The sequence below is a fragment of the Rheinheimera oceanensis genome, assembly GCF_018831085.1.
In the GTDB taxonomy this organism is placed as follows: domain Bacteria; phylum Pseudomonadota; class Gammaproteobacteria; order Enterobacterales; family Alteromonadaceae; genus Alishewanella; species Alishewanella oceanensis.
Genome location: NZ_JAGPNM010000005.1, coordinates 115,344 through 346,029, shown reverse-complemented (window position 1 = coordinate 346,029; position 230,686 = coordinate 115,344). Strand labels below are relative to the sequence as shown.

Genomic DNA, 230,686 nt, shown 5'->3' with positions numbered 1-230,686 from the left:
ATCCGCAATCGGCTCTGACGGCCCACGGCCCTGAGCCAGCAGCTGCTCAGCTGCTAATCCCTGCTGCTGTAAAAAAGCCATAACCTGCTCTGCCCGCTGCTGCGATAATTTGTTGTTGTACGCTAACTGGCCGGAGCTATCTGTATGCCCAAGCACGGTAACATTTTGATAGGTTATACCTTTTAGTGATTCTACTACTGCGCTTAACTGTCGCTGTAATTCATTGCTGATACTGGCGCCATCATGCGAAAACGCCGTAATACCGGGAAAAGACACTTTAACAGCATTATCAGCCAACTCTGCGGTGGTTACACCCGCCGCAGGTTGCAGCCGGGCAGCAAACAGTGTTTGTGGCTTGGCCGTTTCCGCATTTACCGCCGCAGAACTTGCGGTGGAGTTGTTTGACGTGCTGACACAACCGGTTGATATTAGCGCCGCAATAACTGCGACGGAAAGCGATAACATGCGCAACATTTATACTCCGTTATTTAATGTTAAATACTGGCGCATACTTTAATAGTTTTATTCAGGCAAATAAACACCTTTATTTAACAATAAACAAAATAAATCTCTTACTTATTTTAAATTATTCTGCTAGTTGTTTACCTAAAGTTGTACAGCATCCCGATTGAACTTTAGCCCCAAATCCACTATGGTATCGCCATGCAAAGCCTCGAATGTTTTACCGCTAACACGCCATGCGTGCTACGGCCATACAATACCGCTATCGCCTTCCATTCCTGGGCCGGTTTTGCCCTGCGCAAAGCCGGCTGAACACTTTTTCTGCTTAAACCCTTAATGTCATTTTTGCTTCTCTGATCCGGAGCTTCGATGTTTTTCTGTTATCCCAAACGGCCTTATGGCGCCGTTAGCCAGGCTATTGCAGCTCTGGCCTGCCAGCAACTGTTACCACTTAATGCCTTGCAGCTGGCAAACATTGTACATTTTATTGCCGACGATACGGCCCGGCACCGCCTTAGCAGTAATACCAGCTGTATCCGGCCTGGCAGCTCAGTGGAGCTGCACAATACCGACACCCATGAACGTGGCTGGTTACAAGTGGTTTATCCGGCACAGGCCTGTTATCGCCGGGGGCGTATTTCTATTGTTTCACCGCTGGGGGCTGCGCTGGCTGGCAAAGCTCCCGATGCAGATATTGAGCTAACCGTACTGCGCCAGCGCCTGCATTTTCGCGTGCTGACAGTGCTAAACGTAATACACCGTCAACCAAGGAGATCTTAATGAAAACACCCGATATCATCGTATCTACAACCGACTTTGACCGGCTTGACCAGCTGCTTAATAGCCTGCCTGCAGATACTATTGGCAGCAACACGCTACGTCAGGAACTGGAACGCGCCAATCTGGTTGCGCCGCAACAATTGCCTGACAATGTGGTAAGCATGAATTCTACAGTGCGTTTTAGCTTTGCTGATGGTAAAAGCAGCAGTTTAACACTGGTATACCCAAAAGACGCCGCCCAAAGCGGTACCATTTCAATACTGGCGCCGGTAGGCAGTGCCTTGCTGGGCCTGCGCGTGGGCGATAGTATTAGCTGGCCACTGCCAGGTGGCGATATGTCAACGATCACAGTAGACGAAGTGCTGTATCAGCCAGAGCGCGAAGGCGCTTACCACCGCTGAAAAGTAGACCCAGCCCCGCTCTTAGCGGGGCTGGGTCTACTTTACTCATCAGATAAACGGTTCCTGCTTCGCAAAGCAGCTTAACTGCTATAAAATGCGCCACCTTAATTTTGCGCGGGCAGTATGCAGCCATGATGTCGTCTAATGCGTTATACACCGATTTATCCGGCTACTATGATTTAATGTGTTGCGATATCAACTACCCGGCGCAAAGTAACACCGTACACCGGCTGCACCAGTTACTGGGTAACGGTGGTAAAGCCCATCTCGATTTAGCCTGTGGCACCGGGCCGCATATCCACCACTTTATCAATTACGGCTACCACAGCAGCGGGCTGGATTTAAACCAACCCATGCTGGATTTAGCAAAGGTGCGCTGCCCGCAAGCCCATTTTATGCTGCAAAATATGTGTAATTTTACGCTGGATAGGCCGGTTGACCTTATCAGCTGCTTTTTATATTCCATTCATTATAATGCCAGCATTAACCAGCTAAAGCAGTGTATTGCCAGTGTCTATGCCGCGCTGAACCCAAACGGAATGTTTTGTTTTAATGCAGTAGATAAAGATAAAATTTGTAACCACAGCGCCGTACGTCACAGCACCACCTACGACAACAGCCACTTTGAGTTTGAATCGTTGTGGCACTACAGCGGCAGTGGTGAGCAACAAGCGCTTAAGTTACGTATTGCCCGAACCAGCGCTGGCAATACTCAGCTATGGCAGGATGAGCACCCTATGGTTGCTATCAACTTTGCCGAACTGCAGGCGCTACTGTTACCTTACTTTGAGGTACATATATTAGCGCACGACTACGATAAAATATCACCGTGGGACAACACCTCCGGCAATGCCTTATTTGCCTGTGTAAAACGCTGATCCTGTCTCATCTGTGCGCTGCTTAAGCGGTATTAAAACAGTTTCAGATATGGAAAACTGCTACGGTTACCTGCGCCAATAGCTGCCACGGTTCGCATTGTGCTGCCGTGCACGTTATGCTGGCGGCATTAATAAAACCGCCCGGAGTTAACACAGATGCAAAAATACCTGGCTTTTTTGCTGGTTTTATCCCTGCCCCTAACTGCCAAACCACAGCTGGAACTGCTGTGGCAAACTGCTGGCTTGCGTGTGCCTGAGTCGGTACTGGTGCATCAGCAGCAAAACGATAAGTTTTTATTTGTCTCTGAAATTGATGGTGAAGGCAATGCAGCCGATGGCGAAGGCGGTATAGCCCTGCTGAATACTGACGGCAGTATGCGTGAGCATAACTGGCTGCGCGGCTTAAATGCACCCAAAGGTTTGGCACAATACCAGGGCAAACTTTATGTAGCAGACTTAACCGAACTGGTGATTATTGATATTGCCACAGCTAAGGTTACAGCCAAAATCCCTGCGCCGGATGCGGTATTTTTAAATGACGTAACGGTAGATGAGCATGGCGTGGTGTATATCTCTGATACCCGCAAAAACCGCGTGTATAAGTATGCCGCAGGCAGCATCAGTATCTGGCTGGAAGATATAATTGCCGCTAACGGCTTAAAGAGTATCGGTAGCAACTTGTACATAGCTGCAGCAGATTTGCTGCTAAAAGCAGATAAAAACGGCGAACTAACGCAAATAGCTAAAGGCTTTTCACAACGGGCTGATGGCCTGGAACCGGTAGGCAACGGTGATTTTATTGTCAGTTGCTGGGCCGGTATTATCTATTACGTATATGCCGACGGCCGGATGGAACCTATACTGGACACACAAGAACAAAAGCTCAATACCGCTGATATCGGCTGGGATGCCGCAACTAACACTCTGTACGTGCCAACTTTCTTCGGCAATTCAGTGGCGGCTTACCGGCTGATATATTGACGCAGTGATACCTGCCAGCCACTAAACATCGCTGGCAGGCTTTTACTTAGTTGAGGCCAGCTTTATTTAAACCAAAAGCGGCGTCTTGAGAGCCCGGCTCTACCAGAGCCAGAATTTGCATCCGGTTCCAGAAGTTAATCAGGCCGATGCTGTAGGTTAGCTCTGAAATTTCCACATCGCTGAAATGCTCTTTAGTCGCCTGGTATAGCTCGTTGCTGATACCGGTATCGGACAACTTAGTCAGTGCTTCAGTCAGTGCCAATGCGGCTTTTTCTTTGGCGTTAAACAGTGGTGACTCGCGCCAGATAGCCACATGGTAAATACGCAGTTCACGTTCACCTTTAATTTTTGCCTGTTTGATATGCATATCCAAACAAAAGGCACAGCCATTTAACTGCGATGCGCGGATGTCGATCAGGCTTTTGATCAGCGGATCAATTGAGGTTTTGTACGCTGCCATACTGGCATCCATCAATGCTTTGGTCAAAGCCGGTACGGTTTCAAAGTGGTTCAGTCGTGCAGTCATCGTTATTGCTCCAAAGTTTTAAGTTAAAGTTGCAGAAAATCAATAGCCGCTACAGCTTCAGGTACTGCTGCAGCTTTTGTTTGCGGGTGATGGGTACCATCCACCCGGATAAAACGCACATCGGTAATACCGATATAGCGCAAAGCCGTTGTGATATAAGGGGTAAACTGGTCGTCTGCTTCAGTGGGCCGGCCAAGCAAAGGCGTGCCATTGGCCATCACCACTAATACCTGTTTATTGTTTACCAGGCCGACTTTTTCGCCTTCTGCATTAAAAGCAAAGGTGCGGCCGGCGCGGGTAATATGATCAAACCAGGCCTTTAACACTGAAGGCAGGCCTAAATTCCACATTGGCGATGAAATAAGCAGCGTATCGTGTGCCAGTAGCTGATCAACCAGTTGCTCAGATAACGCAGCTGCTTGCCGTTGCTCTGTACTGCGCTCTTCAGCTTTGGTTAAAAAGGCACTAACGGTTAAGGCATCCAGATGCGGCAGTGGTTGCTGTGCCAAATCCAGTACGGTTTCGGTTAATGCCGGATAGCGCTGCTGTAACCTGGCTAACAGGTGGCTGGCAACGATTCTGGACGCCGAGCCGGTTAAATTCGGGCTGACTTTAATATGTAGCAATTTCATAGGTTCTCCTGGCAAAGCCGCCGCCCATATGGGCTCGCAGTGTTATTCTGATGTGCAAAGTCTAGCCTTTCATGCCATATTGAAAAGATACAAAAACAATGTATTTAGGTAGGACATAATGACCGGTTATCAGGCTATTTATCAGCGCTATAAACAGCAAATCTTAAACGGCAGCCTGAAACCGGGTGAAAAAGTGCCCGCTATCCGTGTACTGGCCGCTGATTTAGGTGTGGCAAAAAAAACCGTTGAAACCGCTTATAACATCTTAATTGGCGAGGGTTACTTAGTCAGTAAAGGTGCCCGCGGCACACTGGTTAACCCGGATTTACAGCTCAATATTGCCAAAACCCCCATTACAGCGCCGGTTGAAGATAACGAACTGCAACAATTAATTGATTTACGCGACAACCCCGGCTTTTTCCGGCTGGGTATCCCGTCACTGGATGAATTTCCGTATAAAAAGTGGTTACTGCTGTCGGGTAAAGCTATCCGGGCTATGCGGCCGGAACAAATGCTGACACCGCCGGTGATGGGCCACCCGCCACTGCGTGAAGCCATTGCTAACTACGTGAATATCTCGCGCGGGCTGAATTGCAGCGCCAGCCAGATTTGCATTACCAGTGGCTACAAACACAGCATTGCCCTGATTTTACAAGCACTGGCTACACGGCACGACAAGGTAATATATGAAGACCCCGGTTATTTTTTCGGCCAGAAGCTGTTAAAGCGCATTGTCGAAAACCTGCATTATGTACCGGTTGACCACCAGGGGCTGAATGTCGATTACTTACTGCAGCACCACCAGGATGCCCGTTTTGTTATTACCACCCCGGCACATCACAGCCCGCTGGCCGTGACATTATCGCTGCCCCGCCGCCAACAGTTACTCGACTGGGCGCAAACCCGGCACTCCTGGATAGTAGAAGACGATTACGACGGCGAATTTCATTACACCAAAAAAGTACTGCCAGCATTAAAGAGCCAGGATCCGGCCGATCGGGTAATATACGTAGGTACTTTTAGTAAAACGATTATGCCTGCCATGCGGATCAGCTACATTGTGCTGCCCAAAGCGCTGATCAACCGCTTTCACGAAACCGCAGAAATTGTTGAAACCAGTCTGCCACTGCTGCCACAACAGATCCTCAGCCGCTTTATTGCTGAAGGGCATTTTTTTAAACATTTAAAAAAGATGCGTACTCTGTATCAGGCCCGGCGGCAAATGGTGTTAAATGCGTTACAACAGGTTTATCCAAGCCAGTTTTATGTCGAGCTGACCGATGGCGGCATGCATGTTGTAGCTTTTTTAAAAACCGGCACTCAGGACGAGCAATTGGCAAAAATATGGCAACAGCACCGGTTATTGGTATTCCCGCTGTCGGCATGGTATGCCGGTAAGGCCAAACGCTATGGTTTGGTTATCGGTTATACCAATATTAAATCAGAGCAGGAAGCCACTGACGCCTTACGCCTGCCCTACCACCAAACGCTGGCACTGCTTGGCAGCTAACGGCTTTACTGCGCTGCTTTCACAATCTTTCCACTTTTTAACAATAGGATACACTTTCCCGCTACAGTATCAGCCATAATGTTGGCTGGTTAACGCCTGCTTTTCGCCGTAGACTGATTACGCCACATCCAACGGAGGTGTTAAAACAATGCTGAAATTGTTTGCCATATTGTTGTGTTTAGTTGCCGCTTATCCGCTACAGGCCAAACAGCAGCTGCGCTGGTGCGTATGGGAGTTCCCAGGCAATGTTGACTTTAATAATACAGCGAAAAAAGCACAGGGCGTTTCCGTTGACTTTATGCAGGAACTGGCACATCGCGCCGGTTTTGCGTTATTAATCAGCAAAGCTACACCATCCAGCCGTTGCCTGAAAGAGCTCACCGATGGCAGCAGCGATCTGGTAATAGGCATTCTTAAAACCGGCGATGGCAGAGAAGCCATTGAATATATCCCCTACGGCGCACGCCAGCCAGACCGGGTTTATTTATCTGCCACTGACAACCGCAAACTACAGCAAGTTACTGAATTATCTACCATGACGCTGGCAGCAATACGTAACTATGGCTTTCACCCGAAAGTGAAGACAATAGTTGACGCTATGCCACCGAGCCAGGTTATACGGGTAAACTCTATTTATTCTGCACTTGAAGTTGTTGCCAAACAACGGGTAACAGCCGCACTGCTACCACCCAGCCAGGTTGGGGCTGTATTACAGGACAATCCGGAGCTGGCAGCAAAAATAAGAGAAGTCAGTTTTCCGCTGAATATTGTCACACCACAGCCGGTATATATCGGCTTAGCCAAAAGCTGTCAGTGCCCGCACATCTCACAAGCGATACAACAAAGTATTGCATCTATGACCGGGGATGGCAGCATAAAGCGTATATTTGGTGACAGGATCATCGAATTTACCGATTAACATCATCACTTTAATTCACATCAATCAATTAGCTTCTTACTATACTATTTTGGCGGTTGTTTAGTTCGGTGCCTGATGCTTCACAGTATCAGCACTACAGATAATAACAAAACGTTAACCAAAAGGAAGCTGACAATGAATAGACAAACTTTTAAAACCAGAGCGCTGGCCGGCATGATAAGCATGTTGCTGCTATCCGGTACCGCCTTTGCCAGTGACAAAACCATGACTAAGCCAGCCGGCGCCTCAGGCCAGGGTAGTGCTCAGCAGGGAGCAGTAAGAACAAACCAGTTTTGGTGGCCACAGCAACTTGATTTGTCTGTGCTGCGCGATCACGATGTACGTTCTAACCCTTATGGCGCTGACTTCAACTATGCTGACGCTTTTAATAAACTGGATTTAGACAGCGTAAAGCAGGATATCAATGCCCTGTTAACACAGTCACAAAACTGGTGGCCTGCGGATTTTGGTAACTATGGCCCATTCTTTATTCGTATGACCTGGCACAGTGCCGGTACCTACCGTACCCTGGACGGCCGTGGCGGCGCCGGTGGTGGTCAGCAGCGGTTTGACCCGCTAAACAGCTGGCCGGATAACGCCAGCCTGGACAAAGCCCGGCGTTTATTATGGCCGGTAAAACAAAAATATGGTGCAGCACTGTCCTGGTCAGATTTAATTGTATTGGCCGGTAATGTCGCGCTGGAAAATATGGGCTTTAAAACTTTTGGTTTTGCCGGTGGCCGTGCCGACGACTGGGAACCAGATATGGTGTACTGGGGGCCGGAAGTTGAAATGCTGGCCAGCGACCGTGAAGATAAAGACGGTAAGCTACAGCGCCCGCTGGGTGCAACTCACATGGGATTAATTTACGTTAATCCGGAAGGCCCCAAAGGCGTGCCCGACCCGCTGGGTTCAGCCAAAAATATCCGTGTTGCCTTTGAACGCATGGCCATGAACGATGAAGAAACCCTGGCGTTAATCGCCGGTGGCCATACCTTTGGTAAAATGCACGGTGCACACAAACCCAAAGACTGCCTGGAAGCCGAACCCGGTGCAGCAGGCGTTGAAGAACAAGGCCTGGGCTGGAAAAACAACTGTGGCAAAGGCCATTCTGAAGACACAATTACCAGCGGTTTAGAAGGTGCCTGGACCCAGGCCCCAACGCAATGGACATCGCTGTACTTAAGCAACCTGCTTAACTTCGAGTGGAAACAAAGCCGCAGCCCGGCCGGCGCTATTCAGTGGGTACCGACCGACGAATCGCTGCATAAAATCGTACCGGATGCGCATATCAAAGGTAAGTTTAATCCGCCGGTAATGACCACCGCGGATTTAGCGCTGAAGTTTGACCCGGAATACCGCAAAATTGCCGAACGCTTTTTAGCCGATCCGGAAGAATACCGCTTAGCCTTTGCTAAAGCCTGGTACAAGCTGACACACCGCGATATGGGGCCACCACGTAACTTTTTAGGTAAAGAAGTACCGAAAGAGGTGTTGATTTGGCAAGATCCGATTGACGAAAAAACCCAATCCACCATTAAAGCTAATGATGTAAAAACACTCAAAGCCAGTATTTTAAAATCCGGTTTAACCGTGCCTGAATTGGTACGTGTAGCCTGGGGCTCTGCAGCAAGCTACCGCCATTCGGACATGCGGGGTGGTGCCAACGGTGCACGTATTGCATTAGCACCGCAAAAAGATTGGCCAGTAAATAACCCGGCAGAAACGGCAAAAGTAGTAAAAGCGCTAACCGCCATTCAGCAAGATTTTAATACCAGCCGCAAAAAAGTGTCGCTGGCTGATTTAATCGTGTTAGGCGGCGCAGTTGCAATAGAAAAAGCCGCTAAAGACGCCGGCTATACTATTACAGTGCCCTTTACCCCAGGCCGTGGTGATGCCAGCCAGGACATGACGGATATAGCCTCGTTTAACCAGTTGGAGTTAACAGCTGACGGCTTCAGAAACTACTTTGACATGGCTGCAAGCTATAAATCACCTACAGAAATGCTGATAGATAAAGCTGATCAACTAAACCTGACTGTGCCGGAAATGACAGTGCTGGTAGGTGGCTTGCGTGCGCTGGATGCTAACTATCAGGGTTCCAGACACGGTGTATTTACCGCTAAACCCGGCACCTTAAACAACGACTTTTTTGTTAACCTGCTGGATATGTCCACCGTGTGGAAAAAGTCTGCCACCGACGGCATCTACGAAGGCTTTGACCGTAAATCAGGCAACAAAAAGTGGTCTGCTACCTCTGTTGATCTGATCTTCGGTTCCAACTCAGAGCTGCGCGCTGTAGCAGAGGTATATGCTTTTGATACCTCGAAACAAAAGTTTGTTGATGACTTTGTTAAAGCCTGGACCAAGGTTATGAACCTGGACCGTTAATAAGCCCCCCAACGCAAAAGCGCTGCTACCTGAAAAGGTGCGGCGCTTTTTTTCTGCCAGGCCTGGCTTACTCTGTTGCTACAGCTGCATTAACCTGCATACGGTATAACACCGCATCGACATCCCCCAGCGCATCACGGTGCAAAAAGCGTTTTACAAACTGCATACCCAGTTTACGCATAACGCCAATTGAGCCGGCGTTATCCGGCATGGCAATTGCCGACAAAAACCGGACATTGCTATTATTTGCCAGCACCGCATCGGCCACTGCCTGGGCTGCCTCACTGGCATAGCCTTGCCCCCAGTACTGCCGCTTAAAACGCCAACCAAGTTCCACGTCATCGCGGCTTGGTGTTGCGGTATTAAAACCCATCGGCCGTATTAATACCCAACCGATATAAGCGTTATCTTCTAACCGCCGCACCTGCCATATACCATAGCCTTGTGCCGGGCTGCGGTATTGCATCATCCGCGGTATAAACACATCAACAATGCTTTGCATTGTTGTAAGCTTGCCACCGTTCAGGTAGCGCATAACTTCTTGATCCTGATCTACTTCAAACAGCAACCCGGCATCCTGATCAGACAACAGGGTAAAACTCAGCCTGTTACTTGCTGCAATTTTCAACATACTCTTTCACTCTTTTCTACTATTGCTCTCTGGTCGCATCTACTGCAGATCAATACGGTACTGGGCAAACCCCTGCTCGTCGGTGCCCAGCTTTGTCATAGGCCACTGCTTGTAGCGGCCAACAAAGTCTTCTGCTGTTTTGCTGTCTTGTGTGCTAAAGCGGATATCCAGCACCACACTGCCGGCAACAGGCGCCAGGCGCCAGTTATTATCTGCAACCGGGTTTACCTGACTGCTGTATTGCCCGCTGACAGCATCATAGCCGGATTGCTGCGTTATATAACTTACCAGTGCTTCACGGTTGCTGTCGGGCAGCTCCATTACCACATGCCCGCTGCCGGTACCGGCAAAGCGGCCACCAAAAGCGCGGTAATTATTGGTGGCTACTATAAATTCCTTTTCAGCCAGAGCCTTACCGCTAAATACCTTGCCGCTGTTGTCGGTATAACTCAGGTTAATAATACGCGAGGCACTGGCATCCAGCAGTTCACAGTCACGGCCGAATTTGGCAGGCTGTGTAACATCTATCTGGTAGTTTACGCCGTCAATTACATCAAAATTGTAGGTTGGGTGTTCATAATTGATCAGCTGTTGTGGCGCACTGGTAGCCACATCAATGCGGTTAAACTGGTTGGCCGAGCATTCCAGCCAGTCTTTTAATTCTGCACCATTAAGTTTTACAGCCACTACAGTGTTAGGGTAAAGGTATAAATCTGCGGCATTACGAAAGCTTAACGTACCGGCTGACACCTGAATATACTGCTGTGCGTCTGTTGGCGAGCTGCGCCGCCCTCCGGCTTTAAACGGCGAAGCGGCTGACAACACCGGCAAATGTTGCAGCTGCGCCGGTAGCATCGCGCTAACTTTGGCTATCTGGGCATTAGCTACAATTTGTACTGTAGGGTCGTCCTGCACCTGGGCCAGAAAGCTGTACATATCGGCCGACGCCACACCTATAGGGCGCTGCATAAAGTCAATTGTGCCCTGATGTGCCTGTTGCACTGCGGAGTGAATACGTTTATCTGCGGCTACCAGCGGCGCTTTTTTAACCCCGTCATAAATAGCCACGGCTTTGGCGCTGGCATCGATTACCTGCCATTTGCCTTGTTGCAGGCTCAGGGTAAAATCGACCTGGCCCATATTATCGCCCCAACGCCCCGGCATTACGGCAGCAACACCGTTAAGCAAGCCTTTTTCTATATCCGCCCCCGGCAAGTCACTATAACGGGATGATGGAAAAACAGAATGGCTGTGGCCAAACAGCACCGCATCAATATCCGGCACCTGCGTAATAGCATAAACCGCATTTTCAGCATGCGGATCGCCGGGGTTATCGCTGGAGCCAATGCCGGAGTGCGGAATGGCAATAACCAAATCGGCGCCCTGCGCTTTCATTTGCGGTACCAGTTTTATTGCTGTTTCCACAATACCGGCCGCACGCACTTTGCCGGTTAAATGCAGCTTATCCCACAGCATAATCTGGGGCGGTACAAAGCCAATATAACCAATTTTTATATTGTGCTGCTTACCTGCAGTATCTGTTACTACAGTGTCTTTAATCAGGTAAGGCGTAAATAAATGTTCGCCCTGCTTTATGCCGTGCCAGCATTGCGGCTGTGCACAGTACACATTGGCATTAACATAGGGGAAAGCAGCACCAGCCAGCGCCTTTTGCAAAAAATCCAGGCCGTAATTAAACTCGTGGTTACCAATATTGCCCACATCGTATTGCAGCACATTCATGGCCTGATATACCGGGTGAATCTCGCCGTCAGCCAGGCCTGTGTGAGCGGCATAATCGCCCATCGGGCTGCCCTGAATTAAATCGCCGTTATCCACCAGCACAGTGTTAACCGCCTCCTGCCGGGCGGCGGCTATCAGGCTGGCGGTACGCGCCAGGCCAATGCTGGGATCTGCCATATCGGTGTAATAGTTATAATCCATCACATTAGCGTGCAGATCAGAGGTTTCCAGTACCCGCAGTTTTACGGTTACCGTTTCTGGGGGTGTGCTGACAGCACAAGATGTGATACTCAGTGCCGCTGTTGATAGCAGCAAGAATGGTAAAGACAGTTTGAACATAGTTAAATCCCGGCTTTTACAGCCTGGCCGGAACCCGGAGTCCGGGCCAGGTGTATGCTGTTGTTGTAATTGGTGCAGAAAAAATCAAACGGGCGCCGTTTTACAGGCTAACCTATAGAAAAAAAGCACTAAACAAAAGCTGCAAAAATAAATTCGCGGTTAAAACACTATTACATCAGCCGGAAATGCGCTTTAAGGCTAATTATTTTTTACACTTATTTTATTTTGCACCGTATGTGCGCCCGCCGTGGCTAACGTGATCTGCTCGGCCAGCATACGTTGCTCCGGCGTATCTACTTCACCCATCAGGGTGACATCGCCCTTACGGGTTTCAATATGAAAGTTAAAGGCTTTAAGCTGCTCTTCACGTTGCAGCGCAGCCATTACGGCACTGGACACATTGGCATCATCCGCCAGACCTTCTTTAACAACCATATTGTTTTCCGGCACACCGGTTTTTTCATTGATAACTTTTTTCTCACAGCCTGACAAACCCGCTGCCAACACACAGATTAACCCCAACGCAATAACAGGTTTTACTGACGTATTCATAACTTACTCCTTAAAGATGTTAGTTGTAATACCGTTAAACACCTTTAAGCGTGGCACAACACTATGAACACGGCCTGACTATTACTTAGTGCGCTGTGGCTTTGCTTTACGCCTGGCTTTGCCTGAACTTGCCAGATCTATTACGGTTTCGGTTGCTTTGTTCGAGCGCCCGGTTAGTACCTTACGCGAGATACTCTTAAGCAGCGAGCCACGGTTACTCACGTCAAACCCTGGTTTAACAACCCGCTTAATAGTGCTGCCCATCAGCTTTTGAATACGTTCCAGGCTTTGCTCTTCTTCACGGCTGACAAAAGAAATAGCGGTGCCTGCCGCCCCTGCCCGGCCGGTGCGGCCTATGCGGTGCACATAATCTTCCGGTAAGTAAGGCAGGTTAAAGTTAACAACATAATCCAGCCCCTGAATATCCAGGCCACGGGCTGCTACTTCAGTGGCTATTAGCACCTGCAGTTTAGCGGTTTTAAAATCGGCAATAGCACGACGCCTGGCGCCCTGGCTTTTGTCACCATGGCATACTGCGGCATCAATTCTGCGCTGCTGCAAGCCAGCTAACAGTTGATCAGCCTGTTCTTTGGTGCTGGTGAACACCAACACCTGAAACCAGTTATGTTCTGCCAGCAGCTTCTCAAACAGTTCAATTTTGCGGTTTTCTTCAACCGGGTACACCACATGGTTTACCGTATCAGCTGCACTATTGGTTTTAGCCACGCGGATTTGCTGATGGTTATGCAAAATTTTATGCGACAACTCATTTACCGCAGGTGACGTAGTGGCAGAAAACAGCAACGTCTGGCGTTTAGTTGCTGTCATTTGCAGCAACTTCAGCACATCAGCGCTAAAGCCCATATCCAGCATACGGTCGGCTTCATCCAGTACTACAAACTCAACATCGCTTAAAATCACATTGCCCAAAGCCAGGTGTTCTAATAAGCGGCCGGGGGTGCTTATCACCATATCAACACCAGCAGTTAGTTTACTCGCCTGGCCACCCATTTTTACACCACCGTATAAAGCAGTAACACTGACCGGCAAAAACTGCGCATAGGCGCTTATCGCATTGGCTATTTGCTCGGCCAGTTCGCGGGTTGGAGTAAGGATCAACGCCCTTGGGCGGCGCTCTGCCGTGGCTTTTGGCGCATCCAGCATGCGTTGCAATAGCGGAATAGCAAACGCCGCAGTTTTACCGGTACCGGTTTGCGCAGTAACCTGTAAATCTTTACCACGGCGCGCCGGCACAATAGCCTGAGCCTGCACCGGTGTCATCTCGTTGTAACCGCATTCAGCCAGTGCGCGCAGTAAATCAGGCGCTAAGTCTAACGATGAAAATTGCATATAAGTTCCTCTGTAGCACAGCCACAGTCAAAATAAGGGGGCGAAGCTGGCTGTAAAAAATCAGTCGGTGGCTTCGTCATGTAAACGCGGCTTATGCTGACAAGCCCTGGCCAGGATCTCGACATAGAATTCAGGCAGCTGTTGTACTACGGCGGCATCAATATGTTTATTGATTTCAGAGGTAAAGATTTTTCCGGCTACCTCAGCTGAAGCACCAAAGCGGCAATCAAATGTCCAGTAGTCTGTACCCTCAGGCAGCGCCTTGCGCCGCTCACGGGCCAGGTATTTTTTAATCTCGTGTTTAATGGCGTCGGTTAAACGGGCCGTATTCAGCTTAGCGTGAGTTAAAGCAAACGTTTTTTTCATTAAAATTCCTACAGGTGGGCACTCAACAGCTGAACGCGCTAATAAACCGCGCATTGTACATGGATAAACCAAAGATAACTGCCACTATCTGCTGTTTGGCAGCAAAATCTGAGCAGCAAGCAACAACAGGCTTAATGCTTGTAATTGACTCTTGCCTGCACTTTGCCAGAACTTACTGACAATTAAACAGCTGTTTTGTCTGCCCGAACATGGCATTTACATCTCTTAACTGCGCAAATTTATTGGCCAGAGTTGGTAAATCCTGAAACCCCATGTCTTGCTCTTTTTGCATAATATGCGCTTTGTAATCAGGCACTAATTCTTCGAGAACATTCCACACTATTGCCCTAACCATATGTTCCGTAATGATGGTTTTAACTTCAGCGTAGCCATTTTTCTGCATATTCTTTCTGAATGCCTCACCGATGAAGGCCTGGCACGCTTTTATATCAGACGAGTACACTACCTGGTCGATAAAACCATGCGACAGTTCATGCGCAACAATTTCCGTGATCCGCCCTTTGGGACCAAAATCGACGGTATTTCCCCGATTTGACGTTGGACCAATTAATGAATAACTGTTGGCGCCGACTTTGAAGAAGAATCCGCCATCATGCAGCAATGGGTGGAAGATAATACTGATGTCCTGCGGGAACATATTAAAGCTTTGTTTTAATGAATCTTTGGTTTGTTTAATGATTGATCTATGCAGCACATGATCAATGTCAAAACCATTGGGTAGAGCCTGTAGCTGGCTGATAAGCCCATTGCTAAGTTCATTATTTAAAGAGGAAACAAAATCGGCAAACAACGGCTCTTTATCCGCTGGCAGCCTGATTTCTGCAGCGGGAGCCGCATTACTTTGTCTGAACTCACAGTCTAACGACAGAAAATATGCTGGCAAGGTGCTGAATCTGAAGCCGTTTGCGGTTAATGTGCGGAAATTTGTCAATGTTTCAGTATCAAACTGCACTGCTTTGTACTGTTCTTTGAGCGGTATATCTAAGTTGTTATTCAGAAAATATCCGCTCTGTAACTGCAGCGCAAACAGTAAATCTAATCGGCTATCGCTTTGGCCGGTATCACCACTTTGACAAGCTTGGCCGGAAAATACCGGAAAGCTGAATAAAAGCACTATTACACTGATTATCTTCAACAAAGTTCGCCCCAAAATTTGCCTGCTCCAGAGCAAACAATAAACAACTCACAACAAAAAATAAAGCGTGAAGCCCAACCATACTCAGGACGCAAAAAAACTAACCCCCAAAGATATTTGCCCTGCTAGCTTTGGGGAATTAAGCAGAGGCTAATTGCAGAAGAAAAAGCTTTGGTTGCAGAGCTAGTGTCTCTATTAAATACGCAGGCCACAGCTCTGTAAGTTGCGGCTGTGCATTATTTGCTTTTCGCACCAGTCTGTTGCCAGGGCCATTTGCCGGTTAACTCCAGCTCAAGGGTAAAACTTAAAAAGGTGCGGATTAACACCACCAGCGCCAGTACACCTACGTTTTCAAAGGTAAGCTCCACCGCTACGGTATGAATAATATCTGCCGCGATTAAAAACTCCAGCCCCAGCAAAATACCCCGCCCCAATTGCTGACGCACCTGTTGCTGGATATCGCTTACTACATCACCTTTTACTAAGCGTATACCGGCATGTACCAAAGCATAAATAGCGATAACAGTGATAATAGCAATGCCCAGCAGCTCAATTGCCATGGCACACCACTCTGGCACTGAGCCCGCCATATTCGTTATTCCGTTTGTCATTTGTGTTCCTTTAGTGCACTCAAACAGCTTTATTTTACAACACCGTGTAAAGGCTTTGGCCAGCACCAATCTGGCTGTAAACTGCCAAAACAAGCGTTGCTTAAGCCGGTATGGCTGTTAAAATCAAGTCATCTTTTATAACACAGTAGTGGCATAACCGGCCGTGTTACTAAACCAATATACCAGGACAATTATGAGCAAAGCCAACAGCGGCGCTGCAGCCTATCAGCAGCAAGAACAGGGTTATCGCGATAAAGCGCTGAAAATGTATCCCTGGGTATGTGGCCGTTGTGCCCGGGAGTTTGTGCATTCCAATTTGCGCGAATTAACCGTGCATCATATTGATCACAATCACAGCAATAACCCCTCTGATGGCAGTAATTGGGAGTTACTGTGTATTTATTGCCATGACAACGAGCATAATAAATTCCACGAGTTTGTGCTATATGGCGGTACTACCGAGCAAAAAGTGGCACCGGCAACCCACAACCCTTTTGCGGATTTAAAAGCCCTGCTAAATAAACCGAAGTGATATGCACCAGTTGGCAGGCTAAGCGCAAACCGCGACACAGCTAACTCTAACGCTGTGCAATGTTCATTAAGCGTTTGGCCTGCTGCTTTAAGGCAAGTTTTAGCTCCGGCGGTTCAATAATACTAAAATCAAACGGCAGTTGGCTTAACCACTGCGCTAAGCAATAACAACTGTCGGTGCGGGTGCTTAACAGCAAACCACCGGCCTGTGGTTTTAGCATCGATGCCGTCTCTCCCATCGCCTGCGCCGCGGTGTGTTTGTCGGTATGCAGCATAACCTGCACATCCAGATTACCCGGCATGCCATACAGGCTGCGGGTAAAATGCTCTGCCGTATCAAAATTTGCTGGCCGGTTAAAACGCTGCTGCAGCAATTCAATCTGCTGCAGGCGGTCCAGCCGGAAGGTACGTAGTTCTTGCCTTAAATGACAATAACCACTCATATACCAGCGCCCGCTGCGAAACAACAAACCATAAGGGTCAACCTGCCTTACAACCGGCGCTTGCTGATAAGAGGTGTAACAGATGCTCACCGAACGCTGTTGCTCCAGCGCGTCAAGCAAAGGGCTAAGCTGCTGGCCGGGAGTTTCAGCGTCAGATGCAGGCAATATTAACTTAATAGTGTCGGCAATAGCCCGGGCGCGGGATTTAAGCTTAGCCGGCATTACCCGTTCTAACTTAGCCTGAACACTACTGATAGCCCCCTGAGTATCGGCCAGATTCAGATTGTGCGCCGCTAACAGGCCAAGCGACAGCGCCAGGGTTTCGTCATTGGTAAACATCATTGGCGGCAGCTTAAAACCGGCTACCAGCATATAGCCACCGTCGCAGCCCTGTTCAGTAGTAACCGGAATACCCAGCTGCTCCAGTGCCTGAATATAACGCCGCACTGTGCGCTTATCTACGCCCAGCCTCGCTGCCAACTCAGTGCCGCTTAAACGGCCGTGAGACTGCAGTAACTCAAGCAGGCTAAGTACCCGGATAGTCGGTCCGCTCATTTATATTTGCACCTGTTCATTTACGCTTCCTAGTGTAATTAACAGACACAAAATATAACCGATAATTAGGACGCATTCTGTCCTATTTACGTTTTACAGTACGCCAGTAGCGCAAAACGCCAACAACTCGCTGTTACTAACCACGAAAAATAAGCCATAAGGAATAAGTAAAATGAAACTACTCACGCTATATACCAACCCTCAGTCGCGTGGCCGCATTATCCGCTGGCTGCTGGAAGAGCTGAACATAGCTTACGAGTTAAAAGTGCTGCAGTACGGCCCTGAAATGAAATCGGCAGAATTTCTGGCACTTAACCCAATGGGCAAAGTGCCGGTAATCACTCACGGTGATGTGGTAGTAACCGAAGCTGCTGCCATTTGTGCTTATCTGGCCGATCAGTTTGCCGACAAACAACTTGCCCCGGCACCCGACAGCCCTGAGCGTGCTACCTATTACCGCTGGTTGTTTTTTGCTGCCGGCCCACTGGAAATGGCCACCACTGCCAAAGCCTATAACTGGCGCCTGGATGCCGACAACGCCGCGGCCGCAGGCTGTGGTTTGTATCAGGATACCTTAAATGCGCTGGAAACCGCGTTAACTAAAGGCCCCTATATTTGCGGCGAGCAATTTACTGCGGCCGATGTGTATGTGGGCAGCCATATTGAGTGGGGCATGATGTTTGATACGCTGGAAAAACGCCCTGTTTTTACCGAATATGTACAACGGTTGCAAGCACGGGAAGCCGCTATCAGAGCAAATAAACTGGATGATGCGCTGACCGCCGGGCAGGCGGAGGCGTAACAGTATAAACATCAGCAGTGCGGCAACCCGGCATCTGGCGCGGTTGCCGCAGTGTTTTGTCAAACGTTATAAACAGCGCCTCACAAACTCACCTTTTTTTAGGTAACTACACCAAAACCACTTTAATTGAACCATCTTGTATCACCGCAGACAAAGCCACTGAAAATATTAACTAAATTTGCAATAGTTGATTCAAAAAAACGATTAACACGATAGACAAAACTGACTTTCGCAGTTATCCCTTCAGGTCTATATTCAATGCACGATTCAAGCAGGCGCACGCAATAACCCTGAGAAAACCCACGTTGCAAGGAGTAAAATATGGACAATAACAATAACGGTTCGGCCGGAAAATGCCCGGTGATGCACGGCGGTAATACCAAAGCTGGGGGCACCGGCCCAAAAAATATGGACTGGTGGCCTAACCAGCTTAACCTGAAAATTTTGCACCAGAACGACAAAAAGTCTAACCCGCTGGGTGAAGATTTTAACTACGCTGAAGAGTTTAAAAAACTTGATCTGGCCGCAGTAAAGAAAGATTTAGAGCATGTGATGACCGACTCACAAGACTGGTGGCCGGCAGATTATGGCCATTACGGGCCACTGATGATCCGTATGGCCTGGCATGCCGCCGGAACTTATCGCATGGGCGATGGCCGTGGCGGTGCCGCTACCGGTAATCAACGCTTTGCACCACTAAACAGCTGGCCGGATAACGGCAACCTGGACAAAGCCCGCCGCCTGTTGTGGCCGGTAAAACAAAAATACGGCAACAAATTATCCTGGGCAGACTTATTTATTTTAGCCGGTAACGTCGCGCTGGAATCAATGGGTTTTAAAACTTTTGGTTTTGGTGGCGGCCGGGCCGACATTTTTGAACCGGAAGAAGATGTTTACTGGGGCGCGGAAACTGAGTGGCTGGCAACCAGCGACAAGCCTAACAGCCGCTACTCTGGCGAGCGTGAGCTGGAAAACCCGTTAGCTGCTGTACAAATGGGCTTAATTTACGTGAACCCCGAAGGGCCGGACGGCAACCCCGATCCGTTAGGCTCAGGCCGCGATATCCGTGAAACCTTTGCCCGGATGGCCATGAATGACTACGAAACGGTGGCGTTAACTGCCGGTGGTCACACCTTTGGTAAAGCCCACGGCGCCGGTGATGCTGCCAATGTAGGTGCAGAACCTGAAGCGGCGCCTATTGAACAAATGGGCTTTGGCTGGAAAAACAGCTTTAAAAGCGGCAAAGGCCGCGACACCATTACCAGTGGTATAGAAGGCGCCTGGACCCCTACCCCAACCCAATGGGATAACAGCTACTTTGATGTATTGTTTGGTTACGAATGGCAGCTGGTTAAAAGCCCGGCCGGTGCGCATCAGTGGGCAGCGGTAAACCTGGCGGAAAAAGACCACGCACCAGATGCTGAAGATGCAACACAACGCGTAGGCATTATGATGACTACCGCCGATATGGCCATGCGTGAAGATCCGGCCTATCGTAAAATTTCTGAGCATTTTCATAAAAACCCGGCCGAATTTGCCGATGCCTTTGCCCGCGCCTGGTTTAAATTAACCCACCGCGATATGGGGCCAAAATCACGCTATCTGGGGCCGGAAGTACCGGCAGAAGATTTAATCTGGCAAGATCCGGTACCAGCGGTAGATCACGAGCTGGTAAATGATGCAGATATTGCGCAGTTAAAAACTACTATTCTGGCATCCGGTTTAAGCATATCGCAACTGGTGTATACCGCCTGGTCATCAGCTTCTACTTTCCGTGGTTCAGACTGCCGCGGAGGTGCCAACGGCGCCCGTATCCGCTTAGCACCGCAAAAAGACTGGCAGGTAAACCAACCGGCGCAGTTGCAACAGGTACTTAGCGTGCTGGGTACTATTGCGCAAAACTTTAATTCTGCACAAAGCGGCAATAAAAAAGTGTCACTGGCCGATATTATTGTGCTGGCAGGTGCCGCCGCAATAGAAAAAGCCGCCAAAGATGCCGGTGTAGCAGTGGCAGTACCTTTTGCCCCTGGCCGCACCGATGCTACAGACGAGCAAACTGATGCAGAATCGTTTGATGTGCTGGAGCCGGTGGCAGATGGCTTTCGTAACTATATGAAAAAAGCTTACACCATATCGGCAGAAGAAATGCTGCTGGATAAGGCACAACTGCTAACCTTAACCGCACCGGAAATGACAGTGTTAGTTGGCGGTATGCGGGTGCTGAATGCAAACTACGGCCAGAGCCAACACGGCGTATTTACCGCTAAACCCGGCACGCTGAGTAATGACTTCTTTGTTAACCTGCTGGATATGAATACACAGTGGGCACCGGTGTCAAAAGATGCACAGCAGTTTGAAGGCAGAGATCGTAAAACCGGTAAGGTAAAATGGACTGCCAGCCGCGTTGACCTGATTTTTGGCTCTAACTCGCAGCTGCGTGCCATTGCCGAAGTATACGGCGCCAACGATGCTAAACAGAAGTTTGTCACAGACTTTGTAAAAGCCTGGACCAAGGTAATGAACGCCGATCGCTTCGATTTAAAGTAATCACTGCCATAAACAGGTGATAAGCAACAAACGGGCGCCTACACAGCGCCCGTTTTTATTAGCATCATGATATTTATTGGCACAACGGTGCAAACTGCGCATCGAGCAGCCTGCATAAATCTTCCGCGTTTAACTCAATTTCCAGCCCACGCCGCCCGGCGCTAACGTAAATAGTGGCCAACTGCTGCGCCGAGCTGTCAATAACAGTAGGCAAGCGCTTTTTTTGCCCCAACGGGCTTACACCACCCAGCACATAGCCGGTGCTGCGCATGACATCTGCCGCATTGGCCATATCAGCTTTTTTTGCGCCCAGTGCTTTGGCAAGCTGTTTCATGCTTAGCAACTGATCTACCGGCAACACGGCTACAGCAAGTTGCTTGCTATCCAGACTCAACGCCAGGGTTTTAAACACCTGTTGTGGCAATAGCCCCAGCTTTTCTGCCGCTTCCAGCCCGTACGAAGCTGCTGCAGGATCATGCTGATACTGATGCACCTGATGTGCAATACCACGCTGTTTAGCTAACTCAATTGCCGGTGTCATACCCCAACTCCTTTTGCCTATCGTTCGATTTTATTTGTTAAAAGCTCAATTATTTGCAGATTTTACTCTATTGCATAGCATGGTTAGCAGGCGTAGCCTTAACATATTATTTTGCCAACGAGCACAGCGCAATGCCCCCAAATCAGGCTCCTGTATTGTATTTACCCCACGGTGGTGGCCCTTTACCTTTACTTAATGATCCAAACCACCACACGCTAACGCAGTTTATCACCGGGCTTGGCCATAAACTGGCAACACCCGCCGCCATACTGGTGATCAGTGCACACTGGGAAACCAGCCAACCGGCACTTACAGCTGCAGATAACCCGGCATTGTTATTTGATTACTCGGGTTTTCCGGCACAAAGCTATCAGCTAAGCTACCCTGCCCCCGGCGCACCAAAACTGGCAGCACAAATAGCAGAAAAACTACAGCAAGCCGGTTTCAGCCCACAGCTCAATACCAGCCGCGGTTGGGATCATGGTGTTTTTGTGCCACTACTGATGCTGCGCCCGCAAGCTGATATTCCTGTGCTGCAGTTGTCACTGCTAAAAGGCCTGGACCCGGCAACACATATTGCTTTAGGTGAAGCAATCAGTTTTTTGCGGCAACAAAATGTGCTGATTATCGGCTCAGGTATGAGTTTTCATAATATGCAGGCGTTTTTCCGTCAGGATCTGGTGAGCGATGCGCAGGTAGAAGCATTTAATCAGTACTTTATCGACAGCCTGCAACCACAGTACAGTTACGCTGAACAGGCAAAGCGGCTGATTAACTGGCAGCAGGCACCTGACGCCAGGCTAATGCACCCGCGCGAAGAGCACCTGCTACCGCTGCACGTTTGCTTTGGTGCCGCCAAAGGCAGCACAGCAAACGTACTGTTTAACGACACAGTGCTGCACAAAGCCGTACTGGCATTTGGCTGGTAACCTCCCATGCTTAAATGCAATAAAGCAGCGCCATTAAACGGCACTGCGGTGTAAACGCTGCTTTATTGCACTTTTATCCAACTGATTTCGCTACAGTATCAGCCCTTTTTCGCTGCCGGAGTTACGCTAACCCGTTCTATACCGGCTTGCACTATGTCAAGCTCAAAATCCAGCTGTACGAACTGGTCTTTATGCACTTTTCCGGTTGCCGTGTATTGCCATTGCTCCAGCGCACGTAATGCCTCTTTATCAAATACCTTTTCAGGACTCGATTTCACGACACTGGCGTTACTCACTTTGCCTTGTGCATCGACATCAAATTTAATCTGCACATAACCTGAAATCCCCTGCTCCGCAGCTTGTATTGGATAACGCGGTTCAATGCGCATAACCGCAGCAAGCTGTTGTGTTTTGCTAACACCAGCCATAACCGGTTGTTGTAATAATACTGTCGCACTTACTACCAGTGCCATAACAGCTAATACCGCTGTTTTGCTGATACCTTGCTGCCGCTGTAATTGCGTAATACGTTGTTTCATAGTATTAAAGTCTCCATAGTGATGAGTAAGCGGCCACCAGTTTGCTGATGGCTGCTGTGTACTGCTTAGTAAGGCATAACCATAAGCAATTCTTTCTGCCTTGCTGGCATCTTTTGTTACCAGTGCATCGCAGGCCAGTTCTTGTGCATGGCGGTATTGGCGATACGCCAGCCACACCAAGGGGTTAAACCAAAACAGGCTAACAAGCACCAAAGCAAGGTAATTCAGATGTAAATCGCCGCGGCGCCAGTGTGTCAGCTCGTGTTGCAAAATAAGCTGCTGCTGGGTGGCATCAAAGCGGCTGAAAAAGTCATGCGGCAGCACAATTCGTGGCGTAATTAAGCCGGTGATATAAGGCCCGCTGCTGTTATCTGCCTGACGGCAATATGCAGGCATAATACTGCCACTAAGCGGCACTGCGCGGTTGAACTGAGCGCGGCTGCTGATATAGCTAAGCAGTAAAAAGCCGCTGCACAGCATTACCCCGCTAAGCCATAACCAAAACAGCCAGTTAATATCATCTGCTGCTGCCGCGACCTGCTGTATTCCTACCTGATAGCGCAAAATGGCGCCCGCCTCAATAACCTTTGGCAGTAACGGGGTAATAGCAGCACAAAGCAGCAGAAGCGGCACGGCAACCCACAATGCATATAGGGTACGGGCACCAAGGGGCTTAAGCAGATATTGCTGGGCTAGCAGTAAAATTATCAGCAGTAGCGATAACGGCACCGACACATGCAACAAGTAATCAGTCATGGTGCTGCTCCTGCTCCCAATCAGCAATTAATTGCTTTAGCTGCTGCACATCGTCAGCATTAAGTTTGTTCTGCCTGGCAAACCCCGCTACCAGCGGCGCGACACGGCCGGCAAATATCCGTTCAACAAAAGAGCGGCTTTGCTCAAGCTGATAGTCCTGCTCGGCAATAAGAGGGTAATATAAATAAGCCCGGCCATCTTTATCAAAGCCCAGTGCACCTTTGCTTACCAGCCGGTTCAGCAGTGTTTTTACCGTTTTTTCATGCCAGTCTTTGTCATTGCCCAGTGCCGCAACCACCTCATTGGCGCTTAGCGGCTGACGCTGCCACAGTACCTGCATCACACTAAGTTCGGCATTGCTGATTTCGATCATAAAGCACCTATAGATTACATCTGTAATACATTTAATATTACAGATGTAATCTATAGGTGCAAGCTAATGCTAAAATTATTTTTCAGGCTTCTGCAACAAGGTGCTCTGTCGGGCAGCAGTGAAAGGTGTCGCCCAGCATAAACTTTTGCCGGTATTGGCTGGGGGTAAGTTCGGTGTAGTTAATAAATAACTTGCGAAACGAGCTGACATCTTCGTAGCCCACTTGCAGTACTATCTGCTCTATTGGCTGGTTAGTGGTTTCCAGCAAGCGCTTGGCCTGCTCTACCCGTAAGCGCTGCAAATAATTCAGTGGTGTGTCATTTAGTGCGGTTTTAAAACGGCGTAGTAAGGTGCGCTTGGTCAGGTGAAACTGCTCTGCCAGCTGATCCAGTACAAAAGGCTGCGCCAGATGCTGGCTAAGGTAGCTTTGTATTTGCACTACTAATGAGTCGTTATGCTGCAAGCCAACAGATAAATCCATATAAGGTACCTGCGAGGTACGGTTGGGATCGGTCAGCATAATTTTTGCCATCTGCCGGGCAAACTGCTCGCCGGCCAACTGTTCGGTTAGCGCCAGGCATAAATTAATATAAGAGGTGGTAGCCCCGGCAGTTAGCAGGTTGCCATCCTGCACCAGCAGCTTGTTCAGCTGCAAATGCACATTGGGGTACAAACTTTTAAATATATCTTTAAAAAACCAGCTGCTGGTGGCTTTGCGGTGATCCAGCAAGCCACTGCCTGCCAGTATATAAGTACCGGTACAGCTGGCAGCAATTAAACTGCCCCGCTCTGCCGCCTGATGTAAACCAGGGTAATAGGCATTTGATTGTGCGGCCAGCGCCGCCAGTTCAGTGCGCCGGTATGCATAAGCCGGCACCAGAATCAGCGCATCGGCTTGCTGCCACGGATGCGGCTGTACCGCTAATTCCACACCCGGCTTTAATTTAAGCGCCGTACCATCTGGCGACACCAGATAACAATGAAACAGCGGCGCTACAGTTTGCTGCTGCAATGCCCACAGCACGTTGCAATATTCAAAATAATCCAGCAGCGCAAATACATCGCTGCAGATACTGTTGTGGTTAGCCAGAATGGCAATCTGTTTCATCGGTTTATCCTGTGCAGGCAATTTGTCACTATTCACCTTATTTTTATCAATAGTGACACTGCATTACTGCAAAGGCAAGAACTAGAATAGCCGTGACCTAAATAATGCAAGCAGGAGGCAGTATGAGTAGCCTTACAACAAAATGGCTGGCTATAGCCACATGGCTGATGAGCTGGCTGGTGATTTTCTGGATCAACTTTGCCGCAGAGTTATCGCTGATGATGCACTTTGTTGCCATACCAGTGTTGCTGATCAGCACAGCACTGGGGGCTGGCCGTTATCTGGAGTATTCTGACCATAACAGCGATGACTGAGTAGCAAACAGCCGTTACAATTAACCCGTGTTATTACGGCGGAATACCAAACGATGACCAGTTGGCAAATTGCAGGCACCCTGAGTGCATTGGCCGTTTTACTGTACTTTTATCCACGCGAGTTTTTACCCAAACTGAAAGCCGAGCCGGGTTATCAGCATTTTGTTTTAGCCTCAGCCGTTGTACTGAGTTTATTGTGGAGTGTGCAGGCCGGTATTAAAGACGGGCTGAATTTGCATTTTTTGCTGCTGACTACGCTGGTACTCTGCCATGGCTGGCGAATTGCTATCTGGATTTGCCTGCTGCCAATGCTGTTACTGATTGGTTTTGGCAAACTGCACTGGGCAGATGCCGGTTTATATGCGCTGACCAGCTTTATTCTGCCTGGCTTATTTAGTTATACCTTGTTTTTAGCCAGCTACCGCTACTTAGTAAGGCACCTGTTTGTGTATATTTTTGTCGCAGGCTTTCTTACAGCGGCACTAACGATAGTACTGCAAATTAGCCTGACATCACTGTGGTTTGGCCTCGAAGGGCGCTACAGCTGGCATATTATAGCCAATGATTACTGGCTATTAGCGCTGCTGATCTGGTTTCCCGAAGCCCTGCTAAATGGCAGTGCAATAACGCTGATGGCCATTTACCGGCCACACTGGTTGCGCACCTTTTATGACAGGGAGTATTTATCACCTGAGCGTTAAAGCAGGCACAAAAAAGCGAAGCACCCGGCTTCGCTTTTTAATGTTAGATGCTTAAAACATCCAGCTTTGTTCGTCCAGCACCGGCTCTTGTTTTTCCAGCTGTTTTAGCCCTTTAACGCTGCGGATAATTAACCAGACTACCCAAAACAGCCAAACCAGCCAGCCAATCAGCACGACAGTCAGTACTGCTGCGGCAATTAAAAATACCAGCCCCATCCAGAAAGTACGGATTTGAAAGCGATAATGGCTTTGCAACCACTCCGGGCCATCTTCTTTATTAACATAAGCAATGATAACGCCGATAATACCGGTAATACCAAATACCAGGCCTACCAGATATAAAATATACACCAGCTTTGCTGTTGACGAATTGACTGCCGGCACTGCATTAAAGTCATTCATGACTTAGTCTCCTTTACTTCAGCTATTGTTATTTTTAATAAAACCAGCGTCAACCCAGTGTTATACCCAAAATCATTGAGGATGCAGATAGGCGGCAACTGAATGAATCCCCATGAGCATAGCTGTCTATGCGATTGGGGTTCGTGAAGGTGGCCAACACCGCTGCAGCGTCAAGGATGACGGGTATAAGCTGACTCAACAGTTTCGTTAAGTAACATATCGGTAAATACAAGCTTAATCAACAGCTTCAATGCGCTAAACAGCTATTTACCCTAACATCATAAGCTGGTCAGAGCAGATAATATAAAACCCGAGCAGCATAAATACTGCGCAGGCAGCCCGGCGCGCCCAGTGCAGCGATATTTTCTGCAATAACCAACTACCGGCATACACTACAGGCACATTGGCAGCCAGCATACCCAGCGTAGTGCCAACAATAACCATCCATACCGCATTTTCAAAACTGGCGGCCAGTATTACAGTAGCTATTTGGGTTTTATCGCCAATTTCGGCCAGAAAAAACAAAATGCAGCTGGCAGCAAAAGCGCCAAACCGCAGTACATTGGAATCACCGCTGTCATCTTTGTCAGGAATTAACAGCCACAGCGCCACAACAATGAAAGAGCCACCCAGCAGCCAGTTTTGCCAGCCTGGCGGAATAAACTGCGCTATCCAGACCCCTAACCAGGCCGAAGCAGCATGATTAAGCAAAGTAGCCACTAGAATACCGGCAATAATTGCGCTTTTAGAGCGAAATCTGGCAGCAAGAAATAAAGAGAGTAGCTGGGTTTTATCGCCAATTTCAGCAATAGCTACGGCGGTAAAAGAGGATAAAAAGGCTTCCATCAACTGCACCTTAGCGGGACATAAACATAAGACACAACACCGGCTCCCGCTTTGGGCCGGTAGTGTGTCTTAAGTCTCATCAATTCAAAGCAGGCTCTGAACGTTACGGCCATGTGCATTGAGGCACAAGTATGTTGACCGCAACCCGGTGTGTTAACCACACCGTAGATTACTCCCTTAAGGCAGCGCGCATTCTAGTGAGTTTGCGCGCTGCTGTAAAGCGCTAATCTGCCACCTCCCACATGACACGGTTTGCCCACATCAACACACCATAAATCATCAGGCCCATACTTTATCCGCCCAGCGTTTGGCATTGGCACGCCAGCTGGCCCAGGTGTTGATAAGGTTAACCAGGCCCCAGTATGTCAGTGGCACCAGCACTAAACTGGTCAGGGTTGAAAACAGCAAGCCACCGATAATAGCAATGGCCATTGGTGCATAGCTTGGGCCGTCACCGCCTATTTGGGTGCCCCCCATAGCCAGCGGTAATAAGCCCAAAACGGTGGTAGATACGGTCATCAGTATTGGCCGTAACCGTGATTCGCTGGCACTGATAATCAGCTCACGCAATGTTGCTTCCGGTTGCTCTTGTCTGTCCTGATTGATCCTGTCTACCAGCACTATGCCGTTATTTACCACTATGCCCATCAGCACCAGCATGCCTATCATACCCATAATGCCCATGGTGGTGCCGGTAAACATAAAGGTCCAGAACACGCCTACCAGCGAGAACAACAACGAGCCTATTACGGCTGTAGGTAACAGCAGGGATTCAAATAACGCCGCCATTACCAGGTAGATCATAGCCACAGCCAGTAACATATTAACCATCATCACCTGCTGCGATTCATCCTGTTGCTGAAAACTGCCCTGAAACGACCAGCGATAGCCCGGCGGCAATGCCAGCTTATCCATCACCTTTTTAATGTCTTCACGTGCCGTATCCATTTTATAATCTTTCGCCAGATTCATTCTGATGGCGATGCCGGTTTGACGGTCAAAGCGGCGAATTTGATCCAGCCTCGGGGCAATTGTCAGTTCAGCCAGTTGTTGTAAGCTGATAACAACATCGTCTTTGGTCAGGATTGGCAATGCCGACAATTCAGCCAGCGAATGGCTTACCTTTTCATCGTACAGCACCCGCATTAACAGTTCCCCCTGCTCGGCACTGCGAAAGGTACGCAGGTTGGTACCACGCAGCGCCAGCGATACGGCATTAGCCACCTGCTGTGCGTTTAAACCGTGGCGCTGCAGTTGGTCAAGCTTTAAGGTGATCTGAATTTCCTGCTGGCCCAGCGCAATTTCAGAGCTGACATCCTCCAAGCCGGTAACAGCAGCCAGCATAGGCTCAATATCGGCAGCCAGTTTTAGCAGTACTTCAGTAGAACTGCCCAGCAAATGCACCTGCATGCCGCCATTGTTGCCCCAGCCAAAAGACGGTTTAGACCTTACCAGCGCAGGCCAGTCTTTGCGGATAGCATCTTTTAGCTGCGCCAGAGGCTGGCTTAGCTGTGGTTTTAAAATAATAATCGAGTTGGCATAACCGGCCCGGTAATAACTGTAAACCGACTCAATATCAAATTTGTCTTTGTTGGCATATAAATAGGCCTCCATAATGCTGACTTCAGCTTCTACTTCTGCCAACGCATAATTACCCTGCACATTGTAATTTAAAAAAATACGGTCGGTATCTTCGTTGTCGTTATCTCCGCCCGATACCGCGCCCATAGGTACCACTATGCTGCCAAGCAACAACACAGCAATAAGCGCCGACCAGCGCGGATGATACATAACCCAGCCCAGTGTTTTACGGTATTTCGCTTCCAGCGCACCAACCTGTTGTTGTTTTACCGGTTGCATGGTCAGGCGGGTGGTTAAAAGCGGGATCAGAGTTAAGGCAATCAGCAAGCTAACCGCCAGACACAGGCAAATGGCAATAGCTACGTGCTCTAAAAAAATGGTCAGTTGCATTTTCTGGCCAACAATATTCGGCAAAAATACAATCGCAGTAGTTGCCGTACCGGCCACTACCGCCAGGCTTACCCGGCGCACACCACGTGCAGTGGCGGCTTTAACATCACCACCGGCCGCGCGCTCACGAAAAATACTTTCCGTTACCACTACCGCGTTATCAACCAGCATACCCACTGCCAGCATCAGCCCCATCATGCTGAGAATATTTAAGCTATAGCCAAAGAAGTACATAATGCCCAGTGCAATACAAATAGATACCGGCACTGCCAGTACCACCACCATAGTGGTGCCAATATGACGCAAAAACAGATACAGCACGGCAAAGGATAACAGCGCCCCTACGCCACCGGCGCTGAGTAAATCGGCCAGCGAAGTTGTTACGCCTTTGGCGGTGTCGTCCATAATGTACAGGCTGATGCCATTAAAGGCCGGATCGTCGTCTGCAGCCTGCACTACTGCCAGCGCAGCTTTGGCCACTTCAACCAGGTTAGCGCCCGACTCTTTATATACATTCATGCCCACGGCATAGGTTTGATCCAGATGGCGGCCATCTTCACGTTTTGGCAGCTCCAGTTGCACTGTAGCCACTTCACGTAAACTTAAGCCGGGGCGCAGCGGTAACGAAGCGATTTCTTCCAGCTCACGGTACTCGCCTACCGGTTTTACCAGAATACTGTTATCAATATTGCGCAGCTCTCCGGCGGTCATGGCGAAGTTATAGCCCTGCAGCGTGCTTACCAGTGCTGCTGCATCTATATTCAGTGCGCGCATTTTATCGGGGTTAAGCCGGATCACCACCTGGCGCTTTTCTACACCGTACAGCTCAACTTTAGATACGCCCTGCACCCGCTCCAGTGGCCGTTTTATTTGCCGCTCCAGCAGATCGTACGCCATCGCCAGGTCGCGTTCGCTGGAAATACGCAGCTGAAAGATCGGCATATCGTTGGTGTTAAACTGAAATACCAGCACACGCTCAACATCTTTGGGCAGCAAATGACGGATACTGTCTAACCGTTCGCGCACCTCAATGCTTTTGCTGTTAATGTTTTCTTCCCATTTAAATTCCAGCGACACCTCAGCGCTGTTTTCATTTGACCAGGAACGCATTTGCTTAATCCCGGTTACCGTGGCCAGTGCCTCTTCCAGCGGCCGGGTGATAAGCCGCTCAATTTCAGTTGGCGTAGCATTGTTGTACGGTACATTAATAAAAATTTGCGGAATATCAATGCCGGGGAATTTCTCCAGCGGCAACATACGGCTGGCAATGACACCAAACACCAGCATTGATAAAAATATCATGCAAATGGTAACCGGCCGTGTCAGCGCAAAACGGGTTATAGCAAGCGGTTGCTGGCTCATACGCTGATCTCCTGATTGCTGCTGTGCTGTACAGCCGGAGTATCACGGCTAACCAACGCATACAACACCGGTATAAACAGCAGGGTCAGCATAGTGGCAAGTGCCAAACCAAAGATCACGGTAATTGCCATAGGTGCGCGGATTTCACTGCCATCACCACCGCCCAGTGCCATTGGTAACAGCCCCAGAATGGTAGTTAAAGTGGTCATTAATACCGGCCGTAAACGGCTGGCACCGGCTTCAATAACCGCCTGTTGTAATGCTATGCCTTCGCCACGCAGCTGATTGATGCGGTCAATCAGTACAATGGCATTATTAACCACTATACCGGCCAGCATAATAAGGCCTATAAATACGATAACAGACAATCTGGTATCGGTAAGCCATAAGCCCAGAATGGCACCGGCTCCGGCCAGTGGTACGGTAAACAGGATCAACAGCGGTTGCAGCAGGTTTTCAAATTGCGATGCCATAACCAGATACACCAAAAATACTGCCAGTAACAACGCCATAGTTAATGAGGTATAAGCACGCTGCATTTCTTCGCTTTGGCCCATAACCGCCGCCGTTACGCCGTAGGGCAAACGCTGGGCAGCTAAAATAGCGGCCGCACTTTGTGTAGCTTGCTCTAAATCACCAAAGGCCAGGTTAGCACTTACCACGGCAACCCGTTGCTGGCCAATGCGGGTAATTTCGCTGGGGCCGGTTTCGCGCTCAATGCGGGCTACGGCAGACAACGGCAACGGCCTGGCGCTGCCGGGGTTAATAATAAGCTGTGCCAGTTGCTGTTCGGTTTGGCGGTATTGCTCGGCTAACCGCACGCGGATATCCACTTTACGATCATTTACCGAATACTGCCCGGCCAGCTCCCCCCCTACATAAGCCGCCACTCTTTTGGCGACTTCGTGCGATGTCATGCCAAGTTGCGACAGCAAACCATGGTTAAAATACAGCGTAATTTCAGGCTGGCCAGGGCGCAGGCTGGTTTTTACATCAGTAAAACGCGCATCAGCTTCCAGCGCAGCAACCAGATTGTCGGCAGCAGTTTTCAGCTCTGGCAGTTCATAGCCGGATAATTCCACCTCCAGCGGCGTGCTAAAGCTAAATAGCTGTGGCCTGTCTATTTTTACCGTAACATCAGGCAGTTGTGCCAGGTAGTCACGTAAGGTGGCTATTACCTGCTGCTCTTGTTGCGCATCGGTACCATGTTGCAGCACTATATTCAAGCGGCCCCAGTGGCTGCCGCCGATGCTGGGGTCAACGGTCATTTGTGCGCCGGTACCGGCCTGGGCATAGCTGCGTTTTACCACGCTTTGCTCTGCCGCAATCGCCGCCAGGCGCACCAATACTTTGTCGGTTTGCTCAATAGAACTGCCTACCGGCAGTTGTACTTCAACATAAAACTCGCCCTGGCTCATAGCCGGTATTACATCAGCACCCAGGCGCGGTAACAGCGCAAAGCAGGCACCGGCCAGTGCCAGTGTAACCACTATCGTTACGCCTTTTAGCGCCAATGCACCTTGCAGCGCAAAGCGGTACAGTGATTCCAGCCGGTTAAGCAGCCACTGCACCGCCCAAAGCAGAGGTTTAAATACCAGTGCCAGAGTGCGGCTAACCAGACGAAATACTAAGGTTAGCGCCGCAACCAGCAGCAACATTAAACCGCGTAGTGCCCGGCCCAGCATACGCAGTGGCCAGGTTGGCCAGTAATACCAGCGGCGGATTTGTGGCGCTGCGCCTGGCTCTGATACCGGCACCGATGCATCAATTTTAGCCTTACCCTCGCGTGCGGCCATTGTAGGAATAAGGGTTAACGCCACCACTAACGAGGCCAGTAAGGCAAAGGTCACCGTTAATGCCTGATCGCGGAACAACTGCCCGGCGATCCCCTCAACAAACACCAGCGGGAAAAACACCGCCACCGTAGTTAATGTAGAGGCCGTAATGGCCATCGCCACTTCACGGGTGCCGGTTTTAGCGGCAGTAAAGGCATCTTTGCCTTGTTCTTTGTGCCGGGCAATGTTTTCCAGCACCACTATGGCATTATCAACCAGCAAACCTACTGCCAGCGCTATACCGCCCAGGCTCATCATATTCAGCGTAATACCCTGACCGTACATCAGATTAAAGGTAGCAATAACCGATACCGGTATTGATACTGAGATAATCAGCGTGGCCCAGACGTTACGTAAAAACAGATACAACACCAGCATCGCCAGCAAACCACCGATAATGGCGGAAGATTTCACCTCATCAATGGCCTGTTTAATAAATTCTGACTGATCATACACCAGCGTTAAACGGTAACCGGCAGGCAGGGATTTTTCCAGTTGCGGTAATTGCGCCAGCAGAGTTTTCGCCACCTGTACAGTATTGGCATCGCCCTCTTTATAAATGGCGACTTCTATCGCTTCTTTACCATCTATATAAGTAATACTCTGACGGTCAACAAAGCTGTCGCGCACCTCTGCAATATCTGATAAACGGATCTGGCTGCCACCTACTTCTGCCACATATAAGTTTTCAATTTGCTGCAGGTTGGCAAACTGGTTAATGGTACGCACCAGATAGTCATAACTGGGCGTTTCTAACCGGCCACCGGCCTGATTGAGGTTTTCCTGGCGTAAGCGCTCGGTGATCTGGCTGATATCCAGCTGCAACTGGCTGAGCCTTTCCGGATTAAGCAAAATTTGGATTTCCTGGCTTAAACCACCATCCGGCCGCACGGCGGCTACGCCGGGTAATGACTCCAGCGCCCGGCGTAAATCTTCTTCGGCAAAAGTACGCAGGCTAACCAGTTGCGCCGGGCTTAGCGCTTCACCGGCGTTATCACGGCTTAATGCCAGCCGCACTATGGGGTCAAGGTTGGGGTTAAAGCGCAGCAGCAACGGCTTTTCAATTTCCAGTGGCAGCAGCAGTACATCGAGTTTTTCCCGTACTTCCAGCGCCGCCAGATCCATATCTGTGCCCCAGTCAAACTCCATTACCACATCAGAGCGGCCAGAGCGCGACACCGACTGTACTTTGCGCACGCCTTTAACAATACCGACAGACTCTTCAATCGGCTTGCTAACCAACTGCTCTACTTCAGCCGGGGCAGCACCAACAAATTCAGTACGTACGGTTAACGACGGGTAAGATAAATCCGGCAGTAAATTTACTGCCAGGCGGCCGGCGGCCACCAAACCAAAGAGTAAAATACCCAGTGTAAACATCCAGATAGTAACGGGGCGGGTTACAGCTATATCAACCAGCTTCATGGCATCAGGTCCTGTGTGCTTATATTATTGTTTTAATTATTCAAAAGTGTGTAGTTGAGTCACTTGAGTTGGCGAGAACCGGTTTACCCACACCAACACGCCGTGAACCCATCCCTGGGGGCTCGATTCGGCCTTCCTGGCCTGCAACGGTTGGCTTAGGGTAAGCCGATTCTCGCTGATAAAGTCCGGCTATTAAAACTCGCGTACTGTTACCACATTTACCAGCGCATCATCTTTCAGGGCTGACTGCCCGGCAATCACCACCTGATCGCCTACCGCCAGGCCTGACAGTATTTCTACAGTATTATCAGCCTGATACCCCAAATGCACCTGCTTACGGCTAACTTTGTTTTCGCTGTCAATCACAAACACAGTCTGGTTGTTGTCAGTGTTCATCAGTGCGCGTTTGGGCAATAATAATGCATCGGCTTTAACATCAAACTGCAACTGCACCTGGGCAAACATACCTGGTTTTAACTGCTGCTGTTCATTAGCCACTTTTAATACTGCCCGCACCGTGCCAGAGCCAGCATCCACTACCGGCGAAATACGCACCAGCTCAGCACTTACCGGTGTCATACCGGCAAATTGCAGCAACGCGGTTTGGCCAACACGGGCCTGCGCCAGTTGCTGCTCAGGCAAATGCACCACCGCTTCCAGTTGCTGGTTAGACACTATATGAAACAATGACTGGGTAACATGCTGATTTACCAGTTGGCCGGTTTTAACATAACGGCGTGATACCACACCGCTTATCGGCGCGCGAATTTCGGTTTCTTTCAGTGCCAGCTCAGCAAGGTTTACCGTAGCCTGCAGTGCATCATGCTGCCACTGCAGTTTTTCAAATACGTCGGCACTGATCAGTTTACGCTGGTGCATTTCTGCCATCCGTTTTAACTCGCTGCTCAGGCGGTTTAATTCAGCTTTTTCTTTATTCAGGCTGTATTGCTGACGCTCGTTGTCCAGCACGGCAAGTAACTGGCCAGCGCTAACTTCATCGCCCTCTTCCACCAGAATACGTTGCACTATGCCTACGGCTTTGCTGATAACCTCTGCCTCAGCTCGCGCTTCCAGTGTGGCCGTGGTGCGGTAACTGCTGCTGATCTCGCCAGTGCGGGTCAGAGCGGCTTCTACCGGTACGGCGATAACAGCCTCAGCCGTCGTGGCGGCTGTTGAACTGTTGGCCTGATTGCAGCCGGTTAATAAAATACTGGCCAGAATGGCGGCAGCAGCGGTAAGTTTGAAACTGTGTGACGTTTTCATGATTCATCCTTTGGAAAACAAAAAACTGAGCAAGTTAGCACAGCTAATGCAGAGGCCATGCCAGCACCAAAAAAAAGAAATTCATTAATATTTTCAACGATATAAAAAACACTCATGCAACTCTCCATTCTTAATGCCGGTTTTACTTGGTTAAAAACACTAATTTTTAGTCATTAACATCACGTTCAGCACGACCAAACTACAATTACGTGAGAGCTAGAGCCTGTACTCTATGGTCTGACCTCTTTATACTGCGCTCTTTTTCTCATTCAACAGGTGTATATATGCTTAGAAAATCTGCCGTGTCCTTAGCTGTTTTTTCCGCCCTTATCAGTGTGACGGCCCACGCTGAAGGTTATAAATTATTTGAACAATCGGTCAGCAGTATGGGTAATGCTTATGCTGGCCGTGGTGCGCAAATTACTGACGCTACTCTGGTTTACTCTAACCCGGCAGCCTTAACCCAACTGGACGGCGCGCAATTGTCCGGTGGCCTTAACCTGATTAACGCTAAGACCAATTACCGCAATGCGCAGGCACAAAGTGCTAATGGCCAGTCTGTTGTTGGTCGTACCGACGGTGAAAATAGTTTGAATGAACTGGTACCTTTTGTGTTTTACAGCGATAAAGTGTCAGACACATTAAGCTGGGGTATTGGTTTTTATGTGCCCTTTGGTTTGTCGTCTGATTACGATGATGATTTTGTTGGCCGCTACTTTGCCGATGAAACTGCCGTACAGGTATTAAGCCTGCAGCCCGCTATCGGTTATAAATTAAATGAGCAATGGTCTGTCGGCGGTGGTATTTCGATTAACCGCGCTGAAGGTACTTTATCTAAATTTAAAGATCACAGCGGCTTGTGTGAGCTGGGTGAGCAAACCACTAACGCTATGTTTGGTGCACCGGTTTATAACGATGCTTATTGCAACAGCCACTACAAAGTAGAAGGCAACGATATTGCCTTTGGTTATACGCTGGGTATTCATGGTGAGCCGGTTACCGGCACCCGCCTGGCATTAACCTACCATTCGGCAGTGCGTTTTACCTTAAAGGGTGATTCAGAAATTACCAACACCCCTATTACCGGTGCCAATGTGGTGGGCAACCCTAACTATGTTGTTGTGGCACCACACCTGCCGGCTATTGATTTATCTACCGGCAAACTGGCGGCAAACAGCCGCCTTACTGAAGCCAGCAAGCTGGCATTAACCACCCCGGCCAGTGCTGCTTTTAGCCTGGATCAGCAGGTAACCGAAGCCCTGTCACTGCAATTTAGCGCAGCCTGGACCCAGTGGAGCAAATTTCAAAGTATTGATATTGTCAGCGACGATGCTAACCCCAGTATTTCATTAAGCACCCAATCACCGGCAAACCTGAATGCCGAAGGTTATATTGGTTATATCCCGGAGTACTGGCAAAACAGCTGGTCATTTGCCCTTGGCGCTACCTATGTTTATCAGAGCGATTTAACGTTAAAAGCTGGTGTGGCCTTTGATGAAAACCCCATCAGCCAGGAACACAAAACCGCGCGTATTCCAACCGATGATCGGGTATGGGTAACAATAGGCGCTAACTGGCAGTTAGCCGACAACCTGAGCCTGGATTTTGCCTATGGCTACCTGTTTACCGGCGATGTAAGTGTAAACGAGCGTGAATACAATGTGCAGGATCAAGCCTTGTATAACAGCGGCTATCAGGGTGATTACAGCAATAGAGGCCAGCTGTTTGCCATTCAGGCCAATTACCGCTTTTAACTCTGCTAAAGCCGCCTTGCCACGCTGACATTGCGGCTTTCCCCCGAGCCAGGAAAAGTAACACTAATTTGTTTTTTCCAAAACAATATAGCTATTTACTAATATTCTCGAAGGAATAAAAGCTAAGTTCCCATTTACCTCCTTGTAATCATGGTCCAGATAAACGCCTTTAATCACCACCTTACTCCCCAGAGCATGGCTTATACCATCATAGTCTTCCGATTTTATCTCTAGCGGCAAACAAGTATCATTTACCAGATCATCACATAATGAGAGAACACCTTCATAATTACGTAGAGTTCCATTAACTGAGACAATTTTATCGATATAACTTTCTCTGTTACTCAGTATATCCTCTACATTTTCATTAACTACGCAAGAGGATAAGGTGGTTAAAAATACCGATACAGCTAAAAAACCATTACGAGCAAACACAAACTTATTCCCACAAATGATAAATGGTCAATAAAAAACGGGATGTTTAATAATTGCTAATTTCCTAACTCTTCTATGAAGTTTAGTGTTTCTGTAAAAACAGGCTATCCTTTACTCTGTTCTTCAGTTAGCTTTATCGTGAGCTTAACCTTCTTTCTAGCTGAAATTATCACAACGCCATGAGATAATTATAAACTTCATTACTCTCAACCCTACTTAACGACGCGCATTAAAAACCAATGATAACATCACCTTTATATTTAATATAAAAAATAGAAAAACCAAAAAAACAGAAGACACTTTAAAAAAAGCAACAGCGTACTCTACATCCCAATTAAGAAAAAAATATAATAGCGCCGTCCCTACCCCCATAGCAACTACGTTACATGCCGGATATAAAATAAAATACCGAAAAAATAATTTAGCCCTACTATTCATTTTCAGCACCGATTATTATTTTTGCACGATGATGTAATATTATCTACTACAGATAAAATAGCATTTACAGAATTACCTGCTATATTTCCTGCGGCAGCTCCCGGTTGACTACTAGTAAACATGGTCTGAGCTCGAGAGTTACCCAATATCTTCTGAGCAGCATTCGACTGAATCTGCCCACTCGTCCCGCCAGAGATAGCTCCAAGAACAGCGCCTTTAGCGGCTGAATCCATCACTTGACCTGTATCAATCGTTCCAGTATCTGCGAATTGTGTCAATGCACTTGAAGCCGCACCAGTAGTACCACCCGACAATGTATCTAAGAGGCCGGAAAAACAAAGCCCCGCACAAGCGAGGCTTTGGATTTAAAAAAGAAATTAACGCTCTTTCATGTGCTTTTGCCGTTTCTTCAGTTTCATATAATCAAATATAAAAAGCAAAACGGCAAAGCTAATACCTAAAGTAATGAAGAATCCACTGAAAATCGGTTCGACGATGTTAAATAGCAAGAGTAGCTGATAAATTGGCTCCCATCCCCCAATAACAATAAGTATACCTATTGCACGGGGACTAATTGCTACAACATTACTTAATACCTCTCGCAAATTAATCATCTAACAAGACCCATTAGTTTTATCACAAACTCCAACAAGATTAGTTGAACTCCCTGCTGATATGGCTACAGCTTCTCCAACACCAGTAGCTTTGATACTACCACCAGCCATACCAGTTGCGTCATTAACGTGCGAGGTTAATTGCTGTACAGCGAGAGATGGCGTGCCTTTTAATGATGAAACTACGGCATCCGCAACATCACCTAGTGCTTGGCCAACGGCAGCACCAGCAGCTCCCAACACCATGTTTTTCGCAGCACCATCAGTTAATGTATTTCCGTCAATAGCATTGTTTGCCACAGTAGTTGCTAATCCTACATTGGCACCAGCAGCTATGTTACTAATGCAGTAGCTATCGCAGCTCTAACCATACCCCTCTCATTGACAAAAGACATTGAAAAAAGCAAATACGCCAATTCATTGAGGGATGTATATATTGATTAAATGATTTTAATACTAGCAGATCACAATTGCGGGGGAGCGGCGAACCTGTACGTGAGTCCGCCGCTTATACTGTGTGTAGTGGTTTTAACTTAATGCACCAGCTTTAATTTATAGCCTGATGGTGCTGCATCATCCTGCTCGGCCAGTAACATATAGTGCTCACCCGGCGTTAACATTATGCTGTCAGTTTTATCCAGTAAGGTGGTGCTGCCGTTTTCTGCTACCTGTACCAGTGCTATAGCATAGTAATCTTTTGGCAGGCTCAGGATTTGTTGCTTTTTAAATGCCAGGTTTTTCACGTTGTATCTGGCATTGGCAATAGTTTCGTTTGAGCGGACAAAATAAAACTGCAGCTGGGTAAAATCGGCTACCAGGTTAGCGACTACCACATCATGCGCCTGCACCTGCGGTTTATCGGGTTCAGTAACACTTAACGCTTCTACCTTTTGTTGCTCATTAGCATATAACAACACCGCTTTACTGTTACCGGCAGCCACACTTAATAAAGCACTGTTTAGTAATAAAGTGCCGTTGCTATCACGGGCTGATAAACTGTAATCACCTTTTACCACTGGTAAATAATCGCTTAACTGGCCGCTGGCAACGCTGGCAACATTCTGGTTGTCCAGTGCAACGTTAATGTCCTGCTCCAGGCTATTGTATAAACGGAACTGTGCACTGGCATCGGTGTGATCATAAGCTGCTACGGTGGAAGAGTTCAGCACCACATCCACAGATAACTGCCCGGCTAAGGGGCCAAACTTGTCACGTATAATCAATACATAATTGCTGGTGTAGGCAAAATTAACGCCTTTGGCCACAAAAAGTGGCGTATTACCACCTGCTTGTGTCAGGTACACATTAAATTTACCCAACTCTTTGCCATCAGCAACTGAACTGACTTCCTGAAAAGATAACGAATCAACCAACTCGGCATCGGCAAAGCCTTTGCTCTCTGCACTAAGATGAACATCCAGCGTTGGATGCTGTGCAGATAAGTTGGCCAAATGCAGCTTAAACTGTTTATCCAGACTTTCATCACGTTTAAAGCTCAGGCTCAGGTAATCAAACTGCTCATCTTTTTGTGTCAATATAAACAGCGTTTTATTGCCCTCTGCCAGTGACATCTCTTTAGTGAGTAACTTGTCAGCACTGGCTACGTCGGTCAGTTCCAAAGTGTAAGAATCTGGCGCTACAGCAACCAAAGCACTGACATCACCGTAAGTGGCATTACCAATTGCTTTATCACCGGCTTTTAACGAGGTATTGCCAGCACTGGCAGCACCATTATAAAACTGCAGATAAGTCTCTGCTGTAGCATTATCACTGCTGCTGCCACCACAGCCTGCCAAGCCAAGCAAGGCGCCAAACGCCAGCAGCCGTAAAGAATAAACTGATTTCATGTAATCTTCCTGAGGGTAATATAACAACGGCTCAGAGTAAGGATTTCACGCGGCGAACGCTATGGCGCTTTACCATTCAAAACAGTTGGTTACGCTTAGTTACAAACTGGCTTTTTACGCTTTTAGTTTTTGCACTGCCTTTTGTAGCGTTTAACTGGTACTTTATCGGTTCTGTCATTTTAGTTTGTTATTCAAATCGTACACTGCACACAGTTTTTAGCGGAAAACCTTATAGTTATGATCTTGTTGCGTATTATACAAATTACCCTGTTATTCAGCCTGATACCGGCAACTGCAGTTAAAGCAGAACAAGCCGACAGCCTGCTGCTGATTTCAATAGATGGCTTTGCCGCACATTACCTGCAGCAATACCCTGCCGCTAACATACAGAAGCTGGCGCAGGAAGGCTTAAGGGCAAACAGTATGCAGCCGGTATTTCCCAGCAAAACCTTTCCAAACCACTACAGTATTGTTACCGGTTTGTACCCGGCTAACCACGGCATTGTGGAGAACAATATATTTGATGCTGATTTCGATGCGACTTTCCGGCTAAGCAAAGCTGAAGAAGTCACCAATGCCCGCTGGTGGCAAGGTGAACCGATATGGGTTACAGCTGAATCTCAGGGCGTAAAAGCGGCAACGTATTTTTATCCCGGCTCAGAGGCTGCAATAAAAAATGTGCGCCCAAGCTACTGGCAGCGCTACGATGGCAATGTCAGCCACAATGAAAGAGTAGACTCAGTACTGCAATGGCTGGATTTACCGGATGCAGAACGGCCACGTTTTCTAACATTGTATTTTAGTGCTGTAGATGATGCAGGCCACGCTTTTGGCCCCAATTCACCCGAAGTAGCCGCCGCAATAGCCGACGTTGATCAGGCGCTAGGCCGTTTACTGGCCGGTTTAACCCAGCGCGGCTTGTATAATAAGCTGAATATTATGCTGGTATCCGATCATGGCATGGTAGAAACACCGCCGCAGCAAACTATCGTGCTGGATAAGCTGTTTAACAGCAGCGATGCAGCCCTGACACTGTGGACAGCAGAAATTGTGTCAATCTTCCCTAAAGAGGGTAAGCTTGAGCACATTTATCAGCAGTTAAGCCGCAGCTTACCGCCGCAGGCTAAAGTGTATAAAAAAACCGAGTTACCTGCACGCTGGCACTACAAAGGCAGCAAACGTATAGCTCCGCTGCTGGTGATCCCCGAGCCAGGCTGGCGGTTAATTCAGCAAAAAGCAGAAGCGAATTACCAGCAAATGGCGGCTGCAGGCAAAACCAGTGGCAGCCATGGTTACGACAACGCCAGCGAATATATGCAGGCTATTTTTATTGGCCACGGGCCGGCATTTAAGGCCGGTAAAACCATTCCTGCGTTTAGTAATATTGAGCTGTATAACCTGATGTGCCGAATATTAGGGTTAACCCCCGCCACTAACGACGGCAACCCGGCCTGGCCCGACTCAGTGCTGGGTGATCACGCCAAATAACCTGTTTACCCCCGCTGGCCGCTGTTGCGGCCAGTGATAAAAAGCTCCGGCTCAGTGCTGGCTTTTACTGCGCAGAAAAAACGCAACAATAACCGAAGTCAGCACCCCCATAATGGCAGCACCAATTGCGCTTTGCAGCATATAGTTAGTTAAACTGAAGTACTCTAAAGCCTGATCCGTGGTCATCATGCCTTGTGTCACGACATAAGCCTGCATATTAAGAAAATAATTCGGAGTAATAACCATATGTGTAAGCCACTGCGCCGCCGGGCTTAACAGCACTACCACCAAAGTGATGACCAGCCCCGCTTGCATACCCTGCTTCCAGCTCATAGTGCCGCTATAGTCGCGTAGCTTTTTCTGCCGCAGTGCCAGCACATAAACCAATATTGCTGGTATCGCAAACAGGTTGGTATAAGTGGCATGCTGTGCAATATGCCTGCCGTGCAAGCCTGCCAGTTGCTCACACCACATCCACAGCAGCATAACAGCGGTAAAAATAAAGCCCCAGCGTATTTCTGTCAGATATTTTTGCATAACGTATTATTCCTGATAGCTCAGACACTGCAAAACTATAGTGCTTTTATATTGCTTTACCAGCCGTTTGCTCTGAGAGCTCTATACTTAAAACCTGCAGCAGATAACAGGTAAAGCTTATGCGCCAACAAATTTTGGATACCGCACTGCAGCTGGCGGCAAAAACCGGCTGGGAGCAGTTAACCCTGCAACAGATAGCCGGTGCTTTACAAATCAGCCTGGCTGATATTTATTGCCATTACCGGACCAAAGATGATTTGGTTGATGCCTGGTTTGACCGCGCAGATGCCGCCATGCTCAGTGTGCCGATAGGTGCTGATTTGTCTGCCACCGCCAGATTGCAACAGGCCATGCAGTGCTGGCTGGCAGCGCTTTCGCCTTGCCATAAAGTCACCGGGCAAATGCTGTTGTATAAGCTGGAACCTGGCCATATTCATCTGCAACTGGGCGGTATTTTGCGTATCAGCCGTACGGTACAATGGCTGCGCGAAGCTGCCGGTTTAACAGCCAGCGGTGTGGCAAGAGTTGGCCAGGAACTGGCATTAAGCAGTGTGTTTGTAGCGGTATTTATTTACTGGCTAAATGACAACTCAGCGGCGCAGCAGCGCAGTTCGGCCTTGCTTAGCAATATGCTAAAACAAGGCCATAAACTGGCACTCTGGCACTAATATCTTAAGGCGCTGCCAGTGAAGCATCACGCACGGCGCGGAATTCTTTACCCTGATACCAGTTTGGCCAGCTATCGCTGTTGGCCAGCTCGTGCCCTACCTGATAGTACAGGTGTAAATCCTGCTGTGCGCCACGTAAATCCCAGTTGGGGTCAAACTCGTCATTCACTTTGTGGTAGTAGTCGCGCACATAAATGCGCCGCTGCTCCAGGCCCCAGTCTTTACCGTGGATAAAGCTGTCAACGCCACCACGGGCATACAGCATAGGTACGCCTTTTTTTGCCAGGTTAAAGTGATCTGAGCGGTAGTAAAAACCATCCTGCGGTGTCGGTTCGGGCGCTATATAGCGATTCTGTGCCTGAGCGTATTTTTCCAGTATCGGCTCCAGCTCTGAGCTGCCATAGCCAAACACCATGACATCACGCATCGGGCCGTACACGTTAATCACGTCCATATTAATGCCGGCTACGGTTTTATTTAACGCAAATAAGGGGTTACTCGCATACCAGGCCGAGCCCAGTAAGCCGCGCTCTTCTACCGTTACGGCTAAAAATGCCACCGAGCGTTTTGGCGCCGGGCCGGCTTTAAACTGCTCAGCCAGTGCCAGCAAAGCGGCAACGCCACCGGCATTATCCTGGGCACCGTTAAATACTTTGTCATCGGGGCGGCTGAAATCCAGGCCAAAGTGATCCCAGTGCGCCATATAAATAATGGCCTCATCGGGCTTTTCACTGCCTTCGATATAGCCAATAACATTGCTGGAGCTAAGTTCACGCAAATTATTGCTAATGCTGATAGCCGCTTTGGCATTAAGTGCTACCGGTTTGAAATCTTTGCTCAGCGCTTGCTGGCGCAGTTGCTCCAGCGAGGTACCATTGGCAGCAAACAGTTTTTCAGCCGCATCCAGCGACAACCAGCCTTCCACTTCAGTTTTGTGCAGGTTTTTATTGTCGTTAGCCAGCTCAAACCGGATTGGCGAGGTGCCCGCTACCACATTCCAGCCATAGCTGGCGGCATCGGTTTCGTGCACTATCAGCGCCATTGCTGCGCCCTGGCGGGCCGCTTCTTCGTATTTATACGTCCAGCGGCCGTAGTATGTCATGGCATTGCCGGTAAACAGCTCCGGATCCTGCGTGGCATAACCGGGGTCATTTACCAGCATTACCACGGTTTTGCCTTTTACATCTAAACCGGCGTAGTCATTCCAGTTATATTCCGGAGCTACTATGCCATAGCCCACAAATACCACGTCGCTACCGGCAACATCAATTTGCCCCAGCATCCGGGTAGACCAGGCCATCATATCGGTTTTATAAGTAAGTGTAGTGCTGGCGCCGCTGTTATCAGTTAGCGTTAATGCCGATACTTTAACCGGATCTATCTGCACTACCGGTACACTCTGGCGATAACTGTCGCCACTGTATGGCGTTAAGCCAATACGGGCATACTGCTGCTCCAGATACTGTACAGTGATCTCTTCGCCTTTAGTGGCCGGCGCACGGCCCTGCATTTCATCTGAGGCTATTTTCTGAAAATAACCGGCGAAATTGGCGTTAAAACTGGTTTGCAACAACGGTTGTTCTTGCACTGACGGTGGCGGCGTATTCTGTTTTGAACACGACGCCACTAACAGGCTGGCGCTAAGTGCAGCTACCAGCAAAGGGCTGAACTGAAGTGTCATCAGGTTTCCTTATACAGCTAATATAAGCGCTTACCTTAGCCTATTAACAGGCCGGACACGACAGCATTGAGACAAACAACCCGGATCAGGGCTTAAGTTTGTAAATTACATTCACTGATTTTTCTAACTGAATATGTTTTGGCACGATTAAGTTACTGCCGCTACTTTCTGCCATATCGGCTTTGCGCATTACACCATAGCTTACCGAGCCGCCGCCAAAACCAAAATCACCGGCCATGGCGCCCCAACCTGATGCTTCGCTGATAGCAAATACCGAACTAATTTTAACGCCTTGTGCCGCAGCTAAACTGTTCGCCCGGCGACGGGCGTCAGCGCTGGCTTTTTCGCTTAACTGCTGCTCGTATTGCTCACGCTGGCTGCTGTCAAAACTGCCACTAATAGAGAAAATTTGCGGCTGTTTGAACAGGTAATCCATTATAGCAACATAATTGGTTAGCTGGTTCAACGTTACCATAATGGGTTGGCTGGCTTCATAACCGGTGATGGCTCTGTTGTTGTAGTCTTTAAACAAGGCTTCTTTATTAATTTGGGCGGCATCAATATCGGCTTCGGTAATGCCCTGCTGCGCCAGAAACTGCATAAGTTCGCGCCCCTGTTTATACACCGCTTCAGTAGCAGCATCGGCTTTATCTGCAGTTTGGCGGATCACAAACTGAATACGGGCTTTGTCGGGTGCTACTTCAAGTTTTGCTGCACCGGTAACATTAATAAACGGAAAATCCGGCAGCGGGCTGGCCTGCACGGCGCCGCTAAGGGTTAATGCCAGAGCGGTGGTAATAGTGGCTAATTTCATCTGAAACTCCTGTGGTATTTAACGCGCATTACAGCAAAACAGCGCGGCTTAAGTTGTTACTATTTGTAGAGTTGTATTTGGCCTGAGTTTGCCTTTACACTCTGCCTTCTTTCGCTTTTAAGGAAACCCCATGTCTGCACGCCTGCTTACCCTTAGCACTGCTTTTGTATGCAGCAGCTATGCTTTTATCGCTACCAGTGCGATAGCCGCTACCGATGCCTATACCTATGCCAACGTTGATGCGGTAACAGTAAAGCACCTGCATCTGGATTTAGCCGTTAACTTTGAGCAAAAAGCCTTAACCGGCTTTGCCGATTTACAACTTAACTGGCTAAACAACAATAGCAACACGGTATATCTGGACACCCGTGATCTGGTTATAGACCGCATTTACGCCAAAAGAGCCGACGGTAACTGGCAAAAAGTGCCTTTTACACTGGGGCAGCGCGATGCGGTGCTGGGCAGCAAACTTACGGTAAGCCCGGCCTTTCAGGCACAAACACTGCGTATTTACTACAGCTCTACCGATAAAGCCTCCGGCCTGCAGTGGTTAACGCCGGAGCAAACCGCCGGTAAAACCACGCCCTTTATGTTTAGCCAGAACCAGGCTATTCATGCCCGCAGTTGGATCCCGATTCAGGACACCCCGGCCGTGCGCATGACGTACAGCGCCCGCATTCAAACCCGTGACGATGTGCTGGCTATTATGAGTGCCAATAATGAACCGGGCATGATTCGCGATGGCGATTACCAGTTTGTTATGCCACAGGCTATTCCGGCGTATTTAATTGCCATTGCCGCCGGTGATTTACAATTTAAAGCCATGAGTGAGCAAACCGGCGTTTATGCCGAACCTTATATTCTGCAAGCGTCTGCAGAAGAATTTGCCAGCACCCAGGCCATGATAGATGCCACCGAACAGCTGTATGGCGACTACCGCTGGGGCCGCTACGATTTACTGATATTACCGCCCAGCTTCCCGTTTGGCGGCATGGAAAACCCGGTACTGAGCTTTATTACCCCCACCGTAGTAGCCGGTGATGGCAGCCTGGTAAATTTAATTGCCCACGAACTGGCGCACTCCTGGTCGGGTAACCTGGTAACTAACGCCAGCTGGCGTGATTTATGGCTGAACGAAGGTTTTACCTCCTATGTCGAAAACCGCATTATGGAGCAGGTATTCGGCGTTGATCGCGCCATTATGGAACAAGCCTTGTCGGTGCAGGGCTTAAAAGAAGAACTGGCAGAACTGCCCGCTAACGACAGCATTTTATATATCGACCTTAACGGCCGTGATCCGGACGATGCCTTTAGCGGCGTGCCCTACACCAAAGGCCAGTTGTTTTTAATGTACCTGGAGCAAAAGTTCGGCCGCGATAAGTTTGACCCTTTTGTGCGGCAGTACTTTGACGACCACGCCTTTCAAAGCCTGGATACCGAACGCTTTGTTAAATACTTAAACACGCATTTACTGCAAAAATACCCCGGCATAGTATCGCTGGATGAAGCAAAAACCTGGATCTATCAACCGGGCTTACCTGAGGGTACGCCACAGCCACAGTCTGATGCGTTTAATCAGGTACAACAACATGCCGATAGCTGGCTTGCCGGTAACAGTGAACTAAGCAGCCTGCCCACCGATAACTGGACAGTGCACGAATGGCTGTATTTTATTAATAAGCTGCCGCTGACGATAACGCCGGAGCAAATGGCCGAACTGGACGCCACCTACAGCCTGACGCAATCGGGCAACAGTGAAATAGCCCATGCCTGGTATTTGCTGGCACTAAAAACCGGCTATCAGGAAATTGCCGCTCCGCTGGAGCAATATCTGGTTAATATCGGCAGGCGTAAGCTGATTATCCCGCTATACCGCCAGTTGGCCACTACGCCTGAAGGCCTCGCCTTTGCCCGTGCCGTATATGAAAAAGCCCGCCCCGGCTATCACCCGCTGGCACAGGGTACGGTAGATGAGATACTAAAGTAGCAAAGCAACCGCCTGCTATGCCGGTGCTGCACTGAGCTACAGCACCGGCTTTATACCCTTCGTCTTTCAAGATGCACGGGTGTTGGCTGCGCTCACTCACCCCAATCACATAGTGTTGCTATGCTCATGGGGACTCGCTCACTTGCCGCCTACGTGCATCTTGAAATTCATTGGGTATATATCTTCAGCTTGTCTAACAGCCAGTCTGCTTCAATGCAATCGGGCAAATACGCAGCAATAAACTGCATTAACGACTGCGCCGCGTAAGATAAGCGCTTATCGGCGTTGCGCACCAGATACCAATGGCTGTTCAGCGGAAAACCGGCCACATCCAGCACGGCCAGTTTCTCCCGCCCTTCCAGCAGGGTATGGCCGGAAATAACCGACAAGCCCATCCCCGCCGCTACACTTAAACGGATAGCTTCGTTACTTTCAATCTGCATACTGTGGCTAAGCTGTATGCCCTGGCTGCTTAGCCAGGCTTCAAACATCATCCTTGTGGCACTGCCGGGTTCGCGCAGTAAAAACCGCTCTTGTTTTAGCTGTGTAAAACTCAGTTGCTGCCAGCCCACTGCCCAGTGATCTGAAGGCGCTATAAGCTGCAGCGGGTTTTTCACTATTGGCGTAGCCAGCACATGCTCACCACCCGGTGGATGGCTGAACAGGTAAATATCGTCTTGCTGCTGCTCAAAGCGGCTTAAAATCTGCGCACGGTTGCCAATATGCAGGGTGACTTCAATCTGCGGAAAACGCCGGTAAAACGGCGCCAGAATACGCGGCATTAAATACTGCGCGGTATTTACCACCGCTATGTTTAAACTGCCACGCCGGCCCTGGCTAAGCTCATTTAACTCGCTGTTTAAATCATCAAACCTGCTTAGCACATCGCAGGCAGCCTGATACAGTGCCTGGCCGGCAGCAGTGGGCTGCAGGCCGCTATGGTTGCTATGCAATAACGGCTCTTTTACCACCTCTGACAGCTTTTTCAGCTGCAGCGAAACCGTAGGCTGGGTTAAATGTAATTCACGTGCAGCAGCCGAAATACCTCCCGCCTGCACCACTTTAATATACACCTGCAATAACCGGAAACTGAGTTGCCTTACGTCCATTCTGTCGTGTCTGCCATAACATATAGATAAACATCTATATATCACAATTAAACTATTAATTAGTCAATATGGTTTTTTTTCGGCAAACTGCGCCGGTTTGTTTTCAAGGAGCACTGCCATGCCTGATGTTGTTATTGCGTTTTTTGCCCTGGGCCTGTTGGCCGGGCTGGTAAAATCGGATTTAAAAGTCCCGCTGCCAATTTACGAAACCCTGTCGATTTTATTGATGCTAACCCTGGGGTTAAAAGGCGGTATGGCGCTACATGGCGTGCCGCTGCGGCCGATATTGCCCGAACTTGGTTTAATTGCTGCCACCGGCGTGGCACTACCGCTGGTGTTGTACCCGCTGCTGCGTAAACTGGTGCGCCTCAGCAGTGCCAATGCGGCCAGCGTAGCGGCGCACTATGGCTCGGTCAGTGCAGGTACCTTTGCCGTAGTCATGGCACTGGCGATGCAACATAACTTACCTATGCAACCACAAACTACGCTGTACCTGGTGCTGCTGGAATTGCCGGCAATTGTTACCATGCTGTGGTTATATCGCTACGTTAACGGCAGCAAGGCCAGCTCACTGGCCATATTACATGAAGCCCTTACCAGCCGCGGTGTGTTGCTGCTGGGCGGTGGCTTGTTAATTGGCTGGCTGTATGGCCATGACGGCTTAGCCAACATTACCCCGGTGCTGCTGGGCGGCTTTAACACCCTGCTGGCGCTGTTTTTGCTGGAGATGGGCCTGTGCACTGCCAAAGTGTGTACGCCGTTGCCGGTTAAGCAATGGCGGTTAATGCTGTTTGCCCTGCTGGCGCCCTTTGTGCTGGCCTGGGTAGGTATTGGCCTGGGCATGCTGCTGGGGCTAAGCAGCGGTAGTGTGCTGGTATTGGCGGCATTAATGGCCAGCGCGTCTTATATAGCAGCGCCGGCAGCTATCCGCGCCGCCATACCGGATGCCGATATTGGTCTGGCACTGCTGGCAGCACTTGGGTTAACGTTCCCGCTTAACGTGTTAATTGGCCTGCCGCTGTATTTAAGCTGGATCACGGCGCTAGCCGTTTAAGGCCTTGACCAATATTCATCGCTGCTCCTGCGGTATCACACGCGTAGCAGCATAAACCTTATTATGATGACAAGGTCAAGGCAATAGCGATGGAGCGCACTGCTCAATAATGTGCACCAGCCATCTGTCGTTTTATTGGCTAATCAGTACGCCAGGGTAAAACGGCGGTTTATATGCTGCGGCTGCTCAACTTCATCCAACATAGCTGCGGCATAATCGCCGTTAGAGATACGGCTTTTGCCTGCGCTATCGGTGAGTAAATTATCTAACCCCAGCCGGAAGCTGCCGATTTTATCGCCGGGGAAAATCTCTGCCGCCGGTGATAAAAAGCTCCAGCTCAGTGTGTTTTGTTCACGTAATTGCTGCAATACCTCAGCCGCACCTTCGGCCGTAGCGCGGTATTCTGCCGGAAAGTCAGGGCTATCCAATAAGCGGCTGCCATCGGGGAGCAATAAGGTTGCCGCACCACCCACTACCAGCAAACGGCCTACTTTAGCTGCTGTTGCCGCCGTAAATACTGAATTAAACGCCTTTAAATAATAACCCTTTACGTCTTGCTGCGCGTGGCCGCTAAAGGCGCTGATCACTATGGCTTTGCTACGCAATAATTCCGTTAACGCCGTAGTGTCGTTAATATCCAGCCCCACCACTGTTAAACCTGCTTTAACGTCTACCCGTTCCGGTCTGCTTACCACCGCTGTTACCTGATGGCCGCGTGCTAATGCTTCTGTGGTAATGGCCGAACCAATAAAGCCTGATGCTCCTAAAATGACTAATTCCATCATCTATTCCTCAATTGAAAACCTGCGCCATTATCATTGCTCGATTAACATAGAAAAATAGCTTAATATTAAAATCACTGTTTAATAATTTAAAACAATACCAATGGATCACGCCGATTTAAACAGCCTGCAACTGGTGCAGCGTTTACAACAGGCCGGCAGCTTTACCGCGGCGGCCGAACAACTGGGCTGCAGTAAAACTACCATTAGCCTGCAGTTAAAAGCGCTGGAGCAAAAACTGGGCGTGGCGCTGTTTCGCCGCACCACGCGCCAGCTTAGCTTAACCCACGCCGGTGAGCAGTTGCTGCGCGACTGCCTGCCACTGCTCGACGAGCTGCAACAAGCGTTGCAACAATTGCAAAGCAGTAACAAGGTATTACAGGGCAAGCTGGTGTTAAGCGCGCCGGAAGATTACAGCAACCGCATTCTGGCCCCTGCTGTGGTGGCTTTTATGGCACAGCATCCGGCGCTGGAGGTTGAGTTTCGTAGCAGCGATCAGGTGAAAGATCTGATCAAAGAAGGTATTGATTTAGCTATTCGTGCCGGCTGGTTAAAAGACTCCGGCCAGCATGCCCGTAAACTCGGCAGCTTTGAGCAATGGCTACTGGCCGCCCCGGCCTATCTGGCACAAGCTGGCATACCGCAACACCCGGCCGATTTAGCCGCTATGCGTTTTATTGCCTTTACCCCGCTTAACCAGCCGCAGCAGTGGAGCTTTAGCCAAACTAATCCGCACACCGGCGTCACAGAGCAGCAAAGCCAGTATTTACAGGCACCGCTTAAAACCAGTTCTACCCAAACCATTACTGCACTGATGCTGGCCGGTGCCGGTATGGGCATACTGCCCGACTACAGCGCCCGCGATCTGGTAAGCAGCGGCCAGTTAATCCGGCTACTGCCAAACTGGCACTTAGCACAAGGCGGTATTTACGCGGTATATCCACCAGGCCGCTTCCGCCCGGCACGGGTAACTGCTTTTGTCGATTTTTTGCAGCAGTATCAGCAGTTGGTTTAGTGAGGCGGCAAAGCCACTTGTGTTTATTAAATCCTCCCCTTAGTAAGCACTACGCATTAATGTAGCAAACCGTTGTCTATTTTCTCGGTAGCGCTCATGGCTGAATACACGCCTGCGCTTAACAGATAATCCCAGATATCAAGACACTGATTTATGGCATCATTATTTTCATCATCAGAAGCTTCCTCATAAAGTCGTTGTAAAACTTTAACTAAGTCTGACTCTCTGAGGCCATAGTGTCTCTGGTTCTTAGTTACTACAGTCGAGTTAACAACATTTTTTATCAGCAATAGCAGTTGTTCTGAGTAGTCTAATACTCGATCACAATACTCATCCATAGAATGAAAGATTTGCCAAAGGCTGTAAACAGCAGCATTTGATTGAAATAGCACGTTGATAAAATGCTTAGTATCTAATCGTACCCAGAATTTTTCACTGTTAACACTGCGCCCAATTTTTTCCAGCATTTCCTTCTCATTATCATTGGCCAGCGCTCTATATATCGGGAGTATTTTTATAATTTCGCTATTGTATCTATTTTCAAGTAAAAATTGGTTAACCACACTAGCAGCACCACTGCGCATTGGAAACTTCCAGTTACTGAAATTTTCTATCTCACTCAAAAACATGTCATAGAAAAACCAACGAGCAAGTATTTGCTTTCCTGCCTCCTTTAATACATCATCAAGTAATGAATTCTGCATTCTGGATACAAGCGCGACATAGTCTTCCCTGAAACTACTTTCCTCAGCGAATCCATCATTAAAGAAGTAGTGACTTCCTTCAGCACATGACATGCGGATATCTTCTTTGCAAAGCTCCAAAAATTTCTGGTGAGACAATGGCCTATTGTAATTGAATAATGGTAGTAACAAATTTAAAGCTGAATACTTAACTGCTGGATGAGGGTCTCTGATTGCATCATCCAAAGACAATGCTAATTGGTTCGCATACTTCTCGTCTTTCCAATACAGAGTCCCGATAGCACTATAGGCTACGCCTCTACAACAGTTTATAGCATTGGCAGCTAACGAGCGGACATCTATTAAGCTTAGATCTTCTTCTGCACCCGATATTTTAACATTGAGCGTTCCCAGTTCCGGGTCTTTGGCATATTTTGAAATGTTGATGAGAGAGGTAATTGAATTTTCCGACCACCCTGGATCAGCAATCCGATTTTGATATATCCTCACAACTTGATACTCAAAACCTTCAGCTCCAAAGTGGCTGATGACCTGCTCTAACAGATGCGTTGGACATTGCTCCCATCCTTCCCGGTAAGATTCATGTACTTTGTTTTTATCTTTATTAGAAAGGCCATAGTAAATCCATTCTATATATTCGGATTCTATGCTTTTTGGGAGGGTCAATACAAAACGAGCAAACCTTTCAGGTTGGTTGACAACGGCATGTTCAAGGCTGCGCGCAAACTGTTCGATACTTGATTCTTGAACTACATCTTTTCCTACTTGTCTCCATGTCCCTCTATTACTTTTCTCTGGAGCACAGAGTATAATTTTTCTCCATGAAGCGTTTGACAATAAGTTACCCAAGGGCAAGGGCGAAGTGACCATACCACCTTTGCTTCTATAAGCATAACAAAAATCACTGTCAGTATATTTTGCAAACTTTCTATCAAGTACTTGAATTAATTGCAGTGACTTGGCTGACACTCTATTTTTTGCAAGACTTGGCAGGAGGAAATGCTGTAACTCCCCCCAATATGGGTAATACATACCTCTTCGTCGAGCTTCAAGCCGCCACTTGTATTGATCATGTGGTCTTACAGAGAAAAATCTATATATTGTTTCTTCAAGCTGCTCAAATAGTTTATGAGAGCAATAAGGTGAAAATTTACCAATAAGAACACCGGGAAGTTTCCATGCGGGCTCGAAATAAGGATTGCCACAACTCAACTTTTTTTGAGGCACGTTTAGCAGCCACGCAATAACAGTGTCTGCTTCATTTACAGGGAAATTCGCCAACAATTTGGCTAATAAATAATTAATTACTGGATGAATTGAACTCATATAAGGAGCAAGTGTTTCTTTAAACACTTCTATCTGTTCAGTTAGCCTTTCTCCTGCTTTTTCGATGATTGTAAATGTGCAGTGCGTGATGCTCTCCGGTCCGTCATAGTAAGAATACCTGTCTCTACAAAGCCAAATTTGCTGGGATGCCTCTTCATCCTGCGTATTAGCTATTGAATTAATTTTGGCTAATAGTAGAGCAAGTGCTTGCTGTGGAATTTTGTCTGCTACTTTATCAAGCCATTCAAGATCAGATTCATAGAAAGTGTCTCGCTCAGACATCTTCGTTACTTTAGAATCAGATAGATATCCTGGAGTCCCTAACACTTCCCTGTAGCGCTCCAACAACATTTCCAGCAGCTCTAATGCTCTCTGCGGTTTTTGGCTTGCCAGCGCTTTCCAATTGATAAAACCAGCATTACAACCCAAGTTTAAGAGATGTTTTCGAATATCAAACATGTCATCTGAATCCATTTCGATATCCCAGCACAATGCACCATAAGCATTTTTGTTCCAGTTTTCTGATATACCGATAAATGGCTGAATCGTTTTAAGAACTATATCAGGATCTTTATCAGCAACAGATTGCAAAATCCTTATTATTTTTCCGATGAACTCGTCATCAGATGTTTTTAACCAATGATATAAAAATCCTTTTTCAGTCAAATATCGAACGATTTCAGAGTTACCAAAACACGTAATTGAAATGAAATACGGTAACAAGGTGTTAGAAGCTACAATCTCATCAATTAGTTTCTTGCCTGGACTTTTCAGTGGCTTTAGTTCTTTTAACGAGTTAAACGCAAGATATTTTAAGTGAAATCGTATATTTTCACTTTTCAGAAGTAAGTCTACTGTATCACAGTAACTTTTCTGACTTTCTGCAAGCAACATACTTAATGCATATTTTAGATGTTCTCGCCGGGTAAGTGTCTGTTGTGAAAAGTCACCAATTTCCTCAAGTAGCGTCTGCTGAGAATCTAGTGCGGCTTTGAACAATCTAATGCCAACTTGATAGTCAAAAAGAGCCTGATGTCTAAAACTAATCTGCTTATTCTGACTCGTTAACAAACCTACAGACTTTAGGGCTTGCAATGTAGGAAGGGAAACGTTGTTTAGTGAACTTTCAGCGATGGAGAATCTGGACTTTTTCATCATCAACTGGAGCAATTCGCTTATGAGTTGCTGCACCTGATGCTCATCAACTACCCTGCCAGCTTCTGCTATTCTGTCACCCCAATAACGTTTTACTAACTCCAATTTATTTGTGAAATCAGGGGCTGCTCCGCCGGATTTCGCAATTGATAAATATATGCTCAACCACAAAGGTATCTTTAATGTTTGCTTTTTGCTTTCTGGTAATGTACTGAAATTCTCGTATTGGTTTACCAAATCAGCAACAGCCGAATCTGGTAGTTTTGAAATACTAACTTTGCTTAACTGATTGCTAATAGAGTTGAGCCAGGAATTTAGAGCAACATCTTCGCTAATATCAAAATCTCTGGAGGCAAATACTATACAAATATTAGTCCCTTCTCTTCGCAAGTCGATAACGTGTCTAACTAACTCCTTACATACAAAAAGTGCATTATCTGAATGAGCTGATGTCCAGCGAATCGCATCCAATTGGTCTAAAATCAGTACTATTTTTTTGTCACCAGCATACTTTGCTAATGTATGCGCAGGAGAAAACGCAAACCCCAGAGATTTACCCAAGTTATCAGCGCTATGTTCTAACTTTACTCTATCCAGTCTAATAGCCAGAACCACATTATCAGTTGATTCGAGCTTTTTATAAAGCTCGAACAGCAATGCACTCTTGCCCATTCCTGCTTCTGCCATTAGCAGCGTAACTGCATTTAGGTCGGTAGATTCGAGGATCTCATTTAATTCAGGTCGAGGTATTACAGAGTCTGATATCAGATAGGGTGTTATGGACTCCTCAAAGCTCATGTTTAGGGTTCTAAGAACTGATACAACTCTTCCATCACCTAAGTGCAATTTTGGCTCAAACCCTACTTCTTTTAAATCATGAATTAGTTGGCTGGATGTAATTTTTGACCGCAATTTGTTTTGATTATCTGCATAATGCTTCAAAAAGCTCACTAGCTTCTTTGGCTCACCGGCAAATAATCTACTGGCGACATCGTTAAGCTGGTCTTCGGAAAACCGATCAATTGCATATTGTGTGACCAAAAATCTCTTTAAGAAATCTCTTGCTTTACTTAAATCAGTTGAATTTGAAGTTTCCAGTTCAAGATGCTTGCAAAGATCATGAAAAGCTCTCGTCCGTTCTTTACTTGTTTTGATTTGGTACTGGTAGAATTGTTCTATATCGGAAGGACTATTAATCGCAGAATCTCGTAAATCGGACAGCTGCTTTGATGCTAATGGAGAAACTACCTGAAACTCACGTCCCTCCCTAAATATCTGTTTGGCAGCGTGTCTAATAATATCCTTTTCAGCTAATAGATTAATTGACCAATATTCAGCATTTCCCACTCCGACTTTACATTGATGATGTTCCAGACTTGTATCTTTGTTCTCTATAATTACGTCGGTTCCCACCTCATCATCGCCGAGAGGTTCAACAGTTACAGAAAGAATTTTCTCATCCAGCAGTCTTAGAAGCTGGTATGCGATCCAGTTCGCTTCATACCTATTTCCGAGTTTTTCGGCGTAACCGCCAGCTTCTAATGCCATGTGCTCCCTCAAAAAAATGAATTGACCGTAATATATAAATGTGGGAGAGAGTGAATATAAACAAGTCCGATATACGTAATTCAATATAATTCTGGCGCCCTAACATATTTATGCTTAAAACTATCAGAGCGTTTATCCAGAGTATCTGATTAAATATCCTATCTGTTCATTGTCAGATAACTAATTTTAGCTGTTGACAGCAGCACAGATAGTGCAGCGATATCAAACTAACATCGCCGCTGGTATACCAAAGATTTACTGCCTGCCACGGCTACACATCACTTTGTACATTGCTGTGTATAGCTGCGCGTATAATCGTTACAGAGTTGGAAATCGGCAGGTATTTAGCTTGTTGCATCTGCGAGGTGATGTATGTATTTTTCAGTTGGTATAGAAAGCCCAAAAACTTTGTATCACGCTATTTGGCGCCGCAAACACTGCAAAGCGGATCTTTATCTAAGCTAAACTGCCGCCAGCCAGCTGTTAATGCGTCAAGCAGCTGCAACTTACCGTACAACGGTGTACCCACACCGGTTATTATTTTTACCGCTTCCAGCGCTTGCATTGCTCCGATAACCCCCACCACCGGGCTTAACACACCGGCCTCCATGCAGCTGAGCTGTTGCTCGCCAAACAGTTGGCTTAAACAGTGATAACAGGCACTTTCACCCTGCATGCTAAAACTTGCCACCTGGCCTTCAAAGCGAATAGCAGCCCCCGACACCAGCGGCACTTTGGCGTTAACACAGGCAGCGTTAATAGCGTTGCGGGTAGCTAAATTATCGCTGCAATCCAGCACCAGTGAATGCTGTGGCACCAATTGCGCTAAATGTGCGGAGCTTAAGCGCTGCGGTAAAGTGCTGATGGTGACGTCTGAGTTTAACTGGCGCAAACTTGCTGCGGCTTGTTGCACTTTGCTGTGGCCAATATCAACCTCGCGGTACAGTATTTGCCGCTGCAGGTTGCTGCTGTCGATAGTATCGTGATCTGCCAGCGTTAACCCGCCAACACCACTGGCCACTAAATAAGGCGCGGCAGCACAACCCAGCCCGCCCATGCCCACTACCAGCACCGAAGCATTAAGCAGCGCTTCCTGGCCGTCAATATCCAGTTGCGGCAGCATTAAATGCCTGCTGTAGCGCATAGCTTGTACAGTAGTCAGCTCTTTAGCCAAGGCTTGCTCCTGATATTAATTTAGCAACTGCAGCTCGGCCAGTTGCTTATATAACGGGCTTGATAACAGCAACTGCTGGTGGGTGCCGCTGGCAATCAGCCGGCCGTGCTCCAGCAACAGAATGCGGTCAGCATTAAGTACTGTAGCCAGCCGGTGGGCAATAATCAGTGTAGTTTTACCCTGCATTAAATTATCCAGCGCCTGTTGTACCTGTTGCTCGCTTAGGGCATCCAGTGAGCTGGTTGCTTCATCCAGCAACAACACGGGCCTGTCGGCTAAAATAGCCCGGGCAATAGCAATACGCTGTTTTTGGCCGCCGGACAACCGCACGCCGCGTTCACCTAACTGGGTGGCATAACCATCACTGAACTGGTTAATAAAACCATCTGCGCGCGCGGCAATGCAGGCGTTTATTACCTCTTGCTCTGTGGCATCTGGCCTGCCATAACGCACATTTTCCAGCACTGAACTGGCAAAAATAACCGACTCTTGTGGCACCAGAGCAAACTGGGCGCGCAGCTGGGTTAAATCTATCTGGCTGATATCAGTGCCATCCAGCAGTATCTGCCCGGCAGTCGGCTGGTAAAAGCGCTGTAACAGCTGAAACAACGTTGTTTTACCGGCCCCACTTGGCCCTACCAGCGCAATACGTTCGCCGGGCTGTATTTCAATATCAAGTTGATGCAGTACCGTTTTATCTGCTACCTGCGGGTAGGCAAAGCTAAGCTGGCGCAGGCTAAGCGCACCCGCAACCGGTGCCCGAAGCGCTTGTGGCGCTGTCGGTGAGGCTATTTCAACCGGTGCCGTTGCCAGTTCAATCAAACGTTCTGTGGCACCGGCTGCGCGCTGAATATCGCCGGTTACTTCACTGATTGTTGCCGCGCTGCCTGCCACCATTACGGCATAAAACATAAAGGCCGTAAGTTCACCGGCACTGACAAGCCCGGCCATCACATCACGCGCGCCTACCCAGCTGATCAGCACCATAGCGCTAATACTCAGCAGCATCACGGCTGCAATCAGTAAAGCACGGTAGAAGATACGCCGTCTGGCTGACTGCATTACCAGCTCAATTCTGTCGGCAAACAATTGTTTATCGCGCGGCTCATGGCCATAAGACTGCACGGTATGAATTTCATGCAGGCTTTCATCTACATAAGCGCCCACGTCGGCCAGGCGGTCCTGGCTGGCGCGGGATAACTTACGCACTTTGCGGCCAAGTACAATAATCGGCAGTAATACCAGCGGTACTGCCAGCAATACTAATCCGGTCATTTTGAAGCTGGTTAGTGCCATCATCAGCAAACCGCCAATGGCCGTTACTGCTGAGCGCAGCGCCATCGACAAACTTGAGCCCACAACACTTTGCAATAAGGTGGTATCGGCAGTAAAACGGGAAATAACCTCACCGGTACGCATTTCACTATAGAATGACGGCGACAACTTCAGCATATGCTGGTACACACGGTTGCGGATATCAGCACTTACCCGCTCACCGAGCCAGGTCATCAAATAAAAACGGCAAAACACCGCTGCAGAAGACAACATGCACAGCAGCAAAATTCCCAGCGTGATCTGATTTAGCCGGGCATTGTTATTGGCAACAAAGCCGTCGTCTACCAACAGGCGCACACCCTGCCCCAGCGCCAGCCAGCTAAGTGAGCCAATCAGTAAAAACAATATCGCCAGCAATACCCGCTTACGATAAGGCTTTAAAAAGCTGCCTACCCAAGGCAGTACAGCCATAGATGGCGGCACTGCTACGTTGGCTGACACAGGCAAATTTGGCGACACGGCAAGCTGTGAGGTTTTATCAGTCATTGTGTATTCTTAGTAATTAAAGTTGTGGCTGGCGCGGCAATTTAACGGTAAAACAACTGCCAACCCCAGGCGTACTGCTAACTTCGAGCATGCCCTGATGTTTCTCGACAATGCTGCGGGACAACGGCAAACCCAGGCCAGTGCCCTGGCCTTTGGGTTTAGTCGTATAAAACGGTTCAAAAATACGGCCTAGCTGTACCGGGTCCATGCCTTTGCCATTGTCACGAACGCTAAACCAAACCCAGTTGTCATCACAACCGGTACTTATACAGATAGTACCATGCTGTTCAATTGCATGAGCGGCATTTATCAGCAGGTTAAGCAATACCTGATTCAGCTGTGACGGAATGCAGTGCACCGAAGGCAACTCAGCAAAGTCTTTTACTACATCAGCTTTGTACTTCAGTTCATTCGCCACCAAATTAAGGGTTGACTGAATGCCCTGATGTAAATCAGCCTCAACAAATTCAGCTTCTTCAATATGAGAGAAATCTTTTAAGTCGTGAATAATATCCACCACCCGGTTTAAGCCCTGCTCAGACTCCTGCACCAGCTTGGGTAAATCGGCACAGACATAGTCAAAATCAAACTGTGCCAGCAGCGGCAGACGCTGCGCTTCATCAACCTGCAGGCTAAGCAGTTTCACCAGATTAATTAAACTGTCGGAATATTCTGCCAGCATTTTCATATTCGACGACACATAACCAATAGGGTTATTAATTTCGTGCGCCACTCCAGCTGCTAATTGGCCTAAAGATGCCAGCTTTTCTGATTGCAGCAATTGCTGTTTTAATATCTGCAATTGCGCTTCCAAACGTACTATTTTTGCCTCGTTGTCATCATCGCGCCGGCTCATGGTTGCCCCGTTTTGCTGTTGACCTGCTGCTGATACTTTGCAAACGCCTGCTTGATTTCGCTACGCAATTCGTCATCCTGCCAGGGTTTGGTCATAAATTTATAAATAGCGCCTTTGTTTATTGCCTCGGTGACAGAACGCAAATCGGTATAGCCGGACAACACAATACGAATGGTGTCGGGGTACATATCTTTCACCTGGCTAAAGAACTCAGTACCGCTAATACCCGGCATGCGCTGATCTGACAAAATCACCTGCACCTGATTCAGTGCCAGAATATCAAATGCCTGCTTGGCGCTGGTGCATGTAAGCACTCGATAAGCATCGCGGCGCAGCACCCGTGTCAGGGCACTGAGAATATTTTCTTCATCATCCACCAGCAAAATAGTTTGCTGATTGCTGACAGATTCCGGCCGGATCTGCCTGTTCCTTGGGTACTGCTGTATAAACAATTCAAGTTGAGCCGCAGGCATCGGTTTGGCAAAGTAATAGCCCTGATATTCATCACACAGGCTTTTACGCAGCAGCGCTACCTGGGCTTCATTTTCCACGCCTTCAGCAATAACCCTGATGTCCAGATGATGAGCCATAGCGATAATGGCTCGGCTGATAGCCGCATCGCGCTTGTCAGTCACAATATCCTGGATAAAACTGCGGTCAATCTTCAGTTTATCCATCGGTAAGCGCTTAAGATAATTTAAACTGGAATAACCGGTACCAAAATCATCAATTGAAATTTTCACACCAATCTGGCGCAGTTGCTGCAATTTCAGGCTCACCTGTTCAGTATTATCCAACAGCACCGATTCTGTCAGCTCAATTTCAAATCTGTCCGGCTCCAGACCGCTGGCGGCTAAGGTCTGCTGCAGATGCTCAACAAAATTACTGCGCTGAAACTGAATAGATGACACATTTACCGCCATCACCACCGACGCAATACCCCGCTCAATTAACGACTGATTATAACGGCTGGCGTTGTCCAGTACCCAATTGCTCAGCGGCACTATTTCACCGGTTTCCTCTGCCAGCGGAATAAATTCGTCCGGACTGATAAAACCCCGCTGCTTATCCGGCCAGCGCAGCAGCGCTTCCAGCCCTATGATATCGCCGCTGATGGCATCAATTTGTGGCTGATAATACAGCTCGAACTCTTGATTTGTGATGGCTTTTTTTAGTTGTGCCCGCAAATTAAGCTGTTTGCTCAGGGCAACATCCAAATCAGCGCTATACCACTGGTAGTTGTTGCGGCCCAACTGCTTGGCACGATACATTGCTAAGTCAGCCTGTTGCACCATCTGCATCGGCTCGGACTGCTCATTGTCCGACAAACTGATACCGATACTGGCTGTAATATGCAGCTCCTGGCCGGCAATATTAAGTGGCTGCGCCACTACCGCCAGAATACGTTCTGTTACCGGCGCAACCTCATCTGCTGAACTCAGATCAGTCAGCATCAACACAAATTCGTCCCCGCCAATTCTGGCCAGGGTGTCGCCAGGGCGAATACAGGATGCAATACGCATACTGCTTTGTTTGAGCACCTCGTCGCCATTTAAATGACCAAGGCTGTCATTAATTAATTTAAAGCCATCCAAATCGATAAACAAAATAGCCACTTTCTGTTGATTTCGCTGGCTTATCTGATAACTCTGCGTCAGACGATCTTTTAATAACGCACGGTTAGGTAAGCCGGTTAACAGATCATGAGCCGCATTGTAAGCCAGCTCCTGCTCATATTGCTTTTGTGCACTAATATCGGCCTGAATGCCGATATAATGGCTGATATCGCCGCGCTCATCCGGCACCGGCGCCAAAAACAGTTTGTTCCAAAACGCACGGTTATCTTTGCGGAAGTTTCTTAGCACCACTGAGAGTTCCTGACGTTTGGCAATGGCATCTCGTATTTGCTTCGTTGCCAGCAGATCCCGCTCTTTACCCTGTAAAAACCGGCAGTTGCGGCCAATAACCTCAGCTGAGCTATAACCGGTAAGTTTCTCAAAAGCACTGTTAACATAAATAATTGGCATATCTGGCTGCAGAATATCGGCGATAATTACCCCGTTAGAGGTTGCATCTACCGCGCGCTTAAACAGCCGCAGCTGATTCTGCGCCTGCACCCGTTCGGAAATATTCTTTGATACACCAATAACACCAATAATCTTGCCGTCCTGCCAACTGGGTATAATGGAGATATCCAGCTCCACCTGTCGGCCATTACGGGTAACAATACTTGCCTCAAAGCGTTCACCATTGCCTGAAAGAACACTGGCAAAATAGCGGTTTACCAAGGGTAAATGCTCCGGCAGCATTACCCGGTCATAGTGCATGGTTGCTACCTCAGCACGGCTGTACTGCAGTAGCTTACAGCCCGCCTGGTTCATATCGACAAAGTAGCCTTCTGGGTTAATGATGTACACCGGATCGGGGTTCAACTCATACAGCGAGCGAAAACGCTGTTCACTTTGCTGCAACAGGCGGGTATGCGCCGCACGCTCTATTGCCAGGGCGGCAAAACGGCTACAGCTGATCATCAACTCCAGTTCATCTTTATGTGCCATTCTTGCTTCACTGCAATACAACGCAAAAGTACCGGCAACCTCATCCTGCGCCGATACCATCGGCATTGACCAGCAGGCCAGTACCCCTTGCGCCTGGGCTGCCTCAGCATAAACACGGCAGTTTTTATCGTCGGCAATTGACGGCACCATAACCAGGCTCTTCTGATACGCTGCCGCGCCGCAGCTACCGGCATTATCTGCCACAGACAAAGTATTCAGCCTAGCAGCAAAGCTGTCATGCAAAGAAGGAGCGGCAGCCAACTGCAGCTGTTCGCCCTGTTTTAACATCACTGCTGCCAGCACCACACTGCTTTGCTGCTCTGCCATCAGGCAAATACGCTGTAAGATCTGTGGCAGCGCCTGCTCGGTTGAGATCATCTTCAGTATGTCTTGCTGCGCCTGCTGGTATTGTTCAACCTTAACCAGTTCGCTGATGTCTCTGGCTATGGCATACAGCGTTTTGGCCGCAGCCACATAACGGGAGGACCACATTAAATGAACCGTAGAGCCATCTTTACGCAAATGCCGGTTACGAAAGTTACTATTTTGCCCACCCGGCTGTATGCGCGCAGCCTCCGCTTCAGTGCGCGTTTTATCTTCCGGATGAACAAAATCGATATAACGCCGCTGCAGCAACTCCTGGCGTGGGTAACCAAACACGGTTTCGCAGGATTCACTCAGCTCAATATAACGGCCGGCATCATCAACAATACAAATGACATCGGCGGAGTTTTCCATTATCTGTTGCTGCTGCAGTTGTAACTGCTGTTGTCTGTTCAGGCTGTGCCGCAGTTTATCGTTACCAGCAAGCAAGCGCATACGATGGCGCTGGCTTTGTTGATAGTATTTCTGGCTTAACATCACCAGCAATGTAGTTAACCACCCAGCCAGCAGCACTACTTCTGCCGTTAACAACATGGTTTTGGCATCAGCATTAAGGTTGGTATACACCCTTAGTTGCCACGAAAACCCAGGCATCAGCTCAATAGCAAACTGGCCAACTTTGGTAGCATCAGGTGCTGTAGCCACCGAATTGTAAACCAGGTTTTGCGCAGTTTGCTGCAATTGCACAAAGTAACCTTCTGTCATTAACTCAGGCAATGCCTGGCGCAGCGCCTTAGCAAAATCAACGCTGGCAACCACCTGAGCCACACCAGCCCGGTTAACTGGTGCCAATGCAGCAAGGATAAACGCATGATCTATAACGGTATCATAGTGCAGCACCAAAACAGGCTGCGACAACCCGGCAAGGTGCTGTGGCTGTAAATCTGGCCGTTGCTGCAGATAACGGTTAAACCAGGCTAGCTCAGTGTTTTTCTGGGCATTGGCATACAGTAAGGAGCCATCAACTGCCTGTACAGCAAGGTAATCCATGTAGGGGTAGTCACGCAGATAACTGTGAATTTCGGCGCGGAAATAAGCTTGGCTAAGTTCATGCTCGGCCGCGTTTATTCTTTCAGCTAAACGGTACATTAAGCCCCGCTGCTCCGATATCATCTGGTTAACATTAAGCTGTAATTTATCTGCGATTTGTATCGAAACCTGCTCTGCTTTTTGTTGTAACTGATGGGCAAAATTCAACCACAGCAACGCGGATGCCAGGGCAATAAAACACACCAATAACCATCCGCTGCTGCGCAATTGTTGTGCCGATGGCCGGGTTTTAACATAGGGCGCAGTGAAACTGGCTGCAGCCAGTAACAGTAAATATACGGCAGTATGAACAGAAGCCGCAGCACTTAAACTGAGCATCGCACCAGAGCCAGGTAACATGCCAAGGTTAAGTGGGGTACCAGAGATAAAACCAGGCTGAACCAGTAACATGCTGAAACTTAAGCCAACTAAAAACAGATTAAAGAGCAGTCGTAAGCTTTTGAAAACACGATCCCAGCGCGATGTTTGCTGCAAAAACCAACCGGACCAGACAAAACAAAACACCAACAGCACTATGCTTTGCAGTGGCGGCATCCTGGCTTCATCACTTTGCCAGCTTAACGCAGCAGCACCAACATCGGCCTGATACCACAGTAAGCCAGCGCAGGCGACTACGGCAACAATCAACATTGCTGCTAACACCAAAGCCGGCTTTTTACTGATTACGGCCCACAGTAACAGCACTGCGCCAACCAGTGCTAAAGCAGTGTCAGGCAATAAAACAAAGCGGTATACCCTGGCGTCGCTATGCAGCAGCGTACCGCATAATACCAGTAAGGCAGCAAACAATAGCACCAGGCTGCTGCTATAAAATACACTAAGCCATATAACGTTACTGATGCGAAGCTGACTGTTTGTCATGTAGTTGCTGTAAGCCCTCCACTCAGGCGTTGTAAACAGTCCAGTAATGCCACTTTGCTACAGGGTTTTGGCAAAGCGGCATCCAGTATCAGCTCTGGTACAAGCTGTTTTATTGCTAAAGTGAGGTCACCGCTGATCAATACACGCTTAATCTCAGGGTAATCCAGTTGTAACTTTAGCAGTAGCTGGGAACCTGTTATACCCGGCATTTGCTGATCAGCCAGTACTATTGTTAGTGAGCTCAGGTAAGCCTGTTGCCACAACAACGCCGGCTGTTGTAAATAAAAACCTTGATAAACAGAACCGCGCAGCATGCGCTGATAGGCACTGAGAATAAATGCGTCATCATCAATAAACAGGATATTACACATCAACATAGCCGTGTTGCAGCAAGATAAGATCAAGCTGGGATAACAGTTCTGGCCATACTTCAGCTAATTTTAGTCGTTCGCTTTGCAGGGTTGTCAGGTCATGTTGCCGGGCGGCCTGCTCAAGTATCATACACAACTGCATCAGTTTTGCAGCCCCGACCAACCCACACATGCTTTTCAGGCTGTGACACAAGCGCGCCGTATCTGCCAGCGCATTATCTGTTGTGACATTATGCTGTCCGGCATCCTGCAACTGTTGTACATAATGGGCAGCTTCCCGGCGAAAACCGGATAATGCCAATATAATCGTTTCGGCACTGCCATCACCGTACATAGCAATCAGCATGTTAAGATCCAGTACCGGCAATGTGGCTGTATCAGCCATGTTCAGCTCCGTCGTCATCGTTTTTCTGAATAATTGGCCGGTTACAGGTTTGCATCCACCAGTAAGACAGCCGTTTCAACAATAACAGCACCTGGCTATGGTGTTTAATGTTGACACTGTTTAGCTCTGCCGCTAAGGGTTTTAATTTTTCCAGTCGTTGATTAAACAACAACCAAAATTGCTGGCGGCGCTCTTTGTGCCTGATATTTTTCGCAATATGAAACAGATAATCACAGGCTTCGCAGGCTCTTTTGCGTTCACTCTCAATTGCTACCGGCTTACAGTTGCCAACAAATACATTGTGAAAACAACTGATATTAAAAGCAAAGTTACGTAAGCGCCGATCAATCTGAAAATAGCCAGTGGTGGCATGCTCGGGCCAGAACAGAAAATCCTTTTCATCTGCTTTCTTACCTGAAGTGTCGGTATCGACAGCCTCAGCTTCCGCCTTAGGGTTTAACTCACGCACTATTGCCACACTGACTTTGCGGTTTTCATCTGGTACGGTGGTTTTAGCAGAAAAATCACTGTTTAATGCCAGATAATGCGCAGCACTTTTAATCTGCTTTTCTGTTTGCAGATGATGCTGTATTTTGCGTATCAACTGATCGGCGGTAATTGGCTTAGCCAGAAAATCATTAACGTCATAACTGATACTTTGCTGGATTAACTCCAGATAAGCATTGCCTGAAAATATAATGATCGGAATATCATGCGACGTGCTGGCAAAACTGCCTGATCTCACCCGATATATTAACTCCAGCCCGGTGGGGCCTTTCATTTCAATATCAGTAATTAACAGATCGATCGCTTCATTTTCCAACGTTTCGGCCGCAGTTTTACCATCCAGTGCTTTAAATGCATAACAACCCGGCACTTTCTTGGCTACACCATAGAGGAAGTCGCACATAAGCACTACGTCGTCTACCACCAGTACGTTAAAGTTTTTTAGTAACATAAGTTCCTACATACTATCTGGCACAATGTGTGTAATTGATAAAAGTTAGATTAGAATCATTAACTTGATTGGGTTCAGTATAGGCATATAACAGAAAAGTTACTGCTTAGGTAGCAACAGAGTATATTTCGCATCACAAGAAAACAGCATTTGCGTACAAATAATTTCTAACCCAATAACTTCTGTACCATAATTAACACACGTATATTGGCAAGGAGCAAGCCGTGAGCCATTGGATCCAGCAACTGCGCGAGAACGAGAATGCAGCTTACCTGATTTATCTGCTGTTATTACTTATTTTTGCAGCTGACAGCCAAACTCAGCTTGGTTTTGCCCACGGCTTTTTATATGCCCCTTTACTTTTACTGGCCAGCCTTACCAACAAACTGCGCTTGCTTCATATTATTTTTTTTGCAGCCATCATACTTATTTGGCTGGGTGTATTAATGTCGCCCGCTGCGCCTGAGGGGTTTTCGTTTATTTTTGTGCTGGCAAACCGCGCTGGAGCCTGTATTTGCCTGCTGCTTATTTTTCTGCAAATGCGTGCCGTTATTTATCTGCAGCGCCAGCAAAACAAGCAGCGCGCCGATATGGAAATGCAAAAGCAGCAACTTCAGTTAGCAAACAAGCTAACTAAATTTGCCCGCTGGACGCTTGATACCCATACCAGCATGGTACGCCTGTCAGAAGAAGCAAAAGCTTTACTGCCAAATGCCAGTAAGTCACGCTTTACCCTAAGCCAGTTCAGCGGTTTATTTCGGCCGCCTTATCAGGCCGCAATACAACAGCTACTGAGCGATTATCTGGAGCAACAACAACCTTTCGATATTGAATGCCCTTGTCTGCCAGAAGGTAAAACCGAGCATTGGGTAAGAATAATCGCTTATGCTTCTGCCCCCACTGAAACCACGATGCAAGGTATCGTGCAGGATATTAACTCTGCCCATCAGATCACCATGCGCCTTGCTCAGGAGCAACAGCGTTTTAAGCAGTGGGCCGACAGTCTGCCTATTGTTGTCTGGACTGCGGATCGCAATGGTAATGTCAGCTTTGTAAATCAGACATTAGCGGCTTTTACCGGCATGGCTGCCAGCCAACTGGTAGAAAACTGGCTGGATTTGGTGCACCCTGATGATCAGCAGCAACTGATGCTGCACTGGCAACACTGTGTGCAGACCGGTGATCCCTACAGCATTGAGTGTCGCATACGCCGCCATGATGGCAGCTATATCTGGCATTTAACCAAAGCCGTAGCAGAATATGATAGTGATGGCGTGATACAGAAATGGCTCGGCTCATCGATGGCATTAACAGCAGCAAGCAAAAAACGCAACACCGCCTGGCTAAATTAACTGACAGGCTCCGCAGGCTGATACCAGCTTGTCCAACTGCGGGTAAGTACAAAAACAGCATAACTGACAAACTCTGCAGTTAGCTTGCTGTAAAAGTCGAAGTTAGTCAGGTTTACAGTTAGCAGACAGTTCACACCACAATTTACCCGGCGAAACGTCTGGCTGGAGGTAGCAACAACCTGGCTGCTAAAACCATGGTGCAGGGTTAGCTGCTTCACCCGCCAGGCATGAAAATCGCTGGTTACAATATAATCCGGTTTTAACTGCCTGCCCGCTAAACTATTAAATTCTTTGTAGGTATTGTCCCCGCCATAAAAACAGTCAATGGCCAGGTTATTAGCCACACTCAACAGGTAATCAACGTAAGGTTTGCAGTATTGAGTGGTTATAATAACGCTGCCCGCATCCGGCATCAGTTGTGCCAATTGCTGCAGGCGCGATTTAGCACAGGCAGGTATTGCCGTTTGGGAGCCACCACAGCCCAGCACCACCACACTACTATTGGCCGCTATGTTGTAGCTGCTGGTATGGCTGGCATACCAATGCCTTACCTGATTTGCCACAAAACTGTTACCGGCCAGATAATAAAACGCCAGCAGCAACCACAGGCCTTTTTTGCGGTACACAATACAGGCCAGCAGCAAGCCAAACAACATAAGGTTATGCGGAAACATAAAGGGTTCAAGAATATCTTTCATCTTTACTCCTTAACTGATGCTGGTGCACCAGTAGTGCATTGCACAGTGCCCACGGCAACCACAGCATACCAGAAGTTAAAATATGCCCGGCAACTGACGATACCAGCAATAACAGCAGATTCAATAACAACAGACTGCGCCCGGCACCATTGGCCCGCAGTTGCCAGCTACGGCGGAAAAACACAGCGAAGCACAGCACAAACGCCAGTAAACCCGCGACACCGTGAAATACCAATAGATCAAACCAGTCAAGCTCGGCAAAGTATTTTTTCAGGTACAAGGCTACCCCACCCTGGCCAACACCCAGCATACGTTGCCAGTCGCTGTAGTGTTCAGCAGTGGTTTGCCAGATACGCCCGGCATAATAATCACGTGATGACAACAAAATGCCACTGATACCGCGCTGCTGGTAAACAAAACTCAGCTTGTCGTAAATACCCAGCAGCTTTAACAGGCTTTCGCCGTTAAACAGCACGGCCAGCAGCACCAGCCCCATTGCCAGCACCAGCCAATACAGTACTTTGCGCTGGCGCTGCCAAAAGCCAGGCGGCTGCATTAGCAACGGAATAAACAGCACCAGCAGCAACACACCAAATAAACCGGTTTTAGTCAGCAGCAGCACTGCAATAACCAAAGCAGTAGCACTGATACCCAGGTACGCCAGTTTGTGCCGGGGCCAGCAAAGCACCAGCAAAGCACAACTTAGCACCAGCAGTACAGCCGACAATTCATTGGTGGAATAAAAAAAGCCTTTAATACCTAAAAAAGACTGCGCCACACCGTCAAGTGGCTGATAAGCGGTAAAACCAAACCCGGCTAAACCGGCCACGGCATTTAGCAGCAACACCAGAGCACTGATGATCAGGGTGTGCTTAAACAACACTTGCGCTGCGGTAGGTGAACGTTGCAGCAAAGACACCAGGTAGGCAAAAGCCAGCAGCGGACTTAAGGCTTTAATGGCCAGTTGGATATCTGCCAGCAGCCAGCGCTGCGCTAAAACCGGCCACTGCAGCGCAGGCCCCAATAGCATTAATAGCAGTAACAGCAACAGGCCCAGCACAAGCTTAGGTTGTTGCACCAGCAAAACCAGGGCCATTAGCAGCAGCAATAACAGCTTATAAAACACCGATAAGCCATAGCTGAAGCCATGTAGCTGCAGTAAAGCGCCGTTAATGCAATCTACCAGCAAAAACAGCGGAATAAGCCAGCACAGCAGTTTGTCACTATGCTGCTGCAACGGAGAAGTTAGCGTAGCAAACGACATTATTTTTTAAATAGTCCGGCCAGGCCTTTGCTGAACACCTTAATGCGCCAACGGCTGAGTGCACCTAATTTATGTTTCAGGTAATAGCGCCATTTCAGTTTTACCAGGCCATAACGGCAACTACTTATAAGCCCGAGCAATGTTAACGGTATTTGCTCCATGCTCTGGCGGTAAAACATCTGATTTTGCAGATTACGCTCACTCATATGTACCCGGTGCTTGGCAACAAACTGTTTATGCGCATCCAGCCGCTTGGGGGAGTTGGTAATACGGCCCAGTTCATGGCCCACATTAACTTTGTAACTGGCATCGGCAATACGTAGTGCCGGGCCATAAGCCTGCACCACCCGCACCCACATGTCATAATCCTGAAACGCAGCCAGGCCGATATCAAACCCACCCAGTTCCAGCATACGCTCACGCCGCACCAGTGCCTGGTTAGATAAAGTATGTAAATCCAGCAGCTCTGGTAAAGCCACTACGTTGCGGCTGGCAAACAGCTTTTTCTGCACTGTGCCGTAATCCCAGATATAACCCGAGCAAACACAGCTGTATTGGTCGTCATAAGCGTTATACAGGCTGCTTAAACGATGTGGCAAAAACTCATCGTCGTCGTCAATACCGGTAACAAAATCGCCCTTCGCTTCAGATATTGCCCGGTTACGGGCCGCACAGGCACCCTGGCCACGGCTTTGGCGAAAAAACCTTACCCGTTCATCATTCATGTATTTATTAGTTAACACATGCCAGGTGTCATCGGTTGAGGCATCGTCTACTACCAGCAACTCTATATTGCTGTAGTCCTGCGCCAACACCGACTCAATGGCACGAATAGCCATATTCACCCGGTTAAAAGTGGGCATATAAACACTGATTAGCGGTAACTGCTGTTGTTTTTCCATCTTAACTCCATCCCGGACGTTAAATTTTACCTGTCCAATACCACCAGACATACCGCAGCAGCCCCAACTGACGGCCAATACGGCTGGGCTGAGATAACAAACGATAAGCCCATTCTAAGTTCAGCTTACACCAAAGTTCCGGTGCACGTTTTACATTACCGGTAAACACATCATAAGTGCCGCCAACCCCCATATAAAAACAGTCGGGGTGCTGCGCCCGGATGCGCTGGATCAACAGTTCCTGCTTGGGCGATCCCATGGCAATACTGACAATACGGGCACCACTTTGCTTAATTTGCTCAATAAGCGCCGCTTCATCTTTAAAATAACCGTCTACCGCCCCTACCAGGTTAACCTGCTGTGCGCGCAGTTTATCCGCTGTTTGCTGGTTTACCTCAGGCCTGGCGCCAACAATAAATACCGGTACTTTGTACTGTGCGGCGCGCAGCATCAGGTTTTGCCACAGCTCACAGCCGGGGATGCGCTGCACGTTTTTTTTCAGCCGTTTACGCATCACCTTAACAACACCAATGCCGTCGGCATAGCGGATATCCGCACCACTGATCACCGCTTCAATTTGCGGGTTGCGCATGGCTGTCAGTACTTTCTCCGGGTTAATGGCTATAGCCGAACCGGCATAGACACTGCCGTCTTCGCGCACGATAAACTCAAGTAGCTGCTGCATATCAGCAAATGAGGACACCTGCACCGGCCCTACCTTTACCTGGGGGATCTGTTGGTGCAATACTGCTGCACTGGCTTGAGTCATAATAAGATCTCCTGATAAAGCTGTTGTAATTCATTTACCACCTGGCCCAGCAAATACTGCTCGGCAGTAGCCCGGGCCTGTTGCTGCATACGCTGATATTCTGCCGGGCTATACTGCCACATACGTTCAATAGCATGGGTAAATGCCACCACCAGCTGTTGCTCGGTTTCTTGCTGGCTGAGCAGAATACCATTGCTGCCCTGTTTTATCTGCTCACTGGCGCCATCAGTTTGGGTGGCAATTACCGGCGTATAACATGCCATGGCTTCAGCCATCACTAAACCAAAGGCTTCATGGCGTGACAAACTGACAAAACAGCGAGCCTGGCTGTATAACTGTTTTAATGCCAGGCTGTCTTTTGGCCCAACCACCAGCACATTCGGAAACTGCCTTGCTGCCAATTGCAGCTTATCCAGCCAGGGGCCGGAACCGGCTATGACCACTTTTTTGTCACTTATGGCTGGCAGCAGCGCCAGCAAGCGATCCATACCTTTGTTCTGATCCAGGCTGCCAACATACAATATATCAATGGTTTTTTGCTGCCAGCTTAATGGTTCAACCTGGCGATATAACTCACTGATACCCGCCGGTAACACGGTGGCACGCTTAGTTGGCAGTGTAAAATGCTGTGCCAGCGCCTTACTGGCAAAAATCCATTGATCTACTTTACGCGCGCACCAGCGGTAAGCTTTTCCAGGCGGCTGATACTTGTAAATATCGCTGCCATGGCAGGTTACTACAATTTTCACTTTGCGGTTGCGTACCGCTTTATACAATAAAGCCAGCCAGATAGTAGGATAAAAGAAATGCACATGTACTATATCAAAACTGCGGCGGGTAAAAATAAAACGCCAGATAAAATCCAGCATAAAAACAGGATATTTCAATAATTTGTTCAGCAAAGAGTCACTGTGCCAGCGCATATAATGATAAGCAGGATGACACGCAGCCAGTGCCCACACCTGATTATGTACAAACTTGCCCTGAAACGGTGATGACGGCTTAGGCCCCATGTTACTGATAATTAGAATGTTGCTGTTAGCTGCTTGCACGCTTAAATTTCATCCTGACAGTCATACTGACTGTGTACAATACTTGTTGTCAGGCCAGAAAACACTTAGTTTATAAGATATTGCTGGCCACGCCGAAAACAGCATAGTAATAACGGATTTTAGCTGACGCCTGGCTGAATAACTATAACCCTGAGCGCAAACCGGAAAGTTAAATGCCTGAACATATTAGCCTTTATCTCGCTGCCTTTATCACATCCTGTGTGGCTATTGCCTTTTTATATCCTTTATCTGTCCGCATTGGCCTGGTTGATATTCCGCGCGGCCGCAAACAACATCAGGGCGCGGTACCTTTAATCGGCGGCATTGCCACCTATTGTGGCTTATGTCTGGCGCTGCTGTTATTTGCCGACAGCAGTATAGAACCCATTTACTACCTGCTGTGCAGTGGCGCCATAGTGTTACTGGGGGTATTTGATGATTACCTCGATTTAAGCGTAAAACTGCGTCTGGCTGTTCAGACTCTGGTGGGGCTGGCCATGACATACAGCCTGAATTTACACCTGGCCAGTTTAGGCGATTTGTTTGGTATGGGCGTAGTAGAGCTTGGTGTGCTGGGTGTTCCGGTTACGCTGATTGCCGTAATCGCCGCCATTAATGCGTTTAACATGACCGACGGCATCGATGGCCTGGCCGGCATGCTTAGCATGGTAAGCTTTGTAACTATCGCTATTTTTATGTCTTTGTGGGGTCAGCAACTGCATGCCACTATGGCGCTGGTGGTAGTGCTGGCGATGCTGCCATACCTGGCGTGTAACCTTAATCTGGTGCCCGGGCGGCGTATTTTTATGGGCGATGCCGGCAGTATGTTAATTGGCCTGAGCGTAATTTGGCTGTTAATTATTGGCACCCAAAGTGAGAGTGCCAGCTTTCGCCCGGTTACCGCACTGTGGATTATTGCCATACCGCTGATGGACATGATTGCCATTATGGTGCGGCGTATTCGTAAAGGGCAGTCGCCGTTTCAGGCCGACCGTGAACACCTGCACCATATCTCACTGCGTTTAGGTTTAAGCTCGCGCGAGTCACTGGCGTTAATTACCTCCCTGGCCTGTATTTTTGCCTGTATTGGTATTATCGGCGAATACCTGCTGGTGCCGGATCTGGTTATGTTGTTGTTATTTTTAGCCGTGTTTAGTGCTTATTTGTATAGCCTGCAAAATATTTGGCGTATTATTTCGCACTTTCGCCAAAAATGGCTACAGAGCCGTCAGCCCAGGATCATTAAGTAGTTAAATACTGAAGTTAAGGACTGAAATTAAGGACAGTTAAGTAGTGAACGTTATTAAAAAAATCCTGATGGCACGCGCTACCGCAATGCTGGGTGACAAGCTGGTAAAGCTGGCTGCAGGCGCCATATTAACGGTGTTTGTCGCACGTATGCTGGGCGCCAGTGAACTGGGTATTTATTCTATTGTAATGGCCTGGAGCGCCTTTTTAGTGCCGTTAACCAGCATGGGGCTGAACAATATTGTTGTGCGCCAGATGGTAAAACACGACAACAGCCATGACGCCATGACCATGTTATACAGCGCCGTCAGCATACGGTTAGCGTTGGGTTTATTAGGCGGCAGCCTGATGCTGCTGGCATTTTATCTGCTATACCCCGGCATGTTTGCAGGCAACACTGCTATTGCCATTCCTACTCTGTTTATGCTGCAGGCTTTTTTCGGTTTTTTACTGTTTGAGTTTTACCTGAACTATCAGGGCACTTTCCGCAGTGTCGCCTATATAAAATCGGCTATTTCACTACTTAGCTTTGGCGCCAAACTGGCACTGCTTTATAGCGGCTTTGGCATTGCCAGCCTGTTACTACTTACCGGCATTGAGTTTTTTGTTGTTGGTATGGCGCAGTACCTGATTTACCGGCGTAAACACCAGCCGTTTAAAGAAACCAAAGCTCGCTGGCCGGGCTATCACCCGCGCTGGTTTAATATGCAACAGGCTAAACAGCTGCTAAAACGCTCTTCCTGGTTGTGGTTGTCGGGCATTGTGTCGGTTATTTATCTGAAAATTGATATCGTCATGATAGGCTCAATGGCCGGTACCGAGCAGGCCGGTATTTATGCCGCAGCCAGCCGCTTGTCTGAGCTGTGGTATGTATTTCCGGCCACATTGGCAGCGCGGTACTACCCCGACATGCTAAAAGCTCATCAGCAGGGCTGGCCCCAGTATTTTGTTAAACTGCGCCGTTTTGCCATTATGTTTTTTGCTGCAGCTTTTAGCATCGCTGTAATTATGTCGTTATCTGCATCATGGATTATCAGCCTGTTATTTGGTGAAAACTTCTCTGCTGCAATAGAAGTGCTGCGTATACATATCTGGGCCGGCTGCTTTATTTTTGTCCGTTATCTTATCAGCCAGCATCTGGTGATTACCGAGCAAGAGCCCCTGTCGCTGCTAAGCCATGGTATTGGCGCTGTGCTGAATGTTGGCCTGAATTTATGGTTAATTCCTAAAATGGGCATCGTCGGCGCAGCCTGGGCGACACTGATTTCTTATGCCTATGCATCGTTCTTTTTCCTGTTTCTATCTTCCAGCACCCGTAAGCAACTGTGGCAATTAATTACCACTCGTCGCGCTGACATTAATTAAAAGGTTTTTCTATGAGCAAACCACTTTTCGTTGAAATTAAAGGTGTGCAGTTTCGCAACAAAGGCGCTTATTTAATGCTGCTTGCCAGCCTTGAAGGCTTAAAAGGTATTTCCCGGCCGGTAGAGCTGGTATTGTCACCCGGCCCTAACCTGCCCTACCCCGAGCGCGCCCGTTTAGGTGCCTGGCAAAAGCTGTCTTTTCGCCGCGGCGGCCTGGATTTAACCCCTATGATCGGCAAATTGCCCGGTGCATTGCAGCGGCTGTTTAACCGCTACGGCATGGTCAGCGAGCGTCAGGTAGATTTAGTACTGGAAGCCAGCGGCTTTGCCTATGGTGATCAGTGGCCACTGCGCTTTTTGCAAAACACCGCCAAAGAAGTCGTGCGTTTTGCCAAAGCCGGTAAACCTTTTGTGTTTATGCCGCAAGCCTTTGGCCCGTTTAAAACCGAAGACAGCAAAGCTGCCATGCGCGATATTATTAACCATGCCCGGCTGATTTTTGTCCGTGATCCGGTATCCTTGCAGCATTTACAAAGCTGCGTGCCCAACCTGCCGGACTCCGTAGTATTAACACCGGATTTCACTGTCGGTTTAACCGCACAGCCTAATGATGAAATTCCGCTGATTAATGGCCCTTATGCTGCGCTTATTCCGAACAATAAGGTGGTATCTAAATTTAACCATGCCGGAGCTGAGCAACTACGCAACGACTATATTACCGCCTTTGCCGCAGCTGCTAACACGCTGGCCAACGCCGGTATGCAATGTGTGCTGGTAAACCACGAAGGCAAAGAAGATGCCGAGCTTTGCGCCGAAATTGCCGCCAAAGCGCCCTGCACTATCGTACAAATTGAAGATCCGCTGGCGGTAAAAGCCTTTATTGGTAAAGCAGAGCTAGCGATAAGCTCACGTTTTCACGGTGCGGTAAATGCGCTAAGCCAGGGTGTGCCCTGCATTGCCACCAGTTGGAGCCACAAATACCACGCCATGATGACCGACTTTGGCATGGGTGATTACTGTGTAGCTGAGCTTAGTGAGCAAAACCTGCTTAACGCACTGGAGCAACTGCTGGACAACAAAACCGCTTTAGCGGCAGAGGTAAAACAAAAAGCCGCGGCGTTAAAACAGCAAAATGCTGCTATGTGGCAACGGCTGTATCAGGCTATTAGCTGAGTAGTTCAAGCTACGCCTGCCATAAACAGCGGTACTTTTAAGGTGTTATCCACGTTTTCAGCGCCGCCGCACATTTCATCATAGGCCGACTGATGCACTAAATACGCCTGGTAAATAGTGCAACGGTTTAGCGCCAGCTTCACTTCGTCTATGCTGTGAAACTGTTGCGGTTTGTTGTCATCATCAACTAAAAATGCTTTGCGACCGTCATAGTCGGCCTCTGCCAGATACACGCCCATTTCAAACGAATGTATGGTCAACTCGTTAATACGGACATCCTGATGATTTAAGTGTGCAACGCGATGATATGGCATTTTCAGGCTCCTGTTTTCAGGTTGTGCAACGTTATAACTGCAACAACATTGCTTGTACGACGCCGGCTGAGGTTCAGATCTGCCGCAACTGACCCCGGATACCACTAAGTATAGCCAAATTTTGTCCGGTTAAGCTTGCACAGCTAACCAGCTAAGCGCGGCCAGATTAACCAGCACGGTCAGCCAGAACACGGTAAGAAAGGCTCGTTTTTTAGATTTATGCCGTAAATAGCTTTGCGCCAGCAGCGCACCGGGCCAGCCCCCGATTAGTGATAACAACTGTAAATTAGCTTCCGGTATACGCCAGCGGCCAGCCTGAGCTTTGCGCTTATCCAGCCAGTAGCTGATAAAGGTAAACAGACTAATAACAGCGTAGGCGGCAATAACGTATAGCGGCAACTTTTCCAAAGCAAACGCCACTGCAAGCGCAGCGCTAAAAACAGCTACCAGCAGCATAGGCCAGCGGGATGACGAGCGGGCCGCTTTAATAACCTGTTTTTCACCGGCAAAGGTTACCGCATTGGCCTGCGCCCTGCCCTTGTCATCTTTACCAACCGAGTACGTTACCACCTCGCCAATCACCGGCCGGCGCGCACGGTTTTGCAAGGCTTTTATATGCACAAATATCCGCTCACCTTTTAGCAGCGGCTGAATAAAGCCAAAGCCTTTAGCATCATCCCACTGGGTAATTTTTCCTTTTACGCGCATTACGGCCCCTTGTAAGTCATAAAATACAACCACTTAGCGTAGTTAAAGCAAAATTGGCTACGATTGAAGCCTGTTTGGCTTCGCTCGTCAATCCTGCTTTAAGGTGTCACCGCAATATTTGTATTTTTATTGAATCGAACGATTAGGCTATGTTGGCTCAGGCGTGACAGGTCACACTTTACAGAGGTTAGTACAGATGAATGGACGATGTCCTTATATGGTTACTGAAAGGAGAAAAATATAGGTTTGCTGCGGGCATGACTAATATACAGCATCTAGGTTACATTTTTCTGTCAAAAAGTGTGAGTGTAATCTCAACCACACATTCCCCTATTCACTCATTCGTAGCTTGTCAGCTTTGGTCTTATCTTTTGACGCAAGCATAATTGTTACCTTTGGTACAAAAACAATCAGTCAAGCTTAGTAGGTTTTTTTGGGAATGTGGTAAAAGTGGGTAGATAGTGAGGATCTGAAAGAGACACGGGATCTTTAGAAAGAAGCCAGATCTATCCGCAATAACCTCAAGCGGGCGTTACTCCATTGAATAAACAACTCAGGAAGGGCATTTCATCTATAGAACCGAAGTAAGGCCAAGCCAGCCTGTTTTGTCTTTAATACAAACTAAATCACATTTTTTAGAGCGCTCGTAAGTGCCCTTCCGGCCTTACTCTATCCTCTTCTACTCTGGATTAAAGGAATTTTCCCGAGCATAACGGGCTGGCGGAAGTCCGACATGGCGGGTGAAAGCAACGGTGAAGGTGCTTGCCGAGCTGTAGCCAAGCCGACTCGCAACTTCAGAGATGTTTACCTCAGTTCTTCGCAACCAATCCTTAGCCAATGCCATACGCCAGGCGAGCAGATATTCCATTGGCGCCATACCCACAGTGCGACTAAACCGCTCGTAAAACGCAGAGCGGGACAGTGTCGCCTCATTGGCCAACTGAGCTACAGTCCATGGCAAGTCGGGGTTTTCATGGATCCGGCGTATTGCTATCGCAATCCTTTTGTCGCTAAGGCCGCGCAGTAACCCAGGTGAGGCAGATGTCTCCCCACCGGATCGGAGGGCTTCAATGAGCAGCACTTCCAGCAGACGTTCAAGAATAACAGTACGGGCCGGTCGTTGAGCACGAGATTCGTCGCTAACGAGTTGCACCAGAGTGGTTAATCGGCCCTCTCCCCGAACATGCACAAGCTGCGGCAATAACGAAGCAAGTAAGGTCGCATCCGCAGAACGGAAAACACAATAGCCTACCAGCAGTCGAATATCGGCTGGCCCTTCTGGATCGCCGAGTCTATGTTCGCCGCCAGGAAGTGTGATGGGTGTACAGATGATGTCGTCAGCTTCAGGTGGTATGTGACTAGACATAGTGAAATTGTGCGCCGAAGGGACCAATACGAAATCCCCCTGCTGCAGAACTAATTCCTCATGCCCGTCTACTGAGAAACGGCATGCACCCTCAAGAATGGCGCAATAGAAAGGTCGGCCAACCTCAGTGCGTCGAATGCGCCAACGACCTGAACCACTGCCCACTTTTGAGAATGGAGCTGTAGGCTGAAGAAGAGTAACCACTTGAGCGAGCGGATCAGACATTTCAGGACATATGCAAAAGTAATAAGGATTAATCATTGTAGATCATCCAAGTTTGGGGCGCCATACTGCCTGCGCAGCAATAAGCGGCAGTAAGAGCCTAATCACCTGGCTGGAAAATTTACGCAATAAGGAAAAAATCTATGACGATCTTAGTGACCGGTGCAACCGGACTTGTAGGCGCGCGGCTTTTACCGCGTCTTTTAGCAGCAGGCGTAGATTGCCGTGCGTTGGTGCGTGCTGGCAAGACACTGGACGGGGTGAACTGTGTAGAGGGCGATCTCTTTGACTCTTCAACACTAGCCCGGGCTGTAGCTGGCATATCCGGCATCATCCACCTTGCTGCTGTGTTTCGAACTCAGGATACCGACCTGATTTGGAAGAGCAATCTGGAGGGTACGCAGAACCTGATATCTGCGGTAAAAACTCATGCACCTAATGCGCGTTTTATCTTCGCCAGCACCAGCATGGTTTATGAAAGCGGCTCGCACCCAGGGCATGAGGATGACTCACTTGATCCTAAACATCCCTACTCAGCCAGCAAAGTAGCAGCAGAGCAGGCATTGCGAACAAGTGATCTCAATTGGGCAATACTTCGTTTTCCTTTTGTCTATGGCGACGGAGACGGTCATCTTGAAGCGCTGCCCAAACTAGCGAGTGCGCACAAGCTTCACCCAGCAACGAGACTCAGCACAATTCACCATCGCGACGTCGCCACGGCTATCCAGCTTGCGTTGAATGGCTCGCTCGACGGCAAGATCATCAACATTACCGACGAAGCGCCAACATCAATTTATGAATTAGCAAAGCTGGTAGGAGAACCGGTAGAGTCCTCTTCAGAACCGTTGGAAACACCTTGGCGTATGCATGTTGATGGAACATTGGCACGAAGTTTGGGGTTTAAGCCCAGCGTAAGAACCGTCTATCAGGCTATTGAAGAGAGACTGCTGTGACTATGCTTCTACCTCTGTGAAGAAGTTTTAAATTACCAGAACGAGGTCCGTACTTTTTATAGTGCGGGCCTGTTACCAGAACTCTTCACTTTTTAAAAAACCAAGTTTACTTTTGGGCATTTTCGGGCGCAATGGCCATGACAACCAAAGCTACAGCATTTTTGCTATATAACGGCTGCTTGAATGTCTGGGCTCCAGTTATGTTCTTCTTCGAGCTTAGACCAGACAATAGAGCATTCGCGCCGGTTCAGATAATCACGCTACCAGGTATGCTCTTGTCTACCAATTCAAAACGGATTGCTTACTCCACCTGACGAATGCTGTTTCGGCATTGGTCTTGCCAAGAGTCGCAAAGTCTCTGGCACCTTTAGCCTATTGCCTCTGCCTATAAAGCCATGCATTAAAAAGAAAAATGATATTTTTCAATTGCTTCAACGCAGTTCCATAGACTCAATAAGCAATATTTCGTCAACAGCGGCATGTAAGTCAAATCGTATACAACAGCACAGATTATTCGCCCATCAGGCATCTATCAACAACGGCGTAAAATCTGTTATTGAACGGGTCATCCTCAGTTTTTTCGCTGATGGATTCTGTAAGTTGAAGATGAGCTTTCCAGCAAAGAAGTTTGACCTTTTCAACAAAACCACATCACAGATGTCTGTGCTAGTTTGGTCAAAATTACTAAACAGGGTAAATTATGAAAAAACATGTGCTCGTAACGGGCGGTAACGGCTTGGTGGGTAGTCACTGTATTCTTCAGCTTTTAGAACAAGGTTATCCGGTAAAAACGACTGTACGCTCTTTGAGTAAAGTACCTGACGTAATAAAAATGCTCAAAAATGGAGGGGGCGATCAATTTGAAAATCTGACCTTTGTGGAAGCCGACTTATGCCATGACGAGAACTGGGAGGCCGCGATGCAAAACTGCGAATTTGTTCTAAGCGTTGCTTCTCCGGTTTTTTTTGATACGCCAAGCAACGAAGCTGATGCAGTTCGACCCGCGATAGATGGAACTCTCCGGATCCTTCAGTTTGCCAAAAGGGCCGGTGTAAAACGTGTAGTCATGACCTCCAACTTTGGCGCTGTAGGATTTAGTCATACCAACAAAGGTTCGGAAACAACCGAAGATGACTGGACGGATCCCAATTTAAAAGGGCTTTCTACCTATGAAAAATCGAAGTTGCTTGCCGAACTGGCAGCATGGGATTTTATAAATCGCTCAGGAGATGAATTGGAACTTACCACCATAAATCCTGTCGCTATTTTAGGCCCGTCGTTAGATGCGCACGATACAGGCAGTTTTCAGATTCTTGTGCATTTACTGGATGGATCTATGAAGGCAGTTCCAAATATTCCGTTGAACATCGTAGACGTAAGGGATGTTGCTGATTTGCACATTAGAGCAATGGAGCATCATTGCGCAAAAAACCAACGCTTTATAGCAACTGCAGATGGGCAGATCTCTATGCAAGAGGTTGCAGCTCTTTTAATAAGTAAGATGGGGGATACAAAAAATATCCCCACCAAAAAACTCCCCTCTTGGATCATACACCTGGCTTCTCTTTTTAATGCCAAAGCAAAAATGGCCTCAACCCTGATGAAAGTGAATCGAAACGTGAGCAATAAAAAGGCAAAAGAAATGCTAGGTTGGACACCTCAACCAATTGAACACGCTATTCTCGCATCGCTGGATAGCATCAATAAATATGGCGTTATAAAGTGAGGGACTCATTACTAGCGTCAGATCTCAGAGGGCTGAAAGAGCAGTTTATCCCAGATCATGTTTTTTTATATGTGAAACAAGGAGCAATCAGCATTTATGACGGCAGTGCCCATTACGTTCTTTGTTCTGGTGAGTGCGGTTTAGTGAAAAGAAATAGCTTAGTAAAGATCCTGATCAACAATCAGAAAGACTTTGTTCCAATAGTGCTGTGTTTTGATCAGGACTTGCTTAAATCTCTTCAGCAAAAATATCAGATACAGATTAGTAATAAAAAAAATCCAAACCTAATTCCTATTGAACGCTGTGAATTAATTGATAGTTTCTTAAATTCACTACAGCCGTATATGAAAGGCATGATGGACCTTGATAAGGCATTCGAACAGCTAAAATATGAAGAACTACTTTTGATTTTATTGAGGAAATATCCCGACCTTTCAAGTGCTTTTTTTGACTTTGGAATTCCATACAAGATTGATCTGGAAGAGTTTATGGTTCGGAATTTCACGTTTAATGTCAGCGCATCGCAGTTTGCTTTTCTGACTGGACGCAGTCTTTCGACATTCAAAAGAGATTTCAAAACTGTATTTAACGATACTCCGGGAAACTGGATAAGAAAAAAGAGACTAGAAGAAGCCTACTTCCTTATGAGTACCAAAGGTGAAAAACCATCGGATATCTACCTTGATTTAGGCTTTGAAAACTTATCCCACTTTTCCTTTGCATTTAAAAAAATGTTCGGCGTAAACCCAAAAGATCTCGCCAGATTAAAACCGCAGGTTTAGCCCAAACGCCAAGAGTGTTCAATATTCTGCGTCAGCCAAGTCAAAGAAAAACGCCGAGTCATCACTTGGACCTGACCCAACGGCCCTGGCTTTTTCGTAGCCTGTCAGCTTTAATCTGATCTTTTGATGCAAGCATAACTGTTACCTTTGTTACAAAAAACAATCAGTTAAGCTTAGTAGGGTTTTAGGGAAAGTGGTAAACGTGCGATCTCAGGGCAATCCATGCCTTTCTGGATATTTTGTTCGGATTCTGTTCTCAATCGATAGAGTTTGATCTTTGGAGCTGCGCCGCCAAGCGCCTGACCAATCAACGCCTGTCCATCACCTTCAATGCCAGATTTATTTCTTAGCAGCTCACTAAGAAAATAAAATGCGTCTAGGACCGCACCCGTAAAGTTACGTTTTTCATAATTTGAGCATACTGCCTCCCAAAGTGAATCTGGCAAACGTGTTTCTAGATTCATTAAAATCCTTCCATGTTTATTTCAGGCTTAAAGCCCTCAGCGTTTTAGAACTTCAACTATATTTTTCAGGTTTAAATAATCAGCAGTTCATAAAGCTTCATAAATTGGTCTTCAGAATTATCGCCTTCAAAGTTGTGATTTGCGGATTCCTAGCAAACAACATTAAAGAGTTAAACCAAATCCGTTACAGGCAGATAAAACACCGAAGAAAAACAGTACCATAGAAAACAGTCCAGAAAATACTGTAATAATCTGTAGAACACGCCCTGTTTTATCAAGATCATATGTAAAACAGTGTTGTCCCAGATAGGAAAAACCTTGTGTTACTTCAGCCATCCCTAGCCCTATACAAAAATAAAGCAACGCCAACGTTATATTATAACCAAGTACGCTTTCAGGAAATTGAGGTACCCAAACCTTACCTATGAACGCTAAGAGCGCCAACGCCGCACCGCCATTTACAGTAGCAAACAGTTTAATTGCTGCTTGACCATTACTAATAACAGCCTTGAACAGTTCACGCCACTCTGCACGATTCTCTTTATATTTTAGGGTAGAATAATTTTAGGCAATAAGTCGATTCTGGCATTTAGCAGTCTTTCTTGCGGTTTCTTTCATCACTGTCGTAAAACCTAACCATAGCGCCGCTGTAATTCTGCAACAGAGTTAACCGCGAGTTGCTTTAGCACCGCAATATCCAGATCAGCCAAACGCTTTATATACAAACAGGCTTTACCCATTTTGTGCTTGCCCAGTTGTTGCAGTAATTGTTGTTGCCCGGCACCTTCAGCCAGCAGATAAATAACTATATCGCGGCCGCGAATGGCAAAACCGGCAAGTGGGGCTTCACCGCTGTGGCCGCTGTCGTAGGTGTAACGGTAGCGGCCAAAACCGACGATGCTTGGCCCCCACATAATTGCCGGTTCGCCGGTTACATCGCCAAATAAAGTAATAAGCTGATGACAATCGCTTAGCTGCTGCGCGTTAGCACGGCTGGCCAGGTAATCGTCAACGCTGGCATTAGTTGCTTTGGTTTTTGTCTCTGCCATTAGCCTGCGGCCTCTGGCTGTACCGGATTAGCCGCGCCCTCGCCTACTACTGTATGCCAGGGTTTCACCTGCCAGCGCTTTACCAGGCCGTTTACTACGTAAGGATCGGCTTTGGCAAAGTTGGCGGGGATATCGGCGCTGTCGCAGTTAAACAGCAGCAAGGCGCTATCTGCCGGCTCGCCCACAGCGCCGCCTAGCAGCAATTCGCCGCGTTCAGCCGCTTGCCAGGCCAATGCCAGATGCGCCGAGCGAAATTCAGCGCGCCGTTGCAGGTAATCCGGTGCGGTGTCGTATATCAGTAAAAAGTGCATACGGCCTACTCAGCTTTAATCGTGGCTTGCCAGTTTACCGCCTGCCACTGGCCGCTCTTGCGGATAAAAGTCCCGCTGTTTAAATAGCGCTTGGTTTCGCTGGCTGATTTACCCACCAGCACAAAAGCCACTACTGCGGTATCACCGTATTGCATAATGCGCACATCTTCGCTGCTGTATACGGTATCAATTTCATCGGGTTTTAACATGCCACGGCTACTTACGCCTTGCATCAGCTCGGCTTTGCCAAAGCGCGTGCCGCTTGAACTGGTATAAATAAGCTCGTCAGCCCAGTATTTGTTATGAATAGCGGCGTCGTTACGGGTAGCACCATCTAAAAACTCACCCAGTAGTGCTGTAAGTTCGGCCTTGTCATCGGCCAGGGCCGGCATAGAACAAAACAGCAGTGAAATAACGATTAGAATTTTTTCCATCAGAGGTTCCAAGATGTTGTTTTTGCTTGCTTCAGAGTAGCAATTTCAGCCACTAACGCAATATATAACGCACTTTCGCTAATCAATTCTTGACCTTAAGTTAAGTTGAGATTTTATAGTATCCGCGTTTTGCAACAAACACTTAGCTTAGTTCTTCTTAATCTGCTTATTTCAGGAGTTGTTCAATGCCTTCAGCCGTACCGCAAGCCCGCTGGTTTGATATTTGTTTAACTGCAACAGCACCATTAATTTGGGGCAGTACTTATCTGGTTACCACGGAATTTTTGCCGCCCGATGTACCACTATTGTCTGCCATGCTGCGTACCCTGCCGGTTGGTTTACTCATGCTGCTGTGCCTGCGCCAGCTGCCTGCCAAAGGCTGGTGGGGCAAAATTTTTCTGCTGGGTATGTTGAATATCGGTATTTTTCAGGCGCTGCTTTTTGTAGCCGCCTATCGTTTACCCGGTGGCGTAGCAGCAACCGTTGGTGCCATTCAACCGCTGGTGGTGGTGCTACTGGGCTGGGCGGTGCTAAATGCCAAAACCAATATGCTAAGCTGGATTGCCGCACTGTGTGGTTTAGCCGGTGTGGCCATGTTGGTGCTGGGGCCGGCAGCGAAACTGGATTTTATCGGCGTAGCCGCCGCGGCTGCAGGCGCCTTTGCTATGGCCTGCGGTACTTTGTTGACAAAAAAATGGCTGCCGCCTGCCAGCGCTATGGTATTAACCAGCTGGCAACTGGTAACCGGAGGCCTGTTTTTATTACCGCTGGCTTTGCTGTTTGAAACCTTGCCAACCCAACTTAGCCTGGCTAACGTTTTCGGTTATATCTGGTTGGGCCTAATCGGCACTGGCTTAACCTATGTGTTTTGGCTGCGCGGGGTAATGAAAATGCCGGCAACAGCCGTAACTACACTTAGCCTGCTTAGCCCACTAAGTGCTACCGTACTGGGCGCACTGGTGCTGCAACAAAAACTGACATTACTGCAAAGTGCCGGCATGGCCGCAGTGTTACTGGGAGTTTGGCTTGGACAAAGGCCTGCCCGCAAAACCTTAATATGCCAGATGGCAGCAACCTCTTCTGCAATAAAGAAGGCGCCGTAGCGCCTTTTAGCCAACAGATAGCAGGTTGCAGCTTCAGGCAGCCTGCTCCTTTTTGCTCTCCCAGTCTTCCATACCACCTTCGTAATCGTACACATTGCTAAAACCAGCATTTTCCAGTGCTTTGGCTGCCTTTGGTGACACGTCGCATGTTTTATTCGCACAATAGACGATGATCTTACGGTTTTTATTTTCGCCTGCGACTTTTGCTACGTCTTTAACAAACTGGTCATTGCCCGGAAACGGAATATTTATCGAAGTACGGATATGCTTTTTATTAAAGTCTTCTCTGGGTAGAGCATTAATCAGTAGAAAATCTTCTTGCTCTATTTCATTAATGCGCTTGATGTCGGCTTTTGTGACTGTTTTCATGACAGGTTTCCTCCGTTAGTACATGCTGGTTTTACCTTCAGTGAGTAACGTAATAGCCAGCCTCAGATTAATGATCAATTAAATCTCACTGTCATTTAGCTGGAGCAAAAACCAAACCATAATGACTAAGACCGGCTGAATTCTGTACTGTGATGCTATTTCAGGCTGTTGGAGGGACGATAAAAGAAAGTCTGCCGGACATGGTTGGCATATAGTGCCGCGACTGTCTGAAATTATTGCAGCGTTAATTGAATTTATTACCAATAACGTAGTAAAAAAGGCGCCTCAGCACCTTTTCTAATACCAATAGCCTGGGCCTTACATGCTAATGCCGCCATCAATTTCTACCACCCGGCCGGTGAAGAAATCGTTTTCAAAAATGTATTTAGCTGTGTGGGCAATTTCGCTGGCCTCACCTAAGCGCCCTACCGGCTTCATTTTTTCTAAACGGTCACGCGCTTCGGGTTTCATCGCATCGGTCATCGCCGTGCGGATAACACCCGGCGCTATAGCACCCACACGAATACCAAAACGGCCCAGCTCTCGCGCCCAGGTTACTGTCATGGCTACCACACCGGCTTTAGAGGCAGCGTAGTTGGTTTGGCCCATATTGCCGGCGCGCGCTACGCTGGACATATTAATAATTACACCCTTAGTGCCACGCTTTACCATAGCCACTGCGGCTTCGCGGCCACACAGGAAGACGCCGGTAAGGTTAACATCGATAACCGACTGGAACTGCGCCAGCGACATCTTGCTTTGCAGCTCGCCGTCTTTGTATTTCAAAAGCAGGCCGTCACGTAAAATACCGGCATTGTTAATCAGGCCGTCAATGCCGTTAAAATCGCTGTCAATTTGCGCAAAGGTAGTTTCTACCTGTTGTTCATTAGCCACATTGGCAATGTAGGTATGTACCATGGTTGTAGCACCCAGCTCAGCTTTGGCGGCTGCCAGCTGGTCGGCATTCATATCGATTAATGCTAGTTTGGCACCTTCTGCCGCGCACATGCGGGCCATTTCCAGGCCCAGGCCTTGCGCACCGCCGGTGATGACGATGGTTTTGTTTTGCAGGTTCATCTTTCTACCTTAATTTACAAGAATTGTTCTGCACCGACAGCCGCTGCGTACATTTTTCGTCGGACACGCCGTAAATACATCCCTGTAGGCTCCTCTTTTTCATCCCTGAAAAAGACGGTCCGCCAAAAAAGTACATCCGCGTCTGCCTTTGAAGTAACGCCCGGCTACGCAGAAAAGCAGTAGTAGCGGATACGGATGTACTTTTTTCTGAGACCGTTGGAGGCCATGGATGGCCGACAAATTCGTCAGGAACGAATTTGGACAGCTTCGCTGGCCCTTAGGGTAAACGTTAGGAAGACGTTTACAATTCGAGCCCCATGGACGGTTTATGGTGTGTCTCAGAAAAAATGTACGCAGTAGCCGCGTGACTTCACTACTTAACCAATTACTTCTTTTCAAACAGTTTAAAAATACTGGAAAAATCCAGCTTGCCATTACCGGCCCGCTGGTGCGCCACGTATAAACTGCGCGCCAGTGCCCCCATTGGCGTGCTGCTTTGGCTTTGCAATGCCGCTTCCAGTGCCAGGCCTAAATCTTTTGCCATTAAATCGACCATAAAGCCGCCCTGATAACCGTTAGATGATGGCACATTGGGCATTACATCCGGGCAGGGGTTGTACAGCTCCAGCGTCCAGTTACGGCCCGAGCTTTTTAGCATAATCTCCGACAGCACTTTGGGATCCAGGCCGTTATCCACGCCCATTTGCAGTGCTTCTGAAGTGCCGACCATTAAAATACTCAACAGCATATTGTTGCAGATTTTTGCTACCTGGCCTGCACCAACATCGCCTGCATGAAACAGGTTTTTCCCCATATTGCCAAGCACGGTTTTCGCACGCTCAAAATGCGCCGCATCGCCGCCAACGATAAAGGTTAAAGTACCAGCCTTAGCGCCCCCCACACCGCCAGATACCGGCGCATCAATAAAAGCAATGCCTTGTGCGGCCAGGCCAGCGCCGACTTTACGCGCGCTGTCGGCATCTATGGTAGAACAATCAATTACCAGTGCATCTTTATTAATATTGCCGGCAATGCCTTGCTCACCTAAGTACAGCCCCAGTACATGCTTACCGGCCGGCAGCATCGAAATAACAAACTCCGCACCTGTTACGGCCTCGGCAGCTGTTGCCGCCATGGCTGCACCTTCGGCTTTAACCTGCGCCAGCGCAGCAGCCGATAAATCAAAGGCTGTAACCGCGTGGCCGGCCTTCACCAGATTGATGGCCATAGGGCCGCCCATATTACCTAAACCTATAAATGCAACCTTAGCCATGTTTGCTCCTAATCAGTTATCTGTTTGGCCTAATTCGCGCAACGGGTGCGTATTGGCGCTCCATGGCGAACGGAACAGCTCGTCGATCACGCTCTGCGGTACATCGCTCACCGTTTTGTATTGCCACTTCGGTTGTAAATCTTTATCCATCAGCAAGGCGCGTACGCCTTCGGTAAACTCGCCCAGTTTGCCGCACTGCACGCTTAAGCCCAGCTCCAGCCGGAAGCTGTCGGCCAGAATTTTGCTTTGGCCTAACTTTAACAGTTCAAATACGATATGCGCGGTAATAGGGCTGCCATAAGCCAGTGATTCTTTGGCTTTTTGCAGCCATTTGTCCTCGCCAGACATGCCGTTAACTGCACTGATCACCTCCGGCAACTCAGTGAATCTTGCCAGGGCTTCAATGGCGCTCTGATGTGGCCGGATATTACTCAGCGGCATCTGGGTGCGGCACTGATCTTCTTCAGCGCGCAGTACATCACTAAGCTTTTGATGATTCAACGCAATGGTATCGCCCCATTTAACGGCCAGTAGTTTGTCCAGCAGGGCAGCTTTGCGCTCATGTAATAAGAAGTTATCCGCTAAACCAATAAATTTGGCGTCAGCAGCATTAATAGAAGCGCCGGTTAAACCTAAAAACAAACCGCAACCGGTTGGCATACGGTTTAAAAACCAGCTGGCGCCAACATCCGGGTACAAACCAATTGCCATTTCCGGCATAGCAATACGGCTGCTGGCAGTAACCACCCGGTGCGACGCACCGGCCATCAGGCCTAAACCGCCGCCCATTACTATGCCGTTACCCCACACCAGCACAGGCTTGCCAAAGGTGTGAATTAAATAATCCAGCGTATATTCTTTGGTAAAGAACTCTTCCACATAGGGCGCATATTCACCGGGTTTATCCAGCATGGCTTTGTACAGATCACGGATATCGCCACCGGCACAAAAGGCTTTATCGCCCGCGCCCTGTAGCAACACCATACTGATACTGTCATCGGCTTGCCAGGCTTGCAGTTGAGGCAGTAAAGACTCCACCATCGGTAAGCTAAGGGCATTAAGCGACTTTTCTGAATTAAGCGTAGCCACGCCAATTCTTTTACCATTTTGTGCTGCAAGTTCCTGATACAGCACTACGTCATTTGCGCCGCTCATCAGCCGTTCACCCAGTTGGCTTTGCGTTTGTCTAAAAACGCCTGCACCCCTTCTACCTGATCTTTAGTATCGAACAGGCCGACAAACAGCTCACGCTCCAGCGGCAGTGCGCTTTGTATGCTGCCGCTGCGGCCTTTTTGAATAAGTTTTTTACAGGCGGTAACCGAAGACGGGCTTTGTTCTGCCACCTTTTCCGCCAGGGCCAACGCGCTTTCCAACGCCATACCGGTAGCGACTACCTCTTCCACCAGGCCAATTTGCAATGCTTTTTCTGCGCTAATACGCTCACCACACAAGATCATCCGTTTGGCCCAACCTTCACCTACCAGCCAGGCCAGGTTCTGGGTGCCACCGGCACAGGGCAGTAAGCCAACCTTGGCTTCCGGCAGTGCCATCTGCGCCTGTTGCTCAGCAATACGGATATCACAGGCCAGCGCTACTTCTAAACCACCGCCCATGGCATAGCCGTTAATGGCAGCAATAGACACGCCGCTAAACGCGCTTAAGGTTTCAAAGGCTTCGCCAAAAATGCGCGCCATGTCGCTGGCAATGGCTTTATCGCCATCGGCAAACAGCTTTAAATCAGCGCCGGCTGAGAAAAATTTATCACCCTCGCCGGTGATAACCAGGGCATAGATATTTTTATCCTGATCCAGGCTTTTAACCGCATCGCGCAGCTGGGTTAAGGTGTCGCGCGTCCAGGTATTGGCCGGCGGGTTAGACATGGTAATCAGCGCCGTGTGACCGCGTTTTTCGAGTTTTAGTTGAGCCATTGTTGTCTCCTTGTATTGCCCGAGTACACTCAGGCAAGAAGGAGGATTAGCCTTGTTCTAAAGCGACCGTTGGAGGCCATGGATGGCCGGAATCGAGCCCCATGGATGGTTTACGGCGTGTCGCTGTGGACAAGGCGGTTCCTCCTGATGATTCAGATCATCGTAACAAAAGTTGATTACAGGATGTCGCCTGCGGCTTCATTCAGTAAACGCCGGCCAATAATCAGCCGCATAATCTCGTTGGTGCCTTCCAAAATCTGGTGCACACGTACATCACGGAAATGCCGCTCCAGCGGGTATTCTTTAATGTAGCCATAACCGCCGTGCAGCTGCAGCGCCTGATCACATACCTGAAAACCAACGTCAGTAGCAAAGCGTTTCGCCATCGCACAATAGGCCGTGGCTTCACCGTCTTTTTGGTCCAGCTTAAAGGCCGCTAAGCGCACTAACTGGCGGGCAGCAACTAATTCGGTGGCCATATCGGCCAGTTTAAACTGCAGTGCCTGAAATGCCGCCAATGGCTTACCAAACTGCTGCCGCTCCAGCATATAGTTACGCGCGGTATTCAATGCCTGCTGTGCGGTACCGATTGAACAGGTAGCGATATTAATACGGCCGCCGTCCAGGCCTTTCATCGCAAAGCCAAAGCCTTCGCCTTCGTTACCCAGCAGGTAATGCGCCGGAATCCGCACATCTTCAAAGGTAATTAAACGGGTTGGCTGGGCATTCCAGCCCATTTTTTCTTCCGCTTTACCGTAAATAACGCCCTTGGCATCAGCCGGTACAATAAAGGCCGAAATGCCTTTTGGCCCGGCTTCACCGGTACGCGCCATTACCACTAATACTTCGGTAGCACCGGCACCGGAGATAAACATCTTCGAGCCGTTTAATACGTATTCGTTACCATCTTTTTTTGCACTGGTGCGCAGGCTTGCTGCGTCAGAGCCTGAGCCTGGTTCAGTTAAGCAATAAGATGCCAATTTCTGGCCTGTTACTAAATGCTCCATCCACTGGGCTTTAGCATCACGGCTACCCCAGTTGGCAATCATCCAGGTGGCCATATTGTGGATAGTCAGCATAGCTGTGGTGGCGGTGCAGCCCATCGACAGCTGTTCGAAAATAATGGAGGAATCTAAGCGTGATAGCCCCATACCGCCGTCTTCTTCTGGCGTATACAGTGAGCAAAAGCCCAACTCACCGGCTTTTTGGATCACGTCTTTGGGGAAGTGATGCTCACGATCCCATTGGGCTGCGTGTGGCGCCAGTTCTTGTTCGGCAAACTGTTTGGCCACATCGACAAAGGCTTGTTGGTCTTCTGTTAAATTGAAATTCATAGTTGGTCCTGCTTATCCAATCGGCTTCGTTTTGCTTGCGTACGTTGCCGTATTAACCGTTTTGAACCTGCATCTGAGGCTGACTGCAACGCGGAACCGGAACAACTAAGCAGACGATCAAAAGCGAATTTGGGAGAAATTCGCGGGTCTGCGTGTTGTTACGGTGGAAGCGGTTGCCAGCACCGGACAGCGAGGACCACACTTTACACACTGACACGCCATAAACCGTCCCTGGGGCTCGATTCCGGCCATCCATGGCCTCCAACGGTCAGTTTAGTAAAGTCTGGCCCTCACCCGGTTCCGTTAACGCAAGTTAATCGACATATTCGGGCCGGACACCGGAATATCGTCGTCAAACCAGCGCGCTGTAATGGTTTTCGTCTCAGTGTAAAAACGTACCGCCTGCTTACCGTAAGCATGCTGGTCGCCATAGAACGAGCCTTTCCAGCCGGTAAACGAGAAGAATGGCAGTGGCACCGGAATAGGAATATTAATCCCTACCTGACCCACTTCCACCTCGTGCTGATACTTGCGAGCAGCCGCGCCGCTGGCAGTAAAGATTGAAGTACCGTTACCGTAGGGGCTGTCGTTTACTATTTTCAGCGCTTCATCTAATGAAGCAACGTGCATGGTAGACAATACCGGACCAAAGATTTCCTGCTTATAAATTTCCATCCCGGTAGTAACGTTGCTAAACACTGTTGGCCCAACCCAGTTACCGTTCGGGTAGCCTTCTACCTTGCAGTCTGAGCCATCCAGCACGCAGGTCGCGCCTTCTTTTTTACCCTGCTCAATTAACGATAACACCCGGGCACGCGCCTGCGGGCTGATTTGTGGGCCGTAAGCGGCGTTCGGGTCGGTGTAAACACCGGGGCGTACCTTGCCAATGGCAGCGGCCACTTCCGGGATCCAATCCGCTGCGCCACCAACAAATACGGCGACAGAAATCGCCATACAGCGCTGACCGGCCGCACCGACAGAAGCCCCCACCAGGGCATTGATCACCTGCTGCTTATTAGCATCCGGCATAATTACCATATGGTTTTTCGCACCGGCAAAGGCCTGCACGCGTTTTAAGTTGTCGGTACCGGTTTTGTAGATGTACTGGCCCACATTAACCGAGCCCACAAACGAAATGGCTTTAATATCCGGGTGGTGCAGTATGGCATCTACCTGCTCTTTCGCGCCGTGCACTACCTGCAACACGCCTTTTGGCGCGCCGGCTTTAACAAACAGCTCAGCAATTTTATTTACCGTCATCGGATCTTGCTCTGACGGTTTTAAAATAAAGGTATTACCGCAGGCAATGGCCATCGGGAACATCCACAATGGGATCATCGCCGGGAAGTTAAACGGCGTAATACCGGCACACACGCCCAGCGGCTGAATATAGCTGTAGGTGTCGATGCTGCGGGCGACGTTTTCTACCGTTTCGCCCATCATTAATGACGGAATATTTGCCGCCTGCTCAACCACCTCGATACCACGCCAGACATCACCTTTGGCATCTTCTACTGTTTTACCCAGTTCGCGGCAGATAATGTCGGCAATTTCACCCTGATGCTCTTTTAATAAATGCGCAAAGCGCATCATTAAACGGGCGCGTTCCGATACCGGCACTTCTTTCCACGTTAAAAACGCCGCTTTGGCCGACTCGATAGCGCGTTCCATCTCACTTGGCGTGGCGCAAGCCACCTGAGCAATCACGTCTTGTGTTGCCGGGTTGGTAACGGGGATCAGTTTGTCACCGGTAGGGGTAACGAACTCGCCGTCGATAAAATGTTTAACCTGTTGTGTCATGTTGCTTCTCCCGATTGTTTGGGTGTACCGCCGGCATTTATATCTGTGTAATGCTATTCGCCAGTCAGTTGTTTATTTGTTACTGCAGTTGCAGTAAGCCGGTTGCAAAGCCTGCTATGCTCGCCACAGCGGCATTTCGGCCAATCCTGGCCTCAATGAGGCGGGCCGGCTAAGGCCGACCAGCTTCGTTCCCGACGAAGCTGTTACCCGCCTTCGCTGCCGCGAAATAAGTCTGTGGCTGCGCTATCAGGTTTGCCACCTCGCTAGTTTAATTCGTTACAGTACTTCCACAGCTAAAGCCACGGCTTCACCGCCACCGATACACAGTGAGGCTACACCTTTGCTTAAACCGCGGTTACGCAGCGCATGAATAAGGGTAACCAGAATACGCGCGCCTGAAGCACCGATAGGATGGCCCAGCGCACAGGCGCCGCCGTTTACGTTGACTTTGCTCTCATCCAGGCCCAGCTCGTTAATCGCCAGCATGGTGACCATGGCAAAGGCTTCGTTAATCTCCCACAGGTCTACCTGCTGTTTATCCCAGCCGGCTTTTTGCAGCACTTTTTGCATAGCGCCAACCGGGGCTACGGTAAACAGTGCCGGTTCCATTGAATTTGTAGCATGGGCGACTACGCGGGCTAACGGCTTAGCGCCCTGAGCTTTGGCATCAAACTCGCGCATTAAAATAAGCGCTGCTGCACCGTCTGAAATAGAACTGGAGTTGGCGGCTGTGATCGTGCCGTCTTTAGCAAAGGCCGGGCGCAGGGTTGGGATTTTGTCTACCCTGGCATTGCCCGGTTGCTCGTCAACGTTAAAGGTGACTTCGCCTTTACGGGCCTGAAAGGTAACCGGGGTAATTTCACCCTCGAAAGCCCCTGAATTAATTGCTTGCTGGGCGCGGGTTAAAGATTGCACCGCAAAGGCATCCATCTGCTCGCGGGTAATGCCTTTTTCATCGGCTGTGCCCTGGGCAAAACAACCCATGGCCTTACCGTCATAGGCATTTTCCAGACCGTCTAACATCATATGATCTTTAATCTGGCCATGGCCCATACGGTAACCACTGCGCGCTTTATCCAGCAGGTAAGGTGCGTTACTCATTGACTCCATACCACCGGCCACCACCACATCTGCGCTACCGGCCTTGAGTAAATCGCTTGCCAGCATTACCGCTTTTAAGCCCGAGCCGCATACTTTATTGATGGTGGTAGCACCAGCGCTTAGCGGTAAACCGGCTTTTAATGTGGCCTGGCGTGCCGGGGCCTGGCCTAAACCGGCTGGCAACACGTTGCCCATAATCACTTCGCTGACCTTATCACCGCTTAAACCGGCCTGCTCTAATGCCGCCTTAATGGCGGTGGCGCCCAGCACGGTGGCATCTACATCCGCTAAGCCGCCCATAAAGCCGCCCATAGCGGTACGTGTTGCAGCAACGATCACAATATTGTCGGTAGCCATAATATTCTCCCCAGAAGCGGTCGGCTAAAAAGTTGCACCAGAGCCTACACCAAATTTACGTTTACGCCAACGTCAACCCACTAACACTATGGTAGTGTGCACGGCTTTTGGTTCAGCAAAGTGTACAGTCTTACCAGTACAAACTGGCATTTTTGCTTTACAAAGGCCACCAAAAAGCCACTTTTGCCAATTTAACAGCCAGACACCAGCTTTACCTTTACGTAAACTTCACTTATATTGACAGCGTTTTCGGGGAAGGCGTTATGACAGAAAAAGAAGAAAAAACATACAGTATCAGCGAACTGGCCAAAGAGTTTGATATTACTACCCGTAGTATCCGCTTTTATGAAGATCAGGGGCTGATCACGCCTTTACGTAACGGCCAAACCCGTATTTACAGCAAGCGCGACCGGGTGCGGTTAAAACTGATTTTACGTGGTAAACGTCTGGGTTTTAGCCTGGCCGAAACCGGCCAGCTGTTTGAGCTGTACGACGCAGATAAAAGCAGCGTTACCCAGTTAAATACTATGCTGAAGCTGATAGAGCTGAAAAAAGCCGAGCTGCACCAGCAACTGGACGATATCAAAGTTGTGCTGATGGAACTGGTAACGGTAGAAAAACGTTGCCGCGATACTTTAGCCGACGCCAAACAACATAAAACCGGCCTGAATTAATAAAGCGCCGGTTAAAAAACATAGCAAACGGGGATCCACAATGATTAGCAGTTATAAAGGGCTTAATTTCGATTTAGGCGAAACGGTAGATATGATCCGCGAGCAGGTTAACGCCTTCGCCCGCGAAGAAATCGCCCCGCGCGCCGCCCATATTGACGAGAAAAACGAGTTCCCGAATGAGCTGTGGCGCAAGTTCGGTGATTTAGGCCTGCTGGGTATCACCGTAGACGAAAAATACGGCGGCTCAGGCTTAGGCTATTTAGAACACGTGGTGGCACTGGAAGAAATCAGCCGCGCCTCGGCCTCGGTTGGCTTATCGTACGGTGCGCATTCAAACCTGTGTGTAAACCAGATTTTCCGCAACGGCACTGAAGCGCAGAAAATGAAATATCTGCCAAAGCTGTGCTCAGGCGAGCATATCGGTGCCCTGGCAATGAGTGAGCCTAATGCCGGCTCAGATGTTGTCAGCATGAAGCTGCGTGCAGAAAAACAAGGCGATAAGTACATTTTAAACGGCAATAAGATGTGGATCACCAATGGCCCGGATGCACACACTTATGTGATTTACGCCAAAACCGATATTAACGCCGGCTCTAAGGGCATTACCGCCTTTATTGTTGAACGTGGCACCAAGGGTTTTAGCACGGCGCAGAAGCTGGATAAGCTGGGTATGCGCGGCTCTAACACTTGTGAGCTGGTGTTTGAAGATTGCGAAGTACCGGCAGAGAACGTGCTGGGCCAGGTTGGCGGCGGCGTTAAGGTATTAATGAGCGGCCTGGATTACGAGCGTGTGGTGTTATCCGCCGGCCCGCTTGGCATTATGCAGGCCTGTATGGACGTGGTAGTACCTTATATTCACGACCGTAAGCAGTTTGGCCAATCTATCGGTGAGTTCCAGCTGGTACAGGGCAAACTGGCCGATATGTATACTCAGATGAATGCAGCTAAATCTTACGTGTACACGGTAGCCAAAGCCTGTGATCGCGGTGAAACCACGCGTAAAGATGCGGCAGCGGTTATTCTGTACTCGGCAGAGCTGGCTACCAAGATGGCACTGGATGCCATTCAGTTGTTGGGTGGTAATGGCTACATTAACGAATACCCAACCGGGCGCTTACTGCGCGATGCCAAGCTGTACGAAATTGGCGCCGGTACCTCGGAAATCCGCCGTATGCTGATTGGCCGGGAATTGTTTACCGAATCAAACTAAGGTTTAAAGGCGAAACTCGGGTGGAAGCGGCTGCTTCCACCGTAACAACACGCAGACCCGCGAATTTCTCCCAAATTCGCTCTTGATCGTCTGCTTAGTTGTTCCGGTTCCGCACCGCCCCAAATAGCCGTAACTAAATAGAAAGTTGAACGAGGCGAAGCGCGTAACAGATTTAACTAAACGAGCGATCAAAAGTGAGCCGGGGAGCGGCGAACGGGCGAGTGTGTTAAATGTGTGAAAGCAGCGAAGCCGTGAATCTAAGTCCGGTGCAGGCCAAAGCTTCCACCGTAACAACACGCAGACCCGCTCGGATCTCCCATCCTCGCTCTTGATCGTCTGCTTAGTTGTTCCGGTTCCGCTTTGTCTAACCAGCTCTGGTATAAGGTGACTTAAGTGACCAGAATTACCTCCAAAATAAACCCTCGCTCTGAGGACTTCCAGAAAAACGCCGCCGCCATGCAGGCCGTGGTCGATGATCTGAACAGCAAAGTACAGCAAATTAAACTCGGTGGCGGCGAAGCCTTAATTGCCCGCCATACCGCCCGTGGCAAACTCTTTGTGCGTGACCGCATCCAAAAATTACTCGACCCGGGCTCACCGTTTTTAGAAGTAGGCCAGTTTGCCGGCTGGGAATGCTACGACGATTACGTACCCAGCGCCGGTGTGGTAGCCGGTATCGGCCGCGTTAGCGGTGTCGAGTGCATGATAGTCGCCAACGACGCCACGGTAAAAGGCGGCACCTACTACCCGCTTACGGTGAAAAAGCATTTACGCGCGCAGGAAATTGCCGAGCGCTGCCACCTGCCCTGTATTTATCTGGTCGACTCCGGCGGCGCCAACCTGCCACGGCAGGACGAGGTATTCCCCGACAAACTGCACTTTGGCCGTATCTTCTTTAACCAGGCCAATATGTCAGCCAAAGGCATACCGCAAATTGCCGTGGTAATGGGCCTCTGTACTGCCGGTGGTGCTTATGTACCGGCGATGGCTGATGAAAGCATTATTGTTAAAGAGCAAGGCACCATCTTTTTGGCCGGCCCGCCGCTGGTAAAAGCCGCTACCGGTGAAGAAGTATCAGCTGAAGAGCTCGGCGGTGCTGACGTGCACTGTAAAATTTCCGGCGTGGCCGATCACTATGCGTTAAACGACGAGCATGCGCTGCAACTGGCCCGTAACGCAGTAAGCCGCTTAAACCGCCCTGCGCCGCAAGCGATGGATGTTAAAGCACCGCAAGAGCCGTTGTATGACGCCAAAGAGCTGTACGGCATTGTCGGCACCGACCTGCGCAAGCCGTTTGATGTCAAAGAAGTGATAGCCCGTATTGTCGACGGCTCTGACTTTGATGAATTTAAGCAATATTATGGCGCTACCCTGGTGTGCGGCTTTGCGCGTATCTTCGGATATCCGGTGGGTATTGTCGCCAATAACGGGATACTATTTTCAGAGTCGGCACAAAAAGGCGCGCACTTTATTGAGCTTTGCGCCCAGCGCAAAATTCCGCTGCTGTTCCTGCAAAACATTACCGGCTTTATGGTCGGTAAAAAGTATGAAGCTGAAGGCATTGCCAAGCACGGCGCCAAAATGGTGATGGCAGTAAGCTGTGCCAAAGTACCGAAATTTACCGTGCTAATTGGCGGCAGCTATGGCGCCGGTAACTACGGCATGTGTGGCCGTGCTTACGATCCCACCATGATGTGGATGTGGCCCAATGCCCGTATCTCGGTAATGGGTGGTGAGCAGGCTGCCGGTGTAATGGCGCAGGTAACCAAAGACGGCTTGGCCCGTAAAGGTGAAACCTTATCAAGCGACGCCGAGAAAGCACTGAAACAGCCTATTATTGAACAGTATGAAAAACAGGGCCATCCGTACTATGCCAGCGGCCGCTTGTGGGATGACGGTATTATCGACCCGGCACAAACCCGGATGACAGTAGGGCTGGCATTAGCTGCTGCGCTGAATGCACCGATTGAAGAGAGCCGTTTTGGCGTGTTCCGGATGTGATGCCACGATGATGCAGACAATCGCAATCACTCCGTACAACTTTGTCAGAACACGCCGTGAATACATCCCTGTAGGCTCGTGTTTTTCGTCCCTGAAAAACACGGTTCTGAGCAAAGTGCACTGCGCACTTGCTGCACCGGATATGAAGCGGGTGCGGATGTGATTTTTTCGGTGACCGTTGGAGGCCATGGATGCCGACAAATTCGTCAGGAACGAATTTGGACAGCTTCGCTGGCCCGAAGGGTAAACGTTCGGAAGACGTTTACAAATCGAGCCCCATGGAGGGTTTATGGCGTGTCGCAGAAAAAACTTCACGCAGCAACCGCGATTTCGAAGAAATGCAGTCTCAAGTTGCATTAACACTTTCGGAGACAAAATGAACCAGGTTTACACAGAAGTCAGTATCGACCCGCGCGGCGTAGCCACCCTAACGCTAAACCGCCCCGAGGTGCACAACGCCTTTGACGATGCGATGATCGCAGAACTTATCGCCGTACTGCGCGATTTGGCCAATAACGACAACGTGCGGGTGTTAGTACTAGCCGCCAACGGCAAAAACTTCTCTGCCGGTGCCGACTTAAACTGGATGCGCTCTATGGCGCAAAAAAACTACCAGCAAAATTTAAACGACGCCAGCGAACTGGCCACCCTAATGCACCGGCTGGATAAATTTCCCAAGCCAACTATTGCGCTGGTAAAAGGTGCCGCCTTTGGTGGTGCTTTAGGTTTAGTGGCCTGCTGCGATATTGCTATCGCCGAGGAAAACGCCAGCTTTTGCTTAAGCGAAGTGCGCATCGGTTTAATACCGGCCGTGATCAGCCCTTATGTAATGCGCGCCATTGGCGAGCGTGAAAGCCGGCGTTATTTTTTAACGGCAGAGCGTTTTATGGCACCGAAAGCGAAAAAGCTGGGCCTGCTGCATGAAGTGGTCAGCGAAGGTGAGTTAAACGACAGCCTTGAGACCTTTGTGAACACTCTGCTGCAAAACAGCCCGGCGGCACTAACTGCAGCCAAATCGCTGATCCACAATATTTATAACCGCAAAATCAGCAATAATGTCATCGCCCATACCGAACAGGCAATTGCTGAAATCCGGGTATCGCCTGAAGGTCAGGAAGGTTTAAGCGCCTTTTTAGAAAAACGTAAACCGGCCTGGCTTGGCAAGGAAGACGCATAATGTTTCGCAAAATATTAATAGCTAACCGCGGCGAAATTGCCTGCCGCGTGATTGACACCGCGCATAAACTCGGCATCCGCTGCGTGGCGGTATATTCCGAAGCCGACGCCAATGCCCGGCATGTGCGCATGGCCGATGAAGCCTATTTATTAGGCCCGGCGCCAAGCAAAGATTCTTACCTGCGCAGTGACAAAATTATCGCCATCGCCAAACAAAGCGGTGCTGAAGCTATTCACCCAGGCTACGGCTTTTTATCGGAAAACGAAAGCTTTGCCAAAGCCTGTGAAGAAGCGGGCGTAGTGTTTATCGGCCCACCGGTGGGTGCCATTACTGCTATGGGCTCAAAAAGCGCCGCCAAAGAGATCATGGCTAAAGCCGGCGTGCCGCTGGTACCGGGTTATCATGGTGATGATCAGTCCGATGACTTACTTAAAGCCGAATCAGCGCGTATTGGTTACCCGCAGCTGTTAAAAGCCGCCTACGGTGGTGGTGGTAAAGGTATGCGCGTGGTGTGGAAACAGCAAGAGTTTACTGATGCCTTAGCCAGTGCGCGGCGTGAAGCCAAAGCCGGTTTTGGCAACGACAAAATGCTGATTGAGCGCTATTTAACCAAGCCGCGCCACATTGAAATTCAGGTGTTTGCCGACAGCCACGGCAATGCGGTATATCTGGCCGAGCGCGATTGCTCTATCCAGCGCCGCCACCAAAAAGTGATTGAAGAAGCGCCGGCGCCAAACTTTAGCAGCGCACAGCGCCAAGCCATGGGTGAAGCGGCGGTAAAAGCGGCTAAAGCCATCGATTATCGCGGTGCCGGTACCGTGGAGTTTTTATTCGACGAAGACGGCTCTTTCTACTTTATGGAAATGAACACCCGGCTGCAGGTAGAACACCCGGTTACCGAGATGATCACCGGCCAGGACTTAGTTAAATGGCAGCTGCTGGTCGCCGCCGGCGAGACATTGCCACTGGCGCAGGATGATATTCAACTCGATGGCCATGCCATTGAGGTACGGGTGTATGCCGAAGATCCGGATAACGATTTCCTGCCACAAACCGGCAAGCTGACCTATTTGCGCCAGCCCGAAGCCAACCGCCATGTGCGGGTAGATACCGGTGTGGTAGAAAACGATGAAGTATCGCCGTTTTACGATCCAATGATCGCCAAGTTAATTGTCTGGGATGAAAGCCGTGACCGCGCTATTGCCCGCATGTTACGCGCACTGGATGATTACCGCATTGCCGGTGTTACCACTAACTTAAGCTTTCTAACCAGCTTAACCGAGCACCCGGCTTTTAAAGCGGCCGAGCTTGATACCAACTTTATTAATAAGCATCAGCAAAGCTTATTTGCCCCGGCGAATAAAGAAAATAACCAGGCACTGGTACTGGCAGCACTTTATATCTTGCAGCAGCAAAAAGCGCCGCAAACCTCGTGTAACAGCTTCAGCCCGTGGCAGTTCAGCCATGGCTGGCGGATGAACGAGACACCGACTGTCGACATTGCGCTGCAACACGGCGAGCATAAAACGCTGTTAAAAGTGCAACAACTGCAGCAGCATTATGTGATTGACGTGGCAGGCCAGCAGCTTTGCTGCACGGCCGAACTTAATGGCGATGAGCTAAGCGCGGTGCTCGGCGATCACCGTACCAAGGTGCGGGTAAGCCGCTATGCTGACACCTTCAATGGCGACACCATCAGCGTGTTTATTAAGCATCAGCGTTATGACTTTATCTACCAGACCGAAGTGGCTACCGAGGTTGAAAGCGGCGATCACGCCGGCAGCTTAACCGCACCAATGAACGGCACTATCGTCGCAGTAATGGCCAAAGCAGGCAGCACTGTTAACGCCGGTGATACCCTGGTGATAATGGAAGCGATGAAGATGGAGTACAGCATTAAAGCACCGAAAAACGGTGTCGTTAATGAAGTATTCTATGCCGCCGGCGACCTGGTAAAAGACGGCGCTGAACTGGTTGATTTTAGCCCGGAGGAAGCATGAGTTTTCCCAAGCAAGTGCGCATTGTTGAAGTCGGTCCGCGTGATGGCCTGCAAAATGAAGCAACTGTGGCTACCGCCGATAAAATCGCACTGATTGATATGCTAACGGCCGCCGGCCACAGCTATATTGAAAGCGGTGCCTTTGTTTCCCCGAAGTGGGTGCCGCAAATGGCGGACTCTTCAGAGGTGTTTGCCGGTATCAGCCGCAAAGCCGGTGTTACCTATGCGGCGCTAACGCCGAACTTAAAAGGCTATGCAGCGGCCAAAGCCGCCGGTGCCACTGAAGTAGCGATTTTTGGTGCAGCATCCGAAGCCTTTAGCCAGAAAAACATTAATTGCAGCATCGCAGAGAGCCTGGAACGCTTTGCGCCTGTGGTCGAAGCCGCCAAAGCCGACGGTATTAAAGTGCGCGGCTATGTGTCCTGCGTGGTCGGCTGCCCCTATCAGGGTGATGTTGCCCCTACCGAAGTAGCATTGGTCGCTAAAGCGCTGCTGGAGATGGGCTGCTACGAGATTTCACTGGGCGATACCATAGGCGTTGGCACGCCGGATAAAGTGAATGCGATGCTCGATGCGGTCCTCTCTATGGTGCCGGTAGATAAACTGGCGGTGCATTTTCACGACACATACGGCCAGGCGTTAACCAATATTTACGTAGCGCTAAGCCGTGGCATCAGTGTTATTGACAGCGCTGTAGCCGGTTTGGGCGGCTGCCCTTATGCTGCCGGGGCGTCAGGCAATGTTGCCACCGAAGATGTGGTGTATTTGCTTAACGGCCTTGGCATTTCGCACGGTATAGATTTAACTGCGCTGGCCAAAGCCGGCTGGTTTATTACCGACAAGCTGGGGAAGCAGCCTAGTTCTAAAGTAGGATTGGCGCTTAGGGCCAAGTGCACGCAAACTGGTAGTTAGTTAACAGCAACAACTAAGGTTCTTCGAACACGGTAATCACTCCGTACAACTTTGCCGGAACACGCCGTAAATACGTCCCTGTAGGCTCCTGTTTTTCATCCATGAAAAACACGGTTCCGGTCAAAGTGTACTGCGCGCTTACCTCGGCACAGATGCCAGCGGATGCGGATGTGATTTTTTCAGCGACCGTTGGAGGCCATGGATGCTGACAAATTCGTCTGGAACGAATTTGACCAGCTTTGCTGGCCCATGGGGTGAATTTCAAGGATGAAATTCATAAATCGAGCCCCATGGATGGTTTATGGCGTGTCGCAGAAAAAACTTCACGCAGCAGCCGCGTAATCGAAGAGCAGTTCGCAACAGATAGTTCAGCAAAGAACAGAGGACAACAAATGGCAGGGTTTAATAAAGTCGTACATAGCTACGAAGATGCCATGGCAGGCCTGCAGGACGGCATGACCGTTATTGCCGGTGGCTTTGGCTTATGCGGTATTCCGGAAGGTTTAATTGCCCAAATCAAAAAAATGCAAACTAAAGATCTCACCGTAGTATCAAACAACTGCGGTGTAGATGGCTTTGGTTTGGGTATTTTGCTTGAAGATCGGCAAATCAAAAAAATGGTTGCCTCTTACGTGGGCGAAAATGCGCTGTTTGAAAAACAACTGCTGAACGGCGAGCTGGAAGTGGAATTAACACCACAAGGCACCCTGGCCGAGAAAATGCGTGCCGGCGGTGCTGGCATACCGGCGTTTTTCACTGCCACCGGTTACGGTACGCCGGTAGCTGAGGGCAAAGAAACCCGCGAAATTAATGGCCGCAACTATGTGCTGGAAGAATCTATCACTGGTGATTTTGCCATAGTGCGCGCCTGGAAAGCCGACCGCTACGGCAACCTGGTGTTTCGTCACACCTCAATGAACTTCAACCCGATGGCGGCTACCGCCGGTAAAATTACCGTGGCTGAAGTAGAAGAAATTGTCGAGCCGGGTGAGCTGGAGCCATCACAAATTCACACCCCGGGTATTTACGTGCAGCGCGTGATTAAAGGTAACTTTGAAAAACGCATTGAACGTCGTATGGTCCGTCAAGGTTAAGGAGGCAACAATGGCTTTATCTCGTGAACAGGTTGCCATGCGCGTGGCGCAGGAGCTGCAAGACGGTTACTACGTTAACTTAGGCATCGGTATTCCTACGCTGGTAGCTAACTATGTGCCAGCCGGCATTGAAGTAATGCTGCAATCCGAAAACGGCTTGCTCGGTATGGGCCCCTACCCGACAGAAGACGAAATTGACGCTGATATGATCAACGCCGGCAAAGAAACCGTTACTGCCATTAAAGGCGCGGCTATTTTCAGCTCGGCCGAAAGCTTTGCCATGATCCGTGGCGGCCATGTCGATCTAACCGTGCTGGGCGCGTTTGAAGTGGATCAAAACGGCAATATCGCCAGTTGGATGATCCCGGGTAAACTGGTTAAAGGTATGGGCGGCGCGATGGATTTAGTCGCCGGTGCGCAAAATATCGTGGTAACCATGACCCACGCCGACAAATACGGCAACAGCAAGTTACTGGAAAGCTGCACCCTGCCGCTAACCGGGGTGGGCTGTGTAAAGAAAATCGTTACCGATTTAGCCGTACTGGAAGTACGTAACGGTGCCTTCCACTTACTGGAGCGTGCTCCGGGCATTTCAGTTGAAGAAATTCAGCAGAAAACCGCTGGCAAGCTGGTTATCGAAGGCAACGTGCCGGAGATGGTGTTTAGCTAAACTGTCGGTTTAATCTATTAAGAGCGCCCTGATCCCGGCGCTCTTTTTTTGACCAAAGTAAAACCATGTGATACATTTTAAAAATATCAAATGATAGAGAATGTGTCATGACAGCCTTAGTACGTGAATTTACCCCTACACTCTATTCTGCACCAAACCTGTGGCAGCAGTTGGGTATTGCTGAGCGCGGGCCCAAATTATATCAGGCGCTGCATGAAGGATTTAGCTATAGCGTATTTGATAAACTGTCCCTGGTATCCATGTTAGATAAAAAGCAGTTGGCGCAGGTATGCCAGTTAGCGCCAGCTACATTAGCCCGGCGGGCAAAGCTGGGTAAGTTTACCCAGGAGGAAAGCGACCGGCTATATCGTTTTGCTACCGTGCTGGTGGCTGCCAATGCCTTGTTCAATAAAGATATGGTAGCAACCAAACGCTGGCTTACCGAGCCGGTGTACGGCCTGGGCGATAAAGCACCGCTGGATATGTTGGCAACCTCTGCTGAAACGCAGGCGATACTGGATTTAATTGGCCGCCTGGAACACGGTGTGTTTGCCTGATGCAGCTGTATCGCCTAGTACATAACAAATGGGCTGCACAAGCATTTGACGGCGAAGGAGCAAAACTTTATGGCGGACGCTGGAACAGCAAAGGTCAATTGTGTGTTTATACTGCCGGCTCTGAAGCCCTCGCCATACTGGAGATTCTGGTACATTTAAACAACCGCAAAACACTGAAACAGTACAAACTATTCCAATTAACTATTGCCGCCGAAGAAGTATTATCAGTTAGCCCGGCGAATCTGCCACTTAGCTGGCAACAACAACCCGCCAGCATTGACACAGCACGTATTGGCGATAGCTGGCTGGCACAGCAAGCCAGCCTCGCGTTATCTGTACCCAGTGTTATTGCACCGCGAGAAAATAATATATTGCTTAACCCACAGCATTCGCACTTTAATGAATGTCTGGCAACCATTACCGAACTTGAATTTATGCCAGATCCACGCCTAACGCTTTAACCGCGCCAGCAAGCTGGAGGTATCCCAGCGGTTACCGCCCATTTGCTGTACTTCGCTGTAGAATTGATCCACCAATGCAGTCAGCGGCAAATGGCTGCCGTTCTCACGTGCTTCGCTAAGCGCTATACCCAAGTCTTTGCGCATCCAGTCTACGGCAAAACCAAAGTCGTACTTGCCTTCAAGCATAGTTAGCGAGCGGTTTTGCATCTGCCAGGACGATGCCGCACCTTGCGAAATAACCTCTACTACGGCAGCTGCATCTAAACCGGCGTTCTGGGCAAAGTTCAGCGCTTCGGCCAGGCCCTGCACTACCCCGGCAATACAAATCTGGTTTACCATCTTCGCCAGTTGGCCGCTGCCTGCCGGGCCGAGCAATTTAGCGCAACGCGAATAACTCATAATAGCAACTTCAGCTTTAGCAAAATCGTCACTTTCGCCACCGATCATTACTGTTAATACGCCGTTTTCAGCACCGGCCTGGCCGCCGGATACCGGTGCATCCAAAAAGCCAATCCCCTGCTGTTTCGCAGCTTGTGCCAGCTCACGGGCCAGATTGGCCGATGCGGTAGTATGATCAACCAATACTGAACCTGCCGCCATACCAGCTAAAACGCCATGCCCGCCATATACTACCGAGCGTACATCGTTGTCATTACCCACGCACATAAACACCAGGGCAGCCCCTTGCACAGCTTTAGCCGGGGTATCGGCATAAGCACCACCATATTGCGCAGCCCATTTTTCAGCCTTAGCCGCAGTGCGGTTATACACTGTTACCTGATAACCTTTTTGTTGCAGGTAACCCGCCATCGGGTAACCCATTACCCCCAATCCGATAAACGCGACTTTATTCTCACTATTAATTGACATATTAATGACTTAAAACTGTGACATACTGTGGCACAAAGCTTACAAAGTTCTCAGTACGATTGAAAGCACTTAAATAAGGAAACAGCATGGCTAATGTGCACCAATACAAGGTAAAAGATGCCAGCGGTAATGACATAGATCTAAGCCAGTATCGTGGCAAGGTATTGCTGATCGTTAACACAGCAAGCCAATGCGGCTTTACACCACAATATAAAGAGCTGGAACAGCTACACCAAAAATACAAAGATAAAGGCCTGGTTATACTGGCATTTCCCTGCAATCAGTTTGGCGGCCAGGAGCCCGGTTCCGATGATGAAATCCAGCAGTTTTGTGAACTTAATTATGGTGTCAGTTTTCCGGTTATGGCAAAACTGGCGGTAAATGGCCCGGATGCCTCACCACTGTTTGAACACTTAAAAGACTCAGCCCGTGGTTTAATGAAAACCCGTGCTATCAAGTGGAACTTCACCAAGTTTCTGGTAAATAAAGACGGTGATGTGGTTAAACGCTATGCCCCGCGCACCAAACCCGCCAGTATTGCCCAATCAATAGAAGATTTGCTGTAACTTTGATCCAGCGCTAAATATTGCGCTGGTATTTGCGCTAAGCTTTATGGCAAATAATGGGAGAGATACCATGAAAGTTGCCGTATTCAGCGCAAAAAAATATGACAAAGACGGCTTCAGCCAATGGGCTGACCGTAGCCTGCAATTTAGCTACCACGAAACCCGGTTAAATAAAGACAGCGTAAAACTGGCTGCCGGCAGCCATGCTGTGTGTGTATTTGTTAACGACGAGCTGGATGCAGAGGTACTACAACAGCTATCAGAACTTGGTATCGAAATGATAGCGCTACGCTGCGCTGGTTTTAACAATGTTGATCTGGACGCCGCCAAAGTGCTTGGCATTCGTGTTTCACGGGTACCTGCTTACTCACCCGAAGCCGTAGCAGAACATACTATAGGGATGATGTTATGCCTTAACCGTAAACTGCATAAAGCTTATAACCGGGTACGTGATGATAACTTTGCGCTGGACGGCCTGCTTGGCTTTAACCTGTTTGGCAAAACAGTAGGCTTAATTGGCACCGGCCGTATTGGCCTCGCTACAGCACGGATACTACGCGGTTTCGGCTGCCAGCTACTGTGCCATGATATTGCACAAAACCCTCATATTGCCGAGCTGGGCGGACGCTATGTACCACTGGCCGAGTTATATGCAAGAAGCGACATTATCAGCCTGCACTGCCCGCTTACACCCGATACAAAACATCTGGTTAACCACTACAGCATTGGCAGCATGAAAGACGGTGTAATGCTGATTAACACCAGCCGCGGTGCGCTGATCGACAGCAAAGCAGTGATAGCCGGGCTGAAAAACCGCAAAATTGGTTATCTTGGCTTAGACGTATACGAGCAGGAAGCCGATTTATTCTTTGAAAACCTGTCAGAGCAAGTTATAGACGACGAAGTGTTTAAACGCCTGCTAACTTTCCCTAATGTGCTGATCACCGGCCATCAGGCGTTTTTTACCAAAGAAGCATTGCAGGAAATTTGTCAGGTAACCAGCGATAATTTACTGGCATTTGCCAGTAGTACTGCCACCGGCAATGAATTAGTAAACTAAAACAGGTAGGGGCGCAATTAAGCGCCCCTACGGTATCTTTTTAACAGCGCGACAACGTTAGTCTTCCTGCATTTCATTTAACAGGGTTTCTGCCAGCTCGTCTGGCATTACCACCACACCAGGGCCATCAGTGTCTGGCAGCACGGCAATAGCCAGCTCGTCGCCATTTAAGCCTGACGTCCATTTATCCAGCCAGGTGTCCACATCAACAGCCTGAGCAGAACAATGCGCCCACTCACCCTCAATCCACTGTTCAGCAAGTTCGGCATGTGGCCATACCGGAATACAGCGCTCGTCTTCAGCACTTACCAGTACAAAACCGTCTTCATCGGTTAAAATCCAGATTTTTTCCAGATCAGCAACCGCCTGAATAAAATAAGTGTAACGCTGCTCAGCGTCTAATGCGGTGATGCGTTTAAGCTCTTCAGCCGTTAATTGATAATCCATAAGTGGTTCCTGTTCAGCGGATAAATAATGCCGCTAATGATGACGGATCCAGCGGCTTTTTACCATGATTAATTACACCAGCCAGAGGTTACCAAACCAAATTAATATGGCGTACCGTGCTGCTTTACCCACCAGCACCAGCAACACAAATACTTTAAACCGCACCTTCAGCACACCGGCGACTAAAGTTAAAGGATCGCCCACCACCGGTAACCAGGCAAATAATAAACTCCAGCTGCCAAAGCGCTGAAACTGCTGTTGTGCCCGGCTAAGCGCAGCCTCAGAAACCGGGAACCAGCGCTTATGCTGAAATTTAAGCAACTTCAGCCCCAGGTACCAGTTAATACAACTACCCAGCGTATTACCCGCCGTAGCGGCCACAAACAACCATAGTGGGTTATAGCCTTGCTGTAACAAAGCCAGCAGCAATATTTCACTGGATGCCGGAAATAACGTAGCGGCTAATAAGCCGCTACAAAACAACGAAAAATAGGCCAGCACTAATCAGGCCACCAGCACCTGCCAGGCTAAACGCAGCCAAATTAACCACAAGGCCAGGCACGCTGATAAAAACAGATTAAAACGCAACCGCACATTATTGCTGCCAATATGCACGACAGTATGCAGTATTCGCAGCAATACAAAAGCCGCGCCTAAAAGCACATAGCCCAAATCGGCCAAACCCAGCTGCAATGTAAACAACACGCTGAATAAATACAGCATCGGCATCTGAAACTGGTTATCAAAATTACGGCTGGTGGCAATAACCTGCTCATTGGCACCCGTCAGGTTCATGGTTTTAAATGCGGCTACAGTAATTTCTTTATTTTTAGCCGCCCTGATACGGCGTTTGCCCATCAGCACCATCACCACGCTGGTAAGCAATATCTGCACAAACACCGGCAGCAAGATCAGTTTTTCCATTTTATTCTCCCCGTTTAATCCGCTCAGAGCTTAATGCAGCCAGGTTAAAGATACCAGTGTCTTAATTCTGTCATCTCTGGCCTTTATATTTCAGGCAGTGATATTGCTATACTGCATCGTCTTTTTTAGTTGGATGATGCAATGGCGCAATTATATTTTTACTACTCGGCAATGAACGCCGGTAAATCAACCTCTTTACTGCAAAGTGCATATAACTATCAGGAAAGAGGTATGACAGTGGCTATTTACACCGCCGCACTGGATAACCGCTACGGCCTGGGCAAAGTAAGCTCGCGCATTGGCCTGGCAATGGATGCCCATATTTTTAATGGCAGCTTTAATTTTGTCAGCCATGTAAAGCAGCTAAAAGCACAGGGCCGTTTAGATTGCGTATTAATAGACGAAGCACAGTTTTTATCCAAAGCCCAGGTGCGCCAGCTAACCGATGTGGTCGACGATTTACATATACCGGTGTTGGCCTTTGGCCTGCGCACTGATTTTTTAGGCGAAACCTTTGCCGGTAGCGAAGCACTGCTGGCCTGGGCCGATAAACTGATAGAGCTGAAAACCATTTGCCATTGTGGCCGCAAAGCCAACTTTGTGGTGCGGTTAGACGAGCATGGCAAGGCAGCAACCGAAGGCTCACAGGTACAAATTGGTGGCAATGAAAGTTATATATCCATGTGCCGCGCTCACTTTAAAGCACTGGTATGGCAGGACAAATCAACTCAGGCCAGTACCAGCCAGGATAAAACAACGGAGTAAAGCATGAAAATTCTCTATGGTGTGCAGGCAACAGGAAATGGTCATATCAGCCGCGCCCGCGCCATGGGGAAATATCTGGCTAAAGCCGGTGTACAGGTAGATTACCTGTTTTCCGGCCGCCCCGGCGACCAACTGTTTGATATGCAGCAGTTTGGCGATTATCAGGTTAAACGCGGCTTAACCTTCGTGACTGAAGCCGGCAAAGTCAATTACTGGCAAACACTGTTACACGCATCGGTAAAAACACTGTGGCAGGATATTAAAACACTCGATTGCAGCAGCTATGATCTGGTTCTTACTGATTTTGAACCCATTACCGCCCACGCGGCAAAGCAGCAAAATAAGCGCAGCGTTGCGCTGGGGCATCAGTATGCCTTTTTGCATAAAATCCCGATGGAGCATGCCAATCTGGTTACCCACCTGATGTTCCGCCACTTTGCTCCGGCACAAATACAACTGGGCCTGCACTGGCACCATTTTAATCAGCCCATTCTGCCACCTATTATCGACGAGGCTGAGCACAACACAGCCGTAGAAGCCAATACAGTGCTGGTATATTTACCGTTTGAAGATCAACAGCAGGTTATTGGCCTGCTAAAACCATTAACCGGGTTTCAGTTTTGCCTGTACGGTCCCGGTCTGGCTAAAGCGGCTATCGGCCACATACAAACTCACCCACCTGCGCTGCATGCTTTTAAGGTTGATTTAGCCCGTTGCAGCCATGTACTGAGTAATGCTGGTTTTGAACTGATAAGCGAAGCACTGCAACTGCAAAAACACATTATGGTAAAACCGCTACGGGGCCAGATGGAGCAACAATCCAATGCTCTGGCACTGCAGCAACTGCAATTAGCCAGCCGCACCGACAGCCTCAGTACCAATGTAATTGCAAAATGGCTAAACGAAAAGCAACGGCACGGCACAGTAAACTACCCCAACGTTGCCAGCGCTATTTGCAACTGGTTGCTGCAAGATGCGCCGGGTGAAGTAAATACCCTGAGTAAAACACTATGGAGCTAAAACGCTAAGGGCCATTTTTGCCAATACCACTAAATCAGTTATAGTTAAGCATAACGATAAAGTGAGTGCGGCATGTCAAAACAAGACGTTACATTCCCCCATTTTTGGGCAGTACTCGAAGCCCTGCCCATTGCGCTGTTATATAAAGAAAACACCAGAGCCGCCGTATTTGCTAACCAGGCTGCATTAACCCTGTTCCGGTTACCTGCGCAGCAAAATGTGTTATCTGTATCACAACTACAGCAAGTGCCGTTACTCAACCCGGATAACAAACAGGCCTTTGATTTACTGCATAACCCATTACTGCTGGCGTTAAGTGGCACAGCACTGCAACAGCTGATCCAGCTGAATAACCATGACAACCCGCTACTGCTGCAAAGCACCAGCGTTGCGCTGTCGTTTACACTGCACAGTATTAATCTGGTTACACTACAACCTATGGCCTTAAACACCGTGGTGCCATTGCAACCGGCATTGCTGCCAGAACAGGCAGAAATAGAAGAAGCACTGGCATTTGATAAGCTAATGTCACTTATTTCAACCCAGCTAATCAACGTACAGGACGATAAACTCGATCAGCATATTGAGGATGCACTGGCTGCCATCGGCGAGTTTTGCCATGCCGATCGCAGCTATGTCTTTTTATTTAATACCGATTTCACTGAAATGAGCAACACTCATGAATGGGTGCGTAGCGGTATCAGCTCACACAAAGCCAAATTGCAACACATTCCACGGCAGGCGTTGCCTTACTTTTACCAGAAAATACAGCAGGATCTGGTATTTGCCGTTAACGACGTTACCAGCCTGCCAACAGAAGCTTCTGCCGAGCAGCAAGAGTTTATCGCTGAAGATATCCAGTCAGTACTATGCTGCGCCATGCTCAACAATGACAAACTCAGTGGCTTTGTTGGCTGCGACATGGTATCGCGGCAACGTAGCTGGACCGGCAATGACTTACGCCGGATGAAACTGGTAGGTGAAATGATCGCCAATACCCTGCAAAATGTTAGCTACCGCCGCTCATTACAGCAGATGCAACAGCAACTGTTACAGGTTAATCTGGAACTGCAAAAGCAAGCCAGTCAGGACGGCCTTACCGGCATCGCCAACCGGCGACAGTTTGATACCAGCCTGCAAAATGAACTACAACGCTGTGCCCGCAATAAGCTGCCGCTGGGTTTGCTGTTACTTGATATTGACCGCTTTAAACTCTATAACGATCATTACGGTCATCAGGCCGGAGACGACGCATTAAAGTGCATTGCCCAGGCCCTGAATAAGTTACCCCGCCGCAAAGGTGAACTGGCAGCACGCTACGGTGGTGAAGAGTTCGCTATTATCCTGCCCGGCAGCGACACCGGGGCCTGCACCCGGATGGCAAAGCAAATACAGCAACAATTAACAGAGCTGGCCATTGAGCATCAGCAATCTGATATTGCCAGTGTGGTCACTGCAAGTATAGGCATTACCGCAAGTATCCCCAATAAACACAGCACCAGCGCCGATTTTATCAGCGCTGCCGATAAAGCCTTATATAAGGCCAAGGCTAACGGGCGTAACCAGTTTATTATCGCCGCACAGTAAAACGGGAAGCCAGGCTTCCCGTTTGGTTTTTTCTGCCAATCTAAGCCACAGGCTTAGTCGTAGAATGGCGAGCGTTGCTCAGTGGCGTCAATCAAGGTATTAGGCCGGTTTAATGGCTGACCACCGTCTCTGCCAATTGGTACCCAAGGCAAACGTCCACGGCCTTTTGAAGGGCGCAGTGAGAATAAATCAAAGGGTATCGATAAATAAAAACCTTTGGTAAAGCTACCCTCGCCATATTCAGCCGATGACACATTGGTAAAAGCAGCATAAGCGCCCACCACAATACCGCTGTCAAAGCGCTTGGCAAAATCGACATTTACACCACGGTCTTTTGCCAAAAACTGGCCGATGTTGAAGGTCAGCTGGGTATCCGGTAAAAACTCGGGCTTCCAGTATACATTTACGTGGCCGGTAAAAGTTTTATAGTCAAAAAAGTCCAGGTCATTCTCGTAAGAGCGCTGACGTACATAGTTGATATCAAAACCAATAGCGAAGTTCGAGTCAACCGGTCGGTAAAGCATTTCGCCTCCCACGCCACCAAACATAGTCTCCAGATAACCACCATAAACCTGGGCATAAATGTCTGGCGCTATCTGGTCCTGCCATTGTAAATACAGGTTTTCCATTGAAACTGTACTACCGGTAACATACTCACGCACGTAAGTGCGTACCCTGGGTAACGGTGTATTTTGCGCATCAACTTTATAATTAAATTTATCAAAGTTCTCCAGCAAGGTTACTTTAGCTGTGCCGTTGATACTAAAGCTAGGGGTCAAATTGTAACCAGCATTAGCAAATACGCCGCCCTGATACATATAAAATGCTTCGGGGCTGCCAAAGGTTTGGATCCAGAAAGTTTCAACACCGGTATAAAAACCACTTCGATCAGATGGCGTAGTTAACCCAAGTGTACGTTCCTCTGGTTGCTGGCGCACATAAGTTGATTTAACGTCACTGTGTAACGAGTCATAGCGGGCAGCACTAATAAACTGCTGTGCATCTACCACTGTTTCTACCATTGGCAAGTTGCCGGCATAGGTTACTATACGGTAAATTTTAATATTAGCCGGTACTTCTGTAGCTAAAATCCGGCCTATACGCTCAATCGCCTCATCATGGTCACGGTAAGCTATCTGTTGGCCATACAATACAAATTCATCTTCATTCATATAGGATGTATGCAAAGCAAAGCCTGCTTCACGATACAGAGCCCTTGGCAAAGCATCACGGTCGGTAATTTGCTTATTGGCATCTAACTGCTCAGGAATAATCCGCGGTGCCGGTTTAACTTTAACCTGGCTAATACTGTGTAAGTTCATCGCATAATGCACACCAAAACCCAGCGTATTGCCGCGCTGGTAATTCAGATCAAAATTAAAATCTTTCCAGCGATACACAGCACCTACATTCCAGCGGCTGTCCTGTTCCAACTGGCCAGCCCGGTCATTCTGGTAATCGTTACCTTCATATTCCAGTTTTAAGCGCAGTGGCTGCCAGGGGGTTTGGTATTCCACACCGCCAAATAAAGCCGCCGGGCCTTTAAAAAATTGGTCATAATCTATTTTACCGCCCTGCCCGCTAAAACCACCGGGCCTGCTGCAAAAACTATCTTTTAGCTCACAAAACGGGTTTTTGGTGTTGCCGCTATTGCCTAAATAACCCCAGCCCATACCGAGGTGAAAATCAAAATCACCCCATTTTTTGCTTAAGCTAATAAATTCACTTTCAAAAAAGCCGGTACCGCCAAAATCCCGAAAGCCCACCGCTACCTGCGGTAAATAAGTGCTTTCTTTTACCAACCGAAACTTAACGTCTATGCCCTTATCTTTTAACGTTTGATCACCACTAAAACCAGGGTCAGCACTATAAAGACGGGTACGCACATCGGTATAGCGCACCGTAGACTCCATCCAGTCAAATAACTGAATACTTACCGACCATAAGCGATACTCTTCATTATCGGTATAGTTTATCGATAAATCACCGGCGGGTGCCATACGGGCTGTTGGCGTTTGAATTAAACCCACGCCGCCATGCGCCATTTGTGACACACCTGCAGGTACTTGCTGCCAGTTATCGCTGTTATCTGCTTTTGCAACTAAGGGTTGCAGCGCCAGACTAATTAAAGAAAGTAAAAACGGAATACGTACGACAGTCATGGCAACACCCTGTGGCTGGCAAGCTCAAGCAAACGCTTATTTAATATATCTAATTGTGAACTAAACAGTTGGCTTCGCAGCGGAACAAACATCTGCGCCCCCGGCATAGCTTCAATATGGGCATGATTCCAGTAGGCAGCACCGGCAGCCTGCACTTTACCGTCAGGTTGCACCAGCATCAGTTCAGTAACATCGGCTGTGCCTGTCGGCCGGGCTGACAACATATAATCAGCCGCAGGTGCAGCTCCACGGTGTGTTACCGTCATCTCAGAATTTAGCGCACCAAACAGATACACATTGCCTGGCCGCTGCTTTAGCTGTAATAAATAAGCACCATTATCAAAACGCGGATTAAGGTCTGGCCGAACACGGGCAAAATCATAGTCTATTGGCTTAGCAATACGTTTAGCTAAACGCCAGGCTGCCACCTGGCGCTCCAGTGATTGCAGTGTCGTTACTAAATCACTGTCTGCAGCATTATATTGTTTTAACTGCGCTATTTGTTGCAGCACCTGTTGCCGCAGTTGTTCCGGCTCGTCAGAGTCAAGCCGATACAACGCCGCAGCAGGCCAGTACCAATTGCTTTGTAAAGCAACCGGAGCCAGTACCTCACTTAGCCTTGGGTTGGTATCAAACTGGTACTGGCTACCATTTATATCCACCGTTACTGCGCCATAAACTGCCGGCGCAATAAGTAAAGCACTAAAAATCAGCCCTCTGAGCATATTTATTTTCTTCATTGTGCACCACCAGTATTAGTTTTACTTACCGGTGGCAGCAGCCGCCCTATCCGGCTGGCATAGGTCATGGTTATAGGTTGTAAAAAAGGTGACAACGTCTGCTCACTTTTTATTAAGGTGCCGGTTTTACTGTCAAACCAAAAGTAATTTTGCCACTGGCCATCAAAACGCAGGTAATTAGCTTGATCTTCATACTTTACATATTCAACTACCAAAGTAGTATTCAGCTGTTGCTGAAAAACCGTTAACTGTTGCGCTGGTATAACTTCAAAGCTTGAACGTAGCGTGTAGCCGTACTCGCCGTTATGCCAGTCAGCCAGGCGCAACCAGGTATTATCCGGGCGAATAGAAGCTACACGGCGAACCGGGTCATTAATAGTATTGGTAAGATGCAATAAGTCATTTTCTAACCCTAAAGTGCGTACCAGGCGGCCCTGCTCCATTATCAGCATGGCATTATCTGCCGATACCCACTTATGCTGACCTGCTTCAAGGTGCATTAATACCATTACGGCCTGCGCCCGTTCACCGTGCTTTACATAAAGTAAATCGTATTGTGATTGCTGCACATCGGCCAGGCTAAGCTCAGCATCCGGGGTATCTGCAAATGCAAGCTTAAGGTTATCTAAATAGGAGTGGTAAGTACCGGCACATGCGGTAAGGGTTAGCAGCACCAGGCTGCTAAAAACAGTTCTAATTGAAGCTATCAAGGTGTATGCCCGCTGAATAAAGATGCCAAATAAACCTACAGCAATAAAAAAGCCGCCAGCAGGCGGCTTTTTTATTGCAACAAACTTAACCACTGATTGCAGGGTAAGTAAAGGTTACTGCCATAGTGTTAGTGCCAGTACCAGTAATGGTAGTACCAGTACATACACCATTAACGGGTGTGCCGTCGCCTGAGTTACAAGTATCACCAACTGGGCCTGGGCCAACAGAAGTACCACGGTTATTAGAAATAACCGCAGCAGCAACAGCAATACCAACTACACCAGCAGCAATAGTGGTAGTAGCAACACCACCAATAGTGCCTTCTTTAGCATTTGCACCACCGGCAACATCTTGCGCATTAACACCAGCGCTTAACGCCATTACCGCAGCAGCAATAATTAATTTTTTCATAGCAATTCCCTCAATAAACAAACTTGGATTTCCAGTTAGGCGAAGAGTAACGTAAAGCCCGGTATTACTCAACCCCTAAATGCGTATTAACTGCTTTTTTTGCAGCTTACTGTTAACAGTATTGGCTAACAATACTTCTTTGCCGGCGCTGCAGCCGCAGCACCTATGCCCGAAGCGGTATTTACTACCATATTCAGCGGCACCGCAACAGGCGCCGCCAAGTCATAGTCACAACCGGATTTCACTACCAGGTCGCTACTGGCACAGCTATAATTAAAGCCTGTCGGAGCCACCCGCATTAACTCTATAATTTGCTCTACCGCAAAGCTATCGCACAAAGTATCCAGCTGCAATAACATGGTTTCCATCTGGCTCCAGCTAAGGCACACCTCATCGGCAGCCATAATACGCGGGTGTGCAGTTACACGCACGCTTTCGCCAATTAACAATTCTTCATACAGTTTTTCGCCCGGCCGCAGGCCGGAATACTGAATTTCTATATCACCATTAGGGTGAACTTCGTCTTTAACTTCGAGCCCCATCAGGTGGATCATACGTTTCGCTAAATCAGCAATTTTCACCGGCTCGCCCATATCCAGCACAAATACATCACCACCATGCCCCATAGCACCGGCCTGTATTACTAACTGCGCCGCCTCAGGTATGGTCATAAAATAACGGATAATATCTTTATGGGTTACCGTAACCGGGCCACCACGGCGTATTTGCTCGCGAAACAGTGGCACCACAGAACCGCTGGAGCCAAGCACATTGCCAAAACGTACCATACAAAACCGGGTAACACTTTGCCGTTCTGACAAAGCCTGTAATACCAACTCGGCTAAGCGCTTTGATGCGCCCATAACATTGGTAGGCCGCACTGCTTTATCGGTAGAAATAAGTACAAAGGTTTCTACACCAGAGGCAATAGCCGCCTCGGCAGCATACCAGGTACCAAATACATTATTGCGTACGCCTTCAACCACATTATATTCTACCAACGGCACATGCTTATAAGCGGCAGCATGGTAAACCGTTTGCACTTTAAAGGCTTTCATTACCGTTTCCAGCCGGTTACGCCGCTGCGCCGTGCCCATTATTGGCACCAGCTGAATATCCAACTGCTGCTGTTTAATCAGCGCGCTTAGCTCTTGCTCTATGCTGTACAGGCTAAATTCGGATAACTCAAATAACACTAGTGTTTTCGGCTCGCAGGTAATAATTTGCCGGCATAGCTCCGAGCCAATAGAGCCGCCAGCCCCGGTTACCATAACTACCTTGCCATGAATATTGGCCCGCATCAGTTTGGTTTTCGGTGCCACCGGATCACGGCCCAGCAAGTCTTCAATTTTTACATCCTGCAGCTCGTCAATGCGCATAGAGCCATCAACTAAATCACTCATGCCGGGGATAGACTGCACCGGTATTGGCAACTCTTCCAATGCATCCAGCACTTCGCGCCGGCGTGAGCGGCTTACAGAGGGTAAAGCCAGTAAAATACGGCTGATATTATGTGATTTTATTAAGCTGGTAATCTGGGCTGGCGCACCTACAGGCACCCCCAAAATAGTAGAGCGATGCAAGGTGGTGTCGTCATCAACAAATATCACCGGGTGGTACTGTTCGCCATTAATAAGTGCTTGCGCTAACTGGCGACCGGACGAGCCGGCACCATATATAAGTACGCGCTCTTTATGGCCATTATTACGCTGCACCAAAAACATCCGCGCCAGTAAACGCAAACCGCCTGAGCTAATTAAAGCCAGAATAGCATAAACAAAAATCAGGTTGCCTTTATCATGTACCTTTAACAAGCCAAACAATAGCGCCAGTACAAAAGCACTGCTTACTATACCAGCCAACACGGCCCCCAGCGCATGCTGGCCTATATAGCGGATAACTGCACGGTACAAACCAAGCTTGGTAAAAATAAATAATGTAACTGGCAGGGTTACGGCAAAAGCCAGGGCAATTTCCGGAATATCAGTGCGATCTTCATGCTGTGTCAAAAAATATGCAGCAAACAAGGAGCTGATTAAAAAAAACATATCAGCTATCACAGAAATTAAGCGTTTTATCGCACGGGGCAACCCCAGCAACCAAGCCAGCATTAACTACTCCAGAATAAGGTTAGCCTTTTGCGGCCAACAACAATCAATTTTAACCGGCGCGGACATAACATCCGCCACCACTGCATTCGTATTATGCCTAACCTGCAGTATGCAGCAACCGGCTTAACCACTGCTTAAAATCCGGTCCTAAATGTTTATCGCGCAAACCATGCTCAACAAAAGCCTGCATATAACCCAGCTTATTGCCACAGTCATGGCTGCGGCCGGTAATATGGTAAGCATTAACCGCTTCTGCTTCCATCAACAACGCTATTGCATCTGTCAGTTGAATTTCATCACCGGCCCCGACAGGAGTGCGTTTTAACTGTTGCCAGATCTGCGAACTAAAAACATAACGCCCCACCACAGCGAGATTGGATGGAGCCTGCTCAACAGCCGGTTTCTCTACTATAGCTGTCATTTTAACAGATTCACCGCCTTTCATCTGGTGGCCATCAACATCGGCAACACCATAGCTGCTTACCATGTCATGTGGCACCGGCTCTACCATTACCTGGCTAACACCGCTTTGCTCAAACAGCTGCACCATTTTTGCCAGGTTATCACGGTGCAAATCGCTGTCATAACTATCGATCAATACATCAGGCAGCACTACAGCAAAAGGGGCATCCCCTACCAGCGGCAAAGCACACAGTACCGCATGGCCAAGGCCTTTTGCCTCGCCCTGGCGCACATGCATAATAGTTACATCTTTCGGGCAAATTGCCTGCACTTCATCTAACAACTGGCGTTTCACCCGCTTTTCCAGCATAGATTCCAGCTCAAAGCTTTTATCAAAGTGGTTTTCTATACTGTTTTTCGATGAATGCGTTACCAGTACTATCTGCTTAATACCTGCAGCAATACATTCACTTACCACATACTGTATCAGCGGCTTATCTACCACCGGTAACATTTCTTTCGGTATTGCTTTAGTTGCCGGCAACATCCTGGTACCCAGCCCGGCAACCGGAATTACCGCTTTTAATACTTTCATTTAAACTCCGATACTTAATGTAGAGTGTTGAGTGCTCAATGCTTAGTGTTTAGTGAACAACTAAAAACTCACCATTCACAACTCAACACTAACTTAATCGCTACCAAACAAATCACGGGTATACACTTTATCTTCCACATCTGCTAAAGCTTCGTTGCGCCGGTTCGCCACTATCACATCAGAAATTTGCTTAAACTCGGCCAAATCTTTAATAACGCGTGAGCGGAAAAACTCATCCTGCTTTAGCTCAGGCTCGTACACTACTACTTCAATGCCTTTGGCTTTAATGCGCTTCATAATGCCCTGAATAGCAGAGGCGCGGAAATTGTCCGAACCCGTTTTCATTACCAACCGGTATACACCAACTATTTTCGGGTTACGCTTTACAATAGAATCAGCAATAAAGTCTTTGCGGGTGCGGTTGGCATCAACAATAGCCTGGATCATATTGTTTGGCACTTCACTATAATTTGCCAGTAACTGTTTGGTGTCTTTAGGTAGGCAATAACCGCCGTAACCAAAGCTTGGATTGTTATAATGTTTGCCAATACGCGGGTCTAAACCCACGCCTTCAATAATCTGCCGGCTGTTTAAACCATGGCTTTCGGCATAGCTATCCAGCTCATTAAAATAGGCTACCCGCATCGCCAGGTACGTATTAGAGAACAGCTTTATCGCTTCAGCTTCAGTGCTGTCGGTAAATAATACCGGTACATCCTGCTTAACAGCGCCTTGCTGTAATAATGTCGCAAAAATTGTAGCTCTTTCGCTTTGCTCACCGACAATAATCCGTGATGGGTACAGGTTGTCGTATAATGCCCGGCCTTCGCGTAAAAACTCCGGTGAAAATATCAGGTTGGCGGTAGCAAATTTTTCCCGCGCAGTTTTAGTATAACCCACTGGCACGGTAGATTTAATTACCATTACCGCCTTTGGGTTTATTGCTATTACATCGGTTATAACGGCTTCAACACTTTTGGTATTAAAATAATTGGTTTGCGGATCGTAATCTGTCGGGGTAGCAATAACAACAAAATCAGCATCCGCATAAGCCAGTTGTTTGTCCAGAGTAGCAGTAAAATTCAATGCTTTATGCTGCAAAAAATCGCTTATTTCTTTATCTTCTATCGGCGACTTTTTAGCATTTAGCAACGCTACTTTTTCCGGCACTATATCCAGCGCTACCACGTTATTATGCTGTGCCAGCAACATAGCATTAGATAGCCCGACATAGCCGGTACCGGCAATAGCAATTTTTAAACCTGACATAACAACCTTTTTGAATTATGAGTTGTGAGGTGTGAATTTTAAGTGCGGAGTTTACCCTAAAAATCAACACTAAACACTCACAACTAAACACTAATAACCACTTCTTTGACATAAGCCGCCAGCGCCTGTTGCAATGCCTGCTTGGCATTGTAATCGCCATGCACTATGCGCACCCGTTTTGGCTTACGCTGCATTCGCTTTACAAAATTTACTAACCCAGCTTGGTCGGCATGGGCTGAATAGCCGCTTAATGTAATAATTTCTGCGCCGATATTAATACGCTGGCCGTCAATTTCAACATAGCCGCCCTGTGGGCCAAAACGCTGTATGGTAGCACCCAAAGTGCCGCGGGCCTGATAACCAACAAACACCACCTGATGCAAGCTATCTTGCAATAAAGCCTTCAAGTAATTAACCACCCGGCCACCTTCACACATACCACTGGCAGCAATAACAATAGCCGGCTGTTTAGTGCGGGCTAAAAACTGCACCACATCTAAATGCTGGCTATGGCTAGCTATGGTATGTAACTGGGTAAAACTCAGAGGATGGCGGCCCTGGCGCAAACGCTGTTTGGCCTCGTTGTCCCAGCAGCTTTTTAACTCAGTGTACGCCTGGGTAAATTTTGCTGCCAGTGGCGAGTCGACAATAATCTGCAGCTCATCCCAGCGCAGATTCTGATGAATTTTCTGTCCGCGCAAGCGATAAATAATAGCTTCCAGCTCATACAATAATTCTTGCGTGCGGCCAATACTAAAAGCCGGAAACAACACAGTGCCGTTATCCTGTAATGAGTGCAGCAGCACCTGCTCTAACCTTTTTATCCTCTGGCGCCGGTTGTCATGTAGTCTGTCGCCATAAGTGCTTTCTATTACTACTTCATCCGCTGCATAAGGTGGCTTGGGTGCAGGTAACAGCGGCGCATAAGGTGCACCTAAATCGCCGGAAAATACCGTTTTATACGCCTTTTTTGTTGGCGTATTATGGCTTAACTCAATATAAGCCGAGCCCAGTATATGGCCGGCAGGCTGAAAGCGCACTTTAATCCCCGTCCCTTCTAACACAGGCAAAGCTACCCAACGTTTAAATTCACAGGGCACTAACTGGCGGCGTACCCTGGCTAAAAAAGCATTAATTAACGCCTCATCACGGGTAACACCTACTTTAAGTGCATCTTCCAGCACCAGCGGTAATAAGGTGGCCGACGCAGTAGTACAAAAAATTGGCCCGGTAAAACCGGCTGCCAGCAAATAGGGAATACGCCCAACATGGTCAATATGCACATGGGTGACAATAAGGGCGCGAATGTGCGCCAGCGCAAAAGTGATCTGGGGTGTACTGGCAGAACCGCTGCTTGATACTTCAGCACCCTGAAACAACCCGCAGTCAATTAACAGGCCGTAATCATCGCTGATGCGATACTCATGGCAAGAACCGGTAACGCCATCAACCGCACCGTGATGGATAAATTGGGGGGAAGTATACAATGCCGACATCCGATGTCCTTTTAAGTGTTGAGTTTTTAGTGGTGAGGGGTGAATGTTTAGTTTTGAGTTGTGAGTGCTTAGTTTTTAGTTGTGATTTTTGAGTTAGCTTGAGAGGTTTTTACTATGCTGGTTAGTATTTTTATTAGTTCTTCGTTTTGGTTAAGTAAGCTGGTTACGTGCGGTTGAGTATTATCGAGATAGCCAGTTATACATAGCAGCTCTAACCAATATTTCGCTTCCCTTGACTCTTTACTGGCAATACTCATTTTGGCAACAAAGTCAGCTTTTGACTGCCCTGCCTGCGCCTCGTTAATATTTGCCCCTATAGAAGTACCACAGCGCAATAACTGCTTAGAAAGAACATACTCTTTGTGCTCTTTTACCAAATACTGATAAAGCTTAACAACCCGAACTGCAAACTCAAAAGCCTTGGCCAATACATTATTCGATTCAGCAGGCATTCCCGGCCCTCACAAATCCGAACCATGTAATATCTATAGCCAAAAACAAAACTTTTACAAACCAAAACTAAAAACTAACCACCCACAACTCAACACTAACCATTAACCATTAACCACTCAACACTCAACACTCAACACTCAACACTCAACACTCAACACTCAACACTCAACACTCAACACTCAACACTCAACACTATTTTACCCGGTCCCCTGCGCCCTTCCCCGCCACTGTCATAAAAATATACTTAAAATAATCCGCCAGTGTCAGATTTTGTAACATTCTGGCATCTGTCTCGGCCAGCAATACCGGTGTTGACATATCAATATCGTTAACCTGCGCCAGGCCGGTAATACCGGGGCGGGCGTTTAGTACACCGCGCTGCTCACGCTCAGCTATTAACTCTTCCTGGTTAAACAAGCAAGGCCGTGGGCCTACCAGGCTCATATCGCCCCACAGCACATTCCACAACTGCGGCAGTTCATCCAGTTTACTCTTGCGTAAAAAACCACCAAAGGGTGTTATTGCACTGGCGCTGGCTAAATGGGCAGTATCCGGTTTCATCGAATAAACCAATAATAGTAAGAATAACCAGCACCGGAAAACCAAACACTAAACCACAAAAAGCAAAAACAATATCCAACAAACGAATTAACATAGATCCTCTGGAATTAAACACTCACAACTACCAACTAATCACTGTATTTAGCAGCAAAACGGATTACATGCTCCAGACACTGCAACAACTGCTCAGCCATACCAAAAGCTTTATTAAATAATGCTGACTGAATTTCAGGATCATCAGGGTAATCATGAGCAAATTGGTTACGCATTTCCCGCAGCTTTAGCCACTGCTCAACAGAATCCAGCGCACCTATCTTTTCAAGCCGGTTCAATTTATCAATAAATGTATTAAGTTCGCCCTCTTCATGCGTTAGCTCTATTATTGCAGGTAGTAATTTAGCCCCCATAGCATCCTGCAATTTTGAAAACCTGACAATGAACTGATCAAATACGGCAAGTTCAATTTCCGTGAGTTGAGATAAACGAGCAGCAGTAAACGGCTTTTTGTCAGCCAAATGCTGCATAGACCAACGCAAACGCTCGGCATGCGTCAAACAAATATCGACTATTCCCTGAAAGACCGCCTTGTTCATAAACGAATACCGGTCTCTTTTGCAATCTTATAAATTGGCAAAACGGTGCCAGCCTTGCGGTTAATCAGCAAATCAATTTTTTGCTCACCAAGCGCCAGATGCAGTTCAACCAAAGCATTTAGCCTGGCTTCAACAATATCGTCAGCCGCGCGTAATTCAGGCTCTATATAAAGGTCAATATCCCCCCCCCGGGCATTGTCATCAGCCCTTGAACCAAAAAGTCGCAGTTCTGAACCTTTACCAAAGTGTTTTAACAGCACTTGCTTAATAATTTCTTGCTGTTGCTTAGTAAGACGCATAACTTAACTCCTTAGCTCACTGCACCAAGTTTAACCAGCTATCAAGCTTTTAGCCACCAGCACCTGCAGTTCAACACTTCGCACTCATAACTAAAAACTCACAACTACAATCCGCGTTGATAAAACACCTTACCAAAATCCGCTATATGTTTTTTTAGATCTTCCGATAGCAGCTGATGATACAACGACACATCCATCAAATAGGGTGTATTTAATTCGTCCAACTCGCGCATAACAAGACGCAAAGTATTGTCGTCGCAGGATTGTCCAAGCAACGTCAGATCAATATCTGAACCAGGCCGGTAATTTCCCTTAGCACGTGAACCATACAGCACCACCTGCTCAATTTCCGGGTGACGGGCAAAAACACCTTGCAGCTTAGCTACAGTTAAATCCGGCAGCCCGTAGCTCATAGTAATGGCTGCATACGAATAGCCAACTCAGATAACGCCGGAGCATAAGCTTGCTGTACTTTGGCAAACTCCTGTTCTAAAACACGTTCATCGTAGGTATGCACAGTACGATTTCTACTCTCAATCATGTCCATCCAAACCTGTCCATCGCTAACCAAGCCAAGCGAAAAGGCTAAACGACTGGCAGATCGGGAACCGGTAATACCCTGATGCCCCTCATACTCAAGATAATCTTTCAGTACTTTCCACGCGAGTTCATGAGTAAACTCGAAACGCTGTAAAATGCCCTCTTTTATCAGTGACTCGGCATGTTCGTCGTACTGTGATAATGCAGAAACCAGCTGCCCAAGGGCTTTTTGATAGTTTTGAAACCGCTGACGCCAACGAACTTCTTCACCCATACTATGCCCCCCGGAATAAAAAAACGAACACTCAAACTTAAGCTATACCCTAACAACTAAGCACTAAAAACTCACTACTCAACATTAGCCACTAAGCACTCGCCAGCGTCAGCACTTCATCTAGCACCTGACAACTCTTGTTCATTTCTTCTTCTGTCAAGGTTGGATGCACCAGCATCATCACACTGGTCTCACCTAATAACTTAGCATTTGGTAGCCGCTCTTTGGGCCGCCATGGCGTATTATCAAAGGCTTTTTCCAGATATACTTCAGAACAGCTGCCCTGATAGCAAGGCACGCCTCTATTCATTATTTCATCGACGATACGATCCCGGTTCCAACCTGCAGCAAGCTTATCAGGATTAACAAAGAAATAATGTTTGTACTCAGCGTGTTCGTAATCTGCGGGAACCTGGACCAAGCAAAGAACTGGATACTTAGCAGCAACAGCATCAATCATTGCAGCATTAGCTTGCCGCGATTTTGTCCAATCTGCCATCCTGCGTAATTGAATACGGCCAATAACTGCCTGCATTTCCATCATGCGCCAGTTGGTGCCGAAACTTTCATGCACCCAGCGAAAGCCTGGCGGATGCTCACGTTCGTACACCGCTTCAAAGCTTTTACCATGATCTTTGTACGACCACATACGCGACCATAAGATCTTATCGTTAGTGGTTACCATACCGCCTTCACCGCCGGTAGTCATAATTTTATCCTGACAGAAGCTCCAGGCGCCGATATGGCCAATAGAGCCAACAGAACGCCCTTTATATTTAGCACCATGAGCCTGGGCACAGTCTTCAATAACGGCAAAACCATGCTTTTCAGCCAACGCCATAATGGGGTCCATATCAGCGGGCATACCCGCTAAATGCACTACTATTACCGCTTTAGTATTTGGGGTTAATACTTTCTCAATACTTTCTGCAGTAATATTCTGGCTATTAAGATCAACGTCAGCAAACACCGGGTTAGCACCAGCAGTAACGACTGTTGAAGCGGACGCTAAAAAAGTGCGGGGGGTAACAATAACATCGTGACCAACACAAACACCGACAGCTTTAAGTGCTACATCTAAAGCTAGCGTACCGTTACTCAACGCCACCGCATATTTAGTACCAGCCCAAGCAGCAAATTCTTTTTCAAACTCACGACATTCTTGGCCCGTCCAGTAATTAACCTTGTTCGACAACACCACATCACGAACAGTATTGGCCTCTTCTTCGGTAAAACTAGGCCAAGGAGAAAATTTAGTGTTTAACATAGCGCTCCATCACGACTTAATAATTTTTGCTGGTACGCCTACCGCAGTTACATTATCAGGTAGATCGTTAACTACCGCAGCGGCTGCACCAACCATTACATTCTTACCAATATGCTTTAATTGAATAACAGTTGCGCCTATTCCTACCCAACTGCTTTCACCAACCACCACGCCCCCCGCCAAACCAGCACCGGGGCTAATATGCACAGCATCAGCCAAAATACAGTCATGCTCTACCACCGCATTTGAGTTAACAATGCAGGCAGCACCAATAACAGCATCAGCATTAATAACTGCACCAGCCATAACAACGGTACCCGCTTGAACAATGGCTGAACGCGATACTACGGCCGTTAAATGCACGACTGTAGCAAGAGTAAAACCAGCATTTACCAGCTCCCGCTGTTTTGCCAGCCGGATTTTATTATTACCAATAGCAACAATAACCTCTGGCTTCTGCGGTAAATCAAATAAACTTTGAGTGTTACCTACTACAGCAGAATTGCCGTTTCTTGTTTTAGCTGGCCAGGCATCATCGTAGAAAACAACGTCGTCCCACAAACCAGTACTCAAAGCGGCATCGGCAACCACCTTGCCGTGGCCACTGGCGCCAACTATTGCAAGGGTTTTCATCTGTTACTACTGCCAGTAAATTTCGACATGGTGGCTTCACCCGCAGCCGAAATACCCTCACGAACAAACACCTTCTTTACAGTGAGGAATAATATTTTGATATCCAGCCAAATGCTGCGGTTATCTACATACCAAACATCTAACTTAAATTTATCTTCCCAGCTAATGGCATTACGGCCATTTACCTGTGCCCAACCGGTGATCCCGGGGCGCACATCATGTCGTCTAGCCTGCTCGGCAGAATACAAAGGCAAATATTCCATTAATAAAGGCCTTGGCCCCACCAGGCTCATATCGCCTTTTAACACGTTAATTAGCCCAGGCAGTTCATCTAAACTGGTCGAACGTAAAATGCGACCAAAACGGGTTAACCGCTGCTCATCAGGTAGCGGGTTACCATCTTTATCAGTAGCGTCCAACATCGAGCGGAATTTAAGCATATTAAACGGTTTACCATGCAGGCCGGGACGGGTTTGTTTAAACAGTACAGGTGAACCTAACTTAAATCTAATCAATAGCCCAACCAGTAAAATTACAGGCCACAACGCCATCAGTGCTAACAACGAAACAAAAAGGTCAAACAGTCGTTTCACGATACCACCCCTGTCACCCAATTTACCCATTGGTCAGCAAGGTTGTCACGATTAAACTGCGTTGTTGCCAATTGCTTAGCTCGTTCTCCCATCAGTTGTAGTTCCTGACGATTGCTTTGAGCATGCTCTAAAGCATCAGCAAAGGCCGCAGGATCATTCGGTTTTACTGCAAAGCCACATTGCTCTTGTTTAATATAGTCAGCAAGCCACCCAGGATAGTTATTTAAAACAGGCAGGCCCGAAGCAATATAATCAAAAAATTTATTTGGCGAAGTACCGTAGTAAAAAGCAGGTACATTTGCCAGTAGTTGCATACCCAAATCCGCACTTGCCATTAAACCTGCCAAGGTTTTTTTATCTACCGGGTCATGGAAAATTACATTATCCAAGCCAAGCTGCCGCGCCCGCGCCTGTAATGCAGGCTTTAATTTACCCTGCCCTACCAATACCAGCTTAATATCATCACGGCCCCGCATTTTCAGTACGGCGGCAGCATCCAGTGCCGCATCCAAGCCATTTGCCATACCATGAGTACCTGTAAACACCGCCATCAGGTCATCTGGTCCAACCCCGACAGGTCGCCATGCTTGATCAAAACTTTCAAAGATGGACAAATCGCAACCATTTGGAATAGCACGAATGTTGTCAGGCTTCACTCCGCGCTTGGCAATACCTTCGGCGATACCTGGCGCCAAACCAATACAGCGGTGTGCCGAACGGTACGATAGCCATTCTAAACACGACATCGCGAACAGCACTACTGGATTCTTGATAACACCCATTGCTTTTGGCAGTTCAGGCCACAAATCACGCACCTCAAACACGAACGGCTTACCACGTAACCAGCGGGCAAAAATGCCCGGAATGCCAGCAGTTAGCGGTGTAGTAGTGGCAAACACCACGTCATACTCACTTTTTAATGCTATACCAATACTTTTTAATGCAAATTTTAGGAAAATGCCGGCGCGTTTTACAAAACCATCACTATTTGCGTAAGCTAAATCAAACTCAATAACGTCGATACCATCAACACTACCAGTTCGTTTTCCGCCAACAAAATCGCCAGCCAACCCAGTTTGGCCGCCGCTATAACTGCCGCACACCATAGTTACCTGATGGCCTTGTTCTACTAACTTACGCGCCATCTGGTAAGAACGAATACCCGCAGCGCCTTTAGGGGTCGAAAAATGTTGATGAAAATAGAGCACTCTCATTTTAAAAAAACAACTCCGTGGTAAAAGTTCCAGGCTCAGTGGTACGTAGTTCAAGCACAGGTAAAGGTGTAGTTTGTAGGTAGTAACGCGACTCCTGCCCCTCACAAAGCCGCAAACTAAAGGTGCTTTGGGAGCTAATGTTCAATCTAAGCTTGCCATTGGTAACAGAGTTGCCATCTAACGCCCAATCTCCCGGCACTAAACGCCAACGAATCACTGCGCTCTGTTTAAAACCTGACAGTTCGTCATTAACGGTCAATAGATTATTAGCGAGCATCACGTGCCGCTTATGGCTGGCCCCTCTATAGTCGGTGTAGCCAGCAGCAAAACTTACGCTGCTGTCAGTTATAGACATTGGCCGTAAATAGTTGGTCGTTAACCATTCACCAAATAAAAACCGGCTAAGCTTTGGCATCTGTTCCCGGTTGTCAAACTGAGCGGTGTTATGGCTGGCGGTACCGGAAAAATAGCTTACCATTTCAGGTGTTGAATTATAGCTGTAACTGCCGCCATCACGCAGCACATTAACACCTGCCAACCAAAAATCCAGGTGTAATGCATCAGCCTGTCCTGGGCGGAAACGAAAGCGCGGATAACGCAGTAAAGCTGCGGCATCGTTCCGCCGCAGCACGGTATAACCGCCCTTATCAAATTGTTGACTGACGGGTTCGCTCACTACGGCTGACGGCAGTGATAATTGCAGCCATTTTAAAGGCGCATTCCATACACCATCGCCGACAAAGGCCTGCTTATTTAAAAACAGTGCCGATGCCAATTGCACACTGGGGCGACAATCGCGATAGTCACTATCTGCCAGAGGGATTAACCTGGCACCATCATTCGCACCAAGGTTCGCCACATCACCAAAGGCAACACCGGGCAGGTTATAGAGCCACAACGTTGCAGCAGCTAGTTTAGTTTTCAACTTTCCAGAGAACGCTGGAAGCGACAAACTGCGACGCCATACTTCTACAAATGCATAAGTGTCCAACATTACCCGGTGGTAGGTAGCCGAATACTGGCTAAAACTACCGTCCTGCTCTATTAAGCAATGTGCTCGGTTTTCTAACCACTTACGTCCCATCTTTTGCCATTGCAGCGCCTGTGGATGGTCATATAGCGCCAACCAACTACCACCAATAAAAAGTGCGGCAGCCTCAGAGGTGCCATGATTATTGTCCTGACCTATCGCATAGCGAATAGTAGGCGCGATTCTGGCCAGATGAGCAGCAATAAGTTGTTGCAATGCTGTCGTGGTTACTTTTTGCTGTTGCAACAATAATGCGGCAAGCGCAAGATGCATTACGCGAATTGACGCTTCCTGGCCACATTTCCAATTAGGCCCCTTATAAACCGGATTATGCTGCAGCCAATTTGCCAGCCAACCGTTTAACTTGGTGATGTAACCTTTATCACCTGCTAAAGCGGCCTGAGTAAAACAGACAACCCAATCAAAGCGTGAAGCTTCCCAAACCGTTTTGATATCACCTAGCTTGGGATCAAAATCAGGGATCTGCCACCAGGGTTGGTCTGCAGAAACTGCTGCGCCAGTAAAACAGTTTTGTGCCCATTCTGGCGTATCTTTTATTGATGTTTTAAACCAACCAAAATAGCATTGCTGGTCAAGCCAACTAGTATTTACCGGCAGGGTTGTTTGGGCATATTCAGTGACGGGTAAAAATAGATCTCCATCACCAATGACAGCCTTCAAACGCTTTACCGGATTAATGCCAAGTTTAATGCCTAAACGGTAAGTAAAAACACGCCATAAATTAACAGCGCCCAGATTGAGCGCTGTTTTTATTTTTATAACCAGTGACATTATTGCGCTCGCAGTTGCTCAGCAACCTCAATGGTAATTTGCGCGACCTCAAATAACTCTTCAACTGGTATCGGTCCGTTAACACCTTGCTTTATGGCATTTAAAAAGGCCGCTGCGCAAGCATTCTGACCTTTATCCTGTTTCCATAAGTTCAGCTTATTAAAACCTGGCCAACCAAAACCTTTTAACTTAATAAAATTATCTAACTGCAATACCCTGCCAGCAGTGAAAACCTCAACCCGTTCTTTTGGAAAGCTTGCTGCACCATTAGCAAAATAATTGATAGTGCCAAAAGAGCCATCAGAAAAGCCTAAAATAATAGCGGCTTTATCTTCAGTAATCTGCTGGTGTGGATTGTCCCCCATACGCCGTGCTTGTACTGAAACAATTTCGCAGCCAGCTAAATAGCGCATTAAATCAATAAAATGACAAGCCTCACCAATAATTCGCCCACCGCCAACCAAATTATCCTGAGTCCAGTGATCAGCTGGAATTCCACCAGCATTCATTGTCATAATAAAAGACTTGGGCTCTTTTACTGCACTTAGTAAGGCTTTCATCTTTTGAACTTGTGGCGAAAACCGCCGGTTAAAGCCTACCATCAGTTGGGGCTTAGTTTCTGCCGTGTCGTAGGCCTGTTTAACTTGTGACAGTTCGTCCAAGGAAATCGCCAACGGTTTCTCAACAAACACATGTTTGCCTGCACGCAAAGCATCGACAACGAAACGACTATGGCTATTATGTCGGGTAACAATGGCAATGGTATTAATATCAGGATGATTAATCATCGCGGCGGTGTCGGTGGTGGCTTCTGAAAAACCAGCTTTTTCACCATGCACAACACCATTAATACCGCCAGAAGTAGCAATACTGTGCAGTTGCGCACCGGCGGCTTTAAATGCCGGAATTAGCATTCTTGAGGCATAGTTACCTGCCCCTACAAAACCGACGACTGGAGCACTTTGTACAAAAGAGGTTGTAGCCGATAACACAACACTGTCGGTATGGCGGCTGGCTACTTCGCTACCGTACTGCAGTAAAATGCCTAAAGCTGTTTTATCATTTGTCAGGATATCATAAGCTTCAATCGCATTTTCAAATGCAATTTTGTGGCTTATCAATGGTTTTACATCAACCAAACCAGACGACATCATATCCAGAATAGCAACAAAATTACGCTGTTCCGTCCATCGAACAAAGGCTTTGGGATAATCATGCCCCTGTTCTTCATAAGCTGGGTCGTAGCGACCGGGTCCGTAAGAGCACGATACCTGAAAAGTTAATTCTTTTTCATAAAAATCAGCCCGGTTAAGCTCTAAACCAACCACACCAACCAATATAATCCGACCGCGTTTTCGGCTCATGCGGGCAGCTTGGGTAATCGGATCATTAGACTTGGTTGAAGCAGTAATAATTACCGCATCAATGCCGTCACCACCACTAAATGCCAACCCTGCCGCAACAGGGTCTTCACCCTGCCCGGGGTTGCAGATTTCAGCACCAAATTGTTTAGCCAATTCAAGTTTCGACTGGTCGTAATCGATAGCCAGCACCCGACAGCCCTGGGCACGCAACATCTGCACAGTCAGCAAACCAATCAGACCTACGCCGGTAACAACAATACTTTCGCCCAACGTAGGCTGAACTAAGCGAATGCCCTGCAGACCAATACTCGCCACCACTGCAAATACGGCTTCTTCGTTGCTAACATTGTCCGGAATTTTCGCGCACAAGTTCTTTGCAACTCTTACTACGTCGGCATGGGGTCCGTTTGATAATACCCGATCGCCGGGCTTAAAGCCGTCAACCCCACGACCAACTTCAGCCACTACACCTACATTGCAATAGCCTAATGGCAACGGTTGGGCAAGCTTCGATTTAACAGCATCCACTGTGGTCATCAAGCCATCGGTTTTTACTTTCTCCAGTACCATTTTCACTTTTTCAGGCTGCTGCCGGGCTTTATCAATCATTGACGCCTTGCCAAAATCTACCAAGCTACGCTCTGTGCCGGCGGAGATCAGTGTAATAGCTGTATCAATTAATACAGTACCCGAACTCACCTTTGGAGCTGGTGCTTCAGCTATTGTAGTGCCGCCTTTAGCCATGTCTTGCAGAATTTGTTTCACTCTAACATCTCTTTTAACTTAGTTTTCAACTGTTCAAAATTACCATAAGGGTAAATAAAACAATCAGACGGACGAGGCGCAGCATCAGATGCGAGAACCTTGCATCCAAAGTGAATAGCCTCACGAACACAAACACTGTCACCATCATATGGAGTCAAACGAAGACAAACAGCACTTTTCTTAAACACTGGCCATAGTTGCTTTTGCCCTGTAAACAGACATAACCTACCTTCGTTGACAAATCTTTCAATATCGCTAACTAAGCCAGCAGGCATATCAGCAGGATTATAATCCGCGACCGCCAAAAGTAGTTTAATATCATCAACTCGCCTCAATAGCTCAACACTATCCAGGATACCGTAGACATCTGTTTTATTATAAGGAATGAACTTCCAGGCCGAATTAACAACAAAAACGCCTTTCTCTATAAAATCAAGCACTTCTTGACTATAAGAACTCAATACACTATCCAGTTGATCTACGTCAGGAACTATAAAAGGTGAAACCACATCTACAGTAATACCATCGGGATAGAAAGTTTTAAGCTCAGGCTTAACAACATAAACTTTAAGAGCACGCCTTATGAAAAACAATAAAACTTTCTTTTTAAATCCAACGTAATGCCTGGAGGCGTTATGATCAATAAAAATACATCTACTCAACTTACCAAAAATAAAAAAAATGAAAACAACTAGCAAGTTTAAACTATTAACCTCATACGTATCAGCTTCAGATTTAAACAAATCAAACGGAAAAAACCGATCCGAAAAGTCTAGCTTCTCGACCTCCCTCCCCTGCGCCTTCAACAGAGAAAAGCGCCTTGAGACATAGACACTTACGCCTCCGACCGGTGGCGGATAGCGGCCTGCAACTGACACTTTAAAATTCTTAACACTCATTATTTATAATATCCAAATACTTACAAACCGCCACTTCATCTGCATAATTATATGAAGAATATAACTTAGCATTACGACATAAATTATCATATTCTTCCTCAGAAATATTCAAGGCAACATTCAAAGCATTTGCCAAACTAGACGGATTACTCAGGTCTACCAAGAAGCCAGAGCCAGACTCTTTTACAATTATAGGATGATCGTTAATATTGCCAAGTATTACTGGAGTTCCTGCCGATAAAGCCTCAGCAACTGCATTGGCAGATGATTCGAAACGAGAAGGATGCAACAAGAAAAATACTTTACTTAAAATAGTTTCAACATTACTAACCGGGCCATGAAAAATCAGATTATCTTGCAATCCGTTATGCAATAGTTTTTCTCTTGCAATATTCAATTCAGAAGACTCGTAAATATGACCGTACCAATTAATAACCGGGGGCTCTGACTTGAACCTTATTTTATAATCAATAAGAGAATCAACAACATAAGAGAAATTCTTGAATGGTGTTGTATGTGAAAAAACAGCGAAAACCTTCTCACTATAGGTAGCACTGTTTTTAACGACATCATGGAAAACTTTAGGCACCGCATTAGCAATGTACCTGACTTTTACTGAACCAAACCTGGCCGCAAGCACCTCTGTTTGCGCGATAGAGTTAGAAGTAATGAAGTCACAAAGTTTATGGAGGTTTTGCTTGACAAAATATCCGGGACCTTTCTTCTGTAAAGCCAGAGAACTTCGTTCAGAATAGCAGAGCGTTGTCTTATGAAAATAAAGTAAAGATGCTAGCTCCAAATATAAACTGGGAGTATCTAAAAAACCAAAAACTGCTTTATATCTGTAATTATAGAGCAAATATAGAATCTTAAAAGGAACAGTAATACCGAGCTTTGTTCGTTTAGAAAGCTCATGCACTACAACTTCGCTCCGCAGAGCATATCGATGATGATCATATTGAGGATAATATACAACAATATGCACATTAAAACCTTTGTTAGAAAGGCCATTCGCAAGGTTGACGACCTGCCGTTGAGCGCCGCCTGAGCCGAAATGGTCAATAACAAAAAGTACATTTTTATTGTCAAGCATAGTAATTCAACTTGGGTTCTTCTTAAAAATAACTATACCAGGCGATATAACTGCCACGGAGTTATCAGGCACATCCTGATTAACAACTGCATTCGCACCAATAGAGACATTACTTCCAATAAATATCTTTCCAAAAACTTTGGCTCCGGGAGCGATATAGACATTATCGCCAATAACCGGCACACCACGCTTAATGCCTTTTCCGGATACGCCAATAGTAACGCCTTGTGAAATACTCAAGTTTTTACCCGCCTTAACTTGGCTGGAAATAACAATACCACCATTATGACCAATATAGAGTCCAGGGCCGATATCAGCAGCTCTGGGAATTTCTATGCCCCATTTACTTCGCATGCGATGATACAGCAACAGGTAAAACGGTTCTAATAAAATGCGTGTGAAAATGTTTTTCTGTGACAACCATTGGCCAAATCGATAAGTAACAACAGCATGACATCCGGGGGTACGATAGCACCCTAACACCTTTTTCAGCTTCCCGCCGTCGACTAACTCATATGTCCGTAACAAATCGTCTTTAAGCATAGTACCTCTTAATATCCATTGGCCTTGTCTTCCTTTCTTGACAGGTGCAGCATGACAAGAAGAACAAAAGGGTATGTAACCTTGCTAATAAATGGTTCTTTATATTCAACAATGAAAAGCGGGAAAAAGAATAACAAACATAGTATTAAATTACGTTTTGATCTCAGCTTGGCAATGTTAGTAACAAGATATGAGAAAAATGAAATATAGAAAAGCACTGCAAAAACCAAGCCAAAACCATAGTAGGTTTGTATGTAGCCTATATCACTGCCAGATGCGTTATAACCATACTGATCTGAAGCAAGACCAGTGCCCACAAATGTAGAAGCATCGATAACAGGAACAGGCATTTCTTTCAAAGCATTTAAAGACGCGTCATCGCCTTCAATAAAAAGGGAGAATGAACGCTGCAAAGGATAAGCTATCGACTCAAAATCTATATCAACATACAAAAAAACACTAAAAGAAAAAAACAGTAGCATAATAAAAACAAATGCGGTACTTTTAATATCTCTAGCTCCGATAAGAACAAATGTCATAATACTATACGCTGACAAGAAAAGACCTATTTTACCAACAAACAAACATGAGAATGTAATGAATAATGCAGAAAATAAAAATAATAGCTTAGCCCGAAGCGAAGTAGCCATCCAGTAAAGAGCCATGCTGCTAAAAGTTCCTATAGACAGTGCAAGTGCCAATGTAGCTCCAGAGCCGGTTGAAAAGCCGGGTACTCTGAAAGGATCTTCGAAGGGAATATTTCCGCTATTAAACATTACTCCCGATAACCACAGCCGATACTCCGGGCTAAAGAACGAAAAATACACCAATATTGCTTGAATGACTGCGCAAGCTGCAATAACACGTAAAAAATGCTTGACATCTCTGAAGAAAAATGATGCTCCTACAGCAAGATATACCGTAAAAACAAGAAAGACGATGATCTTGCTTAACATGCCTAAATCTGTAGGTAGCAGAAAAGACTGAATGCCGACGTAGATCAAAATAAAAATTTGAGCAAGATAGAAAAATACGTTCTCTTTCACATCCTTGGAAAAAAAATAAGCTATTTTTATCCCAGCGAAAATAGTACAAATAATAAAAACCAGTCTTATTGCGGGCATCCATTCCAGACCGATGAATTTCAAGTTAAAAACAAAAGAAAATGTAAGTACTAAAAGTAGGGCTTTAAATAAAATACCTTCCTTTGATATTCTAACTGTCAGCGTTGGCACTTTCATTGCTTTTCATACCAAGCATTAAACATGATTACAGACCATAGCAAAGTGCTCCAGTCTGCTATGTGTAATTTATGCTGTTTCCAAATACCTGAAACAAACTTAACATCGAAAATACCATCATCCTCAAGGCGATTTTCAGATAAAAGTTGTTCTGTCCAGTCCAAAAGAGGCCCTCTAAGCCAATCGGCTAAAGGTATTGCGAAGCCCATCTTTGGTCTGTCGATAAGATTTTTGGGTACTTTTCTATACAACAACTCGCGAAGTAAATACTTACCCTTACCGTCGTACCTGTGAATATCTACCGGAACCCGCCAGGCAAACTCAGCAATACGATGATCTAACAACGGGATACGCCCCTCTAAAGACGATGACATAAATGCTCTGTCTACTTTAACCAAAATGTCATCTGGCAAATACTGGAGCGTATCTGAAATCATCATATGTTCATAAAAAGCATCGCCGGCCAGCTGGTTTTTATCGTACACAGTTGCTACACCATCAGCACCTTTTATAACCTGCTCACAATTTTCCAAAGACGAAACAGACCGTTTATAAAAATCCTTAAACTCAGAACAACCCAGATAATCTAAAGTTCGAATCAAGCCTCTCGGAGTGTTAGACAAGACTCTGTCGTAGGCTATGTTATAGCGAGGTGGGATTAGCGTAGATGCACTTCCAATAAGTGAGCGAAAAGGGCGAGGTACTTTACTAATTGATTTCCAACGCTTTACTGTTCTCTCATAACGTCCATAACCACAAAATAACTCATCGCCGCCATCTCCCGATAGTGCAACAGACACTTTCTTCTTGGCTAGAGCGCCCACGATAACTGTTGGGATCTGTGAAGAGTCCGCAAAAGGCTCATCATATATATCAGGTAGCGTGGGTACTACATCCAGTAGATTGCTTTCATTAATATAATACTCCGTATGATTTGTTCCTAAATAATCAGCTATATTCTTAGCAAATTTAGCTTCATTAAACTTCTCATCGTCAAATCCTATTGTAAACGTGTTAACAGGAACGGATGACTGTGATTGCATATATGCTGTTACGATTGATGAGTCGACACCACCAGAGAGAAAAGCACCAAGAGGAACATCAGCTTTAGACTGCAACTCAACGCTGTCATTAATAAGAGCATCCAGTTTAAACAAAGCGGCGTCTGGTTTACTTATTTTATATTCAGATTGTGTAGATAAAATGGATGCTTCCAAAGACCAATAAGCTTTTGGCTGAGAAAATACCAGTCTGTCACGGTTAAAAGCTATCTCCAAATAACAGCCGGGCATCAGTTTATAAGTATTAACATAAATACTATGGGGCGCAGGAATATAGCCATGCCGTAAGTACAAACCGAGCGCATTCCGGTCTATTTCCTTATCAACATCGGGGTGAACCGCCAGAGCACCTAACTGAGATCCAAAAACAATACCGTCTTCTGATTTAGAGTAATACAGCGGTTTCTCACCCATTCGATCGCGTGCAAGGAACAGTTTCTTTTCCTGTTTATCCCATAAAGCAAAGGCAAACATCCCGACAAACTGCTTAAGTGAATTTTCGACGCCCCAAACTTCAATAGCAGCGAGTAGAACTTCAGTATCAGAATCGCTGTAAAAAACTTTGCCCAACCCTACAAGCTGCATTCTCAAATGCTGAAAGTTATATATTTCACCATTAAACACCACCACAAAACGGCCAGAAGCTGAATGCATAGGTTGATGTCCCAGAGGAGATAGATCATGGATAGATAGCCGTTGATGCCCAAAAGCAATCCTGCCATCCAGCCAGATCCCTGAATCATCAGGTCCTCTATGGCTAATTTTATTTAGCATACTTTGTAAAACTAAATCCGGCTTGAACTGGGCTGACTTAGCTACGATAAATCCTGAGAAACCACACATAATTCGCTATAAACCTTAAAATTTTCTGTTTTTTATTTGTCGTGCAATTTTAATACACCACATCAAAATCGGCATAGAGCGAGTCCAATATAATATTTTATGCAGCAAACTAGCATACTGAAATTCATCTGCATTGAGCTTAATGCGCTTTTTAAAACCTTCAACATCACCACTAAAATATCTGGAAAAAGCAAAAGTCAGGTGTCGTTTTACTTGGGCACTTCTTACGAAGTCTTTATCAATACCGCTATCTATTGCAAATTGATATGCTGAGTCATAGCATCGCTCAATCTTGTCGCGGTAAACAGGACTAGATGAAATTCCGCCAAGGTGTTTTCTATATCCTCCTAAAATAGTCCTGCTCAAATGTATTGGTCCGTTAATAGCTGTCTTTATATGAACATAGAAATCAACAGCTTCAAAACCTTCAGGATACTCTCCACGGCAAGATCTTCGATACATTACACTGCTATTAACGAAGTAGGTTCCTCGATTTATAATATCAAGAACAGTTCCTATTTCTGGTAAACAAACATCGTTACCAAGAGTCTCGTCGGAATTTATCACCTTAACAGCATGTACCGACATCGAAAAATGAGGGTGGCTATCTAACAGTGCTACTTGAGTTCTTAATTTGCCGGGCAAAAAAATATCATCGCCATCGCAATGGCAGACATACTCTCCAATAGCATGTCTATGGACATCTATATAATTCACCAAAGCGCCCAAATTTTTTTCTCTAGGAATTACTTTAATGAAATTATATTTATCAGAAAATGACTTTATAATGGCAAGCGTGTCATCTGTAGAACAATCATCACTAATAATTATCTCATAGGGCAAGCAGAAGTCTTGATCAATTATGCTCTGAATGCAATCACCAATAAAATCAGCTTGATTGTATGTTACCAAGCATATAGAAACTTTAACATTTTCGTCGTGATTCAAGAAAGCCTCATCTTAAAAAAAAATTTACAAAAATGCGATCTTACCATTGATGAGAAAGCACAAGAAATAGCTAAACATACAATGCCAACAAACATAGTAATAGAAAAACTAATGATCCTACTTGATAGCGAAAAATCAGAAAAAAAGAACATCACACCTATAAGAGCACTTGGTAAAATAACTATAATAACGTCATGGAATAACCATTTAAGATGGATGCCTGGTTCAATCTTACTGTGAACAAAAGCAACCCAAAAAAATAGTAAAAGTATGTTAACTACACACCACGCATACCCGGCTCCAATTGAACCAAAATATGTAGCAAAAAACATTATCGAAGGTAGCAATAGAAAGATCATTAATACGTTTCCATAAAGATGGTAGCGCAGATTTCCTTTTGCATACTGGAGATAATATGGAAATGATGTTATCGCGAGGAAACAATTACCTATAGCATACAGACGCAGTATTGGTGATACAGCTTCAACCAGCTGTAAATCTCCTGTCCATGCATACAAGAAGTGTTCTGCACAAAATGCTAACGTGACGGATACAGCACCAGCTATTACAGCAACTAACTGAGTTGAATTTCTGTATATCTGAAGCATTTCTATGCGCCTGTCTTGCGCATACAATCTAGTCATATGTGGTAACACTGCATTGCTTACTGGACCACTAATAATCATTATTCCACTAGCAACCATAACTGCTAAGGTGAAATACCCATAATCGGCCAGAGGTAATATTTTTGATAATATTAGCTTGTCACTTTGCGTAATTAACACCCAAATTGATGAAGTAAATGCAATTGTTAGAGCAAACTTTAACTTTGACTTAACCGGAGAAATAGACCAGCCTATCTTTTCAGTACGGGATGAAATTTTCGGTAATAAAACTAATGACTTGCACCATAAGATAATAATTTCCGCCCCTGAGATGACAGCTTGATATGTAAAAAATACATATGGTGTAAAACCAAAATGCCACATAACGACTAAAACACCAATAGAACGTAGGGTAGAAGTAATTACATTGAAAATACTTAGCCAAACGAACTTTTCAGCTCCAATTAAAAGTCCGCGATAAAGTCCCCCCATCCAACGTAAAGCGACAATTAAAGCCATTAATTGGATAGCGAGTATGACTTCATCATCTGATATTTTCACAGCATTGAGCCAACTAGACGCGATTGCCTCTGCTAAAGACCATAGTAGGGCCCCACCTATAATAGCAACGCTAAGAAATATCATATTAAGACTACGAAAAAATTGGCGGTAGCTTAATGAAGAGATTGCTCCACCATAGTAACGTGCAGTTTCCCTTGATACCGTGGGAGTCAAACCTAAATCTAAAATCATAAACCAAGCTTGCAACATGACAAAAAAACCAACCAAACCGTAAGCTTCAGCTCCCATATGTTTTATGTATAACGGAAGTAGTACTATGCCAATTAAGGTAACATATAACTGACTGGCATAATTATAAATTATGTTTTTTTTCAATAATGACACAGCTTAATTTTCTTTATCAAAATTCAAACTTAAAAAGACTTTTTTGCCTTCATTAATTGTGAAATAAGCATTTTTAAATTCACCATGGCTTAATGCTCTTAGTAGATCAATATGCTCGCGCAAGGTCCCTACTTGATTTAAATCCAGGTTGCATAGCGCTTTGAAGTCACTTATACCGTTGTAGTTACCTTTCTCTTCAAGCACCTTTTGCTCATATCGGCCAAACACCAAATCACAGAAATGCAGGTCTAATAATTCCATTTCAGCCTGTTGCACTCTCTCGTATACATTTAAAGAAGTATCCCAATCGAAAATAGGCACCTCTTTTTGAAACAAAATAGCACCATCGTCAATTTCTTCATTCATCAGATGAATTGTACAACCAACCGGCTTTTTATTAATGATTGCGAAAACTTGCGGAAACCAACCACGATTATGCGGATTTAAGCCGGGGTGGATATTAATGCAACGCACGTTATTAACCAGCTTTTCAGGAAATATTTGCTTGCAGTGTGCAGAAATAACCAGTGAGTAATGTTCAATAATGTCAGCGACTGTAGCTTCAGATTTTACATTTACAGACGTTAAACCCAATGAAATAAGCGAGTCTGGATTTTTGTTAATTGTACTGTAGCGATAATCAAATTTTACCCCCTGAAACTCTGTAGCGTTATTGGTTACAAGGTTCTGTATAAAGCTGACTAACGGCTTGTTGTCGGAAATAATCAAAACGTTAATCATTTGTCACCTATTATTTTCTTAATCTCGTTACAAATAAAATTAACTTCTTCTTCGCTTAAAGAAGTGTAAAGCGGCAGACACAGTGTTTTTTTGGCTCCCTGCTCTGAAACCGGGCAAACAGTGCTATGGGTATTAGCGTAACCATCAACCAAATTTATAGATGGGCTAAAGTAACGTCTTGCGATAATGCCTGCTGCCTTTAAACCATCCAGTACTTTGGTAGTTGTTAATTCATCTTCAAACATCACTGGCATATAAGCGCCATTTAAACTAGCGTCGCTATGCCACACTGGCATTTTGCTATAGCCGTTAAGCTTTGTTACGTATAGCTCGAATAGATTGACACGTTGCTTAATTATATTGTCTATATCGTCCAGAACCGCCAATCCCATTGCTGCATGAACCTCACTCATTTTCGTATTAATGCCACTGTCAACAATATTCATGCTTTTAGTATCGATACCAAAATTGGTCATTAGCAAAGCGCGTTCATAGTCATCGCTATTTTTAAAGACAACTGCGCCCCCCTCTACCGAGTGAAATACTTTAGTTGCATGAAAGCTCAGGGTAGAGGCATCACCGTAGTTCAGCACACTACTGCCATTTACATTAACGCCAAAGGCATGCGCTGCGTCATATATCACTTTTAGGTTGTGCTTTTTCCCCAGCAATTCGAAAGCTTCAACATCACAAGGGTTGCCATATACATGGACGGGAACTATCGCACAGGTATGCTCGTCAATCGATTTCCCGGCGTCAACCGGGCATAAGTTGTAGGTTTTAGGGTTTACATCAGCAAACTTGGGTTCGATACCTTCCCACGCTAAACTGCTACTGGTTGCAATAAAAGTAAAAGGCGTGGTGACCGCATTGCCTCTGAGATTAAACACTTTATAAGCCAGTTGCATAGCAAGAGTACCATTGGCTACCGGCAACAGGTTTTTAACGCCTAAATATGCTTCCAGACGCGTTTTTAATTCCTGAACCAGCGGCCCATTGTTAGTCAGCCAAGCTTTTTCATACACTCGTTCCAGGTATTTAGTGTATTTGTCAAAAGCAGGCAGATAAGGCTTATTTACTGGGATCATTGTGCTTTTACCAACTGCGCAAGGTACTGGCCATAGCTATTTTTTGCCATTGTATCGGCAATACGGTTGATATCTGCCGCAGACAACCAGCCATTTAGGTAGGCAATTTCTTCCAGCACTGCAACTTTAAAACCCTGGCGGTGTTCAATAGTCTGTACAAATGAAGACGCTTCAAGCAAACTGTCATAGGTGCCGGTATCAAGCCAGGCGAAGCCGCGACCGAGCATTTCTACCTGCAAAGTGCCCTGCTTAAGATATTCACGGTTAACACAGGTAATTTCCAGCTCGCCTCTGGCAGACGGCTGAATAGTTTTAGCAATGTTAATTACATTGTTGTCGTAAAAATATAGACCTGTAACGGCATAATTAGACTTCGGCTTGGCTGGTTTTTCTTCAATAGAAATAGCTTTGCGGTTTTCGTCAAACTCCACTACGCCAAAGCGTTCCGGATCCCGTACCTGATAACCAAATACGGTTGCGCCTGTACTGCGGGCCGCGGCTTGTTTTAATTTCGGGCTAAACCCCTGACCATAGAAAATATTATCACCCAACACCAGGCAAACATTGTCATTGCCAATAAACTGCTCGCCGATAATAAAAGCTTGTGCCAAGCCGTCAGGGCTTGGCTGAATGGCGTAGCTTAGGTTAATGCCAAAATCGCAACCCTCACCTAATAAGCGCTGAAAGGCGGCTTGATCTTCTGACGTGGTAATAATAAGGATGTCACGGATACCAGCCAGCATTAACACCGACAACGGGTAGTAAATCATTGGTTTGTCGTATACGGGTAACAACTGTTTAGATACACCACGTGTTATCGGATACAACCGTGTACCGGAGCCACCTGCTAATATTATACCCTTCATACTTTATGCTTCCTGCCCTAAGCGCTCTAGCTGATAGCTGCCATCCAATACTGCTTGCCACCAGTCTTTGTTGTTTAAATACCACTGCACCGTTTTACGCAAGCCGGATCCGAAAGTTTCCTCTGGCTTCCAGCCCAGTTCACGCTCGATTTTACTAGCATCTATCGCATAACGTAAGTCATGTCCGGGACGATCTTTAACATAAGTTATAAGTGTTGCGTGTTTAGTGTTTAGTGAGTAGCCACGTTCGTGCATAGGGGCCAACTCGTCCATCAGTTCACAGATAGCCCTAACCACTTCTATATTTTGTTTTTCATTATGGCCGCCAATATTATAGGTTTCACCTACTTTGCCTTCGGTTACTACCTTGTACAGCGCACGTGCGTGATCTTCTACGTACAGCCAGTCACGTACCTGATTACCTTTGCCGTACACCGGCAACGGCTTACCCGCAAGGGCATTTAAGATTATCAGCGGTATCAGTTTTTCCGGGAAATGATAAGGGCCGTAGTTGTTAGAACAATTGGTAACGATAACCGGCAAACCATAAGTACGGTGCCAGGCACGCACTAAATGATCTGAGCTGGCTTTGCTGGCCGAATAGGGACTGCTGGGCGCATAAGGCGTGGTTTCAGTAAATAAGTCATCAGTTCCATGTAAATCACCATAGACTTCGTCAGTGGAAATATGGTGAAAACGAAATGCCTGTTTACGCGCTTTCGGTAACGCCTTCCAATAATTACGTGCAGCCTCTAACAGTGCGTAAGTGCCAACAATATTGGTTTGTATAAAAGCTGCCGGGCCATCAATAGAACGATCGACATGGCTCTCAGCCGCTAAATGCATTACCGCATCGGGCTGGTGTTTTTCAAACAAGGCTGCCATCGCCGTAGTGTCACAAATATCTGCCTGTTCAAAGCTGTAACGACTGTTAGCTGCGACCTCTACAACCGAATTAAGATTGCCAGCGTAGGTTAATATATCAACATTTACCAAGCTATCGTCAGTATCTTTGATGATATGCCGAACGACTGCAGAGCCAATAAAACCGGCACCACCGGTTACCAGAATTTTCATAGCCAAATGCCCTTAGTATCAACAACTATGCCTTGCGACGGCTTTTCTGACCGAAATACTTTATGATCAACCAATAAAATGTGAACGTCTGCTTCGGCAAAGGCTTGTTGTGCATTCAACAGAGTTTGTCCGGTTAACTTGGCTGGTAAGCTGTCAATATTTGGCTCTACCAACACCACAGGGCCGGTATGCAATGCGATAAGCTGCTGTGCAATCGACATAGCAGGGCTTTCGCGTAAATCGTCAATATCAGGCTTAAACGCAAGACCATAACACGCAATAGTGACATCTTTGGCTGTTTTATTCGGGTTAGCTTGTAGAAAATCAGCAAGTGCCAGTTTTACTTTGTCAATAACCCATTCCGGCTTGCTGTCATTTACCTCACGAGCGGTACGAATTAGCTGGGCTCGCTCTGGCGTTTTACTAACAATAAACCAAGGGTCTACCGCAATACAGTGGCCGCCTACGCCTGGGCCAGGCTGTAGGATGTTTACCCGCGGATGTCGATTAGCCAGCTTAATTAGCTCCCAAACATTAATATCAAGCTTGTCACAGATCATCGAGAGTTCATTGGCAAAAGCGATATTGACATCGCGGAAACTGTTTTCGGTAAGCTTTGCCATTTCTGCGGTGCGGGCATTGGTAATCACACACTCACCTTGCACGAAAGTCTTGTATAAATTAACCGCGTAGTCAGAACACTTAGCTGTCATGCCACCGATAACTCGATCGTTCTCGATCAGCTCACGCATAACATGTCCTGGTAATACTCGTTCAGGGCAATGTGCCACGCGAATATCTGAGTTTTCGCCATGGCTTTGTGGAAAGGTCAAATCTGGCCTGGCTTCGGCAAGCCAAGCGGCCATTTGCTCAGTGGCACCCACAGGTGAGGTAGACTCAAGAATAACAAGGTTCCCTTTAGCCAGCACTGGCGCTATGGCGTTGCTGGCGGCTTGGATATAGCTTAAGTCTGACTCGTGGTTATCACCTTTAAAAGGTGTCGGTACTGCGACGATGAAAGCATCGGCAGCTTCAGGCATTATTGTTGCGTTTAAATACCCCTGAGTTACGGCTGCGTGCACTACGATATCCAGATCCGGCTCGACAATATGAATTTTGCCTTGATTAATGGTATCAACCGCTTTTTGGTTGACGTCTACGCCTATCACTTGAATTTTGCGTGATGCAAAAACCGCTGCTGTAGGTAATCCTATGTAACCAAGCCCAATGACTGAAACCCGTCTGAAAATCATAAAAACCCTAAATGTGAATGAACTTTCTTAGCTAAATTTTATTTAATATAATGACGAACTAACACCAACAACATACTTAAAAAACCGCCCAACATCACAGCCATAATACAAATCAGCGCCCTTGAAGGTTTGGATTTTTTCTCGGCAACAATTGCGCGATCAACTGTTTCGAAAACATACTCGTCGCGTACATTAGCAAGCATAATAGTTTTGGTTTGCTCTTCAATTAAAGAAAATAACATGGTCTGAATATCAGCTATATTCGTCTGGGCAATTTGTTGGTTTAAGTAGTTAATACTTTTTTGCGCTTCCACAAGCTCGCGAGTTCTCATTTCTTCGTTAATATCTTTTACCAACAAAGAAGCCCACTCCTGAGCGAGGAACGGCGAATAATGCTCTACTGAAAGCCTTATCATGCCGCTACTTTTATCTTGGGATACACTAAAAAATTTCATGAATCTATCATAACTTTCCAGTAAAGAAGGTTTAGCTTGCAGTGGTGCAGAGACCTTTCTAATCCACTGTTCACTTCCGGGATCATACATATCGGTATTTATAATCAAGGAGTTGCTTTCTCTTCTCCAGCCTGTAGCTGCCATAACTGGAACCAACAAAGCATGTTTCTCAACGAAGCGTCCAATAAACTCCCTTGATCTAATTACTTCTAAAGCAAGACTGGTTTTATCACTGCTACCTCCCAAGTTAACGCCTGCAAGTGCGGCAAGCCCGCCCAACTGACCTGGAACCTTTAATGAAGAACTATCACCCGCGGGAGAGAGTAGCACTTCACTTTTGTAAATATTTGGCAACCGCAGTGCATAAAATACTGACGCCACTGCACAAATAATAGTGAACGCGATAATTATCCACTTACCCTGCCAGATAACAGCGAACAGTTCCCGTAAATCTATTTCATCGTCGCCAGCCTGAGGGCGTTGAGTAGCATGTTGTTGAGACATATACATCCTTTTTGGTGACAAGCTCGCTTTGCGAGCAGTAACTAGCCGGTATAACCGGCGGTCACTGTTGCCCGCAAGCAACTCGTTACTGCAGCCTTAGCAGCTAGTCGCCGCTTCTAATTAAAACGAATTAAGTGCCGCAATCGCAACTGCTGACTGATAAAAAATCTGCGTGACTTGTGCCCACAGGCTGAGGTTATCTTTATACTCAGTATCCAGCGGCACTATAATAGTATCACCAGGTTTGAGCTCTCCTCTAGATACGGCAAACCAACTGTTTGTTGGCACCATAACAGACCCATCTGCACGAATAACATAAGTTCGCTCAGCATCTGCACGTTTACGCAAACCACCTGCCAATTGCAAATACTGTTGCACTGTTCGAGCGGCATCATAACGATGCGTACCAACGTGCTGAACTTCACCCACAATAGTTACAGAACGGTTGATACGCGGTACTATAAGTTTGTCACCATGTTCTACGCTAATGTCAAATGCAGGGTTTCCGGCTATTGCCTGCTCCAAATCTATAACCAGACGCCCTATAGGTCTGATTCTTTCGATTTCTCTTAACATTAACATAGCATCGGCCGGAGCAATTTGATTACCTTGTGCTGCTAATGCTCTGGTGGCAACATCTGACTTTAACTGTTCAACAAGTTTTGCGTACTGTACTGTCTCTTTTTCCTTAATCTGTTCACGGGTAAACACTGCGCCAAATAAAAAGGAGTTCTCAGTAACACCACCGGCACGGGCAATTACCTGTGATAATGTTTCGCCTTGTTGAACTGTGTACGTACCAGGGAAACGTACTTCGCCTTCTAAAGTTATTTCACGTTGTGATGTCCAATTAGGTACACTAAAAATATTCAGACGGTCACGGTTTTGCAATGCAATATTATCACTATCATTTTCTGTGAAAAGTTGCTGTAAGTTAAGACGTTTATGGCTAACTTCGACACCATTACGATTGTCAGCTTGCTTAATTACCCGGCTCAACTCTGCCTGATTAATATATGCAGCATCAGTTAACCCCCCGGCGGCGGCAATAAGATCACTTACACGGGACCCTATGCTTAGCGGATATTCACCCGGAACTCTAACCGCACCGCTAACAGAAACAGTTGCGAGACTATTGTCATTACGGGATTGCAAACGTAGCTGTTGCAATATGGGGTAGAGAATTTCTTTGCGACTAAGATGTTTACTCAGCAATAGTACTTTCGGGTTGGTAAACAAATTGCTAAAAATATGGCTTAACTCTGCAGTTAGCAATCGATGTTGCTCTTCAACTGATAAATGTTCAGTTGGAATCTCGATAGCATCACCACTAGGAGGTAATGGAACTTCATTTTCTGCTAACAATTCAAAAGCACTTTTTGTTAAATCAGCCATTAACCAGCGTTGATCGCTGTTTGACTTTAGCTTTTCTGTAATATTGTCGCGTAACTTTGCATCTAATTTTATCCGTTCAAATGCTTCGTTTGCATAATGAAACAAGAGAATGCGATCGCGTGGTTGTAATTGCAGATCATCTGTTCCATTTGGTTTTGCAATCGCTTTAGCCGGGCTGAACTGTAAAAACTCAGTGATAGTACCTGGCGTACCTTCACGCACAATTAAGGCATAGTCTAAATCTGCCGTAGGCAGTAAATCAGACCAGTGATTACGAATCAGATCGGTTACTTTAATACCGCTACGCCAGGCATAAAAACCTGGCCTGGCTGCTGCTCCTGCAATAACGATCTGGTTTTCTGCTTGCAGCGATGCCGCATCTACACGTAAGACATCACCACTATTTATGCGCATCTGGCGAGTATTAGTATCTGTGAGATCCAGGTTCTGCAGAGTACGAACATTATTATCAAAACGCTCTAATACAGCAGCTCTTGGATAAGCACCAGCTTTTGTTCCACCAGCCATTGACAGTAAATCGGCCAATGATTCTTTTGGCTTTACTTCATAAATAGCGGGGCGCTTTACCTCTCCGCGGACTTCTGCAAGAGTAGTTACAGGCGCAACAAAAACAACATCGCCATGTTGTAAATGTACGTCATTTTTATTGTCACCTCTGAGTAATAAGTCATACAGGTCAAACTGTGCAACTGTTGCCCCTGCACGTCTTACCGTAATTTCACGCAGGCTCCCGATATCAGATACACCACCAGCAGTAAATAACGCCTGGGTAACGGTAGTAAGGGCAGAAACAGCATAGGCGCCAGGATACTTTGCCTCTCCTGCGACAAATACATTGATAGTTCTGAGCTCTCCCATGCTTATGGCTGCATTTACGCCTATAGTTGCCTGCTGAACACGTTCTACTATCAAATTAGCTGCAGTAGAAAAGTTTAATCCGCCAACTGTCAGAGGCCCCACATCAGGCACAAAAACCTTGCCATCACGGCTAACAGTAAGCCTGACTTCACTATTTTGTTTGCCAAACAGCTGCAACAGTAACTGATCATCAGCTCCCAACATGTAATTATCAGGCACTGGCATTGCTGATACCGGAGCAAAAGTACTTATTTCAGCATCAAACATTCTTAAGCCAAAACGCTCTGCCTCATCACTTTTAGGTTGCAGGCGTGAGCCGGCAAGCTGTTGCTCATCACGCCTGATTTGGGTTAACTCAGTAACAGATTTACTCCGCTCGTTTGCAGCCGAACTTGGACTTTGCCCTTGCCGCAGCAAGGAAACATCAAAACCATATTGTTTAGCCAGTCTTTCCTGTTCGGCACTGGGTAACTTTTTGAATTGCTCGATCATCGCTGGCGATGGCGTTACTGCATAAGTTTGCAGTGTTACCAGACTTAGTAAACTGGCTATTAAGACTAGCTGAACAAATTTAAGCACCCGTAAACTCCAGTGTTGTTGGTCTTGATTTTATATTTTTAACAGCCTTAAACACTAAGCGATATCAGCTAGTAATTTTCTGATATCCAGTAGCAAAGCTGTTTTATAAAGTATTGTGGCTAAAGCAACAGTTATGACCACAATATTGGCAAAAAACTGCCAAAATTTTACCGTTTTTTTGCTGACTAATCGAATGTTATCGCGCTTTTTCTGCTACCTAACGATGACCCTGTACTCTTTTTCACCATTATTTGTTAATTATCTATTTATCCGACTTTATTAAGAGGTGATATTAAGCTGCACCATAACGAACAGATAATGCTTCTAGAGCTCTGAATGGGTAATTAACCACTACATTTTTTCTGACAGTTTTTTAAAACTGTGCAACGAGGCTGTCTAATGCAGGCCGCCAAGCCGGGCTGCTAATATTGAAAGTATTTGCCATGCCATCACAATTTAATACTGAATTTGTGGGGCGTAATGCTGGTGATGCCCAATTAGTACTGCAAACAGCCTGAAGATTGACCTTAAGCTGATGCGCTGCAAAAATAGCTTCGGCAAACTGATACCAGCTAACTGCCGGGTTGCCAGCCAGATGATAAATACCATAGGCTAAACTACCCTGCTGCTGATAGCGCTGTAACAGCTGCAGTACAATAACAGCAAGATCACCTGCGTATGTCGGGCAACCGAATTGATCATTAATCACCTGAATTATCTGGCCGCGCTGCGCCAGCTTTAGCATAGTGCGGTAAAAGTTATGGCCAAATTCGCTAAATAACCAACTGGTACGCAAAATAACATATTTACTGCAGGTGGCCTGTACGGATTGCTCGGCCTGCAATTTAGACTGGCCATACACATTAAGCGGGGCGGGAATATCTTGCTCGGTATAGGCTTTGCTGCTTTGGCCGTTAAACACATAATCGGTAGAAAACTGCAGCAATAAGCTGTTGTACTGCTGGCAAAGCTTAGCCAAATGGCCTACGGCAGTAGCGTTAACAGCAATGCAGGTGGCAGCTTGCAGCTCGGCGTTGTCAACTGCAGTATAAGCGGCGCAATTTATTATTACATCCGGCCGGTACTGTGCCATGACAGTTGCGACAGCGCTCATATCGGTAATATCCAGCTGGCTGCGATTTAGCGCCAGATACTGAAACTGCTGCCTCTGTTGCAACTGTCGCGGCTGTTTTAACTGTTGTAGCAGTGCCAGCCCTAATTGGCCGTTAGCGCCCAGTAATAACAGCTTCATGCCAGCGCTACGCTAAAACCGGGGGCGGCGGCGTCTTTTGCCGACAACAACTGTGGTGGTGTCGGCCAACTAATAGCCAGCTGTGGATCATTCCAGCAAAAAACCGCTTCATCGGCAGCATTATAATAACTGCTGGTTTTGTATATTACGTCGGCAACATCTGACAGCACCAGAAAACCATGGGCAAAGCCCGGTGGCAACCACAGTTGCTGCGCGTTATGTTCAGACAATACTATGCCCTGCCACTGGCCAAAAGTGGCTGAATTTTTGCGGATATCCACAGCAACGTCATAAATTTCGCCACGTAATACGCTGACAAGTTTGCCCTGAGGCTGGTTGCGCTGAAAATGCATACCACGCAGCACACCTTTTACCGAGCGCGACCAGTTATCCTGTACTAAAGGCTCGGTAATGCCGGCTGCATAATAAGCATTAGCACGGTAGTTTTCCTGAAAAAAACCGCGTTCATCGCTAAAGCGGTTTGGCTGCAACAGTAAACAACCGGCTAAATGGCTAGGTGTAATATTCATTGGCTTGCTGTGCTAATAAAACAGGCGCCGATTATACCGTATCGGCGCCATAACTGCCGGTAAAAGCTAGCGGATAAAACTAAGCGACAGCAATTTACAGCCGTAAATCGCTGTCGTTAGCGCTAAGTACGTATTTTAAATCGTACAATACGCCGCCGGTTTTACTAAAGGCGCGGATGCCCTCAGCCCCCAAATCACGGAATTGTTTATGGCCAACGGCCAGTATCACTGCATCATAGCTGCCCTGCTCTGGCTGCTGCAGCGTTGTAATGCCATATTCATGCTGTGCTTCTGCGGCATCTACCCAGGGGTCGAACACATCAGCCATAACACCATATTCTTTTAGCTCGGCTAATATATCTACCACCTTGGTGTTGCGGATATCCGGGCAGTTTTCTTTAAAGGTTAAGCCCATAACCAGCACCTTGGCACCGGCCACATGCAGGCGGCGTTTTACCATGGCTTTTACCAGTTCGCTTACCACATAACGGCCCATACTGTCGTTAATACGCCGCCCGGCCAGAATAACCTCGGGGTGATAACCAATGGCCTGAGCTTTATGGGTTAGGTAGTAAGGGTCTACTCCTATACAGTGGCCGCCTACCAAACCGGGCCGAAACGGCAGGAAGTTCCATTTGGTGCCTGCTGCCAGCAATACTTCTTCGGTATCAATACCGAGTTTGTTAAAGATTACTGCCAGCTCGTTTATCAGCGCGATATTTAAATCGCGCTGGGTGTTTTCAATAACCTTGGCGGCTTCTGCTACCCGGATAGAGCTGGCTTTATAAGTACCGGCAGTGATAATGCTGCCGTACAGCTTATCAACAAATTCGGCTATGTCTGGTGTAGAGCCGGAGGTAACTTTTTTAATGGTGGTAACACGGTGCTCTTTGTCACCCGGGTTTATCCGCTCCGGGCTGTAGCCGGCGAAAAAATCGACATTATATTTAAGCCCGGAGACACGTTCGATTACCGGAATACAGTCTTCTTCGGTCGCGCCCGGGTAAACGGTGGATTCGTAAATCACTACATCGCCGGCTTTTATCACTTTGCCTAAGGTTTCGGAGGCTTTAATCAGCGGGGTTAAGTCGGGCTGGCGGTGCTCGTCTATCGGCGTTGGTACGGTAACGATATATACATTAGCACGGCGTAAATCGTCCAGATTGCTGCTGTAACTGAGTTTACCGGCTTGTTTTAGCTCTTCACTGCTTACTTCAAGCGTGTGATCTTCGCCTTTATTCAGCTCACTGATACGGGTTGTATTAATATCAAAACCTAAAGTGGTGTAATGCTTACCAAATTCAACCGCCAGTGGCAGGCCAACATAACCCAGGCCGATAATAGCTAACTGACTGTCTGCGATATTTCTCATACTAAAAATCCTTTGTAAATCCATTTACTTAACATTATTAAAACCGGAAATTGTTACTGCTGAATATACCAGGGCATAGCCAGCTTTAAGCCATCGCGGATGCGATACTCAGGGGCATAACCCAGCATGGTTTTGGCTTTGCTGATATCGGCCTGCGAGTGGCGCACATCACCCGAACGAAACTCACCATATTGCGCCGCCTTGGTATAGTGAATACCATTGTCGGCCAGGCTTTGCACAAGGCCGTTAAATAACTCGTTTAGCGTGGTGCGATCGCCCAATGCCACGTTAAATACTTCGCTCTGGCTGATATTAGCCAGCGCAGCGCGGATATTGGCCTGCACCGCATTGGCGACAAAACAGAAATCGCGGCTGGTTTCGCCATCGCCGTTAATTACCACATCGTCGTTGGCGATCATAGCGGCAGTCCATTTTGGGATCACTGCAGCGTAAGCGCCGTTAGGGTCTTGCCGTGGGCCAAACACATTAAAATAACGCAGCCCGATACTATGAAAGCCATAAGTTCGGGAAAATACATCGGCGTATAGCTCGTTCACGTATTTGGTAATAGCATAGGGCGATAAAGGCTTGCCTATAATATCTTCGACCTTGGGTAAAGCCGGATGATCGCCATAGGTAGAACTGGAAGCGGCATAAACAAAGCGTTTTACCCCGGCGTCACGCGCAGCCACCAGCATATTTAAAAAGCCGCTGATATTGGTGTCGTTGGTAGTAATGGGGTCGTTAATTGAGCGTGGTACTGAGCCCAGCGCAGCCTGATGTAGTACATAATCAACAGCGCTACAGGCTTGCTGGCAGTGCGCCAGTTGGCGGATATCGCCGTTAATAAAGCTAAAGTTAGCCCATTGTGCCGGGTTAACCAGGGTTTGCACTTCGTCAAGGTTGCGCTGATGGCCGGTGGCAAAGTTGTCCAGCCCTACTACCTGCTGGTTGGCCTTTAACAGCGCCTCTACCAGATTAGAGCCAATAAAACCGGCGCAACCGGTAACCAGCCAGCGCTTAGGGGCTTGCTGCAAATGTTGCAGAATATCCATATTAAAATTCTCCGTTTGTCAGCTTTGTGTGTGTAGGCATTTCGTTAATCAACTTAGTACTCGCTGACATCTTTTCTGATTGCATCAATAATACGCTGACAGGCTTTGCCGTCACCATAGGGGTTATGGGCAAAACTCATGCTGTCATAGTATGCCTTATCAGTAAGCAATTTGCTTACTTGTGCGACAATTTTTGCCTGATCGGTACCTACCAGTTTTACGGTACCGGCTTCTACTGCTTCTGGCCGCTCGGTGGTGTCGCGCATAACCAGCACCGGTTTACCCAGTGATGGCGCCTCTTCCTGAATACCGCCCGAGTCGGTTAGTACCAGGGTACTGCGGCTCATCAGATAAACAAATGGCAGGTAATCCTGCGGCTCGATTAAATGTACATTGGGTGCGTCTGATAATAAACGGAATACCGGTTCACGCACATTAGGGTTTAAATGCACCGGGTACACGATATCGCAATCAGGGAACTGCTGAGCAATTTGCTTTAATGCGGCGCAGATATGCTCGAAACCGGCACCAAAACTTTCACGCCGGTGGCCGGTAACCAGAATTAACCGTCTGCCGTCCTGGCCATAAGGAAATTGATCAGCAAAACGCTGGCTTAGTACGGCGTCGTCTTCTATTTTAGCCACTACCTGCAGCAGCGCATCGATAACGGTATTACCGGTAACGACAATATGTGCCGGATTAACCTGCTCGTTTAGCAGATTTTGCTGTGAGGTAGCGGTAGGTGCAAAGTGAAAACGGGTAATAGCACCGGTTAGTTTGCGGTTAGCTTCTTCCGGCCAGGGGCTGTATATATTACCGGTGCGCAGGCCGGCTTCAACATGGCCTACGGCGGTTTTTTCATAGTAACAGGCCAACGCTGCGGCGAAAGTGGTGCTGGTATCACCGTGTACTAATACTACGTCTGGCTTAAAATCACGCAATACAGGCTTAATGTTTAACAGTATGCTGGTGGTTACGTCGTATAAATCCTGGCCGGCTTTCATAATAGCCAGGTCGTATTCGGGTTTGATATCAAATAACTGCAGCACCTGATCCAGCATTTCACGGTGTTGGCCGGTAACACATACACGGCTGTCGATATCCGTTTGCTGCTTTAGTAAATTAACCAGTGGTGCCATTTTAATGGCCTCGGGGCGGGTACCAAAGACGCTGAGAACTTTAATCATCAAAGATCCTTATTGCTGTATTGGCGTAAAGCTTACCAAAAGCGCTTTTAAAGCGATAGTCAGAACCGCTAAACTAGCGCGCCCTGCGTTAATTCCAACTGAATCGTGCATAATTAACCGCAGAGAGCATTAACGCCTGCAATAAAAAGGACCAACCGATGTTATATCTGAACAGCCAGAAAATACCTGAATTAGCCGGCCTAACGTTTGCCCAGCGCATGGAGGTGATCCGTAAAGCGGCTGATGGCCTGCCGGTACCCACCAAAATTACGCTGAATATTATTAAACTGCTGATTTTGATCCCGTTATTTTTACTGATTGCCAGAGCCAGCGGCTGGGAAATTGTTGGTTATATTGTATTGCTGCTGGTTGCATACCCGGCCATTACGCGGCCGTTAACCTTTGCCGTATGCCGTAAAGATTTTGCCAGAATTCGCCAGCAGCTGTTTGGCCAGTAACAGGCTGTAACCTGCATACACCGGTAATTTTACGGTTTTTATCTGTTAACACTGTGGCGGGTGATGACAAGATTGCTGCACATCTGCATAATCCGCTGAGCTTTGTGCCAAATGGCAAAAGGCAGATAATTCTAATAAAACTCTGGGGACTCCATGACTGAATCAAGCACTGTTGCGGCGGCACATGCCAACCAGCCGCAATTTCTCGGCCATCCGGTCGGGCTTTATGTGTGCTTTCTCACCGAAATGTGGGAACGCTTCTCCTTCTACGGTATGAAATACCTGCTGTTATTGTATTTAACAAAGTACCATTTATTCAGCGACGCCGGTGGCCTGGATGTATTAGGCAGCTATGCCGGCCTGGTTTACGCTATGCCGGTTATCGGCGGTATGCTGGCAGACCGTTACCTGGGTATGCGTAAAGCCGTTACCTTTGGCGCCATTTTGCTTTGTCTGGGCCATTTGGGCCTGGCCTACGAGGGTTTTCAGGCTTATGTAGAAAACGGCGTGGTAGTACAGGATACCGGTGCCATACAGGTGTTTTACTTCTCGCTGGCGCTGATCATTATGGGTGTGGGCTTTTTAAAGCCGAATATTTCTACCATAGTGGGCCAGTTGTACGGTAAGGAAGATGCCCGCCGCGATTCAGGTTTTACTATCTTTTACATGGGTATTAATACCGGCTCTTTTATTGCTACCTTGCTGGTTACCTATATTGGCGAAACCTACGGCTGGGGCTATGGCTTTGGTTTGGCTGGTATTGGTATGGTGCTGGGTTTAATTGTGTTTTTAGCCGGGCAAAAATACCTGTATGGCTATGCTGAACCTGCGAACCCTGCCCTGTTAAAAGAAAAAGTATTTGCCGGTATTAACCGTGAATGGCTGATTTATCTGGCTACCGTACCTGCGCTGTTTGTAGTGTGGCAACTGGTGCAGTATAACCCGGTGGTGCATAACACCTTACTGGGGTTATCTTTTGCAGTGCTTGTTGGCATTATCTGGTTTATGGTGACGCAATGTACTAAGGAAGAGCGTGACCGGATGATGGTATTAATAGTACTGACCATTTCAACGGTGGTGTTCTGGGCACTGTTTGAGCAATCGGCGTCTTCGATGACCTTGTATGCCGACCGGGTAATGGACCGCAATGTATTTGGTTTTGAAACCACTGCTGGCCAGTACGGCGCATTAAATCCGTTGTTTATTATCACTTTGGCACCGTTTTTTGCCTGGTTATGGATTTTCCTGGCCAAACGCAATATGGAACCCAGCACCCCGGTTAAATTTGCACTGGGTATTATTCAGGCCGGTTTAGGTTTTGGTGCTCTGGTATTGGGCGCGCAGTTTCCTAACGAAGCGGGCCTGGTTGGTGCAGGCTGGATGGTACTGGCCTATATGTTACACACTATGGGCGAGCTGTGTTTATCGCCGGTGGGGTTATCGGCAGTAACCAAGCTGGCAGTGCATAAAGTGGTTGGTGTAATGATGGGGGCCTGGTTCCTGGCTACGGCTTACTCTGAGTTATTAGCCACCCAACTGGCAAAACTGGCGGCGATTGAAGTACCGGCCGGTGAAACCGTTGAAGTAAGTGCCGCACTGGCAGGTTACACTGAGCTATTCAGCTTTTTGCTGTATGTTGGTCTTGGTATTGGTGTTTTTATGCTGTGCATCAGCCCCTGGCTGAAAAAACGCATGCACGGCGTGCATTAAAGCGAAAAGGGTCGGCAATGCCGGCCCTTTTTATTTGCGCCATATAAAGCTAACTTACTGACATCGCCACTCTTTGTATACTACTGGCCACGCCACTGGGCATGACACAAAGATTCGTGTTTTTCGCGGCTGAGCAGTATACGCGCCAGCACCATATCTGGCTCGCCGTTTTCGCCGGTTAAGCCAATTTGTGCTTCGTAGTGCAGCTCTGGCTCCAGGTCCTGCATCATTATTTCTACCCAGTCTTCACCGGGAATAGCCAAATCGGCATAGCCGCGGCTTTCGTAGTGTTGCTGATAAAGTGCGTAATCTTCTGCCGACAGATTTTCTGACGCCAGTTCTTCAAAGATATCAAACGCGTGGTCACATAGTTCGTCCAGCGTCCATAATTCCAAATCCTGCATTGGTGCTCCGGTATAAAAATCAGTTTTGTCGCAGGCCTTGCGTTACAACGCTGCTGTGCTCGCCAAAGCAACTCGCTTACGCTTGCGCGTTCGCTCAGACACTCTTTGGCTGTGCGCAGCAGGTTCTAACCGGCCTGCTTTATCGTGCTGGAGTGTTATCACCAACACAATGCTACTTAAACAATGCCGCCATTATAGCAAGGCTTTGGCGAAAACACTGCTGTGCTGCTAAACTAGCGGCCTTTTTACCTGCCAGATGTCACTATGTACCTGTGTCCGCTTTGCCAACAGCCATTATTGCTAAGCAATAAACAATACCAATGTGCTAACCGCCATAGCTTTGATCTTGCCCGCGAGGGTTATGTTAACCTGTTGCCGGTACAGCAAAAAAACTCTAAAGATCCAGGCGACAACAAAGAGATGATGCTGGCACGGCGCGCTTTTTTGCAGGCTGGCTGGTATGCACCGCTGGCACAGGCGGTAAGCCAGGCTCTGGCAGAGTTAGCACCAAAATGTGTGCTGGATTTAGGCTGCGGCGAAGGCTACTACACCACGCAGTTAAAACAGGCAGTACCCGATGCAGCTGTATATGGGGTTGATATCTCCAAAAGCGCGATTAAATTTGCTGCCAAAGCTGCAGCTAGCGATATCAATTTTAGCGTGGCCAGTGCTTACCAGCTGCCCTTTGCAGCAGATTTTTTTGATGCCGTGGTACGTATTTACGCGCCGTCTAAACCTGAAGAGTTAACGCGGTTGATAACAAGCGGCGGCCATTTAATTACCGTAACGCCGGGGCCTGAGCATTTGTTACAGATAAAACAAGCGGTGTACGAGCAGGTACGGCTGCATAGTGACAACATCGACAGCATTGCTGGCTTTACTCATATTAAGCGCCAGCGTTTGCAATATAACCTGACATTTAAGCACCCTGCCGATGTATTGGCCCTGGTACAAATGGTACCGCTGGCGTGGAAATTCAGTGCCGAACAAAAGCAGCAGTTTGCTGCCAGCCTGCCGGTAATAAGTATCGATTTTCTGCTGGATGTGTATCAAAAAGCACCAATTTGATGCAAAACATTGGTCGCACCATCTGAGCGCGTATTGCCCCGTTATGGGGTGATGTTGCGCTGCTGTTTAACAGTAAATCACTGTTGTAGTACGCAGCTGTAAATTTTTTCATTCCTGACCGCCAATTCACTTGTTAACAACCGGCTTACCTGTATGCCTTCTGGCATCTGCGCCCGGATTAAGCTTGTTAACATACGTCATTTTGAATTTGCCTGTTATAGCTCATTTAGTCATTCCCAAAACAGATACGTATAAATTTTGCGCATAGTCTTTGCATTATTGCTAGCGAAGCGCAAAACAATGTAGCGTTTTTATCTTTTAACACTTTGATAGTAATCATTTTTAAATAAAAAATAACTAAGGTGGGAACAAAGATGAATTATAAGAAAAATTCTGTAGCACTGGGCATTAAAATTGCGCTTTTTGGTTCAGTAGCAATGGCAATGCTGGCTCAGCCGCAAGCGTGGGCAGAAGACGCGGCTGAACAAAGCGGCGAAGCAGTAGAGAAAATTGCAGTAGTAGGCTCAAGATCAGCGCCACGCTCTGTGGGAGAGTCGCCGGTACCTATTGATATTATCGGTGGTGAAGAGTTTACCAACCAGGGCAACTCAGACATGCTTAACTTACTGAGTACCATGGTGCCCAGTTTTAATATTAATGCCCAGCCGATCAGTGATGCAGCAACACTGATACGCCCGGCTAACCTGCGTGGTTTAGGGCCGGATCAAACACTGGTATTAGTAAACGGTAAACGGCGGCACCGGGCTGCCGTTATTGCTTTTTTAGGTGGCGGTATTTCTGATGGTGCCCAGGGGCCGGATATTTCAGTGATCCCGGCTATAGCTATCCGGCAGGTAGAAGTACTGCGTGATGGCGCCGCGGCACAATATGGCTCTGACGCTATTGCCGGCGTACTAAACTTTCAGCTGAAAAACGCCAGTGAAGGCGGCATGCTGGAAGCCAAATGGGGCGAGTATTATGACGGCGGCGCCAGTGATCAGTTTGCCGGTAATATTGGCCTGCCTTTTACTGACAAAGGCTCGGCTAACTTCAGTTTTGAATACCGTACCGCTGATGCTACCAGCCGCAGTGTGCAACGCGATGATGCTGCCGCTTTAATTGCTGCTGGCAATACCGCAGTGGCCGACCCGGCGCAAATTTGGGGCTCGCCACAAATTAAAGACGACTTAAAACTGTTTGCTAATATTGAACTGGAGGTAAGTAAAGATAAACAAGCCTACGCTTTTGGTAACTATGCCAAGCGCGAAGTTGAGGGTGGTTTTTATTATCGTAACCCGACTAACCGCAGCGGTGTTTATGCTGGCTCACCGGTAACAGTAGATGGTGTAAATTATGATACGGTACTGGTTGGCGACTTAACCCCGGATGATGGCATAAGCTGCCCGGCACTGCGCCTGGATGCTAATGGTATTCCGATTGCATCGGATCTGGCAGCCATAACCGCAGATGCCAATTGCTGGGCCTTTACCGAAATGCTGCCCGGAGGCTTTACCCCGCGCTTTGGTGGCACGGTATACGATGCCTCTATTGCCGGTGGCGTAAAGGGCGAGTGGTTTAACGATATTATGTTTGATATGAGCGCCACTTATGGCCGCAGCCAGGCAGATTTCAATATAAAAAACACCATTAACCCATCAATGGGGCCAGACACCCCGACAGAATTTGACCCCGGCACTTATGTGCAAACTGAAATTGGCCTGAACCTGGATATGTTCCGCGAGTTTGACGCCGGACTGGCTGAGCCGTTAATACTGGCCGGTGGTGTTGAATGGCGTGAAGATATCTTTGAAGTAAAAGCTGGCGACGTTGCTTCTTTTACCGTAGGCCCGCTGGCCAGCCAGGGCTTTGGTATCGGCTCTAACGGCTTCCCGGGTTTTAAACCGGAAGCCGCCGGGGTATTTACCCGCCGTAACCTGTCGTTTTATACCGATGCCTCAGCCTGGGTAACCGATGATTTAATGCTAAATGGCGCTCTGCGTTACGAGGACTTTACCGACTTTGGCGATACCACCAACTGGAAAGTGTCTGCATTGTACAACCTGACAAGCAACATTTCACTGCGCGCTGCTGCAGGCACCGGCTTTCGCGCCCCTACCATTGGCCAGAGTAAAGTTATTAACGTAACCACCGCCTTTGGCCCGAACGGGCTGGAAGATCAGGCCACTTTACCACCGGATAACCCGATATCAATTCAAAAAGGCGGTAAACCGTTAAAGCCGGAAGAATCTGAAAACTTCTCGCTTGGTACGGTAATGAGTTTCGGCACTACGCACGTGTCACTGGATTACTACAATATTAAAGTGACGGACCGCTTAAGCCAGACCTCGCCACTAACCCTGGATGAAGACGATATTGCCGCACTGCTGGCAATGGGCGTAGCTGACGCTACCAGTTATTCCAGTATTTTATTCTTTACCAACGACTTTGACACCCGCACGCAGGGGGTTGATTTAGTGATAAGCCAGGATCTGGATCTAGGCCGTGGCCGCAGTAAACTCAACCTGGTATTTAACTGGAATGACACCAAAGTTACCCTCGACCCGCTAACCACTAACGTAAATGACACTAAGGTACGGCAACTGGAAGATAACCTGCCAAACACCCGTGGCAGCCTGTCATTTACTCACGAGGAAAACAGCTGGCGTGGGCTGGCCCGGCTAAACTACTACGGTTCATTCTGGGAAGCACATCTGGATGATGGTGAGCTGGGTATCGACGAAGGTTCGGCCGTTACCGTTGATCTGGAACTGGGTTATAAAGTACTGCCCTCGCTGGAGCTGGTACTGGGCGCGCAAAATGCCTTTAACAAATACCCGGATGAAAACCCGTACGGCGGTATAGCCGGTGCTAAGTACCCTACTACCACACCATATGGTTTTAACGGCGGTATGTACTACCTGCGCGCTGTGTATACGTTTTGATGTCGCAACATGCAGTGTCTGATGTTTAAGGCACTGTAGCAAAGTACTGTTACTGCACTAAGCTGGTATTGGCCAACGTTTTTACTGACCAACGCTTTACTGACCAACGCTTTACTGACTTAGTGCAGCTTGCCTGCAGGATAAACCAGCGATGACTAACTACTTTAAAACCCCACTTACACGGCGCCAGTGTCTGGGCTTGCTGGCGAAGGCTGGCAGCAGTTCGGCAATACTGGGAGCTGCCGGTATTTTTGGCCTGACTAATATTCCACTAAATGCGAGCCCGGTAACATTAAAACCGCTGCAGGGTAAACACCGTAAAGTGCTGATCCTCGGTGCCGGCATCAGTGGCCTTACCGCAGCCTATGAGCTGGAACGGGCCGGCTATAGTTGTACAATTTTAGAGGCATCACACCGCATTGGCGGCAGAGTACTGACACTGCGCCATGGCGATTTTATCGACGAGTTGGGCACTCCACAGATTTGCCCGTTTGACGATGCGCCAAACCTGTATTTTAACGCCGGTGCAGCACGTATTCCTGCCCACCATACCGGCATTTTGCATTACTGCCGCACGCTTGGCGTAGAGCTGCAGTTGTTTAGTAACCACAACAAAAATTGCTACACCCAGGATGATGCCGCTTTTAACGGCCAGCCGGTACGAATACGTGAATATGAAGCGGATATGCGCGGCTTTATCGGTGAGTTACTGGCCAAATCGGCCACAGCTGGCAGCACTCTGGACCAGGCGTTTAATGAGCAAGACTTAGATAAGTTTATTCAGTTTGCCCGGGCTTATGGTGATCTGGATGCAAATTTAACTTACCGCGGTACTGACCGCGCCGGTTATGCTGCCGGAGGGGTTACCAGCCCGGCGATACTAAAACAACCAAGATCACTGCCAGATCTGCTGCGTAGTGACTTTTGCACCGGTGCTATGCATTTTGCTGAAATTGCCGATCAGGCCCCCGCCCTGATGACACCAAGCGGCGGTATGGATAGCATTGTAAAAGCCTTTTTGCGCCAGCTGACTACGCCAGTGCATCTACATTGCCAGGTCAGCAATATTCAGTTGCTACCACAAGGCGTTGCCATAACCTACCTGAAGCAGGGAGAAAGCTATACCGAACAGGCCGATTACTGCCTTAACTGCATACCGGCCCAATTGGTTAGCGGCATAGAAAGCAACTTACCGGCTGATTATGTTGCCATAATGCGCCAGCTGGGCCGCGGCAAACTGACCAAAATCGGCCTGCAGGCCAAACAACGTTTTTGGGAGCAGGAAGATATTTACAGCGGTATTAGCTGGACTAAACAAGACATTACCCAGATATGGTATCCACACCACGATGCTTTTAAAGCCAAGGGTATTTTATTGGGCGCGTACAGTTGGGAGCCGCAGATTTCAGATCGCTTTGCTGCTATGACGCATCAGCAACGCCTTGCCACTGCTATTGCACAGGGTACTAAAGTGCACGCCAATTATGGCCAATATATTGAAAACGGCGTCAGTGTTTGCTGGCAACGGATGAACCACATGCTCGGTTGTGGTGCGGTATGGACAGAAGAGTTACAAAAAACCGGCTTTGAATTGCTGCAGGCTCCGGCCGGGAACCACTATTTGATTGGCGATCAACTCAGTATGCACCCTGGCTGGCAGGAAGGCGCAGTGCGCTCGGCCTGGCATGCGCTGGCTGATATTGAGCAGCGTGAAACACTACGCACAGGAGCCCGGGCATGAATAAAATCTGGCTGGTGTTTATGTTACTTAGCAGCACTGCTCTGGCAGATTCTAAACAACCTGACGCCCGTTATTGCCTGGTGTGCCATGGCTCTGCGGCTCAGGGTAACGTTGCTATTAAAGCCCCTAACCTGGCTATTTTACCCGACTGGTATCTGCGCCAGCAGTTTATTGCCTTTCGTAATAACTGGCGCGGTAACGCCGCAGATGACGCACACGGCAAAGAAATGCAAGCCGTTGCAAACACAATGAACGATGCTGAAATTGACCAGGCTATTGCTTTTATCCGCCGCCGGGCGCCGGTGAAATTACCCATTAGTGTTAATACTACAGCAGATATACAACACGGCCGGCAGTTATATCAACAATGTCAGGCTTGCCATGGCGCTAATGGTGAAGGCAATGCTCAGCTACATGCCCCGCCGCTGGCTGGCCAGCATAACTGGTATCTGGTACAACAGCTCAGTGCCTTTAAAAATGGCTGGCGCGGTAACCAAAGCGACGATAGCTACGGCCAGATAATGCGCCAGTTTGCCCAAAGTTTAGCAAATGATCAGGCCATAGCTGATGTTGTGGCCTATATTGACAGCTTACCCCCTACCCAACCGTTAGTAAGGACAACCCAATGAAACTAAGTTTTTGTTTTGCCGCTGCATTATTAGCCATTAGCCACAATAGCATTGCTGGCGATATCAAACGTTACCCTCTGCCAAATAACAGCACTTTTCCTATTGCTGCTGCAGTAGAGGTACCCGCAGGTAAAGCCGTGGTGTATGAAAGCGGTAAAGTACCGGCACCGCTTAACCCTAAAGCAGAAAAAAACAGTGCAGCTTACTGGGGCAATACTGAGCAGCAAACCGTTAGTGTATTAAGCCAGATTGAAGCCAGCCTGAAAGATAAAGGCCTTGGTATGGGCGACGTGGTAAAAATGACAGTATTTCTGGTGGGCGATCCGGCACTTGGTGGCAAGATGGATTTTAGCGGCTTTATGCAAGGCTATACCCGGTTCTTTGGCACTGAGCAACAACCCAACCTGCCAGCCCGCTCTGCCCTGCAAATTGCCGGTTTAGTGGCTGACGGTATGTTGGTAGAAATTGAAGTGATTGCCGTGCGGCCTTAACAGCTTACAGCCAGATCACCACAGGTGATCTGGCACTGCCAGAGTTTACAGCTCTGTTTGCGCAGCAGCTTGCTGTGCTTCACGTTCTTGCTGATGAATAGCCGTTAGCATACCTGACCAAAAATAGGTGCCCATTTCATTCATTACATTAGATTCAGCATTAATCAGCATAACCAACCCCAGCTGATGCTCACGTGAATAGGCAATTTCAGCGCGATAACCTTTTACCCAGCCACCATGGTAAATAAGTTCATCCTGGCCAAACTGATACACCCGCCAGCCCAGTGCATAATGGGCATCGGTCAGGTAGCGCCGCCATTCTTTGCGTCTTAAATCGCGCCGGGTTTTTACCCGCTTGGCGGTAATTTTTTCCAGCAGGCTGTCTGACATTACCGCCGGATTATGCCCCAGTTGAGCAATTAACCAGTAACCTAAATCTACCGCACTGGCATTAACACCGGCAGCAGGGCCAAAACGGTAATAGCTTTCTGCTACTTTGGTGCTGTGCCAGCTACCTCTGGCACGCACATGCGGCATAGCACGGTTTTCGGTGCTGAAAAAACCATCCAGCCCGACAGAGGCCGTTGGCAATTGCAGCGGGGTAAAAATATGTTCCTGCATTAGCTCGGCATAGGTTTTACCGGTAGTTTGCTGCATGATGGGCTCAATTAAGCTAAACAGCACATTCTGGTAACCATAACACTGGCCGGGAGGGCAAAGAGGGTCAATTTTACTGAACTGTGGCAGGATACGCTCGGGTAGCAAATCGGCTTCAATCAGGTTGTCGTAGGCGTTAGCCATAACACCGGTGCTTTGTGACAATAAATGTTCAACTTTTAACTGTTTATTGTAACGTGGACTTTTAAAACTAAACTCCGGCAAATAGCGGGTAACGTTGTCGTCCCAGTTAAAATGGCCTTGTGATGCCACTATACTGGCCAGGCCTGCAGCAAAGGTTTTTGACACTGAGGCAATACGAAACACCGTGTATGGATCTACCGGTTCTTTGCTGCCAAGCTGGCGTACACCAAAACCGGCAGTGGCAATAATTTTATTGCCGCGCACTATGGCATAAGCGCCACCGGGAATTTTCTGTTCGTTAAGGTTAGCAGCAAAGTACTCGTCAAAGTCTGCTACCAGAGGCCCAAGTTCAATCTCTGCCATAACAGAGCTGCTAAACAAACAGGCTATTGCCAGAAAATACTGCCGCACTGTAACCCCTTTTCTGCTTATCATTATGCCCGCCTGTTAAATGCCGGCGGGCATTGTAGGAGCTTTATTCTGCCTTGCCAAGCCGGTAACGGTAGATCATTGCCAGTAGTAGCAACCAAACAATGCCTAAACCACCACCGCCTGAGCCACCGCCATTATCATTGCCTCCACCTCCTGAGCTTGCCGGGTTCACAGTAATAAGTACCTCAGCGCTGCTGCTAGCGGTGCCATCATTGGCGGTAAAGCGAAACAGTAAATGTGTTTGCGTTGTTACCGTTGGTGCAGTAAAGCTGGTATTTAATGCGGTAGTGTTACTCAGGCTTACCTGCGGCCCGCCAATTTGCTGCCACTGGTAAGTCAGATTGTCGCCATCACTGTCTGTGGCTGTAGCCTGTAATTGTACTGTGGCGCCACTACTTACCTGCTGTGCCGTGCCTGCGGACACTACCGGGGCGGTATTACTCGTGCCACAATCAGTATTTACGACGACGGTGTCTATTTGCTGCAACCAGCTTGTAAATTGCTGATCGGTTGGCGGGCACAGATCAGTATTTTCAAAGCGGAAATCCTCCATCTGCGTCAGTGCTGTAAAACTCTGTGGCAAGGTGCCGCTCAGGGTATTATCGCTTAACCACAGCGCTCTTAGCTGGCTAAGTTGCCCCAGTGCAGAAGGCACACTACCGCTTAACAAATTACTGTCTACGTATAATGCCTGCAGAGTTGTAAGGTTACCCAAGGCAGCAGGAATACTGCCGGTAAAGCGGTTTTCCGACAGATCCAGTATCTGCAATGCAGGCAAAGTACTCAGCTGTGCGGGTATAGCGCCTTCAATGGCGTTGCGCCATAAAATAAGGCTTTGCAGCTTGCTAAGTTGAGTCAGGGCTAACTGCAGGCTGCCTTGCAGAGTATTAAAGCTCAGATCCAGTTGTTGTAGTTCAGTTAAACCGGCGATGCTGGGCGGGATAAAACCCAGCAGACGGTTATCATCAAGCGTTACTGAAACAACGTGGCCGGCACTGCAACTTACACCGAACCAGTTACACGGTGTATTATTTTGCAGCCAGTTTGTCCGGTTTAGCCAGTTTTGCCCTGCGGTATCGTAGTATAAATCAACCAGTGCCGAGCATTCGGCTAACGGAATTTCGCTGACATTATTTACGCTGCAGTAGTCGTTACTACGCAACCGCACCTCAACAGTGCCATCAGGAAATACCAGGCTGGTATCGTTACCATCAAATGTCCAGCGCGCACTGTATACGCCGTCACCACTATTAACGTCAGGCGCTACGCCGTTATCTGCCATAGTTATGTTATTGCCGCCTTGTGTCACGCTCACCGGCACACCATTGCCATCGCAGTTAATACTCAGTACTTTTAAATCAATGGCGGTATTCGCTGCAAGGTACACTACATCTGTTAGCGGCAACATACGCCGCTGGCGCTGTGCGTTAACACAGTTAAGTACGCCACTCTGGCCGCTGCCGCTGGCCAGCAATAAGTTACCGTTAATCGTTTGCTCTGCCAGCAGCGGATCGGTTGCCGCCTGGCCGGACACCAGCAAGCGGCCGCGCAATTGCTGCATTGTTAGTGCCGGCTCGGCAGCTTTAGCCAACGCCGCTACACCCGCCACCATAGGAGCCGCCATAGAGGTACCTGACGCACTGGCATAACCGTCATCCAGATTAGTAGAAACAATGCCGACACCGGGGGCGGATAAACTTACCCAGTCACGGCCGTAATTAGCAAAGTCAGCTTTATTACCTTGTTCGTCATGGGCTGTAACACTGATTACATTGGGCAAATCAAAGGCTGCCGGATAAAACTTCGCCTGGCTGTTTTCATTACCGGCGCTGGCAACAAACAAAATACCGGCATCATTGTGTGCTGCTATGGCATTGTATAGCGCCTGAGAATTTATAGCCGCACCCCAGGAGTTATTGCTGGCCACAATATTAATATTGTGGTTCAGCTTTAAATCCAGCACATAATCCAGGCACTCTATAGCATCACTGATAAAACCGTCACCGTTTTCATCCATAAAACGGCACGGCAGAATTTTTACGTTCCAGTTAATACCGGCCACACCGACATTGTTATTAGTACTTGCAGCGATAATACCGGCAATAACAGTGCCATGGCCGTCTGTATCCAATGGGTTAACATTGCCATCAGCCGGGTTTATACCACGAATATCGTCGATATAGCCGTTATTGTCGTTATCTATGCCATCGCCAGCGGTTTCGCCGGGGTTTTGCCAGATATTCGGGGCTAAATCGGGGTGCAGATAATCGACCCCGGTATCGATAACAGCCACCACCAGTTCGTCGTCACCGGTGGTCTGATCCCAGGCAGCAATGGCATTAATGCCTTTACCCGTGCCAAGATGCCACTGCTGGGCAAACCGCGGATCGTTAGGAATAGCAGCTTTACTAACTTTATGATCCAGCTCTGCCGCTTTAACACCAGGCATATTCTGGTATTGTGCTAAGGCTTTATCGACGTCAGCACCGCTGGCTAAAGTGGCAACCGCCAGTTGCGGCAGGTGTTGATAACGACGCAATGGCTGCGATTTGCTTTTTGTTACGCCTTGTACCGACAGCAATTGCGGTTCAAAGCTGCTGGCGCTCACCTCTGGCTCTAATGTCAGAATAATTCTTGCCTGCTGCGGTGCAGCTTCAGCCCAGGCACACAACAAGCCACAACCCGCTATAGCCAACAAACTATTTCTGAACATATTCCACCCCATGCCGTAACAAAACTTTATCAGCTAATACTACGGGATCTTTGTATAAATAGTGTAATTCTTTTTGTATTGATAATCGCTTCTTTAGCTTTCAGAACAATACAAGCCACTGCTAACCGGCTTAATGGCAACCAACCTACCGGCACTATTGCTGACAAACTCAACCCACTGCTGCTGAGCAAAGTCGCTAAGTTTATGCTGTTGCAGGTTTAACTGGCTTAATAGCTGCCGATCTATAGTCAGTAGCAGATCATCACATACGGTGATCTGCCACTGTTCTTCTTGTTGACGTAATAAGCCGGTATGATAATGAAAGGCCGTGCTACGTTGTTGGGCTGCAGTGTATTGCTGATAAACCACAGATGGATCGACCTGTGGCGAAAGTGCCATATACTCAGTTTGCGGTGATAACCGGTGCTGCTGTACCTCTTTGTAATGCTCGCCCTGTGTTACCACTACCTGATAATACAAGGGTACTTTTTTATCTGCCGGTTGCAATAAGTATCCCATCAACAGCAACAAGGCACAGCTCATTGCCAGTTGAGTATTACGCCACAACCCCATACCGTTGTTGCGTTTTACTGACCTGGCGCGACGAACTATTTCACTGCTAACCCGCTGTGGCAGCACATGACAGGCTTTATCATGCTGGTACTGCTGTTGCAGTTTCTGTTCAAAATGTTCAGGCGTTGTCATCTGAGCCTCCGGCTAACTGCTGTAAAAACTGCCTGGCATAACGTAAGCGGCTTTTTATGGTTTCAGCCGGCTGCCGGGTAATATCGCTGATCTGCTGTAATGAAAAACCTTCCAGTTGCAGCATTAACGCTTCACGCTGTAAAAACGGCAGTAATTGTAATTGCTCACTAAACAATAATTGCCGTCTGTTGGTATCTAACTGCTGTGCCAGGCAGGTACTGGCAGCAAGCTCGGTTTCAGGCATATCTGCCTGCCAGCGCTGACGGCGACGTAATTCATCAATCAGGCAATTACGTCCCACACTAAACAACCAGGTTTTAAAACTGCTTTTGCCAGCAAAGCTGTAAGGTTGCTCAATAAGTTTAAGCCAGCATTGCTGGCTGATGTCCTCTGCCAGCGCTTTGTCTGATTGCTGTGCCAAAAAGTGGTATAACTCATTACCATGCAACGCAATCAGTTTTTCCAGATACGCAGGGCTGCCTGTGTCACGGTATAGCGCAAACAGCTGCTCTGCACTGCTATCACTGCCAAACCAGCTACTAACAAAGAAGGATAATGCCATTAAACTGCTCCTTGTGCTTACCCTGTAATTTCAGCCTAGTCGTTCTGTAAACTGAAATCGAGCTGAACCTGCATATTCTGTTGTTTTACTGCTTTACCATCAACCAGTTGCGGCTGATACTTCCAGCGCCGCAATGCCCTTACCGCTTCGCGGTTAAACAGGCTTGCCGGCTCTGCTGCAAGCACAGCTACGTCAGTAACGGCACCGGTTTCGTCTATGGTAAAGCTCAGACGAACCCAGCCTGAAATACCATCGCGCGCAGCTTCTGTCGGATAACGTGGTTCAACCCTAACCAATGGCGTAGCAGAACGTTCACCACTTTGCATCATGGTACCCGGGCCACTGCTACGGGGGATATTTATTCTGTCTATTGGCTCAAAGCCAGGGTTAAGGTTTGTTAACGTTTCCACCGTCGGCTCTACTTTAGGTAAATCACGTGGCTTTAGCTCCGGCATCGGTGGTAATACTTTATTTTTTATTACGTCAGACTCTGGCGGCGGGTTAAAAAGCTCAACCGGCAGATAAACAGGTGATGCTTGTGGTTTTATACCCTCCGTTTTGATCAGTTGCTGCATAGCAGCAAACAATAAAAAGGTGATCGTTAGTGCCGATACAGCTGCTGAGGTCATTTTTACTGTGTGTTGAGAGGACAAAGTTTGCATATCAGCTCCTTATTAACCTTGTTGGCAATTAGACGTTTGAGCTAATAAAACGGGGTTAAACTTTTTGCCTTTACACAACCTTTACCCTGCCCTGACATTGCTTAGCAGTAGAGGCTGATATAGTAAACGCATATAGTTTTATGGAGTAAAAGCAGTGCGTTATTGGATTTCAGCTTTCGTGGTGGCATTAGTTGCCGCCGGTTTTTGGCTTAGCACAGGTACCCAGCAGCAACTGATACAATATCAAACACAAAGCCCTGCCCGTGGTGATGTTGAAAGCGTGGTAAACACAGCAGGTACCACCAAGGCAGTTGTGACGGTGGAAGTGGGTACTGAAGTGTCGGGGCTTATTACCGAGTTATATGTCGATTTTAACGACGATGTTACCCAGGGCCAGGCTATTGCCAAACTGGATGACAGAACTTATGTAGCCAAATTGCGCCAGGCAGAGGCTGATGTGGTAATGGCACAGGCCAGCCTGGCACAGCAAAAAGCCACGCTGACCAAATCTAACACCGAGCTGGCCCGCACCGAGCGTGCCTATACCCGTCAGCAACAGTTGATGCAGCAAAAGCTGAGCAACCAAAGTGATCTGGATGATGCCAGAGCCGCGTTTGAAACAGCACAAGCCCAAATAGTGCTGGCACAGGCGCAAATTCAAAGCGCCGAGGCACAACTGCTGCAACGTAATGCCCAATTAGAGCAGGCCCAGCTTGATTTAGACCGCACAACTATCCGCTCGCCGGTTAACGGCACAGTAATAGACCGTCAGGTAGATACCGGCCAGACAGTGGCAGCCAGTTTGTCGGCCCCTACGCTGTTTACCATAGCGCAGGATTTATCCCGTATGCAGATTGAAGCCGACGTAGATGAGGCCGACATAGGCAAAGTGCAACATGGCCAGTTGGTGCGCTTTCAGGTTGATGCCTATCCGGATCGGCGTTTTTCCGGTGAAGTCGCCCAGGTACGCAAAGCAGCTACCAATACCAACAACGTGGTGACATACAAAGTTATTATTAATGCCCCGAACCAGCAGCAATTATTACTGCCGGGTATGACAGCCAATATGAATATTGTACGTGGTGCAAAGCAAGATGTACTGCGCATACCTAATGCGGCTTTGCGTTTTAAACCGGTTGGTGTAACAGCCGAAACGCAAAGCCAGCCCGATATGGCGGCTAATTTAATTAAGCAGCTAAACCTTAACGCAGACACGGCTGCTAAGGTAAAGCAAGTGTATGCTGAATTTGGTAAAGCCATACAACAAAGCCGCAGCCAGAATGCCGACAACCCGATGGCAGACCCGCGCCAGGCAATGACACAACAGCGGCAAAAACTGCAAAATGCACTGCAACTGGTGCTGACAGAGCAACAGTACCAGCAATATATGCAGTTAAACGAGCAGCGCCGCAACAGGGCGCCTGATGCAGAAGCCGGCACCCGTGCCCAGGTGTGGCGCTTAAACACAGCGGGTCAGCCAGAGCCGGTGAATATACGTATTGGTTTGGCTAATGATGAATACTCAGAACTGCTGGGCGGCGACATTAGCGAAAACGACAAGATCATTGTACGTGCAGTAAGGGCCGACTGATATGAGCCACACTGTTGTTGAAACCAAAGCGCTGGAAAAAGATTACCGGATGGGGGGCCAGCATTTACGGGCGCTAAAAGATATCAGCATCCGTATTGCCGAAGGTGACTTTGTTGCCGTGATGGGCCCTTCCGGCTCAGGCAAATCAACCTTTATGAATATGATTGGTTGCCTTGATGCTCCCAGCCGGGGCCAGATCCTGCTACAGGGCGCAGCTTTAACACAACTATCAGCCGCCGCGCTGGCAAAAGTACGTAATAAGTATATTGGCTTTGTATTTCAGCAGTTTAATTTGCTGCCACGTACCAGTGCGCTGGACAATGTGCTACTGCCATTGCTGTACAACAACACACCACGCGATGAAGCAAAGGCACGGGCACAAGCTTGCCTGCAACTGGTTGGGTTGGGCGACCGGCTGGATCATCAGCCCTCACAATTGTCCGGCGGCCAACAACAACGGGTTGCTATTGCCAGGGCACTGGTAAATGATCCGGCGCTGATTTTAGCTGACGAACCCACCGGCGCACTGGATACAGAAACCGGGTTAGAAGTAATGCAGCTATTACAACAACTACACCAGCAAGGCAAAACCATAGTGCTGGTAACCCACGAAAGTGATATTGCCGCTTTTGCCAGCCGCCAGCTGTTATTTAAAGATGGCAACCTGGTATCAGATCGCAGCTCGATACCGCACAGCGCAGCAGCTGAACTGGCACTGTTACGCCAGCAGAGGATAAAGGAGGTTGCGGAATGAACAGCCTGACCTTACTGCAAGTTGCCTGGGTGGCGCTAAGGGTAAATCTGCTGCGCAGCATTCTTACTATGCTGGGTATTATTATTGGTGTAGCCGCCGTTATTATTATGCTGGCATTAGGGGCTGGCGCCCGCTATGACGTTGATCAGCAAATAAAAAGCCTCGGTGGTAATGTATTTGTGGTATTTGCCCGTGGCCGTTTTATGGGTGGTGCCCGCGAAGCCAGTGGCAGCAGCCAGGGCCTGACAGAAATGGATGCACAGGCCATAGAGCAGCAAATTTCGGAAGTTAATGTTGCCGCCCCTACCCTGCGTGCCAGTGGCCAGTTGATTTACGGCAACCTGAACTGGGCACCGGAAATTCACGGTGTCGATAATAAAATTTATACCGCCCAAAGCTGGGAACTGGCCGAAGGGCGCAGCTTTAGCGATACCGAACTGGCCAGTGCCGGGCGGGTGGCGGTAATAGGCCAAACGGTAAAACGTGAGCTGTTTGGCGCCGCAGATGCACTTGGCCAAACGGTGCGGGTAAATAAAATGCCGGTTACGGTTATTGGCGTGCTTAAAGGCAAAGGACAAAATACTCAGGGCAATGATCAGGACGACCTGATTTTTATGCCACTGGATACAGTACGCAAACGCATTGCCGGCATGACATTATCCAGCCCCAAAGCCGTGCGGTCTATTATTGTGCAGGTAACAGATGAGCGCGATATGAGCATAGTTGAGCAGCAACTTGACAGCCTGCTGCGCCAGCGTTTGCGCATTACAGACAACCAGAGCGGTTTTAGCATTCGTAACCTGGCTGAAATGGTAGAAACCCGCTCGCAAACGATGCAGATATTTAATGGCCTGCTGGCCGCAGTAGCATCAGTATCACTGCTGGTAGGAGGCATTGGCATTATGAATATTATGCTGGTGTCGGTTACCGAGCGAACCCGTGAAATTGGCCTGCGCATGGCTGTGGGTGCCGAGCCGAGGATTATTTTAAAACAGTTTCTGGTAGAGGCGGTATTGCTCTGTGCCATGGGCGGGTTAATTGGCCTGACTCTGGCGGTTGCTGTCAGTTTGGGGTTAGAACATTTTGCCGGTTTTACCGCCATAATTCAGCCGCAGGTTGTAGTGATGAGCCTTGGGTTTTCCTGCCTTATCGGGGTGTTTTTTGGCTACTATCCGGCAACCAAAGCGGCCCGTATGCAACCGATTGAAGCGCTGCGCTTTGAGTAAAACAGAATATAGCCAAAATCATTGCAGATGCAGGTAGGCGGCAACTAAGCGAATCACCATGAGCATAGGGATACTATGTGATTGGGGTAAGTGAGTGCAGCTAACACCGCTGCAGCTTTAAGGATGACAGGTATAGACTTTAGTCTTAGTGCCACAACAGCTGATTGACAGTACAGCAGAATTTCCGAACACTCAGAAAATAACCTATAGTTTTATTTTTGTTGTGCCACGGGATACTTATGCAACTTAAAAGTGCCAAACCTGCTTTGCTGGTGTTTGTGGTTCTGCTGGTGCAGGCAATAAGTTTTGCCGCAACATCTTCTGCCATACTGGCGTTAGTGCTGGCGGCTATCATGCTGTTGCTGTTTTTCTACTGGCCGGTAGCGGCAGTACAACCCGTTAGTGATGGCAGCAATGAGGTCTTGGCAAAAACTGCAGATAATATTACCGAAGCTACGTCAAAGATGGCCATTGGCGCGGCTGAGGTGTCATTTTATATTGACAGTCTGATTAAAGATATTCAGCACAGCGGTGATGACAGCAGCAAAATTGCTGACGTGAGTAACCGCCTGGCCAGCACCGGCAACGAACTTACCCGCTCGCTGCAAAGTATTGGCAGTGCGCTGCAGCAAACGGCAGCCGCATCGCAACAGGCCGATAACCTGCTGGGGTCCGGCGTTAACAATATTAAAGCGCTGGTTAGTGCTGTCAGCGACGCCGCAGTGCAACTGGCCCAGCTACGCAGCAGCAGCGACAATATTCAGCGTATTACTGAAGTTATTAACTCCGTAGCCGAACAAACCAACTTACTGGCGTTAAACGCAGCCATTGAAGCAGCCCGCGCCGGTGAGCAGGGCCGTGGTTTTGCCGTGGTAGCCGATGAAGTAAGAACTCTGGCAGGCAAAACAGCTACTGCGACTAAAGATATTGCCACTATGCTTAGTGATATCCGCGACCAAAGCCAGCATACCGCCAGCCAGATGAGCCAGCTACAACAGGCCGGTGAGCAGGTGCAGCAAGAACTACTGCAGGTTGCTGCAGGCTTTAATGATATAAACCAGCAAATAAGCGCCTCTTCGCAAACATTAGGCCAGATTGAACAGGTAAGCACAGATCTGGAACATACCAGTGAGCAACTGGCTCATTCCATCGGAAATATCAGCCAGTCGCTGAAAACGATCAGCCAGAAAGGTAACTCGGTAGCACAGCAGGCAATAGAACTGTCGGTTGAAACTGAAAGTGTTTACCGCGAACTTAGCACCTTAAGTGAGCACAGTTTTTTCAGCCCTATATTGGCCGAGGCCAGGCAAGCGGCAGATGCGATTGGCCGGTTGTTCAGCCAGGCAATTGCCGATGGCCGCCTGAGTATGGAAGCGCTATTTGCCGAGAAATACCAACCGATAACCGGCAGCAATCCGCCAAAGTTTCATACCGGCTATGACAGCTTTACTGATCAGTTTTTACCGGCGATTCAGGAGCCGATATTAAGCCGGCATAGCAATGTGCTTTATGCCGGAGCAGTAGATCGCAAAGGGTATTTTCCTACTCATAACAAGAAGTTCAGCCAGCCGTTAACCGGCAATTACGACAAAGATTTACTGCAAAACCGCACTAAACGCATTTTTAGTGACCGCACCGGCAGCCGCTGTGGCAGCCATACCGAAACCATGCTACTGCAAACCTATAAACGCGATACCGGCGAGATCCTGCATGATTTATCAGTGCCTATTATGGTAAACGGCAGGCACTGGGGTGGTTTTCGTATTGGTTTTAAACGCTAAACCGGGCCTAAGCCCGGTTTATGTACTTACAGATCGTCGAGTAAATCATCAAATATGCTTTCATCCACTTCAGGTTCTTCCTGCTTTGGCGGATTACCATCATATATTTTAAACAATTGGTACTGATAATAAGATTCTTTGACAAACGCATAAGGGTCAAGCGACTCTTCCAGCATCTTTTCCATAGACATCAGTTGCTCACGGCTATCTAATGCATTAATAGCCGCCCTGGTAAAGGTAAGCGGCGTATTTAGCAGCCCCAGCGGAAAATACAGGTTATCAACCAAGCCACCTGCCGTACCCCGCACTGTGGTGGGGCCAAGCGCCGGTAACATCAGGAAAGGGCCATCACCCACACCCCACACTGCCAGTGTCTGGCTAAAATCTTCATCCTGCGCTACCAGGCCAATGCTGGTAGCAACATCAAATAAACCAAACAGGCCAAGTGTGCTGTTTACCAGAAAACGCCCGGCGCTGATCGCAGCCCGGTCTGGTTTTGCCTGTAAGGTTCCATTTAAAAAGCTGGCTGGCTCGCTGAGATTACTGGCAACATTCACTAAACCTTTTCGTGCAGGTTTGGGTACTACTGTCATATAACCCACAGTGGCCGGACGAAGCAAATACCTGTCCAGAATGTCGTGGTTAAAATCCCACAGCGGCCGGTTGATCGTTTCCAGTGGGTCACGGCTATCCCGGTAATCATTGTGCTGCTGGGTTTGTTTATTATCAGGTTTACTTGCACAGCCGGTAACCAGCAGCATTAACGGCAATAACACGGCCAAACACGACGATTTACGCATATTAAGGTTCCAGTTTTAACGAAACAGAAAGCAAGGGATCATCAGAAAACGATAAAACATCTGAAGTCGTTTGAATATCACCAGGGCGCTGCTCTACAGTACCAGACAACGACATACGGGCAACAACCTGCACTTTATCAGCATTGGCCAGGCTCCAGCCCGGCTGCATCGCCATTTGTTCTGTCAGCACCAGTTGCTGCTCACCTGACGGTAAGGGAATACGCTGTACAGCCAGAGGTAACGCTGCACCCTCAACCGCTTTAGCAAACAAAAACAGGCTGGCGTTCGGATTAGCCTGTTGCAATGCCGGATCAACATACAACGTAACGCTAATTTGGCGCCCTTGTGGCATTTCATCAATATTCAGCTCGTCTAAACGCTGCTGCACCGCAGCATAGCGCGGGTCATCGCTTGGCAGTTGTCTTAATAAAATCTGCCAGGCACTGGCGGCTTCGGTAAGATCACCTTTTTCATAGGCAATCAGCGCCATCAGTGATAAGGCATCAGTATTTTCTGTATCGCGGCTTAACACTCTGGCTACTGCGCGCCCGGCTCTGGCCAGACTGTCGTCATCACCAAGTAGAATCAATGCCTGCGCATAACTAAGTAATAATGGTGCGCGCTCCGGCGTTAGCTTAAGCGCTTTTTCAAATGCAGCGACAGCCTGCTCCAGTACGCCCTGCGACATGCGGATACGGCCCAGCAACATCCAGGCTACGGCGTCATCGCCTTCGTTAGCTAAGCGGGTGCGCAGTGCTAATGCAAACAGCTCCACTTCCTGATCTGATAACGGCTCCCCTTGGTTCAGCAAGGCCCGCTCACCATATTGAGATAAATTTTGCTGGGCCTGCTGCCATTGCTGCAACTGGCGATAATGCCCGGTACTGGCATAGACACCGGCCACTATCAGCAAAGTAAGCACTAACAGCACTAACGGCAAACGCCAGTTCGCGCCACGGTTATCTGTTTGCTCTAACTGCTGCTGTTGCAGCAAAAACTGACTTTTAAGCTCCTGCGCTGCACTGTCAAAATCCTGCTCGGCCAGCTCACCGGCATCACGTGCCAGTGCCAGCAACTGCAGACGCTCTTCAAACAACTGGGCCGGAGTTTGCAATGGCAATTCTGTACTACGCCGGGGCCAGAACAACACTGTTGCGCTTAACAATAACATCAGTACAGCAGCAGATAACAACGGCCACATCATGGCTTTTTACTCCGGTAACGTTTAATCAGCTGATCCAGCTCAGTATTTAACTCGCTTTTAGTATCAGCGTTGTGTTGTGGTTGCCGGCTACGGCGGTAAATTGCCGTACCGAGCAATAATGTCAGCATCAGCACCGGTGCTACCCACAACCACAGCGTATACCGGTTCAGTGGCGGCTGATAATGCACAAAATCGCCGTAGCGGTTAATCATATAGTCCAGTACCTGCTGCCGCTCCTGCCCCTGGCGTACCAGTTCGTAAGTTTTTTGCCGCATATCTACTGCCACTATGGCATTAGAATCAGCAATATTCTGGTTCTGACACTGCGGGCAGCGCAGCTCTGCTGTTAAGCTGCGGTATAAATCGCGCTGGCTGTCGTTATCAAACTGCAGCAACTCCTGTGCATTCAATGCGCTGCTTAACAGCAATATTGCTGTCGCAATGAGGTATTTCATGGCTGACTCCACTGCTGATACAGCGGTGCCAGTTTGGCGCGCCATACTTGCGGGTTAATATCACCAATATGGTGTGCCCGCACTATGCCGTCAGCGTCTACCAAAAAGGTTTCGGGTGCACCGCTAACACCTAAATCCAGCGACAAACTGCGCTCTAAATCAAGAATATTAAACTGGTAAGGATCGCCGTTTTGCTGCAGTTTTTGCGCTACATCCTGCTGTAATGCTTTAAGATTAAAAGGTGCATCAAAGGTAGGATCACGCGGCAGCTCATAGTACAGGCCAACAATTTTAACCCCCTGCTTGCGCAGCTCGGTAAGATAACCCAGCTCAGCATTACAGGTTGGGCACCAGGTACCCCAGACATTAAGCAAAAAAGTTTCGCCATGTAGTTGCTGCGGCGTCCAGATTTGTTGCGGCTGCATCAGATCTGCCAGAGCAAACTCAGGCAGCGCTCTATTCAGGCTGGCTGATTCGCGTTCACGCGGATCAGAAAACAAGCCACTGAGCAAAAATACCGTCAACAGCAAAAACAGTACCAGCGGGACATAAAAAAATAGCTTACGCATTGGCTACCTCTTGCCTGATTGCCGGCGGGGTTTTCCGCCGGTAACGTTTATCTGCCAATGCCAGTAAGGCGCCTAATGACATCAGCAAACCACCGAGCCAAATCCAGCGTACAAAGGGTTTAACCTGAATACGCAGCGCCCAGGCATCGCCGGGCAATTCCTCCCCCAGAGACACATACAGGTCACGGCTTAAACGGGCATGTACCGCAGCTTCAGTCATAATGGTGCGCTGAATACGGTAAAAACGTTTCTCAGCATGTAAATGCGTTACGTAACGGCCATCTTTGCGCACATCAAGCTCTGCGGCCTGGCCACCATAGTTAGGCCCATCCAGATCATACACATCCACCAGAGTAAACTGGTAACCGGCCAGTGTGGCAGTATCGCCTTCCTGCATCCGTACATCGCGCTCTTCAGTGTAGGTTTTGGTCATGGCAACACCAATCACCAGCACAGCAAAGCCAATATGAGCCAGTGTCATACCATAGTGGCTGGCATTAAGTTTGGTCATACCCTGTGTTACTGAACCGAACTGGCGCATGCGCAACATCACCTCTGCCAGTGCCGATACGCCCACCCAGGCTCCCAGCAACATACCAAGTAACGCCAGGTTAGCCTGCACACTTTGCATGCTGGCCAGTACACCAAGCGCCAGCACCAAAGCCGCTACCGCTACCAGACCCAGCGGCTTAACCAACGGCGTAAACTGTTGCTGCTTCCAGCGTACCCACGGGCCTAAGCCCAGCATCAGTGCAAATGGGATGGTTAAATAGTAAAACATCTGATTAAAAAACGGCTCGCCGATAGAAATAGAACCTAAACCCAGTTCTTTATGAAATAACGGAAATAAAGTTCCCAGAAACACAATTAAGCAGGCCGTCAGCAGAAATATATTATTGCCCCACAGCATCATCTCGCGAGAGAACAGCTGATAGCGCGCCTGCGAGCGGACAGAATTCATCCGCATACCGTATAACAGCAGCGAACCGCCCACCACCAGCAGCAAAAATACCAGCAGGTACATACCGCGGCCCGGATCAGTAGCAAATGAATGCACTGACACCAACACACCAGAGCGAACTAAAAAGGCCCCTACCAAACTAAGCGCAAACGCAGCCAGTGCCAGTAGTACTGTCCAGCTTTTAAAGGTGCCGCGTTTCTCGGTTACCGCCAAACTGTGAATTAATGCCGTACCTGCCAGCCAGGGCATAAAAGAAGCGTTTTCTACCGGATCCCAGAACCACCAGCCGCCCCAGCCCAGCTCGTTATATGCCCACCAACTGCCCAGCATGATACCCAGCGTAAGAAATAACCAGGCAGCCAGCGCCCAGGGCCGCACCCAACGCGCCCATACGCTGTCAAAGCGGCCGCCCATCAATGCCGCTATAGCAAAGGCAAAGGCCACAGCAAAGCCAACATAGCCCATATATAATGTGGGCGGGTGCATGATCATGCCAAAATCCTGCAACAGCGGATTCAGATCGCGTCCCTCTACCGGGAAAAACGGCAGGCTGCGTTCAAACGGGTTAGACATAAAAAGTGAGAAGGCAATAAAACCGACACAGATCACACCCAAAATACCCAGAATACGGCCCAGCAACAGTAACGGTAAGGCCCTGGAAAACTGGGCAACTAAGGCTGTCCAGCCTGCCAGCATCAATACCCACAACAGCATTGAGCCTTCGTGCGAGCCGAAGCTGGCGGTGATCTGATAATACCAGGGCAAGGTGCTGCTGGAGTTTTGCGCTACGTTAACTACAGTGAAATCGTTAGTACGAAACGCGTAAATCAGTGCCAGCATTGCCAGCAAACAAAACAAAAACTGGCCTAAGGCCAGTGGCTTGGCCAGCAACAACATACGCTGGTTAGCTGTAAAGCTGCCATACAAGGGCACAATTGCCAGTAACAGCGATAATGCAAAGGCAAATGTCAGCGCCAGCTGACCGGCTTCAACGATCATTAATAGCTCCCGCTGGCAGGTTGCTGCTGTGAAGGCGGTACATGCCGGATACCTTTTAGGGCTTCGGCAACTTCCGGCGGCATATATTCTTCGTCGTGCTTGGCAAGTACCTCAGATGCTTTAATGGTTGTGGCGTCCTGTAACACGCCTTGTGCCACTATTCCCTGCCCCTCACGAAACAAATCCGGCAGGATACCTTCATAGATTACGGTAACCAGCGGGCCGGTATCAACCAGATCAAAACTGACTTTCAATGACTCAGGATCGCGCTTTACTGAGCCGGCAACCACCATACCGCCAATACGCAGACGCTGGCCAACCTGAGGTTTTACTTTATCTTTACCCAGGCCATCCACTAACTGCGAGGGCGTATAAAATAAGTCGATATTCTGCTGCAGGGCATAAAGCATGGCGGCTACGGCGCCGGTGAGTAAACCAATAACCAACAAAATGGCGAACAGGCGTTTCTGACGTCTTGGCTGCATTAGTGTGTTTGCTCCTGATACTGCTGAAGGCGTTTTTCGCGGGCCAGCTTTGCGCTAAGCTGACGCTTGAATTGTTTATGCTGGTACTGACTATACCAGACTAAAGCAGCCAGCAAGACATAACTGCTGCCAAAAGATAACCAGACAAACAGGCCATAACCGCCCATTGCCCAAAATTCTGCCCATGACTGAAAATACATATTTAGTCTCCTGCCATTGCTTTAACCCAGGGCCGGTGCTGCTCGTTTACCAGTATTGCCGTGCGCAGCCGCACACACAGCAGCGCCAGCATTAATATTTTAAACGCCAGTATGCTGATCAGCAGTGGCCATAACATGCTTGGATCAATAGACGGTTTGGCAAACTTGGTTATAGACGCTCCCTGATGCAAAGTGTTCCACCATTCTACTGAAAAATGGATAATCGGCAGGTTGATAACTCCCACCACAGCAAGCAAAGAGGCAACCTTAGCCCCGGTTTGCCGGTCGGAGAACGCGCCGCTTAACGCTATTACACCAAGATAAAGAAACAACAGTATAAGCTCTGATGTTAAACGCGCGTCCCATACCCACCAGGTGCCCCACATCGGTTTGCCCCAAGCCATACCGGTTATCAGCGCTATTGCTGTGTATACCGCACCGATAGGTGCAATAGCCAGCACTGACCACTGTGCTACTTTTACCTGCCACACCAGAGCAATAAAAGCAGCTATCGCCATCGCCGAATAAGTGCCCATCGACATAATAGCCGCTGGTACATGCAAATGAATAATGCGGTAACTGTCGCCCTGCTGATAATCAGGCGGTGTAAATGCCAGGCCCCAGATATTGCCAAGCAACAGCAATAGCAGCGCGGTCCCCATCAACCAGGGCATAAGGCGGCCACACAAGTGGTAAACGGTTTCAGGCTTAGCGTAAGGATGCAACCATTTAAACATATCAGCTCACATTTATTTTCAGTGCACTGGTTACCGCAACCGGTACCAGCGCCAACGCAAATAACAACATAGCCAGCATCACGGCCAGTTGTCCGTGATACGGCAGCGCCATACCGGCCGCCTCCATCGCCGCACTGGCGAATATCAGCAGCGGAATATACAGGGGCAGAATCAGCAGTGCCAGTAAAATGCCACCTTTATCGGCCGACACCGTAAGTGCTGCGCCCAGCACACTGAGCAAACTCAGTAGCGGCGTGCCTAACAGCAAGGTAAGTACCATAGCAGTAAAGCTGGCCATATCAACATTAAGCAGCAGTGCAACCAAAGGCGATAACAACACCAGAGGCAAACCGGTACTTAGCCAGTTGGCCAGTAATTTGGCCAGCACAAAAGCTAACAACGGCTGGCGGGACGCCACCAGTTGCTCTACCACTCCGTTACGGTAATCGTCTTTAAACAGCCTTTCTGCGGCTAGCAACACACTCAGCAATGCTGCTATCCAGATCACTCCCGGGGCAATAATACGCAGTAAATTTGGCTCAGGCCCAACGCCCAGCGGAAATAAACTCAGCACAATAACAAAAAACAGCACCGGGTTTAGCCAGTCAGCTTTTTGTCGTGCCAGCAGGCGCAACTCGCGCTTTAAAAAAGGTCCCAGGGTTACCATCGGTACGCTAGCTCCACGGTATTAAGGCCGTCATACACCATACTAAGCGGCTGGTGCGTGGTAAGAATAATGGCGCCGCCACAGGTTAAATGTTGCAGAAAAAACTGCTGCAGCATTGCAATAGCCGATTGATCCAGTGCAGTAAAAGGCTCGTCTAAAATCCATAGCTGGCTGCGGCTAAACCATAACCGCGCCAGCGATACCCGCCGTTGTTGCCCGGCTGATAACATACGACAGGGAATATCCTCCAGCCCGGCCAGCCCGAGTGTTGCCAGCAGAGCAAAATCATCTGCCTGTGGCAGCCCGGCAGCCGCGCGCCAGAATGCCAGATTTTCCAGTGCTGTTAATTGCTCATGAATACCGCTATGGTGGCCGATATAACACAGGTTGGCGGCGTAATCTGTAGCAATATCAGCTAAGGGCTTTTGGCAATAAAGCAATAGCCCTTCGTCAGGCGCTGCCAGGCCAGCAAGCAGCCGTAATAAAGAGCTTTTACCGGCACCATTTTTACCGGCTACCTGTAACAACTCACCGGCATGCACCTGTAACGACAGCTGCTCAAACAGCACTCTGTCTTGCCGGATACAGCTAAGTGACTGAGCCTGCAGCAGCAACTGGCCAACTGGTACGGAAAAGGGCTGATGTTTAATCACTGGCCTCTGGCTATCGACGATAGGAAAAATTGCGCGCATATTACCATATTGGCGTCATAATACGAATGCAGCGACAGTACACAGCAGAACAAAACAGGCAAAATATGAACCAGATCAATCTGGATAAGCTGTTTCAGCTTAGTCCGGCCCCTAAAGCCGATCCGGCAGTACTAAAGCTGGTGGTAGCGCAGGTATATCAGGCTCAGGTGCAACAGCTGACTAACGGTCAGTTTGGCCTGCAACTGCCGGCCCCGCGCGCGCCACTGCAAATTACCTTGCCGGCTAACCTGCCGGCCAATGTCCAGGCCATGCTACAAGCCAGCCTCCAAACACAAAACGGTGTACAAACCGCCTTAACCGGTACACCCGGCATGGCAACAGCAAACCCGCTTTCCCAAGCTATGCCCCGGCAGGCGAATGTACAATTGCAGTTTGTACCGCAAAGCAATGGCCAGTTGCAACTGGTGCTGCAATCAACGTCAACGCCCATTACACTGACACTGAGTGCCGCACAGGCGCAACAATTACTGTCGTCGGTGTTGTCTGCCGGTGTGCCCGCTTCCCCTACCCAGCCTGCACTCGTAGCACCCATTGCGGTTAATGTGTTACCCCAACCACCAGGCCTGGCGCTGCAACTTGGCAATGGCGCTGTGCTGCGGTTACCGGACAATGTTCAGACGGCACTTATGCAGCAATTGGCCAGCAGTGGTACCACAGGTTTATTAGCTGGCGATAGCAAAACTGCACCAGCGCAGTTGCTGCTGGATATAAAAGCAGAGCGCCAGCAACTGGTACTGCAACTACAAGCACTGCCCGCCAATAGCAAAGCCGGGGCTCCAACAGTGGCTAACAGCAATCTGGCTGCAATACCGCTAAGCCTGAATAAAGCCGGGCAAAGCGCTGTACTGCAGCAGCTACTGCAACTGTTTAATCAACCGGCCAGAAGCACCACCGCAATACCCGCAGCCGCACAGCAGCTGCTCAGCCAACTGCCAGGCAGCGTAAATGCAGGCTCTCAGCCATACCAAATGCATTTACAACAGCAGGCCGGCCAATGGCAATTGTTGTTGCAGCCGCTAAAAACCCCGGCCAGTGTAACAATAACAGCGGAGGCACTTAGCCGGCCGTTGCAGTTTAATAGCAACAGCGCCGCTGCGCCGGTAAAAGCAGCAGCAACCCCACTGCAGACACCGCTGACACAACAATTAGTGCAACAGGCATGGCGCCACTTGTTGCCACTTATGCCTGTGCAGGCTGACACTCTGGCCAGCCTGCCTGAGCTGCCACAAGCGGTGCAACAGATTCTGCAACTGGTACGACAAAGCCAGCCGGGAGCAGATAAAGTGCAGTCACCACAGCAACTGATCAATCAGTTAACCAGCCTGCTGCAGTTTCAGCCGCTGCAGCCTGCAGTCAGCACCCAAACCAGTGGGGGGGCACTGGCTGCAGCGATACAGTTGCTGTTGGGTCATTTGTTGCAAAAACCTCTGGCAGCAGCAACGCAACCGGCGAATAAAACCCTGGCGCAACTGGTTAGCCAGTTGGAACCGGGCCAGGCCAGCAGCTTGCTACGCCAACTGGCCGGCCATAGCAGCACGTTGCAACAAAGCCAACTGGCCACACTGGACAACAGCAACGCGCAAACGCAACAGCTGTTACTGCAATTACCAATACAGCAAGGCGGCCAGAGCGTGTTTAGCCAACTGCTACTGGAGCAGCGCGAGGCAGATGGTAAGCAACAGGGCGAAAAACAAACCTTGTGGCAACTGACAATGAAGTTTGATTTAAAACAGCTGGGTCAGTTGATGGTAGTGGCAAAGTTACAACAGCAACAATTACAGCTGCAGTTTTATACTGATGAAGTGCAGGCTAAGCAGCAGGCTGATAAGTTTTTACCCTTACTCAGTGATCGTTGCAAAGCCCAGGGGTTAGAGGTTACACAGGCAGAGTGTACACTGGGTAAAATACCCGACACCATTTTACCCCGCGCCAACAGCCTACTGGCAATTAAAGTATAAGGAGCATTCGTGGCAACTGACGATAACAAAACACAGCGCAGTGCTACTGCCCTGCAATACGAAGGTAAACAGGCACCTACGGTTACAGTCCAGGGGCATGCGGAACTGGCAGATGAAATCGTTGCGCTGGCGCGTGAACATGGTGTGTTAATTCATCAGGATGAGGAATTAAGCAAACTGCTGACTAAATTGGAGCTGGGCGAGCAAATTCCGCAACAACTTTATATTGTTATTGCAGAGCTGATTGCGTTTTCGTATGTGTTGCAGGGCAAGTTTCCGGAAAACTGGCATAATATTCACCAGCGTATAGATATTAAAAGCTGAGTTTAAGTTAAGGCTATTTTTTTGCCTGATGCAGGTTATATAGCAGCTCAGCTTCGGCTCTGGGTAGTTCACATTCACGGATAATTTCGTCTAAATCGGCTCCCAGCTGCACCATTTTCATAGCCCGGCTGTATATTTTTGACTCGGGATCAGTAAGCTCTAATGCCTGTTGTTTATCAGCCAGCGTCTGCAGCTGCTGGTTAACAGTATTAATGTTAGCGTCTAACTGTAATACCCGTTGCCCAACCCCGATAACACCGGCTCTTAGCTCTTCCAGTTCGTGCCGTGTTTGCAACAACTGCTGTGCTTTAAAGTCAAGCTGTTGCTCCAACTGCTGTAATTGCTGTTGCCAGTTGCGTTGTAAGCGCCCTAACCACCAGACAGCAGCAAGTGCAAGCACTGCCAGCAACAGTATGACAGCAATAGCAAACACCGGTAACGTCATATCAGATAGCGCCGATCTCTTCCCACTCTTCGTCACTGAGCAGCTTGTTTAAATCGACCAGGATCAGTAGTTCACCTTCACGGTTAGATACGCCCTGAATAAAGCGGGCACTTTCTTCGGTGCCTACATTTGGTGCGGTATCCACTTCAGACTGTTTCAGGTACACCACTTCGGCTACGCTGTCGACCAGAATACCGATAACCTGCTTTTCTGCTTCAATAATAACAATACGGCTGTTATCTGTTATCTCGTCCGGCTCCAGGCCAAAACGGGTACGGGTATCAATAACCGTTACCACATTACCACGCAGGTTAATAATACCTAAAACGTAGTCCGGTGAGCCCGGTACCGGAGCAATTTCGGTATAGCGCAGTACTTCCTGCACCTGCATCACATTGATACCGTAGGTTTCTTCCTGCAGTTTAAAGGTTACCCATTGCAACACGATATCAGCTGCATCGGCTTTGTTTACCGATTGTTTGGTTAAATTGCTCATGCACAGCTCCTGTATAAATCCTTTGTCTGATTATGCACTGATATCCAGACCGCGGTTCAATAAATCAATCATAGCGTCTACATCCAGCAGTACACACATATGCTTTTTGATAAGGCCTGCCATCCAGGGCCGCTTGCCCTCAGCTTCACGCCATTTTACGTCATCCTGCTCCAGTACATAGGTATTGACCAGTGTTTCGCAACACAGGCCCCAGTTACTGTTGCCAAGCATAATAACATATTGATAGTTTAGCTTTTGCTGCAAACTCTGATCATATTTTTCTGGCATAACCCAGCGTGCGGTATCGACAATACTAATTTTCTGTTCACGATACAACATAACACCTTTGAACCATTGGGGTTTGCCGATCAGGCTGTTTATACTGCCAATCTGGTGGATACCACCCAATTCTTTAAGCGGCACAGCAACTTTTAAACCCGCTACGTCAAAAAACAACGCCTGAAACCGGCCCTGGCGGTAGTCTTTTGCCGGTGCAGCCGTTACTGCCGGTGGCGCCGGCGGTACGGGTTTTGACATTGTGCCGGTAATACGCTCAGAAACCGGTACGGCACGTTGTTGCAGTGCCTGTGACGCTTCTGCCTCGGCAAATTTTGCTTTTAGCGCCGCCATCGCAGCTGCTTCTGCAACCGCCGGGGCAGCAACTTTGGGTTTAGTTACTGTTTCTGCAACCACCTCAGTGACTACAGCCTGAGCCAGCAATTCATTTAGTTGTTGTTTTTTTTGCTCTGCTATCGTCACTTCAGATGCAGGCGCAATGGCTTCGTCTTCGGTTAACAGCGCAGACAAATAGTGCTGCATAACCTTCTGACTGGCGATTAAATTACTCATGCCTTACTCCGCTGCCAGTTGCAGTAAATACGTCAGCAAGGTGTTGTAAGCAAAAACGCCCCGGCTACCCGGCGCATGCACATTGGGCGGTGTTAATGCCAGGCTGGCGTCACGAAACTTGGTGTCTACCGGTATTACCGCTGACCAGACTTTTTCCTGATATTTGCTTTTCAGCTCTTTGTAAGCTTCAAGCGATGCTTTAGTGCGTTTGTCATACATGGTTGCGATGATAGTAAAAGCATAATCTTTTTTCTGTGATGTGCGCATTAATGCCATGGTAGCGATCATCCGCTCCAGGCCTTTTAATGCCAGAAACTCGGTTTGCACCGGGATCAGAATACGATCACTGGCAGCAATCGCGTTTACCATAAGTACGCCCATCACCGGCGGGCAGTCGATCAGCACATAATCATATTCTGCTTTGATCTTCTGTAATGCTTTTTTCAGCATCAGGCCCATGCCGCCTTTATTGCCCAGCGAGCGGTCCAGTGTAGCCAGTGCCATAGATGAAGGCAGAATATCCAGATTAGCTACGCCACTTGGGCATAATGACTGCAGAATTTCTTCGCTGGTAATATCTTTACCACGGATAAAAATATCGTATACGCTGACTTCCAACTCTTCGGCGTCAATACCAAAATAATAGGTAAGGGACGCATGCGGATCAGTGTCTACCAGCAAGACTTTATAGCCGCGCTCTGCCAGTAAACCGCCCAGCGTTACTGTAGTAGTGGTTTTGCCCACTCCGCCTTTCTGATTCGCTACTGTCCAAATTACCACTTCAGGGTTCCTGTTGTTCTGGAGGTTTTGCATCCGGGTTATCCTGGCGCGTGGTAATACGAATACCACCACCAGGCAGGGCAATAACACGAATACTGCCATCATCCTGCGTTATCTGCTCTAATTGCTGCAAGCCCTCTGCTACCGTTTTATCAGCAGGCTCTGGCTGAGCTGGGGTAGTTTCTTCAGGCTGGTAACCGTAGCGGGAAATGGCAATCACCACCTTGCGGTTAGCTGCCCGCCCCTGCTCAGTATCATTCGGGCCAAAGGGGTAATATTGGCCGAAACCTTCAATAGCAAGCCGCTGTGGTGCAGTACCGCTGCGTTCTAAAATTCGCAGTACTGAGGTAGCGCGGCTAACCGACAACTCCCAATTTGACGAAAACAGTTCATTATTAATTGGCAGATTATCAGTATAACCCCGCACACGGATAAAGTTGCTGATGGGATTAATAATCCGCGTAATTTCAGTTAGCAGCGTTTGTGCCGAACTGGTTGCCGTAGCACTGCCACTGGCAAATAACAGGCCGCTGTTGAGCTCTATGGTCAGCCAGTTCTCATCCTGTTCTATTTTTGCCAGCCCTTGTTCCAGCAAATTAGCCAAAGCTTTTGTCAGTTGCTGCTCTACTGCCTGTAAGGGGCTGCCCAGCCGGGTTTCATTGATTTCTGATAACCTTTTGGCATCGGCCACTAAGCTGGGGCCTTTTGCCTGCTCCAGCGAGGTGCCATACAAATCCAGCTCACTTTGCGGCTCGGCATGAGTTAATACTGATTGTCCCTGCACACCGGTATTTTGCTGCTCTGGCTTTTCAAACATCCGGGTCAGGCTGTCAGCCAGTACACTGTATTGCTCTTCTTTCACTATCGACATGGCATACAGCACAACAAAAAGCGCAAACATCAGCGTCATATAATCAGCGTATGACACCAGCCAGCGATCTAGCTGCTCGGGCTCTATTTGTGTGTGTTTCTGCCTATGCCGGTACATCGGTGCTAACCCGGATGGTAAGCGGCCAGCTTACGTTCAATATTGCGCGGATTTTCGCCATGAGCGATAGACACCAGGCCTTCAATAATCAGCTCGTGATACAAGGTGCGCTGCTGTACCAGGCTTTTCAGCTTATTACCTACCGGAATAAACAGCAGATTTGCAAAACCGACACCATAAATAGTAGCAACAAATGCCGTAGCAATACCCTGACCTAATAATTGCGGCTCGGAGATATTCGACATAGCCTGAATAAGGCCCAGCACAGCGCCTACGATACCGATGGTGGGGCTATAGCCGCCCATAGCGTCAAATATCCGGGCACCACGCAGCAAACGCTCACGCTCAAGTGTCAGCTCCGCATCCAGTGTGTCTTGTAAAGCTTTAGGGTCAACACCATCCACCAGTAAATTCAGGCCGCGGTGTAAAAACGCATCGTGCTCAGCCAGTGCATCCTGCTCCAGTGCCAGAAAACCGCTACCCCGCGCTGCACTGCCCCATTGCACTATACGTTGTGCAGTATGTTCCAGCGGCATCTGCGCCGGGCGGATCACCCAGGGCAATATTTGTAGCCCCAGTTTAAATTGCGCCAAAGGGGTTTGCAGCATTACCGCTCCCACTGTACCGCCAAACACGATAAGAAAGGCCGGGAAATGCAATAACGTAGCCAGGCTGCCACCTTCAATAACAAAACCTCCGGCAACAGCAATAACGGCCAGTAAAAAACCGCTGACCGCCAGCTTATCCATGTTTTAATTCCGTGATCAGTCGCATGGCAACTTCGTTCAGGCTGACTTCTTCATCCATCAGGCCTGCTGCAGCGACAGCCTGCGGCATACCATACACTACGCAGCTGGCTTCATCCTGCGCCCAGATACGGGCACCGTGTTGTTTTAATAGCCTTGCGCCTTCACGGCCATCTGCCCCCATGCCGGTAAGCACAATAGCCAGCACTTTATCGCTAAACACTTTAGCGGCTGTCGCAAAGGTAATATCAACACTGGGTTTAAATGTTATGCGTGGCGAGTCGTCTTCTTTAATCCGCAGCCTGCAGGAACTGTCATTACCTTCAAGCAGCATTTGTTTACCACCGGGAGCCAGATACGCCACACCTGGGCGTAGCACATCGTTGTCTTGTGCTTCGCGCACTTCAATTTTTGACAACGAATTTAGCCGCTGGGCAAAAGCGCCGGTAAAAGCAGCAGGCATATGCTGGATCAACACTATCGGTAACGGGAAATCTGCAGGTAGCGCAGTGATAATACGTTGTAGTGCCACCGGCCCACCGGTAGAGGTGCCAATTGCAACCAGCTTATAGCTTTTACCGCTGGCCTGAAAAGCCCCGCGTGACCCGACCCGCTCATTTAACTTAGGCCGTTCAAAGCTGCTGCGGGTTAATGCCGGACGCTCTGACAACCGGCTACTGTCGCTGGCAGCGGGTGCCGGGCGCGAAGCCAGCGGTGTGTTGCTGAAAGTTTGCCGGCCCAAAGTACGTTTGCGGGCCACGGCTTTTACTCTGTCACGCAGTAGCTGACTGGCTTCATCTTTGTCGCGGGCGATGTCTTCAAACTTTTTCGGCAAAAAATCCACGGCGCCGGCTTCCAGCGCATCAAAGGTCGCCTTGGCACCTTCATGGGTTAATGACGAAAACATCAGAATAGGAATGCGCTGTTGCTGCATAATTTCGCGCACGGCAGAAATGCCGTCTAACACCGGCATTTCTACGTCCATCGTAATCACATCAGGCTTTAGCGCTATAGCTTTATCAACCGCCTCTCTGCCATTGTTGGCAGTGTCAATAACGTCGATGTCGCCATCCTTCGCCAGGATCTCTGTTAACCGGCGGCGGAAAAAACTCGAATCATCAACTACTAACACCCTAATTGGCATAGCTTTCTCTCTTTAGGCAGTCATTTTATTGAAGCGATCAAACTTAATTTTTGATTTCTTTGCATAGTGCTTCAGCAAGTTCGGTACATCCAGGATCAGCGCTATACCACCATCAGAAGTAATAGTCGCACCGGCCATACCTGGTGTGCCCTGCAGCAGTGCATCCAGAGGTTTTATAACTACCTCTTCCTGGCCTATCAGAGAATCCACTACAAAACCAACCTGCTGGGTACCAATTTGCACTATTACCACATGGCCCTGTTCACGGCGGCGTTTTTTGTCAGAACCTTTAACCAGCCAGTGCTCAAGGAAAAACAGTGGAATGGCTTTGTTACGTACTACTACAGTCAACTGGCCGTCTACTACATTGGTTTTATTCAGATCCAGATGGAAAATTTCACTGACCCCAGCCAGTGGCAGAGCAAAAGTTTGCTTACCAACAACAACCATCAGCGTAGGCAAAATAGCCAGTGTCAGTGGTACTTTGATCTCCAGTAAGGTGCCCTCACCCATTTTAGAATGGATATGCACAGTACCGTTGAGCTGGGTAATTTTTGTTTTTACTACGTCCATACCGACGCCGCGGCCGGAGATATCTGAAATTTGTTCTTTGGTAGAAAACCCTGGTGCAAAAATCAGGTTAAAGGCTTCAGTGTCAGACATCCGTGCTGCGGCATCAACGTCAAGAATACCGCGTTTTATTGCGATACCTTTTAGTTTTTCCGGATCCATACCGGCACCATCATCATGAATAGTCAATAGAATATGGTCGCCAGCCTGAGCCGCTGCCAGTTTTACAATACCGGTACGCTTTTTACCGGCTTTTTGCCGCACATCCGGCAGTTCTATACCGTGGTCTACTGAGTTACGCACCAAATGCACCAATGGATCGGCCAGTGCCTCCACCAGGTTTTTATCCAGATCGGTATCTTCACCTTCCAGCACCAGTTCAATGTCTTTTTGCAGCGAACGGGCCAAATCACGTACCACGCGGGGAAAGCGGCCAAATACTTTCTTAATAGGTTGCATCCTGGTTTTCATTACTGCGCCCTGAATATCAGCAGTAACAACATCCAGATTGGAAATAGCTTTACTCATTTCCTCGTTTTGCACCGTTCCGGATAAACTCACCAGCCGGTTACGCACCAATACCAGCTCACCCACCATATTCATAATCTGATCGAGCCGCTTGGTATCTACCCGTACTGTAGTTTCTGCTTGTGCAGCCTGCTGCTGTGCCGCTGCTTTATCAGCTACCGGCGCTGCTGCGGCTTTTGTTTCCTCTGCTTTAGCTGGTGACGCAGCCTGGCTGGCTGGCGCAGGTTTGGTGTCTACGGCAACCGGCGCTTTGCCCTTACCGTGTAACTGATCCAGCAGCGCTTCAAACTCAGCATCGTCTATTTCATCATCCGCTTTAGTGTTGTTTGCCGGGGCTGTTGGTGTTTTTTCCGGGGTTGCAGCGACAGTATCAGGAATAAACGAGCCTTTGCCATGCAACTGATCAAGGATCGCTTCAAATTCATCGTCTGTGATGTCATCACCGGCACCGGCTGCAGCAGGTTCAGACGCTGGTGCAGAGGCTGCTGTGGCTGAGCCTTTTTTACCATGCAGCTCATCCATCATGCGTTCAAATTCTTCTTCAGTGATTTCATCCACTGTCCCGCCGGACGCTATATCGGTAGCAACGACAGGTTCAGCTTTTACGACAGGTTCAGCTTTTGCCACAGGCGCAGCTTTTACCACCGGTGCAGGATTAGCAGCAGATTCCGGCTCACTGTAATGGTGTAACGCCTCAAGCACGGCAGCAGAGGCTGGCGTTAACGGTTGGCGGTTCTGCACTTCCACAAACATCGCATTAATGCTGTCAAGCGACTGCAGGATAACGTCCATCAGTTCTGGGGTAACACGGCGCTTACCGGTACGCAGTATATCAAACACGTTTTCAGCACCATGACAGGCATCAACCAGCTCGGTTAGTGACAGAAAACCGGCGCCGCCTTTTACGGTATGAAATCCACGGAAAATTGCATTGAGCAAATTAGCATCATCAGGATTATTTTCCAGTTCTACCAGCTGTTCCTGCAATAGTTCGAGGATTTCACCGGCTTCAACCAGGAAGTCCTGCAGTATATCCTCATCCATATCAAAGCTCATGCAAAGACACCTCTGTTAAAAACCCAAACTGGATAACAAGTCATCGACATCATCCTGACCGCTTACCACGTCATCACGCTCTGCTGCATCAATAATAGGCCCTTCTGCTTCATGTGCTTTAGGCTTACTTTTTGCTGGTTTAGCTTCTGCAGACACCATCATACTGGATTGACCAAACGCCGTTAGCAGGCCAATCAGGCTTTCTTCTACTTCACGCACCAGCTCTATTACCCGGCGTAAAATCTGCCCGGTCAGATCCTGATAATCCTGTGCCATTAATACGTCTGTCAGCAACGCGTTTAAGGTGCCCGAATCAGTATTTGCATGCAGTAAAAAATTATCCAGTGTATGACACAGTTGCTTGAACTCGCCCAACTGTAGTTGCCGCTGCATTAATTTTTGCCACTGCGGCTGAATTTTACCCAGCTGCTGGCTCAGTTGATCGGCTATTGGCAGGCAAGACTCTACTGCGTCCATAGTGCGGTTTGCCGCCTGCTCTGTCATATCAATAACATGATTCAGCCGCTTTTTCGCATCTGGAATATCTTCTTCCAACAGATTATTCAGTGAAGGGTCTATCTGGAAATTTTTCAGTGAATCATGTAGTTGCCGGGTAAGTTTACCTACCTCAGCAAATAACTCTGAAGAACCTGGTACAGCCAGTTGCTGTACCATTTGATTAGCTGTTTCGTTTTCGCCCATCTCAAGGAGCTGCACCAGCTCCCGCGCTTGGTCCAGAGAAATTACAGGCGCCGTAATCGCAGACATGGCATCACTCCTTTGTCAGCTACGGTTAGCCGATCCGTTCGAATACTTTAGCTAACTTCTCTTGCAAGGTTGCAGCCGTAAACGGCTTGACGATATAACCATTTACACCGGCTTGTGCAGCGGCAATGATCTGTTCTTTTTTCGCTTCAGCGGTAACCATTAATACCGGTATATGCTTTAACTTGGCATCGGCGCGAATAGCGCGCAATAAATCAATACCCTGCATACCCGGCATGTTCCAGTCGGTCACTACGAAGTCAAAATCGCCGTTTTGCAGCATTGGCAAAGCAGTGCTGCCATCGTCAGCCTCTGACACATTGGTAAAGCCAAGGTCACGCAACAGATTTTTTATTATGCGTCTCATGGTTGAAAAATCATCCACCACAAGAATTTTCATGTTTTTATCCAAAATCCCCTCCGACGAGATATTACTTTTATCTCAGAATAGCTTACAACCAATCCTGCATTCTGGCTTTCAATCTGACCAATGCCTGACTATGAATTTGACTTACCCGGGACTCGCTGACATTAAGCACTGCCCCAATCTCTTTTAAGTTTAGCTCGTCATTATAATACAGCGAAAGCACTAAAGCTTCCCGCTCTGGCAAATTACTGATTGTTTTCACTAAATCCTGGTGGAAGCTTTCATTGGCCTGAGATTCATATAAATGATCTCCTTCTGTATCGCCCGAGGTTACTAACACATCCTCGGAAATACCTAAGTCTTCTATACCAATAATACGGCCACTGCTGATGTCGCTGAGCATATGATGATATTCATCTAAAGATATATCAAGTTTTTCAGCAACTTCAATATCTTTTATATCACGGCCATGTTGCGATTCAAGCTCAGCTATGGTTTCTGCTATCAGCCGGGCATTGCGATGCACCGAGCGCGGAGTCCAGTCGCCCCGGCGCATTTCGTCCAGCATAGCACCGCGGATCCGGATACCGGCAAAGGTTTCAAAACTGGCACCTTTGCTGCCGTCAAAGTTTTTTGCCGCCTCGATCAGGCCAATCATGCCTGACTGAATCAGGTCGTCTACCAACACACTAGCCGGCAAACGGGCCAGCAAATGATAGGCAATACGTTTTACCAGCGGCGCATGGCGCTCAACCAACTGTTGCATGTGGTCAACACCACCATAGGCAGCAAGTTTACTGTTCACACCAGCCCCCGATCAGTATGTGGTTGAACCAACTGCTCCAGGAAAAACTCCAGATGCCCCGACGCTACGGCAGGTAAAGGCCATTTGCCGGCTTTGAGAGCCAGACTTTTTATCGCCATACTCGCCGGCGTTTTTGGAAAAATATCAATAAAGGCTTTTTGCTTACGGGCGGCTTTACGGACATTTTCATCGTAGGGGATGATAGCAACCAGTTCCAGATTAACATCTAAAAAACGATCTGTTACCCGTGTAAGTTTGGCGAAAAGCTCCTGGCCTTCTTTTAAACTGCGTACCATATTGGCCACAATTTTAAATTTTTCTACGCCGTGGTCACGGCTGAGGATTTTCATCAGCGCATAGGCGTCGGTAATAGATGATGGCTCATCACACACTACTACCAGCACATCCTGCGAGGCACGGGAGAAACTTAACACCATATCGGAAATACCCGCTGCGGTATCAACCAACAGCACATCTACCGGCGTTTTTAACTCGCTGAACGCCCGGATAAGGCCAGCGTGCTCTGCCGGTGCCAGTTCTGTCATATTTTGAGAGCCGGATGTGGCAGGAATAATTTTAATGCCAAAGGGGCCGTCGATAATGACATCATCCAGCTCAACTTCACCTGACAACACATGCGACAGGTTTTTTTCTACCCGCAGTCCAAGCATGACATCGCAGTTGGCTAAACCCAGGTCAGCATCCAACACCAGCACTTTTTTTCCCAATTGGGATAGCGCCATGGCGAGGTTTAGCGAAACGTTAGTTTTACCTACGCCGCCTTTACCACCTGTAATTGATATTACTTTTACCATCTGCTTATTCATTTTTCTCAGGCCACTGGCTTGATCATCAATATTTTCATGACTATGCATAGGTTCCTTCCGCGCGGTTCATGCCGTCGTTATACCACTGATGAACCGTACTACTTTGCGCGACACGTAACGTTTCTGCCTGTTGCACCAGGGTTTTCGCCTGGGCCACAGCAATATCTTCGGGTACCCGCTGACCGTTGGTCAGGTAGCTAACCGGCAACGCATTCTGAATAGCGACATTTATAACTTCCCCCAAGCTTAAGCATTCGTCAAGTTTGGTGAAAATACAACCAGACAAAGGGATGCGTTTGAAATGCATTACGCTTTCCTGCATAACCCTTGCTTGCGATGTCGCAGACAATACCAGATAACTTTTTATTTTGACACGACTATTGTGTACCAGAGATGCAAGTTTTTCTGCCAGCCTCACATCACGCTGGCTCATACCGGCAGTATCTATCAGTATAAGTTTGCGTTGTTGTAACTGATTAATTAACAACGCCAGTTCGTCACTGTCTTTAGCCTGCTTAACCGGGCAACCAATAATACGACCAAAAGTGGCCAGTTGCTCAAAAGCACCGATACGGTAGCTATCTGTGGTGATCAATGCCACCTGATCAGCCCCATGGCGCTTGGCAAATTCTGCTGCCAGCTTTGCCACTGTAGTGGTTTTGCCCACACCGGTCGGGCCTACCAGCGCCACGACGCCGCCACGGCGTAAAATATCATCATTAGTTGTACTTAACTGGCCGGCCAGTAGTTCCAGCGCGGCATCCCAGGCATCAGTGGTGTTAAGATCTTCCGGCATAAAGCACGCTAATTGATCGGCTACCTGCTCAGACAAACCTAATTGCTGTAAATTTTCAATCACTAAAGCCCGTACAGGTTCACGCCGTGCCAGTTCCTGCCACATTAAACCAGACACCTGATGCTGCAATAACTGGCGCATAGACAACATTTCATTGCGCATAGCATCCATTTGTTGCTGCAGCAGTTTAGCTTGCTGATCCTGCTGTTTAGTCAGTTCAGTAAATTGCACGGTGCTGACACCACCGCTAACGTTGGCAGTAACGCCGGAACTTTGACGCTCAAACTGCGCGGCAAGCTGTACATCTTTTCTCTGCGCTGTGGCTGCAGCGGGCTGAGTGCTTTTTTGCTGTTTAATCATTTGCCGTGCCAGCAAAGCTTTTAACGAGTCTGCCGGCGCTTCTGTTTCGTCGTCATCTGCCACGGTGATCTGCAGGCGTGGCTCTGTGCGTTTGGGCACAACAGCAGCTGCTTTGGCAGCAGGAGCAGGCTCATGATCAATCGCTGCGACAATTTCAACACCTTCGGCAACTTTTTTGTTTGACAAAATAATGGCGTCGCTTCCAAGGAATTCTTTTACTTCCTGTAATGCTGTGCGCATATCTTTTGCTACAAAGCGTTTGATTTTCATGAGTTAACTCCTAGTTTGCCTGGCCTATAACGCTGACAATTCGAATTTGTTTATCGTCGGGTATTTCCTGATAAGACAATACCCGCAGCCCCGGAATGGTGTATTTCACGAATCGTGCCATTACTGAACGTAAAATTCCTGACGTTAGCAATACTGCGCTGTCACCGCTAAGTTCCTGGTTCTGATGAGCGTCCTGCAGCGACTGCTGAATACGATCTGCCAGGCCCGGTTCAATACCGGCACCATCATTACCGGCGGCCTGCATTGACTGGTGCAGCATCTGCTCCAGTTCCGGTGCAAAAGTAATAACCGGTATTTCTTTGCGGCTGCCGCCCACTTCCTGCACGATAAGCCGGCGCAACGCAATACGACAAGCCGCAGTAAGCACATCGACATCCTGACTTTTAGCGCCATATTCCACCAGTGTTTGCACTATGGTACGCATATCACGGATAGGGACGCCTTCCTGCAGCAGGTTTTGCAGTACTTTAACCACAGTGGTTAACGCCAGTGTATCCGGCACTAAACCTTCGACCAGTTTGGGAGAATGCTTGGCCAGCATATCCAGCAGATTTTGTACTTCTTCATGGCCCAGTAAGCTGGCAGCATGGTTGGTTAAAATCTGGCTTAAGTGGGTAGCCACTACTGTTGCGGCATCGACTACGGTATAACCCAGTGTTTGCGCATGCTCGCGCTGATCTTTACTAATCCATACCGCATCCAGGCCAAAAGCAGGATCTTTAGTGGCGACGCCTTTAACATTGCCAAATACCTGGCCTGGGTTAATCGCCAGCTCGTTATCATGGCGCAGCTCACCTTCACCGCTGGTAACACCCATTAATGTCATACGATAGCTGTTGGGTTCTAAATCCAGATTGTCACGGATATGCACGGCTGGAATAAGAAAACCGAGCTCTTGCGATAGTTTCTTGCGCACACCTTTAATACGGCTTAATAGCTCGCCGCCCTGGGCTTTATCCACCAGCGGAATTAAACGGTAACCCACTTCCAGGCCGATAGTATCAACGCCCTGTACGTCATCCCAGCCGATTTCTTTAACCACATTAGATTCAACCGGTGTCAGCTCCTGCGTATTGCGGCTAACCAGTTCAGTATTTTGTTTTTGCTGACGTTTATACATAAGGTATGTCACGCCGCCCAACATGGCCGCCATAGATAAGAACGCAAAGTGCGGCATGCCCGGCACAATACCAATAATAACCAGAACTGCAGTAGCCACTGTCAGCACCTGAGTAGTGCCCAGCTGCGCCACAACCTGCGAGCCCATTTGTTCAGATTTATTCTGCCGGGTTACCACTATGGCGGTACCGATAGATAACAACAAGGCCGGAATTTGTGCCACCAGACCATCGCCTATCGTTAACAGGGTATAAATTTCCAGTGCATTACCGAAGGTTAAACTGTGCTGCACCATGCCGATAAATAATCCACCGACAATACTGACGACCATAATCACAATACCGGCAATGGCATCACCTTTAACAAACTTACTGGCACCGTCCATTGAACCGTAAAAGTTGGCTTCACTGGTAACATCATCACGCCGTGCTCTGGCTTCTTCCTGGGTAATAAGGCCGGAGTTCAGATCGGCATCAATGGCCATTTGCTTACCCGGCATCGCATCCAGGGTAAAACGGGCAGATACTTCAGCAATACGCCCGGCACCTTTGGTAATTACAATAAAGTTAATAATTACCAGAATAATAAACACCACCAAACCTACAGCAAAATTACCGCCAATAACCACCGAGCCAAAAGCTTCAATAACTTTACCGGCAGCCGCCTCGCCCTGGTGGCCTTCCATCAGGATCACCCGGGTACTGGCAACGTTAAGCGCCAACCGCAAAATGGTAGCAATAAGCAGCACACTGGGGAAAACAGCAAAATCAAGCGGGCGCAGGCTATAAATAGTAACCAGCAGCACCACTAACGCCAGCGCGATGTTAAAGATAAACAGCATATCCAGCAGCCAGGGCGGCAGCGGCAGCACGATCATCGCCAAAGCGGCGAGAATAAGCAGCGGTGTAGCTATACCTTTGGCATAGGCTAAATGGGTGCGGTCGAATTTATTAAAAACACTGGCTAACTGCATGACAACCCTGACAGTAAATTGGCGCTATGCAGCTGTTCAGCAAGAAGTGTTCCAATACTAGCCAGGGCAGCGTTGGTTTAGTTTAATGGCGGAAATCTTCCGGTATCGGCAGCTCTTTTGCCAGCGTTCTTGGCCGGCTGCCTTTGCCTTTTTTATACATTTTCAGCTGATGTACATAGGCCAGAACCTGCGCTACAGCCGCAAAAAGTTGTTCGGGGATCGGATGGTCAAGCTTGGTGGTGTAGTAAATAGACCGTGCCAGCGACGGCGATTCAATAACCGGCACTTTATGTTCATTACCTATTTTACGGATATGCATGGCAATTTCATCCACGCCTTTGGCTACCACTACCGGAGCGCGGAATTTACCCTGGTCATATTTTAGCGCCACCGCATAGTGCGTCGGGTTGGTTACAATAACATCCGCTTTGGGTACTTCCTGCATCATACGCTTCATCGACATTTGCATTTGAGTGCGGCGGATACGGGCTTTAATTTGTGGATCGCCTTCGCTGTTTTTATATTCGTCTTTAATTTCCTGCAGTGACATTTTCAGTTGTTTTATATGATTCCACTTCTGATATGGCGCATCGACTACGGCAATTACCGATACGCTGGCACATAACCCCAAAAACAACCAGGCTAAAAAGTGTAACGCCGATTCGATATTATTTGGCTCACTCATTAAAGACAGCGCCATAATGTCGAAAAAGAACACTTTAAGCAGCAGATAAGCAATACCGATTACCACGATAACTTTGAGGATACTTTTAAGCAGCTCAACCAATGCCTGCAGACCAAACATACGCTTAAAACCTTTTAGCGGGCTCATTTTACTGGCTTTGGGCCCTGCTGCCTCCCAGCTAAAATTAAACCCTCCTAACAAGGTATTGCCGATAAAAGCTGCAATAAGAATGATAATAAAAATACCGGCCAGCGGTGGCATCAGCTTTTCGCCTACAGCGCCCCAGGCGGTAAACATAGAATTAGTTTCAAAAATATCTTTTGCGTCCAGCTTTAACATGCGCTGGCCAACATCCAGCACCGCCATTGCCAGCATTTTGCCAAATACCAGTAAAGCGGCTGCACTGCCAATTAACACAAAAGCTGTGCCTAAATCCTTGGAGCGGGCAACCTGGCCCTTTTCAGCTGCGTCCTGCAGCTTCTTGGGGGTGGGCTGTTCGGTTTTTTCGGCGCTTTCATCTGCCATTGCAGAGCCCTCCGCTTAACAACCAATCAGCCGGCAGCTGTAATCTATTACGTGCTGCCACTGTTTGTCGTAATGAAATAAAAAGGTGTCCAGCGTTAACCACAAAATGATTAAACCGGCCAGCATAGTAATAGGAAAACCTATTGAGAAAATATTCAGCTGCGGTGCGGCACGCGTCATAATGCCAAACGACAGATTTACCACCAGCATTGATACAATCGGTGCCAGTGCTATTGCCAGTGCGGTAGCAAACATCCAGCCGCCGAATTCTATTACAGTCCAGTAGCTGGTTACATCCCACCACTGGCCGTTAATGGGCAGCGTATCAAAGCTAAATACCAGCATTTGGATCATAATGAGGTGGCCATCAAAGATCCAAAACAGCAACGTGGCCAGGATCAGATAAAACTGGCCGATAGCCGCCACATTAACACCGCTGGCCGGGTCAACCATAGACGCAAAGCCCAGGCCGGTTTGCATGGCCAGCAATTGCCCGGCAACAACGAAGGTGGTAATAAACATTAATGAAATAAAACCCAGCGCAAAACCTATCAGCAGTTGCAGCATCACTTCGAGTATCATCTGGCCGGACATTAAATCCGGGTTAGGCACCGGCGGCAGTGTTGGCATAATAATCAACGTGATCATCAATACCAGGCCGGTTTTTATCCGCATAGGTATGTTACGTACCCCAATACCGGCCATAATCAGGAACATACCGGTTACACGACACATAGGCAGCAGGTAATCTGCCAGAGTCTGCATCAGTACATTCAGCGGAAATTCCATCGCGCGTTAACCTACTACCGTTGGAATACTTAAAATCAGTTCGTTGGTGTATTCCATAATTACGCGGGTAAACCAGTGGCCGCCAAAAATCAGTGCCAGCAACGTAACAATAAGCCGCGGTAAAAAGCTTAATGTCTGTTCGTTAATAGAAGTTGCTGCCTGAAAAATAGCTACCAGCAAACCGACAAATAACGATGGCAGAATAATGGCACTTACCAGCAGAATCACCAGAAACAGCGCATCACGCAGCACATCGACAAAAATCTCCGGGCTCATGTGCCTACCCCATAGCTGGTAGCCAGTGTGCCCATAACTAAAATCCAGCCATCAACCAGCACAAACATCATCAGCTTAAAAGGTAATGAGATGATCATCGGCGATAACATCATCATGCCCATTGCCATTAATACGCTGGCAACGACCAGGTCGATAATCAGAAACGGGATAAACAGCATAAAGCCAATCTGAAACGCGGTTTTAAGTTCGCTGGTAATAAAAGCCGGGATCACCACGGTAATGGGGTAATCCTGCGGGGAAGCGGCCACTTCAAGCCCGGCGATCTGGGCAAAGGTGTCCAAATCTTTGGTGCGGGTCTGGTGCAGCATAAAGCCTTTTATCGGTATCAGTGCTGCGTCCAGCGCCTGCACCGGCGTAATCTCTTCGCTCAGGTAAGGCTGAATGGCCGTGTCGTTAATGTTTTTAAACACCGGCGCCATAATAAAAAAGGTCAGAAACAGCGTAATGCCGATTAAAACCTGGTTAGACGGCGTTTGCTGCAAACCAATGGCCTGGCGCAATATGGCCAGCACCACAATAATGCGGGTAAAACAGGTCATCATGATCACGATAGCAGGAATAAAACTGAGCGCTGTCATCAGCGCCAGTACCTGCAACGTTACACTGTATTGTTGGGAGCCATCGGCAGCGGTAGTTACCGTAACCGCCGACAAGGCACCATTATCAGCCAAAACATCGGGGCTTAGCAGTATTACCAGCACCACGAACAACAGTCGCAACATAGCTCACACTATTTTTTCAGGAACGATTGCAACTGTGTATGAAAGTCTGATGCCAACTTTTCTTCAGGTAGAGGATTTTCCAGTTCGAACAGTAAATTTATGCTGTGCGCGGTGACACCTAAAACACGTTGTTTTCCTTGCATTTCAACAACTAACAAGCGTTCTTTCGGGCCAAGCGGCATGGTAGAAATAATTTTTATGTGCCGACTGCCTGGTAAGCGTAGCGTCAATTTTTTGAACGCCCATCCCAGCGTCAGCACTATTGCTACCACAATCGCCAGTGACAGCGCCATTTTCCCCAGGCCAAGGCCTGCTGACGGGCGCTCAGCGGGCGCTTCTGTTTTAAGTGGTACAGCTGGCGCAGGCTGAGCCGGTACCGGTGCCGACTCACTTTGCACTGCAACCTCAGTGGTGGCAGTGTCCTGAGTTTGTTTATCTGTTTCGGTACTGCTTTGGGCCGTTACCGTCAGCGGCAGTAAGCTGCAACATAGCAAAATAACAAGCAATAATCGCATTAACGTAACTTCTTAATCCGTTCAATCTGGCTGATAACGTCAGTCAGGCGGATACCGAACTTGTCGTTCACCACCACTACCTCGCCGTGCGCTATCAGGGTACCGTTAACCAGCACATCCAGCGGTTCACCCGCTACCCGCTCCAGTTCAACCACCGAGCCCTGATTAAGCTGTAATAAGTTACGGATACTTATTTTCGCCCGCCCCACTTCCATAGATATGGTAACCGGGATATCTAAAATAGTGTCCAGCTTACGTTTTTCGTCTACTGTAATATCTGCTTTTTCATCACGCAGCTCTTCCAGCTCAACAGCCTCTGCACCATCAGTGCCTTCAGCTTCGGCCATGGCAGCGGCCCATTCGTCCATGGTGTCTTTATCATCAGCCATTTTTTGTTACCTTCTGTCGCGATCTGACAGGTTCAGATCGGCTTCTAACTCGGAAATATCGGCATCGCTGTCGAGGCGCCGCCCACCTTTAGTAAACACATGCATCTCAGATTTCGCTGACTCAGGCCGTTTAATTTTCTCAATAATCTTCAGCGCAGCATGCTCGCGCGAACGGCCCAATTTGGCCCGGTATGTTGGCAAATCTTCAATTAACACCGTGATATGTTCCGGCATCTCTATCGGAATAATATCACCGGCCTTTAATTCCATAACTTGCCGCAGCGTTAAATCGACATCCATCATTTTGGTAGTCAAATCTACCTTTACATCCATAATTTCATCACGCAGAGCTTTACTCCAGCGTAAATCGGTATCTTCTTTGTCACTTTGTACACCGGCATCCAGCAACTCGCGAATAGGTTCAAGCATGGAATACGGTAAGGCGACATGGAAATCACCGCCACCACCGTCCAGTTCAATATGAAAAGAGCTAATCACCACGACCTCTGTAGGGCTGACAATATTAGCCATTGCCGGGTTGACTTCAGAGTCCAGGTACTCGAAAGACACATCCATTACCGGTGCCCAGGCTTCTTTGTAATCTTCAAAGATCAGTTTTAGCAGCATCTGAATAATACGCCGCTCGGTTGGGGTAAACTCGCGGCCTTCAATCTTGGCATGGTAACGGCCATCACCCCCGAAGAAGTTATCTACCAGAATAAACACCAGCCTGGCTTCCATGGTAATAAGGCCGGTACCTTTAAGCGGCCTGAAGCGCACCATGTTTAAACTGGTGGGTACAAACAAGGTGTGCACATACTCGCCGAATTTTATCATCTGCACACCGTTAATTGACACTTCGGCTGTACGGCGCATCATATTAAACAGGCTGATACGCATATGGCGGGCAAAGCGCTCGTTTACCATCTCCAGCGTTGGCATGCGGCCACGCACAATACGATCCTGCGACGAGAAATCGTATTCCATGGCAGAGCGACCCCGGCCTTCACCGGATTCGTCTACTTCCTCTTCTTCGACGTCATCAACACCATGTAACAGCGCATCAATTTCATCTTGTGACAGTAAATCGGTCACGGCTGCTCACTCTTATTGCATCACAAAACCGGTGAAGAGAACTTCTTCTACCACCACCGAACCCACTACCTCGATCATCGCCTGCTGTAAATCGCTTAATGCTTTGTTTTTTAACGCATCGCGCCCGGCAACGGTAACCAGTTCATCTGCATTGGCTGCACTGAAGGTTTCCAGCAAACTGCCTTCAATCAGTGGAATATGCCGCATAGCTATGGTTTCATTATTGCTGCCGCGTACCAGTAACTGCACTTTAATTTGTACCATCCGGTCACGCGATGCACCAGGCACATTAAACACAAAGGGCCTTGGCAATGGCACATACAGCGCAGTGCCTTTTGCATCTTTAGCACCGGACGAGCCTACCGCACCTGACGTTACATCTGACGTTGCTGAACTGCTATTATTGTCAGAGCCGGTAAACAACATCAGGCCCACAACGATTAACACCACCACCAATGCTGCACCACCACCCAACAGCAGCCATTTTTTCTTAGCTGAACCTTCTGCAATAACCAGATCTTTTTCTGCTGCCATGCCTGTGCCACCTGTTCGTTAAAATAATATTATTATGCTCACCTGTGGCAGCCAATGTAAATCATCGTTACTGAATTAACCGTCACTACAGGTCGTTATGCATAATAATCCACCAGCCGGTCAGATGTTTTTACATTAAGTTGTACCGTTTCTGCCAGGCCATCCTGGCTATCGTCTGCGGTATGTTTGCCATTGCTGCCAGAATGATTACTGTCACGCTGAGCTAACTGACGCTCTTGCTGGGATTGTTGCTGTACCTGACCTTCAGTTAACTGAATTCCCTGCTGTTGCAGCATTTCTCTAAGCCGCGGTAATTGCTGTTCTAATAATTCTTTTGCCTGTGATTGCTGCACAATAAATTGCACTGATGCCTGGTCCTGCTGCATATCTATTTTAATTTGCATCTGGCCAAGCCCGGCCGGATCAAGCCGGATTTCAGCTATCTGAATATTTTGCCGTACCATCAGGCTGACCCGCTCACGCAATTGCCCCGCGGCATCTTGCTGCAGTAAATTCAGGCTTTGCTTTAACTGCTCGGCTAATGGCCGCGCCACCGCCTGAGCCGGGCTGGCTTGCTGACGCTGCTCAGCCAGGTGCAAAGCATTGCCAAATGCCGTCTCACTGCGTACGGCGGTACTGGCATCTGCCGCTGCTTTAGCCGTTGCAACACTGCTATCGGGCAAGGCCACTGAGCCATCCGCAGGCTGAGCATCATTATTTTGCCGCAAATGCTGTTGTGACGAGTGCTGTTGTGAAGAGCCCTGTGAGCCATTTTGAGCATCATGTTTAGAAGCATTTGGCTCAGCTGCCGCTTTGCCACCCGTCTGACTATCAGTTTTATCAGATGCTGCCGTCAGCAGTGGCTTGTTTGTTGTTGCAGCGGAATCAGGCTCAGTTTTGCTGTTACCTGTACCACCTGTGGCGGTAACACCCGTTGCAGTATTTTGTGCCGGGTCAGCATCTGTCATTTTAGCATCAGCCTGAGTCGCTGGCTGGGTAACAGCGCCGGCTTTTATGCTGCTGTCATCGCCTTTTACCGGGCTGGCGTCCGCTTTAACCGCGGTATCTATCGCTGCTTTTTCGCCGCTGCTCTGGTTATCACGGCCCCGGATATGGTTCTCTGAACCTGTCCCGGCAGCCAGTTCTGTATCGTCCGGCGAAGCCGTTTTATTACCATTAGCTGACAACTCTGCCACCGGCTGAGCATTGCCTTTACCGCCAGCGGCGGCTTCTGTTTTATCTGCCACCTTACCCGGCGTAACCTCCGCTGCGATTTGGCTGTTTGCTTTTACCTGCGGTTCAGTGGCGGTATCGGTTATTTCGCTGGCAGACTGCTGCAGATGCTCTGCTGTTTTAACCGCTTTTGTGGCATCTGCTTCAGGCTGGTTAGTACCCGGCAACACGGTAACCGGGGCATCCTCAGCAGCACCGGCATCGGCGTCGTTAGCTGCATCAGCATCACTGCCGGTTTCAGGTAGTTTATCTTTTAGGGCTATCTGGCCCAGCAAACTGGATGCCAGCAGGGAGTCTTCTTCAGCACTGGCCGCGCTGTCGTTTTCTGTATTGGCAGCCGCTAATAATGCCTGGCTTACCCCACTTAATGCGCTTACTCCGGCAGGGACATGCCGTAATTTAGAACCTGGCAGGCTATTTGTTGCCGGTTGCGTGATGCCGTTTAGCACTTCACCAAACCCCAGACCGGAGAGTTCGGCATCAGCCTCTGCTGCAGAGTCTGATAATGCGCTATCCAACCGTAGCGCGCTGTCTGCGGTGGTTGTCAGCATGGATAATTGTATAGCCTGCACCATTTTTACTCCCCTGCCTGATCACTATGGTCGGGCATTAACTGCGCTTTAAACCGGTTAAAGCCGTTGTATTAAAACCTGTATATTCAGTTATCTTCAATTGCATTCAAATTTCAGGCCAACCTGAGTAAATTAGTACATCTGCGGCTCATTACGGCTTCGCATAAATTGTTGGCTAGCATACTCATCGGCATTTTTCTGCTCTTGTTTCAGCTGCTTTAATAATTCGGCCTGTTCGCCGCGCTGCACCAGTAATTCCATGGCTTTACGCTTCTTTTGCATCGCCAGCCAGCTTTGTTTACGCTGCTCTGCCGCCGCTTTAGCCTGCTGTAATGCCCGGCCCTGCTGTTGTATTGCCTGGTCCAGCTTACCAATAAAGCTGATAAACTGGCTGTACTGCCGGCTTTGTAAACCGGCCGCACCTTGTTGCTGGCTCTGCAGAATGTAATCGGTACGGTAATCTGCCAGGCCCTGATATTTCTGTTCTGCCTGCTGATAAAACTGCTGAGCTTTAACAAAATGGGCCTGTAGTTTTTCTTCCCGCTCTTTTTGTATTTTAATCAACATGGCAAAACGGTGATTAATCATCTGTTATTCCCTTTCGCCGCAGGTACCAGTTGGTTTAGCCCCTGCAAACTGTCGTCATAGGTTACCACTTCGTGCATTCCCTGTTGTAAAAAGCGGTTAATACCCGGCATCATACCGATAGCAACATCCAGTTGTGGATCACTACCCCGTACATAAGCTCCGATGGCGATTAAATCTTTGCTTTGCTGATAGCTGGCATACAACTGCTTTATTGTACGCGCCATTTGCTGATGCTCAGCACTGGTAACAGCAGGCATAACACGGCTAATCGATTTTTCCACATCTACCGCCGGAAAATGCCCGGCATCGGCCAAAACCCGGGACAACACTATGTGGCCATCCAGAATAGCGCGCGACGCATCGGCAATAGGGTCTTGTAAATCATCGCCTTCAGACAACACAGTATAAAATGCCGTTATAGAGCCCTGGTTGCCACTACCGTTACCGGCACGTTCAACCAGGGCCGGTAATTTGGCAAATACCGAGGGCGGATAACCTTTGGTAGCCGGTGGCTCACCCACCGCCAGTGCAATTTCACGCTGTGCCTGCGCATAGCGGGTAATGGAGTCAATCAGCAGCAGCACATCCATGCCCTGATCACGAAAATATTCTGCTACCTGCACTGCTGTTTCACAGCCTTTTAACCGCATTAGCGGCGATACATCGGCTGGTGCAGCAATAACCACTGAGCGCTTTTTGCCTTCTTCGCCCAGAATCTCATCAATAAATTCTTTTACCTCGCGGCCACGTTCCCCCACCAGGCCTACAACAATAACATCCGCCGATGTGCCCCGCGTCATCATCCCCAACAGTACACTTTTACCTACGCCTGAACCGGCAAACAGGCCCATACGCTGGCCCTTACCTACAGTAAGAATACTGTTGATAGAACGCACGCCGACATCCAGCGGCTGCTTAATTGGCCGGCGGTGCAAAGGGTTAATAGGTTTAGCTTTAGCACCACCGAATTGTTCTGCCGCTATAGGGCCTTTGCCATCCAGCGGTGCACCTACGCCGTCTATTACCCGGCCAAGCAAATTAAGGCTAAGGGGTACACCTTTAAAATTAAGCATAGGTGTAACGCGGGCACCTGGCACAACACCAGACACATCATCTTTGGGCATCAGATAAATACGGTCATTGGCAAAGCCAACTACTTCCGCCATAATTTCGCCGCGGGCGGTTTCTACCGAACAAGGCTGGCCAATAGCAGCACTACAACCGGTTGCTTCCAGTGTTAAGCCCACCACACGCACCAGATGGCCGGCAACAGCAGGCCGTGAGCTATGTACATAACGCTGTTGCTGCTGCAGAAACCGGCTCAGACTTTCGCTGTTTGCCATAGCCTAATCCTCTGCTTCTGCGTCAGTTTTGGCATCGTGCTGTTGTAGCTGAATAAAATGCTCCAGGCTGCCTTGAATGCGTTGTTGCAAACTGCGATCCACGCTGGATTGGCTGCTTTCTACTACACAACCACCTTGTGCCACCAGAGGCTCAGCTCTGAGTTGCCAGTTGCGTTGTGTCAGCTCATCTTTAGTGTAATGTTGCTCAACAATAGCTAAGTCAGCCGGGTTCAACTTTATTAACAGTTGCCCGGCTTGTAGCGGTAGCGCTGAGGTTGCTTCTGAAATTGCCTGCAGAATAACCTGATGATTGGTTTTAACTTCAACGTTGATCACCGCCTGTGCCATAGCCAGACTCAGCTGTAATAACTGCTGTTTTACCTGTGTATCAATGCTGGCCAGCGGTTGTTGTAATTGATCAAGTAATGCGCTCAGTTGTGCCAGCTTGTCATTAAGCTCTGTCTGGCCTTCTGCCAGGCCTTGTTTTTTACCTTCAGCCTGGCCCTGCGCCTGGCCATCCTGCAGGCCTTGTTCACGGCCCTCAGCATAACCTTTGCTAAAACCGTCGTCTTTACCCTGGGCAAAGCCCTCTTCGTAAGCTGCCTGACGTATTTGCTCTATCTCATCTGCGGTGAGCGGCTTGATTGTCAGCTCTTCATCGTCATCTGCTTTACTAACTTTGGCCTGAGGCTGAGTTTTATTCAGCGCATTGGTACGAAGGCCATCAGGTACCGGCGTCATATCAGGTGTTTGCCAGTGCCTGATCAGTTCATCCGTTTCTTCATCGGGCGAAAACGGCCTTTTGTGCCTAAATGCATCAGTGCTCATAGTACTACCCGCTCTGTTTAGACGAAGTCATCGCCGCTGCCACTGCCAAGCATAATTTCACCGGCGTCAGATAAACGTCGCGCGGTGGACAGAATTTCTTTTTGTGCGGCCTCAACATCACTTACCCGCACCGGCCCCATGGCCTCTAAATCGTCTTGCAGCAGCTCAGCGGCGCGTTTTGACATATTTTTGAAGATTTTCTCTTTTAAGTTTTCATCGGTGCCTTTTAACGCTTTCATCAACACATCTTGCTGAACTTCGCGCAACAGGGTTTGAATGCCGCGGTCATCAACGTCGATCAGGTTCTCAAATACAAACATCAGATCCTGTATTTGCTGTGCCATTTCTTCGTCGTGCTCACGAATAGAATCCATCAGTTGGCCTTCAATATTGGTATCCATATAGTTAAGGATATCAGCAGCCGCTTTTAAGCCACCCATTTTTGCAGTTTGCGCACCAGCCTGACCGGCAAACTGTTTCTCCATAATCTCGTTTAACTCTTGCAGTGCTGCCGGTTGTACTTCTTCCAGGTTGGCAATCCGCATGGTTAAATCCAACCGCACTTTTTCCGGGAATTGCGACAAAATCTCTGCCGATTGCTCGGGCTCCAGGTAAGACAAAACAATCGTCTGAATTTGCGGGTGCTCGTTGCGGATAATATTGGCGACCTGTTTAGAGTCCATCCATTTTAGTGAATCCAAACCTTTAGCACCGCCGCCAAGTACAATCTGATCTATCAGGTTAGCAGCTTTCTCTTCGCCCAGTGCGGCAGTTAAAGCGCGCTTGATAAACTCTTCGCTCTGGAAACCAATGGTGCTGAAATTCTGGATTTGCTCGATAAACAAGCGATGCACAGCCGAGATTTTTGCCTGATTCAGATCTGTCATCTGCGCCATAGCTAAACCGACTTTCTGCACTTGTTTCGGCTCTAAGTGTTTTAAAATTTGCGCAGCATCTTCTTCTGATAAACTCAGCAGTAAGATGGCGGCTTTTTCAACACCGTCCAGTTTACCTACGTCAAACGACGGCTTTATTGCTTCTATGCTACTCATCTTCAGCCAACCAGTTTTTCACTACCAGAGAGGATAATTCCGGCTCGTTTGCCACTAAAGCCCGAACTGCGCGTAATAAATCGTCATCACCGTGTAAATCCGGCAACATTAATGTGCCATCCGGGGCAAAGCCTACTGCATTCTCATCGAATGTTGAGCTTAGCATGTCGATAGTGTCATCGCCCAAATCCAGCCCGCTGGACAGCGCATTGTCATCATAGCTATCTTTGGTATCTTCCGGATAAATCAGTTTTTTCAGCATTGGCCGCACAATAGCCATAATAAGCACGATGATAATCAGGCCGCCGATAACCAGCCGCACTACGCGTAAAAACCATTCTTCTTCATAAAAATTAGGTGTTTCAGCTTCGATAATGGCTTCTTTCATAAAGGGCACTGAGATCACTTCTATCATGTCACCGCGCTGGGCATCAAAGCCAATCCCCCCCTGTAGCAACCGGCGAATATTAGCTAACTCCGCCTGGGTGCGGGGTTCAGGTTCACCATCTGCAGTAGCCGCAGGTTTGTAATCAATTGCCACTGATACGCTTAAACGGCGGATCACACCGCTTTGCTGAGAAATATGGCTGATGGTGGTATCCAGCTCATAATTACGGGTGGCTTCTTTATGATTGCGGCCCGGTACTACCGGCTGCGCTGCGCCGCCCGTTGCCTGCTCGGGTATAGCGGAGTTCATCGGCGGTTGGTTGGATAACGCACCGGGTATACCGGCACTTAACCCGCCCACGCTGTTTTCTTCAATCGTCATTTCGCTGCGCACTGCAGGTAAATCCGGGTTAAAACGTTTTTGCGTCTGCTCTGTGGCGGTAAAGTCCATCAGTAAATCGACCTGAGCGGTGTAGTTACCATAACCCAGCACCGGCATTAAAATAGAGTCGACTTTTTGGCGGTATTCATCTTCGCGGGTGCGTTGTAGTTCATATTCTTTACGCGAACGCCCGGCTGCAGCATCTTGTGAGCCACTATTCAGCAGGCGGCCATTCTGATCGGTTACTGTTACCCGTGATGGTGCCAGCCCCTGTACTGCAGAGGCAACGATATCGACAATAGCCGCCACTTCGCTATCACGAATTGATGTACCACCACGGGCCGTTACCAGCACAGTGGCAGATGGCAACCGCTCTACTCTGGCAAACACGTTTTCTTTGGGAATAGCCAGTAATACTCTGGCACGGGATACACTGTGCAGCTCTTCAATGGTGCGGGCTAATTGTTGTTCACGGCTGTGCTTTAGCCGTTCCATTTCCAGACGCTGGCTAACACCAAAGCCGCTGTCCTGCAGTAAAAATTCGGTGCCGCTGGAGGGTTCTCTGGTCAGGCCGGCGCGAGACAATGACAGCTTAATACTCTGAAATTTATCTTCAGGTACCAAAATAGTATTGCCTTCCAGTTTGTAACTGATTTTCTGTGCATCCAGGTGATCCAGTGTCTGGATCAGCTCCTGCGTTTCAAAATTGCCCAGTGGCCGCATTTCTGGTTCGCGGGCCCACATAATGATTAAAATAGCTATGGCCAGACAAATAGTTAGCGCAACAATCAGGGTGATCTGACGCACCAGATCCATGCCGCCCAAACTGCCGACAAAACCCGGTTTTTGTTCCTGCTGCTCACCGCTACCGTATTCGGTGTTAGTCAGAGCCAGCTCGGTGGATTGATTTTCAGCCACTGCTTATTCCTCCGTTATACCGGCATCGACATAATGTCTTTGTAGGCTTCTACCAATTTGTTACGTACTTGCACGGTGGCTTCAAATGCCAGAGAAGATTTCTGGCTGGCAATCATTACCTGTGCCAGCGATACATTAGGGTTGCCCATTTCCACCGCTGTACGCATCTGGCTGGTTTCTTGCTGCAGGGCGTTTACATTGCTAATGGCATTTTTCAGCATATTGCCAAAATCACTCTGGCTGGGGTTAACTTCAGCGGTATTTTTCAGCTTCAGCTCGCTGCCAACGCCACGGGCCTGGCTGGCCAGCGACTGCATTTCGGCGTAAAGGGCCTGCCCTTTGATATTCATAGCGTCACCTGTCAAAAATTTGCTGCTAATACGATTAGCTAAAGCAAAGCAGGAGTTATGCCAAGTTTTAGTGCATTGAATTTAATAGAAAAAACCCTCAAATTGAGGGTTTTATATCAGGCCGGCAGCTCTATACCATGCTCTTTCATTCGTGCCAGTTTATAGCGTAAGGTGCGATCACTGATGCCAAGCCGTTCGGCTACGTCTTTGCGCCGGTTGGCACAGGCTTTCATCGTCGCCAGAATAATACGATGCTCCTGCTCGTGTACGCTGGCTTTAAAACCGGCACCGGCGTCTTCATCTGCGCCCAGATTTGTAGCCGCTACAGGTATGTCATTATCAGCCATAACCGGCAGTTGCATACCGGCCTGCTCCAGCAAAATGTCATCAGCTTCAATACTATCATTCTGGCAGATAATTAAAGCGCGCTGTATTACGTTATCCAGCTCACGCACATTGCCCGGCCAGCTATAGCGGGTTAATTGCAAAGCTGCCGCTTCAGTTAAACGCACTACAGCACGCCCGGCAGTCTGGCAGTGGCGTTGCAGTAAATGCTGCGCCAGCGGTACGATGTCGGCCGGTCTTTCGCATAACGCTGGCCAGCTCAGTGGAAATACATTCAACCGGTAGTATAAATCTTCACGAAACCGGCCCTGCTCCACAGCTTGCTTCAGGTTGCGGTTACTGGTGGCCAATACCCTGACATCCAGTTTAATGGTTTTACGGCTGCCCAGGCGCTCTACTTCGCGTTCTTGTAGCACGCGCAATAATTTGGCCTGCAGGTTTAAATCCATTTCCGTTATTTCATCCAGCAAAATAGTGCCTTGCTGGGCCTGTTCAAACTTGCCGGGGCAACCTGTAATAGCGCCGGTAAAAGCACCTTTCTCGTAACCAAATAAAGTGGATTCCAGCATATTCTCCGGAATGGCAGCGCAATTAATTGCTACAAAGGGCCCGCTGCTGCGCTCGGACAACTGGTGAATATAACGGGCCAGTACTTCTTTGCCTGAGCCGCTGGGGCCGGTAATCATTACACTGGCATCGGTGCGGGCGACTTTAGCGCACAGTGCCAGTAACTGTTTACTGGATGCTGCGGCTACTATGGGTTCAAAACTGGCTACGGGTTCTGCACTGACATAGCGGCTGACAGTATTAAGCAGCACTTCCGGTGAAAATGGCTTTGCCAGATAATCAACAGCTCCCAGCCGGATAGCCTCAACCGCTGCTTGCACCGTGGCATAAGCTGTCATCATCAGCACAGGAATATTCGAATACTGCTCGCGTAAGGTTTTGAGTAGTGTAAGGCCCGAAGCCCCCTGCATTTGCACGTCGCTTATAACCAGTTGTACTGTCTGATGCTTCAGTGTCAGTAAGGCCTGCTCGGCACTGTCAACGGCACATACCTGATACTGCGCCAGCAATAAGGTATCGTGCAGGGCCTCACGCAAACCGGCGTCGTCTTCCACTAATAGTATATGTTGGCTCATATGGCGTTACTCCCGGTTAACCGGCTGCTGCATTGGCAGCAACATTTCAAAGCAGGCGCCCTGCTCTGTCGGAATATATTGCACCGAACCATGATGCGAGTGCGCTACCGCCTGTACCACCGCAAGCCCCAGGCCGGTGCCCTGTGCACGGCCCGTAACAAAGGGTTCAAACAGAGAATCACGCAACGCCGCTGCCACCCCCGGCCCGTTATCGGTAAGGCGCAGCAATAACATATCGTGGTGCTGTTCACTGGGCATGATCTCAAGCCGTATTTGTGTATCAGGCCCGGCTGCCTGAATACTGTTTTGAATAAGATTTTGCAAGGCACCACACAGCGCATTCTGGTTGCCCAGCAGGCAAAGTGCAGGATCACTGCAGTAGAGTGATAAGCGGGTATTGTGTTGCTGTAGCAGTGCTTCAATACTGGTGTTTAGCTGCTCAATTAAAGCCTGGAGTGAGAATGAAGTAACTTGCCGGGCGCTGCCGGAACGGGCAAATAACAGCATATCACTGACCTGCTGCTCTAAATCCTGTAAACGCGATAATAACTTTTGCTGAAACTGCTGTTGTACCTGCAAAGTAGCTCTTGGGTTAGCCAGGTTTTGCGCATAGAGTAAAGCAGCAGATAACGGTGTGCGGATTTGGTGAGCTAATGTTGCCATCATCTTACCCAGAGTGGATAAACGCTGCATATGGCTAAGGCGACTTTGTAATTGCCGAGTTTCGGTCAGATCAGTCAGCATAATAAGCTGGCCCGCCTGCGACGATGCGCCACTTTGCGCCAAAGTGCTTATTTGCAGTTTAACCCGCCGGCCATCCTGCAAGGATACTTCCAGGCCATCATCACTGCGCGGGCGAAAACAACGGCCGATAACGTCCAGCCAGCGCTGTCCGGTAAGCGGCTCCCCCAACAAATTCATTGCCGCCGGATTGGCCTGATACACTACACCACGTTGGTCCAGCAGGATCACTGCAGCAGGTAAAGCCTGTAATACGGCATCGTAGTGAGCGGGCGGTAATAACTGCAATACATTGCGCCCGCTGGCTGCTGCCACAGCTGCAGTATCCGGCAGAGTGCGCAAAGAAAAGTCATATGCGTTGGCCGTTGTCATAATTACCCTTAAACGTTACATTATCGCTAAGGGGTAATGCAGGCATTATGCCAGATAAACTTAAATATTTTTAGCAACTTACAGTGTCAAAAGCCTGACACTAGCGGTTACTGGCTATTATTACTCGTCTTTACCGAGGTTATACTTACGCATTTTTTCTACCAGCGTGGTACGGCGCAGGCCCAGCACTTCAGCAGCCCTGGCCACAACATACTCGTGCCGCTCCAGGGCCTGGGATATAAAGCGGATTTCCAGCCCGGCCAGATATTCTTTTAAGTCCAGCCCCTGATCGGGTAATTCCTGCAGGCCATCGGCAACGGCAAAAAAACCTTCACTATCCGTGTCGTCTTCGTCATCATCTGCAGACTGAAACATCTCGTTTAGTAAATCACGTTCCTGTAAACTTTCAGGATATTGCGGTACATAGCTTTCAATATCCAGATGACGGTATTTAGATGGCAACTCGGCTACATCAACAACCTGGTCCGGGTACATTATAACCATCCGCTCCAGCAAGTTTGCCAGCTCGCGCACATTACCCGGCCAACTGTGCAGTTGCAGGCTTTGCATAGCATATTCGGTAAATTTGACTTTGGCCTGGCTGTATTTTTCCTGGCGTTGTAACAATTCGCTGATCAGCAACGGTATGTCATCGCAGCGCTGGCTAAGCGCAGGGGTTTCAATAGGAAATACATTTAAGCGGTAATACAGATCTTCACGGAAGCAGCCCTCAGCAATCATTTGCTCTAAATCACGGTGCGTGGCGGCAACAATACGCACATCAGCCTTAATGGGCTGAGTGCCACCTACCCGTTCATAAGTACGTTCCTGTAATACTCTTAGCAGCTTTACCTGCATGTTCAGCGGCATATCGCCTATTTCATCTAAAAACAGTGTACCACCCTGCGCCAGCTCAAAACGGCCTTTGCGGGTAGAAATAGCGCCGGTAAAAGCCCCTTTTTCATGGCCAAACAATTCACTTTCCAGCAACTCTGCAGGTATAGCACCACAGTTGATGGGTACAAAAGGCCCGCCCGCCCGATTAGACAATAAGTGAATATTACGCGCTACAACTTCTTTACCGGTACCTGAAGGGCCAAGTACCAATACATTAGCTTCAGTTTTTGCCACTTGCTGAATAAGAAAACGGACCTGCTGCATAGAGGCAGAATTACCCACCATACCGTCAAATTTAGCCGTGTTGTGCTGTTTATGCTGCAGAGGTAACAAGCGATGATACTGCTGGCTGTCACGTAACAGCTGAGTTAAAGAGGCATAAGAGAACGGCTCACTAAGCAGGCCCACGGCATTAGCATATTGCAACAGAGGTTGCAGAGGTTCACCAAGCAGTAAGAACGCCGTTGCCGGATAGCGCAACAGCAGATCAGCATGCTGCTGGCTTTCAAGAGCACCTAGCAGTACCACTGCCGGCTCCTGATTGCCCAGCCGCATCTGTAGTGTCGCCATATCCAGGATCTGGTGCGGCTCATTAATAAAACTTAATACTGTACTGAGCCGGCTGCTGCGGCTGCTTTGTTCATCTACGATATACAGAAAAGGATTATTTACCATGCCACTGCTTTTGTTATGCTTTTTATTGCATTGTACTTTGCGTAGACCAGCTTGCAAGGCAAAACGCTATTTTTTTGACACTGCGTCAAAAAAATAGCGTCATTTTGCACCATTAACTCAGCAGGTTTAATGCTTGTTGTTGCTGCATCCTGGCCTGTAAAGCCACACTGACAGAGGTATTTGCATGAATATCAGCTGCAGCTTTATCGCTGCTGGCGCGGGCAAAATCCAGATCCTCAATCCGGCTGCGCGCCGCTGACTCGGCAATTTGCTGGCCATTTAAATTACTGGCCGCAGAGCTAAAGCTGTTGATGGATGCGCCCGCGTCAGCTTGTAAACCACCAATATAGTACAGCGATTGCTGAATATTGCCAAGCGATGCTGCCGCTGCGTCCGCAGAGCTTAAATCTATACTAAAAATATTCTGTGCGGTTAAACCGGAAACAACGTCTACCGTGCTGAAACTCAAACTGCCGGAGCCAGTGCCAAAGCTCAAAGCACCATCTTGATCAAACAGCTTTTTCCCGGCAAATTCAGTGTTATCAATAATTTGTTGAATATTTGCTGTGTACTGATCAGCCTCGGCCTGCAAAGCCGCACGCTCCTGCTCGCCGTAGATGCCATTGCCGGCAGCCACCGCCAACCGGTTTAATTCGCCGAGGTTATCATTTATGCCCTGCAAGCCCTGTTCATATACCCGCGCAAGTGACACACCATCATACAGGTTACGCTCGCCCTGGCCTTTGCCATTAATACTGCTGCTTAGCTGATTAGCTATTTGCAAACCGGCTGCATCATCGGCAGCACTGGTAATACGTTTTGCCGCAGCCAGCTTTTTTAACAGGCTGTCCTGCTGTAACTGGGCCTGATTTAATGTATTTAAACTGCCGGGGGTATTAAGTTTCATCTTGGCACCACTTTGTCTTTAAAACTGGTTATAGTTTAGTCAAAGCGACGGTAAACCGCTATTAATTAAAATCAGCGCAAAAACTAAGCCGATGTATTAGTATTAAAGTGTTTGAACTGAATATGTTAGCTCTGGCGGCACAGTTTATGCTAATGTCATTTTAAACAGCATTTCGCACAAAAGTGGTTCCTGAGGGCAGCTTATGTTTAACGGCAAAACAATTCTAATTACCGGTGGTACCGGCTCATTCGGCCATAAGTACACCGAAACTCTGCTTGCACGCTATAAGCCGAAAAAAATTATTATTTACTCCCGTGATGAACTAAAACAGTACGAAATGCAGCAAAAGTTTAACCAAAGCTGTATGCGCTATTTTATCGGCGATGTGCGCGATGAACACCGGCTGGTGCGCGCCATGCACGGCGTGGATTACGTTATCCACGCGGCAGCGCTGAAACAGGTACCAGCAGCCGAATATAACCCGATGGAATGTATTAAAACCAATATTAACGGCGCTGAACACGTGATCAACGCGGCGATAGAAAATGGTGTAGAAAAAGTCATCGCACTGTCTACCGATAAAGCCGCTAACCCGGTTAACTTATATGGCGCCACTAAGCTGGCTTCCGATAAGCTGTTTATTGCTGCGAATAACATCTCCGGCGGTGCCAAACCGCGTTTTTCGGTAGTGCGCTACGGTAATGTGGTCGGTTCGCGTGGTTCAGTGGTGCCGTTTTTTCAACAGCTGCTGGCACAGGGCACCGACCATATTCCGGTTACCCACCTGGAGATGACCCGGTTTTGGATCAGCCTGCAGCAAGGTGTCGATTTTGTATTAAAGAACTTTGAGCGCATGCTTGGCGGTGAAATTTTTGTACCGAAAATTCCGTCTATCCGTATTGTCGATTTGGCCAAAGCCATGGCCCCGCATTTACCTGTAAAAGAGGTAGGCATTCGCCCCGGTGAGAAATTACACGAGATGATGTGTCCGGGCGATATGTCCTATCACACCTTTGAATTTGACGATCACTTTGTCATTGCCCCGGCAATTAAGTTTTTTAACCGTAGTAATGATTTCTCCAGCAATGCATTGCAGGAACAAGGCAAACTGGTTACACCGGGTTTTGAATATGTGTCTGACAGCAACCCTGATTTTCTTAGTGTCGAGCAGATGCGTCAGTTTAATCAGGAAGCAATGCTGTGATCCCCTATGGCCGCCAGCATATTAGCCAGGCAGATATTGATGCTGTAACCCAGGTACTGCAAAGTGACTTTTTAACCCAGGGGCCGGCCGTACCGGCGTTTGAGCAACGTTTGTGTGAGCTGACTACCGCGCAGCATGCCGTAGCGGTAAACAGTGCCACATCGGCTTTGCATATTGCTTGCCTGGCACTGGGCGTGGGCCCGGGCAGCCGGGTTTGGACATCGCCCGTCAGCTTTGTCGCCTCGGCCAATTGCGCGCGTTACTGCGGCGCTGCGGTCGACTTTGTCGACATAGAGCCCGACACCGGCAATATGGCGGTGGATAAGTTACGACAAAAGCTGGAACTGGCCCGTAGCAATGACAACCTGCCGCAAGTGGTAATACCGGTGCATTTGGCCGGTGCCAGCTGCGATATGCAGCAAATACATTATCTGGCCAATGAGTTTGGTTTCAGCATTATTGAAGATGCGTCGCATGCGGTGGGCGCCAGTTATCAGGATGAGCCGGTCGGCAATTGCCGCTACAGCGACATTACCGTATTTAGCTTTCATCCGGTAAAAATTATCACTACCGCCGAAGGCGGTATGGCACTGACCAATAACACTGAACTGGCGGATAAAATGCGCCTGCTGCGCAGCCACGGCATCAGTCGCGATGAAAACCTGATGACCGAGCCTGCCCATGGCGCCTGGTATTATCAGCAATTGCTGTTGGGTTTTAATTACCGCATGACCGACATTCAGGCCGCACTGGGTTTAAGCCAAAGCCTGCGTTTATTACCTATTATTCAAAAACGTCAGTTGCTGGCAGCTAACTATAACCGCTTGCTGGCCGAACTACCGCTTGGTTTACCAGCGCTGGATGATATTAATATCAGCGCCTGGCATTTATATATTGTCCGGCTGGATGACAAAACCAAACGCAAAACGGTATTTGACGGCCTGCGCGCTGCCGGCATTGGCGTAAATGTGCATTATATTCCGATCCATACCCAGCCGTACTACCAGCAACTGGGCTTTGACTGGGGCGATTTTCCTGTAGCAGAAGATTTTTATGAGCGCATTATCAGCCTGCCGATGTTTCCCGAGCTCAGCGGTGAGCAACAGCAATATATTGCCGATAAACTGGCAGAGCTGCTGCAATGAGAGTGGCCATTATTCCGGCGCGTGGCGGCAGTAAGCGCATACCACGCAAAAACATTAAAACTTTTTGCGGCCAGCCAATGCTGGCTTATCCGATCCAGGCAGCGCTCAACAGTGGCGTAGTGGATAAAGTGGTGGTTTCCACCGATGATGCAGAAATAGCCGCTATAGCCAGGCACTACGGCGCCGAAACACCTTTTATGCGCAAAGCAGAGTTGGCAGATGATTTTACCGGCACCACAGAGGTTATCCGCAACGCCATTACAGAGCTGCAGCAACTGGGCTGGCCGCTAAGCAGCTGTGCCTGCATTTATGCCACTACTCCGCTGTTAAACAGTGAGCGCATTGCCACGGCATACCAGTTGCTGTTAAACAGCAAAGCAGATTATGTCTTTAGCGCGGCCCGTTTCTCTTTTCCTATTCAGCGCGCCCTGCTGCAAACTGCTGAGGGCGGCGTAGTGCCATTTGACGCTGGCAGCATTATGCAACGCTCGCAAGACCTGGCCGAAACCTTCCATGATGCCGGCCAACTATATTGGGCAACGGCTGATACCTGGCTGGATAGCGGCAAGGCCATATTCGGCACCGGTTCCAGAATGCTGCTGTTACCGGCGCATTTAGTGCAGGATATCGATACGGTTGAAGACTGGCAGCGCGCCGAGCTGTTGTACCAACTGCTGCAGGCGCCTGCGCAGTGAAAGTGCTGTTTCGCACCGACGCTTCGGTAACTCTGGGATCAGGCCATGTTATGCGTTGCCTGACGCTGGCACATGCTTTGAAAAAAACAGGCGCCAGCTGTGATTTTGCCTGCCGGATAACATCCGGCCATTTGGCTGATGTTATCCGCAGCCAGGGCTTTAACGTACTGCCGTTACCGGACATTCTGCTCAATCAAACTGAAGATGCAACAGCGACTCTGGCGCAGTTAAGCCAAAATTATACGCTGTTGGTGGTGGATCACTATGCGCTGGCAGCTGACTACTGCCGGATGCTGCGAGCCAGATGCCGGTATATTCTGCAAATAGATGACCTGGCCAACCGCAGCTATGACTGCGACCTGCTGCTGGATCAAAACCTGGTAGCCAACGCAGAGCAGCATTACAGCAAATGGTTGCCAACGCATTGCCAGGCGCTGCTGGGGCCGCGTTATGCCTTGCTGCGTGAAGAGTTTTATCAAAGCGCGGCGCCACGCGACCGCAACGTTAACAGCAACCGCATCCTGATTGGCTTTGGCGGCAGCGACGAGCAAAATTTAACCGCCCTGGCAATTGAGGCTGTAGATAAACTAAAGCTTCCCGGCATTTCTGCCGATATAGTAATTGGAGCGAATAATCCGTGGCATGCAGACATTAAGCAACTTACTGCAAGCCTGCCCGATATGCAGTTACATGTGCAATGTAACTATATGGCGAAGTTAATGCATCAGGCGCGACTCATGCTTGGTGGTGGTGGTGCCAGCCATTGGGAAAGGTGTATTAGTGCTCTGCCGGGCTTGGTTGTTACCGTTGCCGAAAATCAGCAGGCGGCAACGGCTTATCTTGACCAGCTTGGCGCCTGTGTGTGGTTGGGACAGGCTGCAGATATGTCAGCAGAGTTCTTTGCAGAGCAACTGTGCTATTACCTGTCGCAACCGGCACTGCTTGATAGTATGGGCCAAACGGCAGCCGGTCTGATACCGGCTGCCGCAGGCACACCACTGGTAGTTGAAACTATAATGAAGACACTGAATAACGGACATCCGTAACGAGGATAAGCAATGGCTGTAATTATGCTTGGCAAACACGCGATAGGGCCGGACCAGCCGCCATTTATTATTGCCGAATTGTCCGGTAACCATGATCAAAGCCTGGACAAGGCCTTGTTAATGGTTGAGGCGGCAGCAAAATGTGGTGCTGACGCGATAAAGCTGCAAACCTATACCCCGGATACCATTACGCTGAACCTGCACCAGAACGAATTTTTTATTGATAACCCCGACAGCCTTTGGCACGGCAGCTCACTGTACAGCCTGTATCAGCAAGCGATGACCCCGTGGGAGTGGCACAAACCGCTGTTCGACCGCGCAAAAGAGTTAGGCATGCTGGCGTTCAGCTCACCGTTTGATTTAACCGCGGTAGACTATCTGGAACAGCTGGATGTGCCTTGCTATAAAATTGCCTCGTTTGAAAATATCGATCACGGTTTAATCGCCGCCGTTGCCCGCACCGGTAAGCCGGTGATCATATCTACCGGCATGGCCACCCAAGTTGAACTGGCTGAAGCCGTTGAAGTACTGCAACGTAACGGTTGCCGTGACATCATCTTATTAAAATGCACCAGCAATTACCCGGCGCGCCCTATCGACGCCAACTTACATACTATTCCGCACCTGGCGGAACTGTTTGGCTGTCAGGTCGGCTTATCTGATCACACCGCCGGTATTGGTGTCAGCGTCGCTGCCGTGGCGTTGGGTGCAACCGTGATAGAAAAACACTTTGTGTTAGACCGCAGTGAAGGCGGCATTGATGCGGCTTTTTCCATGGAGCCGGCCGAATTCAGCCTGCTGGTATCAGAATGCCGTAAAGCGAAAGATGCCTTAGGTAAAGTGCATTACGGCTGTACCGACAAAGAAGTTGCCTCACGGGTACACCGCCGCTCACTCTATATTGCCAAAGATATGCAAGCCGGTGATATTTTTACTGCAGATAACCTGCGCTCTGTACGGCCAGGGCTTGGCCTGGCGCCGAAGTACCTGCCACAGTTTCTTGGCCGTCAGGTCAAACAAGATGTGGCGATGGGCACCCCGCTAAGCTGGGAGTTAATCTAAGACATGACGGCGTCTGTCCGGCTCCGCCTTGCCACTTTGGCCGACGCTGAACGCCTGTTGCACTGGCGTAATGACGCCGACACACGCCGGTTCAGTCTTAACCCAGAGCAGGTTACTGAGCTGCAGCACAGGCACTGGTTACAACAAAGCCTGAGTAATCCGCAACGCCGGCTGTATATTGCAGAATATGCCGATCAGCCTGTCGGCACTGTCAGAGTAGATTCAACAGCAGACAGTCATCGTATTTCCTGGACATTAGCTGCGGAGTATCGCGGCAAAGGCCTGGCTAAAGCTATGGTTAAATTATTGGTAAGCCAACTAACAGGAACAATAGTCGCTGAAATTCTGCCCGGCAATACAGCATCAGTAAAGGTTGCGCAACATGCCGGATTAACCTATCAAAGTACGCACAATGGCATTCTGTATTATGCATACCAGACGCCGGATTAATATTCGCATTACACTGCAACAGGATATGTTATGAAAGGAATTCTTCTGGCCGGTGGCACCGGCAGCCGGCTATACCCTATTACGCTGGGCATTTCCAAGCAGTTGTTGCCTATTCATAACAAGCCGATGATTTACTATTCGTTATCGGTATTAATGCTGGCCGGTATCCGCGATATTTTGCTGATCTCCACCCAAGAACAGCAGGCCGCGTTTCAACGCCTGCTCGGCGATGGCAGTAAGTTTGGTATCAGCCTGCAATACGCTGTGCAGCATAAACCTGAAGGTATTGCTCAGGCGTTCTTAATTGCAGAGCCGTTTATTGGCAATGACGATGTTTGTCTGGTACTGGGCGACAACATCTTTTACGGCCAGGGTTTTACCCCCAAACTCCATCAGGCCAAAGGCCGTTTACCCGGGGCGGTGATTTTTGGTTATCAGGTAAAAGACCCCGAGCGTTTTGGCGTGGTTAAATTTGACGCCGACTTTCAGGTGCAATCGATAGAAGAAAAACCGGCGCAGCCGCAAAGTAAATATGCCGTTACCGGGCTGTACTTTTACGATAATAATGTAGTCGACATTACCAAAACCCTGCGCCCTTCAGCACGCGGCGAGCTTGAAATTACAGCGGTTAATCAGGCCTATCTGGCGCGCAAACAACTAAAAATTGAGTTGCTTGGCCGTGGTTTTGCCTGGTTGGATACCGGCACTCATGAGAGCTTGTCAGAAGCCTCTACCTTTGTCGAAACCATCGAAAAACGCCAGGGCTATCAAATTGCCTGTCTGGAAGAAATCGCCCACCTCAATGGCTGGCTGTCGCACAATGACGTGTTGCAGCGTTTGCAGGCGATGCCCGATTGCAGCTACAAAGATTATTTGGCTGAGCTGCTAAAAATAACGCCTTAGCGTTACGACTCTGCCGGCATATCGCCGTTCAGCGCTGTAACGCCTGCGTTAAAGCTGCAATAACCAATTGCTGTTGTTGCTCGCTGATCCCGCACCACAAGGGTAAGCGTATTAACGCCTGCGGCAGGCTGTCAGTGTACGTCATAGGACCGTGCACGCGACCAAACCGCCGCCCGGCGGTTGAGGAATGCAAGGGTACATAGTGAAACACGGCATGCACACCTTGCTGTTTCATCAACTCCAGCACCTTTTGCCGCTCAATGTCCGGCGATAACAGTACATAGTACATATGCGCATTATGCTCACAATCTGCCGGCACCACAGGCCGCCTGAGCAGACCGGCGATTTCCAATGGTTGCAGCGCTTTGTGATACAGCTGCCAGCTTTGCATCCGGCTGGCCGTTATCGCCTGCGCCTGCTCCAGCTGCGCCCAGAGAAAGGCAGAGATCAGCTCACCGGGTAAAAAGGATGAACCGTAGTCATGCCAGGTGTATTTATCAATCTCACCGCGGAAAAACTGGCTACGGTTAGTGCCCTTTTCGCGGATAATTTCTGCCCGCAAAATCAACTGCGCATCATTAACCAGTAAAGCACCGCCTTCACCGGAAATAATATTTTTGGTTTCGTGAAAACTGTATGCCCCCATGGCGCCAATGCTGCCCAACGCCCGCCCCTTGTATCTGGCCATCACGCCCTGAGCGGCATCTTCTACCACCTTAAGCCCGTGCCGGCCGGCTATGGCGCAAATAGTATCCATCTCGCAGGCCACGCCGGCATAATGCACCGGTACTATGGCTTTGGTTTTGCCGGTAATCGCCGCTTCAATCAGGGTTTCATCGAGGTTTAACGTATCCGGCCGGATATCCACAAACACCGGACAGGCACCGCGCAGCACAAAGGCATTAGCAGTTGAGACAAAGGTATAGGACGGCATGATCACTTCATCACCGGGCTTAATATCCAGTAATAATGCCGCCATCTCCAGCGCCGCGGTGCAGGAGTTGGTCAACAGCACTTTGGCACTGCCGCTGTTTTTCTCCAACCAGTTGTGGCACTGTTTGGTAAAAGGGCCGTCGCCGGCCAATTTGCCGTTAAAGTGCGCTTCCGAAATATAGTGCAGCTCTTTACCTGTCATGTACGGCCAGTTAAATGGGATCATGGCATTCTCACTTTATAAATACGCTAAGGCATCCGGCCCGGTGTTAAACAGCAAATCCAGTACTGTCACCGCATGCTCAAACGGCTGCTGCAACTGTGGATAAGGCGGATAATGCTGGTATTGCATCCACTGCACGGTTATACCCTGTTGCTTAAACAGCTCAGTGTCCAGATAAGCTTGCGCCGCCGGGCCGCTGAGGTAGTGTGTGGCGTTAAAATGCTGACAAATATCCAGCAGACGCTGATTCCGCTCTGTACTGAGTTGCAGAGATTCGGCTTTAACCAGGGTGGTTTTTATCTGCAGCAGCTCACACAACAACGTAATAAAGCTTTGATTAAGATCTGAAAGATAGCGCCAGTCACGGCGATAGAAGTCTTCAAGCTGCGCGGCATAACGGTCAAAATAAGCCGCCTTGCGGTAATTTTGCTGCAGGGTTTTCCAATGTTTGGCTTGCCAACTGTTGCCGGCCAGTTCAATTTGATTAATCGGTTGCCCCAAATGGCGGTGTAATACCGGCACGGTTAACCACTGCGGCCCGGCCGGGGTTTGGATTTTATTGCGGTTACGCCAGTCATTCTTGGTGTACTGCACTATGTCGTAAAACACGAAATAGTCCGCGCGGCGGATCATGTCAAAGTAACCTTTCCACGGCATATAATTTGACTGACAAACCGCAACAGTGATCATAGCCGGATCCCTGTGTCCTGATGTGTGCTCACCACCCGCGCCGGGCTGCCAATATATTTGCCAGCCAATGCGGTGTCGTGCAATACCAGCGCAGATGCGCCGATAAGCGACTCATCAGCAATATGCAGTTGCTGGATCACAACAGCGTTAAAGCCAAAAAAGCACAGATCGCCAATCCGGCAACAGCCGCCAATAGTAGTGCCGGCGGCAACAAAATTGTGGCTGCCAACAGTGCTGTCGTGGCACAAGGTGCTGGACGACCACAACAGATTGTTATCACCCAATACACAAAACGGCTCAATTACCACGTTGGCCATAATCACGCTGTTGTCGCCCAACACCACGCTGCTGTCTACCACAGCCGCGGGGCTGATATAGCTGTAAAAGCGCCGGCCGTCGGCTTTTAAACGCAAAAACAGCTGCTGCCTGGCACGCATGTCGCTGTAGCCAACAGCACAGAGTAGTTTAATGTTGTCTGTAGCCAGATGCTGCTCCAGCTCCTGATAAGCGTATACCGGCTTACCCTCAAACTGCTCGCAGGTCTTGTAAGCGGCGTCCACCGTAAACGCCACCACTTTATCTCTGGTAGTAGTTTCTATCAGATGGTGCAGTAAGCGCGCCAGCGGCCCGGTACCGAAAATAATCAGCTGTTGCATCGGCTATTCCTGCCCGGGTTTATACAGCCGCTGCTCCGGCGGCAAATAAAACTCATCCAGGCTAATCGGCATACGAACATTCATACCAACAAGGCGGCGACCATCTTCACCCAGGCTGTCAATTTGCTGCCGGGTTAACAGCCTGGGGAAGTCAAAGCGCTGGCGCATATAAGGCCGGCATAAATTAATGGTCAATGCATGCCGCGTGTAATTATCCTGATTTACGCCGGCAGCATGCACCAGCCTGGCATTAAAAATAACCATATCGCCGGCCTGACACAGCAACCGTTTTGCCTGCTGATAAAATAATGCCTCAGAGGGCAGCTCTGCCAACCGGTGTGAGCCCGGCAAATACCAGGTGGCGCCGTTTTGCAGGGTAAAGTCGTTCAGCGGTAAAATAACACCAACATTGGTAGTGTAGTTGTCTATCCAACGCGGGCAGTCGACATGCACCCGGCTGCCGTAATTGCCCTGACCGGGCACCAGGCTGGATGACTGGTAAGCGTAAATAATACAATGCGGTGTAAACAGCGCCTTAATGTAGTGATTCAGCAGCGGATGATCCAACACAGCACACATCTGTTTGCCGCGGGTCATGCAGTTATGTACCATACCGGCGTCAAACACATCCGGCCTTTGCTGCGCATCTTCAGCAATAGCAGCTTCCAGCTCTTGTTGCAGGGCACCGAGCCAGGTTTTGTCCAGCACTTGTGGAATAACGACCACACCTTGCTGGTCAAATTGCTGCTGTAGCAAGCTTAAATCCATCTGCGTTACCTACCGGCGTTATTTCGTCATCACAAAACGAAGATACTTATACAGCTGATCAGACAGCGGGCGCATCGACAGCAAATATTCTTCAATCAGTTGCGCCTGTCCGTCCGGTTTCTGATTAACCCACTCGCCCTGGTTAACAAACCACTCAAATTCTACTTTGCATGAGCTAAAACCAATGTCTGTTGCCACCTGCATCACTTCACTGGCTAAAAAGCCTTTGCTCACCGTTTTACCGGGCTCTGCCTGCTCCAGCTTAGCCGCATCCATGCCAAACTGGCTGTGATAATGCTCGCCATTATGCAGGGCGCCTTTAATCTCGCGCTGAATTTGGCCGGAGAACAGCTGTTGCTGCGCCAGGCTGGCAGTTTTTTCCATCGCCAGAATAAACTCACGGTTTGGATTAAGATCGGTGTAGAACACGCCGCCGGGTTTCAACACCCGAAAGGCTTCCTGTAAAAACGTTTTGTAGTCAAACAGGTGGTCCATAAAGGAGTAAGCGGTGGCAAAATCAAAGTGATTATCCGGGAAAGGCGTTGACTCGGCTAAAGCTTCGCACAAGCTAATGTTGCCGGGTGTCAGATCTACCTGTGCCATCATCTGCTGCGTAATATCTACCCCAACCACTTCAGTAAACAAGTCGTGGCTTAGTCCGATAACAAAACCGGTGCCACAACCAAAATCAATCATGCGCTGACGCTGCGGCAAGCTGTTACAAATACCCTGAATGATATTGCGTACTTTACGCTTATTTTCCGGCCGGAAATGCGGGCTTTTGTTGTACTCGTCTTTTTCAACCAAAAAAGCGTGCACATAGCGATTCGACTCCAGCACCTGTGCCATCTGCTCAGTTAAGTTTACTTTAGTCACAGCTTACCCCTTCTTTATCATAAATCGGTGTGTACAAAACCGGGCCGGTTAAACAGCGGGCTTGAAGACAGCATAGTGATCAACTCAGTAATGTCGGACCGTTGCTCGACAATAGCGGCGGCTTTTTGTAATGCTTGTAGTGATTGCTGCTGCAGATAGTCTTCTGAGGCTATCAGCTGCAGTATCTCCTGTTTAATATCGGCATAGGAGTCAAAACCGCTACCTGCCACCGAATATACATCACAATGCTTTAACGTTAGCACCGGCAAACCGGCCCGCATGGCATACAATGCCGAATGTCCGCCACCGACCCGGGGATAGTTCAAAAAGGCATGGCAGTCGGCCAGAACGGTAGTCAGTTCACTTTGAAACCCTTTAGACTCGGCATGTTGCAACAAAAAAGCATACTTCTGACACCAATCCGGGTAGTTAGCAAACTCACCAATAAAGATAAAACGTACATTAAACGGCAGCAAGGTAGCGAGGAAGCGGAAAAAATCATCTTTGAGTTCAATATCCAACCGGTTGCCGATAATGGCAATATTAAAAGGACCATCACTCAACGATGGCTTAGCCGCATCTGAGCGGCTGATTTTCGGCACCATCCTGTAATCGAGGATCCCGTGCAGAAAATCAGTGTCAGTAATTGTTACGCCATCGCGGGATATACTGGGATCGGCCAGGCGAAACTGGCTTAAAGTATGCGGTAATCTGGCAACTGTAGGCACGACAACATTGGGTACCAATTGACTACACATATCGGCAAGGATACTTTCGCCTACCGTGACACAGAAATAAGGCCGGTAAGAGTTGACTAAATTCAGCACACTGAGCATTTCATTCGCATTGGGCATATTGTCTGACAACTGCACATAGTTGAAACTAACGCCTTCGTATTCAATAAGATCGGTATTAAAGTTCGCTCTGTTCGCATAAGCCGCACCAAACCACGGCACAGACCCTTGCCTGGGCATCAGTTCACAACTATCAATCATCACCGCCTGCATACCCTGTGCAGATAAATCTTTTATGATATCCAGCGCAATTTTACTGGGCGCATGCCTGATGCCGAGAAACTGCGCCAGAAATACAAATACCAACTTAGTATCGCGCCGGGTTATATCGA

General features: G+C 48.2%; 216 protein-coding genes and 1 pseudogene (2 of these 217 only partly in view). 62 read left to right on the top strand and 155 right to left on the bottom strand.

Translation table 11 applies throughout. The features are described from left to right. Positions 1-474: the 5' portion of an OmpA family protein gene (locus J3B89_RS13480; protein WP_215398119.1), read on the bottom strand. It extends 60 nt beyond the left edge of the window; only the first 474 of its 534 coding nucleotides appear in the window; the start codon lies at positions 472-474; its stop codon lies beyond the left edge, outside the window. A gap of 357 nt (positions 475-831) precedes the next feature. Between J3B89_RS13480 and J3B89_RS13475 the strand changes: the two genes are divergently transcribed. From J3B89_RS13475 to J3B89_RS13460, 4 genes are all read left to right on the top strand, one after another. Beyond that, on the top strand, positions 832-1,242 hold the full coding sequence (locus J3B89_RS13475; RefSeq protein WP_215398118.1) for a GreA/GreB family elongation factor: 411 nt from the start codon (positions 832-834) through the stop codon (positions 1,240-1,242). After that, a complete protein-coding gene (rnk, locus tag J3B89_RS13470) occupies positions 1,242-1,643 on the top strand; it encodes a nucleoside diphosphate kinase regulator (RefSeq protein ID WP_215398117.1) in 402 nt (133 codons plus the stop codon). Before J3B89_RS13475 ends, rnk begins: the two co-directional genes overlap by 1 nt. Positions 1,644-1,774: 131 nt before the next feature. Then, a complete protein-coding gene (locus J3B89_RS13465) occupies positions 1,775-2,521 on the top strand; it encodes a class I SAM-dependent DNA methyltransferase (RefSeq protein WP_285895614.1) in 747 nt (248 codons plus the stop codon). Positions 2,522-2,677: 156 nt separating this feature from the next. Further along, a complete protein-coding gene (locus J3B89_RS13460) occupies positions 2,678-3,502 on the top strand; it encodes an NHL repeat-containing protein (protein ID WP_215398116.1) in 825 nt (274 codons plus the stop codon). A gap of 46 nt (positions 3,503-3,548) precedes the next feature. Here J3B89_RS13460 and J3B89_RS13455 read toward each other — a convergent pair whose 3' ends face one another. Both J3B89_RS13455 and J3B89_RS13450 read right to left on the bottom strand, forming a co-directional pair. Next, on the bottom strand, positions 3,549-4,028 hold the full coding sequence (locus J3B89_RS13455) for a carboxymuconolactone decarboxylase family protein (protein ID WP_215398115.1): 480 nt from the start codon (positions 4,026-4,028) through the stop codon (positions 3,549-3,551). 23 nt (positions 4,029-4,051) lie between these two features. Further along, entirely contained in the window at positions 4,052-4,660 is a 609-nt protein-coding gene (locus J3B89_RS13450; RefSeq protein ID WP_215398114.1) for an FMN-dependent NADH-azoreductase, read from the bottom strand. 118 nt (positions 4,661-4,778) lie between these two features. On the opposite strand from J3B89_RS13450, the gene pdxR reads away from it, so the two are divergent. The 3 genes from pdxR to katG (J3B89_RS13435) all read left to right on the top strand — a co-directional run bounded on the left by pdxR (position 4,779) and on the right by katG (J3B89_RS13435) (position 9,480). Continuing rightward, a complete protein-coding gene (gene pdxR, locus J3B89_RS13445; RefSeq protein ID WP_215398113.1) occupies positions 4,779-6,170 on the top strand; it encodes a MocR-like pyridoxine biosynthesis transcription factor PdxR in 1,392 nt (463 codons plus the stop codon). Between the two features lie 148 nt (positions 6,171-6,318). Beyond that, positions 6,319-7,089 (top strand): substrate-binding periplasmic protein, encoded by a 771-nt coding sequence (locus J3B89_RS13440; RefSeq protein WP_215398112.1) that lies wholly within the window; start codon positions 6,319-6,321, stop codon positions 7,087-7,089. A gap of 183 nt (positions 7,090-7,272) precedes the next feature. Continuing rightward, positions 7,273-9,480 (top strand): catalase/peroxidase HPI, encoded by a 2,208-nt coding sequence (katG, locus tag J3B89_RS13435; RefSeq protein WP_433915371.1) that lies wholly within the window; start codon positions 7,273-7,275, stop codon positions 9,478-9,480. A gap of 67 nt (positions 9,481-9,547) precedes the next feature. Here katG (J3B89_RS13435) and J3B89_RS13430 read toward each other — a convergent pair whose 3' ends face one another. The 7 genes from J3B89_RS13430 to J3B89_RS13400 all read right to left on the bottom strand — a co-directional run bounded on the left by J3B89_RS13430 (position 9,548) and on the right by J3B89_RS13400 (position 16,228). Further along, entirely contained in the window at positions 9,548-10,111 is a 564-nt protein-coding gene (locus J3B89_RS13430; protein WP_215398110.1) for a GNAT family N-acetyltransferase, read from the bottom strand. Between the two features lie 39 nt (positions 10,112-10,150). Further along, positions 10,151-12,193 (bottom strand): bifunctional 2',3'-cyclic-nucleotide 2'-phosphodiesterase/3'-nucleotidase, encoded by a 2,043-nt coding sequence (locus J3B89_RS13425; protein ID WP_215398109.1) that lies wholly within the window; start codon positions 12,191-12,193, stop codon positions 10,151-10,153. 198 nt (positions 12,194-12,391) lie between these two features. Continuing rightward, positions 12,392-12,745, bottom strand: a complete 354-nt coding sequence (locus J3B89_RS13420) for a BON domain-containing protein (protein ID WP_215398108.1) — start codon at positions 12,743-12,745, stop codon at positions 12,392-12,394. Positions 12,746-12,826: 81 nt separating this feature from the next. Beyond that, complete coding sequence (locus J3B89_RS13415; RefSeq protein ID WP_215398107.1) at positions 12,827-14,095, bottom strand: DEAD/DEAH box helicase; 1,269 nt, start codon at positions 14,093-14,095, stop codon at positions 12,827-12,829. A 60-nt stretch (positions 14,096-14,155) separates the two neighbouring features. Beyond that, the gene (locus J3B89_RS13410; protein ID WP_215398106.1) at positions 14,156-14,461 is read right to left on the bottom strand and encodes a DUF6172 family protein; all 306 of its coding nucleotides are present in this window, start codon (positions 14,459-14,461) and stop codon (positions 14,156-14,158) included. A 172-nt stretch (positions 14,462-14,633) separates the two neighbouring features. Further along, positions 14,634-15,620 (bottom strand): DUF4932 domain-containing protein, encoded by a 987-nt coding sequence (locus J3B89_RS13405; protein WP_215398105.1) that lies wholly within the window; start codon positions 15,618-15,620, stop codon positions 14,634-14,636. A gap of 233 nt (positions 15,621-15,853) precedes the next feature. Next, complete coding sequence (locus J3B89_RS13400; protein WP_215398104.1) at positions 15,854-16,228, bottom strand: DUF1622 domain-containing protein; 375 nt, start codon at positions 16,226-16,228, stop codon at positions 15,854-15,856. Between the two features lie 193 nt (positions 16,229-16,421). Between J3B89_RS13400 and J3B89_RS13395 the strand changes: the two genes are divergently transcribed. After that, on the top strand, positions 16,422-16,760 hold the full coding sequence (locus J3B89_RS13395; protein WP_215398103.1) for a YajD family HNH nuclease: 339 nt from the start codon (positions 16,422-16,424) through the stop codon (positions 16,758-16,760). Positions 16,761-16,806: 46 nt separating this feature from the next. Here the strand turns inward: J3B89_RS13395 and J3B89_RS13390 are convergent, their stop codons facing one another. After that, complete coding sequence (locus J3B89_RS13390; protein ID WP_215398102.1) at positions 16,807-17,757, bottom strand: helix-turn-helix transcriptional regulator; 951 nt, start codon at positions 17,755-17,757, stop codon at positions 16,807-16,809. A gap of 172 nt (positions 17,758-17,929) precedes the next feature. On the opposite strand from J3B89_RS13390, the gene J3B89_RS13385 reads away from it, so the two are divergent. Further along, a complete protein-coding gene (locus tag J3B89_RS13385; protein WP_215398101.1) occupies positions 17,930-18,559 on the top strand; it encodes a glutathione S-transferase family protein in 630 nt (209 codons plus the stop codon). A gap of 321 nt (positions 18,560-18,880) precedes the next feature. Further along, on the top strand, positions 18,881-21,106 hold the full coding sequence (gene katG / locus J3B89_RS13380) for a catalase/peroxidase HPI (RefSeq protein ID WP_215398100.1): 2,226 nt from the start codon (positions 18,881-18,883) through the stop codon (positions 21,104-21,106). Positions 21,107-21,179: 73 nt separating this feature from the next. On the opposite strand, the gene ybaK is transcribed toward katG (J3B89_RS13380), so the two are convergent. Next, the gene (gene ybaK / locus J3B89_RS13375; RefSeq protein ID WP_215398099.1) at positions 21,180-21,647 is read right to left on the bottom strand and encodes a Cys-tRNA(Pro) deacylase; all 468 of its coding nucleotides are present in this window, start codon (positions 21,645-21,647) and stop codon (positions 21,180-21,182) included. Positions 21,648-21,778: 131 nt separating this feature from the next. Here ybaK and J3B89_RS13370 point away from each other — a divergent pair, with 131 nt between their 5' ends. Beyond that, complete coding sequence (locus tag J3B89_RS13370) at positions 21,779-22,576, top strand: DODA-type extradiol aromatic ring-opening family dioxygenase (protein ID WP_215398098.1); 798 nt, start codon at positions 21,779-21,781, stop codon at positions 22,574-22,576. Between the two features lie 98 nt (positions 22,577-22,674). Here the strand turns inward: J3B89_RS13370 and J3B89_RS13365 are convergent, their stop codons facing one another. The 3 genes from J3B89_RS13365 to J3B89_RS13355 form a co-directional block, all read right to left on the bottom strand. After that, on the bottom strand, positions 22,675-23,871 hold the full coding sequence (locus tag J3B89_RS13365; protein ID WP_215398097.1) for a M56 family metallopeptidase: 1,197 nt from the start codon (positions 23,869-23,871) through the stop codon (positions 22,675-22,677). Then, on the bottom strand, positions 23,864-24,244 hold the full coding sequence (locus J3B89_RS13360; RefSeq protein ID WP_215398096.1) for a BlaI/MecI/CopY family transcriptional regulator: 381 nt from the start codon (positions 24,242-24,244) through the stop codon (positions 23,864-23,866). The genes J3B89_RS13365 and J3B89_RS13360 overlap by 8 nt, the downstream gene beginning before the upstream one ends. A gap of 82 nt (positions 24,245-24,326) precedes the next feature. Next, complete coding sequence (locus J3B89_RS13355; RefSeq protein WP_215398095.1) at positions 24,327-25,352, bottom strand: GlxA family transcriptional regulator; 1,026 nt, start codon at positions 25,350-25,352, stop codon at positions 24,327-24,329. 122 nt (positions 25,353-25,474) lie between these two features. Here J3B89_RS13355 and J3B89_RS13350 point away from each other — a divergent pair, with 122 nt between their 5' ends. Further along, a complete protein-coding gene (locus J3B89_RS13350) occupies positions 25,475-25,666 on the top strand; it encodes a hypothetical protein (RefSeq protein ID WP_215398094.1) in 192 nt (63 codons plus the stop codon). A gap of 53 nt (positions 25,667-25,719) precedes the next feature. Next, positions 25,720-26,367, top strand: a complete 648-nt coding sequence (locus J3B89_RS13345) for an energy-coupling factor ABC transporter permease (protein WP_215398093.1) — start codon at positions 25,720-25,722, stop codon at positions 26,365-26,367. A 51-nt stretch (positions 26,368-26,418) separates the two neighbouring features. Here the strand turns inward: J3B89_RS13345 and J3B89_RS13340 are convergent, their stop codons facing one another. The 5 genes from J3B89_RS13340 to J3B89_RS13320 all read right to left on the bottom strand — a co-directional run bounded on the left by J3B89_RS13340 (position 26,419) and on the right by J3B89_RS13320 (position 35,471). Then, positions 26,419-26,769: a DUF4870 family protein gene (locus J3B89_RS13340; RefSeq protein ID WP_215398092.1), complete on the bottom strand. Its 351-nt coding sequence runs from the start codon at positions 26,767-26,769 to the stop codon at positions 26,419-26,421. A gap of 267 nt (positions 26,770-27,036) precedes the next feature. Beyond that, positions 27,037-27,615: a TMEM165/GDT1 family protein gene (locus tag J3B89_RS13335; protein WP_215398091.1), complete on the bottom strand. Its 579-nt coding sequence runs from the start codon at positions 27,613-27,615 to the stop codon at positions 27,037-27,039. A gap of 279 nt (positions 27,616-27,894) precedes the next feature. Further along, positions 27,895-30,948 (bottom strand): efflux RND transporter permease subunit, encoded by a 3,054-nt coding sequence (locus tag J3B89_RS13330; protein ID WP_215398090.1) that lies wholly within the window; start codon positions 30,946-30,948, stop codon positions 27,895-27,897. Continuing rightward, positions 30,945-34,208 carry an efflux RND transporter permease subunit gene (locus J3B89_RS13325; RefSeq protein ID WP_215398089.1) on the bottom strand — a complete coding sequence of 1,088 codons (3,264 nt, stop codon included), beginning with the start codon at positions 34,206-34,208 and terminating at the stop codon, positions 30,945-30,947. Before J3B89_RS13325 ends, J3B89_RS13330 begins: the two co-directional genes overlap by 4 nt. Positions 34,209-34,400: 192 nt before the next feature. Next, positions 34,401-35,471, bottom strand: coding sequence for an efflux RND transporter periplasmic adaptor subunit (locus tag J3B89_RS13320; RefSeq protein ID WP_215398088.1), 1,071 nt, complete (start codon positions 35,469-35,471; stop codon positions 34,401-34,403). A gap of 284 nt (positions 35,472-35,755) precedes the next feature. Between J3B89_RS13320 and J3B89_RS13315 the strand changes: the two genes are divergently transcribed. Continuing rightward, complete coding sequence (locus J3B89_RS13315) at positions 35,756-37,225, top strand: OmpP1/FadL family transporter (RefSeq protein ID WP_215398087.1); 1,470 nt, start codon at positions 35,756-35,758, stop codon at positions 37,223-37,225. Between the two features lie 63 nt (positions 37,226-37,288). Here J3B89_RS13315 and J3B89_RS13310 read toward each other — a convergent pair whose 3' ends face one another. The 3 genes from J3B89_RS13310 to J3B89_RS13300 form a co-directional block, all read right to left on the bottom strand. Beyond that, positions 37,289-37,660 (bottom strand): hypothetical protein, encoded by a 372-nt coding sequence (locus J3B89_RS13310; RefSeq protein ID WP_215398086.1) that lies wholly within the window; start codon positions 37,658-37,660, stop codon positions 37,289-37,291. Positions 37,661-38,712: 1,052 nt separating this feature from the next. After that, positions 38,713-39,012 (bottom strand): hypothetical protein, encoded by a 300-nt coding sequence (locus J3B89_RS13305; RefSeq protein ID WP_215398085.1) that lies wholly within the window; start codon positions 39,010-39,012, stop codon positions 38,713-38,715. Positions 39,013-39,245: 233 nt separating this feature from the next. Continuing rightward, positions 39,246-40,559, bottom strand: a complete 1,314-nt coding sequence (locus J3B89_RS13300) for a DUF4397 domain-containing protein (RefSeq protein ID WP_215398084.1) — start codon at positions 40,557-40,559, stop codon at positions 39,246-39,248. Positions 40,560-40,796: 237 nt separating this feature from the next. Here J3B89_RS13300 and J3B89_RS13295 point away from each other — a divergent pair, with 237 nt between their 5' ends. Further along, positions 40,797-42,047: an alkaline phosphatase family protein gene (locus tag J3B89_RS13295; protein WP_215398083.1), complete on the top strand. Its 1,251-nt coding sequence runs from the start codon at positions 40,797-40,799 to the stop codon at positions 42,045-42,047. Positions 42,048-42,098: 51 nt separating this feature from the next. Here J3B89_RS13295 and J3B89_RS13290 read toward each other — a convergent pair whose 3' ends face one another. After that, complete coding sequence (locus J3B89_RS13290; protein ID WP_215398082.1) at positions 42,099-42,584, bottom strand: DUF4199 domain-containing protein; 486 nt, start codon at positions 42,582-42,584, stop codon at positions 42,099-42,101. Between the two features lie 119 nt (positions 42,585-42,703). Here J3B89_RS13290 and J3B89_RS13285 point away from each other — a divergent pair, with 119 nt between their 5' ends. Continuing rightward, positions 42,704-43,252 (top strand): TetR/AcrR family transcriptional regulator, encoded by a 549-nt coding sequence (locus tag J3B89_RS13285; RefSeq protein WP_215398081.1) that lies wholly within the window; start codon positions 42,704-42,706, stop codon positions 43,250-43,252. A 4-nt stretch (positions 43,253-43,256) separates the two neighbouring features. Here the strand turns inward: J3B89_RS13285 and J3B89_RS13280 are convergent, their stop codons facing one another. Both J3B89_RS13280 and J3B89_RS13275 read right to left on the bottom strand, forming a co-directional pair. Continuing rightward, positions 43,257-44,933 carry a M28 family metallopeptidase gene (locus J3B89_RS13280; RefSeq protein WP_215398080.1) on the bottom strand — a complete coding sequence of 559 codons (1,677 nt, stop codon included), beginning with the start codon at positions 44,931-44,933 and terminating at the stop codon, positions 43,257-43,259. Positions 44,934-45,018: 85 nt separating this feature from the next. Further along, positions 45,019-45,747, bottom strand: a complete 729-nt coding sequence (locus tag J3B89_RS13275; RefSeq protein ID WP_215398079.1) for an SIMPL domain-containing protein — start codon at positions 45,745-45,747, stop codon at positions 45,019-45,021. Between the two features lie 130 nt (positions 45,748-45,877). Between J3B89_RS13275 and J3B89_RS13270 the strand changes: the two genes are divergently transcribed. Continuing rightward, a complete protein-coding gene (locus J3B89_RS13270) occupies positions 45,878-47,734 on the top strand; it encodes a M1 family metallopeptidase (RefSeq protein ID WP_215398078.1) in 1,857 nt (618 codons plus the stop codon). A gap of 167 nt (positions 47,735-47,901) precedes the next feature. On the opposite strand, the gene J3B89_RS13265 is transcribed toward J3B89_RS13270, so the two are convergent. After that, on the bottom strand, positions 47,902-48,843 hold the full coding sequence (locus tag J3B89_RS13265; RefSeq protein ID WP_215398077.1) for a LysR family transcriptional regulator: 942 nt from the start codon (positions 48,841-48,843) through the stop codon (positions 47,902-47,904). Positions 48,844-48,961: 118 nt separating this feature from the next. Between J3B89_RS13265 and J3B89_RS13260 the strand changes: the two genes are divergently transcribed. After that, positions 48,962-49,897 (top strand): sodium-dependent bicarbonate transport family permease, encoded by a 936-nt coding sequence (locus tag J3B89_RS13260; RefSeq protein ID WP_215398076.1) that lies wholly within the window; start codon positions 48,962-48,964, stop codon positions 49,895-49,897. A gap of 143 nt (positions 49,898-50,040) precedes the next feature. On the opposite strand, the gene J3B89_RS13255 is transcribed toward J3B89_RS13260, so the two are convergent. Continuing rightward, positions 50,041-50,682 carry an NAD(P)-dependent oxidoreductase gene (locus J3B89_RS13255; RefSeq protein ID WP_215768300.1) on the bottom strand — a complete coding sequence of 214 codons (642 nt, stop codon included), beginning with the start codon at positions 50,680-50,682 and terminating at the stop codon, positions 50,041-50,043. Between the two features lie 100 nt (positions 50,683-50,782). On the opposite strand from J3B89_RS13255, the gene J3B89_RS13250 reads away from it, so the two are divergent. Beyond that, complete coding sequence (locus J3B89_RS13250) at positions 50,783-51,694, top strand: LysR family transcriptional regulator (protein ID WP_215398074.1); 912 nt, start codon at positions 50,783-50,785, stop codon at positions 51,692-51,694. Positions 51,695-51,750: 56 nt separating this feature from the next. Here the strand turns inward: J3B89_RS13250 and J3B89_RS13245 are convergent, their stop codons facing one another. The 8 genes from J3B89_RS13245 to J3B89_RS13210 all read right to left on the bottom strand — a co-directional run bounded on the left by J3B89_RS13245 (position 51,751) and on the right by J3B89_RS13210 (position 66,845). Next, entirely contained in the window at positions 51,751-56,427 is a 4,677-nt protein-coding gene (locus J3B89_RS13245; protein ID WP_215398073.1) for an NACHT domain-containing protein, read from the bottom strand. Positions 56,428-56,845: 418 nt separating this feature from the next. After that, complete coding sequence (moeB, locus tag J3B89_RS13240; protein WP_285895613.1) at positions 56,846-57,601, bottom strand: molybdopterin-synthase adenylyltransferase MoeB; 756 nt, start codon at positions 57,599-57,601, stop codon at positions 56,846-56,848. Between the two features lie 15 nt (positions 57,602-57,616). Continuing rightward, the gene (locus J3B89_RS13235; protein WP_251372401.1) at positions 57,617-59,422 is read right to left on the bottom strand and encodes an ABC transporter transmembrane domain-containing protein; all 1,806 of its coding nucleotides are present in this window, start codon (positions 59,420-59,422) and stop codon (positions 57,617-57,619) included. Positions 59,423-59,438: 16 nt separating this feature from the next. Next, the gene (locus J3B89_RS13230; RefSeq protein ID WP_215398072.1) at positions 59,439-60,278 is read right to left on the bottom strand and encodes an ATP-binding protein; all 840 of its coding nucleotides are present in this window, start codon (positions 60,276-60,278) and stop codon (positions 59,439-59,441) included. Continuing rightward, complete coding sequence (locus J3B89_RS13225; RefSeq protein WP_215398071.1) at positions 60,275-65,131, bottom strand: EAL domain-containing protein; 4,857 nt, start codon at positions 65,129-65,131, stop codon at positions 60,275-60,277. Before J3B89_RS13225 ends, J3B89_RS13230 begins: the two co-directional genes overlap by 4 nt. Then, positions 65,128-65,502, bottom strand: coding sequence for a response regulator (locus tag J3B89_RS13220; RefSeq protein WP_215398070.1), 375 nt, complete (start codon positions 65,500-65,502; stop codon positions 65,128-65,130). Before J3B89_RS13220 ends, J3B89_RS13225 begins: the two co-directional genes overlap by 4 nt. Continuing rightward, complete coding sequence (locus J3B89_RS13215; RefSeq protein ID WP_215398069.1) at positions 65,495-65,887, bottom strand: Hpt domain-containing protein; 393 nt, start codon at positions 65,885-65,887, stop codon at positions 65,495-65,497. Before J3B89_RS13215 ends, J3B89_RS13220 begins: the two co-directional genes overlap by 8 nt. Then, entirely contained in the window at positions 65,880-66,845 is a 966-nt protein-coding gene (locus tag J3B89_RS13210) for a response regulator (protein WP_215398068.1), read from the bottom strand. The genes J3B89_RS13215 and J3B89_RS13210 overlap by 8 nt, the downstream gene beginning before the upstream one ends. A gap of 224 nt (positions 66,846-67,069) precedes the next feature. Here J3B89_RS13210 and J3B89_RS21505 point away from each other — a divergent pair, with 224 nt between their 5' ends. Beyond that, positions 67,070-68,197, top strand: a complete 1,128-nt coding sequence (locus J3B89_RS21505; protein ID WP_215398067.1) for a PAS domain-containing protein — start codon at positions 67,070-67,072, stop codon at positions 68,195-68,197. Here the strand turns inward: J3B89_RS21505 and J3B89_RS13200 are convergent. From J3B89_RS13200 to J3B89_RS13180, 5 genes are read right to left on the bottom strand one after another with little or no spacing between them, the layout of a single operon-like run. After that, positions 68,194-68,895, bottom strand: coding sequence for a YdcF family protein (locus J3B89_RS13200; protein ID WP_215398066.1), 702 nt, complete (start codon positions 68,893-68,895; stop codon positions 68,194-68,196). The two genes, J3B89_RS21505 and J3B89_RS13200, sit on opposite strands and share 4 nt — an antisense overlap. Continuing rightward, positions 68,879-70,159, bottom strand: coding sequence for an O-antigen ligase family protein (locus J3B89_RS13195; RefSeq protein WP_215398065.1), 1,281 nt, complete (start codon positions 70,157-70,159; stop codon positions 68,879-68,881). The genes J3B89_RS13200 and J3B89_RS13195 overlap by 17 nt, the downstream gene beginning before the upstream one ends. Then, a complete protein-coding gene (locus tag J3B89_RS13190) occupies positions 70,159-71,061 on the bottom strand; it encodes a glycosyltransferase (protein ID WP_215398064.1) in 903 nt (300 codons plus the stop codon). The genes J3B89_RS13195 and J3B89_RS13190 overlap by 1 nt, the downstream gene beginning before the upstream one ends. 19 nt (positions 71,062-71,080) lie before the next feature. Next, positions 71,081-71,830 (bottom strand): WecB/TagA/CpsF family glycosyltransferase, encoded by a 750-nt coding sequence (locus J3B89_RS13185; protein WP_215398063.1) that lies wholly within the window; start codon positions 71,828-71,830, stop codon positions 71,081-71,083. Continuing rightward, the gene (locus J3B89_RS13180; protein WP_215398062.1) at positions 71,827-72,882 is read right to left on the bottom strand and encodes a glycosyltransferase family 4 protein; all 1,056 of its coding nucleotides are present in this window, start codon (positions 72,880-72,882) and stop codon (positions 71,827-71,829) included. The genes J3B89_RS13185 and J3B89_RS13180 overlap by 4 nt, the downstream gene beginning before the upstream one ends. Before the next feature lie 173 nt (positions 72,883-73,055). On the opposite strand from J3B89_RS13180, the gene wecA reads away from it, so the two are divergent. From wecA to J3B89_RS13165, 3 genes are read left to right on the top strand one after another with little or no spacing between them, the layout of a single operon-like run. Beyond that, positions 73,056-74,132: a UDP-N-acetylglucosamine--undecaprenyl-phosphate N-acetylglucosaminephosphotransferase gene (wecA, locus tag J3B89_RS13175; RefSeq protein ID WP_215398061.1), complete on the top strand. Its 1,077-nt coding sequence runs from the start codon at positions 73,056-73,058 to the stop codon at positions 74,130-74,132. A 43-nt stretch (positions 74,133-74,175) separates the two neighbouring features. Continuing rightward, positions 74,176-75,495 (top strand): flippase, encoded by a 1,320-nt coding sequence (locus J3B89_RS13170; RefSeq protein ID WP_349814223.1) that lies wholly within the window; start codon positions 74,176-74,178, stop codon positions 75,493-75,495. A gap of 11 nt (positions 75,496-75,506) precedes the next feature. Further along, positions 75,507-76,667, top strand: coding sequence for a polysaccharide pyruvyl transferase family protein (locus J3B89_RS13165; protein ID WP_215398060.1), 1,161 nt, complete (start codon positions 75,507-75,509; stop codon positions 76,665-76,667). A 5-nt stretch (positions 76,668-76,672) separates the two neighbouring features. On the opposite strand, the gene J3B89_RS13160 is transcribed toward J3B89_RS13165, so the two are convergent. The 3 genes from J3B89_RS13160 to J3B89_RS13150 all read right to left on the bottom strand — a co-directional run bounded on the left by J3B89_RS13160 (position 76,673) and on the right by J3B89_RS13150 (position 79,316). Further along, positions 76,673-76,981: a DUF6482 family protein gene (locus J3B89_RS13160; RefSeq protein ID WP_215398059.1), complete on the bottom strand. Its 309-nt coding sequence runs from the start codon at positions 76,979-76,981 to the stop codon at positions 76,673-76,675. 129 nt (positions 76,982-77,110) lie between these two features. After that, positions 77,111-77,689: a DUF1294 domain-containing protein gene (locus tag J3B89_RS13155; protein ID WP_215398058.1), complete on the bottom strand. Its 579-nt coding sequence runs from the start codon at positions 77,687-77,689 to the stop codon at positions 77,111-77,113. Positions 77,690-78,368: 679 nt separating this feature from the next. After that, entirely contained in the window at positions 78,369-79,316 is a 948-nt protein-coding gene (locus tag J3B89_RS13150; RefSeq protein WP_215398057.1) for an AraC family transcriptional regulator, read from the bottom strand. A gap of 104 nt (positions 79,317-79,420) precedes the next feature. On the opposite strand from J3B89_RS13150, the gene J3B89_RS13145 reads away from it, so the two are divergent. From J3B89_RS13145 to J3B89_RS21500, 3 genes are all read left to right on the top strand, one after another. Then, entirely contained in the window at positions 79,421-80,230 is an 810-nt protein-coding gene (locus J3B89_RS13145) for an NAD-dependent epimerase/dehydratase family protein (RefSeq protein ID WP_215398056.1), read from the top strand. A gap of 700 nt (positions 80,231-80,930) precedes the next feature. Next, a complete protein-coding gene (locus J3B89_RS13140) occupies positions 80,931-81,956 on the top strand; it encodes an SDR family oxidoreductase (protein ID WP_215398055.1) in 1,026 nt (341 codons plus the stop codon). Next, a complete protein-coding gene (locus tag J3B89_RS21500) occupies positions 81,953-82,738 on the top strand; it encodes a helix-turn-helix domain-containing protein (RefSeq protein WP_215398054.1) in 786 nt (261 codons plus the stop codon). Before J3B89_RS13140 ends, J3B89_RS21500 begins: the two co-directional genes overlap by 4 nt. A 173-nt stretch (positions 82,739-82,911) precedes the next feature. Here the strand turns inward: J3B89_RS21500 and J3B89_RS13130 are convergent, their stop codons facing one another. The 5 genes from J3B89_RS13130 to J3B89_RS13110 form a co-directional block, all read right to left on the bottom strand. Further along, positions 82,912-83,202: a TIGR02391 family protein gene (locus J3B89_RS13130; RefSeq protein ID WP_215398053.1), complete on the bottom strand. Its 291-nt coding sequence runs from the start codon at positions 83,200-83,202 to the stop codon at positions 82,912-82,914. Positions 83,203-83,364: 162 nt separating this feature from the next. Further along, the gene (locus tag J3B89_RS13125; RefSeq protein WP_215398052.1) at positions 83,365-83,538 is read right to left on the bottom strand and encodes a hypothetical protein; all 174 of its coding nucleotides are present in this window, start codon (positions 83,536-83,538) and stop codon (positions 83,365-83,367) included. Positions 83,539-83,834: 296 nt separating this feature from the next. Beyond that, entirely contained in the window at positions 83,835-84,251 is a 417-nt protein-coding gene (locus J3B89_RS13120) for a DUF1801 domain-containing protein (RefSeq protein ID WP_215398051.1), read from the bottom strand. Continuing rightward, positions 84,251-84,562, bottom strand: coding sequence for a YciI-like protein (locus J3B89_RS13115; protein ID WP_215398050.1), 312 nt, complete (start codon positions 84,560-84,562; stop codon positions 84,251-84,253). The genes J3B89_RS13120 and J3B89_RS13115 overlap by 1 nt, the downstream gene beginning before the upstream one ends. A 5-nt stretch (positions 84,563-84,567) precedes the next feature. Continuing rightward, positions 84,568-84,996: a nuclear transport factor 2 family protein gene (locus J3B89_RS13110; RefSeq protein ID WP_215398049.1), complete on the bottom strand. Its 429-nt coding sequence runs from the start codon at positions 84,994-84,996 to the stop codon at positions 84,568-84,570. Between the two features lie 185 nt (positions 84,997-85,181). Between J3B89_RS13110 and J3B89_RS13105 the strand changes: the two genes are divergently transcribed. Further along, positions 85,182-86,099: an EamA family transporter gene (locus J3B89_RS13105; RefSeq protein WP_215398048.1), complete on the top strand. Its 918-nt coding sequence runs from the start codon at positions 85,182-85,184 to the stop codon at positions 86,097-86,099. A 33-nt stretch (positions 86,100-86,132) separates the two neighbouring features. On the opposite strand, the gene J3B89_RS13100 is transcribed toward J3B89_RS13105, so the two are convergent. The 8 genes from J3B89_RS13100 to J3B89_RS13065 all read right to left on the bottom strand — a co-directional run bounded on the left by J3B89_RS13100 (position 86,133) and on the right by J3B89_RS13065 (position 95,338). Then, a complete protein-coding gene (locus tag J3B89_RS13100; protein ID WP_215398047.1) occupies positions 86,133-86,468 on the bottom strand; it encodes a rhodanese-like domain-containing protein in 336 nt (111 codons plus the stop codon). 318 nt (positions 86,469-86,786) lie between these two features. Then, the gene (locus J3B89_RS13095; RefSeq protein WP_215398046.1) at positions 86,787-87,545 is read right to left on the bottom strand and encodes an SDR family oxidoreductase; all 759 of its coding nucleotides are present in this window, start codon (positions 87,543-87,545) and stop codon (positions 86,787-86,789) included. A 385-nt stretch (positions 87,546-87,930) separates the two neighbouring features. Beyond that, on the bottom strand, positions 87,931-88,818 hold the full coding sequence (gene mmsB, locus J3B89_RS13090) for a 3-hydroxyisobutyrate dehydrogenase (protein ID WP_215398045.1): 888 nt from the start codon (positions 88,816-88,818) through the stop codon (positions 87,931-87,933). Positions 88,819-88,830: 12 nt separating this feature from the next. Continuing rightward, entirely contained in the window at positions 88,831-89,973 is a 1,143-nt protein-coding gene (locus J3B89_RS13085; RefSeq protein ID WP_215398044.1) for an enoyl-CoA hydratase/isomerase family protein, read from the bottom strand. Then, positions 89,973-90,746, bottom strand: coding sequence for an enoyl-CoA hydratase (locus tag J3B89_RS13080; protein WP_215398043.1), 774 nt, complete (start codon positions 90,744-90,746; stop codon positions 89,973-89,975). The genes J3B89_RS13085 and J3B89_RS13080 overlap by 1 nt, the downstream gene beginning before the upstream one ends. Positions 90,747-90,922: 176 nt before the next feature. After that, positions 90,923-92,080: an acyl-CoA dehydrogenase family protein gene (locus tag J3B89_RS13075; RefSeq protein ID WP_215398042.1), complete on the bottom strand. Its 1,158-nt coding sequence runs from the start codon at positions 92,078-92,080 to the stop codon at positions 90,923-90,925. 303 nt (positions 92,081-92,383) lie between these two features. Beyond that, entirely contained in the window at positions 92,384-93,880 is a 1,497-nt protein-coding gene (locus J3B89_RS13070; protein ID WP_215398041.1) for a CoA-acylating methylmalonate-semialdehyde dehydrogenase, read from the bottom strand. Between the two features lie 276 nt (positions 93,881-94,156). Continuing rightward, positions 94,157-95,338 carry a thiolase family protein gene (locus tag J3B89_RS13065; protein WP_215398040.1) on the bottom strand — a complete coding sequence of 394 codons (1,182 nt, stop codon included), beginning with the start codon at positions 95,336-95,338 and terminating at the stop codon, positions 94,157-94,159. Positions 95,339-95,601: 263 nt separating this feature from the next. Here J3B89_RS13065 and J3B89_RS13060 point away from each other — a divergent pair, with 263 nt between their 5' ends. The 10 genes from J3B89_RS13060 to J3B89_RS13015 all read left to right on the top strand — a co-directional run bounded on the left by J3B89_RS13060 (position 95,602) and on the right by J3B89_RS13015 (position 106,093). After that, positions 95,602-96,012: a MerR family transcriptional regulator gene (locus tag J3B89_RS13060; RefSeq protein WP_068234834.1), complete on the top strand. Its 411-nt coding sequence runs from the start codon at positions 95,602-95,604 to the stop codon at positions 96,010-96,012. A gap of 40 nt (positions 96,013-96,052) precedes the next feature. Then, positions 96,053-97,222 carry an isovaleryl-CoA dehydrogenase gene (locus tag J3B89_RS13055; RefSeq protein ID WP_215398039.1) on the top strand — a complete coding sequence of 390 codons (1,170 nt, stop codon included), beginning with the start codon at positions 96,053-96,055 and terminating at the stop codon, positions 97,220-97,222. Between the two features lie 393 nt (positions 97,223-97,615). After that, positions 97,616-99,223, top strand: coding sequence for a carboxyl transferase domain-containing protein (locus J3B89_RS13050; RefSeq protein WP_215398038.1), 1,608 nt, complete (start codon positions 97,616-97,618; stop codon positions 99,221-99,223). Positions 99,224-99,599: 376 nt separating this feature from the next. Then, complete coding sequence (locus tag J3B89_RS13045) at positions 99,600-100,400, top strand: enoyl-CoA hydratase/isomerase family protein (RefSeq protein ID WP_215398037.1); 801 nt, start codon at positions 99,600-99,602, stop codon at positions 100,398-100,400. After that, the gene (locus J3B89_RS13040; RefSeq protein ID WP_215398036.1) at positions 100,400-102,400 is read left to right on the top strand and encodes an acetyl/propionyl/methylcrotonyl-CoA carboxylase subunit alpha; all 2,001 of its coding nucleotides are present in this window, start codon (positions 100,400-100,402) and stop codon (positions 102,398-102,400) included. Before J3B89_RS13045 ends, J3B89_RS13040 begins: the two co-directional genes overlap by 1 nt. Further along, positions 102,397-103,311: a hydroxymethylglutaryl-CoA lyase gene (locus J3B89_RS13035; protein WP_215398035.1), complete on the top strand. Its 915-nt coding sequence runs from the start codon at positions 102,397-102,399 to the stop codon at positions 103,309-103,311. The genes J3B89_RS13040 and J3B89_RS13035 overlap by 4 nt, the downstream gene beginning before the upstream one ends. A gap of 392 nt (positions 103,312-103,703) precedes the next feature. After that, on the top strand, positions 103,704-104,405 hold the full coding sequence (locus J3B89_RS13030; protein WP_215398034.1) for a CoA transferase subunit A: 702 nt from the start codon (positions 103,704-103,706) through the stop codon (positions 104,403-104,405). Positions 104,406-104,415: 10 nt separating this feature from the next. Continuing rightward, on the top strand, positions 104,416-105,075 hold the full coding sequence (locus J3B89_RS13025; RefSeq protein ID WP_215398033.1) for a CoA transferase subunit B: 660 nt from the start codon (positions 104,416-104,418) through the stop codon (positions 105,073-105,075). A 107-nt stretch (positions 105,076-105,182) separates the two neighbouring features. Further along, positions 105,183-105,632: a type II RES/Xre toxin-antitoxin system antitoxin gene (gene parS, locus J3B89_RS13020; RefSeq protein ID WP_215398032.1), complete on the top strand. Its 450-nt coding sequence runs from the start codon at positions 105,183-105,185 to the stop codon at positions 105,630-105,632. After that, positions 105,632-106,093: an RES family NAD+ phosphorylase gene (locus tag J3B89_RS13015; RefSeq protein ID WP_215398031.1), complete on the top strand. Its 462-nt coding sequence runs from the start codon at positions 105,632-105,634 to the stop codon at positions 106,091-106,093. Before parS ends, J3B89_RS13015 begins: the two co-directional genes overlap by 1 nt. On the opposite strand, the gene J3B89_RS13010 is transcribed toward J3B89_RS13015, so the two are convergent. Beyond that, positions 106,082-106,963 (bottom strand): NAD(P)-dependent oxidoreductase, encoded by an 882-nt coding sequence (locus J3B89_RS13010; RefSeq protein ID WP_215398030.1) that lies wholly within the window; start codon positions 106,961-106,963, stop codon positions 106,082-106,084. The two genes, J3B89_RS13015 and J3B89_RS13010, sit on opposite strands and share 12 nt — an antisense overlap. A gap of 86 nt (positions 106,964-107,049) precedes the next feature. Between J3B89_RS13010 and J3B89_RS13005 the strand changes: the two genes are divergently transcribed. Further along, positions 107,050-107,529: a glutathione peroxidase gene (locus J3B89_RS13005; RefSeq protein WP_215398029.1), complete on the top strand. Its 480-nt coding sequence runs from the start codon at positions 107,050-107,052 to the stop codon at positions 107,527-107,529. 70 nt (positions 107,530-107,599) lie between these two features. Beyond that, on the top strand, positions 107,600-108,589 hold the full coding sequence (locus tag J3B89_RS13000) for a 2-hydroxyacid dehydrogenase (protein ID WP_215398027.1): 990 nt from the start codon (positions 107,600-107,602) through the stop codon (positions 108,587-108,589). 57 nt (positions 108,590-108,646) lie between these two features. On the opposite strand, the gene J3B89_RS12995 is transcribed toward J3B89_RS13000, so the two are convergent. From J3B89_RS12995 to J3B89_RS12985, 3 genes are all read right to left on the bottom strand, one after another. After that, positions 108,647-109,036 carry a DUF2750 domain-containing protein gene (locus tag J3B89_RS12995; protein WP_215398025.1) on the bottom strand — a complete coding sequence of 130 codons (390 nt, stop codon included), beginning with the start codon at positions 109,034-109,036 and terminating at the stop codon, positions 108,647-108,649. A gap of 72 nt (positions 109,037-109,108) precedes the next feature. Beyond that, a complete protein-coding gene (locus J3B89_RS12990) occupies positions 109,109-109,537 on the bottom strand; it encodes a YqaA family protein (protein ID WP_349814222.1) in 429 nt (142 codons plus the stop codon). Positions 109,538-109,540: 3 nt separating this feature from the next. Then, on the bottom strand, positions 109,541-109,960 hold the full coding sequence (locus J3B89_RS12985; RefSeq protein WP_215398022.1) for an MAPEG family protein: 420 nt from the start codon (positions 109,958-109,960) through the stop codon (positions 109,541-109,543). 141 nt (positions 109,961-110,101) lie between these two features. Between J3B89_RS12985 and J3B89_RS12980 the strand changes: the two genes are divergently transcribed. From J3B89_RS12980 to J3B89_RS12970, 3 genes are all read left to right on the top strand, one after another. Beyond that, positions 110,102-110,725 (top strand): thymidine kinase, encoded by a 624-nt coding sequence (locus J3B89_RS12980; protein ID WP_215398021.1) that lies wholly within the window; start codon positions 110,102-110,104, stop codon positions 110,723-110,725. 3 nt (positions 110,726-110,728) lie between these two features. After that, positions 110,729-111,745: an MJ1255/VC2487 family glycosyltransferase gene (locus tag J3B89_RS12975; protein ID WP_215398019.1), complete on the top strand. Its 1,017-nt coding sequence runs from the start codon at positions 110,729-110,731 to the stop codon at positions 111,743-111,745. Between the two features lie 72 nt (positions 111,746-111,817). Next, positions 111,818-113,332, top strand: a complete 1,515-nt coding sequence (locus tag J3B89_RS12970) for a sensor domain-containing diguanylate cyclase (protein ID WP_215398017.1) — start codon at positions 111,818-111,820, stop codon at positions 113,330-113,332. 53 nt (positions 113,333-113,385) lie between these two features. On the opposite strand, the gene J3B89_RS12965 is transcribed toward J3B89_RS12970, so the two are convergent. From J3B89_RS12965 to wecB, 39 genes and pseudogenes are all read right to left on the bottom strand, one after another. Then, positions 113,386-115,494, bottom strand: coding sequence for a YjbH domain-containing protein (locus tag J3B89_RS12965; RefSeq protein WP_215398015.1), 2,109 nt, complete (start codon positions 115,492-115,494; stop codon positions 113,386-113,388). Next, complete coding sequence (locus J3B89_RS12960) at positions 115,491-116,234, bottom strand: capsule biosynthesis GfcC family protein (protein WP_215398014.1); 744 nt, start codon at positions 116,232-116,234, stop codon at positions 115,491-115,493. The genes J3B89_RS12965 and J3B89_RS12960 overlap by 4 nt, the downstream gene beginning before the upstream one ends. Next, on the bottom strand, positions 116,231-116,944 hold the full coding sequence (locus J3B89_RS12955; protein WP_215398012.1) for a YjbF family lipoprotein: 714 nt from the start codon (positions 116,942-116,944) through the stop codon (positions 116,231-116,233). The genes J3B89_RS12960 and J3B89_RS12955 overlap by 4 nt, the downstream gene beginning before the upstream one ends. An 85-nt stretch (positions 116,945-117,029) precedes the next feature. Beyond that, positions 117,030-117,356 (bottom strand): hypothetical protein, encoded by a 327-nt coding sequence (locus J3B89_RS12950; protein ID WP_215398010.1) that lies wholly within the window; start codon positions 117,354-117,356, stop codon positions 117,030-117,032. Between the two features lie 125 nt (positions 117,357-117,481). Further along, positions 117,482-119,467, bottom strand: coding sequence for a polysaccharide biosynthesis protein (locus J3B89_RS12945; RefSeq protein ID WP_215398008.1), 1,986 nt, complete (start codon positions 119,465-119,467; stop codon positions 117,482-117,484). A gap of 97 nt (positions 119,468-119,564) precedes the next feature. Next, positions 119,565-120,464, bottom strand: a complete 900-nt coding sequence (gene galU / locus J3B89_RS12940) for a UTP--glucose-1-phosphate uridylyltransferase GalU (protein ID WP_215398006.1) — start codon at positions 120,462-120,464, stop codon at positions 119,565-119,567. A gap of 93 nt (positions 120,465-120,557) precedes the next feature. Next, positions 120,558-121,733, bottom strand: a complete 1,176-nt coding sequence (locus J3B89_RS12935) for a nucleotide sugar dehydrogenase (RefSeq protein WP_215398004.1) — start codon at positions 121,731-121,733, stop codon at positions 120,558-120,560. 83 nt (positions 121,734-121,816) lie between these two features. Next, positions 121,817-123,148 carry an MBL fold metallo-hydrolase RNA specificity domain-containing protein gene (locus J3B89_RS12930; RefSeq protein WP_433915370.1) on the bottom strand — a complete coding sequence of 444 codons (1,332 nt, stop codon included), beginning with the start codon at positions 123,146-123,148 and terminating at the stop codon, positions 121,817-121,819. Positions 123,149-123,297: 149 nt separating this feature from the next. Continuing rightward, on the bottom strand, positions 123,298-123,681 hold the full coding sequence (locus tag J3B89_RS12925) for a four helix bundle protein (RefSeq protein ID WP_215398001.1): 384 nt from the start codon (positions 123,679-123,681) through the stop codon (positions 123,298-123,300). 193 nt (positions 123,682-123,874) lie between these two features. Further along, positions 123,875-124,337, bottom strand: a pseudogene (locus J3B89_RS21405) (sugar transferase). Positions 124,338-124,371: 34 nt separating this feature from the next. Next, on the bottom strand, positions 124,372-124,836 hold the full coding sequence (locus J3B89_RS12915; protein WP_215397997.1) for a hypothetical protein: 465 nt from the start codon (positions 124,834-124,836) through the stop codon (positions 124,372-124,374). Then, the gene (locus tag J3B89_RS12910; protein ID WP_215397995.1) at positions 124,833-125,135 is read right to left on the bottom strand and encodes a nucleotidyltransferase domain-containing protein; all 303 of its coding nucleotides are present in this window, start codon (positions 125,133-125,135) and stop codon (positions 124,833-124,835) included. Before J3B89_RS12910 ends, J3B89_RS12915 begins: the two co-directional genes overlap by 4 nt. 104 nt (positions 125,136-125,239) lie before the next feature. Next, complete coding sequence (locus J3B89_RS12905) at positions 125,240-125,548, bottom strand: nucleotidyltransferase domain-containing protein (RefSeq protein ID WP_215397993.1); 309 nt, start codon at positions 125,546-125,548, stop codon at positions 125,240-125,242. Beyond that, the gene (locus J3B89_RS12900) at positions 125,545-125,949 is read right to left on the bottom strand and encodes a nucleotidyltransferase substrate binding protein (RefSeq protein ID WP_215397992.1); all 405 of its coding nucleotides are present in this window, start codon (positions 125,947-125,949) and stop codon (positions 125,545-125,547) included. Before J3B89_RS12900 ends, J3B89_RS12905 begins: the two co-directional genes overlap by 4 nt. A 91-nt stretch (positions 125,950-126,040) precedes the next feature. Next, the gene (locus tag J3B89_RS12895) at positions 126,041-127,216 is read right to left on the bottom strand and encodes a DegT/DnrJ/EryC1/StrS family aminotransferase (RefSeq protein ID WP_215397990.1); all 1,176 of its coding nucleotides are present in this window, start codon (positions 127,214-127,216) and stop codon (positions 126,041-126,043) included. A 9-nt stretch (positions 127,217-127,225) separates the two neighbouring features. Continuing rightward, positions 127,226-127,849, bottom strand: coding sequence for an acetyltransferase (locus tag J3B89_RS12890; RefSeq protein WP_215397988.1), 624 nt, complete (start codon positions 127,847-127,849; stop codon positions 127,226-127,228). Further along, the gene (locus tag J3B89_RS12885; RefSeq protein WP_349814221.1) at positions 127,846-128,442 is read right to left on the bottom strand and encodes a sugar transferase; all 597 of its coding nucleotides are present in this window, start codon (positions 128,440-128,442) and stop codon (positions 127,846-127,848) included. The genes J3B89_RS12890 and J3B89_RS12885 overlap by 4 nt, the downstream gene beginning before the upstream one ends. Continuing rightward, positions 128,439-129,656: a glycosyltransferase family 4 protein gene (locus J3B89_RS12880; RefSeq protein WP_215397984.1), complete on the bottom strand. Its 1,218-nt coding sequence runs from the start codon at positions 129,654-129,656 to the stop codon at positions 128,439-128,441. Before J3B89_RS12880 ends, J3B89_RS12885 begins: the two co-directional genes overlap by 4 nt. Position 129,657: 1 nt before the next feature. Beyond that, a complete protein-coding gene (locus J3B89_RS12875; protein ID WP_215397982.1) occupies positions 129,658-131,478 on the bottom strand; it encodes a heparinase II/III family protein in 1,821 nt (606 codons plus the stop codon). After that, a complete protein-coding gene (locus J3B89_RS12870) occupies positions 131,478-133,379 on the bottom strand; it encodes a bi-domain-containing oxidoreductase (protein WP_252349450.1) in 1,902 nt (633 codons plus the stop codon). The genes J3B89_RS12875 and J3B89_RS12870 overlap by 1 nt, the downstream gene beginning before the upstream one ends. Positions 133,380-133,603: 224 nt before the next feature. After that, a complete protein-coding gene (locus tag J3B89_RS12865) occupies positions 133,604-134,506 on the bottom strand; it encodes a hypothetical protein (protein WP_215397979.1) in 903 nt (300 codons plus the stop codon). Further along, complete coding sequence (locus J3B89_RS12860; protein ID WP_215397978.1) at positions 134,496-135,599, bottom strand: glycosyltransferase; 1,104 nt, start codon at positions 135,597-135,599, stop codon at positions 134,496-134,498. The genes J3B89_RS12865 and J3B89_RS12860 overlap by 11 nt, the downstream gene beginning before the upstream one ends. Before the next feature lie 6 nt (positions 135,600-135,605). Then, positions 135,606-136,142, bottom strand: a complete 537-nt coding sequence (locus J3B89_RS12855; RefSeq protein ID WP_215397977.1) for a serine O-acetyltransferase — start codon at positions 136,140-136,142, stop codon at positions 135,606-135,608. An 8-nt stretch (positions 136,143-136,150) separates the two neighbouring features. Continuing rightward, positions 136,151-137,383, bottom strand: a complete 1,233-nt coding sequence (locus J3B89_RS12850; RefSeq protein WP_215397975.1) for a hypothetical protein — start codon at positions 137,381-137,383, stop codon at positions 136,151-136,153. Beyond that, on the bottom strand, positions 137,380-139,287 hold the full coding sequence (asnB, locus tag J3B89_RS12845) for an asparagine synthase (glutamine-hydrolyzing) (protein WP_215397974.1): 1,908 nt from the start codon (positions 139,285-139,287) through the stop codon (positions 137,380-137,382). The genes J3B89_RS12850 and asnB overlap by 4 nt, the downstream gene beginning before the upstream one ends. A gap of 15 nt (positions 139,288-139,302) precedes the next feature. Next, positions 139,303-140,235, bottom strand: coding sequence for a glycosyltransferase family 2 protein (locus tag J3B89_RS12840; protein WP_215397973.1), 933 nt, complete (start codon positions 140,233-140,235; stop codon positions 139,303-139,305). After that, positions 140,232-141,746, bottom strand: a complete 1,515-nt coding sequence (locus J3B89_RS12835; protein WP_215397971.1) for a lipopolysaccharide biosynthesis protein — start codon at positions 141,744-141,746, stop codon at positions 140,232-140,234. The genes J3B89_RS12840 and J3B89_RS12835 overlap by 4 nt, the downstream gene beginning before the upstream one ends. 3 nt (positions 141,747-141,749) lie before the next feature. Then, the gene (locus J3B89_RS12830; protein ID WP_215397969.1) at positions 141,750-142,487 is read right to left on the bottom strand and encodes a dTDP-4-amino-4,6-dideoxyglucose formyltransferase; all 738 of its coding nucleotides are present in this window, start codon (positions 142,485-142,487) and stop codon (positions 141,750-141,752) included. Next, entirely contained in the window at positions 142,484-143,575 is a 1,092-nt protein-coding gene (locus tag J3B89_RS12825) for a DegT/DnrJ/EryC1/StrS family aminotransferase (RefSeq protein WP_215397968.1), read from the bottom strand. The genes J3B89_RS12830 and J3B89_RS12825 overlap by 4 nt, the downstream gene beginning before the upstream one ends. Beyond that, complete coding sequence (gene rfbA / locus J3B89_RS12820) at positions 143,572-144,441, bottom strand: glucose-1-phosphate thymidylyltransferase RfbA (protein WP_215397967.1); 870 nt, start codon at positions 144,439-144,441, stop codon at positions 143,572-143,574. Before rfbA (J3B89_RS12820) ends, J3B89_RS12825 begins: the two co-directional genes overlap by 4 nt. A gap of 3 nt (positions 144,442-144,444) precedes the next feature. Then, positions 144,445-145,518, bottom strand: a complete 1,074-nt coding sequence (gene rfbB / locus J3B89_RS12815; protein WP_215397966.1) for a dTDP-glucose 4,6-dehydratase — start codon at positions 145,516-145,518, stop codon at positions 144,445-144,447. Then, entirely contained in the window at positions 145,515-146,771 is a 1,257-nt protein-coding gene (wecC, locus tag J3B89_RS12810; RefSeq protein ID WP_215397965.1) for a UDP-N-acetyl-D-mannosamine dehydrogenase, read from the bottom strand. Before wecC ends, rfbB begins: the two co-directional genes overlap by 4 nt. Before the next feature lie 38 nt (positions 146,772-146,809). After that, entirely contained in the window at positions 146,810-147,730 is a 921-nt protein-coding gene (locus J3B89_RS12805) for a Wzz/FepE/Etk N-terminal domain-containing protein (RefSeq protein ID WP_215397964.1), read from the bottom strand. Between the two features lie 120 nt (positions 147,731-147,850). Further along, complete coding sequence (locus tag J3B89_RS12800; RefSeq protein WP_349814220.1) at positions 147,851-150,583, bottom strand: SLBB domain-containing protein; 2,733 nt, start codon at positions 150,581-150,583, stop codon at positions 147,851-147,853. Positions 150,584-150,956: 373 nt separating this feature from the next. Continuing rightward, complete coding sequence (gene rfbD, locus J3B89_RS12795; RefSeq protein WP_215397962.1) at positions 150,957-151,835, bottom strand: dTDP-4-dehydrorhamnose reductase; 879 nt, start codon at positions 151,833-151,835, stop codon at positions 150,957-150,959. Next, the gene (rfbC, locus tag J3B89_RS12790; RefSeq protein WP_215397961.1) at positions 151,832-152,365 is read right to left on the bottom strand and encodes a dTDP-4-dehydrorhamnose 3,5-epimerase; all 534 of its coding nucleotides are present in this window, start codon (positions 152,363-152,365) and stop codon (positions 151,832-151,834) included. The genes rfbD and rfbC overlap by 4 nt, the downstream gene beginning before the upstream one ends. Before the next feature lie 94 nt (positions 152,366-152,459). Next, a complete protein-coding gene (gene tviB / locus J3B89_RS12785; protein ID WP_215397959.1) occupies positions 152,460-153,737 on the bottom strand; it encodes a Vi polysaccharide biosynthesis UDP-N-acetylglucosamine C-6 dehydrogenase TviB in 1,278 nt (425 codons plus the stop codon). Between the two features lie 53 nt (positions 153,738-153,790). Beyond that, the gene (locus J3B89_RS12780) at positions 153,791-154,792 is read right to left on the bottom strand and encodes an SDR family oxidoreductase (protein ID WP_215397955.1); all 1,002 of its coding nucleotides are present in this window, start codon (positions 154,790-154,792) and stop codon (positions 153,791-153,793) included. A 53-nt stretch (positions 154,793-154,845) separates the two neighbouring features. Then, positions 154,846-155,979: a non-hydrolyzing UDP-N-acetylglucosamine 2-epimerase gene (gene wecB / locus J3B89_RS12775; RefSeq protein ID WP_215397954.1), complete on the bottom strand. Its 1,134-nt coding sequence runs from the start codon at positions 155,977-155,979 to the stop codon at positions 154,846-154,848. A gap of 158 nt (positions 155,980-156,137) precedes the next feature. On the opposite strand from wecB, the gene J3B89_RS12770 reads away from it, so the two are divergent. Then, positions 156,138-156,437 carry a DUF6170 family protein gene (locus tag J3B89_RS12770; protein ID WP_215397951.1) on the top strand — a complete coding sequence of 100 codons (300 nt, stop codon included), beginning with the start codon at positions 156,138-156,140 and terminating at the stop codon, positions 156,435-156,437. Positions 156,438-156,590: 153 nt separating this feature from the next. Beyond that, positions 156,591-158,147, top strand: a complete 1,557-nt coding sequence (locus J3B89_RS12765; protein ID WP_215397950.1) for a peptide MFS transporter — start codon at positions 156,591-156,593, stop codon at positions 158,145-158,147. An 80-nt stretch (positions 158,148-158,227) separates the two neighbouring features. Here the strand turns inward: J3B89_RS12765 and J3B89_RS12760 are convergent, their stop codons facing one another. After that, the gene (locus J3B89_RS12760; protein WP_215397949.1) at positions 158,228-158,551 is read right to left on the bottom strand and encodes a DUF440 family protein; all 324 of its coding nucleotides are present in this window, start codon (positions 158,549-158,551) and stop codon (positions 158,228-158,230) included. 264 nt (positions 158,552-158,815) lie between these two features. Here J3B89_RS12760 and rlmA point away from each other — a divergent pair, with 264 nt between their 5' ends. The 5 genes from rlmA to J3B89_RS12735 all read left to right on the top strand — a co-directional run bounded on the left by rlmA (position 158,816) and on the right by J3B89_RS12735 (position 165,422). After that, positions 158,816-159,619, top strand: coding sequence for a 23S rRNA (guanine(745)-N(1))-methyltransferase (rlmA, locus tag J3B89_RS12755; RefSeq protein ID WP_215397948.1), 804 nt, complete (start codon positions 158,816-158,818; stop codon positions 159,617-159,619). 374 nt (positions 159,620-159,993) lie between these two features. Next, positions 159,994-162,561: a TonB-dependent receptor plug domain-containing protein gene (locus tag J3B89_RS12750; RefSeq protein ID WP_215397947.1), complete on the top strand. Its 2,568-nt coding sequence runs from the start codon at positions 159,994-159,996 to the stop codon at positions 162,559-162,561. Between the two features lie 151 nt (positions 162,562-162,712). After that, on the top strand, positions 162,713-164,302 hold the full coding sequence (locus tag J3B89_RS12745; protein ID WP_215397946.1) for a flavin monoamine oxidase family protein: 1,590 nt from the start codon (positions 162,713-162,715) through the stop codon (positions 164,300-164,302). Next, positions 164,299-164,931: a c-type cytochrome gene (locus J3B89_RS12740; RefSeq protein WP_215397945.1), complete on the top strand. Its 633-nt coding sequence runs from the start codon at positions 164,299-164,301 to the stop codon at positions 164,929-164,931. The genes J3B89_RS12745 and J3B89_RS12740 overlap by 4 nt, the downstream gene beginning before the upstream one ends. Beyond that, positions 164,928-165,422, top strand: a complete 495-nt coding sequence (locus J3B89_RS12735) for a RidA family protein (RefSeq protein WP_215397944.1) — start codon at positions 164,928-164,930, stop codon at positions 165,420-165,422. Before J3B89_RS12740 ends, J3B89_RS12735 begins: the two co-directional genes overlap by 4 nt. A 45-nt stretch (positions 165,423-165,467) precedes the next feature. Here J3B89_RS12735 and J3B89_RS12730 read toward each other — a convergent pair whose 3' ends face one another. The 5 genes from J3B89_RS12730 to J3B89_RS12710 form a co-directional block, all read right to left on the bottom strand. Further along, on the bottom strand, positions 165,468-166,658 hold the full coding sequence (locus tag J3B89_RS12730; protein WP_251372400.1) for a serine hydrolase domain-containing protein: 1,191 nt from the start codon (positions 166,656-166,658) through the stop codon (positions 165,468-165,470). Between the two features lie 40 nt (positions 166,659-166,698). After that, positions 166,699-169,368, bottom strand: coding sequence for a S8 family peptidase (locus J3B89_RS12725; protein WP_215397943.1), 2,670 nt, complete (start codon positions 169,366-169,368; stop codon positions 166,699-166,701). A gap of 93 nt (positions 169,369-169,461) precedes the next feature. Continuing rightward, positions 169,462-170,073 (bottom strand): hypothetical protein, encoded by a 612-nt coding sequence (locus J3B89_RS12720; protein WP_215397942.1) that lies wholly within the window; start codon positions 170,071-170,073, stop codon positions 169,462-169,464. Continuing rightward, positions 170,060-170,635 carry an RNA polymerase sigma factor gene (locus tag J3B89_RS12715; RefSeq protein WP_215397941.1) on the bottom strand — a complete coding sequence of 192 codons (576 nt, stop codon included), beginning with the start codon at positions 170,633-170,635 and terminating at the stop codon, positions 170,060-170,062. Before J3B89_RS12715 ends, J3B89_RS12720 begins: the two co-directional genes overlap by 14 nt. A gap of 35 nt (positions 170,636-170,670) precedes the next feature. After that, entirely contained in the window at positions 170,671-171,297 is a 627-nt protein-coding gene (locus tag J3B89_RS12710) for an energy transducer TonB (RefSeq protein ID WP_251372399.1), read from the bottom strand. A 154-nt stretch (positions 171,298-171,451) separates the two neighbouring features. Here J3B89_RS12710 and J3B89_RS12705 point away from each other — a divergent pair, with 154 nt between their 5' ends. From J3B89_RS12705 to J3B89_RS12690, 4 genes are all read left to right on the top strand, one after another. Further along, a complete protein-coding gene (locus tag J3B89_RS12705) occupies positions 171,452-172,888 on the top strand; it encodes an efflux RND transporter periplasmic adaptor subunit (protein ID WP_215397940.1) in 1,437 nt (478 codons plus the stop codon). 1 nt (position 172,889) lies between these two features. Continuing rightward, a complete protein-coding gene (locus J3B89_RS12700) occupies positions 172,890-173,642 on the top strand; it encodes an ABC transporter ATP-binding protein (protein ID WP_215397939.1) in 753 nt (250 codons plus the stop codon). Continuing rightward, on the top strand, positions 173,639-174,868 hold the full coding sequence (locus J3B89_RS12695; protein ID WP_215397938.1) for an ABC transporter permease: 1,230 nt from the start codon (positions 173,639-173,641) through the stop codon (positions 174,866-174,868). The genes J3B89_RS12700 and J3B89_RS12695 overlap by 4 nt, the downstream gene beginning before the upstream one ends. A 239-nt stretch (positions 174,869-175,107) precedes the next feature. Beyond that, complete coding sequence (locus tag J3B89_RS12690) at positions 175,108-176,649, top strand: methyl-accepting chemotaxis protein (RefSeq protein ID WP_215397937.1); 1,542 nt, start codon at positions 175,108-175,110, stop codon at positions 176,647-176,649. Positions 176,650-176,675: 26 nt separating this feature from the next. Here J3B89_RS12690 and J3B89_RS12685 read toward each other — a convergent pair whose 3' ends face one another. Genes J3B89_RS12685 through ccmA form a run of 10 tightly spaced genes read right to left on the bottom strand, consistent with a single transcriptional unit; the run spans position 176,676 to position 184,379 of the window. Continuing rightward, positions 176,676-177,449 carry an MlaA family lipoprotein gene (locus tag J3B89_RS12685; protein WP_215397936.1) on the bottom strand — a complete coding sequence of 258 codons (774 nt, stop codon included), beginning with the start codon at positions 177,447-177,449 and terminating at the stop codon, positions 176,676-176,678. Between the two features lies 1 nt (position 177,450). Further along, positions 177,451-178,653, bottom strand: a complete 1,203-nt coding sequence (gene ccmI, locus J3B89_RS12680) for a c-type cytochrome biogenesis protein CcmI (RefSeq protein WP_215397935.1) — start codon at positions 178,651-178,653, stop codon at positions 177,451-177,453. Continuing rightward, positions 178,650-179,108: a cytochrome c-type biogenesis protein gene (locus J3B89_RS12675; RefSeq protein WP_215397934.1), complete on the bottom strand. Its 459-nt coding sequence runs from the start codon at positions 179,106-179,108 to the stop codon at positions 178,650-178,652. Before J3B89_RS12675 ends, ccmI begins: the two co-directional genes overlap by 4 nt. Then, complete coding sequence (locus J3B89_RS12670) at positions 179,105-179,677, bottom strand: DsbE family thiol:disulfide interchange protein (RefSeq protein WP_215397933.1); 573 nt, start codon at positions 179,675-179,677, stop codon at positions 179,105-179,107. Before J3B89_RS12670 ends, J3B89_RS12675 begins: the two co-directional genes overlap by 4 nt. Further along, the gene (locus J3B89_RS12665) at positions 179,670-181,637 is read right to left on the bottom strand and encodes a heme lyase CcmF/NrfE family subunit (protein WP_215397932.1); all 1,968 of its coding nucleotides are present in this window, start codon (positions 181,635-181,637) and stop codon (positions 179,670-179,672) included. The genes J3B89_RS12670 and J3B89_RS12665 overlap by 8 nt, the downstream gene beginning before the upstream one ends. Then, complete coding sequence (ccmE, locus tag J3B89_RS12660) at positions 181,637-182,122, bottom strand: cytochrome c maturation protein CcmE (RefSeq protein ID WP_215397931.1); 486 nt, start codon at positions 182,120-182,122, stop codon at positions 181,637-181,639. Before ccmE ends, J3B89_RS12665 begins: the two co-directional genes overlap by 1 nt. Continuing rightward, positions 182,122-182,322, bottom strand: a complete 201-nt coding sequence (gene ccmD, locus J3B89_RS12655; RefSeq protein WP_215397930.1) for a heme exporter protein CcmD — start codon at positions 182,320-182,322, stop codon at positions 182,122-182,124. The genes ccmE and ccmD overlap by 1 nt, the downstream gene beginning before the upstream one ends. Positions 182,323-182,324: 2 nt before the next feature. Beyond that, on the bottom strand, positions 182,325-183,059 hold the full coding sequence (locus J3B89_RS12650) for a heme ABC transporter permease (RefSeq protein ID WP_215397929.1): 735 nt from the start codon (positions 183,057-183,059) through the stop codon (positions 182,325-182,327). A 1-nt stretch (position 183,060) separates the two neighbouring features. Then, positions 183,061-183,726 (bottom strand): heme exporter protein CcmB, encoded by a 666-nt coding sequence (gene ccmB / locus J3B89_RS12645; RefSeq protein ID WP_215397928.1) that lies wholly within the window; start codon positions 183,724-183,726, stop codon positions 183,061-183,063. Further along, entirely contained in the window at positions 183,720-184,379 is a 660-nt protein-coding gene (ccmA, locus tag J3B89_RS12640) for a cytochrome c biogenesis heme-transporting ATPase CcmA (protein WP_349814219.1), read from the bottom strand. The genes ccmB and ccmA overlap by 7 nt, the downstream gene beginning before the upstream one ends. Positions 184,380-184,483: 104 nt before the next feature. Here ccmA and J3B89_RS12635 point away from each other — a divergent pair, with 104 nt between their 5' ends. Next, on the top strand, positions 184,484-186,397 hold the full coding sequence (locus J3B89_RS12635; protein ID WP_215397926.1) for a flagellar hook-length control protein FliK: 1,914 nt from the start codon (positions 184,484-184,486) through the stop codon (positions 186,395-186,397). Positions 186,398-186,406: 9 nt separating this feature from the next. Beyond that, complete coding sequence (locus tag J3B89_RS12630) at positions 186,407-186,721, top strand: EscU/YscU/HrcU family type III secretion system export apparatus switch protein (protein WP_215397925.1); 315 nt, start codon at positions 186,407-186,409, stop codon at positions 186,719-186,721. A gap of 13 nt (positions 186,722-186,734) precedes the next feature. On the opposite strand, the gene J3B89_RS12625 is transcribed toward J3B89_RS12630, so the two are convergent. From J3B89_RS12625 to J3B89_RS12465, 33 genes are all read right to left on the bottom strand, one after another. Next, positions 186,735-187,166 (bottom strand): DUF2802 domain-containing protein, encoded by a 432-nt coding sequence (locus tag J3B89_RS12625; protein ID WP_215397924.1) that lies wholly within the window; start codon positions 187,164-187,166, stop codon positions 186,735-186,737. Between the two features lies 1 nt (position 187,167). Further along, positions 187,168-187,662: a chemotaxis protein CheW gene (locus J3B89_RS12620; RefSeq protein ID WP_215397923.1), complete on the bottom strand. Its 495-nt coding sequence runs from the start codon at positions 187,660-187,662 to the stop codon at positions 187,168-187,170. A 30-nt stretch (positions 187,663-187,692) separates the two neighbouring features. Beyond that, positions 187,693-188,511 (bottom strand): chemotaxis protein CheW, encoded by an 819-nt coding sequence (locus J3B89_RS12615; protein WP_215397922.1) that lies wholly within the window; start codon positions 188,509-188,511, stop codon positions 187,693-187,695. A 3-nt stretch (positions 188,512-188,514) separates the two neighbouring features. Beyond that, positions 188,515-189,291, bottom strand: coding sequence for a ParA family protein (locus J3B89_RS12610; RefSeq protein ID WP_215398144.1), 777 nt, complete (start codon positions 189,289-189,291; stop codon positions 188,515-188,517). A gap of 1 nt (position 189,292) precedes the next feature. Then, positions 189,293-190,279: a flagellar motor protein MotB gene (locus J3B89_RS12605; protein ID WP_215397921.1), complete on the bottom strand. Its 987-nt coding sequence runs from the start codon at positions 190,277-190,279 to the stop codon at positions 189,293-189,295. 5 nt (positions 190,280-190,284) lie between these two features. Beyond that, a complete protein-coding gene (locus tag J3B89_RS12600; RefSeq protein WP_215397920.1) occupies positions 190,285-191,028 on the bottom strand; it encodes a flagellar motor protein in 744 nt (247 codons plus the stop codon). Next, positions 191,021-192,169: a protein-glutamate methylesterase/protein-glutamine glutaminase gene (locus tag J3B89_RS12595; protein WP_215397919.1), complete on the bottom strand. Its 1,149-nt coding sequence runs from the start codon at positions 192,167-192,169 to the stop codon at positions 191,021-191,023. Before J3B89_RS12595 ends, J3B89_RS12600 begins: the two co-directional genes overlap by 8 nt. A 12-nt stretch (positions 192,170-192,181) precedes the next feature. Continuing rightward, positions 192,182-194,323 (bottom strand): chemotaxis protein CheA, encoded by a 2,142-nt coding sequence (locus J3B89_RS12590; protein ID WP_215397918.1) that lies wholly within the window; start codon positions 194,321-194,323, stop codon positions 192,182-192,184. A gap of 15 nt (positions 194,324-194,338) precedes the next feature. Beyond that, entirely contained in the window at positions 194,339-195,091 is a 753-nt protein-coding gene (locus tag J3B89_RS12585; protein ID WP_215397917.1) for a protein phosphatase CheZ, read from the bottom strand. A 25-nt stretch (positions 195,092-195,116) separates the two neighbouring features. Continuing rightward, positions 195,117-195,488 carry a chemotaxis response regulator CheY gene (gene cheY / locus J3B89_RS12580; protein WP_206109480.1) on the bottom strand — a complete coding sequence of 124 codons (372 nt, stop codon included), beginning with the start codon at positions 195,486-195,488 and terminating at the stop codon, positions 195,117-195,119. Between the two features lie 52 nt (positions 195,489-195,540). Further along, positions 195,541-196,260 (bottom strand): RNA polymerase sigma factor FliA, encoded by a 720-nt coding sequence (locus J3B89_RS12575; protein ID WP_092794102.1) that lies wholly within the window; start codon positions 196,258-196,260, stop codon positions 195,541-195,543. Beyond that, positions 196,257-197,135, bottom strand: coding sequence for a MinD/ParA family protein (locus J3B89_RS12570; protein ID WP_433915369.1), 879 nt, complete (start codon positions 197,133-197,135; stop codon positions 196,257-196,259). Before J3B89_RS12570 ends, J3B89_RS12575 begins: the two co-directional genes overlap by 4 nt. Then, complete coding sequence (gene flhF, locus J3B89_RS12565) at positions 197,128-198,513, bottom strand: flagellar biosynthesis GTPase FlhF (RefSeq protein ID WP_215397916.1); 1,386 nt, start codon at positions 198,511-198,513, stop codon at positions 197,128-197,130. The genes J3B89_RS12570 and flhF overlap by 8 nt, the downstream gene beginning before the upstream one ends. Positions 198,514-198,523: 10 nt before the next feature. Then, positions 198,524-200,626: a flagellar biosynthesis protein FlhA gene (flhA, locus tag J3B89_RS12560; RefSeq protein WP_215397915.1), complete on the bottom strand. Its 2,103-nt coding sequence runs from the start codon at positions 200,624-200,626 to the stop codon at positions 198,524-198,526. Between the two features lie 82 nt (positions 200,627-200,708). Beyond that, entirely contained in the window at positions 200,709-201,836 is a 1,128-nt protein-coding gene (gene flhB / locus J3B89_RS12555; RefSeq protein ID WP_215397914.1) for a flagellar biosynthesis protein FlhB, read from the bottom strand. A 15-nt stretch (positions 201,837-201,851) separates the two neighbouring features. Beyond that, positions 201,852-202,625 carry a flagellar biosynthetic protein FliR gene (fliR, locus tag J3B89_RS12550; protein WP_215397913.1) on the bottom strand — a complete coding sequence of 258 codons (774 nt, stop codon included), beginning with the start codon at positions 202,623-202,625 and terminating at the stop codon, positions 201,852-201,854. A 6-nt stretch (positions 202,626-202,631) separates the two neighbouring features. Continuing rightward, positions 202,632-202,901 (bottom strand): flagellar biosynthesis protein FliQ, encoded by a 270-nt coding sequence (gene fliQ, locus J3B89_RS12545; RefSeq protein ID WP_215397912.1) that lies wholly within the window; start codon positions 202,899-202,901, stop codon positions 202,632-202,634. Next, positions 202,898-203,644 (bottom strand): flagellar type III secretion system pore protein FliP, encoded by a 747-nt coding sequence (gene fliP / locus J3B89_RS12540; RefSeq protein WP_215397911.1) that lies wholly within the window; start codon positions 203,642-203,644, stop codon positions 202,898-202,900. Before fliP ends, fliQ begins: the two co-directional genes overlap by 4 nt. Positions 203,645-203,652: 8 nt before the next feature. Further along, positions 203,653-204,159 carry a flagellar biosynthetic protein FliO gene (fliO, locus tag J3B89_RS12535; RefSeq protein ID WP_215397910.1) on the bottom strand — a complete coding sequence of 169 codons (507 nt, stop codon included), beginning with the start codon at positions 204,157-204,159 and terminating at the stop codon, positions 203,653-203,655. Beyond that, entirely contained in the window at positions 204,159-204,548 is a 390-nt protein-coding gene (gene fliN, locus J3B89_RS12530; RefSeq protein ID WP_068234596.1) for a flagellar motor switch protein FliN, read from the bottom strand. The genes fliO and fliN overlap by 1 nt, the downstream gene beginning before the upstream one ends. A gap of 6 nt (positions 204,549-204,554) precedes the next feature. Beyond that, on the bottom strand, positions 204,555-205,643 hold the full coding sequence (gene fliM, locus J3B89_RS12525) for a flagellar motor switch protein FliM (protein WP_215397909.1): 1,089 nt from the start codon (positions 205,641-205,643) through the stop codon (positions 204,555-204,557). A gap of 12 nt (positions 205,644-205,655) precedes the next feature. Continuing rightward, positions 205,656-206,177 (bottom strand): flagellar basal body-associated protein FliL, encoded by a 522-nt coding sequence (fliL, locus tag J3B89_RS12520; RefSeq protein WP_215397908.1) that lies wholly within the window; start codon positions 206,175-206,177, stop codon positions 205,656-205,658. Between the two features lie 95 nt (positions 206,178-206,272). Continuing rightward, positions 206,273-207,985, bottom strand: coding sequence for a flagellar hook-length control protein FliK (locus tag J3B89_RS12515; RefSeq protein ID WP_215397907.1), 1,713 nt, complete (start codon positions 207,983-207,985; stop codon positions 206,273-206,275). A 129-nt stretch (positions 207,986-208,114) separates the two neighbouring features. Beyond that, positions 208,115-208,570 carry a flagellar export protein FliJ gene (fliJ, locus tag J3B89_RS12510; protein ID WP_215397906.1) on the bottom strand — a complete coding sequence of 152 codons (456 nt, stop codon included), beginning with the start codon at positions 208,568-208,570 and terminating at the stop codon, positions 208,115-208,117. Beyond that, positions 208,567-209,913: a flagellar protein export ATPase FliI gene (fliI, locus tag J3B89_RS12505; RefSeq protein WP_215397905.1), complete on the bottom strand. Its 1,347-nt coding sequence runs from the start codon at positions 209,911-209,913 to the stop codon at positions 208,567-208,569. The genes fliJ and fliI overlap by 4 nt, the downstream gene beginning before the upstream one ends. A gap of 3 nt (positions 209,914-209,916) precedes the next feature. Next, the gene (fliH, locus tag J3B89_RS12500; protein WP_215397904.1) at positions 209,917-210,741 is read right to left on the bottom strand and encodes a flagellar assembly protein FliH; all 825 of its coding nucleotides are present in this window, start codon (positions 210,739-210,741) and stop codon (positions 209,917-209,919) included. A 17-nt stretch (positions 210,742-210,758) separates the two neighbouring features. Continuing rightward, a complete protein-coding gene (gene fliG / locus J3B89_RS12495; RefSeq protein WP_215397903.1) occupies positions 210,759-211,793 on the bottom strand; it encodes a flagellar motor switch protein FliG in 1,035 nt (344 codons plus the stop codon). Further along, complete coding sequence (gene fliF, locus J3B89_RS12490; protein WP_215397902.1) at positions 211,786-213,480, bottom strand: flagellar basal-body MS-ring/collar protein FliF; 1,695 nt, start codon at positions 213,478-213,480, stop codon at positions 211,786-211,788. The genes fliG and fliF overlap by 8 nt, the downstream gene beginning before the upstream one ends. Positions 213,481-213,494: 14 nt before the next feature. Next, a complete protein-coding gene (gene fliE / locus J3B89_RS12485; protein WP_215397901.1) occupies positions 213,495-213,830 on the bottom strand; it encodes a flagellar hook-basal body complex protein FliE in 336 nt (111 codons plus the stop codon). A gap of 116 nt (positions 213,831-213,946) precedes the next feature. Beyond that, positions 213,947-215,317 (bottom strand): sigma-54-dependent transcriptional regulator, encoded by a 1,371-nt coding sequence (locus J3B89_RS12480; protein WP_215397900.1) that lies wholly within the window; start codon positions 215,315-215,317, stop codon positions 213,947-213,949. 6 nt (positions 215,318-215,323) lie between these two features. Further along, positions 215,324-216,430 carry a sensor histidine kinase gene (locus tag J3B89_RS12475; RefSeq protein WP_215397899.1) on the bottom strand — a complete coding sequence of 369 codons (1,107 nt, stop codon included), beginning with the start codon at positions 216,428-216,430 and terminating at the stop codon, positions 215,324-215,326. A 120-nt stretch (positions 216,431-216,550) separates the two neighbouring features. Next, positions 216,551-218,002, bottom strand: a complete 1,452-nt coding sequence (locus tag J3B89_RS12470; RefSeq protein WP_215397898.1) for a sigma-54 dependent transcriptional regulator — start codon at positions 218,000-218,002, stop codon at positions 216,551-216,553. A 112-nt stretch (positions 218,003-218,114) separates the two neighbouring features. Beyond that, complete coding sequence (locus J3B89_RS12465) at positions 218,115-218,909, bottom strand: flagellin (protein ID WP_215397897.1); 795 nt, start codon at positions 218,907-218,909, stop codon at positions 218,115-218,117. Positions 218,910-219,111: 202 nt separating this feature from the next. Here J3B89_RS12465 and pseB point away from each other — a divergent pair, with 202 nt between their 5' ends. Genes pseB through rfbA (J3B89_RS12430) form a run of 7 tightly spaced genes read left to right on the top strand, consistent with a single transcriptional unit; the run spans position 219,112 to position 225,414 of the window. Then, complete coding sequence (gene pseB / locus J3B89_RS12460) at positions 219,112-220,113, top strand: UDP-N-acetylglucosamine 4,6-dehydratase (inverting) (RefSeq protein WP_215397896.1); 1,002 nt, start codon at positions 219,112-219,114, stop codon at positions 220,111-220,113. Continuing rightward, positions 220,110-221,258 (top strand): UDP-4-amino-4,6-dideoxy-N-acetyl-beta-L-altrosamine transaminase, encoded by a 1,149-nt coding sequence (gene pseC, locus J3B89_RS12455; RefSeq protein ID WP_215397895.1) that lies wholly within the window; start codon positions 220,110-220,112, stop codon positions 221,256-221,258. The genes pseB and pseC overlap by 4 nt, the downstream gene beginning before the upstream one ends. After that, entirely contained in the window at positions 221,255-221,953 is a 699-nt protein-coding gene (pseF, locus tag J3B89_RS12450; RefSeq protein WP_215397894.1) for a pseudaminic acid cytidylyltransferase, read from the top strand. Before pseC ends, pseF begins: the two co-directional genes overlap by 4 nt. Then, the gene (pseG, locus tag J3B89_RS12445; protein WP_215397893.1) at positions 221,950-222,999 is read left to right on the top strand and encodes a UDP-2,4-diacetamido-2,4,6-trideoxy-beta-L-altropyranose hydrolase; all 1,050 of its coding nucleotides are present in this window, start codon (positions 221,950-221,952) and stop codon (positions 222,997-222,999) included. Before pseF ends, pseG begins: the two co-directional genes overlap by 4 nt. Before the next feature lie 12 nt (positions 223,000-223,011). Continuing rightward, on the top strand, positions 223,012-224,061 hold the full coding sequence (gene pseI, locus J3B89_RS12440) for a pseudaminic acid synthase (protein WP_215397892.1): 1,050 nt from the start codon (positions 223,012-223,014) through the stop codon (positions 224,059-224,061). A 3-nt stretch (positions 224,062-224,064) separates the two neighbouring features. Beyond that, complete coding sequence (locus J3B89_RS12435) at positions 224,065-224,511, top strand: GNAT family N-acetyltransferase (protein WP_215397891.1); 447 nt, start codon at positions 224,065-224,067, stop codon at positions 224,509-224,511. Between the two features lie 30 nt (positions 224,512-224,541). Then, positions 224,542-225,414, top strand: a complete 873-nt coding sequence (gene rfbA, locus J3B89_RS12430) for a glucose-1-phosphate thymidylyltransferase RfbA (RefSeq protein ID WP_215397890.1) — start codon at positions 224,542-224,544, stop codon at positions 225,412-225,414. A gap of 28 nt (positions 225,415-225,442) precedes the next feature. Here rfbA (J3B89_RS12430) and rffA read toward each other — a convergent pair whose 3' ends face one another. The 6 genes in view from rffA to J3B89_RS12400 are tightly spaced (at most 18 nt apart) and all read right to left on the bottom strand, a layout consistent with a single transcriptional unit that may run on beyond the window. Then, positions 225,443-226,573 carry a dTDP-4-amino-4,6-dideoxygalactose transaminase gene (rffA, locus tag J3B89_RS12425; protein ID WP_215397889.1) on the bottom strand — a complete coding sequence of 377 codons (1,131 nt, stop codon included), beginning with the start codon at positions 226,571-226,573 and terminating at the stop codon, positions 225,443-225,445. A gap of 12 nt (positions 226,574-226,585) precedes the next feature. Further along, on the bottom strand, positions 226,586-227,260 hold the full coding sequence (locus J3B89_RS12420) for a WbqC family protein (RefSeq protein WP_215397888.1): 675 nt from the start codon (positions 227,258-227,260) through the stop codon (positions 226,586-226,588). Beyond that, the gene (locus J3B89_RS12415; protein ID WP_215397887.1) at positions 227,257-227,916 is read right to left on the bottom strand and encodes an acetyltransferase; all 660 of its coding nucleotides are present in this window, start codon (positions 227,914-227,916) and stop codon (positions 227,257-227,259) included. Before J3B89_RS12415 ends, J3B89_RS12420 begins: the two co-directional genes overlap by 4 nt. 3 nt (positions 227,917-227,919) lie before the next feature. Further along, positions 227,920-228,684, bottom strand: coding sequence for a phytanoyl-CoA dioxygenase family protein (locus tag J3B89_RS12410; RefSeq protein ID WP_215397886.1), 765 nt, complete (start codon positions 228,682-228,684; stop codon positions 227,920-227,922). A gap of 18 nt (positions 228,685-228,702) precedes the next feature. Beyond that, a complete protein-coding gene (locus J3B89_RS12405; RefSeq protein ID WP_215397885.1) occupies positions 228,703-229,560 on the bottom strand; it encodes a class I SAM-dependent methyltransferase in 858 nt (285 codons plus the stop codon). Between the two features lie 17 nt (positions 229,561-229,577). Then, positions 229,578-230,686, bottom strand: partial view of a hypothetical protein gene (locus J3B89_RS12400; protein WP_215397884.1) — the 3' portion only. It continues 805 nt past the right edge of the window; 1,109 of the gene's 1,914 nt are visible here — the last part of the coding sequence; its start codon lies beyond the right edge, outside the window; it ends in the stop codon at positions 229,578-229,580.

What these genes read in the sequence shown, in the direction of transcription:
- J3B89_RS13475 (WP_215398118.1), top strand. Translation starts at nt 832, where the DNA reads ATGTTTTTCTGTTATCCCAAACGGCCTTATGGCGCCGTTAGCCAGGCT.
- rnk (WP_215398117.1), top strand. Translation starts at nt 1,242, where the DNA reads ATGAAAACACCCGATATCATCGTATCTACAACCGACTTTGACCGGCTT.
- J3B89_RS13465 (WP_285895614.1), top strand. Translation starts at nt 1,775, where the DNA reads ATGATGTCGTCTAATGCGTTATACACCGATTTATCCGGCTACTATGAT.
- J3B89_RS13460 (WP_215398116.1), top strand. Translation starts at nt 2,678, where the DNA reads ATGCAAAAATACCTGGCTTTTTTGCTGGTTTTATCCCTGCCCCTAACT.
- J3B89_RS13455 (WP_215398115.1), bottom strand. Translation starts at nt 4,028, where the DNA reads ATGACTGCACGACTGAACCACTTTGAAACCGTACCGGCTTTGACCAAA.
- J3B89_RS13450 (WP_215398114.1), bottom strand. Translation starts at nt 4,660, where the DNA reads ATGAAATTGCTACATATTAAAGTCAGCCCGAATTTAACCGGCTCGGCG.
- pdxR (WP_215398113.1), top strand. Translation starts at nt 4,779, where the DNA reads ATGACCGGTTATCAGGCTATTTATCAGCGCTATAAACAGCAAATCTTA.
- J3B89_RS13440 (WP_215398112.1), top strand. Translation starts at nt 6,319, where the DNA reads ATGCTGAAATTGTTTGCCATATTGTTGTGTTTAGTTGCCGCTTATCCG.
- katG (WP_433915371.1), top strand. Translation starts at nt 7,273, where the DNA reads ATGTTGCTGCTATCCGGTACCGCCTTTGCCAGTGACAAAACCATGACT.
- J3B89_RS13430 (WP_215398110.1), bottom strand. Translation starts at nt 10,111, where the DNA reads ATGTTGAAAATTGCAGCAAGTAACAGGCTGAGTTTTACCCTGTTGTCT.
- J3B89_RS13425 (WP_215398109.1), bottom strand. Translation starts at nt 12,193, where the DNA reads ATGTTCAAACTGTCTTTACCATTCTTGCTGCTATCAACAGCGGCACTG.
- J3B89_RS13420 (WP_215398108.1), bottom strand. Translation starts at nt 12,745, where the DNA reads ATGAATACGTCAGTAAAACCTGTTATTGCGTTGGGGTTAATCTGTGTG.
- J3B89_RS13415 (WP_215398107.1), bottom strand. Translation starts at nt 14,095, where the DNA reads ATGCAATTTTCATCGTTAGACTTAGCGCCTGATTTACTGCGCGCACTG.
- J3B89_RS13410 (WP_215398106.1), bottom strand. Translation starts at nt 14,461, where the DNA reads ATGAAAAAAACGTTTGCTTTAACTCACGCTAAGCTGAATACGGCCCGT.
- J3B89_RS13400 (WP_215398104.1), bottom strand. Translation starts at nt 16,228, where the DNA reads ATGACAAACGGAATAACGAATATGGCGGGCTCAGTGCCAGAGTGGTGT.
- J3B89_RS13395 (WP_215398103.1), top strand. Translation starts at nt 16,422, where the DNA reads ATGAGCAAAGCCAACAGCGGCGCTGCAGCCTATCAGCAGCAAGAACAG.
- J3B89_RS13390 (WP_215398102.1), bottom strand. Translation starts at nt 17,757, where the DNA reads ATGAGCGGACCGACTATCCGGGTACTTAGCCTGCTTGAGTTACTGCAG.
- J3B89_RS13385 (WP_215398101.1), top strand. Translation starts at nt 17,930, where the DNA reads ATGAAACTACTCACGCTATATACCAACCCTCAGTCGCGTGGCCGCATT.
- katG (WP_215398100.1), top strand. Translation starts at nt 18,881, where the DNA reads ATGGACAATAACAATAACGGTTCGGCCGGAAAATGCCCGGTGATGCAC.
- ybaK (WP_215398099.1), bottom strand. Translation starts at nt 21,647, where the DNA reads ATGACACCGGCAATTGAGTTAGCTAAACAGCGTGGTATTGCACATCAG.
- J3B89_RS13370 (WP_215398098.1), top strand. Translation starts at nt 21,779, where the DNA reads ATGCCCCCAAATCAGGCTCCTGTATTGTATTTACCCCACGGTGGTGGC.
- J3B89_RS13365 (WP_215398097.1), bottom strand. Translation starts at nt 23,871, where the DNA reads ATGACTGATTACTTGTTGCATGTGTCGGTGCCGTTATCGCTACTGCTG.
- J3B89_RS13360 (WP_215398096.1), bottom strand. Translation starts at nt 24,244, where the DNA reads ATGATCGAAATCAGCAATGCCGAACTTAGTGTGATGCAGGTACTGTGG.
- J3B89_RS13355 (WP_215398095.1), bottom strand. Translation starts at nt 25,352, where the DNA reads ATGAAACAGATTGCCATTCTGGCTAACCACAACAGTATCTGCAGCGAT.
- J3B89_RS13350 (WP_215398094.1), top strand. Translation starts at nt 25,475, where the DNA reads ATGAGTAGCCTTACAACAAAATGGCTGGCTATAGCCACATGGCTGATG.
- J3B89_RS13345 (WP_215398093.1), top strand. Translation starts at nt 25,720, where the DNA reads ATGACCAGTTGGCAAATTGCAGGCACCCTGAGTGCATTGGCCGTTTTA.
- J3B89_RS13340 (WP_215398092.1), bottom strand. Translation starts at nt 26,769, where the DNA reads ATGAATGACTTTAATGCAGTGCCGGCAGTCAATTCGTCAACAGCAAAG.
- J3B89_RS13335 (WP_215398091.1), bottom strand. Translation starts at nt 27,615, where the DNA reads ATGGAAGCCTTTTTATCCTCTTTTACCGCCGTAGCTATTGCTGAAATT.
- J3B89_RS13330 (WP_215398090.1), bottom strand. Translation starts at nt 30,948, where the DNA reads ATGAGCCAGCAACCGCTTGCTATAACCCGTTTTGCGCTGACACGGCCG.
- J3B89_RS13325 (WP_215398089.1), bottom strand. Translation starts at nt 34,208, where the DNA reads ATGAAGCTGGTTGATATAGCTGTAACCCGCCCCGTTACTATCTGGATG.
- J3B89_RS13320 (WP_215398088.1), bottom strand. Translation starts at nt 35,471, where the DNA reads ATGAAAACGTCACACAGTTTCAAACTTACCGCTGCTGCCGCCATTCTG.
- J3B89_RS13315 (WP_215398087.1), top strand. Translation starts at nt 35,756, where the DNA reads ATGCTTAGAAAATCTGCCGTGTCCTTAGCTGTTTTTTCCGCCCTTATC.
- J3B89_RS13300 (WP_215398084.1), bottom strand. Translation starts at nt 40,559, where the DNA reads ATGAAATCAGTTTATTCTTTACGGCTGCTGGCGTTTGGCGCCTTGCTT.
- J3B89_RS13295 (WP_215398083.1), top strand. Translation starts at nt 40,797, where the DNA reads ATGATCTTGTTGCGTATTATACAAATTACCCTGTTATTCAGCCTGATA.
- J3B89_RS13290 (WP_215398082.1), bottom strand. Translation starts at nt 42,584, where the DNA reads ATGCAAAAATATCTGACAGAAATACGCTGGGGCTTTATTTTTACCGCT.
- J3B89_RS13285 (WP_215398081.1), top strand. Translation starts at nt 42,704, where the DNA reads ATGCGCCAACAAATTTTGGATACCGCACTGCAGCTGGCGGCAAAAACC.
- J3B89_RS13280 (WP_215398080.1), bottom strand. Translation starts at nt 44,933, where the DNA reads ATGACACTTCAGTTCAGCCCTTTGCTGGTAGCTGCACTTAGCGCCAGC.
- J3B89_RS13275 (WP_215398079.1), bottom strand. Translation starts at nt 45,747, where the DNA reads ATGAAATTAGCCACTATTACCACCGCTCTGGCATTAACCCTTAGCGGC.
- J3B89_RS13270 (WP_215398078.1), top strand. Translation starts at nt 45,878, where the DNA reads ATGTCTGCACGCCTGCTTACCCTTAGCACTGCTTTTGTATGCAGCAGC.
- J3B89_RS13265 (WP_215398077.1), bottom strand. Translation starts at nt 48,843, where the DNA reads ATGGACGTAAGGCAACTCAGTTTCCGGTTATTGCAGGTGTATATTAAA.
- J3B89_RS13260 (WP_215398076.1), top strand. Translation starts at nt 48,962, where the DNA reads ATGCCTGATGTTGTTATTGCGTTTTTTGCCCTGGGCCTGTTGGCCGGG.
- J3B89_RS13255 (WP_215768300.1), bottom strand. Translation starts at nt 50,682, where the DNA reads ATGATGGAATTAGTCATTTTAGGAGCATCAGGCTTTATTGGTTCGGCC.
- J3B89_RS13250 (WP_215398074.1), top strand. Translation starts at nt 50,783, where the DNA reads ATGGATCACGCCGATTTAAACAGCCTGCAACTGGTGCAGCGTTTACAA.
- J3B89_RS13245 (WP_215398073.1), bottom strand. Translation starts at nt 56,427, where the DNA reads ATGGCATTAGAAGCTGGCGGTTACGCCGAAAAACTCGGAAATAGGTAT.
- J3B89_RS13235 (WP_251372401.1), bottom strand. Translation starts at nt 59,422, where the DNA reads ATGACTGATAAAACCTCACAGCTTGCCGTGTCGCCAAATTTGCCTGTG.
- J3B89_RS13230 (WP_215398072.1), bottom strand. Translation starts at nt 60,278, where the DNA reads ATGAGCCGGCGCGATGATGACAACGAGGCAAAAATAGTACGTTTGGAA.
- J3B89_RS13225 (WP_215398071.1), bottom strand. Translation starts at nt 65,131, where the DNA reads ATGACAAACAGTCAGCTTCGCATCAGTAACGTTATATGGCTTAGTGTA.
- J3B89_RS13220 (WP_215398070.1), bottom strand. Translation starts at nt 65,502, where the DNA reads ATGTGTAATATCCTGTTTATTGATGATGACGCATTTATTCTCAGTGCC.
- J3B89_RS13215 (WP_215398069.1), bottom strand. Translation starts at nt 65,887, where the DNA reads ATGGCTGATACAGCCACATTGCCGGTACTGGATCTTAACATGCTGATT.
- J3B89_RS13210 (WP_215398068.1), bottom strand. Translation starts at nt 66,845, where the DNA reads ATGTTACTAAAAAACTTTAACGTACTGGTGGTAGACGACGTAGTGCTT.
- J3B89_RS13200 (WP_215398066.1), bottom strand. Translation starts at nt 68,895, where the DNA reads ATGAAAGATATTCTTGAACCCTTTATGTTTCCGCATAACCTTATGTTG.
- J3B89_RS13195 (WP_215398065.1), bottom strand. Translation starts at nt 70,159, where the DNA reads ATGTCGTTTGCTACGCTAACTTCTCCGTTGCAGCAGCATAGTGACAAA.
- J3B89_RS13190 (WP_215398064.1), bottom strand. Translation starts at nt 71,061, where the DNA reads ATGGAAAAACAACAGCAGTTACCGCTAATCAGTGTTTATATGCCCACT.
- J3B89_RS13185 (WP_215398063.1), bottom strand. Translation starts at nt 71,830, where the DNA reads ATGACTCAAGCCAGTGCAGCAGTATTGCACCAACAGATCCCCCAGGTA.
- wecA (WP_215398061.1), top strand. Translation starts at nt 73,056, where the DNA reads ATGCCTGAACATATTAGCCTTTATCTCGCTGCCTTTATCACATCCTGT.
- J3B89_RS13165 (WP_215398060.1), top strand. Translation starts at nt 75,507, where the DNA reads ATGAGCAAACCACTTTTCGTTGAAATTAAAGGTGTGCAGTTTCGCAAC.
- J3B89_RS13160 (WP_215398059.1), bottom strand. Translation starts at nt 76,981, where the DNA reads ATGCCATATCATCGCGTTGCACACTTAAATCATCAGGATGTCCGTATT.
- J3B89_RS13155 (WP_215398058.1), bottom strand. Translation starts at nt 77,689, where the DNA reads ATGCGCGTAAAAGGAAAAATTACCCAGTGGGATGATGCTAAAGGCTTT.
- J3B89_RS13150 (WP_215398057.1), bottom strand. Translation starts at nt 79,316, where the DNA reads ATGATTAATCCTTATTACTTTTGCATATGTCCTGAAATGTCTGATCCG.
- J3B89_RS13145 (WP_215398056.1), top strand. Translation starts at nt 79,421, where the DNA reads ATGACGATCTTAGTGACCGGTGCAACCGGACTTGTAGGCGCGCGGCTT.
- J3B89_RS13140 (WP_215398055.1), top strand. Translation starts at nt 80,931, where the DNA reads ATGAAAAAACATGTGCTCGTAACGGGCGGTAACGGCTTGGTGGGTAGT.
- J3B89_RS13130 (WP_215398053.1), bottom strand. Translation starts at nt 83,202, where the DNA reads ATGAATCTAGAAACACGTTTGCCAGATTCACTTTGGGAGGCAGTATGC.
- J3B89_RS13125 (WP_215398052.1), bottom strand. Translation starts at nt 83,538, where the DNA reads ATGGCTGAAGTAACACAAGGTTTTTCCTATCTGGGACAACACTGTTTT.
- J3B89_RS13120 (WP_215398051.1), bottom strand. Translation starts at nt 84,251, where the DNA reads ATGGCAGAGACAAAAACCAAAGCAACTAATGCCAGCGTTGACGATTAC.
- J3B89_RS13115 (WP_215398050.1), bottom strand. Translation starts at nt 84,562, where the DNA reads ATGCACTTTTTACTGATATACGACACCGCACCGGATTACCTGCAACGG.
- J3B89_RS13110 (WP_215398049.1), bottom strand. Translation starts at nt 84,996, where the DNA reads ATGGAAAAAATTCTAATCGTTATTTCACTGCTGTTTTGTTCTATGCCG.
- J3B89_RS13105 (WP_215398048.1), top strand. Translation starts at nt 85,182, where the DNA reads ATGCCTTCAGCCGTACCGCAAGCCCGCTGGTTTGATATTTGTTTAACT.
- J3B89_RS13100 (WP_215398047.1), bottom strand. Translation starts at nt 86,468, where the DNA reads ATGAAAACAGTCACAAAAGCCGACATCAAGCGCATTAATGAAATAGAG.
- J3B89_RS13095 (WP_215398046.1), bottom strand. Translation starts at nt 87,545, where the DNA reads ATGAACCTGCAAAACAAAACCATCGTCATCACCGGCGGTGCGCAAGGC.
- mmsB (WP_215398045.1), bottom strand. Translation starts at nt 88,818, where the DNA reads ATGGCTAAGGTTGCATTTATAGGTTTAGGTAATATGGGCGGCCCTATG.
- J3B89_RS13085 (WP_215398044.1), bottom strand. Translation starts at nt 89,973, where the DNA reads ATGAGCGGCGCAAATGACGTAGTGCTGTATCAGGAACTTGCAGCACAA.
- J3B89_RS13080 (WP_215398043.1), bottom strand. Translation starts at nt 90,746, where the DNA reads ATGGCTCAACTAAAACTCGAAAAACGCGGTCACACGGCGCTGATTACC.
- J3B89_RS13075 (WP_215398042.1), bottom strand. Translation starts at nt 92,080, where the DNA reads ATGAATTTCAATTTAACAGAAGACCAACAAGCCTTTGTCGATGTGGCC.
- J3B89_RS13070 (WP_215398041.1), bottom strand. Translation starts at nt 93,880, where the DNA reads ATGACACAACAGGTTAAACATTTTATCGACGGCGAGTTCGTTACCCCT.
- J3B89_RS13065 (WP_215398040.1), bottom strand. Translation starts at nt 95,338, where the DNA reads ATGGCTACCGACAATATTGTGATCGTTGCTGCAACACGTACCGCTATG.
- J3B89_RS13060 (WP_068234834.1), top strand. Translation starts at nt 95,602, where the DNA reads ATGACAGAAAAAGAAGAAAAAACATACAGTATCAGCGAACTGGCCAAA.
- J3B89_RS13055 (WP_215398039.1), top strand. Translation starts at nt 96,053, where the DNA reads ATGATTAGCAGTTATAAAGGGCTTAATTTCGATTTAGGCGAAACGGTA.
- J3B89_RS13045 (WP_215398037.1), top strand. Translation starts at nt 99,600, where the DNA reads ATGAACCAGGTTTACACAGAAGTCAGTATCGACCCGCGCGGCGTAGCC.
- J3B89_RS13040 (WP_215398036.1), top strand. Translation starts at nt 100,400, where the DNA reads ATGTTTCGCAAAATATTAATAGCTAACCGCGGCGAAATTGCCTGCCGC.
- J3B89_RS13035 (WP_215398035.1), top strand. Translation starts at nt 102,397, where the DNA reads ATGAGTTTTCCCAAGCAAGTGCGCATTGTTGAAGTCGGTCCGCGTGAT.
- J3B89_RS13030 (WP_215398034.1), top strand. Translation starts at nt 103,704, where the DNA reads ATGGCAGGGTTTAATAAAGTCGTACATAGCTACGAAGATGCCATGGCA.
- J3B89_RS13025 (WP_215398033.1), top strand. Translation starts at nt 104,416, where the DNA reads ATGGCTTTATCTCGTGAACAGGTTGCCATGCGCGTGGCGCAGGAGCTG.
- parS (WP_215398032.1), top strand. Translation starts at nt 105,183, where the DNA reads ATGACAGCCTTAGTACGTGAATTTACCCCTACACTCTATTCTGCACCA.
- J3B89_RS13015 (WP_215398031.1), top strand. Translation starts at nt 105,632, where the DNA reads ATGCAGCTGTATCGCCTAGTACATAACAAATGGGCTGCACAAGCATTT.
- J3B89_RS13010 (WP_215398030.1), bottom strand. Translation starts at nt 106,963, where the DNA reads ATGTCAATTAATAGTGAGAATAAAGTCGCGTTTATCGGATTGGGGGTA.
- J3B89_RS13005 (WP_215398029.1), top strand. Translation starts at nt 107,050, where the DNA reads ATGGCTAATGTGCACCAATACAAGGTAAAAGATGCCAGCGGTAATGAC.
- J3B89_RS13000 (WP_215398027.1), top strand. Translation starts at nt 107,600, where the DNA reads ATGAAAGTTGCCGTATTCAGCGCAAAAAAATATGACAAAGACGGCTTC.
- J3B89_RS12995 (WP_215398025.1), bottom strand. Translation starts at nt 109,036, where the DNA reads ATGGATTATCAATTAACGGCTGAAGAGCTTAAACGCATCACCGCATTA.
- J3B89_RS12985 (WP_215398022.1), bottom strand. Translation starts at nt 109,960, where the DNA reads ATGGAAAAACTGATCTTGCTGCCGGTGTTTGTGCAGATATTGCTTACC.
- J3B89_RS12980 (WP_215398021.1), top strand. Translation starts at nt 110,102, where the DNA reads ATGGCGCAATTATATTTTTACTACTCGGCAATGAACGCCGGTAAATCA.
- J3B89_RS12975 (WP_215398019.1), top strand. Translation starts at nt 110,729, where the DNA reads ATGAAAATTCTCTATGGTGTGCAGGCAACAGGAAATGGTCATATCAGC.
- J3B89_RS12970 (WP_215398017.1), top strand. Translation starts at nt 111,818, where the DNA reads ATGTCAAAACAAGACGTTACATTCCCCCATTTTTGGGCAGTACTCGAA.
- J3B89_RS12965 (WP_215398015.1), bottom strand. Translation starts at nt 115,494, where the DNA reads ATGACTGTCGTACGTATTCCGTTTTTACTTTCTTTAATTAGTCTGGCG.
- J3B89_RS12960 (WP_215398014.1), bottom strand. Translation starts at nt 116,234, where the DNA reads ATGAAGAAAATAAATATGCTCAGAGGGCTGATTTTTAGTGCTTTACTT.
- J3B89_RS12950 (WP_215398010.1), bottom strand. Translation starts at nt 117,356, where the DNA reads ATGAAAAAATTAATTATTGCTGCTGCGGTAATGGCGTTAAGCGCTGGT.
- J3B89_RS12945 (WP_215398008.1), bottom strand. Translation starts at nt 119,467, where the DNA reads ATGCTGGCTTGGTTGCTGGGGTTGCCCCGTGCGATAAAACGCTTAATT.
- galU (WP_215398006.1), bottom strand. Translation starts at nt 120,464, where the DNA reads ATGAAAGTATTAAAAGCGGTAATTCCGGTTGCCGGGCTGGGTACCAGG.
- J3B89_RS12935 (WP_215398004.1), bottom strand. Translation starts at nt 121,733, where the DNA reads ATGTCAGGTTTAAAAATTGCTATTGCCGGTACCGGCTATGTCGGGCTA.
- J3B89_RS12925 (WP_215398001.1), bottom strand. Translation starts at nt 123,681, where the DNA reads ATGCCTGCTGAATCGAATAATGTATTGGCCAAGGCTTTTGAGTTTGCA.
- J3B89_RS12915 (WP_215397997.1), bottom strand. Translation starts at nt 124,836, where the DNA reads ATGAACAAGGCGGTCTTTCAGGGAATAGTCGATATTTGTTTGACGCAT.
- J3B89_RS12910 (WP_215397995.1), bottom strand. Translation starts at nt 125,135, where the DNA reads ATGCGTCTTACTAAGCAACAGCAAGAAATTATTAAGCAAGTGCTGTTA.
- J3B89_RS12905 (WP_215397993.1), bottom strand. Translation starts at nt 125,548, where the DNA reads ATGAGCTACGGGCTGCCGGATTTAACTGTAGCTAAGCTGCAAGGTGTT.
- J3B89_RS12900 (WP_215397992.1), bottom strand. Translation starts at nt 125,949, where the DNA reads ATGGGTGAAGAAGTTCGTTGGCGTCAGCGGTTTCAAAACTATCAAAAA.
- J3B89_RS12895 (WP_215397990.1), bottom strand. Translation starts at nt 127,216, where the DNA reads ATGTTAAACACTAAATTTTCTCCTTGGCCTAGTTTTACCGAAGAAGAG.
- J3B89_RS12890 (WP_215397988.1), bottom strand. Translation starts at nt 127,849, where the DNA reads ATGAAAACCCTTGCAATAGTTGGCGCCAGTGGCCACGGCAAGGTGGTT.
- J3B89_RS12880 (WP_215397984.1), bottom strand. Translation starts at nt 129,656, where the DNA reads ATGAGAGTGCTCTATTTTCATCAACATTTTTCGACCCCTAAAGGCGCT.
- J3B89_RS12875 (WP_215397982.1), bottom strand. Translation starts at nt 131,478, where the DNA reads ATGTCACTGGTTATAAAAATAAAAACAGCGCTCAATCTGGGCGCTGTT.
- J3B89_RS12870 (WP_252349450.1), bottom strand. Translation starts at nt 133,379, where the DNA reads ATGACCACAGTGGATGCTGTTAAATCGAAGCTTGCCCAACCGTTGCCA.
- J3B89_RS12865 (WP_215397979.1), bottom strand. Translation starts at nt 134,506, where the DNA reads ATGAGTGTTAAGAATTTTAAAGTGTCAGTTGCAGGCCGCTATCCGCCA.
- J3B89_RS12860 (WP_215397978.1), bottom strand. Translation starts at nt 135,599, where the DNA reads ATGCTTGACAATAAAAATGTACTTTTTGTTATTGACCATTTCGGCTCA.
- J3B89_RS12855 (WP_215397977.1), bottom strand. Translation starts at nt 136,142, where the DNA reads ATGCTTAAAGACGATTTGTTACGGACATATGAGTTAGTCGACGGCGGG.
- J3B89_RS12850 (WP_215397975.1), bottom strand. Translation starts at nt 137,383, where the DNA reads ATGAAAGTGCCAACGCTGACAGTTAGAATATCAAAGGAAGGTATTTTA.
- asnB (WP_215397974.1), bottom strand. Translation starts at nt 139,287, where the DNA reads ATGTGTGGTTTCTCAGGATTTATCGTAGCTAAGTCAGCCCAGTTCAAG.
- J3B89_RS12830 (WP_215397969.1), bottom strand. Translation starts at nt 142,487, where the DNA reads ATGATTAACGTTTTGATTATTTCCGACAACAAGCCGTTAGTCAGCTTT.
- J3B89_RS12825 (WP_215397968.1), bottom strand. Translation starts at nt 143,575, where the DNA reads ATGATCCCAGTAAATAAGCCTTATCTGCCTGCTTTTGACAAATACACT.
- rfbA (WP_215397967.1), bottom strand. Translation starts at nt 144,441, where the DNA reads ATGAAGGGTATAATATTAGCAGGTGGCTCCGGTACACGGTTGTATCCG.
- rfbB (WP_215397966.1), bottom strand. Translation starts at nt 145,518, where the DNA reads ATGAAAATTCTGGTAACCGGTGGTGCCGGTTTTATTGGCTCTGCAGTC.
- wecC (WP_215397965.1), bottom strand. Translation starts at nt 146,771, where the DNA reads ATGATTTTCAGACGGGTTTCAGTCATTGGGCTTGGTTACATAGGATTA.
- J3B89_RS12805 (WP_215397964.1), bottom strand. Translation starts at nt 147,730, where the DNA reads ATGTCTCAACAACATGCTACTCAACGCCCTCAGGCTGGCGACGATGAA.
- rfbD (WP_215397962.1), bottom strand. Translation starts at nt 151,835, where the DNA reads ATGAAGCTGTTATTACTGGGCGCTAACGGCCAATTAGGGCTGGCACTG.
- rfbC (WP_215397961.1), bottom strand. Translation starts at nt 152,365, where the DNA reads ATGAATATTACACCTAGCCATTTAGCCGGTTGTTTACTGTTGCAGCCA.
- tviB (WP_215397959.1), bottom strand. Translation starts at nt 153,737, where the DNA reads ATGAGAAATATCGCAGACAGTCAGTTAGCTATTATCGGCCTGGGTTAT.
- J3B89_RS12780 (WP_215397955.1), bottom strand. Translation starts at nt 154,792, where the DNA reads ATGGATATTCTGCAACATTTGCAGCAAGCCCCTAAGCGCTGGCTGGTT.
- wecB (WP_215397954.1), bottom strand. Translation starts at nt 155,979, where the DNA reads ATGATTAAAGTTCTCAGCGTCTTTGGTACCCGCCCCGAGGCCATTAAA.
- J3B89_RS12770 (WP_215397951.1), top strand. Translation starts at nt 156,138, where the DNA reads ATGTTATATCTGAACAGCCAGAAAATACCTGAATTAGCCGGCCTAACG.
- J3B89_RS12765 (WP_215397950.1), top strand. Translation starts at nt 156,591, where the DNA reads ATGACTGAATCAAGCACTGTTGCGGCGGCACATGCCAACCAGCCGCAA.
- J3B89_RS12760 (WP_215397949.1), bottom strand. Translation starts at nt 158,551, where the DNA reads ATGCAGGATTTGGAATTATGGACGCTGGACGAACTATGTGACCACGCG.
- rlmA (WP_215397948.1), top strand. Translation starts at nt 158,816, where the DNA reads ATGTACCTGTGTCCGCTTTGCCAACAGCCATTATTGCTAAGCAATAAA.
- J3B89_RS12750 (WP_215397947.1), top strand. Translation starts at nt 159,994, where the DNA reads ATGAATTATAAGAAAAATTCTGTAGCACTGGGCATTAAAATTGCGCTT.
- J3B89_RS12745 (WP_215397946.1), top strand. Translation starts at nt 162,713, where the DNA reads ATGACTAACTACTTTAAAACCCCACTTACACGGCGCCAGTGTCTGGGC.
- J3B89_RS12740 (WP_215397945.1), top strand. Translation starts at nt 164,299, where the DNA reads ATGAATAAAATCTGGCTGGTGTTTATGTTACTTAGCAGCACTGCTCTG.
- J3B89_RS12735 (WP_215397944.1), top strand. Translation starts at nt 164,928, where the DNA reads ATGAAACTAAGTTTTTGTTTTGCCGCTGCATTATTAGCCATTAGCCAC.
- J3B89_RS12730 (WP_251372400.1), bottom strand. Translation starts at nt 166,658, where the DNA reads ATGATAAGCAGAAAAGGGGTTACAGTGCGGCAGTATTTTCTGGCAATA.
- J3B89_RS12725 (WP_215397943.1), bottom strand. Translation starts at nt 169,368, where the DNA reads ATGTTCAGAAATAGTTTGTTGGCTATAGCGGGTTGTGGCTTGTTGTGT.
- J3B89_RS12720 (WP_215397942.1), bottom strand. Translation starts at nt 170,073, where the DNA reads ATGACAACGCCTGAACATTTTGAACAGAAACTGCAACAGCAGTACCAG.
- J3B89_RS12715 (WP_215397941.1), bottom strand. Translation starts at nt 170,635, where the DNA reads ATGGCATTATCCTTCTTTGTTAGTAGCTGGTTTGGCAGTGATAGCAGT.
- J3B89_RS12710 (WP_251372399.1), bottom strand. Translation starts at nt 171,297, where the DNA reads ATGCAAACTTTGTCCTCTCAACACACAGTAAAAATGACCTCAGCAGCT.
- J3B89_RS12700 (WP_215397939.1), top strand. Translation starts at nt 172,890, where the DNA reads ATGAGCCACACTGTTGTTGAAACCAAAGCGCTGGAAAAAGATTACCGG.
- J3B89_RS12695 (WP_215397938.1), top strand. Translation starts at nt 173,639, where the DNA reads ATGAACAGCCTGACCTTACTGCAAGTTGCCTGGGTGGCGCTAAGGGTA.
- J3B89_RS12690 (WP_215397937.1), top strand. Translation starts at nt 175,108, where the DNA reads ATGCAACTTAAAAGTGCCAAACCTGCTTTGCTGGTGTTTGTGGTTCTG.
- J3B89_RS12685 (WP_215397936.1), bottom strand. Translation starts at nt 177,449, where the DNA reads ATGCGTAAATCGTCGTGTTTGGCCGTGTTATTGCCGTTAATGCTGCTG.
- ccmI (WP_215397935.1), bottom strand. Translation starts at nt 178,653, where the DNA reads ATGATGTGGCCGTTGTTATCTGCTGCTGTACTGATGTTATTGTTAAGC.
- J3B89_RS12675 (WP_215397934.1), bottom strand. Translation starts at nt 179,108, where the DNA reads ATGAAATACCTCATTGCGACAGCAATATTGCTGTTAAGCAGCGCATTG.
- J3B89_RS12670 (WP_215397933.1), bottom strand. Translation starts at nt 179,677, where the DNA reads ATGCGTAAGCTATTTTTTTATGTCCCGCTGGTACTGTTTTTGCTGTTG.
- J3B89_RS12665 (WP_215397932.1), bottom strand. Translation starts at nt 181,637, where the DNA reads ATGATCGTTGAAGCCGGTCAGCTGGCGCTGACATTTGCCTTTGCATTA.
- ccmE (WP_215397931.1), bottom strand. Translation starts at nt 182,122, where the DNA reads ATGCAGCCAAGACGTCAGAAACGCCTGTTCGCCATTTTGTTGGTTATT.
- ccmD (WP_215397930.1), bottom strand. Translation starts at nt 182,322, where the DNA reads ATGTATTTTCAGTCATGGGCAGAATTTTGGGCAATGGGCGGTTATGGC.
- J3B89_RS12650 (WP_215397929.1), bottom strand. Translation starts at nt 183,059, where the DNA reads ATGTTTAAATGGTTGCATCCTTACGCTAAGCCTGAAACCGTTTACCAC.
- ccmB (WP_215397928.1), bottom strand. Translation starts at nt 183,726, where the DNA reads ATGGTAACCCTGGGACCTTTTTTAAAGCGCGAGTTGCGCCTGCTGGCA.
- J3B89_RS12635 (WP_215397926.1), top strand. Translation starts at nt 184,484, where the DNA reads ATGAACCAGATCAATCTGGATAAGCTGTTTCAGCTTAGTCCGGCCCCT.
- J3B89_RS12625 (WP_215397924.1), bottom strand. Translation starts at nt 187,166, where the DNA reads ATGACGTTACCGGTGTTTGCTATTGCTGTCATACTGTTGCTGGCAGTG.
- J3B89_RS12620 (WP_215397923.1), bottom strand. Translation starts at nt 187,662, where the DNA reads ATGAGCAATTTAACCAAACAATCGGTAAACAAAGCCGATGCAGCTGAT.
- J3B89_RS12615 (WP_215397922.1), bottom strand. Translation starts at nt 188,511, where the DNA reads ATGAGTAATTTAATCGCCAGTCAGAAGGTTATGCAGCACTATTTGTCT.
- J3B89_RS12605 (WP_215397921.1), bottom strand. Translation starts at nt 190,279, where the DNA reads ATGTACCGGCATAGGCAGAAACACACACAAATAGAGCCCGAGCAGCTA.
- J3B89_RS12600 (WP_215397920.1), bottom strand. Translation starts at nt 191,028, where the DNA reads ATGGATAAGCTGGCGGTCAGCGGTTTTTTACTGGCCGTTATTGCTGTT.
- J3B89_RS12595 (WP_215397919.1), bottom strand. Translation starts at nt 192,169, where the DNA reads ATGCCAATTAGGGTGTTAGTAGTTGATGATTCGAGTTTTTTCCGCCGC.
- J3B89_RS12590 (WP_215397918.1), bottom strand. Translation starts at nt 194,323, where the DNA reads ATGAGCTTTGATATGGATGAGGATATACTGCAGGACTTCCTGGTTGAA.
- J3B89_RS12585 (WP_215397917.1), bottom strand. Translation starts at nt 195,091, where the DNA reads ATGTCTGCGATTACGGCGCCTGTAATTTCTCTGGACCAAGCGCGGGAG.
- cheY (WP_206109480.1), bottom strand. Translation starts at nt 195,488, where the DNA reads ATGAAAATTCTTGTGGTGGATGATTTTTCAACCATGAGACGCATAATA.
- J3B89_RS12570 (WP_433915369.1), bottom strand. Translation starts at nt 197,135, where the DNA reads ATGCATAGTCATGAAAATATTGATGATCAAGCCAGTGGCCTGAGAAAA.
- flhF (WP_215397916.1), bottom strand. Translation starts at nt 198,513, where the DNA reads ATGAAAATCAAACGCTTTGTAGCAAAAGATATGCGCACAGCATTACAG.
- flhA (WP_215397915.1), bottom strand. Translation starts at nt 200,626, where the DNA reads ATGCAGTTAGCCAGTGTTTTTAATAAATTCGACCGCACCCATTTAGCC.
- flhB (WP_215397914.1), bottom strand. Translation starts at nt 201,836, where the DNA reads ATGGCAGATGAAAGCGCCGAAAAAACCGAACAGCCCACCCCCAAGAAG.
- fliR (WP_215397913.1), bottom strand. Translation starts at nt 202,625, where the DNA reads ATGGAATTTCCGCTGAATGTACTGATGCAGACTCTGGCAGATTACCTG.
- fliQ (WP_215397912.1), bottom strand. Translation starts at nt 202,901, where the DNA reads ATGAGCCCGGAGATTTTTGTCGATGTGCTGCGTGATGCGCTGTTTCTG.
- fliP (WP_215397911.1), bottom strand. Translation starts at nt 203,644, where the DNA reads ATGTTGCGACTGTTGTTCGTGGTGCTGGTAATACTGCTAAGCCCCGAT.
- fliO (WP_215397910.1), bottom strand. Translation starts at nt 204,159, where the DNA reads ATGCGATTATTGCTTGTTATTTTGCTATGTTGCAGCTTACTGCCGCTG.
- fliN (WP_068234596.1), bottom strand. Translation starts at nt 204,548, where the DNA reads ATGGCTGATGATAAAGACACCATGGACGAATGGGCCGCTGCCATGGCC.
- fliL (WP_215397908.1), bottom strand. Translation starts at nt 206,177, where the DNA reads ATGGCAGCAGAAAAAGATCTGGTTATTGCAGAAGGTTCAGCTAAGAAA.
- J3B89_RS12515 (WP_215397907.1), bottom strand. Translation starts at nt 207,985, where the DNA reads ATGGTGCAGGCTATACAATTATCCATGCTGACAACCACCGCAGACAGC.
- fliJ (WP_215397906.1), bottom strand. Translation starts at nt 208,570, where the DNA reads ATGATTAATCACCGTTTTGCCATGTTGATTAAAATACAAAAAGAGCGG.
- fliI (WP_215397905.1), bottom strand. Translation starts at nt 209,913, where the DNA reads ATGGCAAACAGCGAAAGTCTGAGCCGGTTTCTGCAGCAGCAACAGCGT.
- fliH (WP_215397904.1), bottom strand. Translation starts at nt 210,741, where the DNA reads ATGAGCACTGATGCATTTAGGCACAAAAGGCCGTTTTCGCCCGATGAA.
- fliG (WP_215397903.1), bottom strand. Translation starts at nt 211,793, where the DNA reads ATGAGTAGCATAGAAGCAATAAAGCCGTCGTTTGACGTAGGTAAACTG.
- fliE (WP_215397901.1), bottom strand. Translation starts at nt 213,830, where the DNA reads ATGAATATCAAAGGGCAGGCCCTTTACGCCGAAATGCAGTCGCTGGCC.
- J3B89_RS12480 (WP_215397900.1), bottom strand. Translation starts at nt 215,317, where the DNA reads ATGAGCCAACATATACTATTAGTGGAAGACGACGCCGGTTTGCGTGAG.
- J3B89_RS12475 (WP_215397899.1), bottom strand. Translation starts at nt 216,430, where the DNA reads ATGACAACGGCCAACGCATATGACTTTTCTTTGCGCACTCTGCCGGAT.
- J3B89_RS12470 (WP_215397898.1), bottom strand. Translation starts at nt 218,002, where the DNA reads ATGGTAAATAATCCTTTTCTGTATATCGTAGATGAACAAAGCAGCCGC.
- J3B89_RS12465 (WP_215397897.1), bottom strand. Translation starts at nt 218,909, where the DNA reads ATGAAACTTAATACCCCCGGCAGTTTAAATACATTAAATCAGGCCCAG.
- pseB (WP_215397896.1), top strand. Translation starts at nt 219,112, where the DNA reads ATGTTTAACGGCAAAACAATTCTAATTACCGGTGGTACCGGCTCATTC.
- pseF (WP_215397894.1), top strand. Translation starts at nt 221,255, where the DNA reads ATGAGAGTGGCCATTATTCCGGCGCGTGGCGGCAGTAAGCGCATACCA.
- pseI (WP_215397892.1), top strand. Translation starts at nt 223,012, where the DNA reads ATGGCTGTAATTATGCTTGGCAAACACGCGATAGGGCCGGACCAGCCG.
- J3B89_RS12435 (WP_215397891.1), top strand. Translation starts at nt 224,065, where the DNA reads ATGACGGCGTCTGTCCGGCTCCGCCTTGCCACTTTGGCCGACGCTGAA.
- rfbA (WP_215397890.1), top strand. Translation starts at nt 224,542, where the DNA reads ATGAAAGGAATTCTTCTGGCCGGTGGCACCGGCAGCCGGCTATACCCT.
- rffA (WP_215397889.1), bottom strand. Translation starts at nt 226,573, where the DNA reads ATGATCCCATTTAACTGGCCGTACATGACAGGTAAAGAGCTGCACTAT.
- J3B89_RS12420 (WP_215397888.1), bottom strand. Translation starts at nt 227,260, where the DNA reads ATGATCACTGTTGCGGTTTGTCAGTCAAATTATATGCCGTGGAAAGGT.
- J3B89_RS12415 (WP_215397887.1), bottom strand. Translation starts at nt 227,916, where the DNA reads ATGCAACAGCTGATTATTTTCGGTACCGGGCCGCTGGCGCGCTTACTG.
- J3B89_RS12410 (WP_215397886.1), bottom strand. Translation starts at nt 228,684, where the DNA reads ATGGATTTAAGCTTGCTACAGCAGCAATTTGACCAGCAAGGTGTGGTC.